Origin of the sequence: Phytohabitans kaempferiae, assembly GCF_042433955.1 — a bacterium.
GTDB classification, from domain to species: Bacteria; Actinomycetota; Actinomycetes; order Mycobacteriales; family Micromonosporaceae; genus Phytohabitans; species Phytohabitans kaempferiae.
On the sequence record NZ_JBHLUH010000061.1, the window covers coordinates 1 to 227,017 of the forward strand.

202 protein-coding genes, 1 pseudogene and 2 riboswitches (1 of these 205 cut by a window edge) are annotated in these 227,017 nt (G+C 72.8%); of the genes and pseudogenes, 112 read left to right on the forward strand and 91 right to left on the reverse strand.

Annotation, left to right across the window (positions count from 1 at the left end):
- Window positions 1-143 precede the first annotated feature (143 nt).
- Together ACFFIA_RS28930 and ACFFIA_RS28935 are read right to left on the reverse strand one after the other, a co-directional pair.
- On the reverse strand, window positions 144-293 hold the full coding sequence (locus tag ACFFIA_RS28930) for a TetR-type transcription factor C-terminal domain-containing protein (RefSeq protein ID WP_377257264.1): 150 nt from the start codon (window positions 291-293) through the stop codon (window positions 144-146).
- Between the two features lie 6 nt (window positions 294-299).
- Window positions 300-884 (reverse strand): DUF1360 domain-containing protein, encoded by a 585-nt coding sequence (locus tag ACFFIA_RS28935; RefSeq protein WP_377256529.1) that lies wholly within the window; start codon window positions 882-884, stop codon window positions 300-302.
- A 392-nt stretch (window positions 885-1,276) separates the two neighbouring features.
- Between ACFFIA_RS28935 and ACFFIA_RS28940 the strand changes: the two genes are divergently transcribed.
- Complete coding sequence (locus ACFFIA_RS28940; protein WP_377256531.1) at window positions 1,277-1,936, forward strand: lysoplasmalogenase family protein; 660 nt, start codon at window positions 1,277-1,279, stop codon at window positions 1,934-1,936.
- Between the two features lie 120 nt (window positions 1,937-2,056).
- Here the strand turns inward: ACFFIA_RS28940 and ACFFIA_RS28945 are convergent, their stop codons facing one another.
- The 4 genes from ACFFIA_RS28945 to ACFFIA_RS28960 all read right to left on the reverse strand — a co-directional run bounded on the left by ACFFIA_RS28945 (window position 2,057) and on the right by ACFFIA_RS28960 (window position 9,415).
- Complete coding sequence (locus tag ACFFIA_RS28945) at window positions 2,057-5,047, reverse strand: AfsR/SARP family transcriptional regulator (protein ID WP_377256534.1); 2,991 nt, start codon at window positions 5,045-5,047, stop codon at window positions 2,057-2,059.
- A 220-nt stretch (window positions 5,048-5,267) separates the two neighbouring features.
- The gene (locus ACFFIA_RS28950) at window positions 5,268-6,335 is read right to left on the reverse strand and encodes a golvesin C-terminal-like domain-containing protein (protein WP_377256537.1); all 1,068 of its coding nucleotides are present in this window, start codon (window positions 6,333-6,335) and stop codon (window positions 5,268-5,270) included.
- Window positions 6,336-6,406: 71 nt separating this feature from the next.
- Entirely contained in the window at window positions 6,407-8,386 is a 1,980-nt protein-coding gene (locus tag ACFFIA_RS28955; protein WP_377256540.1) for a family 10 glycosylhydrolase, read from the reverse strand.
- Window positions 8,387-8,446: 60 nt separating this feature from the next.
- Window positions 8,447-9,415: a golvesin C-terminal-like domain-containing protein gene (locus ACFFIA_RS28960; protein ID WP_377256543.1), complete on the reverse strand. Its 969-nt coding sequence runs from the start codon at window positions 9,413-9,415 to the stop codon at window positions 8,447-8,449.
- Window positions 9,416-9,841: 426 nt separating this feature from the next.
- On the opposite strand from ACFFIA_RS28960, the gene ACFFIA_RS28965 reads away from it, so the two are divergent.
- Window positions 9,842-13,030 (forward strand): BTAD domain-containing putative transcriptional regulator, encoded by a 3,189-nt coding sequence (locus ACFFIA_RS28965; protein WP_377256546.1) that lies wholly within the window; start codon window positions 9,842-9,844, stop codon window positions 13,028-13,030.
- 5 nt (window positions 13,031-13,035) lie between these two features.
- Here the strand turns inward: ACFFIA_RS28965 and ACFFIA_RS28970 are convergent, their stop codons facing one another.
- The 4 genes from ACFFIA_RS28970 to icmF all read right to left on the reverse strand — a co-directional run bounded on the left by ACFFIA_RS28970 (window position 13,036) and on the right by icmF (window position 23,318).
- Window positions 13,036-13,455, reverse strand: a complete 420-nt coding sequence (locus tag ACFFIA_RS28970) for an alpha-L-arabinofuranosidase C-terminal domain-containing protein (RefSeq protein ID WP_377256549.1) — start codon at window positions 13,453-13,455, stop codon at window positions 13,036-13,038.
- Window positions 13,415-13,786: a hypothetical protein gene (locus ACFFIA_RS28975; protein WP_377256552.1), complete on the reverse strand. Its 372-nt coding sequence runs from the start codon at window positions 13,784-13,786 to the stop codon at window positions 13,415-13,417. The genes ACFFIA_RS28970 and ACFFIA_RS28975 overlap by 41 nt, the downstream gene beginning before the upstream one ends.
- Window positions 13,787-13,814: 28 nt before the next feature.
- Window positions 13,815-19,994 carry an RHS repeat domain-containing protein gene (locus ACFFIA_RS28980; protein WP_377256555.1) on the reverse strand — a complete coding sequence of 2,060 codons (6,180 nt, stop codon included), beginning with the start codon at window positions 19,992-19,994 and terminating at the stop codon, window positions 13,815-13,817.
- A gap of 105 nt (window positions 19,995-20,099) precedes the next feature.
- Window positions 20,100-23,318: a fused isobutyryl-CoA mutase/GTPase IcmF gene (gene icmF / locus ACFFIA_RS28985; RefSeq protein ID WP_377256558.1), complete on the reverse strand. Its 3,219-nt coding sequence runs from the start codon at window positions 23,316-23,318 to the stop codon at window positions 20,100-20,102.
- A 69-nt stretch (window positions 23,319-23,387) separates the two neighbouring features.
- Between icmF and ACFFIA_RS28990 the strand changes: the two genes are divergently transcribed.
- From ACFFIA_RS28990 to ACFFIA_RS29005, 4 genes and pseudogenes are all read left to right on the forward strand, one after another.
- The gene (locus ACFFIA_RS28990; RefSeq protein ID WP_377256561.1) at window positions 23,388-23,891 is read left to right on the forward strand and encodes a MarR family winged helix-turn-helix transcriptional regulator; all 504 of its coding nucleotides are present in this window, start codon (window positions 23,388-23,390) and stop codon (window positions 23,889-23,891) included.
- Window positions 23,892-24,232: 341 nt separating this feature from the next.
- A complete protein-coding gene (locus tag ACFFIA_RS28995) occupies window positions 24,233-25,996 on the forward strand; it encodes a thiamine pyrophosphate-dependent enzyme (RefSeq protein ID WP_377256564.1) in 1,764 nt (587 codons plus the stop codon).
- Complete coding sequence (locus ACFFIA_RS29000; protein WP_377256567.1) at window positions 25,993-29,082, forward strand: FAD-binding and (Fe-S)-binding domain-containing protein; 3,090 nt, start codon at window positions 25,993-25,995, stop codon at window positions 29,080-29,082. Before ACFFIA_RS28995 ends, ACFFIA_RS29000 begins: the two co-directional genes overlap by 4 nt.
- A 3-nt stretch (window positions 29,083-29,085) precedes the next feature.
- A pseudogene (locus tag ACFFIA_RS29005) lies at window positions 29,086-29,211 on the forward strand (SDR family oxidoreductase); the annotation flags it as partial.
- A 53-nt stretch (window positions 29,212-29,264) separates the two neighbouring features.
- Here the strand turns inward: ACFFIA_RS29005 and ACFFIA_RS29010 are convergent.
- From ACFFIA_RS29010 to ccsA, 5 genes are read right to left on the reverse strand one after another with little or no spacing between them, the layout of a single operon-like run.
- Complete coding sequence (locus ACFFIA_RS29010; RefSeq protein ID WP_377256570.1) at window positions 29,265-30,221, reverse strand: cytochrome c-type biogenesis protein CcmH; 957 nt, start codon at window positions 30,219-30,221, stop codon at window positions 29,265-29,267.
- Window positions 30,218-30,778: a TlpA family protein disulfide reductase gene (locus ACFFIA_RS29015; protein WP_377256573.1), complete on the reverse strand. Its 561-nt coding sequence runs from the start codon at window positions 30,776-30,778 to the stop codon at window positions 30,218-30,220. Before ACFFIA_RS29015 ends, ACFFIA_RS29010 begins: the two co-directional genes overlap by 4 nt.
- On the reverse strand, window positions 30,775-32,748 hold the full coding sequence (locus ACFFIA_RS29020; protein ID WP_377256576.1) for a heme lyase CcmF/NrfE family subunit: 1,974 nt from the start codon (window positions 32,746-32,748) through the stop codon (window positions 30,775-30,777). Before ACFFIA_RS29020 ends, ACFFIA_RS29015 begins: the two co-directional genes overlap by 4 nt.
- Complete coding sequence (locus ACFFIA_RS29025) at window positions 32,745-33,125, reverse strand: cytochrome c maturation protein CcmE (RefSeq protein ID WP_377256579.1); 381 nt, start codon at window positions 33,123-33,125, stop codon at window positions 32,745-32,747. The genes ACFFIA_RS29020 and ACFFIA_RS29025 overlap by 4 nt, the downstream gene beginning before the upstream one ends.
- Entirely contained in the window at window positions 33,122-33,838 is a 717-nt protein-coding gene (gene ccsA / locus ACFFIA_RS29030) for a cytochrome c biogenesis protein CcsA (protein ID WP_377256582.1), read from the reverse strand. The genes ACFFIA_RS29025 and ccsA overlap by 4 nt, the downstream gene beginning before the upstream one ends.
- A 255-nt stretch (window positions 33,839-34,093) precedes the next feature.
- Between ccsA and coxB the strand changes: the two genes are divergently transcribed.
- Genes coxB through qcrB form a run of 9 tightly spaced genes read left to right on the forward strand, consistent with a single transcriptional unit; the run spans window position 34,094 to window position 42,664 of the window.
- The gene (gene coxB, locus ACFFIA_RS29035) at window positions 34,094-34,990 is read left to right on the forward strand and encodes a cytochrome c oxidase subunit II (protein ID WP_377256585.1); all 897 of its coding nucleotides are present in this window, start codon (window positions 34,094-34,096) and stop codon (window positions 34,988-34,990) included.
- Between the two features lie 9 nt (window positions 34,991-34,999).
- Complete coding sequence (ctaD, locus tag ACFFIA_RS29040; protein WP_377256588.1) at window positions 35,000-36,949, forward strand: cytochrome c oxidase subunit I; 1,950 nt, start codon at window positions 35,000-35,002, stop codon at window positions 36,947-36,949.
- A complete protein-coding gene (locus ACFFIA_RS29045) occupies window positions 36,946-37,569 on the forward strand; it encodes a cytochrome c oxidase subunit 3 (RefSeq protein ID WP_377256591.1) in 624 nt (207 codons plus the stop codon). Before ctaD ends, ACFFIA_RS29045 begins: the two co-directional genes overlap by 4 nt.
- On the forward strand, window positions 37,566-37,979 hold the full coding sequence (locus tag ACFFIA_RS29050; protein WP_377256594.1) for a hypothetical protein: 414 nt from the start codon (window positions 37,566-37,568) through the stop codon (window positions 37,977-37,979). The genes ACFFIA_RS29045 and ACFFIA_RS29050 overlap by 4 nt, the downstream gene beginning before the upstream one ends.
- Complete coding sequence (locus tag ACFFIA_RS29055) at window positions 37,976-38,941, forward strand: cytochrome c oxidase assembly protein (RefSeq protein ID WP_377256597.1); 966 nt, start codon at window positions 37,976-37,978, stop codon at window positions 38,939-38,941. Before ACFFIA_RS29050 ends, ACFFIA_RS29055 begins: the two co-directional genes overlap by 4 nt.
- Window positions 38,938-39,327, forward strand: coding sequence for a c-type cytochrome (locus ACFFIA_RS29060; RefSeq protein WP_377256600.1), 390 nt, complete (start codon window positions 38,938-38,940; stop codon window positions 39,325-39,327). Before ACFFIA_RS29055 ends, ACFFIA_RS29060 begins: the two co-directional genes overlap by 4 nt.
- Window positions 39,328-39,339: 12 nt before the next feature.
- Entirely contained in the window at window positions 39,340-40,143 is an 804-nt protein-coding gene (qcrC, locus tag ACFFIA_RS29065) for a cytochrome bc1 complex diheme cytochrome c subunit (protein WP_377256603.1), read from the forward strand.
- The gene (locus ACFFIA_RS29070) at window positions 40,140-40,994 is read left to right on the forward strand and encodes a QcrA and Rieske domain-containing protein (RefSeq protein WP_377256606.1); all 855 of its coding nucleotides are present in this window, start codon (window positions 40,140-40,142) and stop codon (window positions 40,992-40,994) included. The genes qcrC and ACFFIA_RS29070 overlap by 4 nt, the downstream gene beginning before the upstream one ends.
- The gene (gene qcrB / locus ACFFIA_RS29075) at window positions 40,991-42,664 is read left to right on the forward strand and encodes a cytochrome bc1 complex cytochrome b subunit (protein ID WP_377256609.1); all 1,674 of its coding nucleotides are present in this window, start codon (window positions 40,991-40,993) and stop codon (window positions 42,662-42,664) included. The genes ACFFIA_RS29070 and qcrB overlap by 4 nt, the downstream gene beginning before the upstream one ends.
- 48 nt (window positions 42,665-42,712) lie before the next feature.
- Here the strand turns inward: qcrB and ACFFIA_RS29080 are convergent, their stop codons facing one another.
- From ACFFIA_RS29080 to ACFFIA_RS29090, 3 genes are all read right to left on the reverse strand, one after another.
- Entirely contained in the window at window positions 42,713-44,515 is a 1,803-nt protein-coding gene (locus ACFFIA_RS29080) for a glycoside hydrolase family 15 protein (protein ID WP_377256612.1), read from the reverse strand.
- 73 nt (window positions 44,516-44,588) lie between these two features.
- Window positions 44,589-44,876, reverse strand: a complete 288-nt coding sequence (locus ACFFIA_RS29085) for a DUF3040 domain-containing protein (protein ID WP_377256615.1) — start codon at window positions 44,874-44,876, stop codon at window positions 44,589-44,591.
- A 78-nt stretch (window positions 44,877-44,954) separates the two neighbouring features.
- The gene (locus ACFFIA_RS29090; protein ID WP_377256618.1) at window positions 44,955-46,052 is read right to left on the reverse strand and encodes an enolase C-terminal domain-like protein; all 1,098 of its coding nucleotides are present in this window, start codon (window positions 46,050-46,052) and stop codon (window positions 44,955-44,957) included.
- Window positions 46,053-46,456: 404 nt separating this feature from the next.
- On the opposite strand from ACFFIA_RS29090, the gene ACFFIA_RS29095 reads away from it, so the two are divergent.
- The 3 genes from ACFFIA_RS29095 to ACFFIA_RS29105 all read left to right on the forward strand — a co-directional run bounded on the left by ACFFIA_RS29095 (window position 46,457) and on the right by ACFFIA_RS29105 (window position 47,645).
- Window positions 46,457-46,819 carry an STAS domain-containing protein gene (locus ACFFIA_RS29095; protein WP_377256621.1) on the forward strand — a complete coding sequence of 121 codons (363 nt, stop codon included), beginning with the start codon at window positions 46,457-46,459 and terminating at the stop codon, window positions 46,817-46,819.
- Between the two features lie 91 nt (window positions 46,820-46,910).
- Entirely contained in the window at window positions 46,911-47,297 is a 387-nt protein-coding gene (locus tag ACFFIA_RS29100; RefSeq protein WP_377256624.1) for an STAS domain-containing protein, read from the forward strand.
- A gap of 21 nt (window positions 47,298-47,318) precedes the next feature.
- Window positions 47,319-47,645 (forward strand): BON domain-containing protein, encoded by a 327-nt coding sequence (locus ACFFIA_RS29105; RefSeq protein WP_377256627.1) that lies wholly within the window; start codon window positions 47,319-47,321, stop codon window positions 47,643-47,645.
- Between the two features lie 24 nt (window positions 47,646-47,669).
- Here the strand turns inward: ACFFIA_RS29105 and ACFFIA_RS29110 are convergent, their stop codons facing one another.
- Window positions 47,670-48,119, reverse strand: coding sequence for a hypothetical protein (locus tag ACFFIA_RS29110; RefSeq protein WP_377256630.1), 450 nt, complete (start codon window positions 48,117-48,119; stop codon window positions 47,670-47,672).
- 108 nt (window positions 48,120-48,227) lie between these two features.
- Complete coding sequence (locus ACFFIA_RS29115) at window positions 48,228-50,570, reverse strand: flippase-like domain-containing protein (RefSeq protein WP_377256633.1); 2,343 nt, start codon at window positions 50,568-50,570, stop codon at window positions 48,228-48,230.
- A gap of 311 nt (window positions 50,571-50,881) precedes the next feature.
- Between ACFFIA_RS29115 and ACFFIA_RS29120 the strand changes: the two genes are divergently transcribed.
- The 5 genes from ACFFIA_RS29120 to ACFFIA_RS29140 are packed head-to-tail and all read left to right on the forward strand — an operon-like array spanning window position 50,882 to window position 53,170.
- Window positions 50,882-51,079 (forward strand): hypothetical protein, encoded by a 198-nt coding sequence (locus tag ACFFIA_RS29120; protein ID WP_377256635.1) that lies wholly within the window; start codon window positions 50,882-50,884, stop codon window positions 51,077-51,079.
- A gap of 57 nt (window positions 51,080-51,136) precedes the next feature.
- Entirely contained in the window at window positions 51,137-51,613 is a 477-nt protein-coding gene (locus ACFFIA_RS29125; RefSeq protein WP_377256638.1) for an Asp23/Gls24 family envelope stress response protein, read from the forward strand.
- A complete protein-coding gene (locus ACFFIA_RS29130; RefSeq protein ID WP_377256641.1) occupies window positions 51,610-52,026 on the forward strand; it encodes a hypothetical protein in 417 nt (138 codons plus the stop codon). Before ACFFIA_RS29125 ends, ACFFIA_RS29130 begins: the two co-directional genes overlap by 4 nt.
- A complete protein-coding gene (locus ACFFIA_RS29135; protein ID WP_377256644.1) occupies window positions 52,026-52,550 on the forward strand; it encodes an Asp23/Gls24 family envelope stress response protein in 525 nt (174 codons plus the stop codon). Before ACFFIA_RS29130 ends, ACFFIA_RS29135 begins: the two co-directional genes overlap by 1 nt.
- Entirely contained in the window at window positions 52,547-53,170 is a 624-nt protein-coding gene (locus tag ACFFIA_RS29140) for a hypothetical protein (RefSeq protein ID WP_377256648.1), read from the forward strand. The genes ACFFIA_RS29135 and ACFFIA_RS29140 overlap by 4 nt, the downstream gene beginning before the upstream one ends.
- A gap of 19 nt (window positions 53,171-53,189) precedes the next feature.
- On the opposite strand, the gene ACFFIA_RS29145 is transcribed toward ACFFIA_RS29140, so the two are convergent.
- Complete coding sequence (locus tag ACFFIA_RS29145) at window positions 53,190-53,594, reverse strand: BlaI/MecI/CopY family transcriptional regulator (RefSeq protein ID WP_377256651.1); 405 nt, start codon at window positions 53,592-53,594, stop codon at window positions 53,190-53,192.
- A gap of 103 nt (window positions 53,595-53,697) precedes the next feature.
- On the opposite strand from ACFFIA_RS29145, the gene ACFFIA_RS29150 reads away from it, so the two are divergent.
- Together ACFFIA_RS29150 and ACFFIA_RS29155 are read left to right on the forward strand one after the other, a co-directional pair.
- The gene (locus ACFFIA_RS29150) at window positions 53,698-54,630 is read left to right on the forward strand and encodes a M56 family metallopeptidase (RefSeq protein ID WP_377256654.1); all 933 of its coding nucleotides are present in this window, start codon (window positions 53,698-53,700) and stop codon (window positions 54,628-54,630) included.
- Between the two features lie 103 nt (window positions 54,631-54,733).
- Window positions 54,734-55,792: an iron ABC transporter substrate-binding protein gene (locus ACFFIA_RS29155; protein WP_377256657.1), complete on the forward strand. Its 1,059-nt coding sequence runs from the start codon at window positions 54,734-54,736 to the stop codon at window positions 55,790-55,792.
- Between the two features lie 144 nt (window positions 55,793-55,936).
- On the opposite strand, the gene ACFFIA_RS29160 is transcribed toward ACFFIA_RS29155, so the two are convergent.
- From ACFFIA_RS29160 to ACFFIA_RS29170, 3 genes are all read right to left on the reverse strand, one after another.
- Complete coding sequence (locus ACFFIA_RS29160; RefSeq protein ID WP_377256660.1) at window positions 55,937-56,326, reverse strand: hypothetical protein; 390 nt, start codon at window positions 56,324-56,326, stop codon at window positions 55,937-55,939.
- A 39-nt stretch (window positions 56,327-56,365) separates the two neighbouring features.
- Entirely contained in the window at window positions 56,366-56,584 is a 219-nt protein-coding gene (locus tag ACFFIA_RS29165) for a helix-turn-helix transcriptional regulator (protein ID WP_377256663.1), read from the reverse strand.
- Window positions 56,585-56,645: 61 nt separating this feature from the next.
- Window positions 56,646-56,816: a hypothetical protein gene (locus ACFFIA_RS29170; protein WP_377256666.1), complete on the reverse strand. Its 171-nt coding sequence runs from the start codon at window positions 56,814-56,816 to the stop codon at window positions 56,646-56,648.
- Between the two features lie 15 nt (window positions 56,817-56,831).
- Between ACFFIA_RS29170 and ACFFIA_RS29175 the strand changes: the two genes are divergently transcribed.
- Window positions 56,832-57,596 (forward strand): SDR family NAD(P)-dependent oxidoreductase, encoded by a 765-nt coding sequence (locus ACFFIA_RS29175; RefSeq protein ID WP_377256669.1) that lies wholly within the window; start codon window positions 56,832-56,834, stop codon window positions 57,594-57,596.
- Between the two features lie 6 nt (window positions 57,597-57,602).
- Here ACFFIA_RS29175 and ACFFIA_RS29180 read toward each other — a convergent pair whose 3' ends face one another.
- Window positions 57,603-58,526 carry an RNA polymerase sigma-70 factor gene (locus tag ACFFIA_RS29180; protein WP_377256671.1) on the reverse strand — a complete coding sequence of 308 codons (924 nt, stop codon included), beginning with the start codon at window positions 58,524-58,526 and terminating at the stop codon, window positions 57,603-57,605.
- A 6-nt stretch (window positions 58,527-58,532) separates the two neighbouring features.
- Entirely contained in the window at window positions 58,533-59,477 is a 945-nt protein-coding gene (locus ACFFIA_RS29185; protein ID WP_377256674.1) for an NAD-dependent epimerase/dehydratase family protein, read from the reverse strand.
- A gap of 126 nt (window positions 59,478-59,603) precedes the next feature.
- Here ACFFIA_RS29185 and ACFFIA_RS29190 point away from each other — a divergent pair, with 126 nt between their 5' ends.
- Together ACFFIA_RS29190 and ACFFIA_RS29195 are read left to right on the forward strand one after the other, a co-directional pair.
- Window positions 59,604-60,047, forward strand: coding sequence for a DUF5990 family protein (locus ACFFIA_RS29190; protein ID WP_377256677.1), 444 nt, complete (start codon window positions 59,604-59,606; stop codon window positions 60,045-60,047).
- A gap of 186 nt (window positions 60,048-60,233) precedes the next feature.
- Window positions 60,234-60,842 carry a hypothetical protein gene (locus ACFFIA_RS29195; protein ID WP_377256680.1) on the forward strand — a complete coding sequence of 203 codons (609 nt, stop codon included), beginning with the start codon at window positions 60,234-60,236 and terminating at the stop codon, window positions 60,840-60,842.
- 117 nt (window positions 60,843-60,959) lie between these two features.
- Here ACFFIA_RS29195 and ACFFIA_RS29200 read toward each other — a convergent pair whose 3' ends face one another.
- The gene (locus tag ACFFIA_RS29200) at window positions 60,960-62,228 is read right to left on the reverse strand and encodes a L,D-transpeptidase (RefSeq protein WP_377256682.1); all 1,269 of its coding nucleotides are present in this window, start codon (window positions 62,226-62,228) and stop codon (window positions 60,960-60,962) included.
- A gap of 453 nt (window positions 62,229-62,681) precedes the next feature.
- Between ACFFIA_RS29200 and ACFFIA_RS29205 the strand changes: the two genes are divergently transcribed.
- A complete protein-coding gene (locus ACFFIA_RS29205) occupies window positions 62,682-64,943 on the forward strand; it encodes a DUF6461 domain-containing protein (protein ID WP_377256685.1) in 2,262 nt (753 codons plus the stop codon).
- 65 nt (window positions 64,944-65,008) lie between these two features.
- On the opposite strand, the gene ACFFIA_RS29210 is transcribed toward ACFFIA_RS29205, so the two are convergent.
- On the reverse strand, window positions 65,009-66,259 hold the full coding sequence (locus tag ACFFIA_RS29210) for a sugar efflux transporter (RefSeq protein WP_377256688.1): 1,251 nt from the start codon (window positions 66,257-66,259) through the stop codon (window positions 65,009-65,011).
- Window positions 66,260-66,516: 257 nt separating this feature from the next.
- On the opposite strand from ACFFIA_RS29210, the gene ACFFIA_RS29215 reads away from it, so the two are divergent.
- Together ACFFIA_RS29215 and ACFFIA_RS29220 are read left to right on the forward strand one after the other, a co-directional pair.
- On the forward strand, window positions 66,517-66,795 hold the full coding sequence (locus ACFFIA_RS29215) for a hypothetical protein (protein ID WP_377256691.1): 279 nt from the start codon (window positions 66,517-66,519) through the stop codon (window positions 66,793-66,795).
- Between the two features lie 144 nt (window positions 66,796-66,939).
- The gene (locus tag ACFFIA_RS29220) at window positions 66,940-67,323 is read left to right on the forward strand and encodes a PPOX class F420-dependent oxidoreductase (RefSeq protein WP_377256694.1); all 384 of its coding nucleotides are present in this window, start codon (window positions 66,940-66,942) and stop codon (window positions 67,321-67,323) included.
- Between the two features lie 16 nt (window positions 67,324-67,339).
- Here ACFFIA_RS29220 and ACFFIA_RS29225 read toward each other — a convergent pair whose 3' ends face one another.
- On the reverse strand, window positions 67,340-68,092 hold the full coding sequence (locus ACFFIA_RS29225) for a class I SAM-dependent methyltransferase (RefSeq protein ID WP_377256697.1): 753 nt from the start codon (window positions 68,090-68,092) through the stop codon (window positions 67,340-67,342).
- Between the two features lie 540 nt (window positions 68,093-68,632).
- Here ACFFIA_RS29225 and ACFFIA_RS29230 point away from each other — a divergent pair.
- Complete coding sequence (locus ACFFIA_RS29230) at window positions 68,633-68,923, forward strand: hypothetical protein (protein ID WP_377257267.1); 291 nt, start codon at window positions 68,633-68,635, stop codon at window positions 68,921-68,923.
- A 95-nt stretch (window positions 68,924-69,018) separates the two neighbouring features.
- Here ACFFIA_RS29230 and ACFFIA_RS29235 read toward each other — a convergent pair whose 3' ends face one another.
- Complete coding sequence (locus ACFFIA_RS29235; RefSeq protein WP_377256700.1) at window positions 69,019-69,810, reverse strand: FadR/GntR family transcriptional regulator; 792 nt, start codon at window positions 69,808-69,810, stop codon at window positions 69,019-69,021.
- 157 nt (window positions 69,811-69,967) lie between these two features.
- Here ACFFIA_RS29235 and ACFFIA_RS29240 point away from each other — a divergent pair, with 157 nt between their 5' ends.
- From ACFFIA_RS29240 to ACFFIA_RS29340, 21 genes are all read left to right on the forward strand, one after another.
- The gene (locus ACFFIA_RS29240; RefSeq protein ID WP_377256703.1) at window positions 69,968-70,777 is read left to right on the forward strand and encodes a thiamine pyrophosphate-binding protein; all 810 of its coding nucleotides are present in this window, start codon (window positions 69,968-69,970) and stop codon (window positions 70,775-70,777) included.
- A complete protein-coding gene (locus tag ACFFIA_RS29245; protein WP_377256706.1) occupies window positions 70,770-71,774 on the forward strand; it encodes a transketolase family protein in 1,005 nt (334 codons plus the stop codon). The genes ACFFIA_RS29240 and ACFFIA_RS29245 overlap by 8 nt, the downstream gene beginning before the upstream one ends.
- Window positions 71,775-71,787: 13 nt before the next feature.
- Window positions 71,788-73,080: a M24 family metallopeptidase gene (locus ACFFIA_RS29250; RefSeq protein ID WP_377256709.1), complete on the forward strand. Its 1,293-nt coding sequence runs from the start codon at window positions 71,788-71,790 to the stop codon at window positions 73,078-73,080.
- A 28-nt stretch (window positions 73,081-73,108) separates the two neighbouring features.
- Window positions 73,109-73,999 (forward strand): NAD(P)-dependent oxidoreductase, encoded by an 891-nt coding sequence (locus tag ACFFIA_RS29255; protein ID WP_377256713.1) that lies wholly within the window; start codon window positions 73,109-73,111, stop codon window positions 73,997-73,999.
- 29 nt (window positions 74,000-74,028) lie between these two features.
- Window positions 74,029-75,438 (forward strand): NAD-dependent succinate-semialdehyde dehydrogenase, encoded by a 1,410-nt coding sequence (locus ACFFIA_RS29260; RefSeq protein WP_377257270.1) that lies wholly within the window; start codon window positions 74,029-74,031, stop codon window positions 75,436-75,438.
- Window positions 75,439-75,690: 252 nt separating this feature from the next.
- Window positions 75,691-76,878, forward strand: coding sequence for an ABC transporter substrate-binding protein (locus ACFFIA_RS29265; protein ID WP_377256716.1), 1,188 nt, complete (start codon window positions 75,691-75,693; stop codon window positions 76,876-76,878).
- Between the two features lie 67 nt (window positions 76,879-76,945).
- On the forward strand, window positions 76,946-77,842 hold the full coding sequence (locus tag ACFFIA_RS29270; protein WP_377256719.1) for a branched-chain amino acid ABC transporter permease: 897 nt from the start codon (window positions 76,946-76,948) through the stop codon (window positions 77,840-77,842).
- On the forward strand, window positions 77,839-78,867 hold the full coding sequence (locus ACFFIA_RS29275) for a branched-chain amino acid ABC transporter permease (protein WP_377256722.1): 1,029 nt from the start codon (window positions 77,839-77,841) through the stop codon (window positions 78,865-78,867). The genes ACFFIA_RS29270 and ACFFIA_RS29275 overlap by 4 nt, the downstream gene beginning before the upstream one ends.
- Before the next feature lie 76 nt (window positions 78,868-78,943).
- Window positions 78,944-79,720 (forward strand): ABC transporter ATP-binding protein, encoded by a 777-nt coding sequence (locus tag ACFFIA_RS29280; protein WP_377256725.1) that lies wholly within the window; start codon window positions 78,944-78,946, stop codon window positions 79,718-79,720.
- Window positions 79,717-80,538: an ABC transporter ATP-binding protein gene (locus ACFFIA_RS29285; RefSeq protein WP_377256728.1), complete on the forward strand. Its 822-nt coding sequence runs from the start codon at window positions 79,717-79,719 to the stop codon at window positions 80,536-80,538. Before ACFFIA_RS29280 ends, ACFFIA_RS29285 begins: the two co-directional genes overlap by 4 nt.
- Window positions 80,539-82,041, forward strand: a complete 1,503-nt coding sequence (locus ACFFIA_RS29290) for an LVIVD repeat-containing protein (protein WP_377256730.1) — start codon at window positions 80,539-80,541, stop codon at window positions 82,039-82,041. It begins immediately after the preceding gene.
- On the forward strand, window positions 82,038-83,684 hold the full coding sequence (locus tag ACFFIA_RS29295; RefSeq protein ID WP_377256733.1) for an amidohydrolase: 1,647 nt from the start codon (window positions 82,038-82,040) through the stop codon (window positions 83,682-83,684). The genes ACFFIA_RS29290 and ACFFIA_RS29295 overlap by 4 nt, the downstream gene beginning before the upstream one ends.
- Window positions 83,681-85,009, forward strand: a complete 1,329-nt coding sequence (locus ACFFIA_RS29300; protein WP_377256735.1) for an amidohydrolase family protein — start codon at window positions 83,681-83,683, stop codon at window positions 85,007-85,009. Before ACFFIA_RS29295 ends, ACFFIA_RS29300 begins: the two co-directional genes overlap by 4 nt.
- Window positions 85,006-86,463 carry a 2-hydroxymuconic semialdehyde dehydrogenase gene (locus ACFFIA_RS29305; RefSeq protein WP_377256738.1) on the forward strand — a complete coding sequence of 486 codons (1,458 nt, stop codon included), beginning with the start codon at window positions 85,006-85,008 and terminating at the stop codon, window positions 86,461-86,463. The genes ACFFIA_RS29300 and ACFFIA_RS29305 overlap by 4 nt, the downstream gene beginning before the upstream one ends.
- A complete protein-coding gene (locus ACFFIA_RS29310; RefSeq protein ID WP_377256741.1) occupies window positions 86,460-87,281 on the forward strand; it encodes a 2-keto-4-pentenoate hydratase in 822 nt (273 codons plus the stop codon). Before ACFFIA_RS29305 ends, ACFFIA_RS29310 begins: the two co-directional genes overlap by 4 nt.
- A complete protein-coding gene (locus ACFFIA_RS29315; protein ID WP_377256744.1) occupies window positions 87,278-88,210 on the forward strand; it encodes an acetaldehyde dehydrogenase (acetylating) in 933 nt (310 codons plus the stop codon). Before ACFFIA_RS29310 ends, ACFFIA_RS29315 begins: the two co-directional genes overlap by 4 nt.
- Window positions 88,207-89,229 carry a 4-hydroxy-2-oxovalerate aldolase gene (gene dmpG, locus ACFFIA_RS29320; RefSeq protein WP_377256747.1) on the forward strand — a complete coding sequence of 341 codons (1,023 nt, stop codon included), beginning with the start codon at window positions 88,207-88,209 and terminating at the stop codon, window positions 89,227-89,229. The genes ACFFIA_RS29315 and dmpG overlap by 4 nt, the downstream gene beginning before the upstream one ends.
- On the forward strand, window positions 89,226-90,005 hold the full coding sequence (locus ACFFIA_RS29325; protein ID WP_377256750.1) for a 2-keto-4-pentenoate hydratase: 780 nt from the start codon (window positions 89,226-89,228) through the stop codon (window positions 90,003-90,005). The genes dmpG and ACFFIA_RS29325 overlap by 4 nt, the downstream gene beginning before the upstream one ends.
- Window positions 90,002-90,433, forward strand: coding sequence for a RidA family protein (locus ACFFIA_RS29330; protein ID WP_377256752.1), 432 nt, complete (start codon window positions 90,002-90,004; stop codon window positions 90,431-90,433). The genes ACFFIA_RS29325 and ACFFIA_RS29330 overlap by 4 nt, the downstream gene beginning before the upstream one ends.
- Window positions 90,430-90,954, forward strand: coding sequence for a 3-hydroxyanthranilate 3,4-dioxygenase (locus ACFFIA_RS29335; protein WP_377256755.1), 525 nt, complete (start codon window positions 90,430-90,432; stop codon window positions 90,952-90,954). Before ACFFIA_RS29330 ends, ACFFIA_RS29335 begins: the two co-directional genes overlap by 4 nt.
- Window positions 90,924-91,958, forward strand: coding sequence for an amidohydrolase family protein (locus ACFFIA_RS29340; protein ID WP_377256758.1), 1,035 nt, complete (start codon window positions 90,924-90,926; stop codon window positions 91,956-91,958). Before ACFFIA_RS29335 ends, ACFFIA_RS29340 begins: the two co-directional genes overlap by 31 nt.
- Before the next feature lie 26 nt (window positions 91,959-91,984).
- Here ACFFIA_RS29340 and ACFFIA_RS29345 read toward each other — a convergent pair whose 3' ends face one another.
- The 6 genes from ACFFIA_RS29345 to ACFFIA_RS29370 form a co-directional block, all read right to left on the reverse strand.
- Complete coding sequence (locus tag ACFFIA_RS29345) at window positions 91,985-92,299, reverse strand: DMT family transporter (RefSeq protein WP_377256761.1); 315 nt, start codon at window positions 92,297-92,299, stop codon at window positions 91,985-91,987.
- A 15-nt stretch (window positions 92,300-92,314) separates the two neighbouring features.
- Window positions 92,315-92,385: riboswitch (guanidine-III (ykkC-III) riboswitch) on the reverse strand.
- 93 nt (window positions 92,386-92,478) lie between these two features.
- A complete protein-coding gene (locus tag ACFFIA_RS29350; RefSeq protein ID WP_377256764.1) occupies window positions 92,479-92,664 on the reverse strand; it encodes a hypothetical protein in 186 nt (61 codons plus the stop codon).
- A gap of 155 nt (window positions 92,665-92,819) precedes the next feature.
- Window positions 92,820-93,902 (reverse strand): ABC transporter ATP-binding protein, encoded by a 1,083-nt coding sequence (locus tag ACFFIA_RS29355; protein WP_377257274.1) that lies wholly within the window; start codon window positions 93,900-93,902, stop codon window positions 92,820-92,822.
- 76 nt (window positions 93,903-93,978) lie between these two features.
- Complete coding sequence (locus ACFFIA_RS29360; RefSeq protein WP_377256767.1) at window positions 93,979-94,809, reverse strand: ABC transporter permease; 831 nt, start codon at window positions 94,807-94,809, stop codon at window positions 93,979-93,981.
- A gap of 3 nt (window positions 94,810-94,812) precedes the next feature.
- Window positions 94,813-95,604, reverse strand: a complete 792-nt coding sequence (gene modA / locus ACFFIA_RS29365) for a molybdate ABC transporter substrate-binding protein (RefSeq protein ID WP_377257277.1) — start codon at window positions 95,602-95,604, stop codon at window positions 94,813-94,815.
- Between the two features lie 11 nt (window positions 95,605-95,615).
- The gene (locus ACFFIA_RS29370) at window positions 95,616-96,038 is read right to left on the reverse strand and encodes a TOBE domain-containing protein (RefSeq protein ID WP_377256770.1); all 423 of its coding nucleotides are present in this window, start codon (window positions 96,036-96,038) and stop codon (window positions 95,616-95,618) included.
- A 221-nt stretch (window positions 96,039-96,259) separates the two neighbouring features.
- On the opposite strand from ACFFIA_RS29370, the gene ACFFIA_RS29375 reads away from it, so the two are divergent.
- Window positions 96,260-96,424: a hypothetical protein gene (locus tag ACFFIA_RS29375; protein ID WP_377256773.1), complete on the forward strand. Its 165-nt coding sequence runs from the start codon at window positions 96,260-96,262 to the stop codon at window positions 96,422-96,424.
- A 3-nt stretch (window positions 96,425-96,427) separates the two neighbouring features.
- Here ACFFIA_RS29375 and ACFFIA_RS29380 read toward each other — a convergent pair whose 3' ends face one another.
- Window positions 96,428-97,237 carry an IclR family transcriptional regulator gene (locus ACFFIA_RS29380; protein WP_377256776.1) on the reverse strand — a complete coding sequence of 270 codons (810 nt, stop codon included), beginning with the start codon at window positions 97,235-97,237 and terminating at the stop codon, window positions 96,428-96,430.
- 389 nt (window positions 97,238-97,626) lie between these two features.
- Here ACFFIA_RS29380 and ACFFIA_RS29385 point away from each other — a divergent pair, with 389 nt between their 5' ends.
- Both ACFFIA_RS29385 and ACFFIA_RS29390 read left to right on the forward strand, forming a co-directional pair.
- Window positions 97,627-98,931, forward strand: a complete 1,305-nt coding sequence (locus ACFFIA_RS29385; RefSeq protein ID WP_377256779.1) for an aspartate aminotransferase family protein — start codon at window positions 97,627-97,629, stop codon at window positions 98,929-98,931.
- Between the two features lie 122 nt (window positions 98,932-99,053).
- On the forward strand, window positions 99,054-99,347 hold the full coding sequence (locus ACFFIA_RS29390) for a hypothetical protein (protein ID WP_377256782.1): 294 nt from the start codon (window positions 99,054-99,056) through the stop codon (window positions 99,345-99,347).
- On the opposite strand, the gene ACFFIA_RS29395 is transcribed toward ACFFIA_RS29390, so the two are convergent.
- Window positions 99,289-100,059, reverse strand: coding sequence for an AbfB domain-containing protein (locus tag ACFFIA_RS29395; RefSeq protein WP_377256785.1), 771 nt, complete (start codon window positions 100,057-100,059; stop codon window positions 99,289-99,291). The two genes, ACFFIA_RS29390 and ACFFIA_RS29395, sit on opposite strands and share 59 nt — an antisense overlap.
- A gap of 194 nt (window positions 100,060-100,253) precedes the next feature.
- On the opposite strand from ACFFIA_RS29395, the gene ACFFIA_RS29400 reads away from it, so the two are divergent.
- The 3 genes from ACFFIA_RS29400 (at window position 100,254) to ACFFIA_RS29410 (ending at window position 104,645) form a co-directional block, all read left to right on the forward strand.
- Window positions 100,254-100,928 (forward strand): M50 family metallopeptidase, encoded by a 675-nt coding sequence (locus tag ACFFIA_RS29400; protein ID WP_377256788.1) that lies wholly within the window; start codon window positions 100,254-100,256, stop codon window positions 100,926-100,928.
- Window positions 100,929-101,035: 107 nt separating this feature from the next.
- Window positions 101,036-102,826: a condensation domain-containing protein gene (locus ACFFIA_RS29405; RefSeq protein ID WP_377256791.1), complete on the forward strand. Its 1,791-nt coding sequence runs from the start codon at window positions 101,036-101,038 to the stop codon at window positions 102,824-102,826.
- Window positions 102,827-102,884: 58 nt separating this feature from the next.
- A complete protein-coding gene (locus ACFFIA_RS29410; protein WP_377256794.1) occupies window positions 102,885-104,645 on the forward strand; it encodes a condensation domain-containing protein in 1,761 nt (586 codons plus the stop codon).
- Window positions 104,646-104,673: 28 nt separating this feature from the next.
- Here ACFFIA_RS29410 and ACFFIA_RS29415 read toward each other — a convergent pair whose 3' ends face one another.
- The 3 genes from ACFFIA_RS29415 to ACFFIA_RS29425 all read right to left on the reverse strand — a co-directional run bounded on the left by ACFFIA_RS29415 (window position 104,674) and on the right by ACFFIA_RS29425 (window position 110,185).
- Window positions 104,674-106,476: an ABC transporter ATP-binding protein gene (locus ACFFIA_RS29415; protein ID WP_377256796.1), complete on the reverse strand. Its 1,803-nt coding sequence runs from the start codon at window positions 106,474-106,476 to the stop codon at window positions 104,674-104,676.
- Window positions 106,473-108,368, reverse strand: a complete 1,896-nt coding sequence (locus tag ACFFIA_RS29420; protein WP_377256799.1) for an ABC transporter ATP-binding protein — start codon at window positions 108,366-108,368, stop codon at window positions 106,473-106,475. Before ACFFIA_RS29420 ends, ACFFIA_RS29415 begins: the two co-directional genes overlap by 4 nt.
- A gap of 245 nt (window positions 108,369-108,613) precedes the next feature.
- Window positions 108,614-110,185 (reverse strand): pectate lyase family protein, encoded by a 1,572-nt coding sequence (locus ACFFIA_RS29425; RefSeq protein WP_377256801.1) that lies wholly within the window; start codon window positions 110,183-110,185, stop codon window positions 108,614-108,616.
- Between the two features lie 974 nt (window positions 110,186-111,159).
- Between ACFFIA_RS29425 and ACFFIA_RS29430 the strand changes: the two genes are divergently transcribed.
- A complete protein-coding gene (locus ACFFIA_RS29430; RefSeq protein ID WP_377256804.1) occupies window positions 111,160-111,531 on the forward strand; it encodes an STAS domain-containing protein in 372 nt (123 codons plus the stop codon).
- Complete coding sequence (locus ACFFIA_RS29435) at window positions 111,531-111,842, forward strand: BON domain-containing protein (RefSeq protein WP_377256807.1); 312 nt, start codon at window positions 111,531-111,533, stop codon at window positions 111,840-111,842. Before ACFFIA_RS29430 ends, ACFFIA_RS29435 begins: the two co-directional genes overlap by 1 nt.
- Before the next feature lie 15 nt (window positions 111,843-111,857).
- On the opposite strand, the gene ACFFIA_RS29440 is transcribed toward ACFFIA_RS29435, so the two are convergent.
- Complete coding sequence (locus ACFFIA_RS29440) at window positions 111,858-112,190, reverse strand: adhesin (RefSeq protein ID WP_377256810.1); 333 nt, start codon at window positions 112,188-112,190, stop codon at window positions 111,858-111,860.
- A 298-nt stretch (window positions 112,191-112,488) separates the two neighbouring features.
- Here ACFFIA_RS29440 and ACFFIA_RS29445 point away from each other — a divergent pair, with 298 nt between their 5' ends.
- The 10 genes from ACFFIA_RS29445 (at window position 112,489) to ACFFIA_RS29490 (ending at window position 125,233) form a co-directional block, all read left to right on the forward strand.
- Window positions 112,489-113,844: a sensor histidine kinase gene (locus tag ACFFIA_RS29445; protein ID WP_377256812.1), complete on the forward strand. Its 1,356-nt coding sequence runs from the start codon at window positions 112,489-112,491 to the stop codon at window positions 113,842-113,844.
- On the forward strand, window positions 113,841-114,422 hold the full coding sequence (locus ACFFIA_RS29450) for a GerMN domain-containing protein (protein ID WP_377256815.1): 582 nt from the start codon (window positions 113,841-113,843) through the stop codon (window positions 114,420-114,422). Before ACFFIA_RS29445 ends, ACFFIA_RS29450 begins: the two co-directional genes overlap by 4 nt.
- A gap of 374 nt (window positions 114,423-114,796) precedes the next feature.
- On the forward strand, window positions 114,797-115,873 hold the full coding sequence (locus tag ACFFIA_RS29455) for a LacI family DNA-binding transcriptional regulator (protein ID WP_377257280.1): 1,077 nt from the start codon (window positions 114,797-114,799) through the stop codon (window positions 115,871-115,873).
- A gap of 113 nt (window positions 115,874-115,986) precedes the next feature.
- On the forward strand, window positions 115,987-118,146 hold the full coding sequence (locus ACFFIA_RS29460; protein ID WP_377256818.1) for a carbohydrate-binding protein: 2,160 nt from the start codon (window positions 115,987-115,989) through the stop codon (window positions 118,144-118,146).
- A gap of 42 nt (window positions 118,147-118,188) precedes the next feature.
- Window positions 118,189-120,288, forward strand: coding sequence for a glycoside hydrolase family 36 protein (locus ACFFIA_RS29465; RefSeq protein ID WP_377256821.1), 2,100 nt, complete (start codon window positions 118,189-118,191; stop codon window positions 120,286-120,288).
- A 5-nt stretch (window positions 120,289-120,293) separates the two neighbouring features.
- A complete protein-coding gene (locus ACFFIA_RS29470; protein WP_377256824.1) occupies window positions 120,294-121,601 on the forward strand; it encodes an ABC transporter substrate-binding protein in 1,308 nt (435 codons plus the stop codon).
- A complete protein-coding gene (locus ACFFIA_RS29475; protein ID WP_377256827.1) occupies window positions 121,601-122,548 on the forward strand; it encodes a carbohydrate ABC transporter permease in 948 nt (315 codons plus the stop codon). Before ACFFIA_RS29470 ends, ACFFIA_RS29475 begins: the two co-directional genes overlap by 1 nt.
- Complete coding sequence (locus tag ACFFIA_RS29480) at window positions 122,545-123,375, forward strand: carbohydrate ABC transporter permease (RefSeq protein ID WP_377256830.1); 831 nt, start codon at window positions 122,545-122,547, stop codon at window positions 123,373-123,375. The genes ACFFIA_RS29475 and ACFFIA_RS29480 overlap by 4 nt, the downstream gene beginning before the upstream one ends.
- Window positions 123,376-123,567: 192 nt before the next feature.
- Window positions 123,568-124,092 (forward strand): hypothetical protein, encoded by a 525-nt coding sequence (locus ACFFIA_RS29485; protein WP_377257283.1) that lies wholly within the window; start codon window positions 123,568-123,570, stop codon window positions 124,090-124,092.
- A gap of 160 nt (window positions 124,093-124,252) precedes the next feature.
- The gene (locus tag ACFFIA_RS29490) at window positions 124,253-125,233 is read left to right on the forward strand and encodes an SDR family NAD(P)-dependent oxidoreductase (RefSeq protein WP_377256833.1); all 981 of its coding nucleotides are present in this window, start codon (window positions 124,253-124,255) and stop codon (window positions 125,231-125,233) included.
- 641 nt (window positions 125,234-125,874) lie between these two features.
- Here the strand turns inward: ACFFIA_RS29490 and ACFFIA_RS29495 are convergent.
- The 4 genes from ACFFIA_RS29495 to ACFFIA_RS29510 form a co-directional block, all read right to left on the reverse strand.
- A complete protein-coding gene (locus ACFFIA_RS29495) occupies window positions 125,875-126,579 on the reverse strand; it encodes an ANTAR domain-containing protein (RefSeq protein ID WP_377256835.1) in 705 nt (234 codons plus the stop codon).
- 5 nt (window positions 126,580-126,584) lie between these two features.
- On the reverse strand, window positions 126,585-127,268 hold the full coding sequence (locus tag ACFFIA_RS29500) for a GAF and ANTAR domain-containing protein (protein ID WP_377256837.1): 684 nt from the start codon (window positions 127,266-127,268) through the stop codon (window positions 126,585-126,587).
- A gap of 137 nt (window positions 127,269-127,405) precedes the next feature.
- Window positions 127,406-127,675, reverse strand: coding sequence for a GlsB/YeaQ/YmgE family stress response membrane protein (locus ACFFIA_RS29505; RefSeq protein ID WP_377256840.1), 270 nt, complete (start codon window positions 127,673-127,675; stop codon window positions 127,406-127,408).
- Between the two features lie 119 nt (window positions 127,676-127,794).
- Entirely contained in the window at window positions 127,795-128,193 is a 399-nt protein-coding gene (locus ACFFIA_RS29510; RefSeq protein WP_377256843.1) for a MerR family transcriptional regulator, read from the reverse strand.
- 86 nt (window positions 128,194-128,279) lie between these two features.
- On the opposite strand from ACFFIA_RS29510, the gene ACFFIA_RS29515 reads away from it, so the two are divergent.
- Window positions 128,280-129,458, forward strand: coding sequence for a sporulation protein (locus ACFFIA_RS29515; RefSeq protein ID WP_377256846.1), 1,179 nt, complete (start codon window positions 128,280-128,282; stop codon window positions 129,456-129,458).
- Window positions 129,458-130,276 carry a Bax inhibitor-1/YccA family protein gene (locus ACFFIA_RS29520; protein WP_377256849.1) on the forward strand — a complete coding sequence of 273 codons (819 nt, stop codon included), beginning with the start codon at window positions 129,458-129,460 and terminating at the stop codon, window positions 130,274-130,276. The genes ACFFIA_RS29515 and ACFFIA_RS29520 overlap by 1 nt, the downstream gene beginning before the upstream one ends.
- A gap of 99 nt (window positions 130,277-130,375) precedes the next feature.
- Here ACFFIA_RS29520 and ACFFIA_RS29525 read toward each other — a convergent pair whose 3' ends face one another.
- Complete coding sequence (locus tag ACFFIA_RS29525; RefSeq protein WP_377256852.1) at window positions 130,376-131,659, reverse strand: DUF2254 domain-containing protein; 1,284 nt, start codon at window positions 131,657-131,659, stop codon at window positions 130,376-130,378.
- A gap of 143 nt (window positions 131,660-131,802) precedes the next feature.
- On the opposite strand from ACFFIA_RS29525, the gene ACFFIA_RS29530 reads away from it, so the two are divergent.
- From ACFFIA_RS29530 to ACFFIA_RS29540, 3 genes are all read left to right on the forward strand, one after another.
- Entirely contained in the window at window positions 131,803-132,633 is an 831-nt protein-coding gene (locus ACFFIA_RS29530; protein WP_377257286.1) for a hypothetical protein, read from the forward strand.
- A gap of 93 nt (window positions 132,634-132,726) precedes the next feature.
- Window positions 132,727-134,109: a hemolysin family protein gene (locus ACFFIA_RS29535; RefSeq protein ID WP_377256855.1), complete on the forward strand. Its 1,383-nt coding sequence runs from the start codon at window positions 132,727-132,729 to the stop codon at window positions 134,107-134,109.
- Window positions 134,106-135,152: a hemolysin family protein gene (locus ACFFIA_RS29540; protein ID WP_377256858.1), complete on the forward strand. Its 1,047-nt coding sequence runs from the start codon at window positions 134,106-134,108 to the stop codon at window positions 135,150-135,152. Before ACFFIA_RS29535 ends, ACFFIA_RS29540 begins: the two co-directional genes overlap by 4 nt.
- Window positions 135,153-135,161: 9 nt before the next feature.
- On the opposite strand, the gene ACFFIA_RS29545 is transcribed toward ACFFIA_RS29540, so the two are convergent.
- The 8 genes from ACFFIA_RS29545 to ACFFIA_RS29580 are packed head-to-tail and all read right to left on the reverse strand — an operon-like array spanning window position 135,162 to window position 142,649.
- Complete coding sequence (locus ACFFIA_RS29545) at window positions 135,162-136,631, reverse strand: FGGY-family carbohydrate kinase (protein WP_377256861.1); 1,470 nt, start codon at window positions 136,629-136,631, stop codon at window positions 135,162-135,164.
- Complete coding sequence (locus ACFFIA_RS29550) at window positions 136,621-137,151, reverse strand: PPC domain-containing DNA-binding protein (RefSeq protein WP_377256864.1); 531 nt, start codon at window positions 137,149-137,151, stop codon at window positions 136,621-136,623. The genes ACFFIA_RS29545 and ACFFIA_RS29550 overlap by 11 nt, the downstream gene beginning before the upstream one ends.
- Window positions 137,148-137,966 carry a carbohydrate ABC transporter permease gene (locus ACFFIA_RS29555; protein ID WP_377256867.1) on the reverse strand — a complete coding sequence of 273 codons (819 nt, stop codon included), beginning with the start codon at window positions 137,964-137,966 and terminating at the stop codon, window positions 137,148-137,150. Before ACFFIA_RS29555 ends, ACFFIA_RS29550 begins: the two co-directional genes overlap by 4 nt.
- A gap of 2 nt (window positions 137,967-137,968) precedes the next feature.
- Window positions 137,969-138,916 carry a carbohydrate ABC transporter permease gene (locus tag ACFFIA_RS29560; RefSeq protein WP_377256870.1) on the reverse strand — a complete coding sequence of 316 codons (948 nt, stop codon included), beginning with the start codon at window positions 138,914-138,916 and terminating at the stop codon, window positions 137,969-137,971.
- Between the two features lie 59 nt (window positions 138,917-138,975).
- On the reverse strand, window positions 138,976-140,310 hold the full coding sequence (locus tag ACFFIA_RS29565; protein ID WP_377256873.1) for an ABC transporter substrate-binding protein: 1,335 nt from the start codon (window positions 140,308-140,310) through the stop codon (window positions 138,976-138,978).
- A 28-nt stretch (window positions 140,311-140,338) separates the two neighbouring features.
- Entirely contained in the window at window positions 140,339-141,127 is a 789-nt protein-coding gene (locus ACFFIA_RS29570) for a cyclase family protein (protein WP_377256876.1), read from the reverse strand.
- The gene (locus tag ACFFIA_RS29575) at window positions 141,124-141,939 is read right to left on the reverse strand and encodes a cyclase family protein (RefSeq protein ID WP_377256879.1); all 816 of its coding nucleotides are present in this window, start codon (window positions 141,937-141,939) and stop codon (window positions 141,124-141,126) included. The genes ACFFIA_RS29570 and ACFFIA_RS29575 overlap by 4 nt, the downstream gene beginning before the upstream one ends.
- A complete protein-coding gene (locus ACFFIA_RS29580; RefSeq protein WP_377256882.1) occupies window positions 141,936-142,649 on the reverse strand; it encodes a GntR family transcriptional regulator in 714 nt (237 codons plus the stop codon). Before ACFFIA_RS29580 ends, ACFFIA_RS29575 begins: the two co-directional genes overlap by 4 nt.
- A 315-nt stretch (window positions 142,650-142,964) precedes the next feature.
- Here ACFFIA_RS29580 and ACFFIA_RS29585 point away from each other — a divergent pair, with 315 nt between their 5' ends.
- The 4 genes from ACFFIA_RS29585 to ACFFIA_RS29600 all read left to right on the forward strand — a co-directional run bounded on the left by ACFFIA_RS29585 (window position 142,965) and on the right by ACFFIA_RS29600 (window position 145,697).
- Window positions 142,965-143,165, forward strand: a complete 201-nt coding sequence (locus ACFFIA_RS29585) for an HAD family hydrolase (RefSeq protein WP_377256885.1) — start codon at window positions 142,965-142,967, stop codon at window positions 143,163-143,165.
- A 102-nt stretch (window positions 143,166-143,267) separates the two neighbouring features.
- Window positions 143,268-143,915, forward strand: a complete 648-nt coding sequence (locus ACFFIA_RS29590; RefSeq protein WP_377256888.1) for a DUF998 domain-containing protein — start codon at window positions 143,268-143,270, stop codon at window positions 143,913-143,915.
- Between the two features lie 5 nt (window positions 143,916-143,920).
- Window positions 143,921-145,024 (forward strand): sensor histidine kinase, encoded by a 1,104-nt coding sequence (locus ACFFIA_RS29595; protein ID WP_377256891.1) that lies wholly within the window; start codon window positions 143,921-143,923, stop codon window positions 145,022-145,024.
- Window position 145,025: 1 nt separating this feature from the next.
- Window positions 145,026-145,697, forward strand: a complete 672-nt coding sequence (locus ACFFIA_RS29600) for a response regulator (RefSeq protein WP_377256894.1) — start codon at window positions 145,026-145,028, stop codon at window positions 145,695-145,697.
- Here the strand turns inward: ACFFIA_RS29600 and ACFFIA_RS29605 are convergent.
- Window positions 145,694-146,509, reverse strand: coding sequence for a hypothetical protein (locus tag ACFFIA_RS29605; protein ID WP_377256897.1), 816 nt, complete (start codon window positions 146,507-146,509; stop codon window positions 145,694-145,696). The genes ACFFIA_RS29600 and ACFFIA_RS29605 overlap by 4 nt on opposite strands.
- A 200-nt stretch (window positions 146,510-146,709) precedes the next feature.
- On the opposite strand from ACFFIA_RS29605, the gene ACFFIA_RS29610 reads away from it, so the two are divergent.
- The 4 genes from ACFFIA_RS29610 (at window position 146,710) to ACFFIA_RS29625 (ending at window position 151,021) form a co-directional block, all read left to right on the forward strand.
- On the forward strand, window positions 146,710-147,396 hold the full coding sequence (locus ACFFIA_RS29610; RefSeq protein ID WP_377256900.1) for a DUF4241 domain-containing protein: 687 nt from the start codon (window positions 146,710-146,712) through the stop codon (window positions 147,394-147,396).
- 104 nt (window positions 147,397-147,500) lie between these two features.
- Window positions 147,501-148,664: a hypothetical protein gene (locus tag ACFFIA_RS29615; RefSeq protein ID WP_377256903.1), complete on the forward strand. Its 1,164-nt coding sequence runs from the start codon at window positions 147,501-147,503 to the stop codon at window positions 148,662-148,664.
- A gap of 662 nt (window positions 148,665-149,326) precedes the next feature.
- Window positions 149,327-150,148: an SAM-dependent methyltransferase gene (locus ACFFIA_RS29620; RefSeq protein ID WP_377256906.1), complete on the forward strand. Its 822-nt coding sequence runs from the start codon at window positions 149,327-149,329 to the stop codon at window positions 150,146-150,148.
- 678 nt (window positions 150,149-150,826) lie between these two features.
- Entirely contained in the window at window positions 150,827-151,021 is a 195-nt protein-coding gene (locus tag ACFFIA_RS29625) for an alpha/beta fold hydrolase (RefSeq protein WP_377256909.1), read from the forward strand.
- 21 nt (window positions 151,022-151,042) lie between these two features.
- Here ACFFIA_RS29625 and ACFFIA_RS29630 read toward each other — a convergent pair whose 3' ends face one another.
- A complete protein-coding gene (locus tag ACFFIA_RS29630) occupies window positions 151,043-152,542 on the reverse strand; it encodes an MFS transporter (RefSeq protein ID WP_377256913.1) in 1,500 nt (499 codons plus the stop codon).
- 129 nt (window positions 152,543-152,671) lie between these two features.
- Between ACFFIA_RS29630 and ACFFIA_RS29635 the strand changes: the two genes are divergently transcribed.
- Window positions 152,672-153,139 carry a MarR family winged helix-turn-helix transcriptional regulator gene (locus tag ACFFIA_RS29635; protein ID WP_377256916.1) on the forward strand — a complete coding sequence of 156 codons (468 nt, stop codon included), beginning with the start codon at window positions 152,672-152,674 and terminating at the stop codon, window positions 153,137-153,139.
- A 62-nt stretch (window positions 153,140-153,201) separates the two neighbouring features.
- On the opposite strand, the gene ACFFIA_RS29640 is transcribed toward ACFFIA_RS29635, so the two are convergent.
- Window positions 153,202-153,828 (reverse strand): sigma-70 family RNA polymerase sigma factor, encoded by a 627-nt coding sequence (locus ACFFIA_RS29640; protein ID WP_377256919.1) that lies wholly within the window; start codon window positions 153,826-153,828, stop codon window positions 153,202-153,204.
- A gap of 145 nt (window positions 153,829-153,973) precedes the next feature.
- Here ACFFIA_RS29640 and ACFFIA_RS29645 point away from each other — a divergent pair, with 145 nt between their 5' ends.
- Entirely contained in the window at window positions 153,974-155,449 is a 1,476-nt protein-coding gene (locus tag ACFFIA_RS29645; RefSeq protein ID WP_377256922.1) for a PepSY-associated TM helix domain-containing protein, read from the forward strand.
- A gap of 65 nt (window positions 155,450-155,514) precedes the next feature.
- Here the strand turns inward: ACFFIA_RS29645 and ACFFIA_RS29650 are convergent, their stop codons facing one another.
- Together ACFFIA_RS29650 and ACFFIA_RS29655 are read right to left on the reverse strand one after the other, a co-directional pair.
- Entirely contained in the window at window positions 155,515-156,510 is a 996-nt protein-coding gene (locus tag ACFFIA_RS29650) for a ribonucleotide-diphosphate reductase subunit beta (RefSeq protein WP_377256925.1), read from the reverse strand.
- Window positions 156,510-158,813, reverse strand: coding sequence for a ribonucleoside-diphosphate reductase subunit alpha (locus ACFFIA_RS29655; protein WP_377257289.1), 2,304 nt, complete (start codon window positions 158,811-158,813; stop codon window positions 156,510-156,512). Before ACFFIA_RS29655 ends, ACFFIA_RS29650 begins: the two co-directional genes overlap by 1 nt.
- A gap of 183 nt (window positions 158,814-158,996) precedes the next feature.
- Window positions 158,997-159,223: riboswitch (cobalamin riboswitch) on the reverse strand.
- Window positions 159,224-159,333: 110 nt separating this feature from the next.
- On the opposite strand from ACFFIA_RS29655, the gene ACFFIA_RS29660 reads away from it, so the two are divergent.
- Window positions 159,334-160,194, forward strand: a complete 861-nt coding sequence (locus ACFFIA_RS29660; protein ID WP_377256928.1) for an alpha/beta fold hydrolase — start codon at window positions 159,334-159,336, stop codon at window positions 160,192-160,194.
- A 433-nt stretch (window positions 160,195-160,627) separates the two neighbouring features.
- Here the strand turns inward: ACFFIA_RS29660 and ACFFIA_RS29665 are convergent, their stop codons facing one another.
- The 13 genes from ACFFIA_RS29665 to ACFFIA_RS29725 form a co-directional block, all read right to left on the reverse strand.
- The gene (locus ACFFIA_RS29665) at window positions 160,628-161,350 is read right to left on the reverse strand and encodes a VOC family protein (RefSeq protein ID WP_377256931.1); all 723 of its coding nucleotides are present in this window, start codon (window positions 161,348-161,350) and stop codon (window positions 160,628-160,630) included.
- Window positions 161,351-161,473: 123 nt separating this feature from the next.
- Entirely contained in the window at window positions 161,474-162,178 is a 705-nt protein-coding gene (locus ACFFIA_RS29670; protein WP_377256934.1) for a GOLPH3/VPS74 family protein, read from the reverse strand.
- A 161-nt stretch (window positions 162,179-162,339) separates the two neighbouring features.
- Complete coding sequence (locus ACFFIA_RS29675; RefSeq protein ID WP_377256937.1) at window positions 162,340-164,067, reverse strand: ABC transporter ATP-binding protein; 1,728 nt, start codon at window positions 164,065-164,067, stop codon at window positions 162,340-162,342.
- Window positions 164,064-165,803, reverse strand: coding sequence for an ABC transporter ATP-binding protein/permease (locus ACFFIA_RS29680; RefSeq protein WP_377256940.1), 1,740 nt, complete (start codon window positions 165,801-165,803; stop codon window positions 164,064-164,066). Before ACFFIA_RS29680 ends, ACFFIA_RS29675 begins: the two co-directional genes overlap by 4 nt.
- Window positions 165,800-166,585 carry a class I SAM-dependent methyltransferase gene (locus ACFFIA_RS29685; protein ID WP_377256943.1) on the reverse strand — a complete coding sequence of 262 codons (786 nt, stop codon included), beginning with the start codon at window positions 166,583-166,585 and terminating at the stop codon, window positions 165,800-165,802. Before ACFFIA_RS29685 ends, ACFFIA_RS29680 begins: the two co-directional genes overlap by 4 nt.
- Window positions 166,582-168,993: an ATP-binding cassette domain-containing protein gene (locus tag ACFFIA_RS29690; protein WP_377256946.1), complete on the reverse strand. Its 2,412-nt coding sequence runs from the start codon at window positions 168,991-168,993 to the stop codon at window positions 166,582-166,584. The genes ACFFIA_RS29685 and ACFFIA_RS29690 overlap by 4 nt, the downstream gene beginning before the upstream one ends.
- Window positions 168,990-169,943 (reverse strand): ABC transporter permease, encoded by a 954-nt coding sequence (locus tag ACFFIA_RS29695; protein WP_377256949.1) that lies wholly within the window; start codon window positions 169,941-169,943, stop codon window positions 168,990-168,992. The genes ACFFIA_RS29690 and ACFFIA_RS29695 overlap by 4 nt, the downstream gene beginning before the upstream one ends.
- 23 nt (window positions 169,944-169,966) lie before the next feature.
- Window positions 169,967-171,520, reverse strand: a complete 1,554-nt coding sequence (locus tag ACFFIA_RS29700; protein ID WP_377256952.1) for an ABC transporter substrate-binding protein — start codon at window positions 171,518-171,520, stop codon at window positions 169,967-169,969.
- 146 nt (window positions 171,521-171,666) lie between these two features.
- A complete protein-coding gene (locus ACFFIA_RS29705) occupies window positions 171,667-171,972 on the reverse strand; it encodes a hypothetical protein (protein ID WP_377256955.1) in 306 nt (101 codons plus the stop codon).
- A gap of 51 nt (window positions 171,973-172,023) precedes the next feature.
- A complete protein-coding gene (locus tag ACFFIA_RS29710; RefSeq protein ID WP_377256958.1) occupies window positions 172,024-172,506 on the reverse strand; it encodes a hypothetical protein in 483 nt (160 codons plus the stop codon).
- A gap of 45 nt (window positions 172,507-172,551) precedes the next feature.
- Window positions 172,552-173,844: an ArsB/NhaD family transporter gene (locus tag ACFFIA_RS29715; RefSeq protein ID WP_377256961.1), complete on the reverse strand. Its 1,293-nt coding sequence runs from the start codon at window positions 173,842-173,844 to the stop codon at window positions 172,552-172,554.
- A gap of 341 nt (window positions 173,845-174,185) precedes the next feature.
- Window positions 174,186-174,512 (reverse strand): hypothetical protein, encoded by a 327-nt coding sequence (locus tag ACFFIA_RS29720; protein ID WP_377256964.1) that lies wholly within the window; start codon window positions 174,510-174,512, stop codon window positions 174,186-174,188.
- A 118-nt stretch (window positions 174,513-174,630) separates the two neighbouring features.
- The gene (locus ACFFIA_RS29725) at window positions 174,631-174,837 is read right to left on the reverse strand and encodes a hypothetical protein (RefSeq protein ID WP_377256967.1); all 207 of its coding nucleotides are present in this window, start codon (window positions 174,835-174,837) and stop codon (window positions 174,631-174,633) included.
- A 258-nt stretch (window positions 174,838-175,095) separates the two neighbouring features.
- Here ACFFIA_RS29725 and ACFFIA_RS29730 point away from each other — a divergent pair, with 258 nt between their 5' ends.
- Complete coding sequence (locus ACFFIA_RS29730) at window positions 175,096-176,049, forward strand: sensor histidine kinase (RefSeq protein ID WP_377256970.1); 954 nt, start codon at window positions 175,096-175,098, stop codon at window positions 176,047-176,049.
- Window positions 176,049-176,702 carry a response regulator transcription factor gene (locus tag ACFFIA_RS29735; RefSeq protein ID WP_377256973.1) on the forward strand — a complete coding sequence of 218 codons (654 nt, stop codon included), beginning with the start codon at window positions 176,049-176,051 and terminating at the stop codon, window positions 176,700-176,702. Before ACFFIA_RS29730 ends, ACFFIA_RS29735 begins: the two co-directional genes overlap by 1 nt.
- A 40-nt stretch (window positions 176,703-176,742) precedes the next feature.
- Here ACFFIA_RS29735 and ACFFIA_RS29740 read toward each other — a convergent pair whose 3' ends face one another.
- Window positions 176,743-179,391 (reverse strand): ATP-binding protein, encoded by a 2,649-nt coding sequence (locus ACFFIA_RS29740; RefSeq protein WP_377256976.1) that lies wholly within the window; start codon window positions 179,389-179,391, stop codon window positions 176,743-176,745.
- Window positions 179,392-180,980: 1,589 nt separating this feature from the next.
- Here ACFFIA_RS29740 and ACFFIA_RS29745 point away from each other — a divergent pair.
- The 4 genes from ACFFIA_RS29745 (at window position 180,981) to ACFFIA_RS29760 (ending at window position 186,120) form a co-directional block, all read left to right on the forward strand.
- Window positions 180,981-181,919, forward strand: coding sequence for a cyclase family protein (locus ACFFIA_RS29745; protein WP_377256980.1), 939 nt, complete (start codon window positions 180,981-180,983; stop codon window positions 181,917-181,919).
- A 429-nt stretch (window positions 181,920-182,348) separates the two neighbouring features.
- Complete coding sequence (locus ACFFIA_RS29750) at window positions 182,349-182,927, forward strand: PadR family transcriptional regulator (protein ID WP_377256983.1); 579 nt, start codon at window positions 182,349-182,351, stop codon at window positions 182,925-182,927.
- Window positions 182,924-183,643: an ABC transporter ATP-binding protein gene (locus tag ACFFIA_RS29755; protein WP_377256986.1), complete on the forward strand. Its 720-nt coding sequence runs from the start codon at window positions 182,924-182,926 to the stop codon at window positions 183,641-183,643. Before ACFFIA_RS29750 ends, ACFFIA_RS29755 begins: the two co-directional genes overlap by 4 nt.
- Window positions 183,640-186,120, forward strand: coding sequence for an FtsX-like permease family protein (locus ACFFIA_RS29760; RefSeq protein ID WP_377256989.1), 2,481 nt, complete (start codon window positions 183,640-183,642; stop codon window positions 186,118-186,120). The genes ACFFIA_RS29755 and ACFFIA_RS29760 overlap by 4 nt, the downstream gene beginning before the upstream one ends.
- A gap of 65 nt (window positions 186,121-186,185) precedes the next feature.
- Here the strand turns inward: ACFFIA_RS29760 and ACFFIA_RS29765 are convergent, their stop codons facing one another.
- From ACFFIA_RS29765 to ACFFIA_RS29785, 5 genes are all read right to left on the reverse strand, one after another.
- Complete coding sequence (locus ACFFIA_RS29765) at window positions 186,186-187,490, reverse strand: FAD-binding oxidoreductase (RefSeq protein WP_377256992.1); 1,305 nt, start codon at window positions 187,488-187,490, stop codon at window positions 186,186-186,188.
- 112 nt (window positions 187,491-187,602) lie between these two features.
- The gene (locus ACFFIA_RS29770) at window positions 187,603-188,082 is read right to left on the reverse strand and encodes an RrF2 family transcriptional regulator (RefSeq protein ID WP_377256995.1); all 480 of its coding nucleotides are present in this window, start codon (window positions 188,080-188,082) and stop codon (window positions 187,603-187,605) included.
- 58 nt (window positions 188,083-188,140) lie between these two features.
- Complete coding sequence (locus ACFFIA_RS29775; RefSeq protein WP_377256998.1) at window positions 188,141-188,941, reverse strand: COG1361 family protein; 801 nt, start codon at window positions 188,939-188,941, stop codon at window positions 188,141-188,143.
- Window positions 188,942-189,017: 76 nt separating this feature from the next.
- A complete protein-coding gene (locus tag ACFFIA_RS29780) occupies window positions 189,018-190,013 on the reverse strand; it encodes a WxL protein peptidoglycan domain-containing protein (RefSeq protein WP_377257001.1) in 996 nt (331 codons plus the stop codon).
- A gap of 58 nt (window positions 190,014-190,071) precedes the next feature.
- A complete protein-coding gene (locus ACFFIA_RS29785) occupies window positions 190,072-191,562 on the reverse strand; it encodes an HtaA domain-containing protein (protein WP_377257004.1) in 1,491 nt (496 codons plus the stop codon).
- Window positions 191,563-191,700: 138 nt separating this feature from the next.
- Between ACFFIA_RS29785 and ACFFIA_RS29790 the strand changes: the two genes are divergently transcribed.
- From ACFFIA_RS29790 to ACFFIA_RS29820, 7 genes are all read left to right on the forward strand, one after another.
- Entirely contained in the window at window positions 191,701-192,501 is an 801-nt protein-coding gene (locus tag ACFFIA_RS29790; RefSeq protein ID WP_377257007.1) for a neocarzinostatin apoprotein domain-containing protein, read from the forward strand.
- Window positions 192,498-193,493 carry a heme/hemin ABC transporter substrate-binding protein gene (locus tag ACFFIA_RS29795; RefSeq protein ID WP_377257010.1) on the forward strand — a complete coding sequence of 332 codons (996 nt, stop codon included), beginning with the start codon at window positions 192,498-192,500 and terminating at the stop codon, window positions 193,491-193,493. The genes ACFFIA_RS29790 and ACFFIA_RS29795 overlap by 4 nt, the downstream gene beginning before the upstream one ends.
- On the forward strand, window positions 193,490-194,518 hold the full coding sequence (locus ACFFIA_RS29800) for a FecCD family ABC transporter permease (protein ID WP_377257013.1): 1,029 nt from the start codon (window positions 193,490-193,492) through the stop codon (window positions 194,516-194,518). The genes ACFFIA_RS29795 and ACFFIA_RS29800 overlap by 4 nt, the downstream gene beginning before the upstream one ends.
- On the forward strand, window positions 194,515-195,387 hold the full coding sequence (locus tag ACFFIA_RS29805; protein WP_377257016.1) for a heme ABC transporter ATP-binding protein: 873 nt from the start codon (window positions 194,515-194,517) through the stop codon (window positions 195,385-195,387). The genes ACFFIA_RS29800 and ACFFIA_RS29805 overlap by 4 nt, the downstream gene beginning before the upstream one ends.
- An 89-nt stretch (window positions 195,388-195,476) precedes the next feature.
- Window positions 195,477-196,802: a Na+/H+ antiporter NhaA gene (gene nhaA, locus ACFFIA_RS29810; protein ID WP_377257019.1), complete on the forward strand. Its 1,326-nt coding sequence runs from the start codon at window positions 195,477-195,479 to the stop codon at window positions 196,800-196,802.
- A gap of 3 nt (window positions 196,803-196,805) precedes the next feature.
- On the forward strand, window positions 196,806-196,943 hold the full coding sequence (locus ACFFIA_RS29815; protein ID WP_377257022.1) for a hypothetical protein: 138 nt from the start codon (window positions 196,806-196,808) through the stop codon (window positions 196,941-196,943).
- A 31-nt stretch (window positions 196,944-196,974) separates the two neighbouring features.
- Window positions 196,975-197,421 (forward strand): response regulator, encoded by a 447-nt coding sequence (locus tag ACFFIA_RS29820; RefSeq protein WP_377257025.1) that lies wholly within the window; start codon window positions 196,975-196,977, stop codon window positions 197,419-197,421.
- A gap of 48 nt (window positions 197,422-197,469) precedes the next feature.
- Here the strand turns inward: ACFFIA_RS29820 and ku are convergent, their stop codons facing one another.
- Window positions 197,470-198,465 carry a non-homologous end joining protein Ku gene (gene ku / locus ACFFIA_RS29825; RefSeq protein ID WP_377257028.1) on the reverse strand — a complete coding sequence of 332 codons (996 nt, stop codon included), beginning with the start codon at window positions 198,463-198,465 and terminating at the stop codon, window positions 197,470-197,472.
- Between the two features lie 111 nt (window positions 198,466-198,576).
- On the opposite strand from ku, the gene ACFFIA_RS29830 reads away from it, so the two are divergent.
- Window positions 198,577-198,951: a hypothetical protein gene (locus tag ACFFIA_RS29830; RefSeq protein ID WP_377257031.1), complete on the forward strand. Its 375-nt coding sequence runs from the start codon at window positions 198,577-198,579 to the stop codon at window positions 198,949-198,951.
- 238 nt (window positions 198,952-199,189) lie between these two features.
- A complete protein-coding gene (locus ACFFIA_RS29835; RefSeq protein ID WP_377257034.1) occupies window positions 199,190-199,462 on the forward strand; it encodes a hypothetical protein in 273 nt (90 codons plus the stop codon).
- Between the two features lie 15 nt (window positions 199,463-199,477).
- On the opposite strand, the gene ACFFIA_RS29840 is transcribed toward ACFFIA_RS29835, so the two are convergent.
- The 6 genes from ACFFIA_RS29840 to ACFFIA_RS29865 form a co-directional block, all read right to left on the reverse strand.
- Window positions 199,478-200,326 carry an SDR family oxidoreductase gene (locus ACFFIA_RS29840; RefSeq protein WP_377257037.1) on the reverse strand — a complete coding sequence of 283 codons (849 nt, stop codon included), beginning with the start codon at window positions 200,324-200,326 and terminating at the stop codon, window positions 199,478-199,480.
- Window positions 200,327-200,705: 379 nt separating this feature from the next.
- Window positions 200,706-201,077 (reverse strand): VOC family protein, encoded by a 372-nt coding sequence (locus tag ACFFIA_RS29845; protein ID WP_377257040.1) that lies wholly within the window; start codon window positions 201,075-201,077, stop codon window positions 200,706-200,708.
- A gap of 39 nt (window positions 201,078-201,116) precedes the next feature.
- Complete coding sequence (locus tag ACFFIA_RS29850; protein ID WP_377257043.1) at window positions 201,117-202,217, reverse strand: Gfo/Idh/MocA family protein; 1,101 nt, start codon at window positions 202,215-202,217, stop codon at window positions 201,117-201,119.
- Window positions 202,187-202,888, reverse strand: coding sequence for a ThuA domain-containing protein (locus ACFFIA_RS29855; protein ID WP_446686986.1), 702 nt, complete (start codon window positions 202,886-202,888; stop codon window positions 202,187-202,189). The genes ACFFIA_RS29850 and ACFFIA_RS29855 overlap by 31 nt, the downstream gene beginning before the upstream one ends.
- A 13-nt stretch (window positions 202,889-202,901) precedes the next feature.
- Window positions 202,902-203,696: an inositol monophosphatase family protein gene (locus tag ACFFIA_RS29860; RefSeq protein ID WP_377257046.1), complete on the reverse strand. Its 795-nt coding sequence runs from the start codon at window positions 203,694-203,696 to the stop codon at window positions 202,902-202,904.
- Window positions 203,697-203,703: 7 nt separating this feature from the next.
- A complete protein-coding gene (locus ACFFIA_RS29865; protein ID WP_377257049.1) occupies window positions 203,704-204,642 on the reverse strand; it encodes a DMT family transporter in 939 nt (312 codons plus the stop codon).
- Between ACFFIA_RS29865 and ACFFIA_RS29870 the strand changes: the two genes are divergently transcribed.
- Together ACFFIA_RS29870 and ACFFIA_RS29875 are read left to right on the forward strand one after the other, a co-directional pair.
- Entirely contained in the window at window positions 204,641-206,059 is a 1,419-nt protein-coding gene (locus tag ACFFIA_RS29870) for an aminotransferase-like domain-containing protein (RefSeq protein WP_377257052.1), read from the forward strand. The genes ACFFIA_RS29865 and ACFFIA_RS29870 overlap by 2 nt on opposite strands.
- Before the next feature lie 204 nt (window positions 206,060-206,263).
- Window positions 206,264-209,458, forward strand: a complete 3,195-nt coding sequence (locus ACFFIA_RS29875) for an ATP-binding protein (protein WP_377257055.1) — start codon at window positions 206,264-206,266, stop codon at window positions 209,456-209,458.
- Here the strand turns inward: ACFFIA_RS29875 and ACFFIA_RS29880 are convergent.
- Window positions 209,443-210,009, reverse strand: a complete 567-nt coding sequence (locus tag ACFFIA_RS29880; RefSeq protein WP_377257058.1) for a dihydrofolate reductase family protein — start codon at window positions 210,007-210,009, stop codon at window positions 209,443-209,445. The genes ACFFIA_RS29875 and ACFFIA_RS29880 overlap by 16 nt on opposite strands.
- Window positions 210,010-210,193: 184 nt before the next feature.
- Here ACFFIA_RS29880 and ACFFIA_RS29885 point away from each other — a divergent pair, with 184 nt between their 5' ends.
- Window positions 210,194-211,447 (forward strand): CobW family GTP-binding protein, encoded by a 1,254-nt coding sequence (locus tag ACFFIA_RS29885; RefSeq protein WP_377257061.1) that lies wholly within the window; start codon window positions 210,194-210,196, stop codon window positions 211,445-211,447.
- Window positions 211,448-211,451: 4 nt separating this feature from the next.
- Here the strand turns inward: ACFFIA_RS29885 and ACFFIA_RS29890 are convergent, their stop codons facing one another.
- Together ACFFIA_RS29890 and ACFFIA_RS29895 are read right to left on the reverse strand one after the other, a co-directional pair.
- Window positions 211,452-212,981, reverse strand: a complete 1,530-nt coding sequence (locus ACFFIA_RS29890; protein ID WP_377257063.1) for a ricin-type beta-trefoil lectin domain protein — start codon at window positions 212,979-212,981, stop codon at window positions 211,452-211,454.
- Between the two features lie 251 nt (window positions 212,982-213,232).
- Window positions 213,233-214,009 (reverse strand): DedA family protein, encoded by a 777-nt coding sequence (locus ACFFIA_RS29895; RefSeq protein ID WP_377257065.1) that lies wholly within the window; start codon window positions 214,007-214,009, stop codon window positions 213,233-213,235.
- A gap of 388 nt (window positions 214,010-214,397) precedes the next feature.
- Here ACFFIA_RS29895 and ACFFIA_RS29900 point away from each other — a divergent pair, with 388 nt between their 5' ends.
- A complete protein-coding gene (locus tag ACFFIA_RS29900) occupies window positions 214,398-214,871 on the forward strand; it encodes a hypothetical protein (RefSeq protein WP_377257067.1) in 474 nt (157 codons plus the stop codon).
- Window positions 214,872-215,045: 174 nt separating this feature from the next.
- Here ACFFIA_RS29900 and ACFFIA_RS29905 read toward each other — a convergent pair whose 3' ends face one another.
- Window positions 215,046-215,699 carry a TetR family transcriptional regulator gene (locus ACFFIA_RS29905; protein ID WP_377257070.1) on the reverse strand — a complete coding sequence of 218 codons (654 nt, stop codon included), beginning with the start codon at window positions 215,697-215,699 and terminating at the stop codon, window positions 215,046-215,048.
- A 76-nt stretch (window positions 215,700-215,775) separates the two neighbouring features.
- Between ACFFIA_RS29905 and ACFFIA_RS29910 the strand changes: the two genes are divergently transcribed.
- From ACFFIA_RS29910 to ACFFIA_RS29935, 6 genes are all read left to right on the forward strand, one after another.
- Window positions 215,776-216,273: a quercetin 2,3-dioxygenase gene (locus tag ACFFIA_RS29910; RefSeq protein WP_377257073.1), complete on the forward strand. Its 498-nt coding sequence runs from the start codon at window positions 215,776-215,778 to the stop codon at window positions 216,271-216,273.
- Window positions 216,270-216,764 (forward strand): DUF3558 family protein, encoded by a 495-nt coding sequence (locus ACFFIA_RS29915; RefSeq protein WP_377257076.1) that lies wholly within the window; start codon window positions 216,270-216,272, stop codon window positions 216,762-216,764. Before ACFFIA_RS29910 ends, ACFFIA_RS29915 begins: the two co-directional genes overlap by 4 nt.
- A 498-nt stretch (window positions 216,765-217,262) precedes the next feature.
- Entirely contained in the window at window positions 217,263-220,367 is a 3,105-nt protein-coding gene (locus ACFFIA_RS29920) for an OmpL47-type beta-barrel domain-containing protein (RefSeq protein WP_377257079.1), read from the forward strand.
- 26 nt (window positions 220,368-220,393) lie between these two features.
- The gene (locus ACFFIA_RS29925) at window positions 220,394-221,599 is read left to right on the forward strand and encodes a multicopper oxidase domain-containing protein (RefSeq protein ID WP_377257081.1); all 1,206 of its coding nucleotides are present in this window, start codon (window positions 220,394-220,396) and stop codon (window positions 221,597-221,599) included.
- Between the two features lie 16 nt (window positions 221,600-221,615).
- On the forward strand, window positions 221,616-225,575 hold the full coding sequence (locus ACFFIA_RS29930; protein WP_377257084.1) for a ThuA domain-containing protein: 3,960 nt from the start codon (window positions 221,616-221,618) through the stop codon (window positions 225,573-225,575).
- 211 nt (window positions 225,576-225,786) lie between these two features.
- Window positions 225,787-226,650 carry an SPFH domain-containing protein gene (locus ACFFIA_RS29935; protein ID WP_377257087.1) on the forward strand — a complete coding sequence of 288 codons (864 nt, stop codon included), beginning with the start codon at window positions 225,787-225,789 and terminating at the stop codon, window positions 226,648-226,650.
- A 59-nt stretch (window positions 226,651-226,709) separates the two neighbouring features.
- Here ACFFIA_RS29935 and ACFFIA_RS29940 read toward each other — a convergent pair whose 3' ends face one another.
- On the reverse strand, window positions 226,710-227,017 hold the 3' portion of the coding sequence (locus ACFFIA_RS29940; RefSeq protein ID WP_377257090.1) for an SRPBCC family protein. Its footprint extends 139 nt past the window's final position; only the last 308 of its 447 coding nucleotides appear in the window; the start codon falls outside the window, past its right edge; it ends in the stop codon at window positions 226,710-226,712.

Genomic DNA, 227,017 nt, shown 5'->3' on the forward strand with positions numbered 1-227,017 from the left:
GCTGGCTGACTTCGGTGTGGTTGGTGATCTGTTCAAGGTCGTCCCCCAGGCGACCGAGGAGATCCGCAAGCGTAAATAGCGGGCGTAGATGTCACAGGCCGGGCCGGGGAACCTCCCCGGCCCGGCGCGTCTCTCCGCGCCGCCTACCGGGCCGAGCGGTGTTTCGACGTGAGCATGCGCAGGGCCAGTTCTCCGTACTCCTCGGCGATGTCGTGGGCGGTCCAGTCGCCACCGTCGCGATACCAGCGCGCCCGTGGTGGTCCGCACGCGCTTCGCCGGCCGCTCGCCGCGATGCGCGGTCAGGCGCCGGACAACGCCGGATCGACCTGCTCGTGCCGAGCCGGCGGGCGCTGCTCGCCGCGCCGGACGCCGGCGTACGCGAACTGCAGGAAGTCGGAGACGGTGACCGCCGTCAGGGCCGTGGCGGCGAGCCGGGTGGCGCGGGGCGCGAGCACGAGACCGCCGGTGAGCGCGCCGGCCACCCACACGGACATGCAGAACGGGCAACTGACCAGCTCGCCCACCGCGTGCCGCGTGGTGCCGCCGTCGCCGCGCACCTCCTCGTGCAGTTCGGCGTTGCCGGCTGGGCCCTGGTAGCGGGTGAACGGCGCGCGCAGCGGGCTGGTGACCGCCTCCTTGGTGAGCAGCCGGCTCAGCTTGTGCGTCGCGATCGACACCAGCGCGATGTCGGCCGGCGCGGGCCGGTGCGGCAGGCTCCGGCCGGTGGCCCGTACGAGTCCGGCGAACGTCGCGGCGGCGGCGGTGAACACGGCCATCGAGGCGAGGTAACCCGTGAGCGGGCGGTTCTCGCGGGGAGCGTACCTGCGCCCGATCGCGGCGGCGCGCCCGCGCAGCCCCGTGGTGGTCGCGGCTGGCTCGTTCATGGTCACCCTCTGTCCTGGCCTGGTAACGGCCCGGGCCTGGTCGCGGCGCGGCCGGAGACCAGACAGGTTTGCCCTGCCTGGAACCTGCCAAACTCGCCGGCGCCGGTACCGGCCAGGTGCGGCCGGGAGGCCGGGGAAGCCGCGGATGACCGGCGGTGGTGCGCCCAGGCGCTGATTCCGGCGGCGCCGACGCGGCCGGCCCGCGGCGGTTCAACCGGATCGGCACGGGTATCGCGTACCGCCGGCGGGAAGGCGGCCGGGCGAAGAAGGTGACGGCAGCAAGGGAAGCGCTCTGGATGGCAAACTCCTCTGGAACGCGGTCGCGGCCCCGGGGGTCGCCGGCGAAGGTTGACATCGCCGTCATACCGCCACCGAGGTCACACCGTGTGGCGGTGCTCTACGCGACCCTGGGGGCGGTCCACGTGGCCGCTCTGGCGGTGCACAGCCAGTGGCTGGAGTCGGTGACCAAGCCGCTGCTGGTGCCGGCGCTGGCGCTGTACGTGATCGCGGCCTACCGGGAGCGCGGCACGCGGGTGAGCCGCCGGTTGCTGCTGTCGCTGGCCCTGGCCTGCGCCGGTGGCGTCGCGCTCCGGGTGGAGGGGGCCGCTGGGCTGATCGTCGGCATGGTGTTCTTCCTCGTCGCGTACACGATCTACGCCGCCGAGTTCATCCGCTCGGGCGCCGTCCGGCGCCTGCGGCGGTGGCCGCGCTGGCTCGTCCCCATCGGGTACGGCGGAACCGTCGCCGCCGCCATGGTGTGGCTCTGGCCGGGGCTCCGGGAACACGGCGTCGCCCTGCCGATGGCTGGCTACGCCGCGCTGATGGCGCTGATGGCGTCGGCCGCCACCACGTGGGGTTGGCGCGTCGGGCTGGGCGCGGGCCTGCTGGTCGCATCGGACATCCTGATCGGCATCGGCCTGGCCGGGACCGTGGACGTGCCGGGCCGGTCGGCGCTCGTGATGGCCACGTACCTGCTGGGCCTGCTCCTGGTGGTCGGCGGCTGGACCGTCCGCGCGGGCCTGCCGGCACCGGCGGGGAGCGGCCTCAGGTAGCCACGGTGTTGCCGCCGTGAAACCGGGTCCGGCGATTCGGCACCGGCGGTCACCGCGTCCGTCGTCGGCGTGACCCGCCGCGCGTACCGGATCTCCCAGCTCGTCGCGCGACCCTGACGATCAGCTGTCGTCGAGCCGCTGGCGCAGGCCGGCCGCCTCACGGGCGGCCTGCCGGGCCAGGGCGTGGTCGCCGAGCGCGGCGTGCGCCTCGGCGAGGGTGTCCAGGCCGGTGGCGAGCCAGTGCGGGGAGCCGAGCCGGCGCCAGATCGCGACCGCCTGCCGGGCCCGGTGCAGCCCGGCTCGGGGGCGGAAGGCGGCGAGCTGGGCCACCGCGAGGGCCCACAGCGCGCCGGCCTCGCCCCACAGGTTGGCGAAGCTGCGCTGCTCCCACAGGCAGCGGGCCAGCAGCAGGCGCGCCTCGCCGTGCCGGCCCAGCCGTACCCACATCTCGCCGAGCCAGCCCGCCGCGTGCGCGGCGGCGAGTCTATCGCCGAGGTCTTCGCTGATCTGCCGGGCGCGTTGGAAGCGGTCCGCGGCGTCCGCGTGTCGGTGCCGCGCCCGGGCGAGGTGGCCCAGGCAGCGTTGCGCCTGCGCTTCGCCGGGGCGGTAGCCGGCCTGCTGGCTCAGCCGCAGGCACTCCTCGAAGTGTCCTTCGGCTTCGGCCAGCCGGCCGCGTTCGAGGTGGACCGCGCCGATGCCGCTCGTCGCGTACACCAGGCCGTTGAGGTTGCCGGTACGCTCCGCCAGCTCGCGGGCCCGGCCGAAGGCGGACAGCGCCGCCGGGTACTGGCCGCGCAGCCGGTAGAGGTATCCGAGGCCGGCGGCGGCCGCGGCCTCGTACTCGGGGTCCTGGTCGGTCCCGCCGGCCTGGGCCGCCTCGAAATGCGCGATCGCCTCGGGGTAGCGGTCCTGGATGCTCTCCAGCTCACCGAGTCCGCGGTGCAGCTTGACGGCGGTACGCCGGTCGCCGGCGCGGACCGCGGCGGCGAGCGCGCGGCCCTGCACCTGCCGCCAGTCGTCGAAGCGCGTGCCCACCTGGAAGGAGGTGGTCAGCGTCGCGGCCAGGCAGCCGGCCAGGCCGGTCGCGCCGGCGTCCAGTCCGTCGTCCACGATGGACACCAGGAAGCCGTGTTCCCGTTCGAACCAGGCTCGCGGGTCGGCGGTGAGGCGCTCCACGTCGGCCCGGGCCAGGCTCCAGCGCGCGAGCCGGTGCCGGGCCAGGCCCAGGAAGTCCGCCGACAGGCGCGCGTCGGCTCGTTCGGCCAGGGCCAGGCTGGCGCCGACCAGCCGGCGGATCGCGGCGGTGCGGGCGTGCGCCTGCTCGCCGGTGGACGCCTGCTCCCGGGCGAACGCCCGGACGAGGTCGTGGAAGCGGTACCTGGTCTGCCCCGACGCCGCGACCGGTTCGACGAGGTGCACCGAGACCAGCTCGTCGAGTACCCGTCCGGTCTCGTCGAGCGGCGCGTCGAGCAGCGCGGCGAGCGCCCAGGCCGGGAAGTCCCAGGCCCGCAGCAGACCCAGCCGGCGTACCGCCGATCGGGCCTTCTCGGTCAGCCCGCGGTATGTCAGGTCGAGGCTGGCGCGCACCGCCAGGTCGGCCACGGCCAGCTCGTCGAGCCGGTGCGCGGCCGCCTCCAGCCGGTCGGCCAGCTCGCCCACCGGCCGGCCGGACCGGGCCTCGAGCCGCGCGCAGGCGATGCGCAGGGCGAGTGGCAGGTAGCCGCAGAGTGCGGCGAGCCGCGCGGCGTCGGCCGGTTCCGCCGTCACGCGTGCCGGGCCGGTGACCTGTTCGAGCAGCGAGACGGCGTCGCCGGGGGAGAGGAGACCGAGCGGGAGCCGGACCGCCTCGGCCAGGCCGGCGAGCACGCCCCGGCTGGTGACCAGCGCGGCACAGCCGGGCCCGCCCGGTAGCAGCGGGCGTACCTGGGCGAGGGAGGCGGCGTCGTCCAGGATCACCAGTATCCGGCGCCGCGCCACCAGCGACCGGAACAGCGCCGCCGCCTCGGCCTCGCCGTCGGGCGCGGACGCCGGCCGCACCCCGAGCGTGCGCAGGAACCGGCCGAGCACCTCGACCGGGCGCAGCGGTTCGAGGCCCGGCGTGGCTCCGTGCAGGTCCACGTAGAACTGTCCGTCCGGGAACGCGTCCGCGCACTCGTGTGCGGCGGCGAGGGCGAGGGCGGACTTGCCGACGCCGGCGACGCCGTCGATGGCGACCACGACCGGGCCGTCGTGCGCGCCGCCCTGGAGCGTGCCGGCGAGCCAGGCCAGTTCGGTATCGCGCCCGCACAGTGGGCGCGGGCGGGCCGGTAGCTGCCTCGGCGGTGTGCCGTCGGAGGCCTGGCCGCCGGTCGCGGTCCAGGTCAGGCTGTCGTCCGCGCGCAGGATCTCCTGGTGCAGGCGGCGCAGCTCCGGACCGGGCTCGGTGCCCAGCTCGCCGGTGAGCAGCGTGCGCAGTTCGGCGTACGCGCCGAGCGCCTCGCCGTACCGGCCGGACCGGTACAGGGCGAGCATCAGGAGCTGCCAAAGCCGCTCGCGCAGCGGATGCTCCTTCACCAGCGCACGCAGCTCGGTGACCACACTCGCCGGCTGCCCAAGGTCGAGCCGGGCCTGGGCCCACTGCTCGGCCACGGCCAGCCGGCGTTCCTCCAGCCGGAGCACGATCGCCTGGAGGGCCGGCCCGTAGGCCATGCCGTCCAGCGCCCGCCCGCGCCACAGCCGCAGCGCCTGCTCCAGCCGGTCGGCCGCCGCCGGCAGGTGCCCCACGCGCAGCGCCTGCTCGCCCTGGGCGGCCAGCTTGTCGAACCGCTCCAGGTCGAGCTCGCCGGGGTGCACGTTGAGCTGGTAGCCACCGGCCCGCAGGGTGTGCAGCCGGGAGCCCTGCTCGCCCGGGACCTGGAGTACCCGGCGCAGGCTGGCCAGGTACATCCGCAGGTTGGCGCCGGCGGCGGCAGGAGGCTGCCACCACACGGATTCCACCAGGTGCTCCGTCGACAGCGCCTCGTTCGTGGACAGCAGCAGCGCGGCCAGCACGGTGCGCTGCTTGGGCGCGCCGATGTCCAGGCGTTCGCCCCCGTGGGAGACGTCCGGCCGGCCCAGTACCCGGAATTCCACCGCGACCCCGTTCCTCCCCTGCCCGGTCCCTACATGGTCCGGTGCCGCGATGACAGGACGCTGCCATCCGCGTGAAAACCGTGGTGGTGGCAGCCATCCTGGTCAGACGCGTATCGACGGATGTTACTGCTGCCACTACGGGTTCGCTACGGGAAGCGGGGGCATCGCAACACATCACCCGCGGGCGTGGACCGGGCGGTGGGTGCTGTGGTGGTGTCGGCTAGACCCTCGTGATCCGCACGGCATCGGCGATGACGTAGTCGGTGCCGGTCGTCCAGCGGCTCACGGCCACGATGTCCTGGGCGCCGGAGTTGAACGAGAACGTACCAAGGTTGCGCCACGCACCTCCGCTGGTCTGCTGGTTGACGGAGACGGTCTGGCTGCCGCCGGCCGCGAACACCACGTGCGGGGTCGAGGCGTTGTAGCCGGCGTTCGCGGGATACCACACCTCCAGCCGGTACGTGCCCGCCTCGGGCAGCGTCGCCGAGTAGTAGGCGGCGTCGGACTCGGCCACGGGCGTCGCGTACCGGTAGTCGGCGCCGTAACGAGCCGTGGAGTACGTGGAGGTCAGCCAACTGGCCGAGGCGCGGAAGCCGGCGGACGTGTTGTCGACGATGGTCGACCACGCGGTCGGCGGCGGATCGGTCAGCTTGGCGGCGACCGCCGCGCGCAGCTCGGGGAGCCTCGCGTAGAACGCGTTGCCGGGGCAGCTCGTGGCGACGAAGTCGCGGTGGCCGTAGATCTGGGAGGCGCCGAAGCGGCCCTGCTGGCAGATGTAGGCGCAGAGGTCGACCAGCCGGTCCCACAGCACGGTGGGCGGCAGCAGGGAGGTGTACGTGCCTTCGTTCTCGATGCCGACGCCGACGGTGTTCTGGCCGGGGCAGTGCGCACTCGTGACGAACCCGTTGCCGCTGGTCAGGTGGGAGAGGCTGGTGCGGCGACCCTCCATGATGTAACCGCCGCGGCTGATGGTGAAGTTGTGCCCGGAGTCGGACCATCCGTTGCTGTCCATGTGATAGTTCTGGATGGCTCTGGCAAGCGAGAAGGCGTGCGCCTGCGTGTAGGTGGTGGCGTTCGCGGTGGCCGTGTGGTGGATGATGATCTTGTTGGGTCGGTTCGAGAGCTGGGTCAGCGTGGACGACGGGTTGCGCGCTCCCCAGGTGACACAGGAGGCGATGGTGGGCGCGGCCACGGCTGACGCCGGTGTGGCGAGCAGTGCCGTGGGCAGCACGCTTCCCGCGCCTATCACGACCGTGCCGCGCAGGATGTTTCGCCGCGAGATGTGCATCTGGTCCTCCAGCGGTGATAGGGATGAGCGGGCAGGGCGCCGTTGCCGGCCCGCCACTGATCGACGACTGTCTAAAGCTTGGTGATCCGGACCGCGTCGGCGACGACGTATCCGGCGGTGGATGTCCACCGGCTGACGCCCACGACGTCGTACGTCCCGGCGGCGAGGCTGAACGTGCCGAGGCTCCGCCACTGCCCGCCGTTGACCCGCTGGTCGAGGTTGACGGTGCGGAGCCCGGCGGTGGTGGTCACGACGTGCGGCGCCGAGCTGTTGTAGCCGGAGTTCGCCGGATGCCACACCTCGACGCGGTAGGTGCCGGTCTGCGGGATCGTCGTGGCGAACCAGGCCGGGTCGCTCGCCGCGACCGGGTCGGCGTAGCGGTAGTCGGCGCCGTACCGCTGTGCCGAGTAGGAGGACGTGCCCCAGTTCGGACTCGCGGTTGTCGGTGCGTCCACGATCACGCTGAACGCTCCGCTGGCCGGTCGTACCGTCGCGCCGAGGCTCGGCGTTCCCTCGCGATGGAGCCGGTCGAGGGCGGACACGTAGTAGGTGTAGGTGTTGCCGGGCGCGGCCGTGGGGTCGGTGTAGGACGTCGAGCGCGTCGTCTTGACGAGGTTGGTCGCGTCGGCGAAGAGGCACGGGTCACTGGGCGGTGAGCCGTCGACGCGGTACACCGCGTACTCGTGGGCGCCGCCGGACCACGACAGGCTCACGCCCGTGGCCCCTCGCGTGGCGGAGCTGATCGTGGGGGCGGCCGGCGCGGTGCCGGTGCCGGCGGCCGGTACGAGCGCGGGCCTGGTGTAGTGGTCGGCGACCAGCCGCGTGACGCTGCCGATCCGGTCGTCGAGCACGTCGCCGGCGGAGAAGAAGACATCGCCCCGCACCTGTGGATGCTGGCGGTTGTAGTGGAGGTGGTCGGTCAGCTCGGCCGGGTCCTGCCACGCCGCGTCCTCGCCGGAGGTGCCGGCGCGATAGGCGGCCTGGCCCACGTACAGGTGCACATCCGTGCCGGCGACGACGTCGGCCCACCACGCGGTCAGCACCGTGTAGTCGGCGACGGAAAAGCCGATGTGCCAGTAGATCTGCGGGGTGATGTAGTCGAGCCAGCCCTCCGCGACCCACTTCCGGCTGTCCGCGTAGATCGAGTCGTAGGACTGGAGGCCCGATGTCCGCGAACCCGCCGGGTCGGTGGAGCTGTTGCGCCAGATCCCGAACGGGCTGATGCCGAACCTCACGTGCGGCTTGGCGGCGGCTATCCGCTGGCTCATCTCCCGGACCAGGAGGTCGACGTTGTCGCGCCGCCAGTCGTGGATGCTGCTGAACCGCGAACCGTACTGCGCGTACGTCGAGGAGTCGGGCACGCTCTCGCCGCTGACCGGATAGGGGTAGAAGTAGTCGTCGAAGTGCACACCGTCGATGTCGTACCTGGTGACGGCGTCCATCATGGCGTTCTGGACGAAGGTGCGGACGGCCGGGATGCCGGGGTTGTAGTACATCTTGCCGCCGTAGGTGAACCGCCAGCCCGGGTTGCGCCGGGCCGGATGGCTGGCGGCCAGCCGGGCCGGATCGGCGTGGTTGGCGACGCGGTAGGGGTTGAACCAGGCGTGGAACTCGAGGTTGCGGGCATGCGCCTCGGAGACCATGAAGGCCAGCGGGTCGTAGCCGGGATCGCCGCCCTGGGTCCCGGTGAGCCACTGCGACCACGGCTCGAAGGTCGAGGGCCAGAAGGCGTCGGCGGTCGGCCGGACCTGTACGACGACGGCGTTCATGTTCCGTCGCACGGCCAGGTCGAGCCAGGAGCGGAACTCAGCCTGCTGCGCGGTCCGGCTCAGACCGGTCCGGCTCGGCCAGTCGATGTTCGCGACGCTCGCGATCCACATCGCCCGGAACTGCTGCTTGGGCCTGGCCGGATCGGCCCCGCAGGCGGCGGGCACCTCGGCGGCCACGACATGCGCGGCCGGAGTGGCCACAGTGAGCCCGGCGTACGCCAGGACGGCGACCGCGGCGAGGCGGAACACCTGACGGGCGGGCGGGAACGCGAGTTTTCTCAAGACGGCCTCCCAGGATCGTCGCCGCGACGGGCTACTGTGGACACTCCGGACGTACGTCGATCAGCCCAGCATCGTCACCGTGCCGCGGGCGGCGGTGGCGTAGGAGCAGCCGCTCGTGGGCAGGCTGGTCGCCGCCGGCGGGGTGACCCCGTCGTACACGGCGAGCAGGAAGTTCTGCGGGCACCGGCGCGTGCTGCCGGTGCGGATGCCGAAGTGCAGGTGCGGGCCGGTGGAGTTGCCGGTGTTGCCGGTCGAACCGATCCGCTGCCCGGCCGTGACGGTGGCGCCGCCGGCGACCGACCACGCGGAGAAGTGGCAGTACGTGTAGATCGCGCCGTCGGTACCGGTGAGGTTGATGCCCATCCCGCAACTGCTGTCGTTGATCCGCACGACCGTGCCCGCGCGGACGGCGTACGCCGGAGTGCCCGTGGGCACCGGCAGGTCGATGGCCGGGTAGTCGTGGTGCGGGTCGTCGTACTCGCCGCGGGGGAGTGCGGTGCGCGGCAGCGGCAGCGAGAAGGAGGAGCCGCCGCCGGTGGCCGTGGTGATGCGCACGGCGTCGGCGACGACGTAACCGGTGCCGGTGGTCCAGCGGCTGACCGCGACCACGTCACGCACGCCGGCGGCCAGGGGGAAGGTCCCCAGGCTCACCCAGCGGCCGCCGTTGGCGCGCTGGTTGACGTGCAGCGTCTGGTTGCCGCTGGACGTCGCCACGATGAACGGCGTCGCGTTGTTGTAACCGGGGTCGGCCGGATACCAGACCTCGACCAGGTAGTTGCCGGCGCTCGGCACGTCGAAGCGGTACCAGGCGGGGTCGCTGGTCGTGGTGTCCGGGTTCGCGTAGCGGTAGTCGGCGCCGTACCGCTGGGCGGACCAGGCCGATGTGCCCCAGGCCTCGCCGGCGGTGAACTGCCCAGCGGTGCTGTTGTCCACCACCACGGTCGCCGCGGCGGCGGGACCGGTCGACACCAGCATGGGGCCGGCGACAGCCACCGCCATCGCCAACCACAGCGCGCCGCGACGTCTCATGGGTCCTCCTCTTTGTCCAGGTCATTCGCCGTCTGTGCTGAAGCGCATCGATGGTCACGCACCGCCAGCACAATTTCTGCACATGGCCGGCGGCATTCCTCCCATCGAAGATTTTCTTGACATTAGACCATCGATCTGAAACTTTCTGCCCATGAGGTGGCTCGACCGGGTACGGAAAGTGCTTGGCCGGACGGCGATGCACACGTGGCGCTTCTACGTGCCCGGTCACACGATCTCGTTCATGCCGGTCGACTACGAGTACGGCGAGGGCGTAGACGGCATCGCCGGCCGGCAGCGGGCTGCGTTTCTACTACCTCCAGGTCGAGTACTATCCGGCCGGCGGTATCTCGGTGTTCGAAGACTCGGAGCGTGACGTGACCGACGAGAGCTACACGCCCGCCGGAAACACCACGCAGTAGGAGAGGTGTGGTGGAGGCCCTGGGCGAGCAGGCCGCGCGTCTCGGCGCGCTGGTGCGGCGGTTTCGTCACCAGGCCGGCCTGACGCAGCAGGAGGCCGCCGAGCGCGCCGGGATGAGTGTCGGCGGGCTTCGGGACCTGGAGCAGGGCCGGGTCGAGCGGCCGCGCCCGGCCACGATGCGGCGGCTGGCGGCGGCCCTCGACCTGCCCGAGTCCGCCGCGGCCGAGCTGGACCGGATGCGCCTGCGCGAACCGGCCACCGGGTACGGCCTCTGGCTGGGGGTCCTCGGGCCGCTCACCGTGACGGTGTGGGGCGAGCCGGTGGATCCCGGCTCGACCGGCCAGTCCGCGCTGCTCGGCCTGCTGGCGCTCCAGGCGAACACACCGGTCAGCGTGGACGCCCTGGCCGACGTGGTGTGGGGAGAGCGACCGCCGCCGGCCGCGGCGGAGCTGATCCAGAGCCGCATCTCGCGACTGCGCCAGCGACTGCGGCCACCGGTGCGGGCCGCGGCGCCCGGCACGCCACGCAGGCGTTCCGCTCCGCCGCACACCGGGGCGCCGCCGCCGGCCCCGCCGCTGATCGCCATGAAGGGCGGCTACCAGCTCACCGTCACGGACGAGCAGCTGGACCTGCTGGCGTTCCGCCGCCTGGTCGAGCGGGCCCGGCGGGCCGCCGGGGACGGGGACCACGCCGCCGCCTACACCGGTTACCAGCGGGCGGTGACGCTGCGGCGCGGTGAGCCGCTCGCCGATGTCGCGCCGCTGCGCTCGCATCCGGCCGTGGCCGCCCTGGACCGGGAGTGGCGCCGGGCGGTGATCGAGTACGCGGACACGGCGGCCAGCCTGGGCCGGCACGGCGCGGTGGTGCCGCTGCTGCGGCAGGTGACCGAGACGGGGCCGCTGGACGAGCCGGCGCACGCCCGGCTGATCGCCGCGCTCGCCGGCGGTGGTGAGCCGGCCGAGGCGCTCGCCGTGTACGAGCGGCTTCGCCGCCGGCTCGCCGAGGAGCTGGGCGTCGACCCGGTGCCCGAGCTGCGGAGGCTCCACCAGGCGATCCTGCGCGGCGAGCCGGCCCGCACCGGTCCCGCGCCCGCCGTGCCCGCCGGCCCGCCGGTCGAACCGCCCGCCGCCGGGCCCGCCGGCCCGCCCGCCGTCGCGGCGTTGGCCAGGCTGGATGTGCCGGCCCAACTGCCGATCGAGCCGCCCGCCTTCACCGGCCGGCAGCCGGAGCTCGCCCGCCTCGACGCCGCGCTGGAGATCGCGGCCCAGGGGCGGACCCCGGTCGTCTGCGTCGTGTCGGGCAGCGCGGGAGTGGGAAAGACCGCGCTCGTCGTGCACTGGGGGCACCGGCTCCGGGACCGGTTTCCGGACGGGCAGCTCTACCTCAACCTGCGCGGCTACGGCGCTGACGGCGACGCCGCCGCGTCGGAGCTGGATCCGGACGACGCGGTGCGGGCGTTCCTGGACGCCCTGGCCGTACCCGCCGAGCGGATCCCGGCGAGCCCGGAGGCACAGGCCGCCCTGTACCGCAGCCTGCTCGCCGGCCGGCGGATGCTGGTGGTGCTGGACAACGCCCGCGACGCCGAGCGGGTCCGGCCGCTGCTGCCCGGCTCGCCCGGCTGCCTGGTCCTCGTGACCAGCCGCGACCAGCTCACCGGCCTGGTCGCGGCCGAGGGAGCGCACCCCGTCCCGGTGCCCCTGCTGTCCGCCGCGGAGAGTCGCGACCTGCTGGCCTGCCGCCTCGGCGCCGACCGGACGACGGCCGAACCGGACGCGGTGGACGCGATCATCGAGCGGTGTGCCGGGCTGCCGCTCGCCCTGGCCGTCGTCGCCGCGCGGGCCATCGTCGATCCTGGACAGCCGCTGGAGGCGTTCGCCGCGCAGCTTCGGGACACCGCCTCCTACCTGGACACCTTCGACGCCGGTGACCCGGCCACCACGGTCCGCGTGGTGTTCTCCTGGTCGTACCGCGCGCTCACCGCGCCGGCGGGCCGGCTGTTTCGGTTGCTGGGCCTGCATCCGGGGCCGGACGTGACGGTGCCGGCGGCGGCCAGCGTGGCGGGCGTCGCCGGCGACACCGCACGCGGGCTGCTGGGCGAGCTGACCCGGGCCCACCTGATCGCCGCGCACGCGCCCGACCGGTACGCGTTCCACGACCTGCTGCGCGCGTACGCCGGGGAACTCGCGCACGCGGCGCACACCGAGGACGAGCGGCGTACCGCCGAGCGGCGGACGCTCGACCACTACCTGCGCACCGGGCGTGCCGCGGCCGTACTGCTCGACCAGCACCACGAACCGGACGAGCCGCTGCCGCCGTGCCCCGGAGTGACCACAGTGGAGCTGACCGACCATCAGGAGGCGCTGGCCTGGTTCACGGCCGAGCACCGCAACCTGATGGCCGCTGTCCGGCACGCGGAGAGCGGCGGCTTCGACCAGTACGCCCCGCGGTTCGCACACGTCATGGCCCAGTTCCTGGACCGGCGCGGGCTGTGGCACGACCACGTCGCCGTCCTGCGGGCCGCACTGCGCGCGGCCGAGCGCCTGGCCGATCGGACCGGGCAGGCGGAGGCACACCGCCACCTCGGGCACGCCCACATGCGCGTCGGCCGCTACGGGGAGGCGCGGGCACACCTCGGCTACGCGCTCGACCACTTCACCCAGGCCGGGGATCAGGTCGGCCAGGCCCACACGCACCGCTACCTGGCCCACCTCACCGACCGGCAGGGCCAGGGGGAGCAGGCGCTCGCCCACGCCGAGCGGGCCCTCGCCCTCTACCGGGCCTCCGGCCACCAGCGCGGACAGGCCGACGCGCTCAACGGGGTCGGCTGGCACCTCGCCCTGCTCGGCGACTACGAGCGGGCCGTCGAATACTGCCGGCAGGCGCTCAGCCTCCAACAGCGGCTGGGCGACCGCAACGCCGAGGCCGGCACCTGGGACAGCCTCGGCTACGCGTACCACCACCTCGGCCGGTACGCGGAGGCGGCCGAGTGCTACCGGCGGGCGATCGCGATGAACCGCGACCTCGGCGACCGCTACGACGAGGCGACGAACCTCGTGCAGCTCGGCGAGACCCTGCTGGCGACCGGCGAGATCGAAGCGGCGCGCGACGAGTGGCGGCGCGCGCTCGAGATCCTCGAAGCTCTCGGGCATCCCGACGCGGAGCGGGTCCGCCAGAAGCTCGCCGCCCAGCGGACCTGATGTCCCTAGGCCGGTGGCAGGCGGTAAAGGGTCACCGAGTGCGGCGGGAACGTGGCGGTGAAGCCGCCGGTGCCCACCGAGCGCGTGGACGCCGCCATCGTCACCGAGGTCGGCGCGGCATCGTCGTTGTACGCGGTGTACGACGCCGGCGCCACCTGACGCACCTCGGCCGTGCCGTTGCCGGTGAACCCCTGGACGACCACCTGGGCGGTGATCGCGTCACCGGCGACGGGGGAGCGGTTGACCACCATGAGGTACACCGCGCCGGCCGGGCCGCGGGTCGCCGTGACGTTGAGCTTGTCGTAGCTGTCGGTGGCCGGGGCCGAGCCGACCACACCGGCCCCGGCCAGCGTCGCCAGCAGGATCAGCCCGACGGCCCCGCACCTAGCCGGCTGCCCGTAGCTCCGCTTCGATCTCAGCGACATGCTCCTCGATCAGGGCCAGCGCCCGTTGGGCGGCGGCCAGCGCCTGCCCCGCGCCGGCCGCCGGGTCGAACGGAAGGTCCTCGTCGACGAGCGTCGACTGGTCTCGATCGTAGATGGTCACGGTGGCGCGCCGGCCGTCCCGCATGAACAGCAGCTCGACGACGACGTCGTCGGTGTCCCGCCGCTCCGCGTCGCGGTTGAGCTCGACCCAGCTCCCGTGGATGATCGCCGACTGGACGTGGTCGTGCCGCACCCTGGCCCTCAGGTCGGGGACGGAGGCCCGGAGCCGCTCCGTGAGCCGGTCGGCCCGCTCCTGGACCAGCCGTGCCACCGCATCCCACGTCCGCTGGTCGGCCCCGTCAGTTGCGGGCAACTCCCCTGATGGTGACGTTGCCATTCCTGTCCACCCTTATCTCCCGGCCGGTCGCCGCACTCCGGACCGCGCTCGTGTACGGATGCTCCTGATCGGCATTCCGGCTGTTCTGCCACTCTTGCAGCTTTTCCGGGTCTGGCGGCCGGAGCGACCAGTGTCCCTTGCCGTGCTCTTTCTCTGTTAACACGAGCGTGAAGCCCATCCTCAGCAGTTGCTCGGTCGAGAACTCGTAGCCTTTGCCCGTCTTCCCCCGGGGCACGCCCTGTAGCGCTTGTTCTGGCAGGTGCCAGACGGTCAGGCCGTCGGTGTCGGTCTTCCTCGGGGTGAGGTTCGCCTGGGTGAGCGAGCCAGCCCGGTAGACGGTCTCGGGTATGTCTGTTTCCTCGGTGAGCTTCTTCGGCTTCGGCTTCGGCTTGACGAACTTCCGTTTCAGTTCGCCGATGCCCTTCCGGGCCTTGTTGACGTACCGTTTGGCCTTCTTCCACGTTTGCTTGACCTGGTCCTTGACCCACGTCGCGATCTTCTTGGCCTGTGTGATCCACTGCACGATCTGCTTTTTGATGTGGCGCCAGAGCCGCTTGACGTTCTCGACCATCTTGGTGACCTGTTTCCAGCCCCACTTGATGAGGGAACCGATGATCGGGAGCTTGAGGACCCACCTGACGGGTTCCCAGGTCGTGACGGCGACCAAGTACCTGACCCAGTAGGGCTGCTTCTCCACCACCGTCCTGACGGACATCTTCTTGACGAAGCGGGTGGTGATGACCCACCGCTCGCCGTTCGGGTCGGCGTAGGTGACCGGGTTGTTGTTGGCGTACGTGTAGCCGTTGGCCTGCTGAGGTTCGTTGTGGTCGATGATCGGGTCCACCGAGATGAACCGGCCGAGCGTCGGGTCGTACTCGCGGGCGCCGAGATGGACCAGTCCCGTGCTGGGGTCGGCGGTGCCGCCGACGAAGCTCTTCTGCCCCGGCCAGTCGACCGCCGCGCCGCGTGACCCGCCGTACGGGGTGTGGCGGCGACGCTTCACGTCCTGGCTGCTCGCCTCGATGGCGATCTCCGGCGTGCCGTGGTGGTCCAGCGCCAGCCAGTGCAGCTTGTTGTCGGCCGAGGTCCGTACCGCGATGGTGCGGCCGGCGAAGCTGTAGTACCGGGTACCGGTCACCGCGCCACCGGGCGCCAGGTGCAGCTCGGTCTCGCCGAGGTAGAGCGTCGTGCCACTGGGGTCGCGCCGGATCAGCCGGCTGCCCCCGGCGTCGTAGAGGTAGCTCGTGGTGACGCCGTCCTTGGTGACGGTGCTGACGTGGCCTTCCGTGTCCCAGGTGAGGGTCTGTCCGGCGGTGCCGTTGCGGCGGGTGGTGGTGTTTCCGGCCGCGTCGTACCCGAACTCCTCGACCTGCGGCGTCCCGTCCGGGCCGGTGGTGGTCACCTTGCTCACCGCGTGCGGCCTGGCCTGGCCGGCGGCGGGGTAGGTGTACGCGCTCGTGGTCCGGGCGCCGCCGGGGGCGGTGCGGGTCTCCGAGAGCCGGTTCCCGGTCTTGTCGAAGGTCCACGAGTGCCAGTACGGTGCCGGGCCGCCCAGCGCACTGGCCGACGGTGCCGCCTGGCAGTTGGCCGAGGTCGGTGTCCACGCTTCGGTGAGCCGCCGCAGGTGGTCGTAGCGGAAGCACTGGGTCTCCGCGGCACCTTCGGCACGGTCGGCGATCGAGGTGATGTTGCCGGCGAGGTCGTACCGGTAGGCGATGTCGGCCAGGCGCTGCGGCGCGGTGTCCCGGGAGACCACCGCCCGAGCCAGGCGGTGCGTGCCGTACTCGTACTCGTAGCCGAGCCGCGCGGCCTTGCCCCCGGCGGAGAGCGTCATCTCGCGCAGCTCGCCGAACTGCGTGTAGCCGGTGGCCGTGACGTAGCCGCTGGTCCCGCCGAGCGTGACCGCCTGGCCGAGGCCGTCGTACCCGGTGGTGAGCTGCTCGGCGGGGAGCCCGCCGGCGGCCGGCAACCCGACAGTGGCGGGCGAGCCGTCCACTTTGTACGTCTGAGTGAACTCGTAGGTGCCGGCCAGGGCACCCTCGCGGACCGGGATGGTGTACCGGGTGCCGGTCGCCCGGCCGCCGGCGTCGAACCCGGTCACCGCGGCCGTGTACGCGTCGCCCCCGACGTACCGGGTGGCGGACACCTGGACCCCACGGGCCGGAGTGCCGTCGGGAAGCGTGTCGTAGGTGCGGGCGGTCAGCCTGGGCCCGCTCGACGATCCCTCGTGGGTCGCGGTGTGCCGGCCGAGCACGTCGTACGCGTGCGCCACGGTCTTGCCCCGCGCGTCCCGCTCGGAGACGAGGTCCCCGGCGTCGTTGAAGGTGAGTTCGGTGACGCCGCGGTCCGGCTCCTCACTGCGGATCCGGAACCCCCGCAGGTCGTACGCGTACCGCCAGACGTTGCCGGCCGGGTCGGTGACGGTGGCGACGTCCCCGCGCCTGGTGTAGGTGTACTTCGTCGCGTCGTACGTCCCGGTCGGCGCGTTGCCGTGGTACTTGCGCAGCTCGACCATCCGGCCCTCGGCGTCGAGGATGGTGGTGGTCGGCGTCTCCCCGTCCGGCGGGTCGACGTCGTGCCGGTTGTGGCCGTAGGCGTGCGTGGTGCGCCACCGTTCGACCCCGTCCACCTCGAAGATGATGTTCGTCGGGCGTTCGTTGTCGTCGTAGACGGTGGTGAGCTGCGCCGGCATCGTCGCCTCGTCCGCGATGACCACGTCGGTGCCGGGCGGCGCGCTGTTGTAGTAGGGTCCGTTCTCCTTGACCTTGAGTCCGCGCGAGTCGTAGATGGTGTCGGTGATGACGCGGCCACCGCCGGGCGCCGGCTCCTGCGTCTGCCTCGGCCGCATCAGCCCGTCGAACAGCTCGTAAGCGGTCTCGTAGTCGCCGTTGGGTTGCAGCGCCCTGGAGATCACGACGTTGGGGCCGTCGGTGCGGACGAGGTAGCTGTACTCGGCGTTCGGCGTCTGGGAGGTCGCCCGGCCCGGCGACCACACCTTCGTCAACCGGCCCAGCGGGTCGTAGCGCGCCTCGGTCCGCCGGTCGTTCGCGTCCACCGCGACGAGTTCCTCGCCCCAGGCCGGCTCGAACGTCGTCAGCGAACGGTGGCCCAGCGCGTTGGTGACCTGGACCTGGGTGACCGGGGCGCCGGTGGCCGGCGTGTACGCGGTGGTCGTACGGGCGCCCCTGATGTCGACCACCTCGGTCTGGCGGCCGTGCACGTCGTAGCCGACCCGCATGGTGGTCACGTAGGTCGGAGCCCCGTTCGACCAGCCCGACAGCTCCTCGGTCCGGGTGACCTCGCCACGCACCGGCGCCGCGCCGAGCGTGGTGCTGCCGTCGAAGTAGTACCGGGTGTCGGAGAGCAGGTCGTCCGGATAGGCGGGCGTGCGGTCGCAGCTCACCGCGACCGTCTCGATCCGGTAGGGCAGGTTGATGATCCACAGCGACTCGTTCCTGGTGTACCAGTACCGGGTGCACGTGTCGTCATCCGGGGTCGCCACGTCGTTGAGGTCGTTGGCCCGCAACAGCGTGCCCTCGGCGTCGTAGACGTGCTCCGCGCCCGTGTTCTGCCAGCCGCCGGAGCCGGTCGCCTCACTCTGCCGGACCTTCGCCTCCTCGACCCGGAACGCCTGGGTGGTTCCCCAGCTCCGGGTGCGCGTGGCGGTCGGCGCCGACAGCCACGGATCGGTGATCTCCTTCTCGTGCACGGCACCGGCGGCGGTGTACCTGGTGTTCTCCCGCGCGATGTTGGCCAACTGGTCGGAGTCCCGCAGCCGGGTACCGGTGGAGTCGGTGACCCAGACCTCCTTCTTGCCCCCGGACGCGGTCCGGTCGCCGTCCATCCCCCGGAAGTAGAGCGTCTCCGTCGTGGACCGCACGGCGCCGGCCGGGCCCTTGCGGACCCGGACGCGGTCGTACCCGCGCCACTGCGACCAGCTCTTCTTGTTGTCCGCCACCATGCCGTCGGCCTCGTCGAACCGCCATGCCGGCGTGTTCGGGTACTCGATCTGCGTCACCGACGGCGGCAGGCCCGTGGTGCGATCGACCTCGGTCACCTCGGTGACCACGTACTTGTTGAACCAGTCAACCCGTTCGGTGTGCTCCCCTTCCGGGGTCCACCTGGTCGGATGGCAGCGCTTGGTGTTCGAGTCGGGCGCCGGCAGGCTGGTCTTGGTGCACTCCATCGGCGAGTACTTGACAGTGACCTCGCCGCCGGAGTCCAGCCGGATCGTGTTGATCCGCATCCAGTTCATCGGCGGTATGCCGTCGATGCCGTCCACGCGGTTGTTCATCGGAACCGCGTTGAAGGTGACCGGCGGCAGGCTCGCCTCGCCGCCGACGAGACCCTTCTGCTGGATCGCGTCCAGCCACAGGCCCGCCCGCGTGCCGTCGCCGGGACTGGGGTACGAGTGCGTCAGCGTCCACGAGTCCACATCGCGGTACGCCGTACCTCCCCACACCTGCGTGGTCACGGTGGCCAGCCGCTTCTGCGTCCAGAAGGTGGGGTTGAACTTGTCGTTGCAGTTGGTGGTGCTCGTGCACGCCTGGTCCCACGGCACGTCCGGCCAGTTCCCCGGCGACGATGCGGTGCAGGTGGTGCCGGGGATGCACCGGTCCGCCTCGGTGAACAGCACGCGCCCCACGGCCGGCTTGGTGTAGACCTCACCGTCGCGCTGCCCGTACTCGATCCGCTTGAGCCAGCCGCCCCGGATGTAGGTCGACACCTTGGTCGCGGTGGAGTTGCGCGCGTACCTGTTGGTCTCGGTGCCGTAGAACAGGCTCATGGTGTTGCCGTGCCGGTCCACCACGTAGTCCAGGTTCCACCGCCACGCCTGTGGGCAGTGCGAGGCGTCGAAAGTGGACTTGTTGCACGGCTCGTCGGCATGGTTGCCGAACACCGGAACCGTCCAGACGGAGTTGGTGACCTCGTTGTTCGAGCCCCAGCCGGTCAGCTTGTGCTTGCCGAAGTGGTACTGCGTGCCGTCCGGGGTGGTGATCCGCCAGTACTCCCCGTTGTCGTCGCCGTTGCCGCCGTTGATCAGGCGCTCCACCTTGGAACCGTCGTCGATGCGCGACTTCCACTCTCCGGTCGCGTCGTCACGGATCAGCTCGCCGCCCCGACCGCCCAGCGACATGACCGCGTTGTCGGTCGCCCAGCACAGGTCGCCGGTCTTGTTCCCGCTGTTGTTACCGCCGCTGGTGTCGTCGCCGCACGACTTGTACCGCCGCTCGATGTAGCCGCCCGGCTCGAACTCGAATCCCTCGCCGACCCACGACGGCTGGTTGTTCGTCGATGATGTCCGGCCGTCCACGCCGCCGCTCGAGTAGCCGAGCTCCAGCGTGGGTTGCGGTCCGCCGAGGCCCGGCACCGCGTCCATCGGGTACCGCCAGGTGAAGTCGCCGGAGGAGGTGCCGACCGCCCAGGTGGAGGAGGGCGACAGCGCGGTGGCCTTGAAGTCGCCCGCCCCGGACGAGGCGGCCGCGACGACGGCCAGCAGGCCGGACCCGCTCTGCGCCGCCGCCTCGACGTCACCGCTCAGCCGGCCCGAGCCGTCGTTTCGCGTGGCGATCGGGGTGCCGGCACACTCCGTGCGCTCAGGTGTGGACAGTGCGCACTCGGGCAGGGCCATCAGCCGCAGCCGGGTCGCCCAGTCGCCACCGTACGCGTCCCGGAAGGGGGAGTAGTCGACCTCGAGGTTGACCCGCCCGGCGGTGGCCACGCCGTCCGCGCGGCGGACCCGCAGCAGCAGGCCGTCCGCCCGCCTCGGCAGGGTCTCGACCCGGACCCGGCTGGGCGGCGCCGACCGGGCAGCGGCGCTCTTCGACGCGCCGACCCGTACGGGCAGGCTCCCCGCCTTCGCGCTCGCGACACCGGCCGTGCCCGCCGTGCCCAGGACGACCTCGGTCACGCCCGGCGCGGGCCAGGCGACGGCTGGCGTGCCGCGCAGCGCCCGCTCGTCGTCGAGGCCCGGCTTCGCGGGCGCCACCGCCACCGATCCGACGGCGACCGAGCGCTCCTTGGCCAGCGCCAGGTCGTCCACCGACGCGGCCTCCGCCCGCTCCGGGATGCCGCCCACCGTCGATGCCGCCATGACGGCCGCCAACGCCAGCACCAACTGGCGACGTCCCACGTCGTACACGGCTGCCTCCCAGGTCGCTCGACCGGGCACCGAAAGGTACCGATGCGTCGATGCGAAGTATGGGTTGCCGTGTGCATAGAACCCGCACAGGCGCGGCGCTCGCCCTTACACGTTGCGCCGGTACTGGCCGCCGACCTCGAAGAACGCCTCGCTGATCTCGCCGAGCGTGCAGTGTCGCACCGCGTGCATCAGGGCCTCGAACACGTTGCCGCCGCTCGCGGCGGCCTCCTTGAGCCGGTCGATCGCGGCCGGCGCGTCCTGGGCGTGGCGGGCCTTGAAGTCCGCGAGCCGGGTCAGTTGGGACTGCTTCTCGGCTTCGGTGGCGCGAGCCAGCTCCAGCCGGCGCTCCGGTTCGTCGTCCCTGGCCGGGGAGAGGAAGGTGTTGACCCCGATGATGGGCAGCGTGCCGGTGTGCTTGCGCTGCTCGTACAGCATCGACTCGTCCTGGATCCGGCCGCGCTGGTAGCCCGTCTCCATGGCGCCGAGCACGCCGCCGCGTTCGGTGATCCGGTCGAACTCGGCGAGCACCGCCTCCTCGACCAGGTCGGTGAGGGCGTCCACGATGTACGACCCCTGGAGCGGGTTTTCGGTGCCGGAGAGCCCCCACTCGGCGTCGATGATCATCTGGATGGCGAGGGCCCGGCGGACCGACTCGGCGGTGGGGGTGGTGACGGCTTCGTCGTAGGCGTTGGTGTGCAGGCTGTTGGCGTTGTCGTAGATGGCGCACAGGGCCTGCAAGGTGGTGCGGATGTCGTTGAAGGACATCTCCTGGGCGTGCAGCGACCGGCCGGACGTCTGGATGTGGTACTTCAGCTTCTGCGCGCGCTCGCCGGCGCCGTAGCGGTCGCGCATGGCGATCGCCCAGATCCGCCGGGCGACCCGCCCGATGACGGTGTACTCGGCGTCCATGCCGTTGGAGAAGAAGAACGACAGGTTGGGCGCGAAGTCGTCGATGTCCATCCCGCGCGCCAGGTAGGACTCGACGTAGGTGAAACCGTTGGCGAGGGTGAACGCGAGCTGGCTGATCGGGTTGGCGCCCGCCTCGGCGATGTGGTAGCCGCTGATGCTCACCGAGTAGAAGTTGCGGACCTGGTGCGCGATGAACCATTCCTGGATGTCGGCCATGCAGCGCAGGGCGAACTCGGTCGAGAAGATGCAGGTGTTCTGGCCCTGGTCCTCCTTGAGGATGTCGGCCTGGACGGTACCGCGCACTGTGGACAGTGTCCGCGCGGCGATCGCCTCCCGCTCCTCGTCGGAGGGGGTGCGGCCGTTCGCGGCGGTGAAGGCGTCCACCTGCTGGTCGACGGCCGTGTTGAGGAACATGGCCAGGATGGTGGGGGCCGGTCCGTTGATGGTCATCGAGACCGAGGTGTCCGGCGCGCACAGGTCGAACCCCGCGTACAGCTCACGCATGTCGTCGAGCGTCGCGATGGACACCCCCGAGGTGCCGACCTTGCCGTAGACGTCCGGCCGGGGGTCGGGGTCGCGCCCGTACAGCGTGACCGAGTCGAACGCGGTCGACAGCCGGGTCGCGGGCTGGCCCTCGCTGAGCAGGTGGAAGCGCCGGTTGGTGCGGAAGGCGTCGCCCTCGCCGGCGAACATCCGGGCCGGCGCCTCACCGGTCCGCTTGAGCGGGAAGACACCGGCGGTGAACGGGAACCGGCCGGGCAGGTTCTCCGCGCGCAGGAAGCGCACCAGCTCGCCGTCGTCGCCGTCGCGGGGCAGCGCGACCCGGGGCACCTTCGAACCGGAGAGCGTCTCCCGGTGCAGCGGCGAGCGGACGTCCTTGCCCCGGACCCGGTACACCAGCTCGTCGCCCCGGTACGCCTCGCGGATCGCCGGCCACTGGTCGAGCAGTTCCCGGACGTCACCGTGCAGCTCGCGCTCGGCGCCGTCGACAAGCTCGGTCACCGCCGCGTTGCCGGGAAGCAGGTCCCGGGCGGTGGTCAGGTGCTGGCGGCGGCGCGCCACCGCCGCCTGCGCCGCGGTCGTCGCGTGGTATCCGCGGACGGTCTGCGCGATCTCCGACAGGTACCGCTCGCGACTGGTCGGCAGCGCGGAGGTCAGGCCGGTCGACACGCGGCCGGCCACCGGCGGCAGCACACCGGGGAAGCGCGGGAACCCGTACTCGTACAGCAGCCCTTTGAGGTGGTGGTAGAGCGCGGTCACCCCGTCGTCGTTGAAGCGCGCCGCGCTGGTGCCGAAGACCGGCATCTCGTCCCACGGGGTACCGAACTGCTCCCGGTTGCGGACAAGCTGGCGGGCGACGTCGCGGCGGGCGTCCTCGCCGCCGCGCCGCTCGAACTTGTTGATCGCCACCGCGTCGGCCAGGTCGAGCATGTCGATCTTCTCGAGCTGGCTGGCGGCGCCGAACTCCGGCGTCATCACGTACAGCGAGACCGCCGCGTGCGACGCGATGGCCGCGTCGCCCTGGCCGATCCCCGGTGTCTCCACGATGACCAGGTCGAAACCGGCGGCCTTGCAGGCGGCGATCACGTCGGACAGCCGGTCGGGCACCGTGGTGTCGTGCCGCCGGGTCGCCAGCGACCGGAAGTACACGACGCCCGGCGCGATGCTGTTCATCCGGATCCGGTCGCCCAGCAGCGCTCCGCCGCCGCGGCGCCGGGTCGGGTCGACCGCGATCACCGCCACTCGTACCTTGTCCTCGCTGTCCCGGCGCAGCCGGCGGACCAACTCGTCGGTCAGTGACGACTTGCCCGAGCCGCCGGTGCCGGTGATGCCGAGGACCGGCACCGCCCGCTGCCGCGCCGCGTCGCGAACCGTCGCGGCGAGCGCGTCGTCGGCGCCCGCCTCCAGCACCGTGATCGCCCGGGCCAGAGTCGCCTCGTCGCCGGAGAACAGCGCCTCCGCCTCGACCGGCCGCCCGGTGTGGGCCAGGTCCACGTCGCAGTCGCGGATCAGCTCGTTGATCATCCCGGGCAGGCCCAGCCGCTGGCCGTCTCGGGGGCTGAAGATCCGCACCGCGCGCTCGGCGAGCCCGTCGATCTCGTCCGGCACGATGGTGCCGCCACCGCCGCCGTACACGCGGACGTGTCCCGCACCGCGCGCGGCGAGCTGGTCGACCAGGTATCCGAAGTACTCGACGTGCCCGCCCTGGTAGGACGAGACCGCCACACCCTGGACATCCTCCTGCACCGCGGCGGTGACCACCTCCTCGACGCTGCGGTCGTGGCCGAGGTGCACCACCTCCGCGCCCTGGCTCTGCAGCAGCCGGCGCATCACGTTGATCGCCGCGTCGTGCCCGTCGAACAGGCTGGCCGCGGTGACGAACCGTACCGGATGGAGGGGCACGTGGAGTGTCATGACCAAAATACTAGGACGTCCGACTATTTCACGTCCATGTGTTGTGATCAGCTCGATAGGATGGCCGGCGTGGAACCTGGCCGCCTTCCTGTCGACCCGATCGCCGAGGCCCGGCGCCTGTGGGTGGCGCACGGATGGGACAGCGCCGCCGACGGCATGGCGGCGGTGACCTCGCTGATGCGCGCGCACCAGATCGCGTTGGCCCGGGTCGAGGCGGTCCTCAAGCCGCATGGCGTGACGTTCGCCCGGTACGAGGTGCTCATGCTCCTGTACTTCAGCCGCAAGGGCTCGCTGCCGATGGCGCTCATCGGCGAGCGCCTCCAGGTCCATCCGACCAGCGTCACCAACGCCGTCGACCGGCTCGAGGCGGCGGGCCTGGTGCGCCGCTCTCCGCATCCGAGCGACCGCCGGTCCACCGTCGTGGAGCTTCTCGACGCCGGTCGCGAGCTGGCCACCGCCGCCACCGAGCAGCTCAACGCCGAGGTGTTCGCGGTGCCGTGGATCCAGCCCGATGGCGTGTCGGCCCTCGTCGACGTACTGACCGAGATGCGCCGCAACGCGGGCGACTTCTGACCGCCGACACGTCCAAAGTGGAGACCTCGCGCCGCAGCCCGCAGGGCCGCGCCGGAGGAGATCGCCGCCGCCGCGTGCTTCCTGCTCTCCGGCGACGCCAGCACCGAAGCAGGTGTCGTCGTTGATGGCGGTCGCCGGCACGCACTGGACGTATTGGCTCGAGCGGATGTGCCGCCCGCCGCTGGGGCGCTGACGGTGAGCGGTCCGGATTCGTCGCGGCACGAGCCAGAGCTCCGCCGCGACACTCTCGCCGTTCGCTGGCGTTTGGCGCTCGCTCTGCGGGGTAGCCGCGCTGCGACGAGGGCTGGGCCCCGGGCCTCGCGAGCGAAGGGGAGCTTCCAATGCCGGAGATCGTGGGCGAGAGCCTGGCCAAGCGGCTGATCGCGTGGGATGTCGACACCATCTTCGGGCTGCCCGGCGACGGCATCAACGGGCTGATGGAGGGCTTTCGCCGCCACGCCCCGGAGCTCAAGTTCGTGCTGGTGCACCACGAGGAGGCGGCCGCCTTCATGGCGACCGGCTACGCCAAGGCGACCGGAAGGCTGGGCGTCTGTGCCGCCACCTCCGGGCCAGGGGCGATCCACCTGCTGAACGGCCTGTACGACGCGAAGCTGGACCACGTACCGGTGCTGGCGATCACCGGCATGCAGGAGACGTCGTTGCTCGGCTCGCGGTACCAGCAGGAGGTGCACCTGGACCGGCTCTACTCCGACGTGGCCGACTACAACCTGATGATCAGCAATCCCCAGCAGATGCCGGGCGTGGTGGACCTGGCCATCCGCAACGCGCTGACCAAGAAGACGGTCTCGCATCTCACATTCCCCAACGACGTCCAGGTCGCGCCCGTGACCGAGGACCCGTACCGGCATCCGGCGCCCGGCGCCCCGCCCGTGGGCCTGCCGAAGCTGGACCGGCCGCAGCTGCCACCGGGGGCGGACGAGTTGCGTGCCGCCGCCGAGCTTCTGAACGGCGCGCGGAAGCCGGTGATCCTGGTCGGCGTGGGCGCGCTGAACGCGCGGGACGAGGTGATCGCGGTGGCGGAGAAGCTGGGCGCCCCCGTGGTCAAGACGCTGCCGGGCAAGGCGGTGGTGCCCGACGACCATCCGGTCACCACCGGCGGGCTGGGGTTGCTCGGCACGAAGCCGAGCGAGGAGGCCATGGAGGAGTGCGACGCGCTGCTCATGGTCGGCACCTCCTTCCCGTACGGCAAGTACCTGCCGCAGCCGGGGCAGGCGCGGGTCGTGCAGATCGACTCCGATCCGACGCTCCTCGGGCTGCGGCTGCCGGTGGAGGCCCCGATCGCGGCGGACGCCAAGAGCGGCCTGCAAGGACTGCTTCCGCTGCTGCGCGGGGGCGACGGGTCGTTCCTGGCCAAGTACCGCAAGGAGATGGACACCTGGCGCGCCGACATGAAGGCGCTGCGGGACGAGAGTCGGGATCCGATCGCGCCGCAGTACCTGATGGGCGTGATCGACGACCTGGCCGCCGACGACGCCATCCTCACCTGCGACTCGGGAACGATCGCGACCTGGTCGGCGCGGCACTGGACCATCCGTGGCGACCGCCGCTACTACCTGTCGGGCAACCTGGCCACGATGGCGCCCGGGCTGCCGTACGCGATCGCGATGCAACACGCCTTTCCCGGCCGGCAGGTCATCGCCTTCGTCGGCGACGGCGGGTTCGCGATGCTGATGGCGGAGTTCCTCACCGCGGTCCGCCACAAACTGCCCATCAAGGTGGTCATCAACAACAACAACGCGTACGGGCAGATCCTGTGGGAGCAGATCGTCCTGGGCTACCCCGAGTACGCGGTGCGGCATCACCAGCCCGAGGCGGACTTCGCCAGTTGGGCGCGCGGCTGCGGCGCGTACGGCGTGAAGGTGACGAGTCCGGGAAACGTGGCCGATGCGGTCCGGGAGGCGCTGACCCACGACGGGCCGGCGCTGGTCGACGTGGACGTCAACCCGAACGAGCCGCCGATGCCCGGCAAGGTGAAGTACGAGCAGGCGAAGCACTTCACCGAGGCGTTCCTGCGCGGCCAGCCGCACAAGGCGGCGACCGTGACGACGGTGGTCCGCGACAAGATCAGCGAGCTGCGCGCATGACCGCGGTGAAGCTCCCCGACCCGGTCGTCCGTGTCCCGCCCGCCGGCGAGATCGACGCCGCCCGCCTGGAACGGGATCTGGCGGCCGAGGTGGACGGCGAGGTCCGCTTCGACGCGGGGTCCCGAGGCGCGTACTCCACGGACGGCTCCAACTACCGGCAGGTGCCGATCGGCGTCGTGGTGCCGCGCACCGTCGAAGCCGGCGTGGCGGCGGTCGCGGTGTGCCGCAGGTACGGCGCGCCGGTGACGTCCCGCGGCGGCGGGACGAGCCTGGCGGGGGAGTGCACCAACGTCGCGGTGATCATCGACTGGTCGAAGTACTGCCACCGCCTCCTGGAGGTCGACGCCGACAACCGGACCTGCCTGGTGGAGCCGGGCATCGTCCTCGACCTGCTCAACATCCAGCTCGCCGAGACCGGCCTGAGGTTCGGCCCGGAGCCGGCCACGCACGACCACTGCACGCTGGGCGGCATGATCGGCAACAACTCCTGTGGCGCGACCGCGCAGTGGACCGGCAAGGTCGTGGACAACGTCGTCGAGCTGGAGGTGCTGCTCTACGACGGCACGCGCATGTGGGTCGGCGAGACACCGGACGACGCGTACGAGCGCATCGTGGCGCGGGGCGGCCGCGAGGCGGAGGTCTACCGTCAGCTTCGCGCGCTGCGCGACCAGCACATGGAACAGATCCGCGCGCGCTATCCGCGGATTCCCCGGCGCGTTTCCGGCTACAACCTCGACAGTCTGCTGCCGGAGAAGAACTTCCACGTCGCGCAGGCGCTGGTCGGCACGGAGGGCACCTGCGTCACGGTGCTGCGGGCGCGGCTGCGGCTGGTGCCGGTCGTCAAGGCGCGGACGCTGGCGTTCGTCGCCTATCCGGACATCGCCGCCGCCGCCGACCACGTGCCCAAGGTCCTGCCGCACGCTCCCCTCGCGCTGGAGGGCCTCGACCGGAAGCTCATCGACTTCGAGCGGCGCGAGCACCTCAACCTCGACGCGCTGGAGCGGTTGCGCCAGCGGGGCGCCTACCTGCTGGTGCGAATGGGCGGCGACACGAAGCGGGATGCCGACGCCGCCGTCGACGCGCTCCTGCGCGACCTCGGCAAGAGCCGCGACGATCCGGGGGTCGGCGTCTTCGACGACCCGTTCGACGAGCAGGCGATGTGGAAGATCCGCGAGTCCGGGCTCGGCGCGACCGCGCGGGCTCCGGGCATGGCGGACACCTGGCCCGGCTGGGAGGACTCGGCGGTCGATCCCAGCGACCTCGGCGACTACCTTCGTGACCTGCGGCGGCTGCTCGCCGAGTACGGGTACGAGCAGGCGTCGCTGTACGGGCACTTCGGGCAGGGCTGCGTGCACACCAGCATCCCGTTCGACCTGATGCGGCCGGAGGGGGTCGCGAAGTTCCGGTCCTTTGTGGAGCGTGCCGCCGACACGGTGGTCCGCTACGGCGGCTCGTTCTCCGGCGAACACGGCGACGGGCAGGCGCGCGGCGAGCTGCTTCCGAAGATGTTCGGCGAGGAACTGGTCGCCGCCTTCGGCCGGTTCAAGGCGATCTTCGACCCGGACAACCGGATGAACCCGGGAAAGATCATCGCGCCGAACCCGCTGGACGGCAACCTGCGCCTCGGCGTCGACTACAACCACGGCGGCGTGGCCACGCACTTCCGGTACCCGCACGACGACGCCAGCTTCGGCCGGGCGGTGCTCCGCTGCGTCGGCGTGGGCAAGTGCCGCCGCCACACCGGCGGCGTGATGTGCCCCTCGTACATGGTGACCAAGGAGGAGGAGCACTCCACGCGGGGGCGGGCCCGGCTGCTGTTCGAGATGCTCGACGGCGCCGCCCGGGGTGGCGCGATCGCCGACGGCTGGCGGTCGACGGCCGTGATGGACGCGCTCGACCTCTGCCTGGCCTGCAAAGGCTGCAAGTCCGACTGCCCGGTGGGCGTGGACATGGCCACGTACAAGGCCGAGTTCCTGTCCCACCATTACCACGGACGGCTGCGCCCCCGGGCACACTACGCCATGGGCTGGCTGCCGATCGCCGCGGCCGCGGTCTCCGCCACGGCACCGCGGCTGGTCAACGCCGTCACCCACGCACCGGGTCTGGCCTGGCTCGCCAAGAAGGCCGCCGGGGTCGACCCCCGGCGGCAGGTGCCGGTGTTCACGCCGCGGAGCTTCCAGCGGTGGTACGCCGCGCGCGGGCCCCGGGGCACCGGCGAACGCGGAGAGGTGCTGCTCTGGCCGGACACCTTCACCAACCGGTTCGATCCCGGCATCGCGCGCGCCGCCGTCGAGGTCGTCGAGGCCGCCGGCTGGCGGGTCGTCGTTCCCGACCAGCCGGTCTGCTGCGGCCTCACGTGGATCTCCACCGGCCAGCTCACCACGGCCAGGCAGGTGCTGCGGCGCACCATCGGTGTCCTCCGCCCGCACCTGCGGGCCGGCACGCCGATCCTCGGCCTGGAGCCGAGCTGCACGGCGGTGTTCCGCGGCGACGCGGCGGAGCTGTTCCCCGACGACGAAGACGTGCGACGGCTGGTCAAGCAGACCGTCACGCTCGCGGAGCTGCTCACCCAGCACACGCCCGGCTGGCAGCCGCCACGCGTGTCCCGCACCGCCCGTATCCAGACGCACTGCCACCAGCACGCGGTGCTCGGCTTCCAGGCCGACAAGACACTGCTGGCCTCGGCCGGAGTCGACGCCGACGTCCTCGACTCCGGATGCTGTGGCCTGGCCGGAAACTTCGGATTCGAGCAGGGCCACTACGACGTGTCCGAGGCATGCGCCGAACGCGTGCTGCTGCCCGCCGTCCGCGACGCCGGCCCGAGCGACGTCATCATGGCCGACGGGTTCAGCTGCCGTACCCAGATCGCGCAGAGCGACGCCGGCGGCCGGCGCGCCGTACACCTCGCCGAACTGCTGCGCGCGGGCATGGACGGCGACGACGGCGCCGACACACCGGAGCGGCGCTGGGCGCGGCGGCCGGCGGCACCGCCGTTGCCGGTACGCCTGTTGACCACCGCTCTCGCGGCCGGCGGTGCCGCCGCGGCGCTGGCGTACCTGCTGCGCCGCCAGGTGAGTGAGACCTGATGGGGACGGCAGCACGCGATCCAGGGCTTCACCGAGGCGTTGCGCTGCGAGCTGCTCCACGACCGGACGAACGTGAACATCACGATGGTGCAGCTACCGGCCGTGAACACGCCCCAGTTCGACTGGGTACCGCCGGAGGTGTCGGCGCCCTCGCCCATCGCTTGCGGCGGTGACGAGCCCGGTCAGGAGGGCGGCGAGAGCAGCCGCCGGACCTGGGCGGCGGCCGGGTCGTCCGGCGCGAGGGTGAGGAAGCGGCGCAGTGTCGCGTCGGCCTGGCCGTGTCCCTCCGCGCGCTGGGCCATACCGAGCATCAGGACCGCTTGCGCGTGGTCCGGGGCGCGATCCAGGACCTCCTGAGCCGCCGCGGCGGCACCGGCCGGGCGGTCGGCGCGCAGCAGCGCGAACGCCAGCCGCAGGCGGATCTCGTCGTCCGGCCGCTGCCGGAGCACGTCCGCGTAGACGGTGGCGGCTTCGGCGTACCGGCCGTCGCGTTCCAGCGATCGGGCCGCGGTCAGGCTGGTCTCCACGCTCTCCGTCCGCGTGCCCTCCGCCGGGTCCCGCCCGCCGAACCGGGGGCCGGCGACCGCGACGGCGGCGATCATCGCGACCAGGGCCACGGCCACCACGTCCCAGGAACGCCGGGCCCGGGCCGCGCCCATCGGCGGCGGGTCCCGAGGCGCCGCGCGGGCGTTGCGCCGGGCACGCCGGCGCACCGTGCGGAGGGCGAGCCAGGCCATGGCCGCGGCCACCACCAGCGGCACCAGCCACAACAGCGGGCCGAGCCGGCCGGGCGGCGGGTCGGCCAGGACCTGCGCGCCGTACCGCTCGACGAACCACTGCCGCACCTGGTCGGGAGTACGGCCGGCGGCCAACTGGTCGGCGATGCTCTGCCGCATGGCGGCGGCCATCGGGGACTGGGAGTGCGCCACCGACTCGCCCTGGCAGGCCAGGCAACGGAGCTGCGTGGCGAGCGCGACGGCGTCCGGCGGGCGCTGGTGCAGCGAACGCCAGAGCCCGGTCGCGGCGCCGGCCGCCAGCACCAGGACGACAAGTGCGGTGGCGGCCCGCCGCCCGGTCAGCCGGCGGCCGTCGCCTCTTTCGGCGCCGACCCGGTCGCGGTCGCCGCGAGGGGCGGTCACGCGACCAGCAGCGGTGGCAACCGCCGCTCCAGCCAGGCGGCGTCCACCGCGCCGCGGACGGAGAGCCGCAGTTGGCCGGCCCGGTCGACCACGAAGGTCTCCGGCACGCCCACGACGCCCCACGTCACCGCGGCCGTGCCGCGCGGATCGGCGACCGAGAGCAGGTCGCGCACGCCCAACTCGGCCAGCGTGCGGCGGGCCGACTCGGCGCCGTCGCGCAGGTTGATGCCGACCACGGCCAGGCCCTGCCCACCCCACCGGCGTTCGGCCGCCGCCATCAGCGGCAGCTCCTGGCGGCAGGGGTCGCACCAGGACGCCCACACGTTGACCACCACGACCTTGCCGCGCAGGTCGCCGAGGTCGAAGCGGCCTCCCGCGAGCGTGGTGCCGGTCAGCGCCGGGGCCGGTTCGCCGCGTACGCGAGTGGGCGGGCCGCCGGTCGCGGAGTCCGGCGTCGACGGGCGCAGCCCAGCGGCCAGCGTCGCGCCCAGAACCGCGAGCACGACCGCCGACACGGCCAGCGACAGCGGTCGCCAGCGCGGCGTACCGGCCCTCATCGGACGCCCCGCGCTGATGCCGCGCCCGCCACGTCGAGGGCGGCTCCCGGACGCCCCACCGGCCGCCGGCGGACCAGCGCGAGCAGGCCACCTACCGCGATGAGGCCGCCGCCGGCCCAGACCAGCCACACGAGCGGGTTCACCGCGAGGCGGATGGTGGCCGAGCGCCCGTCGGTGGGCACCGCGAGCACCGTCACGTAGACGTCGCCACCGGGGCGCGACGTGATCGCCGGCAGGCTGACCGCGAGATCGCGCGCGGGGTAGTAGCGCAGCCGCGGAGCGGCGACGGCGAGCTGGTCGCCGTCCCGGTACAGGGCCACGCGCGCGACGGCGGACATGCCGTCGCCGTCGCCGCTCCGCTCGACGCCGGTGAGCCGCGCGGTGACCGGTCCGGCGCTGACCGTCTCACCGATGGCGAGTTGCCGCTCGGCCGTGGCCGTGTAGTCGGACGAGGCGGCCACACCGACCGCCAGCACCGCGACGCCGGCGTGGGCGAGCAGCCATCCCCAGCGCTGCCGCGGCAGTGTGGCCGCGGCCGGACGCCCGGTCCGGCGCGCGGCCAGGGCGTGCCGCAGCTGGGCCGCCGCGGTCAGGGCCAGCCCGGCGAGGACGAACGCGGCCAGCGCGAAGGCGGCCAGCGCGGCGGGACCGGGCCGGGACAGCAGGCCCACGGCGGTCGCGGTGGCGAGCCCGGCGGCGGCGGCCCAGCCCGCCCGGCCGGTGCCGCGGCGGCGCCTGTCGGACAGGTACGGCGCGGCTCCCATCAGCACCAGGACGGCGAGCGCGACGGGCACCGCGGCCCGGTTGAAGTAGCCCTGGCCGACCGCCGTACGCGCGCCCCCCACCGCCTGGGTCAGCAGCGGGAAGAGCGTGCCGGTCAGCACCACCGCGGCCAGCGCGACCATGAGCACGGCGTTGGTGGTGTAGCCGGCCTCCCGCGACAGCAGCGGTGCCGCCGGACCGGTCGGGAACACGCCGGACCGCCAGAGCAGCAGGCCGAGCGTGACCGCGGTGGCGAGCAGGACGAAACCGAGCAGCATCGGCCCGAGCGGCGAGGCCGTGAACGCGTGGACGCTCTCCACCGCGCCGGAGCGGGTCAGGAACGTACCGACCAGCACCAGCAGGAACGTGCCGGCGGCCAGCGCCAGGCTCCACGGCGGCGGGCATCCGGGGCGGTGGCGTGCCCGTAGCGTGTGCAGCAGCGCGGTCGCGGTGAGCCAGGGCAGGAGCGAGGCGTTCTCCACCGGGTCCCAGGCCCAGTAGCCGCCCCAGCCCAGCACCGCGTACGACCACCAGGCGCCGAGCGTGATGCCGGCGGTGAGCAGGCTCCACGCGCCGAGCGTCCAGCGTCGCATCGCGGCGATCGACCGGTCGTCGGCGCGGCCGGCCAGCAGGGCGGCCAGCGCGTAGCCGAACGGCACCGCCAGGCCGACGTAGCCGGCGTACAGCAGCGGCGGGTGCACGCCCATCGCCGGATGGACGCGAAGCAGCGGATTGGGGCCGGGCCCGTCCAGCGGCACCGGGCTCACCGAGGTGAACGGATTGGCCGCGAAGTAGGTCAGCGCGAAGAAGAAGACCGCCACGACGCCGACCACGGATACGGCCCAGGGGAGCAGGATGCCGGCACGGCCGTCGCCGGTCCAGACCAGCAGCGCGGCGCAGGCGGCGAGGACGAGCAGCCACAGCAGCAGCGAGCCGTCCAGGGCGGCCCAGAGGCTGGTGATCGTGTAGTAGAGCGGCACGTCGCGGCCGCCGTTCTCGGCCACGTACCGGACGCTGAAGTCGTGCCGGACCAGCGCCCATTCCAGCAGCCCGCAGGCGGTGGCCGCGGACGCCAGCAGCAGCCAGGTGGCGATCCTGGCGGGGCGGGCCGGAGCGCCGGAGAGCGCCACGCGCAGCCACAGGAGCACGGTGGCCGCCGCGGCGAGCAGGCCGGCGAGGAGGCTGGCACCGCCGAGCTGGGCGGTCACGAGCCCGCCTCGGCCGGCCGGTACTCGTTGCCGTGTTTGGCCATCACGGTGTCGGAGCGGAACATCCCGTCCGCGTCCAGCGCGCCCTCCACCACGGCCTCCTGGCCTTCGCGGACGGTCCCGGGCAGGTGCGCCGGCTGGCGGACGGTGACCTCGGTCGCGCCGTCACTGAGCCGGAACTGGGTCCAGCCGCCGGCGGTGCTCAGTGAGCCCGGCACCACCTGGCCGCCGAGGCGTACCCGGTCACCGGCAGGGCCGGACGAGACCTCGGAAGGGCTCCGGTAGAAGGTCAACGTGTCCTGAAGTCCCGCGGCCACCAGCAGCGCGACCGCGGCACCGGCGATCAGCAGCAGGGCCAGCCGGGCGCGCCGGGTCACCGGGCCGCGCTCGCGGTACGCGCGGCGCCGCTCACGCCGGCCCGCCGTTCGAGGGCGGCCATCCGGACCAGCGCCAGCCAGGCGGCGGTCGCGGCGCAGGCGGCCACGCACAGCAGCAGGGCCGCCAGGATGAGGGCGTCTATCGGCGGGCTGCTGTCCGGCGCGAGCACGGTGGCCCGCTGGTGCAGCGAGCGAAACCAGACCACCGAGAAGTGCACCAGCGGCACCATGACGAAGCCGGCGATCCCCAGCCAGGCCGCGCGCCGGCCGCCACGTGTGCCCTGGCCGACGGCGAGGTAGGCGGCGTAGACGAGCCCCAGCAGCACCGTGCTCACCAGGCGCGGGTCCCAGGCCCACCACACGCCCCAGGTCGCGCGCCCCCACGCCATGCCGACCAGGGTGGTGGCGAGCGTCATGGCGAGCCCCACCTCGGCCGCCGCCCGGCCCGCGCGCTGCCAGCGGGGGTCGGCCCAGCCGAGGTAGCCGAGGCTGGCCACGAGCACGGTGAGAAAGCACAGGTACGCCGTCCAGGCGGTGGGCACGTGCAGGTACATCAGCCACTGCGCCCGCCCCTGCACGGCGTCGACCGGCGCCACGGTCAGACCCACCAGTGGGCCGGCCGTCCACAGGGCACCGGCCAGCCAGCCGACGGTACGCCGGTCGCGGGCCGCCCGCGGGCCAGCCAACAGGGGCGTGGGCAGGTCAGGTCGCATGGCGCCTCCCGGGAGCAGTGCTGGCCGCGCACGGCTACCCGTTGTGCTGCCGTCAAACCCCGTTCCGGCCGGAAATTTGTTGCCAGTTTCGTGGTTGATCCGCCGCTGCGCGGGTAGCCGCCGGAGCCGAGCGGAAGGGGAGCGATGGGGACAGGGGGAGTCCGCCGTCGGATCGGGTGCGCCGTCGCGGGGGCGGCCTGCGCCCTGCTGGCCGGCTGCGTCGGAGACTCACCTTCCACTTTGGACCCGGCGGGCGTGGGCGCTCGGCAGGTGGAAGGTCTGTGGTGGCTGCTGTTCTGGGTTTCGGTGGTCGTCTTCGCCGAGGTGCTGCTGTTTCTCGGCTGGGCGCTGCTGTGGCGGCGCAGGCGCGGAGCCCGGGTACGGACCGGCGACGCGATGCCGTTCGTGACCGTCCTCGGGATCGGCGTGCCCTTCATCGTGCTGGTCGCCGTGTACGGCGTCGGCCTGCGGCACCTGGACGCGCTGGCCCGCCCGCCCGGCGGCGCGGACATGACCGTGGAGGTGGTCGGCCACCGCTGGTGGTGGGAGATCCGCTATCCCGAGCGGGCCGGCGCGGTGACCGCGAACGAGCTGCACATCCCGGTCGACGGCTCGGTCCGGGTGCGGCTGCGTACGGCCGACGTGCAGCACAGCTTCTGGGTACCGCAGCTGATGCCGAAGATCGACCTGATCGCGGGCCGGATCAACGAGACCTGGCTGCGGGCCGAGCGGGCCGGCAGCTTCCGGGGACAGTGCGCCGAGTACTGCGGGCAGCAGCACGCGTACATGGCGCTGATGGTGGTGGCGCGGCCCCGGGCCGAGTTCGACGCGTGGCTGGACCGGTTGGCCTCGCCGCCGGCGGTCGCGCTCACCGGCGCGCAGCGGCGCGGCCTGGCCGCCTTCGAGCAGGGGCCGTGTGCCGCCTGCCACACCGTCCGCGGTACGAGCGCGCGGGGCACGGTGGGGCCGGACCTGACCACGGTCGGCTCGCGGTGGAGCCTGGGCGCCGGCGCCGCGCCCAACGACGTCGGGCATCTGGGCGGCTGGATCGCCAACTCGCAGGCCGTGAAGCCCGGCAACAACATGCCGCCCCAGCCCGTGCCCGCCGCGGACCTGCCGGATCTCATCGCGTACCTGCGGACGCTTCGCTGAGGGAGCCCGATGACCGTACACACCGACCCGCCGCCCGCGCCGGGCTCCCGTCCCCGGGGCGGCACGGCGGGGGCCGACCCGCCGGACGATCGGGCCCGGCTGGCCCGGCGGTGGCACGAGCGGCCGTCGATCCGTACCTGGCTGGCGACCGTCGACCACAAGCGGATCGGCCGGCGGTACATGATCACGGCTGGGTTCTTCTTCGCCCTGGCCGGTGCCGACGCGGTGGCGCTGCGTACCCAGTTGGCCCGTCCGCAGGGTGGGGTGCTGTCGCCGGAGCAGTACAACCAGCTCTTCACGGTGCACGGCACGGCGATGATCTTCCTGTTCGCCACCCCGATGCTCTTCGGCTTCGGCAACTTCCTCGTGCCGCTCATGCTCGGCGCCCGGGACATGGCCTTCCCGAGGCTCAACGCGTTCGGCTACTGGGTCTTCCTCTTCGCCGGGACGTTGCTCTTCTCCAGTCAGTTGGTCGGCGCCGCGCCGCACGGCGGCTGGTTCGCCTACGTGCCCCTGACCGAGCGGACCTACTCGCCCGGCGCGGGCATGGACGTCTACACCCTCGGGCTGTTCTTCCTCGGCGTGTCGACCACCAGCGGGGCGATCAACTTCATCGTCACCGCGGCCAAGCTCCGGGCGCCCGGGATGTCGCTCAACCGGGTCCCGCTGTTCGTCTGGGCGATCGTCGCCACGTCGTTCATGGTGATCTTCGCGCTGCCCGCGCTGAACCTCGCCAACGGCCTGCTCTTCCTCGACCGCCGCTTCGGTACCCACTTCTACGACCCCGACCGGGGCGGCAACACACTGCTGTGGCAGCACCTTTTCTGGATCTTCGGGCATCCGGACGTCTACATCATCGTGCTGCCCGCCCTCGGCATCGTCTCGTCCGTGCTGCCCGCGTTCTGCCGGCGGGGCGTGGCCGCGTACCCCCTGGTCGTGCTCTCGCTCGTGACCATCGCGATCATCTCGTTCGGCGTGTGGGTGCACCACATGTTCGCCACCGGGCTGCCCCAGCTGTCACTGAGCTTCTTCAGCGCCGCCAGCACGCTGATCACCATCCCGTCGGGGATACAGATCTTCGCCTGGCTCGCCACGATGCTGCTCGGGCGGATCGTCGTGCGGGTCCCGCTGCTGTTCGTCATCGGCTTCATCGTGGTGTTCGTGCTCGGCGGGTTCACCGGCGTCATGTTCGCCATCACCACATTCGACCAGCAGGTGACCGACTCGTACTTCGTCGTCGCCCACTTCCACTACGTGCTGTTCGGTGGCGCGGTCTTCCCGATCCTGGCCGGCATCTACTACTGGCTGCCCAAGTTCACCGGCCGGATGTACAGCGAACGCCTCGGGCGGTGGGCGTTCTGGCTGGTTTTCATCGGCATGAACCTCACGTTCTTCCCCATGCACATCTCCGGCCTGCTCGGCATGCCCCGCCGGGTCTACACCTATCCGGCCGGGCTCGGCTGGGACCTGTGGAACCTGCTGGCCACGCTCGGCGCCTACACGCTGGCCGCGGGGCTGCTGCTGGTGGCCGCGGGCGTGGTGCTCGCCCTGCGCCGCGGCCGACCGGCGCCCGCCGACCCGTGGGGCGGCGACACGCTGGAGTGGGCCACCGACTCGCCGCCGGCGCCGTACAACTTCGCGGTCATCCCGCGCGTGCACAGCCTGCATCCGATGTGGGACCGGCGCACCACCGACGCCCTGGCCAGCGGCGAGGTGCTCGCCGGCCACCGGACGACGCTGACGAGCGAACTCGACGGCCGGCTGGAGCGGGCCGTGGAGATGCCCGAGGCGTCGCTGCGCCCGCTGCTCGCCGCGTCCGGGCTGTTCGTGGTGGTGCTCGGCCTGCTCTGGGGCGTGTACTGGGCGGCCGGCGCCGGCGCGCTGCTCTTCGGCGGCACGCTGGCCGGCTGGCTGTGGCCGCCCGAGGTCGGTCCGGAGGAAGCGGGGGTCGCGCCATGACCGCGGACACCACCGCCACGGGGGCGCTGACGGCACGGGCGCTGGCTACGGAGATGCCGGCCGGGCGCACCACCGGCTGGTGGGGCATGGTCCTGTTCGTCACCACCGAGGCGGCCCTGTTCGCCGTGCTCCTGGGCACCTACTTCTATCTGCGGTTCCAGTACGGTCCACAGTGGCCTCCAGCGGGCATCGGCGCACCGGAGCTGGTGCGGCCGCTGATCATGACCGCCGTGCTGCTGCCCAGCAGCCTGCCCGTGGTGTGGGCCGAACGCGGCATCCGGCGCGGCCAGGTGTGGCGGCTGCGCGCGGGACTGACCGCGACGCTGCTGCTCGGCATCATCTTCCTGACCATGCAGGCCACCGAGTACGCCATGAAGCTGAAGGAGTTCACCTTCACCACCAACGCGTACGGCTCGCTCTTCTACACCATCACCGGCTTCCACGGCCTGCACGTGAGCGTCGGCCTCCTCATGATCAGCTGGTTGCTGGCCGCCGCCGTCCGGGGCAGCTTCGGCTCCCGCCGCCACGAACGGGTCCGGATCACCGCCATCTACTGGCACTTCGTCGACGCCGTGTGGGCGGCCATCCTGTTCACCATCTACCTGTCGCCACGGCTATGACGGACACCTCCAGCCCGCCCCGCGCCGTCCGCCTCGGCGGCCTGTTGATGTGGTACGCGGTACTCGGCGGCGCCGTCGCGTGGAGCACGCACCTGATCCTCGCCTGGGGCGTGACCGAGCTGGCCTGCGCCGGCGGGCACAACGACGTGGCGGGCGTGCCGTTGCGGACGTTCGTCGCCGGCGCGGTCGTGCTGCCCGGGCTGGCCACCGCGGCGGCGCTCGCGGTGGCCTGGCCGGCGTGGCGCCGAGCCGTCGCGGCGACGCGGGCCGCGACCGACGAGTCCGACCGGACCCGGGCCCAGCGGGCCGCCATGATGGCCCTGATCGGGCTCGGCGCCGACGCCCTCTTCCTCGCCATCATCATCGCCGGTGGCGCCGCACTCCTGGTGTTCCCGTCATGCCCGGCGTGAGCGACGTCCCGGTCCTCGCGCATGGCGCGGGCGACCCCTCGGCGTCCTGGGTCGACCTCGTGCTCGTGCTCGGCCTCGTGGCTCTCGGCGCCGGATACGGCCGCGGCGTGCACGAGCTGTGGGCCCGGCGCGGCGGAGGCCAGGTCGTGTCCGGCGGGCGAGCGGCGGCCTTCGCCTTCGGGCTGGTGGTCGCGCTCGTCGCGCAGCGCGGGCCGGTGCACGATGCGGCCGAGGGCTCGTTCGCCGGCCACATGGCCCAGCACATGCTGCTGATGGTGGTGGCCGCGCCGCTGCTCGCCGCCGGGGCCGCCGGCCTGCCACTGACCCTGGCCGCCCCGCACCGGCTCCGGCGGTGGGTCGGCCGGTTGCGCGCCTCGGCGGTGGTGCGCTGGCTGCGCCGCCCGTCCCAGCTCGCCCTGCTCGCCGGCGGGCTGCACACGGCCGTGTTGTGGGCCTGGCACCTGCCCGCGCCGTACGCCGTCGCCGTCGACAGCGCGGCGGTACACGCCGCGGAGCACCTGAGCTTCGTCGGCGCCGCCTGGCTGCTCTGGGCCACGGTGCTGGGCGCCCGGCCCCGAGGCCGGCCAGATCCCGCCGGCGGAGTGCGGCGGCCCGGACCGGCCGCGCGGGCCGCTCGGGGGCTCCGGCCGGCGGAGTCGCTCGTGCTGCCGACCCCGGTCGGGCTGCTGGTGCTCTTCGGCACCGGCATGGCCGCCGCGGCGCTCGGCGCGGTGCTCACGCTCGCCCCCACGCCGCTCTACCCGCCCGACGTGCTCGCCTCCCGAGATCCGCTGGCCGACCAACAACTCGCCGGCCTGGTCATGTGGGTACCGATGGACGTCGTCGCGTTCGCGGTCGCGGTGGTGCTCTTCGTGCGCTGGCTCGCGCGGCTGGACCGCCGGACACCAGCCGGGCGGGACCTGCGCCCGGCCGACTCGGCAGCCGAGGAGATGGTCCGATGACGCGCCCGCCACACCGCCTGTGGCTCGCCCTCGCCGCCGCGGGCGCCCTCGCCGCGCCGGGCGCCTGTGCCAGCGTGCCACCGCCACCGCCGGCCGAGGTCACCTCCGGCGACCCGGTCCGGGGGGCCGAGCTGATCGGCCGGTACGGCTGCGGCACCTGTCACGAGGTACCCGGCGTCCGGGGCGCGGACGGGATGGTCGGCCCGCCGCTGACCCGGTTCGGCAGCCGCTCGTACATCGCCGGGCACCTGGTCAACACCGGGCCCAACCTGTGGCGCTGGATCACCGACCCGCAGGGCGTCGACCCCGGCACCGCCATGCCGGACGTCGGCGTGACGGACGCGGACGCCCGGGACATCGTCGCGTACCTGATGAGCCTGGACTGAGGGAGGACGCCGATGCCGCACGACGGGCCGCAGCGAGCGGAGCGAGCCGGCCGGCAGCGCCCCGGGCCCCGCCTGCTGGCCGCGGCGGCGGCCGTGGCGGTGGTCGCCCTGCCGGCGTTCGCGCCGCCGCCGGAACCCACCGGACCGCGACCGTCGGCCGCTCCCGCGACGCCGGACACCGGGCAGGGTCGGGACCTGTACCAGCGCGGCTGCGCCAGCTGCCACGGCCCCGACGGCCGGGGCAGCCAGCGCGGGCCGACGCTGGCCGGCGTCGGCGCGGCCTCGGTGGACTTCCAGCTCTCCACCGGCCGGATGCCACTGGCGAACGAGCGCACCATGCCGCACCGGCGCGAGCCGGCCTTCTCCCCGGAGGAGATCGACGCCCTCGTCCGGTACGTCGCCACCCTCGCGGGCGGTGGTCCGCCCGTACCGGACGTGGTGCCGAGCGACCCTCGCGCCGGACGTGACCTCTACCTGACGTACTGCTCGGCCTGCCACTCCGCGACCGGTGCCGGCGCGGTGCTCACCAGCGGTCGCCGTACGCCAAACCTGTACCAGGCCGACCCGACCCAGATCGGCGAGGCGATCCGGGTCGGGCCCGGAGCGATGCCCGCGTACGGGCCGGAAGCCCTGGACCAGTCCGAGGTGAACGCGATCGCCGCGTACGTCGGCCTCCTCCAGAACAGCGGCGAGGTGGACCGGGGCGGCCTTCCGCTGGGCCGGATCGGGCCGGTGACCGAGGGACTGGTGGCGGTGCTCGTCGGGCTCGTCCTGCTGCTGTTCCTCGCCCGCCGGCTGGGGACGGGCGCGCGATGAGCGACGATCCGCGTGAGCGGCACCAGCGGCTGGTGACCGGCGGTGCCAGGATCGCCTTCGCCACGAGCGCGCTCGCCGCGGTCGGCTTCGCCGTCGCGTATGTGCTGGACTGGGGAACCCAGGCGTTCGGCGCCTTCCTCGCGGTGGCCTTCGGCGGCCTCGCCTGCGGCCTGAGCCTCTGGGGGCGCGGGCTGATGCCGGCCGGTGGCTACGTCGAGGACCGGCCGCCACTGGGCGACCCGCGCGAACGGGAGCTGCTCGCCGAGACGGTCGCCGAGCCGCCCGCCGGCCGGCGAGGACTGCTCGGCCTGGCCGGGCTCGCCGTCGCGGCGATCGGCGCCGCGCTGCTGTTTCCGCTGCGCTCGCTCTACCCGCAGGGCGGCCCCGACCCGGCGACCGCGCTGTCGCACACGCCGTGGCGCTCCGGCGTGCGGCTGATGACCCGGGACGGCCGGCCGGTCCGGCTCGCGGAGGTCTCGCCGGACACGATTCTCATCGTCGTCCCGGAAGGGCACCCCGACGAGGGGGACGCCCCGGCGTTCGTGGTCCGGCTGGATCCCGGCCGGTTCCGCCGCCCGCCGCCGGCCGGCCACGTCGGCGGCGTGGTGGCGTACTCCCTGCTGTGTACCCACGCCGGCTGCCCGGTCAGCCTGTACGAGCAGACGAGCGGCCGCATGATGTGCCCTTGTCACCAGTCCGTCTTCGACCTTCAGGACGCGGCCGAGCCGGTGTCCGGGCCGGCCGCCCGACCGCTGCCGGGCCTGCCCATCACGGCCGACCCGGACGGATTCCTGCGCGCCACCGGCGGCCTCACCGGGCCGCCCGGTGCCGGGTTCTGGAGCCGGCCATGATCACCCGCCGCCTCTACCGCTCGGTCGACTCCCGCCTCGGCACGTCCGGCGTGTTGCGCCGCGCGCTGGCCAAGGTCTTCCCGGACCGCTGGTCGTTCATGCTCGGCGAGATCGCCCTCTACTCGTTCGTGTCGCTGCTGCTGACCGGCGTCTACCTGACCATGTTCTTCGAACCGTCCACAGCGGACACCGTCTACGACGGCGCGTACGAGCCGCTGCGCGGCGCCCGGGTTTCGGCCGCGTACGCCTCGACGGTCGCACTGAGCTACGACATACGGGCCGGGCTGCTGATCCGGCAGGCCCACCACTGGGCGGCGTTGGTCTTCGTCGGGGCCATCGTTATGCACATGCTCCGGATCTTCTTCACCGGTGCCTACCGCCGGCCGCGCGAAGTCAACTGGCTGATCGGCGTCACCCTGCTCACGCTGGCGCTGCTCAACGGCTTCACCGGCTACTCGATGCCGGACGACCTGCTCTCCGGCACCGGTCTGCGGATCATCCACTCGGTCATCCTGTCGATTCCGGTGGTCGGGGCCTGGCTGGCGTTCCTGCTGTTCGGTGGGGAGTTTCCCAGCGAGGTGACGGTGCCGCGGCTGTTCGTCAGCCACGTGCTGCTCGTACCGGCGGCGCTGGTCGCGCTCATCTCCGCCCACCTGGCGATCCTGGTCCGGCAGAAGCACACGCACCACGCCGGTCGGGGCAACCGGGACCGGAACGTCGTCGGTTCGCGCTTCTGGCCCGCCTACACGCTGCGCTCGCTGGGCCTGCTCGCCGGCGTTCTGGCCGTGGTGTTCGGGCTCGGCGGGCTGGTGCAGATCAACCCGGTGTGGATCTACGGCCCGTTCGCCCCGGCGCAGGTCACCTCGCCGGCCCAGCCCGACTGGTACGTGGCCTGGGGAGACGGCGCGCTGCGCCTGTTCCCGCCGTTCGAGTTCACCGTCTTCGGCCACCTGGTGCCGGCGCCGTTCCTGCCCGGCGTGGTGGTCGGCGGGCTGACGTTCACCGTGCTGTACGCCTGGCCGTGGATCGACCGGTGGCGTACCGGCGACCGCCGGGCCCATCACGTGCTCCAGCGGCCGAGCGACCGGCCCGGCCGGCTGGCGTTCGGCGCCGCCGTACTGACGTTCTTCGGCGTCCTGTTGCTCGCCGGCGGCTACGACGTCATCGCGCGGTTCAGCGGCTGGTCGGTCACCAGCGTGCTGTCGGCGCTGCGGATCCTGGTGCTCGCCCTGCCGCCGGTGGTGGCCGCGGTGGCGTACCTGCTGGCCCGGGCGGTACGGGCCGGCCGGACCGCGGGCGTCACCGATCTGACCGCGGCGGACGTGCGCGGAGGCATCGCCGGCGAGACGGCGGAGCCGCCGCGGGAGCCGGTGGGCGTGATCCGGCTGTGGCGCCAGCCCGACCAGACCTGGTGCTGGCAGTGGTCGGCACCGGACGCGGAGCCGCTGACGAGCAACGAGCGCTACCTGGATCGGAGCGAGGCCCTGCGCCGGGCGCGGATCAGCTACCCCGACGCGCCGGTCGAGCAGACCGAGCCGCCGGTCGGCTGGGTCTGGCCGGTGCGGCACCGTCCCGGCCCGGGCAGCCGCGTGGCCGCCGCCGTGGTCGTGGCGGCACTGGCGGTGCTGCGCCGCCGGGGGCGCCGGGGGCGCGGATCGGGCCGGCGGTAGGCGGTCACCGCCACTCACCGGCGCCGGTCCCGAGCAAGTCCGCGGAGCTCAGCGCCGCCTGTCCTCGGCGCGGTGCCGGGCCGGGCCGGTCACCTGGGTGAGGTTGAGCGCGGTGTTCACCAGGTACAGATGCGACATCGCCTGCGGGAAGTTGCCGACCTGCCGAGCCCCGTCGATGTCGTACTCCTCGGCGAACAGCCCGAGGTCGTTGCCGACGCTCAGCGCCCGCTCGAACGTGGCCCGGGCGCGGTCGACGTCGCCGCGCAGCAGGTAGTTGTCGGCGAGCCAGAAGCTGGCGGCCAGGAACGCTCCCTCGCCCGCCGGCAGGCCGTCCACCTTCGTGTGGGGCTTGTGCCGGTAGCGGTGCACGAAGCCATCCCGGCAGAGGTCCTCCTCCACGGCGGTGACGGTGCCGGCGATGCGCGAGTCCCGGGCCGGCAGGAAGCCGACCGGCGCCATGAGCAGCAGCGCGGCGTCGACCTCGGGGGAGCCGTACGACTGCGTGAAGGTGTTGCGGTCGGGGTCGTACCCGTTGGCGCAGACCTCCTCGAAGATGTCGGCGCGCAGCCGCCGCCACCGGTCGATCGGCCCGTCCATGTCGAACCGCTCGACATCCTTGACCGCGCGGTCCGCGGCGACCCAGGCCATCACCTTGGAATGGGTGAAGTGCCGGTGGGGTCCGCGCATCTCCCAGATGCCCTCGTCCGGCTCACTCCAGTGCGACTCCAGGAAGTCCAGCAGCTTCCGCTGCACCAGCCAGGCCTCCGGGTCCGGTTCGATGCCGCTGGCCCGGGCCTGGTGCAGCGCGTCCATCAACTCCCCGTGCACGTCCAGTTGGAGTTGCCTCGCCGCCGCGTTGCCGATCCGTACCGGTGTGGAGCCGGCGTAGCCGGGCAGCCAGTCCAGGCTCACCTCGGTCAGCCGCCGGTCGCCGTACACGCCGTACATGATCTGCATCTGCTCCGGGCTTCCCGCGACCGCGCGCAGCAGCCACTCCCGCCAGGCCACGGCCTCCTGCTTGTATCCGGCGTCGAGGAAGGCGAGCAAGGCGAACGTGGCGTCCCGGATCCAGCAGTACCGGTAGTCCCAGTTGCGGACGCCGCCCAGCCGCTCGGGCAGCGAGGTCGTGGGCGCGGCCACGATCCCGCCGCTCGGCGCGTAGGTGAGCGCCTTGAGCGTGAGCAGGGACCGGATCAGCGGCGCGCGGTACGGACCGTCCACAGTGCACTGGTCCGCCCAGCTCTGCCACCATTCGCGGGTACGGCCGATCGCGGCGGCCGGCGAGATCCGGCTGGCGGACTCGTCCGGCCGCAGGTAGGTCAGGCACAGGTCGGCGACTTCGCCGGCGGCGACCCGGAAGCGCCCGGACAGCACGCCGTCCTGCGTCCGCAGCGGCACTGGGGAGTCGACCACGACCGTGTGCGGCCCGGCGATGGCCAGCACGCGGTTGCCGTCGCGGCGCAGCCACGGCTCGGAGAGCCCGTAGTCGAACCGCAGGCGTAGCTCGGTCTCCATCTCGACGCTGCCGCGCAGGCCCTCGACCCGCCGGATGAGGCGGTCGTTCCCGGTGTCCACCGGCATGCAGTCCACGACCCGGACCTCGCCGCCGTCGGCCGTGAAGTCGGTGGCGAGCACGAGGCTGTCGCCCAGGTAGCCGCGCGCCGTCTGGGCGTGCCGGCCAGCGGGCGCGAGGCTCCACCGGCCGTGCTCGGGCTCGCCGAGCAGCGCGGCGAAACAGGCGGCCGAGTCGAAGCGGGGCAGGCAGAGCCAGTCGGCACTGCCGTCGCGGCTGATCAGGCAAGCGGTCTGAGTGTTGCCGATGAACCCGTACTCCTCCAGTGGCAGCGACATGTCCTCCCTTTCCCCGCCGCGGGCGAGGCGGCTGTCCAGGACCGCCCGGCACCCCGGCGAGGCAGGCCCGCTCTCATCCGCCCCGGCCGCGGCGAGGAGGGCGGTCGAGGGCGTCGGCGTACCAGAGGATCGCCACCACCGCGCATACCCAGGCCGCGAAGAAACCCAGCACGGGGTACCCCAGCAGGACCGGGCCGGCCGCGGCCAGTGCCGTCAGCGCCGGGATCCGGCGCCGCTGGCGGCGGTACTCCACCGGTGAACGCGGCACGCCACGGTCCATCGCCGAGGCGAAATTGGGGTCGTCGTGCCACATCCGCTCGGCGAGGGCTTCGAGTCGACGTCTTTCGTCGTGGTGGAGCACGTTCCCCTCCTTCGATGCCTGTACGGTCAAACCTCGGCCCGATCCGGGTCCGGAGGAGTGGGCGGGTAGGCCGGGCGCTCAGTCCGTGCGGTAGCGTGCGGCGTCGTCGAGCCGCAGCGCCAGACCGTGGCCGGGCCGTTCGCACTGTGGGGCCAGCGCCCCGCCGGCCGGCGTCGCCAGCCCGTCGAAGAGCATCTGTTCCAGGCGTACGTGGTCGGCGAACCACTCGATGTGCCGGGCGTTGGGGAGGGCGGCCGCTACCGGTGCGTGCAGTTGCGGCGCGGTGTGCGTGCTGACCTCCAGCCCGTACGCGTCGGCCACCGCCGCCGCGCGCAGGAAGCCGGTGTAGCCGCCGGAACGGGTCAGGTCGACCTGGAGGCAGTCCACCGCCCGCGCCGCGCACATCCGCCGGAAGTACGTCGGGTCGGTGCCGTACTCGCCGGCCGCCACGTCAGCCGCGACCCCGGCCCGCACCTGCGCCAGGCCGGCCAGGTCGTCGGAGGAGACCGGCTCCTCGAACCACCGCACGTCGACGTCTTCGGCCCGGCGCGATACCCGGATGGCCTGTTTGGCCGTGTATCCGCCGTTCGCGTCGACGTACAGCTCGGCGTCCGCCCCGATCGCGTCGCGGGCGATCCGCATCCGGCTCAGGTCGTGGCTCTCGGCACGGCCCCACGACTCGCCAATCTTGATCTTCACTCGGGGGATGCCCTCGCCGAATACCCAGCCGGCGAGCTGCCGGCGCAGCGTGTCGTCGTCGTAGGTGGTGAAGCCGCCCGAGCCGTACACCGGCACGGCCGGCTCGACGCGGCCGAAAAGGGACGCCAGCGGCGTGGCGAGCAGGGTCGCCTTCAGGTCCCACAGGGCCACGTCGACCGCCGAGATGGCCGCGGTGACCAGGCCCGGGACGAGGGCGTTGCGGGCCGTACGGCGCATGGACCGGTGCGCGCCGGGCACGTCCATCGGGTCCGCGCCGGTCACCGCCGGCGCGAGCAGGTTGCGGACGACGGCTGCCGCGGTGGCTGGGGCGTACGTCCAGCCCAGTCCCTCCCGTCCCTCGGCCGCCGCGGTGACCACGACGGCCGTGGTGGCGTCCCAGGTGGCGGTGCCGTCCGCTTCGGGCCGCTCGGTGGGCACGGTGTACGCCTCGGCCCTCAGGGCCGTCACGCCGGTCATCGGGGCCCTCGTCACCGGTCGCCGCCGAGCGGGTCCCGCTCCGGAGCGCGCCCGAGCCGGTCCCCGCGGACCACGGCGCCTGGCACCTCCCGGCGCGCTGTGCCGGCGCCGCCCAGGCGGGCGATCGGCGGTTGCGATGCGATGGGAGCCATGCCCGGTGCCTACCCGGGCCGGTGGCGGCAAAACGTGGATCCGTCGCCACGGGCGCGCTCGCGGCCCCCGGACCGGGCGATCGGGACACGCGGTCGCATGGCTCCCCTCCAACCGCGGCGCGGATGTGCGGTTGCCCCCGGCGCGGCCGTCGTAGCCGGTTGTCACGGGACTGTCATGGTTCCGCGAAGGCACCTCCACATGGCCGCACCAGGCTGGTCCATGTACCCCGGCCGAGATGAGGGAGGTGTTAGGTGAGTGCGGTCGCGCGACCCGTGGCGGTGCCGGTGGTGGAGGTGTACCTGACCGACCGCCTGGACCTCACCTGCCTGGCGCCGGTGCGGGCGGCGTTGGACACGGCGGTGCGGCTGCGCCCGGACCGGCTGGTGGTGGACGTGGCCCGATGTGTCGGGATCGACGCGGCGGGCATCGCGCTCCTGCTCGACGTGCACCGGCAGTTGCTGCGGGCCGGGGCGTGCCTTACGCTTCGCTCGCCCACGCCACGTCTGCGGCGGATCCTGCGGATAGCCCGCGTGGAGCAGGTGCTGCACATGGTGCCGGAGGAGGGTTCCGCTGTCACGGCCCGGCACGACGAGTCGTATTGCGGCGCGCCGTGACGGCGCCGTGGTCCAGGCCAGACGGCGGCTGTCTGGCGAGCGTCCGCGCTCGGTCCGCGGACCTGGTTGCCGTTGGGGGCAGGGAGGCACCGTGAAAGCGATCAACGAGCACTCGCGCGAGACCAGCATGCTCATCACCGAGTCGCACACCGATGCCGGCGTCCGCCTACTGCCGTTCGGCGAGATCGACATGGCCACGGTCGGGCAGGTGCGCGACGCGGTCATCGCCGTACTGGCCCGTGACAAGCCGCCGGCGATCGTGCTGGACTTCAAGAACGTGTCGTTCATCGACTCGACCGGGATCGGCGAGCTGGTGCGATGCCACCGTGCCGCGGCGGTGAGCGGCAGTGCCCTGACGGTGGAAAACCTGGCTCCCTTTCCACGGCGGCAACTGTGGGCGACCGGCCTGCTCGGCCTGTTCGGACTGGCCGACACCGGGCACGCCGACGTGGTGCCGACCGCCGCGCCGACCCTGTAGAAGACCCGGAAGGAGTGCACGATGGCGGTCCTGTGGCCATACCCGGAGGACGCCTTCTTCCACGGTGCCCAGCCGGGCCGTCCGAGTGGGCGCGCGGAGGCCGACCAGCGGGTCGCCGAAGGCGTCATGGCCCGCCTGTTGGGGCATGACCGCACCGGCGACCAGCGCATCGAGGTCGACGTGCAAAACCGCGTGGCGATCCTCAGCGGCTCGGTGGACTCGCTCGAGGTGGTGATCATCGCCGGTGACCTGGCCTGGCGGACTCCCGGCATCGCCGACGTCTGCAACATGCTGACCGCGCCGCACGGCGACGACGAGGCGGGCCGGCGGCACGCGGGAGAAGGCTGAGCGCGATCCCGCGCGGCGCCTGCCTCACCCCGCCGGCGGGGGATTCGCGGAGCGGGGTCCGGTCTGGACGAGCAGTATCTGATCGCCGGGCTGCATCGGGACGTGGTGCCGGTGCTGGTGCATGCGGACGGCGGTCTGGTAGTCGGGGTCCGATCGGGCGAGGATCCGGCCGATCCCCGTCCGGCGGGAGCCGCCCCGACACAGTTCGAGCTGGGCGGGCCGGAGGAAGTGGCGCCACCATCGCTTGTTTGCTGAGTCGCCGATCAGGACCACGTACTTGCCGCCGTCGGTCGCGTAGAGCACGGGGAGGGTGACCCGGCGTCCGCTGCCGGTGCGGTACCGCAGTTCGCAGAGTTCGGAGTCGAGCAGCCGGTGCAGCCGCGAACGGAGGATCGCCAGCACCGCCCGGTTGACGAGCGCGGGTGGCCGGCGGGTCTGGCGGCGGGGCCGGTTGCCGGTGGCGGCGCGGGGCACCTCGCGGCTCCTTCGTGCGCGGATACGGGATCGCATTGGTGATGCCCGTTCCCCCTGCTCGTAACCTGGCCAGCGCGTGCCGCCCCTACGGTCGCCGCGGACGCGTGCCTACAGCAGGCGCCGGCGGACCAGTTCCTGTAGCGCGAAGTAGCCCGGCACGGTGGGGAGCCAGAAGGTCGCCAGCCGGTAGATCAGGACTCCGGCCACGGCGGTGTCGGCGGGGATGCCGTAGATCAGCAGACCGGAGACGAGTGCCGCCTCGGTGGCGCCGAGGCCGCCGGGGGTCGGCGCGGCGGACGCGATCCCCTCGCCGATGAGGCACACGAGCACGACCGGGGGAATGATCGCCGGGGCGGTGGTGAGCCCGACGGCGAGCAGGGCCAGGTAGAGGCAGGCGCCGTAGGTGAGGCTGATGGCCAGGGAGACCGCCATGAGGCGGACCAGCCGGTGGTAGTTCGCGAGGGACCGCAGCGCCGCGACGACCTGGTGCGCGACGGCGTGGCTCCGGGCCCGTAGCCGAGGTACGGCGACCGCCACGGCGGCGGCGAGCAGGACGGCCAGGACGCCGAGCAGGACGGGCAGGCCCTTGGTGGCCTCGGCGTGCAGCAGGTTCCGGGCGGGCTGCCGGGCGAACGGGACGAGCAGGGGCAGCAGGAGCACGACCGAGACCACACCGGCCACGCGGACGACCGTCACGATCGTCGCCGCCTCGGCGGTGGTGGCCGGCCCGCGTTGCAGGAACCGCAGGCTCAGCGCGGCGCCGCCGATACTGCCCGGGGCGAGGCGGTTGGCGAAGGAGGCGGCGACCTGGGTGAGCACGGTCTGCCCGAGCGGGATCCGGTCGGCGGCGGCGATCCGTAGCGCGAGGGCGCTGAACAGGTAGGTGGCGGCCGAGGCGAGCAGGGCGCCCAGGACCGTGAGCGGGTTCGCGGTCAGCATCAGGTGCAGCGCGGTGCCCACCTTGCCGACCTGCGGCAGCAGGAAGTGGACGAGCAGGCCGAGCATCACGAGCTGGAAGATGCCACGTGGGGTGATCCGGGCGATCCGGGCGGGCCGGTCCTGGCGGCTCGGGCAGTGCGTGGTGATCTGGTCGTGGATCTCGCCGAGCAGGCCGGGGCGGTCGTCGAGGATCTTGCGTCCGGCCCGAGACAGCAACGGCCGTTGCAGGTAGGGCAGGCAGTCCGCGACCCGGTCGGCGCCGATGTGTTCCACCGCCGCGGCGACCGCGGGGCGGGCGCCGACCAGGCTGGCCAGCGTCACCAGGAGTTCCACGATGTCGCGGGCCTGCTGGGCGGCGGTCGCGTTGTCGGTGCCGAAGCCCAGGTCGAGGAGGCAGACGTGGTGGTCGCGCAGCATGATGTTCGCGGCGCGCAGGTCGCGGTGTGCCAGTCCGGCCCGGTGCAGGAGGGCGACCTGGTGACAGGTGTCGGCGAGGCCGGCCGGTGACAGATGGGCGCCGGGCGAGTCCAGGGGCTGGCCGTCGACGAACTCCTCGACCAGGATGGCGTCGCCGTTCGCGGCGATGGCCGTCGTGACCAACCGGGGCACGCGCACGCCGACCCGTTCGGCGAGCAGCGACAGGTACGCCTCGTGCTCGTTCTTCTGTTTCGCGGTCAGGTACGGGGGCTCGTCGGCGATGTCGCGGTAACGCATCCGCCGGTAGAGCTTGTAGAGCCAGTCGGCGTCCCGCTGCTCGCCACCGGTGACCTTGACGAACAGGCGCCGGCCGTCGGCGGCGTCGCCGCTGAAGGGGCGGGAGCCGCGTGCGTCGCTGGCCATCGGCTCCAGCCGGAGCAGGTCCAGGCCGCGCTCGTGGAGGGCTTGGCGGAGGCGCCCGGTCGAGCCCTCCGGACCGACCTGGCCGACCAGAAGCCGGGTCAGGCAGAGGGCGAGCCAGCCGACCAGGAACCCGCCGAGCGCGTCGGCGGGCAGGTGCGCGCCGACGTGGACGCGGGCGACCGCGACCAGGGCGATGCCCGCCCAGGCGTACCAGCGGCGGTGTCGGGGAAGGGCGCGGCTGAGGACGAGCCCCAGGGCGGAGGCGACGGCGACATGGCCGGACGGGAAGCCCAGAGCCCCGGTGATGGTGTCGTGGACCCGTACGTCGTTCCAGAGCGCGGTCGGCCGTTCCCGGGCGACCGCGACCTTGCAGACGATCGCCAGCCAGTAGGCGAGGTTGCCGGCGATCAGCAGGTCCCGCGCGAGCGCGAACCGGCGCAGCGCGGCGGCGGCGAGCGCGGCCACGAAGACCGCCAGGTACGAGCCCGCCTGCATGACGACCACCAACGCCGGCGTCAGCCCAGCCGGCAGGTGGTTGAACAGGACGAACAGGTCCCGTTCCCACCGGTCGATCGGCCGCGCACGGATCAGGAGACCGAGCACGACAAGCAGGCCGACGCAGACGGACGTGCTGAACACCAGAGCCGGTGACGGCCGGTGCGTCCGGGCCATCGCAAACCTCGCGTACGGGGGCCACCGTCGGTCAGATGCCTGGGGACCGACCCTACGTGGCCACCGGCCGCGGTGGGGCCGGATCGGCGCAGTCGCCCGGAGCGACCGGGGAGCGCCGGGCGAGCAGTTTCGCTCGTACCCTCCTCACCTCGGTGAGGTGACCCCGCGGCCATCGCCGGCCCGGCTTCGAGCGGGCCGACGAGCCGTTCAGCTCTCTGGCATTTCCACTTTCCTGATGAACCACCTCCAACAGTGTGAAAGGGATAAGTTGGTCGCTGCATGTGTCCGCCTGGGGCCGTGAGGTGGTTGTGATGTCCCATCAGCAGTTCGGGTTCGCCGTGGGGTTCGCCGTGGTGGCGGTGTGGTTGGCCGCGGGGTTCGGTGCTGCTGTGGCGGCGGTGCTGGCCGGCGTGGCCGGCGTGCTCGTCGCTCGGGTCCTCGACCGACAGGTGGACCTCGGAGAGTTGGTCGATCGCTTCAGCGGCGGGGCGCGGCGCTCGCCGCGCTGACGGGCGGCGGCCGGAACCAGCCGGTGTGACAGCGGCACGAGAATGCGGGGTATTGACATGGCTGATACGGCCACGAAGGGCTCGCCGGACACGGCGACCGACCGGATGACGGGCGGCAGAGGTACGGAGCCGAGCCGGTCGCAGTTGGTGACCGAGGAGGGCAGGACCCGCATCGCGGAGGGTGTGGTCGCGAAGATCTCCGGCCTGGCGGCCCGCGAGATTCCCGGCGTGCACTCGATGGGCAAGGGGGTTTCCCGCCGCATCGGGCAGGTCCGGTCGATGATGCCGGGCACCACCGACATGAGCCGGCAGGGAGTGTCCGTGCAGGTGGGGGAGCGGGAGGCCGCGGTCGACCTGGACGTGGTGACCTGGTACGGCCAGAGCATCGTGGATGTCTGCGACGCCGTGCGCCGCAACGTCAAGGACCGGGTGCAGTCGATGACCGGGCTGAAGGTCGTCGAGGTGAACATCACGGTCGACGACGTGTTCGTCGAGGGCGAGCAGGACGAGGAGAAGGAGCCACGGGTCCAGTGACCGGAAGTGCTCGGGAACTGGCCGTCGCGGTGCGCGACGCGGTGAGCGCGGTGCCGGGCGTCGGCCGGGTCGGCTCGGAGTCCACTGTGGAGGTCGGCACGCAGTACCCCGGCGGAAAGGTGCCGGGGGTGCGCCTGGTGGGCGACACGGTGGAGGTGCATCTGGTGGTCGACCGGCTGCCGTTGCAACCGGTCGTGCGCCAGGCCCGCGCCGCCGCCCGTGTCGTCCTGTCCGCCGCCGGCGATCCACGGCCGGTCACCATCGTGGTGACCGACGTGCCGGACGACTTCGTCCTCGCGGACTCGACCGCCTCCCTGGCGGCCGGGGCGACCGACGTGGCGTACGCGGTGGCGGCCGGCATGTTCGGCCAACCGGACGGCCACTCACCACGGCCTCCGGACGGGGGTGGCTGATGGCCGTCGTCAACCGGCTGGCGTCCTTGCTGCTCGGGATCGTGCTGCTGGCCGCCGGCCTGCTGCTCGCGATCGAGGCGGCCCTGCTCGGACTGGACCGGCCGTCGCTGTGGGTCCCACGCGACGCCTGGTACGCGCGGCTGACACAGACCCGGTTCAGCGACAACAGCTTCCTGTTCGTGGCGCTCGTGATCGGCGTGGTGGGCCTGCTGGTGCTGCTGGCCCAACTGCGCCCGCGGCGGCCGGACCGCGTGCCGGTCGGCGAGGCGGACGGCTGGTACCTGAACCGGCGCTCGGTGGAGCAACGCCTCGCCGAGGTAGCCAACCGCGTGCCGGCCGTGCATGACGCGCATGTCCGCGTCCGCGGCCGGGGACGCCAGTGGCGCGCGGTGGTCAAGGCCGCCGGTGACCGCGCCTCGATCCCCGACGTGGAGCAGGCCGTACGAGGCGAGCTCGACCGCCTCGCCGCGCCTGACACGGTCAAGGTCGGGGTCTCGCTCGCCCGGGTCAGGAGGGTGACGTGACCGACGCCGCGAACCGAGCACTGTGGACAGTGATCGGCCTGGTGCTGCTCCTCGCCGGCGTGGCCGGCGTGCTCGCCCACTACGACCGGCTCCCGGGCGTCACGACGCCGTCCGCGGTGCTGTGGCCGGCCCTCGTCACCGGCTGGCGAGACATCAGCCCGTGGGGTCACATCCTGGTGATCGTGGTCGGCCTTCTGGTGGCGCTACTTGGCCTGTGGCTCGCCCGCCTCCAGTTGCGTACCACCGGCGAACGCGGGCTGCGCGACCTGACCGGCGGCGAGCTGAAGCGGGCGCACGCGTCGCCGTCCGGCGACACGGTCGAACTCCAGCCGGAGCAGCCCGTGCCGGGCGAGACGACCGTGCGCGCACAGGCCCTGGAGAAGGCGCTCCGCCGCGACCTGGCCCGGCAGCCCGGCATCCACGCCGCCAAGGTCGACATCACCGGCGCCGCCGCGCACCCTCACCTCGCCGTCCGCCTCGACCTGCCACCTGACACGGACCTGGCCAGGGTACGGGCCATCGCGGACGACGCCCTGAGCCGCTTCGCCACGACCAGCGGTCTGGAGCCCGAGCACCCCTCGTTTACCGCCCGCCTCACCGGCTCGACGTCGCTGCGCTGACGCCTCGGTCGAGCACGTCCTAGTCGTCGGCGGCGCTGTCGAGCAGGTCGCGCAGCGTGCGCTCGTCGTCGGGGTCGAGGGAGCTGACGAACCGGCGCAGCACGGAGGCGTGGTCGGGCTCGGCGGCGAGCAGGTGGCGCATGCGCTTGGCGACGAGCGTGGCGGCGTCGGCGACCGCGGCGTACCGGTAGGCGCGGCCGGCGCGGTGGCGGGAGACCGCGTCCTTCTCGTACAGCCGGGACAGGGTCGTGACGACCGTGCTGTAGGACAGGGCCAGTGAGGGGTCCAGCCGCTCGCGGACCTCGCCGGGCGTGAGCGGCCGGCCGGCGTCGACCAGGACGGTGACCACCTGGGCCTCGAGCTGTCCGGGGCGCCTGCGGGCGCCAGCGCCCGGGGTCGTGTCGGGGCTGTCGTTCGCCGTCATTGCCGAAGACCCTAGCGTTTCGGGGCGGATCGTGTCCGGCCCGCGTGGTCGCGGTCGGCGTGCTGGCAGACTGTGAGCTGGTCATTTGGGGCTTGGGGGACGCGTGTTCGATCACTTCGTCTGGTCGGTGGTGGTGGTTCCGCCGCTGTTCGTGCTGGTCGCGTACCTGTGCGCGGGCCGCCTGGACCCGTGGCGCGGCGCGGTCGTGCTGGCCTGGTCGGCGGCGGGGGCCGCGTTCGCCAGCACCGCCAACCTGCTCGTGTTCGCCCTCAAGGCGATCGCGGAGCTGCCCGCGGTGGCGGGGCTGTTCGACTGGTCGCACCACACGGTGGCGCTGGACACCGGGCATGTGCCGTGGGTCTCGTGGCTGTCGCTGGTGCTGCTGGCGGGAGCGGTCGCGGCGGCCGGACGCGTGTGGTGGCGGCACCGCCGGGTGCTGCGGGCGGCCGGGGAGCTGGCCGGGCTGCCGTCGCACGAGGGGGTGCTGGTGCTGGCCGACGCCGCTCCGCTGGCCTACGCGGTGCCGGGGCGGCCGGGGGTCGTCGTGGTGACCACCGGGATGCGGGCGGCGCTGACCGCGGAGCAGTACGCCGCGTTGCTGGCGCACGAGCGCGCCCACCTGGCTGGCCGGCATCACCGGTTGATCCGGCTGGCGGCGATGTCGGGCGCGGCCCATCCCGCGCTTCGGTGGGTGGCCCGGCAGGTGGATTACCTGGTCGAGCGGGCGGCGGACGAGCGGGCCGCGGTCGAGGTGGGGAGCCGGCGGACGGTGGCGCGGGCGATCGGTGCCGCCGCGCTGGCCGTCGGCGACAGCGCGGGCCGGCCGGGCGCCCCGGTGCCCGTCGCGTCGGCGGTCGCCCGGGCCGGCGACGTGCCGCGGCGGGTCGGTGCGCTGCTGCGTCCGGCGGGCACCTTGCGGGCCCGCTACCTCGCCATCCTCCCGGCGGCGCTCGCGGTCGGTTCGATCATCTGGACCGGTGAGGCCGTCTACGACCTGCACGAGCTGCTTCGGGCGGCTCGGGTCACCGCCAGGTAACAGGTCCCGGGGGCGCTCGCGCGTTTAGGTTAGCCTCTGCTAACTTCTACATCCAGTAGAAGAGCCAGGGCCCGGCTCCCCGTGCGACCAAAGGAGCGCCACTGTGCCCGCCCCCCGAAAGATCCTCCTCGCCCTCGCCGCGGGCGTTCTCGCTGTCGGCCTCGCCGGCTGTGGTGGCGACGAGGCGGAGACCCCGGAGCCTGGTACCGAGCCCGCGTCGGACAAGAAGATCACTGTCTACAGCGGCCGCAGCGAAAACCTGGTGAAGCCGCTGCTGGAGAAGTTCACCCAGCAGACCGGCATCACGGTCGAGGCCCGTTACGCCGGCACCGCCGCGATGGCCAGCCAGCTGCTGGAGGAGGGGGACAGGTCGCCGGCGGACGCGTTCTTCGCGCAGGACGCCGGAGCCCTCGGCGCGGTGGCGAAGAACGACATGTTCGCGCCGCTGCCGGACGAGGTCACCGCCAAGGTCCCGGACGCCTACCGGGCCAAGAACGGCGCTTGGGTCGGTGTGACGGCCCGCGCCCGCGTGGTCGTCTACAACCCCGACCTGGTCCCGGCCGCACAACTGCCGGCGTCGGTGTTCGACCTGACCAAGCCGGAGTGGAAGGGCAAGGTCGGCGTCGCACCGACCAACGCCTCGTTCCAGGCGTTCATCACCGCGGTCACCGTGCAGCACGGCGAGGCGAAGGCGAAGGAGTTTCTGGCCGGCCTGAAGGCCAACGACGCCAAGGTGTACGAGGGCAACGCGACCATCGTCCAGGACGTCGACGCTGGCAAGCTCGCCACCGGGCTGGTCAACCACTACTACCTCGGCGAGATGTCCAAGGAGCAGGGCAAGACGCCCGAGACGATGAAGGCGAAGCTGCACTACTTCCCCAACGGCGACAGCGGCGGCCTGGTCAACGTCGCCGGCGTGGGCGTGCTGAAGAAGGCGGCCGAGGACCCGGACGTGCGCACGTTCGTCGACTACCTGCTGGGCACCGAGGCGCAGACCTACTTCGCCGAGGAGACCTTCGAGTACCCGGTGGTCGCCGGCGTGCCGGCGCCCGCGTACGCGCCGGCGCTGGACACGCTGACCGTACCCGGGGTGGACCTCAACGACCTGGACCAGCTCGAGGCCACGATCGCCCTGATCAAGGATTCGGGCCTCCTGCCCTGACCGTGACCGTCGCACGGCGGGCCCGCCGAGTACGGGCCCGCCGTGCGTCGTATCCGCGGCTCGCGCACCGGCCGGTGGTTCAAAGTGGATGCGGTGTGAAGTGCAGCTTGTACAGCAGGTCATGGCCCGCCGATGACCGCGGGGCTACCGCTTGAGGGGCTCGGGGTCGGTCAGCGTGACGGAGAGGGATCCTCCGGACGACGGCCGCGCCAGGCTCGCGGTGAGCAGCGCCGAGAGCGCGGGCGACTCGGCGGTGACGACAAGCTCGCCGCCCTCACCGGCCGGAACGGAAAGATCCGCCCGGCCGTCGGCGCCGGTCGTCGCGGACGCGAGCGGCGCATCGTGCGTGGTGACCGTGATCGTGGCCTCGGGGACCGGGAGCGACAGGCACGTCCCCGGAGTGCTGGCCGGGCACACCGAGATCGTGACCCGGGCCTGCACCGTCGTCGCCGCGTCGGCGTCGCCGGAGCAGGCGGTCAGCATCACGCCGGCGGCGACCTGCGGTGCGAGCACGCGGAAGATTCGGCGTCTCAACCTTTGTTCCCGTCCTTCGCGTCGGTTTGGGCGTGGCCGCTACAGCGAAGCCGGTGCGAGGTCGCGCGTCAATCCGCGCAGGTGGGCCGTGTCCTGGCTGGGAGGCGCGCCGAACTGGCGCCGGTACTCCCGGCTGAACTGTGACGGGCTGTCGTATCCGACGCGGCGGCTGACGCCGGTGACGTCACCGGGACCGGTGGCGAGCAGGAGTCGGGCCTCCTGGAGCCGGATCTGCTTCTGGAACTGGATCGGGCTCATGGCGGTGACCGCCTGGAAGTTGCGGTAGAAGGCGGAGACGCTTCCGCGACGAGGACGTCGACTACGCCACGCGGATCTGGGCCGCCGGCGGCCAGGCCGAGCTGCACATCTGGGCCGGCGGCTTCCACGGCTTCGACGCGCTGTACCCGCGGGCGCCGATCTCGGCCGCGGCCCGGCGGACGCGCAACGACTGGCTCGCGCGGGTTCTCGGCACGGTTTCCGAACTGTCCACGAAGGAATTGGTGTGATGACAATGCGGGTCGCCATTGTCACCGGGGCCAGCTCCGGCATCGGGCAGAGCGCTGCCATCCAGATCGCCAAGCGCGGAACGGGGGTGATCCTCACCTACAACGGCAACCAGTACGGGGCGCTGGACACGGTCGCGGCGATCGAGAAGGACGGCGGTACGGCCGTCGCGCTGCCGCTGGACGCCGGCCGGTCGGAGACGTTTCCGGCCTTCCGTGACTCGGTGGTCGCCGCGCTGCGCGACACCTGGCGGCGTGACACGTTCGACCACCTCGTCAACAACGCCGGCTTCGGCCAGATGGCCTTGTTCGAGGAGACAACCGAGGAGATGTTCGACGGGCTCATGCGGGTCCTGCTCAAAGGCCCGTACTTCCTGACCCAGACGCTGCTGCCGCTGCTGGCCGACGGAGGCGCCATCGTCAACGTCACCAGCAACGCGGCCTCGTTCGCCGGCATGGAGCCGGGATACTCGGCCTACGGCACCATGAAGGGCGGTCTGGTCGTGCTGACCCGCTACATGGCCAAGGAGTTCAGCCCTCGTGGCATCCGGGTCAACTCGGTCTCTCCCGGTTCGACCCGCACCCGCATCGCCGGCAACGCGTTCGAGCGCCACCCCGAGGTGATCCCCGGCCTCGCCGCCAGGACCGCGCTGGGGCGACTCGGCGAACCGGACGACATCGGCGTGGTCGTCGCGGCGCTGCTCGGCGACGAAGGCTGCTGGATCACCGCGCAGGACATCGAGGTGTCTGGCGGCTACAACCTGTAGCTCGGTTCAGCGGCGGCCGCCGGATCGGTGGCCGCCGCGCGCCCGGACGCCGAGGTCGCTGACCTGGTCGATGTGGCGCAGCTTGTCGGGGTTGGCGACGGAGTGGATGGCCTGGATCGCGCCGTCGGCGATGTCGAGGGCCATGACCGCGACCAGCCGGTCCGACGCGTCGAACGCCATCGCGCCGGGCTGGCCGTTGACCTCGGTGACCCGGACGCGCACGCCGTACCGTGCCAGCATGGACATCCCGGCCGACAGGGCCCGGGCCACGCGCTCGCGGCCGTCGACCGGCCGGGCCAGCGCCGGCACCTTGCCGCCGCCGTCGGCGTGCAGCGCCACGTCCCGTGCCAGCAGCGCCTCCAGCGCCCGGAGGTCGCCCTGCCCGGCGGCGGCGAAGAAGCGCCGAGCCAGCTCGTCTCGCTCCCGCCGGGAGGCGCGATAGCGCGGTCGCCGCTCCCTGACGTGGTTGCGAGCCCGCGCGACCAGGTGCCGCGCACTGTCCACATTGGTACCGACGATCTCGGCGACCTCCGCGTACGGGTAGTCGAAAACCTCGCGAAGCAGGAACGCGGCCCGCTGCTGCGGTGTCAGGCTCTCCAGCAGCACCAGGAACGCCAGCGACAGCGAGTCGGCGGTCTCGGCCCGCTCGGCCGGCGACGGGTCGGTGACCAGCGGCTCCGGCAGCCACTCGCCGACGTACCGCTCCCGCCGAGCCCGCGCCGAGCGAAGCTGGTCGATGGCGAGTCGGGTGACCAGCGTGGCGACGTACGCCCGGGGCGAGCTGATCTCCTCGTCCCGGCGCAGGGTCTGGTGCACGCGCAGGAACGCCTCCTGCACCACGTCTTCGGCTTCGCTGACGCTGCCGAGCATCCGGTAGGCGATGGCGAACGCCTTCGGCCGCAGCTCCCCGTACAGCTCCGAAGTGGACACTCCCGGTCAGCCCAATCCCTCGGCGAAACCCACGCGCCAGGTCGGGTACCGAAGCGTCCAGCCGAGTTCGCGCTTGGTCTTCTCGCTGGAGATCCCTCGGGCCCGCGTCATCATGTCCACCGGGCCCCTGCCGGCCAGCGGACGGACGAGCCAGGCCGGTACGCGGCGCGGCGGTCTGGCGCCGAGCGCGCGGGCCAGCTCCGGCAGGAAGTCGCGCACCGGTGCCGGCTCGTCGTCACCGACGTGGTAGATCCCGCGCCGGCCACGCTCGACGGCCGCGACCGTGGCCGAGGCGGCATCGACGATGTGTACCAGCGACCACACCCCACCGCCACCGCCGATGATCGGAAACCTGCGCTTGCGGAGCCACTCGGCCATGACGGCACCGGGCTCGGCGCTGATGCCGGTACCCGGGCCATAGAAGCCACCGTAGCGAAGCGCGATGCCGTCGGCCCAGCTGACGCCGGTCACCGCCCGCTCCAGGTGGCGTAGCGCGGCCACCGCCTCCTCGGCGTCCGCGGGCGGGTTCGGCTCGATCCGGCCGCTCTCGTCGGCGACCGGACCGCCGGTGCGTTCCATCCACAGGGAGTTGCTCTGCGCCACGAACCTGCGGACGCCGACGGCACGCGCGGCGGCCAGCAGGTGGTCGGTGCCCTCCGTGCGCAGGCGGTTGGTGGCGGCCGCCATCCGCCTCGCCCGCCGGAAGTCCGCCGGTCCGCTGAGCGCGGTGAGCTGATGGATGACCACCTCGGGCTCGGCCTTGGCCACCACGTCGGCCACCGAGTCGGGGTCGAGCGCGTCGACGATCACCGGCTCGGCGCCGAGCGCCCGCAACGCGCCGAGCTTGGCGGCCGAACGGGTCGTGCCCACCACCTCGTGGCCGCGCGCCACGAGCTGGGAAACGAGATGGCGGCCGATCGCGCCGGACGCTCCGGCGATGAAGATTCGCATGACGTCTCCGTTCGTTGTGCTCATCAAGAGGAGACGAGGCGCGCCCGCGGCCCATGAACGGCGGTTACCCAGTTCACAGCGGGCGGGGTTCGTCCATGTGCCGTCGCGCCGCTCTAGAGTTGCGGCGTGCGCATCCGGATCGAGGGCACTGACCTGCCAGGGCGGAGGGCCGGTGCCGAGGCCGCCGCGTTGCGGTTGGGCAACGTACACGTGGGGGTGCAGCGCGGGGCCGAGGTGGTCGACCGGGTCTCGGCGGCCGCGTCGGAGGCGGTCTGGCGGTTCGAGGTCACCAGCCGCGAGGTGGACGGGCTGCTCGACGTCGGCGGGCCGTGGGTCCACGGGCGACCCGGCGCGCGGTTCCTCTACCTCAGCTGGGGCACGGTGACCGACGACCGGTTCGAGATGTTCCGGCGGGCGAAGCTGCTGTTCGGCGACATCCCGAGCGACCTGCTGCGTGCCGCGCACGACGGCCCGGGGGAGCTGGTCTGCCGGCTCGGGTTGACCGACGCCGCGGGCGAGCCGCGCTGCGCCCGCGTCCGCCCGCCCGACGTGGCGTGGACAATGCGGTGACCGTGCCGCCGCCGTTCGACAGCTTCGGACGAGTTGCGCCGGTGCGGCGTCGCCGGCTAACCCGGCACGGACGAGGCGCACCGCCGGCGTGACGCGGTCGGCAGGAGGTGGGCGACCGAAACCCGAAACGGCGCCGGTCACCGGCGGTATCGTCGCGGTCGTGGACGCGCGGTTAGGGGGCCCTCCGTGTTTGTACAGGTGATCCAAGGACCGGTATCGGACCCGGAGGGGATGCGCGCCGCGCTCGACCGGTGGGCGGCGGACCTCGCGCCCGGTGCGCAGGGCTGGCTCGGCACGGCGGCCGGCGTCACCGACGACGGCGTGGCCATCGCGGTCACCCAGTTCGAGTCCGAGGAGGCGGCCCGGCGCAACAACGACCGCCCGGAGCAGGATCGGTGGTGGGCCGAGACGGCCAGGCTGTTCTCCGGCGAGGTGACCTTCCGGGACAGCGCCAGCGCCGTGGTCGACATGGTCGGCGACGCCGACGAGGCCGGCTTCGTACAGGTCATCGAAGGTCAGGGGACCGACCCCGACCGGTCCCGGCAGCTCATGGCGCAGGAGACCGGCGAGTGGGCCGAATACCGCCCCGACATCCTCGGCACCGTCGGCGCCCAGCACGATGACGGCGCCTTCACGATGGCGGTGTTCTTCACCTCCGAGGAGGACGCCCGCGAGGCCGAGCGCCAGGAGCTGCCACCGAGGTTGAAGGCCCAGATGGACGAGATGAACGCGCTGAGCGTCGGCGCTCCGCAGTATTTCGACCTGAGGCAGCCCTGGCTGTACTCCCCGCGCTGAACCGCCGTGCCACCAAGCCCTCGCACGCCCTGGACATGACTGCGGGTCACCCGGTGAGGGTGAGATGGACCGCCCCCGGCGAGGGGCGGTCCGTTTCTCACGCTCGCGTATGCCGGGTCAGCCGCCGGTGCCCGACGGGACCGGCGCGGGCGATGCGCCGACGACGGTGCCGGGGGGCGGTGCCTGGGCCGGGGCCGGCCGGAGCCCGGCCGGTACGGGCAGCGCGCTGCCTTTGACGAACTCGTCCCAGCCGACGTTCCAGGCTGTCCAGCCGTTGCCCGCGTCCAGCGTCACCTCGGTGCCCTTGACCGTGACCAGGTCGCCGACCTGGGTGACGCCCATCAGCCAGTTGGCGGCGGAGGCGGAGATGTTGGTGCAGCCGTGCGAGACGTTGCGGCTGCCCTGGTCTCCTACGGACCAGGGCGCTCCGTGGATGAACTCGCCGCCCCAGGTGAGTCGCTGGGCGTCCTGGACGTCGACCACGTAGCCGCCGTCCGGCTCGCCCCGCGTGTCGAAGGTCGTGTATTCGTGCTTCTCCATGATCACCATCTTGCCGCTGGAGGTCGGCGTGCTCGACTTGCCGAGGCTGACCGGGATCTTGCGGATCACCTTGCCGTCACGCAGGACCGACATCTGCTTCGTGCGGTTGTCGATCTCCAGGGCCACCTGATGGCCGACCTTGGAGGTGGCGGTGCGGTCGGCGTCCCCGACCCGGCCCTTTCCGATCGGCAGTCCCTGAAGGGCGGACCGGACGCTGATCGTCGTGCCGGGCCGCCAGAAGTCGGGCGCCCGGTAGTAGACCTGGCTGCCGTCGGCCACCCATGACCAGGCCCCGGGCTGCGGGGGATCGGTCTTCACGAACAACCGGCGCTGCACATCCGCTCTGGCCTCTTTGGCGACGGGCGGGTCGAACGCGACGGTAACCGGCATGGCTGTGCCGTACGTCCGGCCGTTGGAGAAGTACAACGTGCTGGTGATCGCCGGTTTCGTCGACTTCGGCATCGTGGTGAAGGTGGTCTTCTGGGTGACGGTCTTCCCGGCGTCGGTGGTGGCGGTCACCTCGGCGGTGTAGGTGCGGCGGGGCTGCAACGGCTTGCTCGGCACCCAGGCCGACGCGTCCTCCCGAGGTTCCGCCTGGACCTGGTTGCCCTTGTCGTCGGTGATCCGTACGGCGGTGACCCGCCCGCCCTTGACGGCTGTGCCCACCTCGGCGCTGATCGGCACGTCACGGGCCTGGTCGGCAGGTGTCACGAGCAGTTCCAGCGACGCCGCCTGCTCCCCGGCCCGCCGGCCGTCCGGTTTGCTGTCGGCGGTGCACGCGGCGAGTACCAACGGCGTGGCCGCGATGGCTACGGACAGCAGGTTCAGTCGCCGCCTCAACTCCATGATGCTCCCCCCGTTGGTGGCTTCCCTTCGCCACATTCTCTCTACCGCCATCCGATACACGCGCAATTTCGGATAGATTCACCGGGCGCAATTCTGGGCGGCATTTCCGGCGATGTGCGCGACGGCAGGGCCTGGGCAATTGCGGCAGAAGCGCGCCCAGCCGGCCGGTCCGGGTGGATGTGTCACGGCCGTGGCCGCCATCCCGTCCCGAACCGCCCGTGCCGCGCTGTCTCGCGCGTTCCGTCCGCTGGAAAGATGGACCTCAATTCGGGTGAGGGTGCCCTTTTATAGTGATCTTTCGGTGGCCAGGCCGGGCCTGGATCATGGGGCGGCGAAAAACATTCCGCGCGGCACCACGAAAAGACGGTTCCAAATAGATGACAGTGTCCATTCGCGGGTCAACAAGATCGCGATGGTGGTGGCTAGAATCAGCGGGCCGAAGGGGGAGGGCGCGTGGTCGAGGTTTCCGAGGACGTCGTCGCGCGGCTCGGTGCGTCGGTGGCCGCGGTGTTGCCGCTGATCGCTCTGCGCGTGCCCGCCGGTCCGGCCGCTGGTCTGGGGCGGCTGGGCGCGCCGGACGATCCCGCTCTGCGCACCGCTGTCCGGCGACGGGCGGCGATGGCGGATGTGGCTGGCGCACGGGCGCGCGGGGTCTTGGCCCGACCGGGACCGCCGCGTCCGGTGCCGCGCGGGGTCGGTGTCCCGCGGCCGATGCCGGCCGGGCCGGTCGCGTGGGCGGGGTCGCCCACCGCCGACGGGTCGGCGTTGCTGGCCGCGCTCGGTGACGTGGAGCCGCTGCTGGCGGAGCGCCTGCTCGGTGCGCTGGAGCTGCTGGTGGATGACCTGCGGTTGGCCGGCGTGCCAGACCTGACGGCGTGCGTCGAGCCGGCGCCTGCGGGCCAATACGTGGTCACGGAGAGCGCCGGGCAGAGCGAGGCGGTGGCCGCGGCCAGGACGGTGGATCTGCTGCACCCCGGTGTGGCCGAGCTGATCGAGTCGCTGTGCCGGCGGCTCGCCGCACACGACCAGCTTCGGGAGCCGCTGGCGGTGGGTGAGGGCGACGAGGCGTCGGTCGCCGCCGGGCACGGTGCGGCACACCTGGCCTTGGCGGTGGCGACGGCGAGCGCCGTCCTGGGGCAGGTGCCCGTCCCGGCGTTCGTCGACCGGCCGGCCGCTGTGGTGGGTCTGGCGGTCGGTGCCGCGGTGGTGCTGCTGCGCGAGGCGCCGATGCCGGCCGCGTACGAGTCGGCGCTGCTCGCCAAGGCGCGTGCCGACTACCTGCTGCCGCGGCACAGCGTCGGCTCGGTGACGGTGTCCGGACACCGGTTCGCGCTGGCCGAGAGCGGGTTTCCCGAGCGCGCCGACTTCGGTGGCAACGGCCTGGTGTCCGTGGTGGACGGTGGCGTGGTGATCCGCACCGGCGTCGAGCACGGCCCGGTTACGGTCATCGCCCGCGTGCTCGCGGAGCCGCCCGCCTCCGTGGAGGCCGCCGGCTGGGACGAGGTGGTGGAGGTCGGCTGGCGCGCGTCCCACGGGCGTGCCTCGGTGCGGGGACCGGACGGTGGCGGCGACCCGACGTTGGCCCGGATCACGCCGCCCTGGCCCGGCGACTACCGGCTGCGGGTACACGCCCGTGGCCGCGACGACGTCGACGACCCGTGGGCGGAAAGCTACGAGCTGGTGGTGTGGCAGGCGCCCGCCGCGCCGGAGGTCGTGCACCGGCGCACCGACCGGCTCGGCCACCGGCTGCGCGGCGAGCCGGAGCCGGACCGGGCACCACGACCCGAGATGGCCTACCGGTGGTTGCGACGCAGCACGTTGAGCGAGGCCGCGACCGTCACCGTGGTCACCGGGGCACCGGTCGGACAGGTGCTGGAGGCATTCGGCGCCGACCCGGCGCGCCCCGAGCCGATGCGCGACATCGCCGCCGACCTGGCCGCGCGCGGATCGATCGACCCCTGGGTCGCGGTGCTGGACACCGGCGCCGCCGTGGTGGCCGTGGAGTACAACGGCTTCCAAGGTTCCTCCGAGCCGGTGCTGCGCCAGGCCTCGGCGCGTGGGCGAGCGGCCAGCCTGTACTGGAGCGTCGACGCCGACCGGCGGCTGTCGTTCGCCGAAGACGGGCAGATGCTCGCCGCGTTCGAACCGCCCGCCGCCGGCGACCTCCCCTCCACCGTCGCCGCCGCCCTCACCGGGCTGGACCTTCATGACGTCCGCGACCGAAACGCCAAAGGGCTGGTGGCGGTCGAGCGGTTCACCGGCCGCGGCCTCACCGCTGACGACATGGCCCGGATCGAGGCGGCCGGCATCGGCTTCCGGATCGTGCCTCACATGCCTCCGCTGTACCCCTACGACCCGCGGCGGGTCGACGCCCGGCTCGGTCTCGACCTGGCCGCCCTCGACGCGCTGCCCGAGGCGCGGCTGAGGGACGCGGCGTGGTGGGCGGTCGCCGAGGCGGCCAGCCACACCGATCTGGCCGGCGACCCGGACATCGCGGAGAGCGTGGCGACCCGGACCCTGACCGGCGCCGCCCTCCAGCGCGCCCGGCGCGCGCAACTGGAGGCCGGACAAGAGCGGTGGCTGTGGCTCGCGGCGCACCGCGCCACCAACCCGGACGCGCGGGCCGCGGTCACCGACGCCCTCGACGCCGCCCGCTACGCGGCCGGACCCCACGCCAGCGTGCTGCTCGACCGTGCCCGCGCCAAGATCGCCTGATCGAACGCGCTTCGCCGGTCCGGTCACCATCGGCCGAAGCCGCCGGTGACGGCGGACGAGCCGTCTCACTGGCGGCCGTGCCGGTCACGCGGCGTGGGAGGGCTGGTCATCAGCAGGAGGAGCAGGCCGGCGGCGCAGAGGGCCGCCCCGATGACGTACGCGTACCGGTAGCCGAGGTGTTGGGCCAGGCCGAACAGGGGACCGGCCAGGATCGCCCCGATCGGGAAGGAGTTGGTGAACAGCGTCGTGGCGCGACCCGGTTGCCGCGGCAGCATGTCCTGCGTGTAGGAGATGCCGAGTCCGGCCACCGCCGCGATGAAGAGCGCGTTGACGACCTGCGCGGCGGCCAGCATCCAGATCGTCGAGGCGGCCGCGGCCAGCGCGTAGTACACGACGCCGCAGCCGGCGCCGGCGAGCACCAGCACGCGGGCCCGGATCCGGGTCGCCAGCATCCCGAGGCCGAGCATCAGCGGTATCTCCAGCGCGGCGCAGAGGCCGAGGATGAGGCCCGCGTCGGTCGCGTCGCCGCTCAGCTCGGTGCTGATGAACAGTGGAAGCGCCTGCACGCACAGGGTCAGCGGACACTGGAGCATCGTGAACGCCGCCGCGGTGACCAGCAGCGTAGGCCGCGACGCCACGGGGCCGCCGGCGAGGTCAGGCACAGGCTCGCCGGTGGGAGCCGCCGGCGTGCCGACCTCTTCCGGCGTGCCAACCTTCTCCGGCGTGCCGACCCTCTCCAGCCAGAAGACGGCCACGAGCGCGGCGACCGCGTACATCGCCGCGGCCGTACCGAAGACGTAGACGAAGCCGCCCGTCTCCAGCAGGACGGCGGCCAGCGGCGGCCCGGCGGCCCAGGCCAGGGAGAAGACGGTGCGCAGGGTGCTGATGCCCAGCGCCGGGCTGGAGCCGTCGCGGGCCAGGAGTTGGCGGGCGTAGGCGAACGTCTGCGGAAACAACGCCCCGGCCAGCGCCATCGCGGTCGCGGTCAGCGCGAGCAGAAGCCAGTAGTCGCGGACGAACGCGGTCAGCCCCATGCCGACCAGGCCCGCGACCGACGTGCCGATCAGCAGCCCTCGACGGATCGCCCGCCGGTCGGACAGCCGCCCGATCAGCGTGGACGCGACCACGCCAGCGAGCGGCGCGGCGATGAGGAACACGGTCAGCCGTAACGGATCGGCGTGCACGGCCGTGCTCAGAAACAGCGAACGGAACGGCTCGACCACCGCCATGGAGATGCCGACCGCGAACGAGACCAGCCCGAGCGGAAGCAGCGAACGGCCGAGGTGCCGCGAGTGCGGCGCGACGGCCACCGCCATAGGTCGCAGAGTAACGCCACCGAGGCGCGCCACCTAGAGACCATTGGATGCGCAACGATATTTCGGGCGAAACCTGCGGCAGACACCATGGTCACTGCTGCGGAATCCATGATCATCACGCCGGTCCCTTGGCGCCGATCCGAAGGGGCCGCCGGCCGCGGTGGCTGGTCGCGGCCATTGTGGACAGATCCAGGGAAACCCAACCTCGAAAGGTTTCTCCGTTGCGGCCGCCGGCGAGGTGCGGCACGCTCGTAGGCGTGGGGTTGAACCGGGCGCTGGCGGCGCGGCTGGCCGAGGAGCGTTTGGCCGAGTGGCGTGGCCTCGACTATGCGCGGTGGCGGCTGATGCTCGATGACAACGAGACCCGAGAGGTCATCGCGGAGGATGGCAAACGCTACAGCGTCGTGAGCTCCGGCCTGGACGACGGTGACGGACGGATCCGCATGTCGGTGGCCGTCGATGACGGTGGCTGGTCGGCGTTTTCCCCTTTGACTCAAGCCGAGATCATGCGGCCTGACGGGTCCCTGCTCGATTGACCTCCTGCCGGGCGGATATGCCGGCGCTCGGGCTCTACGCTCTCGGCCGTGGATCGAGGCGCCGCGTCACGGTGAGGGCCGATGCACGAGCGCTACGGCGGCAATGGGCGGTGTGGTGCGCGAGACTGGCGTAGCCTGACGCCAATGAGTGCCTTGGACCGCCTGGCTCGCGAGACCTACGTGCTGCTGACCACGTTTCGCCGCGACGGCCGGGCGGTGGCCACACCGGTCTGGGCCGTCCGCGACGGAGACGCGCTGATGGTGTGGACGGTCGCGGATTCGGGGAAGGTGAAACGCATCCGGCGCAACGGCGCGGTAACCGTCGCACCGTGCGACCTTCGCGGCAATCCCCACGGCGAGGCGGTCAGCGGACACGCCACCCTGACCGGCTCGGCGGAGGGCGACGACCACGTCCGCAGGCTCATCGTCCGAAAGTACGGCCTGCTCGGCCGGATCACCATGCTCGGCAGCCGGATCAGGCGCGGCCGCCACGGCACGGTGGGCCTGCGCGTCACGCTCACCGAGTGACCGCCCCGCGGACCGGTCAGGGGTGGCCGACCAGCAGGCGCAGCGAACCGGTGAACTCCGGTTGGCGGCGCAGGTGCCCGTGCCGTTCGTCCCAGGCGCCGGATTCCAGGTCGCGGCGCAGGTGTGCGACGGCGCGGGCTTCGTCGGCATCATCCACAAAGGTCCAGGCGGACTGAGAGCGGCGTACCCCGGGGTCGAGGAAACGCTCCGGGCGGGCGTAGAAGGCTTCGGTGAAGCCGTCGACGCAGTCGATCGGCACCGGGATCCGGTGGACCTCGGTGGTGCCGATGTGTTCGGCGATGAGGTCGAGCGGCGGGAAGCGGCGCCGTTCGGCGGCGATGATTTCGGGGCTGTACTGGGCCAGCCACAGCAGGTCCAGGGCGTCGCGGTCGAAGGTGAGGATCACGACCGGGCCGAGCGCGACGCGACGTAGCTGGCGGAGGCCGGCGGCGACGTCGGTCCACTGGTGGACGGTGACGGTGGCCATGGCGGCGTCGAAGCTGTCGTCGTCGAAGGGCAGGTCTTCGGCGGCCGCGTTCAGAGCCGGCGCGAGGTGGGGCGGGCGCTGGGCGCGCATGGCCGCGGACGGCTCGACCGGCAGCACGTAGCGGTCGTCGGGCTCGTAGGAGCCGGCACCGGCGCCGACGTTGATGACGGTGCGGGCGCCGGCGAGCGCGGCGTGCACGTGTGCGGCGATGCGTGGGTCGGTGCGGCGCTGGGCCGCGTAGCCCTGGCCGTGGCGGTGGTAGTCGACGTCTCCGGCGTGCATGCTTCCCCCTTCTGGCGGGATCCACGGTAGGCACGGGACGACTGTGGACGCGATCCACATTCCCGACGATCGGGACCCGCCGCAGGCCGGCCATGCCCTGATGAAACAGGCCGTAGGTCGGGCGGAAGGCCGCATACAACACCGGTATGCGACCTTCCGCCCGGCACCACCGGACTCCGCCTCGGCTCGACCGACCCTCATGAAACAGGCCCTGGCGGCCGCGTACGCGCGGTCCGGGGACGTTGGCGTCCTTGCCGCGCAGCGCGGTGCATCCCACCTCGACGAGGTCGCAAACGGACTCCGGTGCGGCGCGCATTTTGGCCGTGAGCCCTCCGTTATCGACCCCGGCCCGGGGGTAAATGAAAGGCATCCCCGCTGTTCAAGGTGAATCCTGCCTGTGCTCACACAGGTTAGCGGGGCGAGGGATTGCAGGGTACGACTCATCACACCCCTGAGGAGGACAAGATGAGCATGGAGACTGCATCCGCCAGGGCGCCGCAGGCGCCGGAGCAGCCCATGCAGGAGGCGCGCCCGCGCGCGATGCCGGCGATGGCCGATGGGCGTCGTGAGGCGATGCGGGGCCCGTCGCCCGGCACGGAGACCAAGCCGTCGGTGCTGACCACGGAGTTCTGGATCTACCTCGCGGCCGTGGGCGGAGTGCTGCTCGCTTCGCTGCTTGTCGGGCAGAACGCGGCCGGGGTGGACACCTTCCGGGCCCACAGTGCGTGGTTCATGATCACGCTGCTGACGATCGGTTACCTGGGTAGCCGTGGTCTGGCCAAGGCCGGCAGCAACTGGCGCACGGGTGCGGAGCGTAAGGACCGCCACTGAGCGGGTCACGCTCGCCACATCGCGGTGGTCGCCGGGGAGAATCCTCCCGGGCGGCCACCGTCCTTTTTCGAGGTGCGCCCCCCGGGGAAACGCGGTCAGTCAGGCTGCCGGCTGCGGGCGATGTGCTGGAGCATGACCTCGTGGTGGTGGCGGATGGCGTCGCGGGTCGCGGCCTCGTCGCCCTCGGCCAGCGCGTCGAGGATCGGCTTGTGGATGGCCATCTGCGCGTCGGCGTTGCTGGGCAGCAGCCAGTCGGGGACGCGGTCGCTGCTGACCCAGTCGTCGTACTCGTACGAGATGATCGCGGTGTGGATGGCCTCGTAGATCGAGGCGAGGTACGGGTTTCCGGAGGTGCGCACGACGGCGGCGTGGAAGAGCGTGTCGGCGGCGATCCACGCGGAGGTGCCGCCCGCCATGCTCTCCTTGAGTCGTTGCAGGGCGGAGCGCACGTCGGCGAGGTTGCTCTCGGCGTGCCGCAGGCCCTCGGTCGCGCCCAGCGTCTCCAGCCAGAGGCGCAGGTCGACGAGGTGTGAGAGCGACTGCTTGTCGAGGTCGAGCATCAGGTTGACCGACGTGGCGATGGCCGACTCGGGGCGGCGCATGACGTAGGCGCCAGAGCCCTGCTTGATCTCGACCAGCCCCATCAGCGACAGCGACCGCAGGGCCTGGCTGACGATCGGCCGGCTCGCGCCGAACATCTCGGCCAGGTGGCGCTCGGAGGGCAGCCGCGCCCCTTCGGCGATGTCCTTGGTGATGATGAGCTGCCGGATCTGCTCGGCCACGTCGTCGGCCAGGCGGCTGGTCGCGACCATCCGGACCGCGCCCAGCTGCACGACGTTGCGTGGGCGGGAACCGGGTCCGGTGGCTGCGGGCTCCGCCGGCGGCATCGCTCCTCCATCAGTCCATAGACGCATTGACATCCTCCGCGTCCGGTGTGGGACAGCCTACGCAAGCCGCGTGACGCTCTGGAAGGACCGGCTTGACGTGGCGTGCCGTCTGGGTTTAGCTAAAAGTGGATTAGCCACTTGACCACCTGAGGTTAGCATGGACCCGATCCTTGAGTCACCACACGATCTCGATACGCTCGCCACTCGCATCCGGCGGCACGCCGTGCGGATGGTGGCCGCGCACGGTCTTGGCTACCTCGGCCAGGCGCTGTCGGCCGCCGAGATCCTGGCCACGCTCTACGCCCGGGTCTACCGCCCGCGGACCGACCGGATCGTGATCTCGCCCGGCCACTACGTGATCGGGGCGTTCGCCGCGGCGGTGGAGACCGGCCTGCTCGACGAGGCCGAGCTGGCCACGTACGGCCACGACGGGTCCCGGCTGGAGGCGATCGGCACCGAGCGCTCGCCCGGGCTCGACCTGACCGGCGGCTCGCTCGGTCAGGGGCTCTCCGGCGCGGTCGGGTTCGCGCTCTCCGACCGGATGCGCGGCCGGACGGAGGCCCGCACGGTCGTGCTGGTCAGCGACGGCGAGCTGGAGGAGGGGCAGGTCTGGGAGGCGGCCATGTTCGCCGCCCACCACCGGCTGGACAACCTCGTGGCCGTGATCGACGCGAACAACTCCCAGGTGGACGGCCCGGTGACCGAGGTCACGACCATCGAGCCGATCGCCGACAAGTGGCGCTCCTTCGGCTGGTGGGCCGAGGACGTCGACGGGCACGACACCAAGGCTTTGGCCGCGGCCCTGGCGGCGGCGGTGGCGGCGGACCGGCCGGCGGTCGTGGTCGCCCGTACCTCCACCACCACCGGACTCGACTGCCTGCCCGCGAGCACCGACGGGCATTTCATCAAGCTGCCGGCCGAGCTCGCCGCGCGCGCCGCCGCCGAACTGGAGTCCCGCCTTGCGTAAACCGCCCTACCCGACCGTGCTCAAGCCGTACGGCACGGCGCTGCTCGACCTGGCCCGCGCCGACGAGCGGATCGTGTGCCTCTCCGGTGACCTGACCCGGCAGTGCGAGGTCGACCTGTTCCGCGACGAGCTGCCGGATCGGTTCGTCAACGTCGGCATGGCCGAGGCGAACATGATGGGCATCGCCGGGGCGCTCGCCCGGGCCGGCCACGTGCCGTTCGTCCACACCTTCGGCGTGTTCGCCACGCGCCGCCCGTTCGACCAGATCGTGAACGCGATCGCCTATCCCAACCTCCCGGTGCGGATCGTCGGCTTCATGCCGGGCATCTCCAGCCCGGGCGGCCCGAGCCACCAGGCGATCGAGGACGTGGCGCTGATGCGCGCGGTGCCCAACCTGACCGTGGTGGACGCCGCCGACGCCACCGAGATCCGCCAGGTCGTACCGGCCATCCTCGACCATCCCGGCCCGGTCTACCTGCGGCTCAAGCGCGGCGAGATCCCGGTCATCTTCGACGACGACTACGAGTTCTCGCTGCACCGCGCGCGGCGGCTGCGACTCGGCGGCGACGCGTTGCTGGTGGCCAACGGGATGATGCTGCCCGCGGCGATCGCGGCCGTGGACGTGCTCGTCGCCGCCGGTGTCGACTGTGGACTCGTGCACGCGCCGGTCGTCAAGCCCTTCGACGCCGCCACGGTGGTGGACGCGGCGTCCGGAGTGGACGCCGTGGTCACCGCCGAGAACCACACGGTCGTCGGCGGGCTCGGCTCCGCGGTCGCCGAGGCGCTCGCCGAGGCCGGAGCCGGCTGCCGGCTGCGCCGCGTCGGGCTGCGGGACACGTTCGCCGAGGGCGCGCTCAGCGCCCACCACCTTTTCCAGACCTACCACCTGACCACGCAGTCAATTGTCGACGCGGTGTGGGAGGCGTCGCGCCGGCCGGACCCCGTGCCGGTCGCCCCGCGCAGCCCAGCCGCCGCCGGCGAGTACTCGCCCGTCTGATCCAGGAGGCCCCGTGACCAACTTCTACGCCCCGCCGGTGGAGACCAGCCCGATCGCGTCGCTCGGCGCCACGATGGGCGTGGACTGGGAGGAGCGGGTCAACTTCGACCGGCTCCGCTCCGACCGGTTCGCGAAGGTCCAGGCGGCGTTCGCCGGATCGGACCTCGGCGCGCTGATCCTCTTCGACATGAACAACATCCGCTACACCACGGGTACGCACATCGGCAACTGGGCCCGGGACAAGCTCTTCCGGTGCGCGCTGGTGATGCGCGGGCAGGACCCGATCCTGTGGGACATCGGCTCGGCCGCCCGGACCCACCAGCAGTTCGCGACGTGGTTCGGCAAGGAGAGCTGGCGGGCCGGGCTGTCGAGCTGGCGCGGCTCCATCCCCGAGGAGGTCGGCGTCGAGCGCGGCAACGCCGCCCGCCTGGCCCAGCTCCTGCGCGAGCACGGGCTGGCCGGCGAGCCGATCGGCGTCGACGTGGTCGAGCTGCCGGTGCTGCGCGCCCTGGAGGCCGAGGGACTGTCCATCGTGGACGGGCACGGCTTCATGCAGGACGTCCGGGCGATCAAGACCGCGGACGAGATCGCCCTGCTGGACCACTCCGCCGGACTCGTCGACGGGGCGTACGAGGAGCTGTTCCGCACGCTGCGACCGGGGATCCGGGAGAACGACTGCGTGGCGCTGGTCAACCGGTACCTGTACGAGCGCGGGTCGGAGGAGGTCGAGGCGGTCAACTCCATCTCCGGCGGCCGGTGCAGCCCGCACCCGCACGTCTTCTCCGACCGCCTCATCCGGCCCGGCGACACCGCGTACTTCGACATCATCCACTCGTTCAACGGCTACCGGACCTGCTACTACCGCACGTTCAACGTCGGCGGCGCCAACCGGGCGCAGGTCGAGGCGTACAAGCGGGCCCGCGAGTTCATGGACAACGCGATCGCCGAGATCCGGCCCGGCGCGACCTCGGCCGACGTGGTGCGGCACTTCCCGGCCGCGCAGGAGTTCGGGTACGCGACCGAGGAGGAGGCGTTCGGCCTCCAGTACTGCCACGGGCTCGGCCTGTCCAACTGGGAGCGGCCGCTGATGAGCCGCTACCACTCGTTCGAGCATCCGGTGACCCTGCACGAGGGCATGGTCTTCGCGATCGAGACGTACTGGCCCACGCCGGACGGCAGCGCCGCGGCGCGGATCGAGGAGGAGGTCGTGGTGACGGCGGACGGCTGCCAACTGCTGACCCGGTTCCCGGCCGACCAGTTGTACGTGACGGGCATCCGGTACACGCCCGGGGCCGACCTGCTGTGACGACGCGACGAGCGCACGAGGAGACACGATGAGCATGACCCTGGGCTGGATCGGGGCGGGCCGGATGGGCTCGGCCATGGCCGGCCGGCTGCTGGACGCCGGGCATCCGGTGCGGATCTGGAACCGGACGCGGGCCAAGGCCGAAGCGCTGGTCGAGCGGGGCGCGACCGTCGCCGACACGGTCGCCGACCTGGCCGACCGCGACGTGGTCTTCGTGATGGTCTCCACCTCGGACGACCTGCGCGAGGTGCTGCGCGGCCTGTACGCCGGCGACCAGGCGCCCGGCACCGTCGTCGACTGTTCGACCGTCTCCGCGGAAGCCTCGGCCGAGGCCCGCGCCGAGTCGGCCAAGCGGGGCGTGCGGTTCATCGCGGCACCGGTCAGCGGAAACCCGCACGTGGTCGCCGCCGGCGGGGCCAGCCTGGTCGCCTCCGGCGACCGGGAGACCTTCGATCTGGTACGGCCGCTGCTGGCCACGATCGGGCGCGCCGCGGTGTACGCCGGCCCGGGCGAGGTGAGCCGCCTGGTCAAGCTCTGCCACAACCTGTACCTGGGGATGATGGTGGAGTCGCTGGTCGAGGTGGTGACGCTCGCCGAGAAGGGCGGTGTGGACCGGGCGGCGTTCCTGGAGTTCCTCAACGGCACCGTGCTCGCCTCCGACTGGGTCCGCAAGCGCACGCCCGACCTGGTCGAGCGGGACTGGCGGCCGACGTTCACGACCGAGCTGCTGCGCAAGGACTTCGACCTCGGGCTGGGCGCGGCCCGTGCCAGCGAGGTGCCGATGCCGGTGGCGAGCCTCGTGCACCAGCTCATCCAGGCGGCGATCGGGCGCGGCCACCGCGACGACGACTTCCTCGCCCTCTACGAGGTCCAGGCCGCCAACGCCGGCCTGCCCGAAGGGCCGGGGCAGGAGACGTGAACCCGATCCTGGCCGGTGTGCCGACCCGGATGTTCATCGGTGGCGAGTGGGTCGAGGGGGCCGGTCGGATCGCGGTGACCGACCCGGCGACCGGGGAGCCGGTGGCGGAGGTCGCCAACGGGTCCGTCGAGGACATGCTCGCCGCGGTCGGCGCGGCGGCCGACGCCGGCCGGCCGTGGGCCGCGACCGCCCCGCGCCGCCGCGCCGAGCTGCTGCTGCGCGCGTACGAGCTGATGGTCGAACGGGCCGACGCGCTGGCCCGGCTGATCGTGCTGGAGAACGGCAAGACGCTGGCCGACGCCCGGGGCGAGGTCGGCTACGCGGCCGAGTTCCTGCGCTGGTACGCGGAGGAGGCGGTCCGGCTCGCCGGCAGCCTCGGCACCGCGCCCGGCGGCGGGCACCGGATCCTTGTCGACCACGCCCCGATCGGCGTGAGCCTGCTGGTCACGCCCTGGAACTTCCCGGCCGCGATGGCGACCCGCAAGATCGGGCCGGCGCTGGCCGCGGGATGCACGGTGGTGCTCAAGCCGGCCAGCGACACGCCGCTGACCGCGCTGGCCATCGCGGCGCTGCTGGGCGAGGCGGGCGTGCCCGACGGCGTGGTCAACGTCGTACCGAGCAGCCGGTCGGGCAAGGTGGTCGACGCGGCGCTGCACGACCCGCGGGTACGCAAGCTCTCCTTCACCGGCTCCACCGAGGTCGGCCGCGTGCTGCTGCGCGCGGCCGCGGACCGGATCGTCAGCAGCTCGATGGAGCTCGGCGGCAACGCGCCGTTCCTGGTCTTCGCCGACGCCGACCTCGACGCGGCCGTGGCCGGCGCGATGGTCGCGAAGATGCGCAACGGCGGCCAGGCGTGCACGGCGGCGAACCGGTTCTACGTGCACCGCGCGGTCGCCGAGGAGTTCGTCGCCCGGTTCGGTGCCGCCCTGGCGGAGCTGCGGCTCGGTCCAGGGCTGGACACCGGGGTCACGCTCGGGCCGCTGATCAACCAGCCGGCCCGGGACAAGGTGGCGGAGCTGGTCGGGGCGACCGTCGGGGCCGGCGCCCGGCTGCACACCGGGGGACACGCGCCGGACCGGCCGGGCTACTTCTACGCGCCGACCGTGCTCGCCGACGTGCCGCCGGACGCGCCGGTGCTGGCCGAGGAGATATTCGGGCCCGTGGCGCCGGTCGTCGCCTTCGACACGGAGGAGGAGGCGATCAGTCTGGCCAACGACACCGAGTACGGCCTGGTGTCGTACCTCTACACCGGTGACCTGGCGCGCGGGCTGCGGGTCTCGGAGGCGCTGGAGGCGGGCATGGTCGGGCTCAACCGGGGCCTGGTCTCCGAGCCGGCGGCGCCGTTCGGTGGCATGAAGCAGAGCGGTCTCGGGCGGGAGGGCGCCCGGGCCGGGATCGAGGCGTTCCTGGAGCCCCGGTACGTCGCCGTCAGCTGGTAGGCGGCGGCCGGGCACCGACCGGCGTCGCGCGCGGCTACGACTTGGTTGCGGCTACGACTTGGTTAAGGACCCAGCCCAAGCCTTGACACCTGGAGGCGGGGATGTTGATCTGGAAAAGTGGCTAAGCCAGATAGCCACTAGGACGGTTTGTTCGCCCGGCAAGTTAGTCGAAATAACGATAAACGTGAAGAATTAGACATCGTCGCGGGATGGGGGAGCCGGCGGCGTCCCAGATCTCAAGGAGTTGGCGTTATGGCAGGCAGGAGAGGAGCCGCGGCGTTGGCCGCCGGGCTCGCGCTCGCACTCGCGGGCTGCGGCGGGAGCACCGTCTCCGGTGGGGACAGCGGTTCCAGCGACGACGGCGCCCCGGTCAAGATCGGATTCCTGGTACCGAAGTCCGGCGTCTACGCGTCGATCGGCTCCGACCTCGAGCGGGGCATGCAGATCTACCTCGACAAGCACGGCGGCAAGCTCGGCGGCCGCGAGATCAACCTGGTCACCGTCGACGAGGGCAGCACACCGCAGGTCGGCACCGCCGCCGCCCGCCGCCTCGTGCAGCAGGAGCGGGTCGCCGCGGTCACCGGCATCGTCAACAGCGCCACCGCCGTCGGCGTGGCGACCGTCTTCTCGGACGCCAAGACGCCGGTCGTCTCCACCGGCCAGGTGACCGACAACCCGTACTGGTGGCGGGTCGGCTGGACCAACCCGATGATGAACGCGTCCATCGTGGACTACCTCGTGTCCAAGGAGAAGGACAAGAACGTCTACCTGATCGGCGCCGACTACAAGCAGGGCCGGGACATCATCGACGCGATCGGCGCCGGGCTGAAGGCCGGCGGCGTCGCCATCGCCGGCACCACGTTCACCCCGTTCGGCACCACGCAGGACTACCAGCCGTACCTGTCGGAGATCCAGAAGTCGAAGGCGACCGCGGTGTACGCGTTCTACGCCGGTGCCGAGGCCGCCCGGTTCGTCACGCAGTACTCGCAGTTCGGGCTCAACAAGCAGGCGACGCTCTACGGCAACCAGGCGCTGACCGAGGGGAACCTCGCCGCGCAGGGTCCGGCCGCGAGCGGCGTGCTCACCAACGCCATCTACACGCCGCGGATCGACTCGCCGCTCAACAAGGAGTTCGTCGACGCGTACGTGGCCAAGTACAACGCCCAGCCGTCGGTCTACTCCGAGGCGCAGTACGCCTCGGCGGCCGTGCTGGACAAGGCGATCGCGGCGGCCGGCGGCGAGGTCACCGGCGAGTCGCTCAACACGGCCCTGAGCCAGGTGGGCGACATCGAGACGCCCCGCGGCACCTGGCGGTTCGACGCCGCGCAGGCGCCCACGCAGACCATCTACCTGCGGCGCGCCACCGACAACGGCGGCGTGATGTCCGACGAGGTTGTCGAGACGCTGGGCGTCTACACCAGCGAGGGCGAGAAGTCCTGACCCGGCGGCGGGCGGTCCGTCCACACCGGACGGACCGCCCCACGCCCCGGAGGGCGGAAGGAGGAACGTGTCCGCGGTTACGCAATGGTTCGATGCCAACAGCATCACTGTGATCAACGGCCTGGCGTACGGCCTGCTGCTCTACACGCTGGCGGTCGGGCTCTCGCTCGTCTTCGGCATGCTCAACCTGCTCAACCTGGCGCACGGCACGCTCTTCCTGGCCGGCGCGTACGTCGCCGCGGTGGTGGTCGCGCCCGGCGGCGCCTGGCTGTCCTGGGTACTGGCGCTGACCATCGCGCTGCTCGTCGGCGCGGTCGCCGGCGTCGGGCTCACGGTCGCCACCAGGCCGCTGGCCCGGCGCGGGCACATGGCCGAGGCGCTGCTCACGCTCGGCATCTCCCTGGCCGGGTCGAGCCTGCTGCTGTGGGGCTTCGGGGCGGACGTCCGCTCGGTGCCCGCCCCGGCCGGGCTCGACGGGAGCGTCACGCTCTTCGGCGACCCGTACCCGGTCTACCGGCTCGTGCTGATCGGCTTCGGCCTGCTCGTGGCCGTACTGGCCGAGGTGATCCTGGAGCGGACCATGATGGGGGCGACGGTCCGGGCGATCGTCGCGGACCCCGACATCGTGCGCACGCTCGGTATCGACACACGAAAGATCCTCTACGGCGTGCTGGCGGTCGGCTCGGCGTTGGCCGTCGTGGCGGGCGTCCTCGGCGGACCGGTGCTCGGCGCCGGCCCCGGGCTCGACGGGCACGTCCTGCTGATCGCCCTCGTCGTGGTGGTGATCGGCGGCATGGGCTCGGCCCGCGGCGCCCTCATCGGCGGGCTGCTGATCGGCCAGGTGCAGACGCTCGGCACCGCGCTGGCCCCGGAGCTGGCCCCGTTCCTCATCTTCGGCGCGATGGCGCTGATCCTGGTCGTGCGACCGCACGGCCTGCTCGGCAGGGCGGAGGCGACCGCGTGAACAACTGGCTCTCCGACCGGCCCGCGCTGCGCGCGCTGCTGCCCGTGCTGGTCGTCCTCGCGGCCGCCGCGCCGCCGTTCCTGGCTGGCCCGTACGCCGTGTCCACGCTCACCCAAATCCTGGCCTTCTCGCTGCTGGTGATGAGCATCGTGCTGCTGATGGGCGTCGCCGGGATGCCGACGATCGGGCAGGCCGGCTTCTTCGGCGTCGGCGGCTACGCCACCGGGCTGCTCGCCAGCCGGCTGACCACCAACGCGTTGTTGCTGCTGCTCGTCTCCGCGGTCGCGGCCGCCGCCGTCGCCGCGGCCACCGGCTGGCTGCTGGTCCGGGCCCGCGGCGCGTACCTGCTCATGCTGACCCTCGCGATCGGCGAGATCCTGGCGCTGGTCGCGATCGCCCGGGTCACCCTGACCGGCGGCTCGGACGGGCTGGCCAACATCCCCGTGCTCAGCCTGTGGCCCGGCCTCGAGCTGCGGCACGTGGCGGTCGTCTACTGGTACATCGCGGCGGCCGTACTCGTCATGGGCGGGATCGTCGCGCTGCTGATCCGGGCACCGTTCGGGCGGGCGCTGCGCGGCATCCGGGACAACGAGCCGCGGATGCGGGCCGTCGGCTACAGCACCTCCCTCTACAAGTACGCGGCGTTCTGCGTCAGCGGCGCGTTCGCCGGTGTCGCCGGGTCGCTCTGGGTGACGCAGACGCTGTTCGTGTCGCCCGCGGACATGAGCTTCCACGCCTCGGCACTGGCCCTGCTGGCGCTGATCGTCGGCGGGCAGCAGAGCCTGTGGGGTGCGGTGGCCGGCTCGGCGCTGATCATCGTGGTGCAGAACATGCTCCCCATCTCGTTGCAGGGGCTGGGGCCGCTGGTGCTCGGCGCGGTGCTCGTCGTGGTCGTGTACGCGCTGCCGGACGGCTTCGCCGGGATCGCCGGGCTGCTGCGGCGATGGCGGGCGCGCGGTACCGGATCCTCCGGGCCGAGCGGTGGCGTCGAGGCCGCACCGGCGCGACGGATGGAGCGGGTATGAGCGAGCGCAGCGAGCGAATCGTCGAACTGAGCGCGTGTGGAGCCTCATGCCCGCCCGCGGCGAAGCGAGGACGGGCATGAGCGACGCACTCCAGATCGAGGGGCTGACCCGCGCGTACGGGGCACTGCGCGCCGTCGACGAGGTGACCCTGACCGTACGGGCCGGCGCCCGGCACGCCCTGATCGGCCCGAACGGCGCCGGCAAGTCGACGATGTTCAAGCTGCTGTCCGGCGAGGTCCGCCCGACGGCCGGCCGCATCCGGTACTTCGGCACCGACATCACCCGCCTGTCCCAGCCGCGCCGGGCACGGATGCGGATCTCGCAGACGTACCAGCACTCGAGCGTCTTCATGCCGCTGACCGTGCTGGAGAACGTCGCCCTCGCCGCCCAGCGCGTGCAGAACATCGGCACGGTCTGGTGGCGCGGCGCCGACCGGTACCCGGACCGCACCGCCGCCGCGCTGGAGAGCCTGGCCGCGGTCGGGCTGGGCGACCGGGCCGGCGCGCTGGCCTCGTCGCTGTCCCACGGCGAGCGCCGCCAGCTCGAACTCGCGCTCGCCCTGGTCTGCCGCCCGCGGCTGCTGCTGCTGGACGAGCCGACCGCCGGCATGTCCGCCACCGAGTCGGCGGCGTTCGTCGACCTGGTGCGGACCCTGCCGGACGACCTGACCGTGATCGTCGTGGAGCACGACCTCGACGTCGTCTTCAGCCTCGCCACCGACATCTCGGTGCTGCACCACGGCCAGTTGCTGGCCACCGGCACGCCGGAGCAGGTGTCCGCCGATCCCGGCGTCCAGGAGGCGTACCTGTCCTGGACGGTGGCGGACGACGACGACCTGGAGGTGTCCTCGTGAGCCCCTTGCTGGACGTGCGCGGCCTGCGGGCCGGCTACGACGGCAGCGTCGTGCTGCAGGGCATCGACGTTGCCATCGACGAGGGCACGGTGCTCGCGGTGCTCGGCCGCAACGGCGTCGGCAAGTCCACGCTCGTGATGTCGGTGATGGGGCTGGTGCGGGCGTACGACGGCAGCGTCCGCTTCGCCGGCCAGGACCTGACCGGCGCCCGCACCGACGTGATCGCCAACGCGGGCATCGCCCTCGTGCCGCAGGGCCGGCGCGTGCTCGCCCCGCTGACGGTCGAGGAGAACCTGCGCATCGCGATCCGCCGCAAGCGCCTGCGGGCCGGCAAGATCCGGGCCGAGGAGCGCGGCGACGAGGCCGGATCGCGCCGGCTGCCCGAGGCAGCCAGCGAGCGCGACCAGCACAGCGTCGGGCCGTGGACGCTGGAACGGGTCTACGAGCTGCTGCCCCGGCTGCGGGAGCGGCGCGGCAACCGCGGCAACCAGCTCTCCGGCGGCGAGCAGCAGATGCTCGCCATCGGCCGGGCGCTGCTGACCAACCCGCGGCTGCTGCTGCTCGACGAGCCTTCCGACGGGCTCTCGCCGATGGTGGTGCGCCAGGTCGCGGACGTCATCCGCACGCTGCGCGCCGACGGGATCACGGTCCTGCTCGTGGAGCAGAACGTACGCCTCGCCCTCGACCTCGCCGACGACGTCGCGGTCATGGTCAAGGGCGAGATCGCCTGGCGTACTGGTCCGGAGGAGTTCCGCCGGGACCGCGACCGCGTGCGGGCACTGATGAGCGTCGCCGGTGCGAAGGACAGGGAGGCATAGATGACCACGACGGGCTACGGCTGGGACGAACAGCGGGGAGTGTTCGTCCACCCCGAGAGCACGCCGTACGTGAGCGGCCCGCGACCGCTGCCGCAGAGCCTGGACCACCTGGAGGAGCGCGAGTACGTCTCGAACATGTCGGTCGAGGGGCGCTGGCCGACCGTCGTGCGCCTCACCCACACCTGGCAGAACGTGGTCGACATGGGCGGCCGGCGGTACATGTACCACTACTACCGGGACGCGCTCAACGTCTACGACATCACCGACCCGACCGCGCGGGACCTGATCCTGGAGAAGCGGTACGGGCCGGGCGAGGGCGAGTTCGGCGCCGCCGCCATCGCGTACAACGAGCGGCTCGGCGCCTGGATCATGGTGCAGTCCTTCGAGGTGCCGCGCACGTACGGCCCGGACTCCGACAAGTACCGCGACCCGTCGGTGCTGCCCCGCCTGATGTCCGTGCCCGGGTTCCGTGGGATCCGCGTGTACGAGCTGACCAGCCCCACCGACTGGAAGCTGCTCGCCGAGGTGCCGACCGGGCCGGTCGACCCCGCCACCGGCATCCACCAGGGCTCCGGCGGCGTCGACACGCCCGGCTACGACGGCGGCAGGTACCTGTACGTCTCGGCCGCGCCCGACGACACGTACATCAACCAGGAGTTCGCCACCTACCCGTACACGCCGGCACAGCTCATCTACGACCTGAGCGACCCCGGGCGTCCGGAGCTGGTCTCCACCTGGTGGGTCCCCGGCCAGCGGATCGGCGAGACCGAGGCGTACGAGTCGTGGAGCCGCCACGGCAACCGCACCTCCTGGATCGGCGCCCGCGTCCCCACCTCGGTACCGGTGTCGCCGGAGCGCGGCGGCCGGTACGGCTACGCCGTCATGGGCGGGCTCGGGCTGTACATCCTCGACCTCGCCGACCCGGCAGCCCCGAAGGTCGCCGGCCACCTCGAACTGCCGCACAGCTGGGCCGGCATCGAGGGCGACGTGGTCGACACCAGCCGGGTCGCCAGCCGGGGCGTCGTCTTCGTCAACGGCGGACCGATGAACGAGGACGGCTTCGAGCCGTACAAGGAGATCTACGTCATCGACGTCGCCGACCCGACCGCGCCCAGGATCGTGAGCACCTTCCCCCGGCCGGCGCCGCCGCCGGAGGCGCCGTACCGGGACTTCGTGTTCCGCCGCGGCAAGTTCGGCCCCAAGCGGTTCGGCTCCAACGCTCATCCGGGCACGGCGGACCCCAACCTGGCCCTGTACTCGTTCGGCAACGCCGGCGTGCAGATGTTCGACATCAGCGACGTGCGCTCGCCCGCCCAGGCCGGCTACTTCGTGCCGAGGATGACCGACGAGCTGGACAATCCACGCTCGTACCTCGTGCCGACCGAGAGCATCTTCGTCGAGTGGGACCGGCGCCTGGTCTGGGCGTTCACCAACTCCGGCATGTACCTGCTGACCAGCCCGCTGCTCGGCGAGCCCCGCCTGGACCTGGGCGGTGGCCGGTGACGGCGGACCTGATCCTGCTCGACGGCGAGATCACCACGGGCGCCGCGACGCGCGGCGTACCGGACCGCGCGGCGGCGCTCGCCGTGCGCGCCGGCCGCGTGCTCGCCGTCGGCTCCACCGCCGACATCCGGCGCCTGGCCGGCCCGGAGACCGCCGTGGTCGACCTCGGCGGCCGCTGCGTCATCCCCGGCCTGGTCGACAACCACATCCACTTCGTGCGCGCCGGCCTGACCTGGAACTCCGAGCTGCGCTGGGAACGCTGCCCCAGCCTCGCCGCCGGCCTCGCGACGATCGCCGAGGCGGCCCGCGTACGCCCGGCGGGGGAGTGGGTTCTGGTGATCGGGGGCTGGCACGAGCACCAGTTTCCGGAGAAGCGCGGGCCGAACCGGGCCGAGCTCGACCAGGTCGCGCCGGAGCAGCCGGTCCTGGTGCAGATGATGTACGACTGGGCGCAGGTCAACACGGCCGGCATGCGCGCGGCGGGCATCACCGCCGAGGTCGCGCGCGAGGCCGGGGCGCACCTGTTCGAGTGGGACGACCAGGGCGTGCCGACCGGCCGTGTGCTGGGCATGGAGGGCTGCAAGTGGCTCTACGCCCGGCTGCCCACCGAGACGGCCGAGCAGCAGGTCGCCTCGACCGCGCGGCTCTCCCGTGACCTCAACCGGTTCGCGGTGACCGCGCTGATCGACGGCGGCGGCGTGAACACCGGCCCGGACGTCTACGACGCGGTGTACGAAGTGGACCGTCGCGGGCAGCTCACCGTGCGAACCTTCCTGACCGTGCACGCCTCGGCGCGCGGCCGCGAGCACGAGGAGATCGCCGGCTACCTGCGGTACGGCCGCGCCCGCCACGGCAGCGAGACGCTGCGGCTGCTCGGCTTCGGCGAGGTCGTCCTCTACGGCCTGCACGACCGCGTGCACACCAGGGTCGACGTCACCGACGCCGACCGCGACGAGCTGACCGCCCTGTTCACGACCCTGGCCGCCAACGGCTGGCCGGTACAGATGCACGCGCACCGGCCGGAGATCATCGAGACGATCCTGACCGCCTGCGAGGCGGTGAACGCGCGCCACCGGCTCGCCCCGCTGCGGTGGGGGATCGTGCACGGCGAGATGATCGACGCCGAGCAGGTGGGGCGCATCCGCGCGCTCGGCCTGGGCGTGCTGACCCAGAGCCTGCTGCGCTTCCTGGGCAGCCAGGCCATCGGCGCGTTCGGCGCCGAACGCGTGCGCGACGCGCCGCCGCTGCGCGCGCTGCTGGACGCCGGGGTACCGGTCAGCGCCGGCACCGACGCGATGCGCGGCGCCTCGTACGACCCGTTCACGTCGCTGCACTTCTACCTGACCGGCCGCACGATCGGCGGCGAGCGGATCGTGGCCGAGGAGAACCTGCTCGACCGCGCCGAGGCGCTGCGTCTCTACACGCGCGGCAGCGCCTGGAACTGCTTCGCCGAACACGAGATCGGCGCCCTCGCGCCCGGCTTCCGGGCCGACCTGGCGGTGCTCTCCGACGACTACTTCACCACGGACGTGGACAAGATCGTGGCGATCGAGTCCGAGCTGACCCTGCTCGGCGGCCGGGCCGTCCACGCCAGCGGCGACCTCGCGAGCACCGTCGACGTACTCCCCGAGGAGGGGCGATGACCCGCAAGCTGCTGATCCGCGGCGGCCACGTCGTGACCATGGACCCCGCGCTGGGCGACCAGCCCGCCGCGGACGTACTGGTGGTCGACGGGCGGATCGCCGAGATCGCCCCCGGACTGTCCACCGTGGACGCCGAGGTGGTCGAGGCGACCGGCACGGTGGTGATCCCCGGCTTCGTGGACACGCACCGGCACACCTACCAGTCGCTGGTCCGCGGGCTGCTGCCGAGCTGCACGCTGGGCGAGTTCATGGGCACGATCTTCAACAGCGTGGCGCCCGCGTACACGCCCGACCTGATGCGGCTGGGAAACTACGTCGGCGCGCTCGACGCCCTCGACGCCGGCATCACCACGATGGTCGACTGGTCGCCGAGCGAGACCCCCGAGCACGCCGACGGGGCGATCGAAGGGCTGCGCCAGGCCGGCATCCGGGCGATGTACGCGCACGGGATGCCCGCCGGCGGCCAGTGGTGGTACCGCAGCGCGCTGGACCATCCCGCCGACGCCCGCCGGATCCGCGCCGAGCACTTCCCGAGCGACGACGGGCTGCTGACCATGGCGCTCGCGCTGCGCCAGCCCGGCAACGTGGTGGACGACGTGGCCGTGCGCGACTGGAACCTCTCCCGCGAGCTGGGCGTCCGGGTCTCGGTGCACACCGCGATGCGCTCCGGGGGCGCCACCGGCCATCCGATCCGTACCCTGCACCGGCTCGGCCTGCTCGGCGAGAACACCACGTTCATCCACTGCACCACCAGCGCCGACGACGAGATCGCGATGATCGCCGACTCGGGCGGGTCGGTCTCCATCGCGCCCTACGTCGAGCTGGTCATGGGGCACGGGCTGCCGCGGATCTCGGCGATGCTCGCGCACGGCGTGCCGCCGACCCTGAGCATCGACACGGTGACCACCTCGCCGGGCGACATGTTCACGCAGATGCGGATGGCGCTCGCGCTCGGCCGCGCGGAGGCCCTCGACGACGACCCGGAGGCCCCGTTCACACCGACGCTGACCCACCGCGACGTGCTGCGCCTGGCCACAGTGGACGGTGCCCGCGCCTGCGGGCTGGACGGCCGCACCGGCACGCTCACCCCGGGCAAGGCGGCGGACATCGTGCTGGTCCGCGCCGACACGATCCGCACGCTGCCGCGATACGACGCCGCCGGTACCGTCGTGGCCTGCGCCGACCGCGCGGACGTCGACACCGTGATCGTCGACGGCGTGGTCCGCAAGCGCGGCGGCGCGCTCGTCGGCGTCGACCTGCCCGCGCTGCGCGCCGAGGCGCTCGCCGCGCACGACACGATCATGTCCCGGGCGGGCCTGAAATGACCATCGCGCTGCGCAACTTCGTCGACGGCGCGTACGTCGACGGGGTCGGCGCCTTCGACAAGATCAGCCCGGTGGACGGGCAGGTGACCGCGACCGTGCACGAGGCGGGCCGGGCGCAGGTCGACGCCGCCGTGGCCGCCGCGCGCCGGGCGCTCGACGGCCCGTGGGGACGCACGACCGTGGGGGAGCGGGCCGCCCTGCTGCGCCGGATCGCCGACCGTGTGGAGGAGCGCTTCGAGGAGTTCGTCGCCGCCGAGGTCCGCGACACCGGCAAGCCCGTCGCGCAGGCGCGGCAGCTCGACGTCGCGCGGGCGGTCGCCAACTTCCGGTCGTTCGCCGACACGGTCAGCGCGCACGGCCTCGACTCGTTCCTCACCGAGCTGCCCGACGGGCAGCGCGCCCTCAACTACGCGGTCGCCCAGCCGCTCGGCGTGGTGGCGGTCATCGTGCCGTGGAACCTGCCGCTGCTGCTGCTCACCTGGAAGGTCGCGCCCGCGCTGGCCTGCGGGAACGCCGTCGTGGTCAAGCCCTCGGAGGAGACGCCCTCCACGGCGACCCTGCTGGCCGAGGTGATGGCGGAGGCCGGGCTGCCGGCCGGTGTCTACAACGTGGTGCACGGCTTCGGCCCGGGCTCCGCCGGCGAACTGCTGACCACGCACGACGGCATCGACGGCGTCACCTTCACCGGCGAGTCGGCCACCGGGTCGGCGATCATGCGCGCGGTCGCGCCGGCGGTCCGCCCGGTCTCCTTCGAGCTGGGCGGCAAGAACGCGGCCCTCGTCTTCGCCGACGCCGACCTGGAGAGGACCGTCGAAGGGCTGGCCCGCTCGGTGTTCACCAACACCGGGCAGGTGTGCCTGTGCACCGAGCGCGTGTACGTCCAGCGGCCGGTCTACGACGAGGTCACGGCCGGGCTGGTCGCCCGCGCGGCGGCGCTGCGCCTGGGCCGCCCCGAGCGGCCGGAGACGACCACCGGGCCGCTGATCTCGGTCGCCCACCGGGAGAAGGTCCGCTCGTACCTCGACCTGGCCCGGGAGGAGGGCGCCGAGGTGCTCACCGGCGGCGGCGTGCCCGACCTCGGCGCCGACCTTGCCGGCGGTGCCTGGATCGAGCCGACCCTCTGGGCCGGCCTGGACAACACCGCACGCACGCTCCGCGAGGAGGTCTTCGGCCCGGTCGCGGCGCTGGTCCCGTTCGACACAGAGGAGGAGGCGATCCGGTTGGCTAACGACACGCGGTACGGACTGGCGGCCGCCGTCTGGACCCGCGACCTGGAACGCGGCCACCGGGTCGCGCAGCGGATGCGGGTCGGGATGGCGTGGGTCAACACCTGGTTCCTGCGCGACCTGCGCTCGCCGTTCGGCGGGGTCGGGCTCTCCGGCATCGGCCGCGAGGGCGGCCGCCACTCGCTGCACTTCTACACGCAGCCGACGAACGTGTGCGTGCGGCTGTGACCGCCCCGGAGGCGGCCAGCGGGGCGGCGGAGCGGATCGAGGCGGCCGCGCGACGGCTGCTCGACGCGGCCGCGACCGGCACGCCGTGCGCCCCGGTCCGCGACCTGATCGGCGCCACCGACCAGGAGCGGGCGTACCAGGTGCAGGCGGCGGTCAACGCGTACCGGACCGCCGGCGGCCAGCGGGTCGTCGGCCACAAGATCGGCCTGACCTCGCCCGCCGTACAGGCCCAGCTCGGCGTGGGCAGCCCCGACTTCGGCACGCTCTTCGGCGACATGGCGTACGCCGACCGCGAGCCGATGCCGCTGTCCCGCTTCCTCCAGCCGCGGGTCGAGGCGGAGATCGCTTTCGTACTCGGCCGCGACCTCGACGTGCCCAGCCCGACCGTCGCCGACGTCGTACGCGCCACCGACCACGTGCTGGCGGCGGTCGAGGTCGTCGACTCGCGCATCGCCGGCTGGGACATCACGATCGCCGACACCATCGCCGACAACGCCTCCAGCGGAGCGTTCGTGCTCGGTACCGCCCCGAAGCGGCTCGCCGACGTCGACCTGCCGGGCGCCGGGATGGTGCTGGAGCACCGGGGCGAACCGGTCTCGGTCGGCGCCGGCGTGGCCTGCCTGGGCAGCCCGGTGGCGGCGGTGGTGTGGCTGGCCCGCGCGCTCGGCCGGCTCGGTACGCCGCTGCGCGCCGGCGAGGTGGTCCTCTCCGGCGCGCTCGGCCCGGTCGTCGCGGTGACCGCGCCGGGCGCGTTCCGGGCGCGGATCTCCGGCGTCGGCGAGGTCACCGCCGTATTCGACGAAGGGAGCCCCGCGTGACGACGACCCCCGTCGCGATCATCGGGTCCGGCAACATCGGCACCGACCTCATGTTCAAGGTCCATCGGCTCTCCGACTCGCTGCGGGTCGCCGCGATGGCCGGCATCGACGCGGACTCCGACGGCCTGGCCCGGGCCCGGCGGATGGGCGTCGCCACCACGCACGAGGGCGTCGACGGGCTGGTCGCCCTGCCCGAGTTCGCGGACGTCGCCGTCGTCTTCGACGCCACCTCGGCGGCCGCGCACGCCACCAACGTGGCCCGCGTCCGCGAGCACGGCAAGACGATGGTCGACCTGACCCCGGCCGCGCTCGGCCCGTACGTCGTGCCGCCGGTCAACCTCGACGCGCACCTCGACGCCGACGACATCAACATGGTCACCTGCGGGGGACAGGCGACCGTACCGATCGTCGCCGCGGTGTCCCGCGTGACGCCGGTGGCGTACGGCGAGATCGTCGCCTCCATCGCCTCGCGCAGCGCCGGCCCCGGCACGCGCGCCAACATCGACGAGTTCACGCACACCACCGCGACCGCCGTGGAACGGGTCGGTGGCGCCGAGCGGGGCAAGGCGGTCATCGTGCTCAACCCCGCCGAGCCGCCGCTGGTCATGCGAAACACCGTCTTCTGCCTAGTGGCCGAGGCCGACCAGGCGGCGATCGACGCGTCCGTGGCGGCGATGGTCGCCGAGGTGCGCGAGTACGTGCCCGGCTACCGGCTCAAGCAGGCCGTGCAGTACGACCCGGTGGAGCACGACTTCGTACCCGCACTCGGCCGGCCGTTCTCCGGCACCAAGGTCTCGGTCTTCCTGGAGGTGACCGGTGCGGGCCACTACCTGCCCGACTACGCCGGAAACCTGGACATCATGACGTCGGCGGCGGTGCGTACCGCCGAGCGGCTGGTGGCCCTGCGCGCGAAGGCGGTCTCCGCATGACCCACGTGTACGTGCAGGACGTGACCCTGCGGGACGGGATGCACGCCATCGGCCACCGGTACACGGTGGACCAGGTGCGGGAGATCGCCGCCGCCCTCGACGCGGCCGGGGTCGACGCGATCGAGGTCAGCCACGGCGACGGCCTCGGCGGCTCCTCGGTCGTCTACGGCCACGGCGCGCACACCGACCTCGACTGGATCGCGGCCGCCGCCGAGGTGGTGCGAAACGCCCGGCTCACCACGCTCCTGCTCCCCGGCATCGGCCGGATCGACGACCTCGCGCGGGCCCGCGACCTCGGCGTGACCAGCGTCCGGGTCGCCACGCACTGCACCGAGGCCGACGTCGCCGCGCAGCACATCAGCTGGGCCCGGGAGAACGGCATGGACGTGGCCGGCTTCCTCATGATGAGCCACCTCAACTCGCCGTCCGGGCTGGCCGAGCAGGCGAAGCTGATGGAGTCGTACGGCGCGCACTGCGTCTACGTCACCGACTCCGCCGGCCGGCTCACCACGCGGGACATGGCCGAGCGGGTCCGCGCGTACCGCGACGTGCTCGACCCGGCCACGCAGGTCGGCGTGCACGCCCACGAGAACCTGTCGCTCAGCGTGGCCAACAGCGTCGCCGCCGTGGAGAACGGCGTGACCCGGGTCGACGCCGCGCTCGCCGGGCAGGGCGCCGGCGCGGGAAACTGCCCGATCGAGGCGTTCGTCGCCGTGGCCGACCTGATGGGCTGGCGGCACGGCTGCGACCTGTTCGCGTTGCAGGACGCGGCCGAGGACCTCGTCCGTCCACTCCAGACCCGGCCGGTGCGGGTCGACCGGGAGACCCTGACCCTCGGGTACGCCGGCGTGTACTCCAGCTTCCTGCTGCACGCCGAGCGGGCGGCCCGCCGGTACGGCCTGGACGTGCGCGACATCCTCGTCGAGCTCGGCCGGCGGCAGATGGTCGGCGGGCAGGAGGACATGATCGTGGACGTCGCCCTCGACCTGCGCGAGGCGGCGAAGGAGGCGGTGGCATGACGGACTTCGACGCGCTCGCCGCGCGGCTGGACGAGGCGGCCCGCACCGCCGGCGCGGTGCCCCAGTTGACCCGCGAGGGGCCGCTGAGCCTCGCCGACGCGTACGCCGTGCAGCGTGCCCTCGTCGCCCTGCGCACCGCCCGGGGCGACGTACCGGTCGGCGTGAAGCTCGGCTTCACCAGCAAGGCCAAGGCCGCGCAGATGGGCGTCTTCGACGTCGTCGCCGGCGTGGTGACCGCGCGGATGCGGATAGCGGACGGCGCCGGCCCGGATTTCCCGCTCATCCATCCGCGCATCGAACCGGAGATCGCGTTTCGCCTCGACGCCGACGTGGACCCGGCCGCCCCCGCCGCCGACCTCACCTCGGCCGTGGGCGCGGTCGCGCCCGCACTGGAGATCATCGACAGCCGGTACCGCGACTTCTCCTTCACGCTGGAGGACGTCGTGGCCGACAACACCTCGGCCGCCGGCTTCGCGATCGGACCGTGGCGGGGCTTCGCCGCCGCCTCGGACGGGCTCGACCTGGGCAACCTGGGCGTGGTGCTCGAAGTGGACGGCGTGCCCGCCCAGACCGGCTCGACCGCCGCCATCCTCGGCCACCCCCTGCGCGCGCTGGCGGCGACCAAGCGGATGGCCGCCGCGTACGGGCTGCCGCTGCCGGCCGGCTCGGTCATCCTGGCCGGCGCGGCCACCGCCGCCGTACCGCTGGCCGCAGGCTCGGTGGTCGAGGCGACCGTCACCGGCCTCGGCCGGGTCACCGTCCAGAGGCCGTCATGAGTGAGTCCTTCCTGGTCGGGGGGAAGGCTGTCCCGCGGGGGCGCTTCCCGCACGCCAAGGTGGTCGGCGACCTCGTGTTCGTCTCCGGCACCAGCAGCCGCCGCCCCGACAACACCTTCGAGGGCGTGCGGGTCGACGCGCTCGGCGTGACCGACCTCGACATCCGCCAGCAGACCCGCGCCGTCATCGAGAACATCCGCGACATCCTGCGCGCCGCCGGCGCCGACCTCTCCGACCTGGTGCAGGTGACCACGTACCTGGTCAGCATGAACGACTTCGGCGGCTACAACGAGGTCTACGGCGAGTTCTTCGACGAGAACGGCCCGACCCGCACCACCGTCGCGGTCCACCAACTGCCCCACCCCCACCTGCTCATCGAGATGCAGGCGATCGCACACCGCTCACGGAAGGAGGAAGGCCCGCGATGACCACCATCCCGCCCGTCTTCAATTTCGAGGCCTGGGTCGACGAGCACCGCCACCTGCTCAAGCCGCCGGTGAACAACAAGCAGATGTGGGAACCGATGGGCGACTTCATCGTGCAGGTCGTCGGCGGCCCCAACCAGCGCACCGACTTCCACCTCGACCCGTACGAGGAGTGGTTCTACCAGGTCAAGGGAGACATGCACGTCAACCTGATGACCGACGAGGGGCCGCGGCGGATCGACATCCGCGAGGGCGAAATGTGGATGCTGCCGCGGAACACGCCGCACTCGCCGCAGCGGCCGCGGGAGGGCTCGATCGGGATCGTCATCGAGCGGATCCGCGAGGAGGGGACACTCGAGAAGTTCATGTGGTACTGCCCCGCCTGCGACGCCAAGGTGCACGAGATCGAGCTTCAGGTGCGCGACATCGTGGCCGACCTGCCGCCGGTGTTCGAGCGGTTCTACGGCGACGAGGGGGCGCGCACCTGCGGCTCGTGCGGCACGCTGCATCCGGGCAAGGGCTGACCGTGCCCCTGCCGGCCGGCACGATCGACGTGCACACCCACTTCGTACCAAAGGGCTGGCCCGACCTCGGCGAGGGCCAGCCCTGGCTGCGGGTCGAGTCGGAGCGCGAGGCCATGATCATGGTGGGCTCGCGCGAGTTCCGGCGCGTCACCGACGACGCCTGGAGCCCGGACGTGCGACTGTCCGACATGGACGCCGACGGGGTTGCCGCCCAGGTCGTCTCCCCCACACCGGTCTTCTTCTCCTACGAGCGAGCGGCCGGCGACGCGGAGAGGGTGGCGCGCGTCTTCAACGACCTCGCCCTGGAGATCTGCGCGCCGGCCGGCGGCCGCCTGCTGCCCTTCTGCCAGGTGCCGCTCCAGGACCCGGACGCCGCCTGCCGCGAGCTGGAACGCGCGGTCGCCGCCGGCCACCTCGGCGTGGAGATCGGCAACCACGTCGGCGAACGGGACCTCGACGACGCCGGCATCGTCACGTTCCTCCAGCACGCGGCCGGCCTGGGCGTACCGGTCTTCGTGCACCCCTGGGACATGGCCGCCTCGCCGCGCACCGACCGCTGGATGGCCCAGTGGCTGACCGGCATGCCGGCCGAGACGCACCTGTCGATCCTCGCGATGATCCTCGGCGGCGTCTTCGACCAGGTTCCCGACACGCTGCGGATCTGTTTCGCGCACGGGGGCGGCTCGTTCGCGTTCTGGCTGGGCCGGGTCGAGAACGCGTGGCACAAGCGGGCTGACGTCATCGCGACCTCCGCGGCACCGCCGTCGGCGTACCTGCACCGGTTCAGCGTGGACTCGGTGGTCTTCCGGCCGGAGGCGCTGCGGACGTTGGTCGACACGCTGGGCGCCGGGCAGGTGATGGTCGGCAGCGACTACCCGTACCCGCTGGGGGAGCGGCCGGTCGGTGAGGTGGTGCACCGGTCCGGCTTCCTCACCCCCGAGCAGCGCGCCGACATCCTCTCCGGCAACGCCCGCCGCTTCCTCGGCCTCCCGCGCGACCGGTGACACTTGCCCGTCAACCTCGTGAGGGGTCAGTGGAACAGTTTCAGGCCGACCACACCGGTCACGACCAGCAGCAGGCATATCAGGCGAGGCAGGCTGGCCGACTCGCCCAGGGCGAGCATGCCCACCGTGGCGGTGCCCACGGCGCCGATACCGACCCAGACCGCGTAGCCGGTGCCCACGGGGATCTCCCGCAGCGCGTAGCCGAGCCCGGCCATGCTCAGGAGCAGAGCCACCACGAAGATCCCGGTGGGAACGAGGCGACGGAAGCCCGCGCTTCGATCGAGCGCGACCGCCCACACGGTCTCCAGAACGCCGGAGATGACGAGCACGACCCAAGCCATGACGACCCACTTTCTCGGGCGGTCGTCTTGTCAAGGCCGGGTACGACGCGCACTCGTCCGGGATGACCGCACGCGCGCGGCATCGCGGTCCACCATAGCAACGCACCGTACCGATGGCGCACGTCGATCCGGCCAGCGACGCATGCGGCTGGTGGAATCCGGCGGCGACGGCCGTGAGGTCAGTCGGCCCGCTGCTTGCCGGTGTCCGCGTCGCTGGGATCCCGCTTCCCGCGACGGGCGGTCTCGCGCTGCTTGGAGGCCCCGAGGGTCACCTGCGCCTGCGAGGGCGCCTTGCCGTGCTCGCGAGCCTTGCGGGCACGCTGGCGGCGCTGGATGTTGTCGCCTTCCATCTCCTTGGATCCCATACCGCTGTCTGCCCACACGCCGCCCCGCCAACCCTGTTGGGCGAGGTCTGCCCAGGGCACGGACCGAGGCCGCCGTCCCGTTTCGGCTCCCGCATGCTGAATCTCGTTCGTTGTCCGAGTGGACGGCTTCCGGCGGACACGGTGCGGACGGCGGGTCAGGGGGCGGCGGGGTATGCGCGGGTCTCCGCCGCCTTGACCGCGGCCCAGACCGGTTGGCCGGGGGTGAGCTGGAGGTGTGCGGCGGCGGCCGGGGTGATGTCGGCGGCGACGTCGATGGGGCCGTCGAGCTGGATGCGCAGGTTGTCGCCGTGGCGTTGGATGCCGGTGATGGTGGCTGGCCAGACGTTGCGAGGGCTGCCGTCTGGGCGTCGCGGGTGCAGTGCCACGGCCGAGGGCGCGAACGCGACGAAGGCGTCGCCGTCGAGGCGGTCGGCGGTGGCCAGCGCGAATCCGTCGCCGACCCGGACGGTGTGCCCGTCGGCGGTGCCTCGGTAGAGGTTGAGGCCGACGAGGCGGGCCACGTAGTCGGTGCGCGGCTGGGCGGTGATGGTGGCGGCGTCGCCCTCCTGCACGACCTGGCCGTGCTCGACGATGACCAGCCGGTCGGCCAGCACGAGGGCGTCGAGCGGGTCGTGGGTGACCAGGAGCGTGGCGCCGGGGTGCTCGGCGAGGTGGCGGTGCAGCTCGGCGCGGGTGTCGAGGCGGGTACGGGCGTCGAGGGCGGCGAGCGGCTCGTCGAGCAGCAGCAGAGCCGGGTCGACGGCGAGGGCGCGGGCCAGCGCGACCCGCTGGGCCTCCCCGCCGGACAGGTGGCGGGGCTTGCGGGACGTGTAGTCGGCCAGCCCGACCCGCTCCAGCCAGGTCGCGGCGCGGGCGCGGGCGGCCTCGCGGCGTACGCCGTGGCGGCGCGGCCCGAACGCCACGTTGTCCAATGCGGACAGATGTGGGAAGAGCAGGTAGTCCTGGAAGACAACGCCGATCGGCCGCCGCTCCGCCGGTGTCCACACGCGACGGTCGGGGCGGTCGAGGTCGCGTCCCTCCAGCGCGATGTGCCCGGCGGTGAGGGGTTGCAGGCCGGCGAGGGCGCGTAGGGCGGTGGTCTTGCCGGCGCCGTTGGGGCCGAGCAGCGCGACGACCTCGCCCTTGTCGATGGCGATCGGCAGGTCGAGGCGGAACGTGCCGCGGTCGACGACCAGGTGCGCGTCCAGCAGCGGGCCCCCGCCGCGGACCGGCCCGATGTCACTCACGGCCGTCCTCGCTTCGCCGTGGGCCGCGATGAGGCTCCGAGCGCGCCGCTCCTGATGGTCGGCTCGCTCATGGGCTGGCGATCCACTTGTCGCGCAGGCAGGCCAGGATGGTGACCGAGACGGCGAGCAGGATGAGGCTGAGCACGATCGCGGCTTGCAGGTCGGTCTCCAGGGCGAGGTAGACGGCCAGGGGCATGGTCTGCGTGCGGCCGGGGAAGTTGCCGGCGAAGGTGATGGTGGCGCCGAACTCGCCGAGCGCGCGGGCCCAGCACAGCACCGCCCCGGCGGCGATGCCGGGGGCGACCAGCGGCAGCGTGACGTGGGTGAAGGTGGTCCACCGGCCGGCGCCGAGCGTGGCGGCGGCCTCCTCGTAGCGCGTGTCGGCACCGCGCAGCGCACCCTCGACGGCGATGACCAGGAACGGCATCGCGACGAACGCCTCGGCCAGTACGACGCCCGTGGTGGTGAACGGCAGGGTGACCCCGAAGGTCGAGTCGAGCCAGCCGCCGACGATGCCGCGCCGGCCGAAGACCAGCAGCAGCGCCACGCCGCCGACCACCGGTGGCAGCACGAGCGGGACGGTGACGAGGGCGCGGACCACGCGCCGGCCCGGGAACGGGACCCGGGCCAGCAGCCACGCGAGAGGTACGCCCAGGACGAGGCAGAGCAGCGTGGCGAGCGTGGCCGTCTGCAGCGACAGCCGCAGGGCGGTGAGCACGCCGGGCTCGGTCAGCCGCTGCGGCAGCGTGGTCCACGGCGCGCGGACCAGCAGCCCGGCCAGCGGCAGCACCAGAAACAGCAGGCCCAGGCCGGCCGGGACGATCAGCGGCAGCGGCACCCGCCCGGCGACCCGCCGGGGTGAGGCGGCCCGCACGGGCGAGGGCGCGCTGGTGGCCATCGGCTACGGCGCCTGGAATCCGGCCGCGGTCAGCACGGCCATGCCCTTGTCGGACTGGATGTAGGCGGCGAACGCCTGCGCGGCCGTCCTGTTGGGGGCGTCCTTCAGGACCACCAGGGGGTAGTCGTTGATCGCGCCGGCCGACTCGGGAAACTCGATGCCGTCCACATCGGACGCGGCGGCCTTGGCGTCGGTGCGGTAGACCAGGGCGGCGTCCACCTCGCCAAGCTTCACTTTGGAGAGTGCGGCCTTGACGTCCTGCTCCAGCGTCACCGGCGTGAGCTTGACGCCGGCCGCGTCGAGCGCCTTCTTCGCGGCGGCACCGCACGGCACCTGCTCCGCGCAGAGCGCGACCTTGACCCCCGGCTTGGTGAGGTCGGCGAGGCCGGTCACCCCGGCCGGATTTCCCTTGGGTACGGCGATGACGAGCTGGTTCTTCACGAAGGTGGCCGGCGTGCCGTCGCCGTTGCCGGCGTCGGTGACGGTCTTCATGGTGGCGGGGGAGGCGGCGGCGAAGATGTCGGCCGGCGCGCCCTGGTTGATCTGCGTGGCGAGCTGGGAGCTGCCGGCGAAGTTGAACGTCACCTTCGTGCCCGGGTTGGCCGCCTCGAAATCCTCGCCGATCTGCGTGAACGACTCGGTCAGCGACGCGGCCGCGAACACCGTCACCTCGCCGGTCACGCCCGAGCCGGTGGCGCTGGACCGCGGCGCCGCGCTGTCCTCGCCGTCGTCGCCGCCGCAGCCGGCCAGGCCGACCACCGCCACCGCGAGGAGCGCGGCCAGGCGTGTGCGGATCCCACTTGTCTTCACGAGCTGGTCCTCCCTCTATTGCCGACGGCCGGGGCGGACCGCTCCACCACGACCGTGGTCGACTTGATCACCGCCACGGCCACCGACCCGACCTCGAGGTCGAGGTCGTCGGCCGCCTCGCGGCTCATGAGCGAGACCAGCCGGAACGGCCCGGCCTGGATGTCGACCTGCGCCATCACCGTGTCCTTGACGACGGCGGTGACGATGCCGCGCAGCCGGTTGCGCGCCGAGGACGCGTCTGACCGCTCCTCGTCAGCGACCTGGGAGCGCACGAAGCCGGCCAGGTCGACACCGTCGATGACCCGGTGCCCGTGCTCGTCCCGGCCCGCGGCGAGGCGGCCCGCGTCGACCCACCGGCGCACCGTGTCCGCGCTCACCCCGAGCAGCTCGGCGGCCTCACCGATCCGAAACATTGTCACGCCAGAACCATAGCTGGCGGCAGATGCGATGCAAACCAGCCGTTCAGGCTCGCATCCTCCTGGGTCGCTGGCCTTTGTCGTACCGCAAATGCATGAGGCTCCCATCGCCGTCGCGGTCCGCTGACCCGCGTGTGGTCCCGCGGCGCGCCGAGCAGGTGATCTTATCCGTTGACAAGGGAAGCGTCGGGTGTTGAAAATCATGGCTCAGAACGACGGTTCCAGTGAATGAAACACCTCTGGGTGGTGCGGGGCACGACGCCGGCCACTACGCCGAGGCGATCTGGGTCGACACGCCCGGCGTCACCAGCGCGCGGCTGGAGGACTTCAGCTACGCGCACCGGCGCCGGCCGCTGCACCCCTTCGAGCCGGAGGCGAGTCTGCCGTGACCGTCACTCCCCAGGGCTGTCGGGCCCCTCCGGCGTGCCGCTCGGCCGGGTGATGCTCGCCGCCGCCGCGGCCAGGGCCTGCGCGAAGCGGTCGACCTCCTGGAGCGGGAAGCGGCTGGCGGGGGCGCTGAGGCTCAGCGCGGCCGGAATCCTGGTGTGCGGGATCGGCACGGCCAGGCAGCGACCGTCGATCTCGTTCTCCCCGTTGTCCATCGCGTAGCCCAGCCGGCGCACCCGGGTCAGCTCGGCGAAGTAGTCGTCGAGCCGGTCGATGGTGTTGGGCGTGAGCCGCGGCGTGCCGGCCCGCTGGAGGATCTCCCTGACCCGGCTCTCCGGGAGGTTGGCCGCGATCGCCTTGCCGAGCGCGGTGCTGTGCAGCGGGTCGCGGTCACCGCGGCGGGCGGCGAGGCGGACGCCTCGGCGACTCTCCACGATGTCCAGATAGATGACCGCGTCGCCGTCGAGGACCCCGAGGTTGGTGGTCTCCTTGAGGTCGTCGCGCAGCTTCTCCAGCCAGGGGTGGGCCCGCTGGCGCAGCATCTCCAACTGCCGCGACTGCATGCCCACGAAGCCGAGCCCGAGCCGGTAGGTGCCGGTCTCCGGGTCGCGCTCGACGTAGCGGTGCGTCTCCAGCGTCCACAGGTATCGGAACGCCGACGACTTCGGCAGCTCGGTCGCGGTGGCCACCTCGCCCAGCGAGACCCCGTCGACCGCACCTTGGAGCAGGTTGAGGATGGAACAAACCCGCTCGACGGCGCGCACCGAGTAGGCCGGTGCGGACTCGTCGGCGGTGGTGTCTTCGGCTCTTGTCACGGCCGACCGCCTCGGCTGATGAGGATCCCTCCGCGTCTCGTCCGGCGTGTGTCTCATCTGGCGAATGAGGAATTTTAAGACGCCGTGGCCATCACTATAGCGGAGCTGGCGGTGGCCGCGCCTACCCGGCTTGGGCGTCCAGGGCCTCCCTTTGGGGGAAGGAGTTCCGGGCCGAACCGGCGGTGCCGACGCGATTGACGGCGAGATCAACACGGCAGTAGGGTGAGCGCCGAAATGAACTCTTAGTTTCATCAGATGGCACAGCAGCGTCCGGATCGCCGGGGCACCAGGCGATCCCGCCCCCCTTCGTCCCCCTCCGAGCCCGCCGGGCTGGCCCGCCCGCCGGAGCTTCCAACCCACGTGGCGCAGCAACGGCAGGAGCACCACACATGACAACCAGCGATCTGGTACGCCGTGGCGAACGCTCGGCGGCACTGCGCGAGCAGGCCTTGCGTCGGACCCCCGGTGGCGTCCACTCAAACGTCCGCCTCAACGGCCCGCAGGTCTTCATCGAGCGGGCCAAAGGCGCGTGGCTGTACGACGTCGACGGCCGCGACTACGTCGACCACCTGCTCGGGCAGGGCCCGAACTTCCTGGGCCACGCCCCCGGCGACATCCTCGCCGCCGTCGAACGGGCCTGCCGCGACGGGATGATCTACGGCGGCCAGCATCCGCTGGAGGTGGCCGCCGCCGACGCGGTCTGCGACGCCCTGGGCTGGGCGGAGCGGATCCGGTTCGGCGTCACCGGCACCGAGCAGGTCCAGGCCGCGATGCGCCTGGCCCGCGCCGCCACCGGCCGACCCAAGATCATTCGGTTCGAGGGGCACTACCACGGCTGGTTGGACAACATCCTGATCGCGCCCGGAGAGCGGGGGTGGGGCCCGGCCACCGCCGGACAGACGCCCGCGCACCTGGCCGACGTGATCGTGCTTCCGTGGAACGACGCGGACGCGGTCCGGCGGACGATGGCCGAACGCGGTTCGGAGATCGCCGGCATCATCACCGAAGCCATGATGATCAACACTGGCTCGATCCTGCCCCGCCCCGGTTTCCTGGAGACGCTGCGCGAGCTGTGCACCGCGCACGGCGCCGTGCTGATCTTCGACGAGGTCATCTCCGGCTTCCGGATCGCCCTCGGCGGCGCGGCGGAGCGGTTCGGCGTCACACCGGACCTCGCCACCTACGGCAAGGCGATGGCCGGCGGCTGGCCGGTCGCCGCGCTGGCCGGCCGGGCGGATCTGATGGACCGCTTCGGCACGGGCGAGGTCAACCACTCCGGCACCTTCAACAGCTCCACCATGGCCATGGCGGCGACCCTCGCCACCGTGACCAGACTCCGTGAACGGCCACCGTACGAGCAGATCAGCGGCTATGGCGACGCGCTGCGCGAGCACCTGGTCGCCCTCGCCGCCAAGCACGGTGTGCCACTGCGCGTGCAGGGGCTGCCCATGGCCTTCCACGTCTCCTTCGGCACCGACGACGCGCCCGGCGGGGATGTGGCCGACCACCGCGGCTTGAGCCGGCTCGACCTGGCCCGGTACGAACGCTTCGCCGCCCACCTCGTCGACCACGGCGTGTGGGTGGCCGGTCGCGGCATCTGGTACGTCTCCGCCGCGCACGGGGACGCCGAACTCGCCGCGACCGTCGAGCGGCTGGACCGCGCCTTCGCCACCTGGGTCGCCGACGAGTCCTGACCCCGGCGGACCCTCCACTCCACTCGCCGCAACCTCCGACCGCTACCTCCATCGACCGGCGGCCACGTCTGGCGATCGGCCGGTCACCAGCGAGGAGGGTTCCACGTCCTGGAGAGCCTCCAGTGCTCAACGGCGGCATCGAGACCCTCGCCTACGCTGGCAAGCGGGACGGCCAGGTGGAGGCGTCCGAGTTCCTGCTCGAGTACGGCTGGCCGTACGGGCACTTCACCTTCCTCGACCGCCAGATCGAGTGGATGCTGCTCAACAAGGAGGCGCCGTACCCGGTCTCCGACGGCTCACGACGTGGCGTCCCCGCCGAGGATGGTTTTCGCGGCCTGCCACGCCGCCGCGGCCCGCTCACCACGAGGACCGGACCGCGAACGTCATCGCCCCCCGGTCGCCGGTCGCGGCGATGAAGAGCCGGGACTGGCGGTGGACGAGGTGACGGTCCGGATAGTTGTACGACCGGAGTGACACGTCGCGCCCGGTCGGGCCGGTGCCGGGGCAGAACGTGGCGTCGGCGGCGAAGAGGGCGGTGGCGTCGCGCCGGTGCAGGTGGATGGCGAAATCCTGGTGGCGCAGGTAGTAGCCCGGATAGTTGACCGCCTCCAGCGACACGCACCGCCCGTCGGCCAGGCCCGCCCGCACCGTGAACGTCGAGTCGGCCTTGTCGAGCGCCGAGCTGCCCGCGCCGACCGGGTCGATCCGGCCGAGGAACTGCCGGTGCCGCACGCGGTAGCCGGGATGGGTCACCGGCTCCAGGCCGATCCGCGTGCCCGGAGTCAGCGCCGGCCCGGTGGTGGGGGAGGGGGCGGCCACGGCCGGCCGCGAGGGGGTCGCCCGGACCTTCTCCTCGACCGGAGTGGTCGGCGTGCCGGTGCCGCGCGGGCTCGGTGTCGGCGAGGGCGTCCGCTTCCCCGGACCGGTGGCTGCCGGCTCGGGAATCTCCGGCCAGTAGCTGAGATCCTCGGTGACCGGCGGCGTCTCCGACAGCGCGGCCGGCGGCACCTCACCGCCGCGGGTGAGGGCGCTGCCGAGTGCGGCGAGCCCGACCATCGCCAGGGCCACCAGCGCGGCCCGGGCCCGCCAGGAAAGGGCCCGGGCGTGCCGCCGCACGGCCATCCTCATTGGAGCCTCCCGAACATCGGCCCTACCTTGCCACGCCCGCGCCGGCAAGACCAGACCGCGACGTCCACTGTGTAGCGCCACCGTGTCACCCGCGCGGGTAGCTCGATCAGTGCCGAAACCATCACGATCGGCGGTCGCCGGGGTCGCCGTTCCGTCCGATGGAGCCGATCAGCGCCGGGCCCTAACCTGCCGGCATGAGGGCGACCGATCCGCCGACGGGCCTCGTCTTCGGCACGCTCCTGCTGGGCCTGCTGGCCGCCCTCTTCTGGCCGGTGACCCGCTACCTGATCACCATCGCCCACGAGGGCTCGCACGCGCTCTTCGGCTCGGTCACCGGCGGCACGGTCGACTCGGTGACGGTCAACGCGGACAGCACCGGACTGACCGGCATCTTCACCTCGAGACCCTTCATCCCGGCGCTGGCCGGCTACGTCGGTCCCTCGCTGTTCGGCATCGTCGGGGCCATGATGCTGGCCGCCGGCGCCCGCCCCGACGCCGTGCTCTGGGTCGCCGTCGTCCTGCTCGCCGTGATCCTGCTCCAGATGCGCAACGCGTTCGGCGTGCTGGCGGTCGTGGTCGCCGGCTTCTTCCTCGTCATGCTCGTGCACAACGCGTCACCGGACCTGCGCGCGGTGTGCGCGTACACGCTGGTGTGGTTCCTCCTGCTGGGCGGCTTCTTCTCGGCCCTCCAGTGGAATCGCCGGAGCGTCGGCTGGTCCAGCGACGCGGGCATCCTCCGCGAGCTGACCCGGCTGCCGATGGGCTTCTGGGGCATCCTGTGGTGGCTGTTGACACTGGCCGCCCTCATCTACGGCGGCGGCATCCTCTTTGGCGCGATCGGCGCCCCAGGCTCCGCCGGAGGCGCCTGACAGCGCGGAGGCCCGCGACGGCTGACAGACCTCGCGGCCCCCGAGATCGGTCGGCCCCCCAGTTCCGGCGACATGACGCGCCGGACGGGGGGCCATAGATTGCGGCCGTGAGCACCGGCAGCGTAGAGGACATCTACGAACTCTCCCCGTTGCAGCTGGGCATGTTGCTGCACACCGTGCACGACGGGTCCGCGGACATGTACCTCGGCCAGCACGTGTACACATTGGAGGGTCCGCTGGACGCGGACACTCTCGTACGCGCCTGGCAGGTGGTGTTCACGGCGCATCCCGCGCTGCGCACCTCCTTCCATTGGGAGGGCCTGGACAAGCCGCTCCAGGTGGTGCACCGCGACGTGACCGCCGAAGCGCACCGGCACGACTGGTCCGGCCTCGGCGAGACCGAGCAGCGCGAGCGCCTCGACCGGCTGCTGGCCGACGACCGCGCCCGGGGCTTCGACCTGACCGCGCCGCCGCTGCAACGGCTGCACCTGATCCGGCTCGGCCCCGACCGGCACGGGCTGGCCTGGTCGCACCACCACCTGCTGCTGGACGGCTGGTCGGTCCCCGTGTTCATGAACGACGTCATGGCCCACTACCAGCGGCTGACCGCCGGCGGGCCGCCGCCACCGGCCGCCCCGCCGTACCGCGACTACATCGCCTGGTTGCAGAAGCAGGACATGACCGCCGCCCAGCGGTTCTGGACCGAGACGCTGGCCGGCTTCACGCCCCGCCACCTGGTGCCGCTGCGCGCCGCCGACGTCCGGCGCGGCACCGGAGCCGTCGACCGGTACACGATGACCATGCCGGCCGACCTCGAAGCCGGCCTGCGGGCGGCGGCGACCCGCCACCGCGTGACGCTCAGCGCCCTGCTCCAGGCGGTGTGGGCGGTCGTGCTGCGCCGGTACACCGGGGCGGCCGAGGTGACCTTCGGCTGCGTCTCCTCCGGCCGCCCCGCCGACCTGCCCGACGTCGACCGCATCGTGGGCCCGTTCGTCAACACGCTGCCGGTGCCGGTGACCGTGCCGGAGGAGGGCGACCTCGGCGACTGGCTGCGCGACCTCCAGGCCCGGCACGCCGAGATCCGCCGGTACGAGTTCAGCCCGCTCGCCGACATCAAGAAGTGGGCCGGTACGCCCGGACAGCACCTCTTCGAGAGCCTGCTCGTACTCGACAACTACGCCTTCACCGTCGGCGGTGGCGACGGCGGCGGCGATGCCCTGACCGCCCGCACCGAGGCCCGTTTCGACAAGGTGAGCGTGCCACTGTCGCTGGTCGTCACGCCGGAGCCGGTCTCCGAGCTGCAACTGCTGGTGCACCGGGACCGGTTCGACGCCGGCTTCGCCGACGACCTCTCGACCTGCCTGCGGCTCACCCTCACCGCGCTGCTCGAAGCCGACCGCGTCGAGCAGGTCGCCGCGGCGGCCGGTCCCATGGTGGCACCGGCTCCGGCCGGCGACGCGGCACCGCCGTCCCCCGACCGGCCGCCCACGCCGCCGGCCACACCGGAGGAGGAGGCGATCGCGGCCGTGTACCGCGAGATCCTCGGCGTCGACGACATCGACGTGACCAGAAGCTTCTTCGAACTCGGCGGCGACTCCTTCGACGCGGTGCGCGCCATCGGCCGCATCGAGGGCGCCACCGTCGCCATGCTCGCGGCCAACCCCTGCGTACGGGATCTCGCGCAGGCCCTCGCGACCGCCGCGGCCGACCAGCCGGACGCCGCGCTGGACGAGGAGATCGCCGATCTGGAGCGGCAGGTGGCCGACAGCGCCGGCCTGGAGCTGCTCGTGGCCGGCCAGGACGCGCTGGAACGGCTGGTGGCCGAACGCGAGGACCTGGAGCGGCAGCTCGCCGAGAAGCGGGCGGCCAAGGGGGAGAAGGCCCCGCCGCCGGCGTGACCGCGTCCCCGAATTCGTTGACGGTGCCTGACGTTACGGCGAGGTTACGATCTTCTATGTGAGCCTGTCAGTAGAGGATACAGTCGCCGACATCGCGCTCGCGGACAGCGTTTCACCGCTGGAGCCCGACGCCTCCGTGGTGCTGAAGCTGACCGGTGCCAGCACGCGGGTCGGACCGGCCACCTGGGGCCAGTTGCACATGCTGCGCCACCTCGCGCGGGCCGGCGACAACGCGCAGATCTTCAACTACCACACGCTGCTTCCGGTGCCGGACGGATGCGACCTGCGGCAGGTGCTGAACGCCGTACGCGACGTGCTGGACCGCTTCGAGACGCTGCGCACCACCTGCCAGCCCGACGGCGACGGCTGGCGGCAGACCGTGCACGGCGACGGCGAGCTGGCCTTCCGCCTCTACGAGGCGCCGGCCGAGCGGGTCCAGGGCGTGGCCGAGCGGGCGGCCGAAGACCTGTCGGCCCGGCCGTTCGCGGTCGGCTCCGAGTGGCCGGTGCGGTGCGCGGTCGTGCTGACCGCCGGCCGGCCGGTCGTCCTGGTGGTCGCCTTCAGCCACCTGGCCCTCGACGCCGGCGGCGGTCTGGTGGTGCAGCGGGAGCTGTCACGACTCCTCGCGGGCGGAGCGCCGCAGCCGCCGCCGGCCTGGCAGCCGGTGGACCAGGCCGAGCACGAGCAGTCCTCGGCCGGGCGCGAGCTCAACGAGCAGGCGATGGCCTTCCTGCGCCAGGTCCTGCGCTCCGCGCCCGCCTCGATGTTCGACTTCCCGCTCGGGGAGCCGGTCGCCGAGCGGGCCGTCGTGCTCGAACTGCGGTCACCGGCCGCGGCTGCGGCCAACGCGCTGCTGGCCGACCGGCTGCGGGTCTCCACGTCGAGCGTGTTCTTCGCCGCCGTCGCGGTGCTCCTCGGTGCCTACTCCGGGCGCACCACCACCGTGATGCATCTCGTGGCCAACAACCGCACCAGCGAGCCGCAGCTCTCCCTCGCCGCCAACCTCGCCATGGACGGCGTCTGCGCGGTCGACTTCGCCGGGCTCTCGTTCCGCCAGGTGATCCGGCACGCCTTCGAGGCGAGCATCGCGACGTACCTCAACAGCCAGGCCGACCCGTCGCTGCGGTGGGAGACGATCGGCCAGGAGGGGCGGCGGCTGGGCCGGTACATCTGCCTCGGCGCGGCGCTCAACGACGGCCGGCCGCCGGCGTCCGAAGTGGAGGAGGTTGGCGACGAGCCGCTGGAGAGCCTGCTGCGCCGCACCGAGCTGATCCGGCACCACCACCCGTTCGGCGGCGGGCGGTTCTACATCCACGCCGGCGGCACCGGTGCGCAGACCGCGTTCACCTTCATCGGCGACGCCCTCTACGTGCCGCACGAGGCGATGTCGCGGCTGGCGTACGGCTTGGAGCGCCTGCTGGTGACCGCCGTGGCCCGGGACATCCCGGCCGCCGAGATCCCCGCGATCGCCGGCGTCCAGCCGGTGCGGCGCGGCCCGGAGTGGGTACGCTGCCCGGACGGCTGGGCGGACCTGGCGGCCTCGCGGGAGCTGTGGCGCACCGTGGCCGGCACCGAGGCCGCCGACATCTACCCCGTCGCCATCGACGGCTCACTCCACCGACTGGTCGGCTACCTCTGCGCGCCCGCCGACGAGCGGTCGATCGCCGACCTGCACCGCGACTTCATGGCCGCGCTGGAGAAGTCGACGGCGATCCGCACGCCGGACTGGTACGTGCGGTGCGCCGAGGCGCCGGTCTCGCGCACCGACCGGGGCTCCTGGGCGGGGCTGCCCGTCGTGGCGGAGGGGCACGGCCGCTGACGAGCCGCCCGCCGCCGCGCGGGACGGGTCACGCCCCGGTCGGCGAGTAGGCGGTGGCCTGGATGCCGTACAGCTCGGCGTAGCGGCCGCCACGGGCCATCAGCTCGGCGTGGCTGCCGGACTCCACCAACCGTCCCTTGTCGAGCACCAGGATCAGGTCGGCGTCGGTGACCGTGGAGAACCGGTGCGACACGATCACGGTGATCGCGCCGGTACGGGCGGCCAGCTCGCGGGCCCGGGCCATGTACCGCTCGAAGATGGCGTGCTCGCTGTGCGCGTCCAGGGAGGCGGTCGGCTCGTCCAGCACGAACAGCAGCGGTTCGGTGCGCATCGAGGCCCGGGCCAGCGCGGTCTTCTGCCACTGTCCCTCGGAGAGCTCCACGCCCTCGAACACGCGCCCGAGCTGCGTGTCGAGCCCGTCCGGCAGCCGTTCGACAAGTGGTTCGGCGTCGGCCGCCCGGACCGCCGCGAGGACCCGGCCGCTGTGCCCCAGGTGCGGCAGGTCGCCGACGCCGACCGTCTCGGCGAACCGGATCTTGAAGCGGCCGAAGTCCTGGAACGCCGCGCTGGACCGGGCCCGCCAGCCCTCGGTGTCCAGCTCGGACAGGCGCGTGCCGTCGACCAGGATCGCGCCGGAGTCGGGCTGGTAGAACTTGCACAGCAGCTTCACCAGCGTGCTCTTGCCCGAGCCGTACTCGCCGACGACCGCGATCACCGAGCCGGCCGGGAGGTGGCAGCTGACCTCGTCGAGCGCCCGCCGTTCCGTACCCGGATAGCCGAACGTGACGCGCTCGAAGGTGACGCCCTCGCGCAGCGTGTCCGGGCAGGGCCGGGCGCCGGCGGGCCGGTCGCGGTGCGCCGCCACGTAGTCGCGCAGCCACAGGTACGGCTCGATGACCCGGGCGCCCCGCATCGCCTCGTTCGCGCCGAAGACGGTGTCCTGGATGGAGTCGCGCAGGCTGACCGCCACCGTGACGGCGAGCACGATGTCGCCGACCGTGCCGGTGCCGTTCGCCGCCCGGTACACGACGAGCCACAGGCCGGCGGCGAACCCGGTGGTGAACAGCGACCAGCCGGCGAGCTTCCAGGCGGCCGCGCCAACCCGGGCCCGGAACCAGCCGCGGGTCACCTCGTTCCACGCGTCGGCCTGGCGGCGGGCCAGCTCCTCGCCGGAGCCGGAGACCCGGATCTCCTTGCCGCCGGCCGCCTCGGTGGCGAGGTTGAACAGGTGCCGTTGCAGCCGCATCGCCTCGGCCGTGTCGGTCTCCGCGTTCGTCACCAGCCGCTGCCCGCGCTGGTCGAACCAGATCGGCGCGGCGGCGAAGACGAGCAGCACCAGCAGCCACGGGCTGACCATGCCGAGCAGGGTCAGCAGCAGGGCCAGCTTGACCGCGTTGAAGACCGCGTCGACCGCCGTCCACATGCCGAACATGAGGTTCCAGGCGGCGCCGCGCACCACCGTGACCCGGTCCAGGAAGTCGGTGCGCTCCAGGTGGTCCAGCCCTTCCAGGCCGGCGATGTCGGCGTGGATCTGGCGGTGCAGGTGCAGCAGCCCGACCCGCTCGACCAGCAGCATGTGCAGGACCGCGTCGATGCCGCCCAGGTAGATGCCGACCGCGAAGGCCAGCGCCGCCGCGGCCGCGCCGGCCACCGCCGCCTCCGGGTCGCCCTGGATGACGCCGTCGACGGCCGCCCGCAGCGCCAGCGCCGTCACCGTGACCACGGTCGCCGACGCCGCCTTCACCGCCAGCGCGGCCGCGGTCTGCCCCGGGTACAGCCGCCACGAAACGCCCAGCAGCTCCGCCCACAGCCTCACGTACCGCCAGCTCACCGCAGCTCGCCCTCCTCGACCCGGTCGTCGTGGCCGCGCCGGAACCGGTCGGCCTGGACCGCGAACATCGCCGCGTACGCGCCGTCGAGCGCCATCAGCTCGTCATGGGTACCGGATTCGGTGATCCGGCCCCGGTCGAGCAGCACGACGCGGTCGGCCTGGCGCACGGTGGAGAGCCGGTGCGAGATCAGCACCACGCTGGCGTCGCCCTTGTGCGCCGTGAGCCGCGCGAAGACGTCGAACTCGGTCCGCACGTCCAGGTGCGCGGTCGGCTCGTCCAGCACCAGCAGCCGCGCGCCGGTGCGCACCGCGTACAGCGCGCGGGCCAGCACCACCTGCTGCCACTGCCCGCCGGACAGGTCGACCCCGCCGGTGCGCGAGCGGGCCAGCGGGGTCTGCCAGCCGCGCGGCAGCCGGTCCAGTACCTCGTCGAAGCCGGCGTCCCGGGCGGCGGCCTCGATCGCGGCCTCGTCGCGCGGCACGCTGCCGTGCCCGAGCGCCACGTTGTCGGCGGCGGTCAGGTGGTACCGGACGAAGTCCTGGAACACGATCGCGATCCGCTCCCGCCACGCCTCCGCTCCGATGTGGACGATGTCGGTGCCGTCGGCGGTGATCCGCCCGGCCGTCGGCTCGTACAGCCCGGCGAGCAGCTTGATGAGCGTGGACTTGCCCGCGCCGTTGAGCCCCACGACGGCGAGCAGCTCGCCCGGCCAGATCTCCAGGTCGAGCCCGTCGAGGACGCGCCGGCGCGTACCGGGATAGGTGAAGCTCAGCCCTTCGAAGCGGACCAGCGGTGGTGCGGTGGCCCGCGGCGCGTCCGGTGGCGGCGGTGCGGCGGGGCGCGGCGGCGGTGCGGCGCGCAGCTCCTCGCGGAGCTGGTCGAAGGCCCGGACGCAGGCCAGCCCGCCGACGATGTCGTGGACCTCGGTGCCGAAGACCCGGTAGACCGAGGAACCGGCCGCGAAGACGGCGGTGGCGACCCCGACCGAGGTATCTCCGCGCGCGCCGGAGAGCGCCACGGCCACGAACGCGATCCCGAGCGGCACCAGCGCCAGCAGGAAGTGCGCCCACTGGCGGGTCATCAGCCGCCCGCCCAGCCCCCACACCGGCTCGAACATCTCGCGGATGTGCCGGTCGATCCGGCCGACCGCCCAGTCGCCGAGGCCGAAGACGCGGACCTCCTTGCCCTCGCCGGAGGAGGTGACCGCGTCCTGCCAGACCCCCGCGCGCAGGCCGCCGTCGATGCCGCGCAGCCACGTCCGGTGCCACATGACCGCCCCGTGCCGGTCGAGCTGCTGGACCGCCAGCGCGGGCACGACGAGCAGCGGGACGAGCCACCACGCGTACGCGGCGAGGACCGCGCCGGCGCTGACCAGGCCGAGCAGGCTGGCCAGGAACGCGAGCAGCGACAGCGCGCCCATGCCCGGCGTCCGCTCGGTCCAGTTTTCCGGGTCGGCCCGGGCCTGCCGGATCAGTCGCTGCACCTCGGGGCGCTCCAGCGCGCCGATGGTGTCGCTGGTCGAGGCGAGCCGGGCCACCTCGACCCGGTGCGCGCCGTCGATCCGGCACCTGGCGAGGAAGAACAGCGGCTCGCGGACCGCGTCCAGCCCGTGCCCGACCAGCAGGAGCACCGCGAACATGACCAGCGGTGCCGCGGCCACCGCGGTCAGCCCGGCCGCCTCGGTGGTGCCGACCCGCTCGATGAGTACGGCCAGCGCGACCGCGGTGCCGGCCGGCACCAGGCTCGCGACGAGGAGGAAGGCGACGATCGCGGTGAGCAGCCCCGGACCGGCCGCGCCCAGCCGCCGCAGCAGGCGGATCCGGTCGCGGACGGCGGCGAGAGCCATGTCGTGGTCGACCTCCCGGTGCGGGGCGCCGAGGTGGCGAGACATCGAAACGCTTCGCACGATGCCGACCCACGCTCGCATCCCGCCCGAGGGCTGTCAATCGAGTTGCCGGCCCCTGGAACGCGGGCCTGGCGGCGCGGTGACCGGTGCGGAACCATGGCCCGCGCCAGCCGCCGCGCCGAGCTGGGCACGCCCGAGGCCGAGGACCTGCGACCCGCCACTGTGGACACGACGCGAAGCGGGGGCCGTCGTCACCGACGGCCCCCGCTCCGTTCGCGGAAACCGCGCTCCTACGCGTAGGTCTCGAACTCGGCGACCCGCGGCGTACCGCTGGCGCTGGTGATCTGGAAGGTGACCTTGCGCAGCGAGGTCTGCGAGAAGGTGATGACGCCCGCCCCGCTGCCGGAGGCCAGGACCGCGCCGGTGTCGGCGTTGAGGACCCGGTAGGCCCCGATGAGGCCGGTGGCGCCGGACGCCTCACGGATGTTGATCCTGGACACGGTGGTGGCGGAGCCCCACTTGATGGAGATCGATCCGGTCGTGCCGGACGGCGACCAGTACGTGGTCATGCTGCCGTCCTTCACGTTGCCGTAGCTGGTGCCGCTGGCCTTGCTGGAGCCGTCCGCACCGGCGCCCGAGATGAGGCTGAGGTTGGTCCCGCCGCTGGGGGGCGGCGTGGTCGGGTTCGGCGGCGGCGTGGTCGGGGGCGGCGTGGTCGGGTTCGCCGTGGTCGGCGCCGGCGTCGGGCTGCTCGGCGTCGAGCAGTTGCCGTTCGAGGTGCGGATGCCCGTGTTGGCGCCCGCCGTCTGGCGCACGATGTCCGGCACGCAGCTGGCCCCGTCCAGGCGGTACGAGTACGGGATGCTGACGGTGGTGTTCGACTGCACGTTGGGGCCGGCCGGCCGCGTGTCGCCGCCCGGGCTCGACCAGGTCACGTTGTCGAAGATGTTGCCGTTGACCTGCCAGTAGCCGAGCTGGTCGGTGTAGAAGGTGCCGAGGACGTCCTTGGAGTCCTCGAAGTAGTTGTTGTCCACCCTGGCCCGCGCCCCGGCCCGCGAGTTGATGCCGGACTCGTGGAGGTTGACGTAGTGGTTGTTGTAGATGTGCGCGATGCCACCGCGCAGCAGCGGGGTACGCGAGTCGATGTTCTCGTACCGGTTGTGGCTGTAGGTGATGAAGCCGTTCGAGGTGTCGCTCTCGCTCGACCCGACCAGGCCGCCGCGGCCCGAGTTGCGCAGGATGCTGTAGGACAGGGTCACGTACTGGACGTTGTCCTTCAGGTCGAAGAGGCCGTCGAAGCCCTCCGACTCGCCACCGGACGCCTCCAGCGTCACGTGGTCGACCCAGACGTTGCGGACCGTGCTCTCCATGCCGATGGCGTCACCGCCGTTGGAGGTGGGCGAGCCCGACTTCTTGACGTTCCGGACGGTCACGTTCTGGATGATGATGTTGCTGGCGTCGCGGACGTGGATGCCCAGTTGGTCGAAGACGGCTCCGCTGCCGACGCCGATGATCGTGACGTTGCTGATCTCTTTGAGCTCGATCTTGTCGGCGGCGGTGTTGCAGCTGTTGCCCGACACCTTGGTCGTGTTGCCGTGGTTGATGGTCCCCTGCACCTCGATGGTGATCGGGGTGCTGCTGCTGGCCCGGTTGCACAGGGCCGCGTGGATCGCCGTGCCCGTCGTGGCCCGCACGGTCTGCCCGCCCGCACCGCCGGTGGTCCCGCCGTTCTGGGTCGCGTAGCCGGTGGCGCTGCCCACCGCCGCCGACGCCTGGGGTACCGACAGCGCCACCGCGATCGCGGCGCCCGCGACCGTCGTGGCCAGTGCCGCCGTGAGCGACACCGCGAGTGATCGTTTCATCTCGTCTCACCTTCGTCTTCGAATGCTCGTGTTGCTCGTACGCCGGTCAGTGCGGCGGGGCCGGCCGGGGCGTAGGCGGGCGCGCGGCACCCGCCGAGGCGCTCGGCGTCGTGGGTCGAGTGATCCGTCCGTGTGGCGTTGGCGGCGAGGACACCACCTGCGCGACGTGGTCTGGGCGAAGCCGGCGCCGTAGGGGAGCGCCGAGCGTCCTCGTCGGAGGTGCGCCCTTCGTCGGATCGGCAGCGGCCTGTGCGGGACGCCGCTGCCCGGCGGCCGCGGTGGTCGCCTCCGGGACGGTCGTGTGTTGTTGTCGATGGCGCCGATGTGGACCAGCGGCGAGGTCTCAGCCTCACGCGGGTCGTCCGGCGGTCCGCCGTGGACGGTGCGGGGCGACGACCGCGTCTACCGTGGCCGCCCGCACACCGCTATTGGCATCGCCCGATATGCCTCCGTCCGTCACAAAGTGAAACATCAATGAAACGCCATCGTAGGAAAGCGGTTTCCTTGAATGCAAGGGTTGATGTTTGCAGATTTGTTGCAGTGCTTGGCGGCGCCGGGAGCAGCGGAAGGGGCCGGACCTCGCCGGCGGACACCGCCTGCGGCGGGCGCGCCAGCTCGCGCGGCCGGCGCCGGGCACACGCCGGGCCGGCGGCGAACCGCCGCCGGCCCGGCCAGGGTGCGCGCCGCCACCGACATCGTTGTCGTGACGACGCACGCCTGCGTGTGACGTGCCGCCGAACCGCTCAGGGCGGGGCGGCTCCCCCGGCGCCGCGCACTCGCTCGGACAGCGGTAGAAGGCGCGGGCCACGAGGTCCGTCCAGGTTTGATCAACACTCTGGTACGGGGATGTGGCGGTAGTACCCCGGATGTACGACAGCTTCATGACAACGCCGGTTGTCATGAGACCGTCATGGGTTCGCGCAGGCGCCTCCACATCGCCCGGCCACCCTGGTCTCGGCGACGGGAGGGTACGAGTGAGCGCGGTGACACAACCAGCGGCTGGACCGGTCTCGGTGCCGGTGCTCGAGCTCTACCTCACGGAGCGGCTGGACCTCGGCTGCCTCGCGCCGGTGCGGGCGGCCCTGGACGCGGCGGTCCGGTTGTGCCCGGACCGGCTGGTGCTCGACATGGCCCGGTGCGCGGCGATCGACGCCGCGGGCGTCGCTCTCCTGCTGGACGTGCACCGGCAGCTCGTGCGGGTCGGCGCCCGCCTCACCCTGCGCGCGCCGACGCCACGGCTGCGGCGGATCCTGCGGATCTCCCGCGTGGACCAGGTGCTGCACGTGGTGCCGGAGGAGGCCCCGGCCGCCGGCCGCCCGGTGGAGCGGTCGGGGGGTGCGTGGTGATGACACCGTGGCCGCTCCCCGACGACGACGCCATGCCCGGCTCGCCGTCCCGCCGTCCGGCGCCGCGGACGAGCGACGACAAGGTGGTCGCCGACCGGGTCGTCGCGCGGCTGGTGCACGACGACCGCACCCGTACGCAGAACATCTCGGTCGAGGTGCAGAACGGCGTCGCCATCCTCACCGGCTACGTCGACACGCGCGAGCTGGTCTTCGTCGCCGGCTGGCTGGCGTGGCAGACGCTCGGTGTCGTCGACGTGTGCAACGTTCTCAAACCGTCCGATGGAGACGGTGACGGCCTGGCCGGCGTGTGAGGTGCCGCGCGGCCGTCAGGTCTGGTCGATCACGGTGAACGTGACCGTGGAGTCCCGGAGGGCGGCGTCGAGGGACTTGCCGGTCAGGGCGCGCACCGCCTCGCTGTCGAGGAACACGCGCGCCCCCGCGGAGTCGAGGACGTGATCGCCGTTCACCGGGCCACTGACGACGCCCACCGTGAGCGCGCTGGCCGCCGATCCGGCCGCCGATCCGATCGCGATCCGCAGGCCGGCCTCGACCGGCAGGCCGGGCCGGTCGGTGAGCTGGCGGATGAGGCCGATCGCGTTGTCGGTGAGAGTGACCATCGGTGTGCTCTGCTCCTCGTACGTGTTCCCGGTGCGATGCACCGATCAGGACGGAGTGCCGATCAGGCGGGCCGGCCTCACCCCGCCCGATCGGGGGATGCAGAAGGGCGGGGTGAGGGCTCAGCGGCGTCGCGGTCACGTAGCCGGGCGCCCGCTCGCACGGGGCCGGCTGCGGCGGCCGTACACCAGTCTTCGGCCGGCGCGTACAGCCTCTGGGCGGGGTATGGCGGTAATCCCGCGGTCGTATGACAGTCCCGTGACAAACCCCCCGGGGACGCCGACCCGGTCTGTCTCCGGGTCGCGCGACTGGGCATCATCAGGGGGTGGAGCGGTGCTGGTGATGAGACGGCCTGGCCTGCGTGTCCGGGTCGCGGCCGGCTTCGCGGCGGGCGCGTTCGCGCTGTCGGCGTCGATGGCGGCGCTTTCGTACGAGTTCACCAGCCAGGCCCTGACCGCCGGGCGGGAGCGCAACGCGCTGCGCTCGGCGTACCTGGAGGCGGGCGTGGTGCACGCCGGCCTGGCCGCCGAGCAGCCGGACATCGTGGCCGTGCTGGGCAAGCTCAACACCGGCAACACGCGCCGCGTGCTGCTCCATCGCGAGGGCCGTTGGTACGCGCGGGGCGCGGACGCCGGCCTGACCGACGCGGTGCCGCCCGGGCTGCGGAGCCTGGTCGAGCAGGGCAAGCTGGGCATGCAGCGGGTCCGCACCGACGGCGGCCCGGCCGTCGTGGTCGGCGTGCCGCTGCCCTCCAGCGGCGGCTTCTACGTGATCGACTCGATGCGGGAGCTGGACCAGACCCTGCGTACCCTCGCGCTGGTGCTCACTCTCGTCGCGTGCGGCACGACCGCGGGCGGTGCGGTCCTGGGCTGGTACCTGACCCGCCGCGTGCTGCGCCCGCTGGACACCGTCACCGCCGCCGCCCGCGAGATCACCGCCGGCGACCTCAGCGCCCGCCTCGACCCGGCCGCCGAGCCCGACCTGGAACGGTTGACGGCGTCGTTCAACGAGATGGTCGACCGGCTCTCGGCGCGCCTGGAGCGCGACCGCCGGTTCGCCGCCGACGTCAGTCACGAGCTGCGTTCGCCGTTGCAGACCCTCTCCGCCGCCACCAGCGTGCTCGGCCGGCACCGTGCCCAGCTCGACGACCGGGCCGCGACCGCGGTCACCCTCCTCACCGACGAGGTGGCCCGCTTCCAGCGGCTGGTCGCCGACCTGCTGGAGCTGGCCCGCGACGACCAGCCGGCACAGCGCGCACCGGTCGACGTCGCCGAGCTGGCTCGCGAGGAGTGCCGTGCCCGGGGACTGGCGCCCGAGGTGGTGCGGGTCCTCGACGCAAGCCCTTCGACCTGGACGGTCGACCGGCGCCGAGTGACCCAGATCCTGGGCAACCTGCTCGACAACGCCGACCGGCACGGCGGCGGCGCGACGGCCGTCCGCCTCGGCCAGACCGCCGGCGCCTACGTGCTGGAGGTCGACGACGAGGGGCCCGGCGTACGGCCGGAGGACCGGTCCGCCATCTTCGACCGGTTTGTCCGCGGGCCGGCCGCCGGCGCCCGCGGCGACAGCGACGGCACCGGCCTCGGACTCGCCCTCGTCGACCGGCACGCCACCGCGCACGGCGGCCAGGCGACCGTGACCGACCGGCCCGGCGGCGGCGCCCGCTTCCGCGTCGAGCTGCCCAGGACGAACCGGTGACCGCGCCCCGCCGGGCCGCCGCGCTGGCGCTGCTGCTCACGGTCGCCGTCGCCGGCTGTGGCGTGCACGCCGAGGAGTCCGCGCGCGAGGTGAGCCCGCCCGGCGGCGTGTCGCAGGCGTGGACGACCGAGACGCCGCCGGACCCCGAGCCGGGCACCGGTGCCGTCCCGGAGCGGCTGTACCTGGTCCGCGACGGGGAGCTGGTCGCGGTCACCCGCAACGTCGAGACCCAACCGAGCGTCGACAACCTCGTCGAAGACCTGCTCGCCGGCCCCACCGACGCGGAACAGCGCGAGGGTCTCACCAGCGCGCTGCTCGGCAACGACATCATCGTCGGCGTCCAGTTGGCCGGTGGCCGCGCCACCGTCGAGCTCACCGACGCCATCGACGAGGCCGGCCGTACGGACCAGATCCTCGCCTTCGCCCAGATCGTGTGCACCCTCACCGCCCGACCCGGCATCACGGCCGTGTCGTTCACGCGTGGCGGGCAGCCGGTCGGCGTACCTCGCGCCGACGGCTCGCTCTCCGAGACACCGGCGACCGCGGCCGACTACCTCAGCCTCGTCGCCGGCCAGTGAAGCGGGCGTACGCGAAGCCGGGATGAAGCGGTCGGTCCGGCCGCCATCCACGGGGACCGCGGCTGGGCGGGTCTGCGTCGTGCTCCCGCCGGAGGAGCCATCAGGAGACCGGCCAGGTGGCGGCCCGGTCCGCTCCAGCGTCCCGGGGCGGAAGTTCTCCACCAGGACAGATTCGGGCTGCCGCGATGCCCGTCGCGGTCCAGACCGTCGCTCCCGCGGCCGCGTCCTCCGCGGTCCACGACCCACGCTGTGCGTGGCGAAAAATTGACCCTATGGGTCAACTTTTCGCCACGGACGCGTAGCGTCCGTCCGTTTCCGCGCGCCGGCCGGCGGGGACAGGTTCGGGGCGCCACGGCGAGGGCTCTTTGACCCGGGTGGCGGTACGGCTCACGATGGTCGGTGTGGTGCGATCATTACCGGACCGGCCGACCGGGCGGCGGCGCGAGAGCGTGCCCAGCATCCGTGACGTGGCGGCGGCCGCGGGCGTGTCGTACCAGACGGTGTCGCGGGTCCTGAACCACTCGCCGAAGGTCAGCCCGGCCACGCGGCAGCTCGTGCTGGACGTGATCGGGCGGCTCGACTACCGGCCCAACCGGGCGGCACGGGCGCTCGGCTCCGGCCGGGCGGCCGCGGTCACGGTGGTCACGGCCGACACGACCCTGTACGGGTACGCCTCGACGCTGCGCGGCATCGAGGAGGCGGCCCGGACGCGGGGGCTGGCGGTGGGGGTACGCGTCGTGGAGTCCGACCGGGGCGACGACGTGCGCCACGCGGTCGACTACGTCAGCGACCCCAGCGCGGGCAGCGTGATCGTGGTCGCCTTCGACGGGGCCGGCGCCGGTGTGCTGCGGGCGCTGCCGGCGGCGGTGCCCGCGGTGGCCGCGACCGAGGCCGGCGGGCTGGCCGACACGCCGCGCACCATGCTCTTCCTGGACGAGCGGCAGGCCGCGGCCGAGGCGACCCGGCACCTGCTCGACCTCGGGCACCGGACCGTCCACCACGTGGCGATCCCCTCCGAGACCGGCACCAGCGCCCGCCAGGCCGGCTGGCGGGACGTGCTGGAGTCCGCCGGCGCGCCGGTGCCGCCGGTCGGGCGCGCCGGCTGGGACCCGCGCTCGGCGTACCAGGCGGGGCAGCGGCTGGCCGCTGACCCGGCGGTCACCGCGATCCTCTGCGGCAACGACGACACCGCGCTCGCCGTGCGCCGCGCGCTCTACGAGTCCGGCCGGGACGTGCCCGGCGACGTGAGCCTGGTGGGCTTCGACGACGTGCCGGGGGCGGCGTACTGGACGCCGGCGCTGACGACCGTGCGGATGGACTTCGTCGCGCTGGGGCGGGCCTGCCTGGCCGCCGTCGCGGCCGAGGTGACGGGGGAGGCTCAGCCCGAGCTCGCGCTGGCCGCGCCCCGCCTGGTGGTACGCGAGTCGACCGCGCCGCCCCGGGCGCGTTGAGAAACCTGTTAGTAACAAAAAGGTAACGAACCCTTCCCGTCGGTTCGTGTGACCGATCACACTCACATCCACCGGGCGCGTGTGACCGATCACATCGATGTTTGGGAGGGTCGATGAAGACGAGAGTCGGCTGCTGTGTGGCGATGGTCGCGGTGCTCGCCGCGGCGGTCCTGCCGGCGGTCCCCGCCAGCGCGGCGCCGTCGCAGTTGCTGGTGGACCTGTCGGTGGGCACGGGCGCGCTGCGGTACGGCGCGACCGGTTTCCTCTACGGCCTCGGCGACGAGGGCATCCCGAACGAGACGATGCTGGCCGCGCTGCGCCCGCAGGTGACCGCGCAGAAGGCGCCGGAGGGCCTCCAGCATCCCAACGGCGACGCGCTCAAGGTGGCCCCGATGTTCCGCCGCGCCGGCGGGCGCGAGATCCAGATCTACATGCAGGACATCTACCAGCAGTGGCCGTACGAGAACCTCGGCATCGCCGACTACCTGTCCAAGGTGGACACGATGACCCGCAAGGTGGTCGCCGATCCCCACCGCTCGTCCTATGTGTACGTCCCGTTCAACGAGCCGGACCTCATCTGGTACCAGGGGAACCTCAACGGATTCCTCAACGCCTGGCGCACCGTCTACCAGCGGATCCGCTCCATCGACCCGTCGGCGCGCATCGCCGGCCCCAACTTCGCCAGCTACCGCTCCGCCGACCTGCGGACCTTCCTCACCTTCGCCCGGGACAACGGCGTGCTCCCGCATGTGATGACCTGGCACGAGCTGGGCAACGACTTCTTCACCGACTGGCACAACCACTACAACGACTACCGCGCGATGGAGAGCAGCCTGGGCATCAGCGCCCGGCCGATCAACATCAACGAGTACGGGCGCTCCTCCGGCGACCTGGGCGTGCCCGGCAACCTGGTGCAGTACGTGGCCAAGTTCGAGGCGTCCAAAGTGGATGCCTGCCTGGCCTACTGGACCACCGCCGGCGGCCTCAACGACCTGGTGACCCGCAACAACCAGGCGACCGGCGGATGGTGGCTCTACAAGTGGTACGGCGAGCTGACCGGCAACACCGTCGCCGTCACCCCGCCGTCGCCGGGCGGCTCGCTGCAGGGCGTGGCGGCCCTCGACGCGGGCAAGCGGCAGGCGCGGGTCATCTTCGGCGGCAACAACCCGGCCTCCGGCACGTACGACACCAACCTCGTCGTCCGTGGCCTCGGCGCGGCCAGCTACCTCGGCTCCACCGTGCACGCGACCGTCTGGGGCGTGGACAGCTCGGGCCTGAACCCGTCGGCCGGGCCGTACCTCGTGCGGGAGGGCGACTACACCGCCAGCGGCGGGCAGGTGACGATCCCGCTGACCGGGCTCCGGGGCAGCTCCGCCTACCACGTCGTGATCACCCCGAACACCGACCTGTCGGCCGCCGGCCCGTCCTCGCGCTACCAGGCGGAGTACGCCCGGATCGAGGGCTCGGCCCGGATCGCGTACGGCACCAACACCGGCTACTCCGGCACGTACTTCGTCGAGGGGTACGGCGCGAGCACCAACGCCAGCACGAAGTTCGTCGTCACCGTGCCCTCGGACGGCTACTACAACCTGGGCCTGCGCTACTCGGCCGGCCCGTACACCGGGGCGCCGGCCAACCGGTCGGTGCGGCTGCGGCTCAACGGCGCCGACCTGACCGACCTGGCGCTGCCCGGCACCGCCAACTGGAACACCTGGAACACCGTCACCACCAAGGTGTTCCTGCCCGCCGGGATCAGCCGGGTCGACGTCAACGCGTACGCCGGCGACGACCGCGACGCCGTCAACCTCGACCACCTCGACGTGACGGCCACCACCGGCACGGTCACCACGTACCAGGCCGAGGCGGCCGGGAACACGCTCGGCGGCACCGCCGTGGTGGTCAGCGACGGCGCGGCCTCCGGCGGCCGGTACGTCGGCTGGGTCGGCGCCGGCGCCGCCAACACGTTGCGCTTCAACGGCGTGACCGTGCCGTCGGCGGGCCGGTACCGGATGGTCGTGGGGTACGCCAACGCCGAGGTGGTGGGGGAGCACCAGTACAACAACAACATCGTCGACCGGTACGCCGACATCAGCGTCAACGGCGGCCCGGCGAGGCGCTCCTACTTCCGCAACACGCTCGGCTGGTCGACGTACCGCACGGCGGTGGTCGACGTCGACCTGGCGGCCGGCGCGAACACCATCACCTTCGGCAACGCCTCCAGCGGCTACGCGCCCAACCTCGACTTCATCCAGATCGCCGCGGCCATCGGTTAGTCGAGCAACCGGTCAGGAGAGCAACCGGTCAGGAGAGCAGGAGTGACCTCGTTGGAACCCGTCACCAGCCTCGTCTGGGGGCACTCGGCGCTGACGCTCACCGTCGACGTCTCCCCGGACGGGCCGGTGGCCGTGCGCACGCTCGCCGGCGACCGGCGGCCGACCCCACCACGCGCGACCCAGCCGCTGGTGGAGGTGCTGGTCGCCGGCGAGGGGCGGGCGCACGTGTCGAGCCGCTTCTCGGAGACGGCCATCGGGCGGCGGCTGGCGTACGCGGGCAGCTCGCAGCGGCGTGACGGCGCCTGGCGGGAGCTGCGGATCGCCCTGCGGGACGCGCGCACGGGCCTCGCCGTGGAGACCGTCTTCCGGTCGCTGGCGGGCGTGCCGGCGTGCCAGGTCCGCACCGAGGTCACCAACCGGGGCGCGGCGCCGGTGCTGCTGCTCGGCGTGACGTCGTTCGCCGCCGGCTTCGGCGCCCGGCCGGTGCGAGACCTCGACCTGGTACGGGGCGACAGCGAGTGGCTCGGCGAGGGCCGGTGGAGTCGCCGGCCGCTGCGCGAGGCCGTACCCGACCTCGAACTCGCGTTGCACGGCCAGGACGGCCGGGGCCGGGTCGCGGTCACCAGCCAGGGCACCTGGTCCACCGGCACGCACCTGCCCACCGGCGGGCTCGTCGACCGGGTCGGCGGCGCGGCCTGGCTGTGGCAGGTGGAGCACAACGGGCCCTGGCGGTGGGAGGTGGGGGAGCGGCGCGACGGCGCGTACGTGGCGCTGCTCGGCCCCACCGACGTCGACCACCAGTGGGCGCAGCGGCTCGCCCCGGGCGAGACGTTCACATCGGTACCCGTGTCGGTGGCCGTCTCCGAAGGCGGCCTGGACGGCGCGGTCGCGGCGCTGACCGCCCACCGCCGCGCGCTGCGCCGCCCGCATCCGGACCGGTCCGCGCTGCCGGTGGTCTTCAACGACTACATGAACACGCTGATGGGCGACCCCACCACGGCCAAGCTGCTGCCGCTGATCGACGCGGCCGCGGACGCCGGCGCCGAGGTCTTCTGCGTCGACGCCGGCTGGTACGACAACGGCACCGCGTGGTGGGACAGCGTCGGGGAGTGGCAGCCGTCGCAGACCCGCTTCCCGCGCGGCATCGAGGAGGTGCTCGCCCACATCCGCGGTCGCGGCCTGGTGCCCGGCCTGTGGCTGGAGCCCGAGGTGATCGGCGTGCGCAGCCCGATGGCCGACAAGCTGCCGGCCGAGGCGTTCCTGCAACGCGACGGCGTCCGGGTCGTCGAGCACGAGCGGTACCACCTCGACCTGCGCCATCCCCGCGCGGTCGCGCACCTGGACGAGGTGGTGGACCGGCTGGTCGAGCAGCTCGGCGTCGGCTACCTCAAGCTCGACTACAACATCGACCCCGGCGCCGGCACCGACCTGGCCACCGAAAGCGTCGGCGCCGGCCTGCTCGGCCACAACCGGGCGCACCTGGCCTGGCTCGATCGGCTGCTGGACCGGCATCCCCACCTGGTACTGGAGAACTGCGCCTCCGGCGCGATGCGGATGGACTACGCGCTGCTGTCCCGGACGCAGTTGCAGTCCACCAGCGACCAGCAGGACTTCCGGCGCTATCCGCCGATCGCCGTGGCGGCCCCGATGTCGGTGCTGCCGGAGCAGTCGGCGAGCTGGGCGTACCCGCAGCCGGAGATGTCGCCCGAGGAGATCGCGTACACCATGTGCACCGGGATGCTCGGCCGGCTCTACCTCTCCGGCCGGCTGGACCGGATGGACGCCGGCCAGCGCGAGTCGGTGCGCGCCGCGGTCCGCGCGCACCAGGCCATCCGGGCCGACCTCGCGACCGCGGTGCCGCTGTGGCCGCTGGGCCTGCCCCGTTGGGACGACCCGTGGCTGAGCCTGGCCCTGCGTTCCGGGGAGGTCACGTACCTGGCGGTGTGGCGGCGCGGGGGCGCCACCGCGCCCGTACCGCTCGCCCTGCCGCACCTGCGCGGACGGGCGGTCGACATCGACGTGCTGTACCCGCGGGAGCTGCCCGCCTGGCGGTTGGACTGGGCCGCCGGGACCGGGTCGCTGACCGTCACCCCCACCGGCGCGGAGCCTGCCGCGCGACTGCTCCGGATCACCGAAGGATGAACCCGATGAAGAGATGGACCAGCCTCGCCGCCGCGGCGGTGCTCACGCTCGGTCTCGCGGCGTGCAGCGACCCGGCCGCGCAGACCACCACCGGCGCCGCCGCCACGTGGGCCGACCCCACGGCGAAGCTCGACGGCGTCAAGCTCACCATCTGGGCCGCGCAGAACAGCAACACCGTGCCGGAGAAGGTCGTCGAGGGCTTCCAGGCCGCGACCGGCGCCACCGTCGAGGTCGTGACCATCCCGGACCCGTACGAGCAGGGCATCCAGACCAAGGTCGCCACCGGCGACAAGCCGGACATCGCCTTCTGGCAGCCGACCGCATCCATGCTCACCGCCATCAACGCCAGGACGAACCTCCAACCGCTGAACGACGCGCCGTGGCTGTCGAAGATGGCCCCGGACCTGCGCGACATCACCGGAATCCTGGACGGCGACCGGTACGCCGCGCTGATCACCAGCCCGGCCGTGGAGGGCGTCTACTACAACAAGGAGGTCTTCGCGGCCAACGGCGTCACGGCCACGCCGAAGAACTTCGCCGAGATGGTCACGCTCGCCCGCACGCTCAAGGGCAAGGGCGTCACGCCGTTCCACGAGATGGCCGCCGACCGGTGGGGCACGCAGTGGTGGGTGCAGATCCAGCTCGCCGACGCGGCCAAGGACGGGCTGTGGGCGAAGATGAACACCGGCGAGGAGACCTTCAACAGCCCGGTCGTGCTCGACGCGATCAGGACGTACAAGTCGCTGATCGACGAGGGGCTCTTCAACGCCGACATCAAGACCGCCACGTTCGAGGACCAGGGGGCAGCGCTGCTGGCCGGCGACGCGGCGATGGTCGTACAGGTCAACTCCTTCTTCGGCCAGCTCCAGGCGAAGGCGGAAACGGCCACGCTGGACAAGCGGATCGGCTTCTTCCCGATCTCGCCCTCCGGCAATGTCGGCACCTTCATCCCGGACCAGTCCAACGCGCTCGTGGCGTTCAAGACCGGTGACGCCAAGCGGGAGGCCGCCGCCCGGCAGTTGCTCGCGTACTGGATGGGGCCGGGCTACGCCGGCTTCGTCACCGACCGCAACACCGTCTCGCTGCAACCGTCGGTGCCCAACCCGGCCGGTGTGCCGAAGGCGCTGCTGGATGTGCACGCCGCGCTGCCGTCCTCGGTCGGGTCGATGCAGGCGCTCGCGGTGGCCAACCCCGACCTCTACCTCAACCTCGCCGACATGATCACCGGCACGATGTCACCGGAGCAGGTCGCCAAGGCGACGCAGGACCAGTTCGCCCAGCTCGCCAAGGCGGCCGGGGCACCAGGGTTCTGATGGCCACGGCTACCCGCACACCGGCGGTCCAGCGGCTCGCGGTGGCGCCCCCGGCGTCGCCGCGAGCCCGGCGTGGTGCCATCGGGCGGAGCACGCATCCGATGTGGTTCCTCGCGCCGGCGTTCGCGATCCTGCTGGTCTTCTTCTTCCTGCCGACCGTCTTCAACTTCGTCTACGCCTTCACCGACTGGTCGAGCTTCAAGAGCCAGATCAACCCGGTCGGGCTGGACAACTTCGAGCAGCTCGCCACCAGCGGCACGCTCTTCCGGGCGCTGCGCACCACCGTCGTGTACGCGCTGCTGGTCGCCGTCTTCCAGAACCTGTTCGGCTTCGCCCTCGCCGTCCTGCTCGAACGGGACACCTGGCTCAACCGGCTGGCCCGGGTCTTCTTCCTCGTCCCGGTGCTGATGTCCGCGCTCGCCGTCGGGTACGTCTTCCAGGCGCTGCTCAAGCCGGAGGGGAGCCTCAACCAGCTCGTCGAGGGCGTGACCCGGCAGCCGTTCGACTACGCGTGGCTGGGCGACACCACGTGGACGATCGTCGTGGTCGCCGCGATACACGGATGGAAGTGGATGGGCCTGTCCATGCTGATCTACCTGGCCGGGCTGAAGACCATCCCGGAGGACCTGACGGAGGCGGCCCGCATCGACGGCGCGTCCCGGTGGCGCGTGTTCTGGCGGATCCGCTCGCCGCTGCTGGCGCCCGCGGTCACGTTCAACGTCGCCACCGCGCTGCTCGGCTCGATGAACGGCTTCGACATCGTCCAGGCCACCACCGGCGGCGGGCCGGCCCGTACCACCGAGATCCTCAACATCTTCATCTACCGCACGTTCGGCCAGGGCCTGTTCGCTCAGGCCACCACGATGAGCCTGGTCCTGTTTCTGCTGGTGGCCCTGATGGCGTTCCCGGTGATCCACCTGCTGCGCAGAAGGGAGCGCGTGCTGTGAACAGTGACGCGCCCCTCTGGCGCCGGCTCCAGCCGGTCGTGACCGTCCTGCTCGTGGTCACGTTGATCGGGATTCCACTGTGGCTGGTCGTGGTGACCGCCGGCAAGTCGCGGGGGGAGGCGCTCGAACCGAACCTGTCGCTTCCCGCGGACTGGCAGCTCTGGGCCAACCTCCGGGCGGTCTGGACGGACGGCGACGTGCCGGCCGCGTTCTTCGGCAGCCTGCTGGTCGTCGTGCCCACGGTCGCCGGCGTACTCACCTTCGGGTCGATGGCCGCCTGGATACTCGCCCGCCGGGCCACGCGCGTCAACGCCGTCCTGTACGCGCTCGCGATCAGCGGCATCGTGCTGCCCCCGGCGGTGGTCACCGTCGTGCTGCTGCTGCGCCAGCTCGGCCTCGCCGGCACCGCGGTCGGGATGATCGGCGTCTACATGGGCATCTACATGTCCACGGTGGTCTTCTTCGTCACCGGCTTCGTCCGCACGATCCCCCCGTCGCTGGAGGAGGCGGCGCAGATCGACGGCGCTGGCCCGGTCACGGTCTTCCGGCGCGTCGTACTGCCGATGCTGCGGCCGGTGCTCGCCACCGCCACGATCCTCATCTGCCTGTACGTGTGGAACGACGTCTTCTACGCGTTCTTCGTCGTCGGCGGCCGGCTCGACACGCTGCCGCTCAACCTCTTCCAGGTCGCCAGCGCCGGCCTGTACCTCGAGAACTGGCACCTCATCTTCGCGTACGTGCTCCTCATGAGCCTGCCTCTGATCGCCGTCTTCGCCGTCGCCCAGCGCAAGATCATCTCCGGTATCACCAGCGGCGCGGTGAAGTAGGTCCCCCGGTACTCGGGACTTTGGTCCTGCCGGGTTGGGGAGTTCCGGCACCGGTGCTGCCGGTGGTGCGCGGGGCACGCTGTGGATGTCGAGAAAACAGGACTTCCACTCCCGGAGGCGACGATGACCACCAGCAGCGCCGAGGCCAGGGTCCCGGCCCACGCACTCGAACGGGCCGAGGCGCCCGGTCACATGCTCACCACCGCGGCCGCCCGCGCGCTGGCCGTGCTCCGCGTCAGCACCGGGTTCGTGTTCCTGTGGGCGTTCCTGGACAAGACGTTCGGGCTCGGCTACGCCACGCCGGGCGAGCGGGCCTGGATCAACGGAGGCTCGCCGACCAAGGGCTTCCTTTCCCACGTCGAGGTCGGACCGGTCCAGTCGCTGGCGCACTCGATCGCCGGCGCCTGGTGGGCCGACACGCTCTTCATGCTCGGCATGGCCGCCGTCGGCGTCGCCCTGATCGCCGGGGTCGGGCTGCGCGTCGCCGCCGGCGCCGGTTCGCTGATCATGGTCATGATGTGGGCGGCGGAGTTTCCGCTGGACCGCTTCACCGCGGCGGGCGAGGCGTCCGGATCGACCAACCCGTTCATGGACTACCACCTGATCTACGCCGTCGTCCTGGTCATCCTGGCCCTGACCTACGCCGGACACACCTGGGGGCTCGGCCGGCTCTGGGCCCGCCTGCCCTTCGTGCGGCGCAACCGCTGGATGATCTGACCCCGCCCCGGGAGCGTGTGCCGGGCCGCCAGCAGGCGGCCCGGCACACGTGTCGTGCCCGCTCGTCGCAGGTTTCCGCCTCCCTCCAGCGGGCACCACCAGGACATGGACACCGCTGCCACGACCGCCAAGGGCCGGCCGGAGGAGTCGCGAGAGCCCCATGCCGCTCACGCGTGACCTGGCCGACTCCGTCGTCGTCATCACCGGCGGCTCGGGGGGAATCGGCGCGGCGACCGCGCTGCGCCTGGCCGGCCGCGGCGCTGCGGTGGTCGTCGGCGCCCGGCGCGAGCACGCGCTGGCCGACGTCGTCGCCGCCTGCCGGGCCAGGGGTGGGCGTGCTCTCGGGCTGCGCACGGACGTCACCGACCCGGCCGCGGTCGAGGCGCTGGGCCGCCGGGCGGTCGAGGAGTTCGGACGGGTCGACGCGTGGGTCAACAACGCGGCGGTCGTCTCGTACGGCACCTTCACCGAGACCCCGATCGACGAGTTCCGCCGAGTGATCGAGACGAACCTGCTCGGCGTCGGGTACGGGACCCGTACCGCGATCTCCCACCTCCGGGCCACCGGCGGCGGCGTGGTCGTGAACGTCGCCTCGGTGCTCGGCGAGGTGACGGTGCCCTACCTGAGCGGGTACGTCGCGGCCAAGCAGGGGGTGCGCGCGCTCTCCGGCACAGTGCGGCAGGAGCTGCGCCTGGCGGGGGAGCGGGACATCTCGGTGTGTGTCCTGCTGCCCGCCTCGATCGACACTCCGATGTACCGCCACGCGGCCAACCACACCGGCGCGCGGATCGCCCCCATCCCACCGGTGTACGCGCCCGACGTGGCCGCCCGGCGGATCGTCCAGCTCCTCGAACATCCCCGCCGCGAGGCCCACGCCGGCCCGGCGGGCGCGTTTCTGGCCTGGCAGTGGCGGCTGGCGCCGGGGCTGCTGGAGCGGGTCATGGCGGCGTACACCCACCGGACCGCTCTGCGCGCCGAGCCCGTCCGGCCCACCTCCGGCACGGTCTTCGCACCTGGCGACGACCCCTCCTCGACGGACGACGGCTGGCGGCGCCGCCCCTGGGTGGTCGCCCGCCTCGCCCGCCTCGGTGCCGCCGGTGCCAGGCTCGCCCTCGCCGGCTGGCGCCACGCCAGGGGCTAGCGGACCTGTTCCAGGGGGTACGGGGAACCTGCCGGTGGCTTCCGCCGGAAATGTCCCGGCGTGTGCTGGCCGCCGTCTCGGCGCCACGCTCCGCAGGCACCTGCTGCTGGCGGACGCGCGCGCGGACGTTTGCGCGATCCGCTCGAAAGGGGCCATGTCGGGGACATAGCCCCTTCAAAACGGCCGCAAGGGGCTATGTCCCCGACAACGCCCACGCCATCCGCCGAGGTCCAGCGTCCCGGCTGGGGCGGCTGGTCCACCGGACCCGCATGCACGCCGCGAGCCGCGCATCCGGCGTCCGTCCGGGCGGGCGCACCGGCGCGCCCGGCTCGACAGCTTCTCCAACACACGACACCAGGTCCGAACGCGGCCTAACCAAGTCGAGGTCTTCGAGGCGACCAGGCCCCGCGGCGGCGTTGCCGGCGAGGGCTTTCCTGGCGCCGTGCCACGCCACGCCAACTTCGGCTTCGACGCCGCCGGCACATACACCGTCACCTCACCGTCACCGGCGCCGGCGGTGGCACCGTCAGCTCCGGCGCCAAGCAGTTCACGTTTCAGGTGTTCGGGAGCTGAACCGACCGCGTACCGCACCGGGCCTCGCCGCGTCCCATCCGCGGCGGGGCCCGCTGCCGGCCGGCCCGTCAGATCTTCAGGCGTCCCGCGACGATCTCGCCGGCGACCTGGGCCAGGCGCAGGTTGTGTTGCCGGCCGTGGTCGCGCATCCGCTCGAACGCCTCGTCCATCTCCACGCTCAGGCGCTCGGCGAGCACGCCTTTGGCCTGCTCGATCACGATCCGGCTGTCGAGGGTCTCCTGGAGTTGCTCGACCAGCACCTGGCGTTCGCGGATGGCGCGCTGTTGCAGCAGGCTGATCATCGAGACGTCGGCCATCGCCTGGGCCACGCGCAGGTCGGCTTCCGGCAGTGCCCCGGCCTCGACGCGAAACAGGTTGAGCACGCCGATGATGTCGTGGCGCAGCCGCATCGGCAGAGCGTGCACCGCGCGGAAGCCGGCGTCGCGGGCCAGCCGGGCGAATCGCGCCCAGTGCGGTCCGGCGTCGTCGAGGTCCGGACAGGCGACCGGTGCCGCCGTGCGGTAGCAGTCCAGGCAGGGGCCTTCGTCGTTTTGGATCTCGAACAGCTCGATGAGCCGGACCCGCTCCGACGAGGTGGCCATCACCCGGAGCCCGCCCTGGTGGTCGGCGAGCATCAGGCCGGCCGCGTCGACGTCGACGAGTTCCACGCAGCGCACCGTCATCCGATGCAGGAAGTCGAGCAGGTCGAAGTCGTCGACGAGAGTGTCCGCGGCCTCGACGAAAGCGTCGACCAGCTGAAGTTCACGCGGCATGAGGATCACAACCCGGGTTCGTTGTTGTTGTCGGGGGAGAATCGCAGGCGTCGGGCCACGACCTCATCCGCTACCTGCTCCATCGAGAGCCCCGCGGTGAACGCGTGTGCCCGCAGGCGGGCCAACGCCATCTCCAGGCTGGAGCCCAACTGGACCGCCACCATGCCGGTAGCCTGATGCACCACGGCGCGCCGCAGGGGCCTTTTCTCGAATTCGGTCCGGTCCTCTACCACCAGAAGCAGGGTCGCCCGCTCGGCGAACAGCAGCAGGCGCACCAGATCCTCGGGATCGAGCAGGCCCGCCGTGGTGCGGTGCGCGGCCAGCACGCCGAGCCGGATCGCCCCCACGCGCAACGGCAGCGTGTACAGCGCGCGCACGCCCGCGTCGACGGCGGCCGAGGAGAACACGGGCCAGCGCTGCCGGCTGGTGGCCGAGGTCAGATCGGGAACGATGGCCGGCACGCCGCCGGTGAACACGTCCAGGCACGGGCCCTCGCCGAGCGTGAACTGAAGGTCGTCCAACCGCTCGCTCAGCGGGCTGGTGGCACACACCCGGGTCCGATTCGCGTCATCGGTCATGACCGTTATCGACACGCCGTCGATCCCGGGCACGGCGGCCGCGCAGGCCCCGCAGACCTGGTGCGCACCGTCGCCACCGGGCTGCTCGCTCTCGGCGTCCAGCGGATCCACCACCTCACCGTGCCGCAAACCTGGCAGCTCTCACCAGAGCCCATCCGGCTCACAGTACTGAACGGCTCAGCCGGTACGCCCGGCGCGGACCTGCTCGGATGGTAGTCGCCCGGCGTATCCTCCCCGCGGGGAGCCGGTCAGGTGCGGCCGCGGCCGGTGGCGCCGGCGATGATGGCGATCGCGGCGGCGGCGAATCCGATCTGGAGGACGAGTTCGATCCAGTCGACGCCGCGGGTGTCGGCGACGCCGAGCACGCCGGCCACGACGGTGCCGACCACCGCGGCCACGATTCCAATGAGGAGGGTCAGCCACCAGGAGATCTTCTGCCGGCCCGGTACGACGAGGCGCCCGAGGATGCCGATGATGGCGCCGACGACGATGGCGGTGAAGAATCCGGAAATCTCCACTTTGTCCTCCCTGACCCGTTCCCGATGGCGGCAGTCGGCTGGTGCCCACCTGCCACCGCGGCGAAACCTGGCCCCACCTCGCCGGCGGCCGGCGGGCAGAGGGGCGACGACCGGTGTGGTCAGACCTCGGGCATGGCGATGAGCAGATCCATCGCGGCGGTGATGAGGTTGTGCGCCCGTACGGTGAGCGTCGCGGCCATCGGCTGCGCCTCGGCGTCGGCGGACTCGGCCAGGACGCGCAGGGTCTCCAGGTCGCGGTCGAGGCGGGCCACCGCCGCGGGGAGGTCGGCGGTGGCGGCGGAGTGGAGCTCGCGGCCGATGTCCTCCAGCGCCATCCCGGAGGCTTCGAGCTGGCGGATCGCGGCGATCAGGTCGACCGTCGCCGGGTCGTACAGCCGGTAGCCGCCGGGGCTGCGCTCAGCCGGCGCGATGAGACCACGGTTGGTGTAGAAGTCGATCGTGCGGTTGCTGACGCCCGCGGCGGCGGCGAGTTCGCCGATGCGCATCAGCCCTGCCACGCTTCCACTCCTCTCAGTAACCGTACAGCTTCACGTGCTACTGTCCGCCGGCCTGTAACCGTAACGTGTGATCGAAGGGTAGCGGCATGGTCTTCAAGAAGCTGCTCGCCGGACTGGGGCTGGGCGGTGTCGAGGTCGACACCGTGCTGGCGCCACACCCGGCCCGTCCGGGCGGCGTGCTGTCCGGCGAGGTAAACCTGCGGGCCAAGTCGGACGCGGACATCACCGCGGTCGACCTGATCCTGGTTGCCAACGGCGCCGGTGGTGAGATCGAGTTGGCCCGCTTCCCGGTCAGCTCCGGGCTGCGCCTGGCCGGCGGATCGCGCCAGGCGATCCCGTTCAGCGTCCCCGTACCGGAGTACACGCCGTTCACGGTGCTCTACGGCCAGACGCTGCCCGGCCTCGCGCTCGGCGTGCGTACCCAGGTCACCGTCGCCTCGGGCACGGCCAAGGGCGACTTCGACCCGGCCGCGATCGAGGCCTCGCCGGTCCAGCAGCACATCATGGACGCGCTGGGCACGATCGGCTGCCGCTTCGTCCGCACCGAGGTCCGGCACGGCCACACGGTGGGCCTGCCGCTGCCGGGGGTGCACGCGGTCACCTTCTACGCGCCCATGCCGGAGGGTCAGGCCCCCGGGCCGCACGTGCCGCAGATCGTCTTCACCGTCGTGCCGCGTCCAGACGGGGTCACGGTGGCCGTCGAGCTCTCCGGGCGGCCGGGCCAGCCCGACGTGCACCAGCTCGCCAGCGCCGATGTCGAGCGGCTCTCCAGCACCGACGACGGCTGGATCGCCGAGGTCGACCGCTGGCTCATGCAGGCCCTCGAGCGCCTGTCGGCGGCTCCCGCCCCGGGCGCGTTCATGCAGCCGCCGCCCGCCGCGCAGCCGGGATACGGCCAGCCCGCCGGCGGATACGGCCAGCCCGGTTACGGGCAGCCGGCGTACGGCCAGCGGCCCGGCTACGGGCAGCCGGGCGGCTACGGCCCGCCCGGTCACGGCCAGCCGGGGTACGCGTACGGCGGCCATGGCGGCGGCTACAAGTACGGCGGCTACCAGCGGCGGCCGGGCATGGGCGTGGGCGGTGCGGTCGCGGCCGGTGTCGGTGGCGCCGCGCTGGGCTTCCTCGGCGGGATGATGATCAGCGACATGGTTGGCGACGCGATGGCGCCCGACGACGCCGCCGGCGCGATGGAGGAGCAGGGCTTCGACGACGCCGGGTTCGACGACGCCGGGTTCGACGACGGCGGCGGGTTCGAGGACTTCTGATGCGCAGCTCCAACCCGATCCTGCGGCGGCTGAGCGCCGCGTCCCATCCACCGGCCGCCTACGGCCCTCCGCCGGTGCAGTCCTACAGCTACGGCGGCCGCACGTACTCCGTGCCCACCGACCCGCGGGCGGGCTGGGCACCGCCGGCTTCGTCGGACGTCATGACCATCGACGACGTCGTGGTCAAGACCGTCTCGCTGCTCGGCACGGCGGTGGCCGCGGCGGCCGTGACCTGGATCGTCGTACCGCCGACGGCGATGATGCCGGTCTGGATCGCCGCCATGCTCGTCGGGCTGGTCCTCGGCCTGGTCATCTCGTTCGCCCAGGTCACCAACCCGGTCGTCCTGCTGGCCTACGCGGTGGTGGAAGGCGTCTTCCTCGGCGCGGTCTCCAAGGCGTTCGAGACCAGGTGGGACGGCATCGTCCTGCAAGCGGTGATCGCGACCCTCGGCGTGTTCTTCACGATGGCCGCCCTCTGCAAGGCGCGGATCATCCGGGCCACGCCGAAGTTCACCCGGATCGTCATCGGGGCGGCCGCCGGTCTGGCCGTGGTCACGATCGTCAACCTGCTCATCACCATGTTCACCGGGACGGCCGGGCCGCTGCGCGACGGCGGTGGCCTGTCCATCGTCTTCTCGCTGATCTGCATCGTGGTCGCCGCGCTGATGTTCGTCGTCACGTTCGGGCAGATCGAGGAGGGCATCCGGGCCGGCCTGCCGCGCCGGTACGGCTGGCTCGGCGCGTTCGGCATCCTCGTCGAGCTCGTCTGGCTCTACCTCGAGATCCTGCGCCTGATCTCCTTCTTCCAGGAGGACTGAGCCGCCGGGAGGACCGAGGTCCCGCGGAACGACCCGGGGTGGGCCGGTCACGGCCCACCCCGCGGCACCGCGTCCGGCATCCGGTGGGCCGGGCCCGGGTCAGCCGGGCACGCCGGGGAGCGTGGCCATCAGATGGCGGCCGAGTTCGGCGCGTGCCGCCTGTCGGCCGGGCAGGTCGGCGCAGGCGGTTTGGAGCATGCGGATGGTGTCGGCGATGGCTTCGCGTACCTGGGGGTGGCGTGCGGCGTAGACGTGTAGTTGGGCGAAGGCGTGGCGGACGTAGGTGGCGTGGTCGGGGTCGTGTGGTGTGAGCAGGATCCGGCCGTGGTTGTCGGCGACCGATCGGGCGGGTAGGTCGGCCAGCAGCAGGGGGCGCATCAGTGAGCCGATCCGGGCGATGGCTTCGACCGCGGTGGTGGGGTCGTTGAGGTCGGAGAGTGCGCGTAGGGCGATGTCGTTGAGTTGGCGTAGTCCGAAGTCGATGTCCTGTTGCATGGTGCGGGCGGTGGAGACGATCATGCTGTGGGCCACGAGCCGGTTGATTCGGTCCCGCTGGTCCGGTGGTGGTGGGGGCCAGAGTGTGGCCAGGGGTGTGTGCATGGTGAGGTAGGCGCCGACTCGGGTTTCCAGTCGTAGGACGGTTCCGTGGGGTGTGGCGGCCAGGAGGCTGCGTCGGCTGATTTGTTGTATCCAGCCGTCGATCGGCGCGGTGACGATCATCGAGGGTCCGAGGGTGTCCGGGTCGGGTGGGGGGACCGGGTTGCCGGCCCGTTCGCCGACGTGGCGGCCGTAGGGCAGTTCCGCGATGAGTCGTAGTGTTTCGTGGAGTACGCGGCGCATGATGTTGCCGACGTACTGCTGGCGGATGATCCGGTCGAGGTAGACCACGATGACGATCACCGAGGCGAGGGTGAGCAGCAGTGCGAAGAGCACCGTGTACGGCGGTGCGATGTTCTTGTCGGTGTTGACCCGGGCCAGGGCGAGTACGCAGAACGCGAAGGTGGACAGCAGCAGGCCGACGAGCAGGTGGCTGAAGCGGTCCCGCCAGAAGCCGCGCAGCACGCGTGGCGAGAACTGGCCGCTGGCCAGTTGCAGCGAGACCACCAGCAGGGAGAAGACCACGCCGGCCGTGGTGATCGTGGCGCCGGCGATCGTACTCAGCAGCAACACGGCCACATCGGGCGCGAACGTGAGCCGCTCCGGCGCGAGCGGGCCGATGTGGTGTCCGTCCAGCCGGTCCAGGAACACGCCGATCACGAGGGCGCCGGCCAGCATGACCGCGGGCAGGAACAGCAGGCTCTCCCGCAGGTGATCCCGCACGGCCCGCAGTCGCAGCAGGGTCACGTCCCAGTGCCGCCGCGACCTGCCGGTCGAATCGGACATATCGCTACTGTAGGTCTCGGCTCGAACCCTGAACCGGTCAAGCCTCGCCACCCCGCGCGGAAATACCGCCTGGCGGCACGCCAGACTCGACGCGTGACCCCGAGTCGTGGCTCGCGCCCGGGCGGCCGTACATGCGCGTGGTGATGGCGAGTGCCGCGGCGGGCCGGCCCGGGCGGGGCAACGAGGACTTCGTCGGTGCCGTGCCCGGGACGGCCGTGCTGGTCGACGGTGCCGGTGGTGTCGCCGGCGCGGACGCGGTGTGCCGGCACGGCGTGGCCTGGTACGCCAGCCGCCTGGGCGGTGAGCTGCTCGGCCTGTCGTCGCTCGACGCCGACCGGGCCCTCCCGGCGCTGCTCGCCGAGGCGATCGAGCGGGTCGCGGACGCCCACCGGGCCACCTGCGACCTGGCCGATCCCCGCAGCCCGTGGGCGGCGGTGGCGATCCTGCGCCCGCGCGACGGCCGTGCCGACTACCTCGTGCTGGGCGACGCGTTCCTCGTACTCGACCGCGCCGGCGGGCCGCTCGTCGTCTCGGATCCCCGGGAGGTGGCGCTCGCCCGGCCGTACCTCGCCGCGTTGGAGGCCGCCGCCGAGGGGAGCGCCGAGTACGAACGGGCCCGCCGCGAGGGCGTCGACGCGATGCGCGCCAACCGGAACCGGCCGGGCGGCTACTGGATCGCCAAGGAGGACCCGCGGGCGGCGGCCGAGGCGGTCACCGGGAGCTGCCCGGTCACCGAGTTGGCCGGTGCCGCCCTGCTGAGCAACGGAGCCAGCCGGCTCGTGGACCGGTTTCGGCTCGCCAGCTGGCCGGAGGTCCTGGCGCTGCTCGCGTCGAGCGGTCCCGCCGAGATCATCCGGCGCGTCCGGGAGGCGGAGGCACGCCAGGTGGTGGCGGCGGACGACGCCACCGTCGCGCACTGCACGGATCTTGCCGAGTTGCCTGGTGCCGCTGCTTCGGGCACGGTTTCGGGTTAGGTAATCTTGATCCGTGGATGATTCATCTGGCCATAGTCCCTGGCTCACCTCGCAGGAGCCATACCGCATTCTGACGGTGTCGCGGGGTGAGCGTTGAGTTCCGAGTTGTTGGGCATCCTCGCCGGCGTCCTTCTCACCGTCGGCACGGGCCTCTTCGTCGCGTCTGAGTTCGCGCTGGTAAACCTCGACCGTGCTGACCTGGAGCAGCGCCGTGCCCGGGGCGAGCGGCGGTTGGGGCCGACGATCAACGCGTTGCGGGTGACGTCGACGCACCTGTCGGCCGCGCAGCTGGGTATCACGTTGACGACGCTGCTGGCCGGTTACACGTTCGAGCCGGCGATCAGCTCACTGCTGCGCGACCCGCTCACGGCCCTCGGCCTTTCCGAGACATTGGTACCCGCGGTCGGCGCGGTGGTCGCGATCGTGCTGGCGACCCTGTTCTCGATGATCCTCGGCGAGCTGGTGCCGAAGAACTTCGCCCTGGCCGTGCCGTTGGCCACCGCGAAGCTGGTGGTGCCGTTCCAGGCCGCCTTCACGTTCGTCTTCAAGCCGGTCGTGACGCTGCTGAACGGCACGGCGAACCGCGTCATCCGGTCGTTCGGGATCGAGCCGAAGGAGGAGTTGTCGGGCGCGCGTACCGCCGAGGAGCTGACCTTCCTCATCCGCCGGTCCGCGACCGAGGGCGCTCTCGACCAGGACGACGCGGCGATGCTGCACCGCACGCTCACCTTCTCCGCCCACGCGGCGGCCGAGGTGATGACGCCGCGTGTGCGTGCGGTGACCCTGCCGTTCACGGCGACGGCCGCGGACGTGATCGACGCGTCCGCCGCCACGGGGCACTCCCGCTTTCCGATCCTGCGCGCGGGCATCGACGACATCGTCGGTGTGGTGCACGTGAAGTCCGCGTACGGCGTGGACTTCGACCGGCGCGGCCAGGTCCCGGTGACCGAGTTCATGTCGGAGCCGTTGAAGGTCCCCGAGACGGCCGGCGTCGGATCGTTGCTCGGGGTCCTGCGGGGCCGGGGGTACCAGATCGCGGTCGTCGTCGACGAGCACGGCGGCACCGCCGGGATCGTCACGCTCGAAGACCTGGTCGAGGAGCTGCTGGGCGAGGTGCACGACGAGCACGACCAGCGGCGCAGCGACATCGTGCGGCACGCTGACTCGATCGTCCTCAGCGGCGGGCTGCGCCCGGACGAGGTGTGGGCGCGGGCGGGCGTGCGCGTCCCGGACAGCGACGAGTACGACACGATCGCCGGGTTCGTGCTCGACCGGCTCGAACGCATCCCGCAGCTCGGCGAGCAGGTCCCCGTCGAGTACGGGACGCTGCGGGTCGAGCGGCTGACCGGCGCGCGGATCGACCGGCTGCGGTACCTGCCGGCCGACACCGCCACCGATCCCGCGTTCGGCGGTGCCCGGGAGCGGGTCCTTGAGCAGTTCGAAGACGCGCGGGCCCTGAGGGGGGCGGACAAGTGAGCGAGTACCTGCCCGGTCTGATCTGGCTGCTCGTGCTGCTGGTCGTCAACGCGTTCTTCGTCGGCTCCGAGTTCGCGGTCATCTCCGCCCGCCGCTCGCAGATCGAGCCGCGCGCGGCCGCCGGCAGCAAGGCGGCGAAGACAACGCTGTGGGCGATGGAACACGCGACCCTGATGCTCGCCACCAGCCAGCTCGGCATCACGGTGTGCTCGCTGGTGATCCTCAACGTCTCGGAACCGGCGATCCACCACCTGCTGGAGTACCCGCTGGGGTGGACCGGCCTGACGCCGGCGATGGTCACCGGAGTCGCGTTCGTCGTCGCCCTGGTGCTGGTGACGTTCCTGCACGTGGTGTTCGGCGAGATGGTGCCCAAGAACATCGCGTTCTCCGTGCCGGATCGGGCGGCGCTGATCCTCGCCCCGCCGCTCGTGCTCGTCTCCCGGCTGGTCAGCCCGCTCATCCGAGCCCTGAACTGGGTCGCGAACGGTGTGCTGCGCCTGTTCAAGGTCGAGCCGAAGGACGAGGCCACCAGCGCGTACACGCTCGACCAGGTCGCCACGATCGTCGAGCAGTCCACGCGGGAGGGCACGCTGGTCGACGTCACCGGGACGTTGTCGGCGGCGTTCGAGTTCACCGAGAAGGCCGTCGCCGACGTCGAGGTCCCGCTGGGGCAGCTGGTGCTGTTGCCGCCGGAAGCGACGCCTCGGGACGTGCGGCAGGCGGTGTCCACGAGCGGGTACTCCCGGTACGTGCTCAGCGCCGCCGACGGCGCACCGTCGAAGTACCTGCATCTCAAGGACGTCCTCGACCTGACCGGCCCGGACACGTTGGACCGGCCGATCCCCGCCGACCGGATCCGGGAGCTGCCCACCGTCGCGCGGGCGGCGGAGCTGGAGGACGCCCTCACCGAGATCCGGGGGCAGGGCGCCCACGTCGCGCGCGTCGTCGACGCGAACGGCACGGTGACCGGGGTGCTGTTCCTGGAGGACATCGTCGAGGAGCTCATCGGAGAGGTGCAGGACGCCACGGCCACGCGCGTGTGACGACGGCGGCTAGGCGGCCAGCTTGTGCACGATCTCCCGGGTGGCCGGATAGAGGTCCCGGTACAGCTCGTAGAAGCGCTGGTACGAGGTGTGGCGGGCGCTGTCCGGCCGCACGGGGTCGGCCCACTCGACCCAGTCCCGGTCGCGGTCGGTGAGGCCGGCCGCGAGCCCGGCGAGGTAGGCGTCGCCGTACGCGGCGCCGATCGTCTCGCGGGGCAGGTGCTGGGCGTGCCCGGTGATGTCCGTGACGATCTGCGTCCACAGTGGACGGGCGCCGCCGCCGACGGCGACGACCCGGCGCGGCGGGGGGAACGACGAGGCCATCAGGTCGAGGTGGTGCCGTACCGCGTATCCGGTGGCCTCCAGCACGGCCCGGTAGAGGTGGCCGCGGTGGTGGTGGAGGGTCAGCCCGGCGAGGACGCCGCGCGCCCGCTCGTCGAAGAGCGGCGTCCGCTCGCCGGCGAAGTACGGCAGCAGGACCAGACCGTCGGAGCCGGGCGGCGTGGCCCGCGCCTCGGCGGTGAGGGCGTCGTAGTCGGCGCCGCCGGTGAGCGTGCGCAGCCACTCCACCACCGCGCCGGAGGTGGCCATGCCGCCGGCCGCGCAGTACGTACCGGCGAAGACGCCGTTGGTCGACCAGAGCGCCGGATGGAAGAGCGGCCGCTCGACGACCTGGGTGAGGAACATCGTCGTGCCGTACATGAGCATGAGGTCGCCGGGGCGGGTCGCGCCCACGCTGACCGCCTCGGCCCAGGCGTCGATGGTCCCGGCGGTGACCGGCGTGCCCTCGGCCAGACCGGTCGCCTCGGCCGCGGCGGCGGTGACCGTGCCGGCGACCTCGGAGGGCCACAGCAGGCGGGGCAGCTCCAGGCCGGGGAAGAGGTCGCCGGCCAGCTCGGGCAGCCACGCCTGGGCGGTCAGGTCGTAGAGCGGATCGCTCTGGCTGGCCGAGTGGTGGTCCAGGACGTACTCGCCGGTGAGCCGCCGCACCAGCAGTGAGCTGGCCATGTGGAAGCGGCGGGTCCGCGCCCACACCTCCGGCTCGTGCCGCTGGAGCCAGCGCAGCTTCGGGCCGATCGCCTGGCTGGTGAGCTGGTTGCCGCCGCGGCGCACGATCGCGTCCCGGCCCAGCCGCTCGGTGAGTTCCGCGATCTCCTCGGTGGCGCGAGTGTCGACGCCGTAGAGGATGGCGTCGCGCAGGGGCCGGTCGTCCGCGGTGGTGGGCAGCACGCACGGGCCGATGCCGCTGACCGCGACCGCCGCGACCCGCCCCGGCGCGGCGGCGGTCAGCTCGCGCGCGATGCTCACGAACTCGTCCCACCACACGGCTTCCGGGTCGTGCTCGACCCAGCCGGGTCGCGGCCGGCTGACCCCGTGCGGTCGGGTCGCCGTGGCCAGCAGCCGGCCGGCCGGGTCGGTCAGCACGCCCTTGCTGCTGGCGGTGCCGACGTCGACGCCGAGCAGCAGCTCAGCGGCCATCGCCGGGGCCGATGTCGCAGGCGTGCAGGCGGATCTGCGGCAGGCCGGTGACCTCCAGGTCGCGTTCGCGGTCGATCCGGATGTCGGTGAGCTCCTGGAGGAACACCTCGCCCTGGCTCCAGATCGTGGCGCGGAAGACGTGACCGCCGCGGACCTGTCCGCCGGCCTCGGAGAACAGCGCGTGGCAGTGCGCCCACAGCTCCCCGTCGAGCGTGGTGACGTTGCCCTGCACGGAGAGGATCTCCATCGGTCGCTGGAGCACGACGGTGTCGATCTCGTCGGCGAACTCGTGCTCGCGGTGGATCGGCAGCTTGGTGATGTCGCGCGGGTTGCGCAGGTACACCTCCTCGATGGTGCCGATGACCGAGAGGATCACGGCCGTGTGGACGCCGTGGTCCCGGCACGCCTGCTCGATCGAGTCGGTCAGCTGCGCGCCGGGCTTGATGCTGGCCGCGATGACGCGGCCGTTGCGGGCGGCGCGGCTGACGAATGCCGGTGCGGTTTCGATGCTGCTGGTCACTTGACGCTCCCCATGGTCATGCCGGTCACGATGTGCCGTTGGGCGAACAGGGTCAGGATCAGGACCGGGACCATGATGATCGACGCGTACGCCATCATCGGCCCCCAGTCGAGGGACGCTTCGTGCACGAAGTTGAAGACGGCGACCGGCAGCGTGCGACTGTCCGAATCGGACAGGACCAGCGCCATCTTGAAGTCGTTCCAGGAGAAGATGAAGGCGAGGATGCCCGCGGTCAGCATGCCCGGCCGGGTCAGCGGCAGCGCGATCCGCCAGAACGTCTCCAGCTTGCCGCACCCGTCGACGGCGGCGGCGTCGAAGATCTCCTCCGGTAGGCCGGCGAAGAAGTTCACCATGATGAAGACCGTCAGCGGGAACGTGATGATGACGTGCGACAGGATCAGCGCGGGGTACGTGCCGACCATCCGGAGCGCGGTGAAGGCGACGAAGAACGGCACCAGGTACGCCACGCCGGGCAGCAGCCGGGCCGTCAGCAGCGACAGCGACAGCTTGTTCTGCCGGTACCGGGCGATGCTGTACGCCGCGGGAAGCCCGATCGCCAGCCCGAGCAGGCTCGAGCAGAACGCGACGATGAGGCTGTTGGTCATGTAGCTGCCGAACTCCGTGCGGGTGAACGCCGCCCGGTAGTTGTCCAGCGTGAAGTCGAAGTTGAGCCACTTCGGCGGGATCGAGTAGATGTCGACCTGCTGCTTGAACGAGGAGGTCAGCATCCAGAAGAAGACGAACGCGGCGGGCGCGAGCGCGACCGTGAGCAGCAGCCAGAAGCCGACCCGCCGGGCGATCTTGGTCAGGGTCATGGTCAGTGTCCCTCGCTGCGGGCCCGCAGGCGGGTGAAGACGATCGCGACGCCGAAGACGAGCAACGTCAGGAAGACGAGCAGCATCGAGCCGTACCCGAAGTGCAGGTAGGTGATGCCCTGCTTGAACGCGTACAGGTTGAGCGTCTCGGAGGCGTTCCCGGGGCCGCCGTCGGTGATCACCTTGATGATGTCGAACGTCTTGATGGCGTCGATGAGCCGGAAGAGCGCCGCGACCAGGATGACCGGCTTGAGCAGCGGCAGCGTGACGCTGAAGAACGTGCGCAGCTCGCTGGCGCCGTCGACCTTCGCCGCCTCGAACGGCTCCTGCGGCAGTGCCGCCAGGCCGGCCAGCACGATGAGCATCACCAGCGGCGTCCACATCCAGGTGTCGACGATGGCGAGCGCCGGGATGGCGAGCTTGGCGTCGCTGATCCACAGCAGGGTCGGACCGCCGATCGCCTGGACCATGTAGTTGAGTACGCCGATCGTCGGGTCGTACATCATCTTCCAGACCAGGGCGACCGCCGCGGGCGTCGCGATCATCGGGAACATGAAGAACGTGCGGGCGATGCCCCGGCCCGGGAACTTGCGGTGGAACAGCAGCGCCGCGCCGACGCCGAGCACGACCTGGAGGCCGACCGAGAGGACGACGAAGTAGACCGTCCGCCAGATGCTGCCCCAGAAGAGCTCGTCGGACAGTGCCCGGGTCAGGTTGTCCAGGCCGAGGAACTCCGGCGGGCGCAGGCCACCGGACCACTCGTGGAAGCTCAGGTAGATGGTGTACCCGACGGGGAACGCCAGCATCGCCACCACGACGATCAGCGCCGGCGCCGGCAGGATGTAGCGGTCGTACTTGTCCAGCACGTCGAGCAGCCGGCGGCGCGGCGCCGGCGCGTCCGCGGGCGGGGTGGCCCGCTGCTGCGGTGGGTCCTTCACGAGCTGGCCCATCGTTCTCCTTCCGGCTCCGCGGCCGGCGCGGCGGTGGTCACCGCGCCGGCCGGAGCGGCTCAGCGCATCGCGTCGAGCAGGCCCTGGAGCTTGCCGTTCTGCTGGTCGGCGGTCGCCTTGAGCGCGTCGCCGGTCTGGCCCTCAAGGCCCTTGTTGGCGACGGTGCCGGCGATCTCGCGAGCCTCCACGCCGGGCGCGACCGGCGGGTTCATCTGGGCTCGCGCGTTCTGCGTGCTCTCGAGTACGACCTTGCTGAACTCGGGCGTCTTGTCGTTGCCGGTGAACTCCGGCGACTCCCACGCCGACGCGCGGGGGCTCGGCCAGCCGGTCTTCTTCAGGTCGGTGTTCATCTGCTTGCTGGTCGCCCACTGGATGAAGTACCAGGCGGCGTCACGCTTCTCCGAGAACGGGTTGATGCCGTACCCCCAGCCGCCGATGAACGGGGCCGGGTCGCAGTCGCCGCGCGGCACGCTGGTGTAGCCCACCTTGCCGGCGACCTTCGACTTCGACGGGTCCTCCAGGTCCTTGACGAACAGGTTCACGTCGAGGAAGGCGAAGACGTTGCCCTGGGCGAACTGCTGCGACGGCACCGGCCAGTCGAAGCCGGCGATGCCGGGCGGCCCGTACTTCTTGCCGAGCTGGCCGTACACCTCGTACGCCTTCAGCGCCTCGGGCGTGTTGATGGCCGCCTTGCCGTCCTTGACCCACTGGCCGCAGTGCGCGTACAGGAACGACGAGAACGGCGTGGTGGTCTGGTACGGGATGCCGCGCAGCGCGAAGCCGTACAGCCGGTTGCCCGGGTCGTGGATCTTCGCGGCCGCCGCGTCCCACTCGGCGAACGTGGTCGGCACCGGGATGTTCGCCTGCTCCAGCAGGTCCTTGCGGTAGTAGACCAGGTCGGTCTGCATCTCCCAGAGGACCGTGACGGTCTGGTCCTCGACCGTCATCGCCTTGCGGACGCCGGGACGGAAGTCGTCGATGTCGTACTCGGGGTTGGTGACGCCCGGGTTCGACAGGTACGGGTCGAGGTTGGTGTACCAGCCGTTCTTGGCGAACTGCGGGCCGTCGACCTCGGGGAAGGTCGCCATCACGTCGAAGTCCGCGGCCCGGGAGGTGAGCCGCACCGGCAGGTTCTGCCGGTAGCTGGTCACGTCCGCCGCCTCGATGTCGACGGTGATGCCGGTCAGCTCCTGGAACCCGGGCAGGCCCGCGCGCAGGCTCTCGACCTGGCCGGTGTCCGCGACGTACACCTTGACCGACTGGCCGGAGTAACGCTTCCAGTCGAAGGTGTCGCCGGTGTACTCGGGGCCCTGTTCGCCGGTACCACCGCTGCCGCAGGCGGTGACGGTGAGGATCGTGGCGAGGGCGGCTACGGGTATCAACGAGCGTTTCATTGGCTTCATGGCGTTGCTCCCGGTGGGGCTATGTGGGTTGCGCGATCACGGTGCAGGGGACCTCGCCCACGCCTTGGACGTTCAGCGGGGCGAGGGTGAGCCGGATCCGGCGCCCGGCGAGGGCGCCGCATCCGACCAGGCCGGCGACGGTCCAGACCGACGAGGTCAGGGCCACGGTCGCGGCCCAGTCGTCGCGGACACTGTCCGGCCGGTAGTGGGCGAGGTAGGTCGTCGCGGCGTCCGACGGAAACACCGGGCGCAGCCAGGGCTTGAGCGTGGTCCACTCGTCCCGGGCGTGCGCCGGCCGGTCGAGGTACACGCAGTCGGTGAGCACCAGGTCGGTGCCGTTGCGCGTGAGCAGCTCCGCCAGGGTGGTGGCCGCCTCGACGGTCAGGTACGGGCTGTCCAGGTAGTAGTCGTCGTCGGTGAACCGCGCCGGGTCGTCGCCCCAGCCGGTGGCGAGCACCACCGCGTCGCCGGCCCTCAGGTCCGCCGCGTCGAGGGCGGCGCGGATGGCGTCGGCGCCGATTTCGCGGCCCGGGGTCTCGCCGGCCGGGATCGCGACGACCACCGCGTCGCGGTTGACGAGCTGCTCGGGCCGGAGCTTGTCGACGGTGGCGCCGTCGGGGTCGCTCAGCCCCGGGCCGATCATCCGGGTGGCGGCGCCGCTGCCCATGGTGATGTGGAAGAGGTTCGCGCCGTTGTAGGTCAGCGTCGCGATGTCCTCGGTCCGGTACGGCGCCTCCCACGGGTAGTGGCTGCCGGCCGGCGACTCGGTGGTGATCGGACGGGTCAGGTTGATCGTGGTCCGGCTCATCGGGCCGCCTCCTCGTCGTCGATCGCCAGTACGGTGCACGGCGCGCCCTCGGCGCCGGCCAGGAAGAGCGGCAGCACCGTGACCCGGACCCGCTTGCCGCGCAGCGCCCCGCAGTTGGCGAGCGCGGCGACCGGCGACATCGCGCCGTGCAGCACCACCGAGGAGGCCCAGTCCGGCGCGCCGCCGCCGGCGCCGCGGGCCGGCGTGTAGTGGCGCATGTAGATACGCGCCTGCTGGGAGGGGAACGGCGGCCGGTCCCAGGGCGCCCGCGAGGCCCACTCCGGAAACATGTACGCCTCGCCGGTGTTGCCGATGTACGCGCAGTCGGTGAGCATCAGGTCGCTGCCGCGCTCGGTCATCACCTCGGCGAGGCGCCGCGCGCCGTCGAGGGCGAAGTGCGGCGTGGTGCTCGCGTACTCGTCGCCGAGCGTGCGGTATCGCTCCTCGTCGCCCCAGCCGGTGCGCAGCAGCACGGCGTCGCCGTCGCGGTAGTCCGGGTCCTTGGCGAGCGTGCGGTCGATGTCGTCGGCGGTGATCTCCCCGCCGGCGCCCTTCGGCACGTCGATGACGACGGTCTCGCGGTTGACCAGCGTGCTGTAGTCCAGCTCGTGGATGCGCGGCGCGTCGTCGTCGTAGCAGGCGCCGAGCATGAGCCGCGTGCCGGCCTCGCTGTGGAAGCTCATCCGATGCGTCGCCAGGCCGTGCCGCTCGTGGGTCAGCGCCGGCGTGAGCTGAAACGGCGAGTCCCAGGCCCAGACGTTGCCGACCGGCATGAACGGATACAGCGGCAGGGTCAGGTTGATCGTTGTCATCGCGGTGCGCCTCCATCGGAACTGGGGAAACACAGCCGGGGCTGGGCGGCGGCCCAACGCCGGCGCTGGTCGGCCATCACGCCGCCGACCAGGTACACGTGCGCGATGACCTGCTCCGAGATCGCCTCGGCATCGCCACCGCGCACCACGTCGAGCAGCACGCGGTGCGGCTCGGCGATGTCTTCCAGGCCGAGCGTGGGACCGACCATGTTGAGCCACATCCGGAACAGCACGTGCTGCTCGTCCCACGCCTTCATGACCCGGGGGAGACCGCACGGCTCGCAGAGGGCCCGGTGGAACCGGTAGTCGAGGTCGGCGATGCGGCGCGTGTCGCCGGCGACCGAGGCTTCGTGCATCTGCCCGATGAGGTCTTCGAGCTCGGCGATGGTCGCCGCCTCCAGGCGTGGCGACGCCTGCTGGTACGCGAGCGTCTCCAGCACCGTGCGGATCATGTGCAGCTCGTGCACGTCGTCTTCGGTCAGTTGGACGACCCGGGTCGAGCGAGCCGACTCGTCGACCAGCAGCCCGTCCCGCTTGAGCAGCCAGATCGCCTCGCGGAGCGGGGCCCGGCTCACGCCGAGCTGCTTCGCGACCGCGTCTTCGACGATGCGCGTGCCCGGCGGCAGCGTGCCGTCGAGGATCGCGCTGCGCAGCACGTCGTACGTCGACGCGCTCAACGCGACCTTCGGCGGGACGCGCAGGCCGGTCATGGCCGACACCCCTTCGGCTGATCTCACCACTCCGTGACCTTCCCTCAAGCTATCGTCGACGATACCCGGCGCTATCGTCGACGGTATCCGGTAGACGGAAACGTACGTGTAACAAGATTCGATTGTCAAGGGGTGGCTTGAACTGGGAAAACTACGCTACGTAAATGATGCGGAGGCGTGATGTAGCTCAGTCGGCACACATGATCGTCACAGTTCGCCCTGCCAGCCTCGCTACATAGGGTGACGGCGCGATGGGCAAGGTCGCCGCGCAGCTGCGCCCCGGCCGGATCGGCATGCGACCCCACCTCGGCTGCCGTGGCGCGGAGAAAGGTGCGGCGGCTCCGGGACGCCGGCATCACCATCCCGGTCGACTACACGTACACCGACAGTGCCGTCGACCTGCCGCTGCTGCACGCCGCCACACACCGATTCCTCATCGAGCCCTCCGCCCGCGACCTGAGCCGCATCCAGGCGGCACTCCCCGACGGCACGACGATCCTGCGCGCGGGCGTGTGACGCGTACACCGTCCGGTGTATGCCGTCGTCCCGCAGAGTCGAGGAGGGTGACGGCGGCGAGACGACGCGGAGGGGCGGGGCGCGTTCCTAGCGTCGTCCGCCATGGACCTGATGCAGACGCGCACCACCAGAATCCTGGCCGGGCTCGCCGCCGCTCCCATCGCCATAGCCCTGGCCGACCTTGCCAACCCCCAGTGGAGCTGGGTCGAGGTGATGGGCAGCCACTTCGTCAACGGCCGGGCCGGCTGGCTCATCACGATCGCCGGTGTGGCGGCCGCGACCGCCTCGGCGAGCCTGATCGCGCCGGCCGCCGCGTACACGCGTGGGCACCGGGCCGGCCTCTGGCTGATCGGTGTCTGGGCCGTCGGGATGCTGATCGCGGGCCTCGTGCCCGCCGACCCGCCCGGGCAGTGGGACGACCCGAGCGCCGCGAACCTCGTACACGGACTCGGCGGGCTCGCCGCCTTCCTCGCGCTGCCGGCCGCGGCGCTGCTGCTCACCCGGACCTGGCTGCGCGACGAACGGTGGCGGCGGGCGCACCGCCCGCTCGCGGTCGCGGCCGCCACGACCGTGGTGACGCTGTGCGCGTTCGCGGTCGCCTGGGTCGATGTCATCGACGGCCCGCAGCTCGGCGTCGGGCCGTACCCGAGCGTCGTCGGGCTGCTCGAACGGGTCATGATCTGGTCCTATGCCGGGTGGCTCGCCGTGGTGGCGGTCGCCCTGCACCGGATGCGTCCAGAGGAGGGCTGACGGCGATGCGATGGCGGACGACAGCGTTCGCCGCCGCGGTCACCCTGGTCGGGATACCGGCCGGAGTGGCAGTCGGCGGCGGCACGGTCACCGCGGCCGGGGTCGGTGCGCTCGCGCCGGCGCTCGCGGTCGCGGTGCTGCTCGCCCGGCGGTGGCCCCTCGCCGCACTGCTGGTCTCCTGGGCCACGGTGGTCGCACACCGTACCGCCGGGCTCGTCGAGGTGGGCTGGGTCTGGCCGGCGTCGGCGGCCTTCGCGCTCGCCGTCGTGGCCGGGCGGGCGGGCTGGGCGTACCTCGTCGGGGCGGTCGGGGTCGCGTTCGCCGCGAACTGGGAGTGGAGCGTCGCCGGACACCAGCCCGAGTGGGTCGCCGCGCACGTCGGAGTGGAGGCGTTGTGGCTCGCCGTGGTGCTCGCCGGCGCCACCGCGTACCGGGACCGGCGGCGCTGGCAGGAGGAGGCCGCGGCGCGCCTGCGGCAGGCGGAGCACGAGCGGGAGGTGGATTCCGCCCGCCGCCGCGCCGAGGAGCGGGTACGCGTCGCCCGCGAGGTGCACGACGTCGTCGCGCACACGCTGGCCGCGGTCGGCGTCCACCTCAACGTCGCGCTGGACACGATCGAGACCGAGCCGGCGGAGGCGAGGGCCGCGCTGCGCCTGGCCCAGGACGTGCGGGGCGCCGCGATGGCCGACCTGAAGAGCCTGGTCGGGGTGCTGCGGGACGGCACCGCGCCGGTCGCCGGCCTCGACGGCATCGACGATCTCGTGCGGCGGTCGGGGCTGGCGGTCACGCTCGACGAGACGGGCGACCGGGGCGGCGTACCGGCGCCGGCGTCGCGCGCCGCGTACCGGATCGTGCAGGAGGCCCTGACCAACAGCGTGCGGCACGGGGCGGCGACCCGCGCGGACGTCGTGCTCCGGTACGGCCCGCGCGAGCTGACCGTCGCGGTGACCGACAACGGCGCCGCCGCCGGCGATGCGGTCCGCGGCGGCGAGGGGCACGGCATCCTCGGGATGCGGGAGCGGGTCGCCGCGCTCGGCGGCACGCTCACCGCCGGCCCGGCCTACGGCGGCGGGTTCACGGTCCGCGCGACGATACCGACGGAGGTGTGACGTGGCCGTCACCGTACTGCTCGCCGACGACCAGCACCTGGTGCGGGCCGGGTTCCGCAGCCTGCTGCGGCGCGACCGGGACATCGCGGTCGTCGGCGAGGCGTCCACCGGCGACGAGGCCGTCCGCGCCGCACGCGCGCTGCGGCCGGACGTCGTACTCATGGACATCCGCATGCCCGGCCTCGACGGCATCGCGGCCACCGCGCGGATCGTCGCGGACGCGGCGCTGCCCGGCTGCCGGGTCGTCATCCTCACGACCTTCGAGACCGACGAGTACGTCTTCGCCGCGCTCGCCGCCGGCGCGAGCGGCTTCCTCACCAAGGAGGTCGACCCGGAGGGCCTGCGTCGCGCGGTGCACGTGGTGGCGGCCGGCGAGGCTCTGCTGTCGCCGAGCGTCACGCGGCGGGTCATCGAGGAGTTCGCCCACCGGCCCGTCCCGGCCGGTGACGACGGGCGCCGGCTTGCCGTGCTCACCGAGCGGGAGCGGGAGGTCGTCCGCCTGGTCGCCACCGGTCTCGGCAACGACGACATCGCCCGCCGCCTGGTGATCAGCCCGCTCACCGCCAAGACCCACGTCACCCGCGCCATCGCCAAGCTCGGCGTGCGCGACCGGGTCCAGCTGGTGATCCTCGCCTACGAGACCGGCCTGGTGCGGCCCAACGAGCCTCGCTAGCCCGCGCCGGCCGGCGGCTCCGCCGCAGGCGGCTCCGCCGCAGGCGGCTCCTTCTCCGGCGGGTCGGCCGCTGGTGGTTCGCCGGGCGCGGGCGGCGTGGGGGCGGTGACCGGCAGGATGAGAGCGCTGACCGGGACCAGGGCGTAGCCCGGTGGCACCGGGTAGACGGACGGGTACACCGGTGTCTGGAGTGGCGGTGGCTGCTCCGGCCGGTAGTAGCGGTTCGACGGCGGCACCAGCAGGAGGACGGCGATGGCGACCGCCATCGCGATCGCGGCGAAGATGAGGATGGGGATGAGGATCGCCAGCCCGGAGGTGGGGCCGGCTGACTCGAGTTCGTAGAGCTTGTCGTAGAAGGGCGAATCCCCGGGCAGGAACTCCTCCTGCTCCAACTCCTCCGGCTCCAGGGCCAGCAGCGGGACCATCGCCAGTGTCCCCGCGCCGCCGGCTACGCCGCAGCACAGCAGCGGGAAGCCCGCGCCGACGCAGGTCAGGATGCGTGCCACGTTGCTGCCGGAGCGGACCGGCAGGGCCGTCGCCGCGAACAGGGCCAGCAGGGCGATCGCCGGCAGTCCGGTCATCACGGCCCATTCCACATTGAACGCTCGTTCCATGCTGACCTCGTCCGGGTCGGCATTGGTCAGCTCCGCGGCCCGGTCGATGAGGCCGCTGTAGGCGACCGCGTCCACCACCATCAGCACGGCGAGCACCAGCAGCACGGCGACCAGGCCAAGCTGAAGACGGAACGCCACGGTCACGGTGGCCGGACGAGGCCGCGCGGCCGGCGGCGGACTCTCAGCGGGGATGATCACGGCCGGACAGTACCGGTCCCGTGACCGCCTGTCGTCAGCTCTACGGCCGAGGTGCCCTCACGTATCCTCCCGGGGCAACCAACCGCGAGTCTGACGAACCACGGCCGCTGGCCGGAGTGCCGCGGCGCGGCCTCGGCACCAGCTTCGCCCGAATCCGGGCGGCGGGAGCCGGCCGCGAGGCGGCGTGAGACCATCGCGCAATGGATTCTGGGCGGACGGCTGGGCAGCCCTCGGGAGGTCGCGCGGGTCCGGCGGCGCCGGACTTCGACCGGCTGCTGGCCGACGGGTACGCGCACGACGCCAGCTACCTGCGGCCCGGCTGCGTGGCGACCGCGCGGGTCGTGCCCGGTGACCGGCTGCGGCTCCCGACCGGCCGGCTGGTGGCCGCCGAGCCGTTGGCGAACGGCTACCCGTTCACCCAGACCGTCCCGCCCGGCGACTACCCGGTCGAGGTCGTGCTGGCGCAGTACACCGACCAGGGCCAGCCACGCGGCGCCGTCTCCTTCACCGAGGTGGCCGCCGCCCGCGTGGTCGTGCGCCCCGAGCCGGCACACACCTGGCGCCTGGCCCTGCACGACGGCCAGGACGCCGCGGACCTGGCCGAGGGGGAGATCTTCGGCTACCCGGTCGACGGCGGCACCGGCTCGTTCGGCTCGGTCGAGGTGTTCCAGGCGCTGGTGGACGACGACGAGGCCCGCGACGACCTGATCGCCGACGCCTCCTTCGACCGCGACGAGCCATCCGTGACCTACACGCACGAGGAGACCGGCACCAACCTGGTCATGTTCACCTCCGGCGGCGGCGACGGCGTCTATCCCACGTGGGTCGGCTACACCGCCGGCGGCGAGGTGACCTGCTTTCTCACCGACTTCGGCGTGCTCACCTGACCGATGGACCTTCTCGTGGTGGGCGGCAGCGGCTTTCTCGGACTCGAGATCACCCGCCAGGCGCGGTGCCCGCGAGTTCCTCGCACGCACGGGCGAGGTGACCGTTGAGCGGTGACCCGACACCGGTGCTGTGGGTCTGCGGCCCGCCGGGGGTCGGCAAGACCACGGTCGCCTGGGAGGTCTACGCCGGACTGGCGGCCGCCGGCGTCGAGGTCGGCTACGTCGACATCGACCAGTTGGGCATGTGCTATCCCGAGCCGGCGGGGGATCCGGGACGCTCCCGCCTGGCGGCGGCGAACCTCGGCGCGGTGGTGGCCGGCTACCGTGCGGCGGGCGCCCGTGCCGCCGTCGTGTCCGGTGTGGTCGATCCGGCCCGCGAGGCACACGCCGATCCGATCCCGGGCATCGCGTTGACCACGTGCCGGCTGCGCGCGAGCGCCGACGACCTGGCCCGGCGGCTCGTCGCCCGCCAGGGCCACCGCGACACCGTCGCCCAGGCGCTGGCCGAGGCCGAAGCCCTGGACGCCAACGACATCGGCGACGTGTGCGTCGAAACCAGCGGCCTGCCGGTCGACCAGGTCGTCCGCCTGGTGCGGGAGCGCACCGCCGGCTGGATCGCCAAGACCGCACCGGCGCCGGATGGCGGAGCGGCCCCGCCGCGAACTTCGGCCGGCGCCGCCGGTGGCCCGATCCTCTGGCTGTGCGGCGCGACCGGCGTCGGGAAGTCCGCCGCCGGCTTCGACCTCTACCTGCGGCACGTGCTGGGCCGGCAAATCCCCGGCGCCTTCGTCGACCTCGACCAGATCGGCTTCTACGGCAGCCGAGTCGACCACGAAATGCGCGCCGGAATCCTGGCGGCCATGTGGCGAACCTTCCGCGCCGCAGGGGCCCGGTGCCTCACCATGGTCGGCCCCGCCGAGGACGCCGCGGCGATCACGGTGTACGCCCGGGCGCTGCCGGCCGCGACCCTCACGGTGTGCCGGCTGCACGCCGGACGTGACGAGCTGACCCGCCGCGTCATGCTCCGTGGCCGGGGCGGCGCCTGGGCACAGCCGGGCGATCCGCTCAGAGGGCGGCCCGCCGAGCGCCTGTCGGCCGCCGCGGACCAGGCCGCGGCCGAGGCCGAGATCCTGGAACGTGCGGCGGTCGGCGGCGTACGCGTCGACACCGACCGGCGTACCGTCGCGGAGGTCGCCGACGCGATCGTCGCCGAGACAGGCTGGCCGAACGCGGCCGGCGGTGACACACACCGGCCACCGAGCCACTGACGCGGCGGGCGTCAGCGTCCGGCTACGACGGTCGAGCCCCAGCGAGCGTGGCACCGAGGGCGTCGCGGGCGTGCACGTGCGCGGTGGCGAGGGCGTCCGCGGCGGTGGTGAGGATGTGCGGTTGGACGACGTGCGGGCGGTGGCGCGCCGGTACGCGCCGGTTCGGTTTGGGGTCACGGGGACAGCTCCAGATGGGGATTGCGGGACGCGACCTCGGGCCGGCATTGTGAGAGCGTTCTCACGCTTCTAGCTGGTTGTGAAGATGACTATCAATACGCAGAAATCGGGTCTGTAAAAGGCAATGTGGTTAACTGAGCCATTCGGATACTGGATTGGTGGAGTCGGATCTGAGAGCGCTCTCAGGCTCGCGTGGTCCCCGGCCGCGCACCCGCTGGGCCCGCGCGCGAGGGTCGAGGCGGGCCGCGTCGGGACGCTGAGCGACCAAACAGGAACGCCGCGCATTTTCCCGCGCCTCGGGGCGGCGGCTCGGCCCACCGTCCACAAGGGCCGAAGCTCGCCGGCGTGACCTGCGGAAAGAGCGGGAAGGCGCGGATGTCCATCCAGGCGGTCTACATTCGATACCCCGCGGGCGTTCGGGGGCCGGCCGAAGCGGCTAGGCTGCGTGCGCGATCGACGCCGAGCAAAGGGTGGAAGGATGCGGCGTGACTGACAACTCCTCAGGGGTGGCCGGCGAGAGGCCCAAGATCGATTCGAGTGTCGCGCACTCGGCCCGGGTCTGGGACTACTGGCTCGGCGGCAAGGACAACTACGCCGCCGATCGGGAGGCCGGTGACCAGATCCGGCTCGTCCTGTCGGACGTGGTGGAGGCCGCCCGCGTCGACCGTGCCTTCCTGATCCGCGCGGTCCGCTATCTCGTCGCCGAGGCCGGGATCCGCCAGTTCCTCGACATCGGCACCGGCCTGCCCACCGCCAACAACACGCACGAGGTGGCCCAGTCGGTGGCGCCCGACTGCCGCATCGTCTACGTCGACAACGACCCCATCGTGCTGGCGCACGCCCGTGCCCTGCTGGTGGGCAGCACGCTCGGCGCGACCGACTACATCGACGCCGACGTGCACGACCCTGACGCGATCCTCCGGGCCGCCGCCCGGACGCTCGACTTCAGCCAGCCGATCGCGATCATGATGTTGGGCGTCATGCAGTTCGTCATGGACGACGAGGCGGCTCAGACGATCGTCAAGCGGCTTGTCGACGCGGTGCCGTCCGGCAGCTACCTGGCGATCGCCCATCCGATCAGCGGGGTCAGCGCGCCGCTGGACGAGGCCGTGCGCCTGTGGAACGCGACCGGCTCCGCGCCCCAGACGCTGCGTGCGCCCGACCTGGTGGCACGGTTCTTCGACGGCTTGGAGCTGCTCGATCCCGGCGTGGTGCCGTGTCCACAGTGGCGGCCCGACCCGCACGAGGCCGACGCCGACCGCGACGTCGCCCCGTGGCGGGTCTCGGCCCTCGGCCGCAAGCCCTAGACGATCTATTCCAACGGAATAGATTTGGGCTGCCGCGATACTCGTCGTGGTCCGCACTGCTTTAGGCGTCCGCTGTCCGGACGCGGGGCCGTTTCCATCCGGAAGCAGGTCAATCCCAACCTCGACGCGCTCCCGGCTCGGGCCGCTGTGCGTCCGTGGCGATTTCTTGACCCCAAAGAGCCTGTTGCAAAATCGTCAGATTCGCGCGAACTGAGGGTCGCGCTAACCCTCGCTGGCCGCCGTTCGACGGCCAGCGACCGATACAGCCGTGTTCTTCTCGACACTCACTGTGATCGAGCAATTTTGCAACAGGCTCCACAGGGGCAACTTTTCGCCACGGACGGACCCGACCTCATGGTCTGGAGTGCCGGCCGCCGACCTGGCACCTCGCCTACAGGCAAAACCTGCGCGGGTCCGCCTCGGCGAGCACCTGCCCCGGTGGGAAGCGCTCAGGAGCCGCGACCGTACGCCTGCCGAGGATCGGGAGATCGCCGTGCTGCAATGGTCGGCCGACTTCGCTGACCACGACCGGGCGCTTCCGCTCGCCGAACAGCAGGCCACGCCGTGGCTGGGCATCAACCACGACTGCAACGCCGCGCTGAACGCGGAGGCAAAACGCTACGTGGCCGGTGCCGAGCTGGCCGGCAGTGCCGAACGCTGGACATCCCCACGCTCATCGTGCACGGCGACCACGACATCCGCCCCGCCTGGGCGGTCGACTCGCTGCACCACGCGCTGCCGCGCGGCGAGCGCGTCACGCTGGCAAACGCCGGGCACGTGCCGTGGGTGGAGGCGGCCGACCAGTTTCGCGAGGCCGTCACCACGTTTCTGCGGGTGAACACCGCGCGCAACGACCCGCCGCCCAGACCCTGAGCGACCCCGAAAGGTCAGGTCTCAGGCCGCCGACCCGGCGGGCGCGCCCAGCTTGGGCTTGGACATCGCCAGGCAGAGGGGTGCGCAGAGTGCCACCACCACCGCCGCGACGGTCGCGGACGCGGTGATCGCCGAGCGGTAGTCGCCGCCGCCGAGCTGGCCGAAGAACGTCGCGGCCAGCAGGGCGACGCCGAGCCCGCCGGCGAACTGCTGGCCGGTGGTGATGATCCCGGACGCCGAGGCGGCGTGGTGGGCGGGCACCTCGGCCATGTAGAGCGTGGTCAGGGCCGGCATGGTGAGGTTGACGCCGGCGCCGATCAGCGCCAGTCCGGGCAGGATCGCCCAGGCGCTGACGTCGGGCGTGCCGAGGGCGGCCGGGATCAACGCGGCGACGCCGGCCGCGATGACCAGGCAGCCGAGGCCGACGGTGAGCCGGCCGAGGCGCAGCGTGAGGCGGCCCATGAAGGGGGCGATCGGCAGCGACCCGATCGGTATCGCGACCGTCACGAGGCCGGCCAGCAGCGGCGAGAAGCCCAGGCCGTCCTGCATCCACAGGGCAAGTACGAGCAGCAGCCCACTGAACGCGCCGAACGCGACCAGCTGGATCACCAGCGCGGCGCCGACCGTGCGGACGCGGAGCAGGTCGAGCGGGAGCAGAGCCGACGACGACGGTGCCGCTGACTCCCCGGTCCGCTCGGGCCGGCCGCGCCCGTGCTCGGCGAGTGCGAGCAGCACGACCGCCGCCACGCCGCCGGCCATGCAGGGCCAGGTCCACCACGGCCAGCCGAGCCGGGTCCCCTCCAGCAGTGGCGCGATGATCGCGACCAGCCCGACGGTGAGGACCAGCGCGGCCAGCGGCTTGGGGCGTGCCGCGCCCGGTGCCCGCGTCTCGGGTACCCACGCGGCGCCGAGCGCGGCGATCGCCACCGCGACCGGGACCAGGACCACGAAGATCGAGCGCCAGCCCAGACCCGCCAGGTCGGCGCTGACGAGTACGCCGCCGAGCAGCAGCCCGAGCGCTTGGGAGAGGCCGGAGACGATGCCCAGCACGCCGAAGACGGCGGCACGTTCGCGGGCGTCGAAGATGGTGTACACCGTGCTCAACACCTGCGGCGCGATCCCGGCCGCGGCGATGCCCTGCACGATCCGGGCGCCGATCAGCGTGCCGGTGCCGGGGGCGACCGCGCAGGCCAGGCTGGCCAGGGCGAAGAGCGCGACCGAGGCGAGAAAGACCCGCTTGCGGCCGATCTGATCGCCGAGCCGGGCCGCGGTGATCAGGCTGACCGCGAACGCGAGCAGGTAGCCGGCCGAGATCCACTCCAGCTCGGCCGGGCCGGCGTCGAGGGCGCGACCCATGGTGGGCAGCGCGACGTTCACGATGGTCACGCTGACCAGGTCGACCATGAAGGCCGCCAGGAGGACGGCGACCGCGAGCCACCGCCGCGGATAGGGCGGTGGCGGTGCTGGCCCGTCGGCGCGGACCGGCGGGTTGGGAGACGTGCCGGTCGCCTTGGCGGTCATACGCTCACCTCTCGTGGCCGTAGAATCTCGGTGGAACGACAAGAGCTGACATGCAACTTGTCGTCGCACCGGTTATGTCGGTCTAGCGACATAGTCGGTGCGACGACAGTTTAGGGAGGGGGATCCACGATGGCAACCGAGGGGGCGTCCCCACGCGTGCCCGGCGAGCTCGAACGCGCCCTCCGGCGGACCGTCGCGGCCACGACCCGGACCGACCACGCCGCCGCCGCGCGGGCCGGGCTCACCCTCAGCACCTGCTACGGGCAGGTGCTCGACCTGCTGCTCCTGCACGGACCGCTCTCACCGAGCCAGCTCTCCAAGCTCAGCGGCATCACGTCGTCCGGCACGATGACCGGCTCCATCGACGCGCTGGAGCGGGCGGGCTACGTGCGCCGGGTCCGCTCGGTCACCGACCGGCGCAAGGTCGTCGTCGAGCTGGACGAGGAGCGGCTGCGGCGGGCCACCTCGGACCGGGCGCGCCGCATCGCCGCGCTGGTGCGCGACTACGACGAGGAGCAGAAGGCGACGATCGTCGACTTCCTCGATCGGCTCACCCGTGCCGAGTCCGCCGACCCGCCCGAGACCGGCGCCTCCTGACTTCGCCGCCGCCCTGAGCCGGCCGTCTCAGGGCACGCGCCCCCGCGGGGACGCGGTGGCGCTCAGCCGGACCGGCGCTGCCGGCCCGGGCCGGTGTCGGCCATCGCGGCGATCAGGTCTTCCCGGGCGCGGGCGACCCGGGACCGGATCGTGCCGACCGGGCAGTCACAGACCGCGGCGGCCTCGATGTACGAGAGCCCCAGCACCTGGGTCGCCACGAACGCCTCCCGCCGCTCGGGCGCCAGCGCGTCGAGCAGGTGCCGCAGCACCACGCCATCCTCGACCGCGAAACCACCGGCCGCGCGCGCCTCGGCGACCGCCTGCCAGTCGTCCAGCGCGGCGTGCCGCGGCCGGGCGGCGACCGTGCGGCGGTGGTCGACCACGACCCGCCGGGCGATCACGAACAGCCACGTGATGGCCGTGGAGCGGGCGGCGAAACCGGGCAGGCTGCGCAGCGCCCGCACGTACGTCTCCTGGGTCAGGTCGTCGGCCTCGCCCGGCCCGGCCAGGTGCGCGACGAACCGCCACACCTGCTGCTGCGTGGCGCGCACGAACTCGGCCGCCGCGGCCTGGTCGCCCTGGCCGGCGGCGAGCGCCAACTCGGTCGTCCGCGTCTCGTCGTGCACGTCGCCTCCCCCGGAACGCCTCGACAGGTAGTCGGCCGGCACGCCCGCCTGGTTCCCGGGCATTTTGAGAAATCGGCCGGAACCAATGGGCGCCGCTGCCCGACTACCTCCCTGGCGCGTGCCGACCTCGCGACGCGGGCCGAGCAGGTCCTGGAGTACGAGGCCCACGGCACCGCCTGGGCCACCTGAACCCGACTGGAGGCCGTCCTTGTCGACGATCACCGACCCGCTCCCCGAGCCCGCCGCGGTCGCGGCGCCACCTCGGGCCGCGCCCGCCGGACGGCGGCGCTCGATCGGGCCACTGGTGCTGCGGCTGCACTTCTACGCCGGCGTACTGGTCGCGCCCTTCCTGGTCGTCGCCGCGCTGACCGGGCTCGCCTTCGTCTTCACCCCGCAGCTCGACCGCATCGTCTACGCCCACGAGCTGAGCGTCGAACCGGGCGACGCGCCCGCCCGCCCGCTCGCCGAGCAGGTCGCCGCCGCCCGCGCCGCCCACCCCACCGGCGACCTCGCCTCGGTCTTCCCGGCGGTGGAGGCGACCGACACCACGCGCGTGGTCTTCTCGGTGCCAGAGCTGGGGGAGAAGCAGCACACCGTGTACGTGGACCCGTACACGAACGAGGTGCGCGGCACGCTGGTCACCTGGTTCGGCGAGACGCCGCTGATGACCTGGCTGGACGACCTGCACCGCAACCTGCACCTGGGCGTGGTCGGGCGGCACTACTCGGAGCTGGCGGCGAGCTGGCTGTGGGTCGTCGTCCTCGGTGGACTGTTCCTGTGGCTGCGTCGACAGTGGACCGGTCGGCGCAAGCTGCGCCGCACCGTGCTGCCCGACCTGTCGGCGAAGGTGGGGGTGCGCCGCACCCGTGGCTGGCACGCGGCCACCGGCGTCTGGCTCGCCGTCGGCCTGCTCGCCCTCTCCGCTACCGGACTGACCTGGTCGCGCTACGCCGGTGCCAGCTTCGACGTCGTTCAGGACGGCTTCAACGCGCACAATCCGGTGCTGGAGACGGCGTTGCCCGGCGGCGCCGAGCCATCCGGCGGGGCCGAGGGCGGCGGCCACCACGGCGGCACCGCGAGCGGCGGTGGCGGCGTCGATCCGTCCGATGTGGAACGCGTCGCGCTCGCCGCCCGCGCGGCCGGCCTGGACGGCGTCATCGAGGTCACGCCCGCCGGCGAGCCGGGCACGGCGTGGGTCGTGGCGCAGGACGACCCGAGCTGGCCGACCGGCTGGGACCGCGTCGCCGTCGACCCGGACACCGGCGAGGTGGTGGCGCGCAGCGACTTCGCCGACTGGCCGCTGCTGGCCCAACTCTCCAAGCTGGGCGTCGCGTTCCACATGGGATTCCTGTTCGGCGTCGTCAACCAGATCCTGCTCGCCGCCCTCGCCGTCGGGCTGCTCTGCGTGATCGTGTGGGGCTACCGGATGTGGTGGCAGCGCCGACCGACCCGCGCCGACCGCGCCGCGCCGCTCGGTGCCCCGCCGCCCCGGGGCGCGTGGCGGCAGATCCATCCGGTGACCGCCATAGCCGTGCTCGTCGTGGCGGTCGCGGTCGGCTGGGCGCTGCCGCTGCTCGGCGTGACGCTCGCCGCGTTCCTCCTCTTCGACCTCGCGCTCGGCGGGGTCCACCGCTGGCGGGCCCGGCGCGCGGTGCCCACCTCACCCGCGCCTTCCGGGGGCTGAGCCGGCGGCGCCGGGCGCTTCCGCGTGGGGAAGCGCCCGGCGCACCTCGGGCCGGGCCGCCGTCCTCAGAAGTCCTCGTCGAACCCCACCGTCCCGGAGACCCCCACCTGGTACGCGGAGACCCGGCGCTCGAAGAAGTTGGAGAGCTCCTGCACGTCCTGCAACTCCATGAACGCGAACGGGTTCGCCGCGCCGTACCGGGGCGGGAGGCCGAGCTGGGCGAGCCGCCGGTCGGCGACGTGCTCCAGATACGCGCGCATGTCGGCCAGCGACAGGCCCGGCACGCCCTGCCCGAGCAGGTCCTCGGCGAACTGCGCCTCGCACTCCACCGCCTCGGCGAGCATGTCGCCCACCTGCGCCGCCATCGCGTCGTCGAAGAGGTCCGGCTCCTCCCGGCGGACGGTCTCCACCACGTCGAACGCGAACGCCATGTGCATCGACTCGTCGCGGAAGACCCAGTTGGTACCGGACGCGAGCCCGTGCAGCAGCCCGCGTGAGCGCAGGAAGTACACGTACGCGAAGGCGCCGTAGAAGAAGAGTCCCTCGATGCACGCGGCGAAGCAGATGAGGTTGAGCAGGAACGCCCGCCGTTCGTCCCGTGTGGACAGTCGGCGCAGCTCGAAGACCGAGTCGATCCACCGGAAGCAGAACTCGGCCTTGCGTCGGATCGACGGGATGTTCTCGATGGCGGCGAACGCCTCGTACCGCTCCTTCTCGTCCGGCACGTACGTGTCCAGCAGGTTGAGGTAGAACTGCACGTGCACCGCCTCCTCGAAGAGCTGGCGCGACAGGTACAGCCGGCCCTCCGGGGAGTTGACGTGCTGGTAGAGGTTGAGCACCAGGTTGTTGGCGACGATCGTGTCGCCGGTGGCGAAGAACGCGACCAGCCGGCCCACCAGGTGCCGCTCGGCGGGGGAGAGGCGCGCCAGGTCGGACAGGTCACTGTGGAGGTCGATCTCCTCCACCGTCCACGTGTTCCGGATGGCGTCGCGGAAGCGGTCGAAGAAGTGCGGGTAGCGCATGGGCCGCAGGGTCAGGTCCATGCCGGGATCGAGCAGCATCACTGGCAAGCCTCACAGGTCTCGGGGTTCTCCAGGGAGCAGGCGACCGCCTCCGCGCATGGGGCGGTGATCGCCACGGTGGCCTGCTGGATCCGGGTCGCCGGGCGGGAGCGCAGGTAGTACGTGGTCTTGAGGCCGGCCTTCCACGCGTACAGGTACATCGAGGAGAGCTTGCCGATAGTCGGCGCGGCCATGAAGAGGTTGAGCGACTGCGACTGGTCCACATAGGGCGATCGCGCGGCGGCGAGGTCGATCAGTGCCCGCTGCGGCAGCTCCCACGCGGTGCGGAACAGCTCGCGCACCTCGGCCGGGAGCGCGGCGACGCCCTGCACCGAGCCGTCCGCCCGCTTGATCTCGGCCCGGATCGCCTCCGTCCACAAGCCACGGTCCTTCAGCTCGCGTACCAGAGCGTTGTTGATCTGAAGGAACTCTCCGGAGAGGGTCTCGCGTTTGAACACGTTCGACACTTGCGGTTCTATGCATTCGTAGCAGCCGGCGATCGACGCGATCGTGGCGGTCGGCGCGATCGCCACGAGCAGCGAGTTGCGCAGGCCGTGCGCGGCGACCCGGGCGCGCAGGGCGGTCCACCGCTCCGCCCGCGCGGGCTCGACGCCCCACAGGTCCGGCTGGAGGTCACCCTTCGCGGCCCGGGTCTCCGGGTACGCCGGATGCGGTCCGGACCGCTCGGCCAGCTCCGCCGAGGTCTCCAGCGCGGTCAGGTAGATCTCCTCGGCGATCCGGGTCGACAGCTCGCGCGCGGCGGGGGAGTCGAACGGCAGCCGCAGCGCGAAGAAGACGTCCTGGAGGCCCATCACGCCGAGTCCGACCGGCCGCCACCGGGGGTTCGACGCGGCCGCCTGGGCGCTGGGGTAGAAGTTGATGTCGATCACGCGGTCGAGGAACACCACCGCCGTACGCACGGTCGCGCGCAGCCGCTCCCAGTCGATGCCGTCGGCGAGCACGTGCTGGGCCAGGTTGACCGAGCCGAGGTTGCAGACCGCGGTCTCACCGTCCGAGCTGACCTCGACGATCTCGGTGCAGAGGTTGGACAGGTGGACCACGTTGCCGGGCGCGCCGGTCTGGTTGCAGAGCCGGTTGGCCGCGTCCTTGAACGTCATCCAACCGTTGCCGGTCTGCGCGAGCGTGCGCATCATCCGCCCGTACAGGTCGCGCGCCTTGACCGTCTTGACGGCCTTCTTCTCCGCGACCCGGTAGGCGTCGTCGAACTCCGCGCCGAACAGGTCCGGCAGCTCCGGAGCGTCGGACGGGTCGACCAGCGACCACTCGCCGTCCGCCTCGACCCGTCGCATGAACTCGTCCGGGATCCAGTTGGCCAGGTTGAGGTTGTGCGTGCGCCGGGCGTCCTCGCCGGTGTTGTCCCGCAGCTCCAGGAACTCCTCGATGTCGGGGTGCCACGGCTCCAGGTACACGCAGGCCGCGCCCTTGCGCCGCCCGCCCTGGTTGACCGCCGCCACGCTCGCGTCCAGCGTGCGCAGGAACGGCACGATCCCGTTCGAGAGCCCGTTGGTACCCCGGATCAGCGCGCCCCGCCCGCGCACGCGCGACCAGGCGATGCCGATCCCGCCGGCGAACTTGGAGAGCTTGGCCACCTGCGCGTACCGCTCGTAGATCGAGTCCAGCTCGTCCTTCGGCGAGTCGACCAGGAAGCACGAGGACATCTGCGTGTGCGCGGTGCCGGAGTTGAAGAGCGTCGGCGAGCTGGGCAGGTACGCCAGCGAAGACATCAGCCGGTAGAAGCCGACCGCCTCGGCCGGCGTACGGGACAGCCCGCACGCGACGCGCAGCAGCCAGTACTGCGGCGTCTCCACCACCAGCCGGGTCTCCGGATGCCGCAGCAGGTACCGGTCGTAGACGGTGCGCAGACCGAAGTACTCGAAGCGCAGGTCGGCGGTGGCGTCGATGGCGTCGTCGAGCTTGCGGGCGTTCGCCGCCACGAACGCGGCCGTCTCGTCGCCGATCAGTCCCAGCCCGTGGTTGCGCCGCATCGCCTGGCTGAACGAGGCGACCTGCTGCCCCCGCACCTCCTTGTCGATGTACCCGGCCAGCAGGCGTGCCGCCAGGCGGGAGTACTGCGGCTCCTCGCCGATCATGTCGGCGGCGGTCTGGATCGACAGGCGGTCCAGCTCGGCGGTGGTCGCGCCGTCGTACAGGCCGCTGATCGTCTTGGTCGCCACGCGCAGCGGGTCGATGTCCGCCAGGTCGTCCGCGCACCGCTCGACCGCCCGGACGATCTTGTTGACGTCGACCGGCTCGGTGTCGCCGTTGCGTTTGCGGATCCGCATCTGGTGCCGCCGTGGCGCCGGTGCCGCGCTTTCGGCGACCTCCGGCGTGGACTCGGTGACCGTCACTACTCTCTCCTCGCGAGCTCGGTCCACACTGGTCCGGGCACGCGGAGACGCTGACGATCCACACCGTGGAGTCGATGGCGCCGGCCGTCCCGCGCGACCTCGGACCGCCACGCACGGGATGTGCGTGGCACGCTGGCAGGTCTTCGGACTCGCGGGCCTGAGCCCCGGTCACGGAGGACGGGGTCGCCTACTGGCCGTCGCTTCCCAGGCCGCGCGGGCCCAGTGCGGATGACGGCGGTCGTTCCCACTTACCGCTGCGGGGCAGTCCCGGACTCACACCGGGTTCCCTCTTGCCTCGACCGGACCGGATGCCCGCTCGAACCAGCTGCGTGGCACACCATATCTAGTGGGTCGCCATGATGCACGTACCAGATGTCGTGTCGTCTGCGCCGTGTTTCCGGATCAGTCGGGCAAATCACCGTATCTTGGACGCTCGTCGGGCGTTGCTCACAGCGTGCTCGTGGAACGGGACCTCACCCTCAGCTTCGGCGGCTTCAAGTACCAGTGCCGCGTCGCCGAACAGCCAGAGCCGGTCATGGCACCGGTGCTGCTGATCGGCGGCGCCTTCCAGGACCGGCACTCCTGGGCCCGGCACCAGGCCCGCCTCGCCCCGCACGCCACGGTCGTCACCGTCGACCTGCCCGGTACCGGCTGCGCCGACCCGCTGCCGGCCAGATACGGCATCGAGTTCCTCGCCGACGCCGTGCACGACATGATCACCGAACTCGGCCTGCCGGCGCTGAACATCATGGGCGGCTCGTACGGCGGCACCGTCGCGTACCGCCTGGCCCAGCGCCATCCCGCCGCCGTGCGCCGGCTGCTGCTCTGCGGCACCGCGCTGCGCGTCCCCGAGCCGACCCGGACCCGTGCCCAGGCCACCATCGACCTGCTCCGCGCCGGCGACCGGGAGGCGTTCGTGCGCGAGACGGTCGCGCTCTTCCTCAACGGCGACCCCGCCGCCACCGTCCACCGCCGGCTGGCCGTCACCCGCCTGCTCGAACACCAGTTGCGCACGCTCACCCCGGACGAGGCGGACAAGTACGCCACCAACACCGAACGCGTCCTCGCCTGCACCACCGCCGACGTCGGCCCGCCGCCGAGCTGCCCGCTACTGGTCGTCACCGGCGAGCACGACTCGCTCACCACGCCGGCGATGTGCCGCGCGCTGGCCGACGCGTGCCCCGACGGCCGCTTCGTCGCGCTGGGCCACGCCGACCACCTGATGCCGGTGCAGCGGGCCGGCGAGTTCGCCGACCTGATGCTCCGCCACTTCGGCGGCCTGCCGACCGACGACCTCCCGTACGGCGTCTACTGACGCGCCGTCCACACCGGTCCCGGCCGGCACGGCGGCCAGATCCGCTACGAAGGACCGGTGTCGGTGCGCAAGCGGATCGCCGGGTTCAGCCGGCGGGATGTCCGAGTGTCTGGTCGTCGACACGGCGGAAGCACCTTGTCCGTGTACTACTGTCCGTGGCGTGGAGGAGCGCCACGGTGGCCTTGTATACCAGCCGTTGACCTTGGCGCGGCTCGGGGGGTGAATCGAGGTCACTGCGGCAGTTCTGGTTCCCGTTCAACACCAGGGCGGCGAAAGCAGACGCGACTGTCCACGCTCCGGCAGCGTTTCGCCGACGGGGCGTGTACGTGGCCGCCCAGGAGTTGGAGGTCGCGCCCGCTCGGACCGACCTGGAGGGGGATGACCGGCGACGGCGAGGACCGGCTCGGCGACCGGCGCGCTGGATCCGATCCTGCTACCGGCGTGCCAGCACGCAGAACTCGTTGCCGTCGGGGTCGGCCATCGCGACCCAGCCGGCGTCGGCCTGGCCGGCGTCGATCCGGGTCGCGCCGAGCGAGAGGAGGCGGTCGACCTCTGCCTGCTGGTCGCCGTCGGCGGGGGGAGCGAGGTCGAAATGCAGCCGGTCGCGGCCGGTCTTCGGCATCAGCGGTGGGCCGCCCCACGTGATTTTCGTGCCGCCCCGTGGTGACTGGATCGCGGTCTCCTGGTCCTGGTCCCAGACCAGCGGCCACTCCAGCGCCTCGCTCCAGAAGTAGCCGACCTCCTGCGTTCCGTCACAGGCCAGGGCTCCGACGAAGCCGCAGCCGGCGAGGAAGTCGTTGCCCGGCGGGATGACGCAGAACTCGTTGCCCTCGGGGTCGGCGAGCACCACGTGGCCCTCCTCGGGGCGCTGACCGACGTCGATGTGCTGTGCGCCGAGTCGCAGCGCCGTGGCTACGGTCTGCCGCTGGTCCTCCGGGGATGTGCTCGTCAGGTCGAAGTGCATCCGGTTCTGGCCGACCTTCCGATCCTGGGACGGCACGAAACGGAGCCGGAACCCGATGTCGTCAGCGGGCGGAAGCGTGATGCCGTCCCGCGGGTCGTCGGTCAACTCCCGGCCCAGGACCTCGGACCAGAACCGCGCGAGCGGCAGCGGCTGGTGGGCGCCGAAGCAGAGCGCGAACAGTTGAGAAGCCATCGCCTGCCTGTCTCCGATCCGCTGGCTAACCCCCGTCGGCACTCGCCAGCCCTCGAACGGCAGCCTAGGGGGAGCCGGAGGCACTCGCAGCCGAGTTTCGGCCGCGGCCGGAAACGACCCGGGTCAGTGCGCGCGCCCCGAGGTGATCACGGTGGTGATGGCGGCGCTGACCGCGGCATTCGAGGCGGCGATGGCGGCGGTGGTGCCGGAGACCGCGGTGTTCACCGCCACGGCCCCCCAGTTGCCCTGCTCGAACTCCTTCGCCCGCTTGTAGACCTTGCCGGACCACCTGATCGCGGGGTGGAGACTCGGCAGGACGCCGCTCGCGGAGATCAGCGCGATCACGGCCGCGGTGCGCGCGTCGGGATCCTCACCCTCCTCCAGTACGGCGCGCACTTTCCGCCGAAGCTCCTCCTCGTGCCGCGCGTCGTCGACCGGCAGCCGTGTCGTGCGGAACAGGCCCAGCACGCGCCTGCTCTCCCGGCGGATGAGGCCCCGCTCGACAAGTCGGTCGACCACTGGCTGCCAGAGGTCGGCGCCGAGGTCCATGAGGACCGTCTGGACGTGCCGGGGACCCCCTTGCGCGACCTTGTCGTAGGCGGACTGGAGCAGGGGGTCGGGGAGCGGGCCATCCCCAGCGGCGCGGACCTTGGGGGAGCTGAGCCACGAGCCGCCCTGGTCGATCTCGACCCGGCCCCGGAGTGCGAGCTCGACGAGCACCGCGCCGCCGAGCGTGTAGTGATAGGTGCCGGCTCCCGTCACGGCCCCGGTCTTGTCGTCGAGCATGAGCAGCAGCACATCCTCGACGACCAGCATCTCGCCCAGCATGCCGTTTCCTCCTTCGCCTCCAGGTCGCCGGCCGCGCCCCTCCCTCGATCATCCTCACAAGTCCGCGCGGCATCCGCACGCGCTTCCGGCCCGAGCCGCCGCTCAGGCGCCTGCGCGCCGATGCCCGGCTCACCGGGCACTACGCGGCGGTGAGCCGGGCACTACGCGGCGGTGAGCTGGGTACGTACCAGTTTGGCGAAACGCCCCTCGCGGGCCAGCAGCTCGTCCGGGCGGCCCTGCTCGACAATCTGGCCGTGCTCCAGCATGACCACGCGGTCGGCGGTGCGGATCGTGGTGAGCCGGTGCGCGATGACGAGCGTGGTACGCCCGGCGCGAGTGGCGGCGATCGCCGCGGCCAGGTGCCGCTCGCTCTCGGCGTCCAGGTTGGACACCGCCTCGTCGAGTACCAGGATCGGCGTCTCGGCCAGCAGCGCGCGGGCGATCGCGAGCCGCTGGCGCTGGCCGCCGGAGAGCAGGTTGCCCAGCTCGCCGGCGATCGTGTCGTAGCCGTCGGGCAGCGCGGCGACGAACTCGTGCGCCTGTGCCGTACGCGCCGCCGCCTCGACCTGCTCCCGCGTGGCCTCGGGCCGGCCCAGCCGCAGGTTGTCGGCGATCGAGATGTTGAACAGGTGCACGTCCTGCGGCACGTACGCGACGAGGCGGCGCAGGTCGGAATCGGCGATCGTCCGCAGGTCGTGCCCGCCGATCGTGATGCTCCCCTCGTCGACGTCCCAGAGCCGCAGCAGCAGGTGCGCGGAGGTGGACTTGCCGGCGCCGGAGTGGCCGACCAGCGCCACCGTCTCGCCCGGCTCGACCGTGAAGGAGAGGTCGCGGACCGCGGGCGGCAGGTCCGGCCCGTACCGGAAGGTGGCCCGGTCGTACCGGACCAGGGCCGGCGTGTCGCGCACGTCGGCCGGGCGCTCCGGGTCGGGTACGGCGCGCGGCACGGCGAGCACGTCCAGCACGCGTACCGCGGCGGCGGAGACGATGCCGACCTCGCGGGCCACGTCGACGACCGCGGTGACCGGGGCGAGCGAGAAGGCGGCCAGCACCACGGCCGCGGGCAGCAGCTCGGCGCTGAGGCTGCCGGCGGCGACGAGCGTGCCGCCGGCGACCAGGGCGGCGAGCACGCCGAGCGTCACGATCGCGTCGGTGGCGGCCAGCTCGATCCCGGCCCGGCGGCTGTGCGTGGCCCGGGCGGCGTCGAGGGCGCGGGTCCGCTCCCGCAGGCGGCGTGCCTGGGCCCGGCCGGCGCCGAAGGTGAGCACCTCGCGCAGCCCTTGGAGGGCGTCGACGGCCTCGGCGTTCAGCGCGCCGGCGGCGGACCGGACCGCGGTGCCGTCGGCCTCGGCGCGGCGGCGCAGCCAGATCGGCACGCTGGCGAGCGCGACCAGCACCGGCAGCAGCGCCAGCGCGAGGGTCGGGTCGACGAACGCGAGCGCGACGAGCGCCCCGGCCGGCACCACGGCGGCGGAGACCAGCGGGCTGAGCGTGTGCGCGAAGAACGTCTCCAGCAGCTCCACGTCGCTGATCGCGGTGGAGCCCAGCTCGCCGGAGCGGCGGGACAGCAGGTCGCCGGGGGACATCCGGGCGAACGAGTCGTAAACGCGGCCGCGCACGTCGACCAGCACGCGGAACGCGACGACGTGGGCGAGCTGGGTCTCCGCCCAGGGCGCCACGACCAGCGGCACGACGAGTGCGAGCAGCAGCAGGAAGCCGCCGCGCAGGTCGGCCGGTGCGGTGCCGGTCAGCGCCCGCCCGACTAGGACCGCGCCGAGCACCGCGCTGGCGATCGTGAAGACGTGGTTGGCGACGCCGGCGAGGATCGCGACCGCGATGACGCGCCGGTGCCCGCGCAGCAGCCGGAGCAGGGGCAGCAGGGACCTCATGCGGGCGCCTCCTCGGGGGTCGTGCCGGCGGCGACCAGCCGGGCGAACGCCCCGGACCGCGCCAGCAGCTCGTCGTGGCCGCCGCTCTCCACGATGCCGCCCCGGTCGAGCACCACGATCCGGTCGGCGCCGCGCACGGTGGAGAGCCGGTGCGCGATGGTCAGCGTGGTACGCCCCCGCGCGGCCCGGTGCAGCGCCCGCGCGATCGACCGCTCGTTGGCACTGTCCACACTGGAGGTCGCCTCGTCCAGGATCAGCACCGGCGCGTCGGTCAGCAGCGCGCGGGCGATGGAGAGGCGCTGGCGCTCGCCACCGGAGAGCTTCATGCCGCGCTCGCCGACGACCGTGTCCAGCCCGTCCGGCAGCGCGGCGACGAACGCGGCCGCGTTGGCCGCATCGAGCGCCCGCCGCACCTCCTCGTCGCCGGCGTCCGGGCGGGCCAGCGTGAGGTTGTCCCGCACCGAGCGGTGGAACAGGTACGTGTCCTGGGAGACCACCGCCACCTGCCGGCGCAGCGCGTCCAGTGGCCACTCGGTCACCGGTACGCCGCCGAGGTGTACCGCGCCCTCCTGCGGGTCGAACCAGCGCAGCAGCAGCCCGATCAGCGTCGTCTTGCCGGCGCCGGAGCGCCCGACGACCGCGACGTGCTCGCCGGCGCCGATCCGCAGCGTGAGGTCGCGGACGGCCGGCTCGTCCCGGCCCGGGTACGTGAACGTGACTCCCGTGAAGTCCAGCGCCAGCGACTGCCCGGACGGGGTGCGCGGGCTGGCCGGCTCCCGCACCGGCGGCTCGGCGTCGAGGATCTCGAAGATGCCGGTGGCCGCGGAGAGGGCCGGGTAGCCGGCGTGGAACGCGTTCTGCAGGTCGCGCAGCGGGCGGAAGCACTCCCGGGCGAGCAGCAGGATCATCAGCAGCGACAGCGCCGGCAGCGCGCCCTCGGCGTGCCGTACCGCGCCCAGCCCGGCGGCGAACGCGGTGCCGAAGCCGACCGCCAGCCCGACGACGCCGACGTAGAGCACGGTGACCGCGCAGAGCCGGATGGAGACGCGGCAGAAGTCCTTGGCCCGCTCGGTCAGCTCCCGGCCGCGGCGCTCGGCCGCGCCGAAGACCTTGAGCGTGGCCATGCCCTGGATCGCGTCCAGGTTTTCCGCGTACAGCGCGTGGTAGGCGGCCATCCACGGGTCCATCCGGCCGGCGAGCACCTTCTGCGACAGCTGCGGCACGAGCGGGACGACCAGCGCGCAGGCGAGCACGACCCCGCCGACGACCGGGTCGAGGGCGAGCAGGAAGCCGGCGATGGCGGCCGCGCCGACCACAGACGCTATGGCCTGCGGGATGAACCGCCCCACGTACGCGTCCAGCGCCTCGACTCCGTCGACCAATGTGGACTGTACGGCGCCGGTCCGGCGGCGGCGCACGTCGGCCGGGCCGAGCCGGAGCAGTTGGGCGTACAGGTCGGCGCGGACCGCCTCCTTCACCGCCGTGGCGGCGCCGGCGGAGGCGACCTCGCGGCGCCACTGCGCCCCGGCCCGGACCGCCTGCACCGCGACCAGTCCGGCCAGCGCCGGCAGCGAGCCGCCCAGCCCGGCGCCGGCGATGACGTCGTCGACCACGACCGCGAGCAGCAGGCCCTGGCCGGCGTACGAGGCGGTGATCGCCACCGAGAGGCCGACCAGTTCGGCCATCCGCCAGCGGGCCCGCAGCGCCCAGCGCAGCAGCCGCGCGTTCGCGCTCATCGGACCGCGAGCAGGACCCGGTCGTCCAGGTCCTGCCAGATCGTGGCGATCTCCCGGAAGCCGGCCTCGGTCAGCGCGGTCACGTGCGTGGACAGGGAGGTGAGGCGGTCGCCGTCGCGGGGCCCGTACCGCTCGTCGGCCAGCCGGCGCCGCTCCTGCCGCTCCCGGGCCGCCTCGGCGAGGGCGTCGCTCGCCTCGGCCCACCAGCGCTCCCAGTCGGGCACGCCGCCGACCGTGAACGCCTCGTGCGTCGCCCGCTCGGTGGCCGCCGCGGCGAGCCGCTCGTGCGTGGCCTGGCCGGGGTCGTACGGCAGGTTGTCGCCGTTGAGCAGCACGCCGCCTGGCCGGACCAACTCACCGACCCGCTGGTACAGCGCGAACAGGGCGCCCGGTTCGAGCCAGTGCAGCGCGGTGGTGGAGACGGCCGCGTCGACCCGCTCCACGCCGAGCCGGTCGGCCCAGGACGGGTCGCGCAGGTCGGCGTCGACCCAGCGCAGCCGGTCGCCGTAGCCGGCCAGCGCGCCCTGGCCGAGGCGCAGCAGCAGCGGGTCGGCGTCGACGGCGATGGCGGTCGCCCCGGGGTACGCGTCGAGGATCCGCTTGGCCAGCGAGCCGGGCCCGCAGCCGAGGTCGAGGACGGTGAACCGCTCGCCGAGCACGGCGCCGAGCGTGCGCACGATCGCCGCGAAGCGCTCCTCCCGGCGCGGCAGGTATCCGGTCTGCTGGGCGTCCCATGTGGACAGCAGATCGGTCCAGCGCGGTTCGGTGTCCACAGTGGTCATTGTCCAACTCCTTCTACAGCGGGCGAGTGGCGGAAGTAGTCGCGGGCGGCCAGCAGGTCGCGAGTGACCGGATGGGGGTCTGCGCCGGCCGGCAGCTCGTCGACGATCTGGCCGGCGTGCATGACCAGGACCCGGTCGGCGACCTGCTCGACCACGCCCAGGTCGTGCGAGATGAGCAGCATGCTCGGGCCGGTGCCGCGCAGGTCGCGCAGCAGCCGGACGAACTCGGCGCGGTGCGTGGAGTCGAGCGCGCTCACCGGCTCGTCCAGGATCAGCAGCTCCGGGGCGCCGGCCAGCGCGCGGGCGAGCACGGCCCGCTGGCGCTCGCCGCCGGAGAGCTGCCACGGCCGCCGCCGGGCGTGCGCCCCGTGCAGGCCCACCCGCTCCAGCAGCGCTCTCCGGCGACCGGGTATCTCCGCCGCCGGTACCCGATGAAGGTGGAGCGCCTCGTCGAGCGCGTCGCCGACGGCCTGGCGCCGGTCGAGCGCTGTCGCGGGGTCCTGGAAGACCAGGTGCACGCGCTGGGCGCGGACCGGCCCACCGTCCAATGTGACCGTGCCGGAGAGCCGCGGCTCCAGCCCGGCGAGCGCGCGGGCCAATGTGGACTTGCCGCAGCCGGAGTTGCCGACCACGGCGACCACCTCGCCGCGCCGCACGGTCAGGTCGACGCCGGCGAGCGCGGTGACCGGCGGGCGGCGGCCCCGGCCCGGGTACGTCACGCGCAGGTCGCGCGCGGCCAGCAGCACCGGCCCGGACGGCGCCGGCGCGGCGGGCGGATCGGGCAGGTCGGCGGCGGCGACAAGGCGGCGGGTCACCGGATGCTCGGGCCGGGCCAACACGTCCGCCGCCGGTCCGGACTCGACCACCTGGCCGGCGTCGAAGACCGCGATCGTGTCCGCCAGCCGCGCGGCCATCCCCAGCTCGTGCGTGATGACGACGAGCGTGGTGCCGAGCTGGCGCTGGATCCGGCCGAGCAGCTCGACCACGCCGACCGCGGCGGTCGCGTCCAGCGCGCTGGTCGGCTCGTCGGCGATGAGTACGCGCGGCTCGCCGGCGAGGGCGAGCGCGATCAGGACCCGCTGCCGCATGCCGCCGGAGAGCTCGCCGGGGCGCTGCCGCGCGACCCGGCCCGGCTCGCCGATCCCGACCAGCGTGAGCAGCTCGCGGGCGCGCGCGGCGGCGGCCTTGCCGCGCAGGCCCTGGTGGAGCGTGACGGCGGCGGCGAGCTGGGCGCCGACCCGGCGCAGGGGGTTGAGTGTGCTGCCGACGTCCTGCGGCACGTACGCGACGAGCCGGCCGCGGACCGCTCGCAGCCCCGCCTCGTCGAGCCCGACCAGCTCGCGCCCGGCCAGTTGGGCCGAGCCGGCGACCCGGGCGGCCAAATGCGGCGGGAAGAGGCCGAGCGCGCCGAGCACGGTCATCGTCTTGCCGCTGCCGCTCGGCCCGACCACGGCCAGCGTGCCGCCGGCCGGTACGGCGAGCGTGGCGCCGTCGACGACGGGGGCGCCGTTCACCTCGACGCGCAGGCCGGTGAGGCGCACCCCGTCGCTGGGCTCCACAGTGGACGGCATCGGCGCGGGAGCGGTCCGCCCGCGTACCCGGGCCGGCTCGGTGGTGCCGTGCGTGAACCAGCCACCGACCCGGTCGGCGAGCAGGTTGCACGCCACGGCGACGGCGGCGACCGCGGCCACCGGGGCGAGGAAGAGCCACGGCGCGGTGGACAGGTACGGGCGCGACTCGACCATCATCGTGCCCCACTCCGGGACCGGCGGCTGGGCGCCGAGCCCCAGGAAGCTGAGCGTGGCCACCGCGACGATCACCTCGGCCGCCGTGATGCCCAGCAGCACCACGACCGGGCCGCCGAGCGAGGGCAGGACGTGGCGCAGCAGGATCCTCGCCGGGCCGGCGCCGAGCAGCCGCAGCGCCTGGTTGCTCGGCTCGTCCCGGCGCAGCCGCGTCTCGGTGCGCACCACGCGGGCGTACGGCGGCCAGAGCGTCAGCCCCAGCGCGAGCGCGACCTGCCACGGGCCGCCGCCGAGCAGCCCGGCCAGCACCAGCCCGAGCAGCACCGTCGGCACGCTGGTGACCAGGTCGACCAGCCGTAGCACCGCGCGGTCCAGCAGCCCGCCGCGCCAGCCCGCGACCACGCCGATGCCGCCGCCGAGCAGCAGGCACATCAGCAGTACGACGCCGACCGCGATCACCGAGCCGCGCGCGCCGGCGACCACGCGGGCCAGCTCGTCCCGGCCGAGGTGGTCGGTGCCGAGCCAGGCGTGCCAGCCGGGGGAGAGCAGCGCCCGGCCCAGGTCGGTCTCCCGTTCCCGGCCGGCGGTCAGCAGCGGACCGGCCACGCCGGCCACCACGAAGGCGGCGACCGTACCGGCCGCGAGCAGGTGCCGCGCCCTCACGGCGCGCTCCGGGCGCGCGGGTCGAGCAGCGCGGCGAGCGCCAGCGTCGCGCCCCGGGACACGATCACCACGACGGAGAGCAGCAGGACGCTGGCCTGAAGCGGCTGCCAGTCGCGGTAGCGCAGCGCGGAGATCAGGTACGAGCCGAGGCCGGGCCAGCCGAACACCTCCTCGACGACCAGCGTGCTGGTGCCCAGTACGGCGAGGATGTTGCCGGCCACGACCAAGCTGGTGACTGCGGCGTTGGGCAGGGCGGCGCGGAGCAGGCACGAGGTGCGGGAGTAGCCCTGCGCGCGGGCCATCACCAGGTACGGCTCGGCCATCACCTCGCGCAGCCGGCTGGACAGCACGCGGCCGAGCGCGGCGCCGGCGGGCAATCCGAGCACGAGCGCGGGGAGCAGCAGCGCGCGTACGCCGCCGCTCATGCCCTGCGTCGGAAACCAGCCCAGGCGCACCGAGAACTGGGCGACCAGCGCGAACGCCAGCGCGAACGCGGGCACCGACACCAGCAGCAGCGACAGCCCGCGGGAGAGCGCGGGCACGACGCGCCCGGTCGCGGCGTTCTCGGCCAGTCCGATCAGGAGGCCGACCAGTAGCGCGACCAGGCTGCCGGCGAGCGCGAGGGTCAGCGTCGGCCCGATCCGCTCGGCGACCTCGGTGGCGACCGGCCGCCCGGTCCGGATCGAGGAGCCGAGGTCGCCGGTGACCGCGCGGCCGAGCATGAGCACGTACCGCTCGTGCACCGGCAGGTCGAGGCCGAGGCGGTGCCGCTCGGCGGCGATCCGCTCCTCGGTGACCGCGCCGCCCTGCTCCCGTACGACGGAGGCGGCGGCGTCGCCCCGGGTCAGGGCGAGCAGGCCGAAGCTGACCAGCGAGACGACGAGTGCCAGCGCCGCCATCTCGACGACCCGGCCGGCCACCGCCGCCGGCCCGCGCCACCGCTTCCGCATCGCGTTACCGCTTCCGCATCGCGTTACCGGGCCACGCCGACCTTGGTCAGCGGCAGGTCGTACTCGGTCACGCCCAGCTCGAAGCCCTTGACCGCCGGGCCGACCGCCCAGACCCTCGGCAGCTCCACGACCGGCGCCACCGCCCAGTCGTCGTTGAGCCGGGACCACACCTTCTCGTACGCGGCGGCCCGCGCCTGCTCGCTCGTGCTGGCCAGGGCGGCGTCGACGAGCCCGTCGAGGTCGGGCGCCGTGTAGAGGAACGCCGGCACCGTACTGCGGAAGTTGGCGTTGAGCATCGCGAACGGGTCGTAGGGCGGCCCGTAGGTGAGGTAGAAGAGCAGGTCGTAGTCGCGCTTGGCGGCGGTGTCGGTGTACGCGGCCGAGTCGAGCTGCTCGATCTCCACCTGGATGCCGACCTTGGCCAGGTCGGCCTGGATCGCCTCGCTGAGCGTGCGCGCCTGGGGCAGCATCCCCGTGTCGAGGATCAGCCGCAGCGACACCGCGGACTGTCCGGCCTGGCCCAGCAGGTCTCGGGCCCGCCCCTGGTCGAGCGTGAGGTCGCGGGGCTGCCGCGGCGCGTACGGGATCGCGGGCGGAAACACCTGCGTCGCCGGCTTGGCGAGGTCGTGGAAGAGCGCCTTGGCGTACGCGTCCCGGTCGAGTGCCCGGTTGACCGCCTCCCGTACGCGCGGGTCGGCCAGCGCCCGGTTGCCGGTCGTGGTGTTGAACGCGAGCAGCAGGTTGGTCGAGGAGGGCTCGGAGAGCAGCGAGACGCCGGCGTGGGCGCGCAGGTCGAGCGTCTCCTCCGGAGCCAGCGGGGCCAGGTAGTCGCCGCCGATCACGTCGACCTCGCCCGCCTTGAGCGCGGCGAGGCGGGCCTGCGAGTTGGGCATCACGGCGAAGACGACCCGGTCGAGGTTGGGCCGCCCGCCCCAGTACGTGTCGTTGCGGACCAGCGTGATCTCGGTCTGGGACACGGACTCCACCTGGTACGGCCCGGTGCCCACCGGTTTGAGGTAGTTGCCGGCCGCGTCGAAGGAGGCGGGGCTGCGGAAGCGCACCGGCCGCATGAGCGTCAGCTCCTGCAACGCCGGGTAGTACGGCCCTTTGAGCCGCAGCACCAGCGTCCGCTCGTCCGGCGCCTCGATCGCGCTCGTCTGGCGGGAGATGCCGAGGAACGGGGTGTCGCCGATCCACCGTTCCATGTCGGTCCTGGCGACCGGTGCGGTGAACGCCTCGCCGTCGGAGAAGGTCACGCCGCCGCGCAGGTGGAAGGTGAGCGTCAGCCCGTCCGGGCTCACCTCCCACCGCTCGGCCAGGCCGGGCAGCACCTCGCCTCTCGGCCCGTACCGCACCAGCGGCTCGTAGATCTGGTCGAGCACGTTGAACGCGTGCGTCTTGTACTCGAGGCCGTTGAGGTCGGCCTCCGGCTGGCCGATCGCCACGCGCAGCGTGCCGCCGGCCGGTACGGCCCCGGTGTCCGGGCCGCCGGCGGGGGCACCGCCGCCGCACGCCGCGAGCGACAGGACCAGCACGGCACAGGCCAGCGCCGCCTGCCATCGTCGCCGTTCCCGCATGACCGCCTCCAGATGCTTGTCGAGAACGAACAACGTGCGACGAACCGGCAAACTTTTTGTGAGCGTGGTGCAGTTGCAAAGAGTTGGCAACTAGGAGGCAGGCTAGCCGTTGTGGATCACGGTGGACAACCGCGCGGTGAGCCAGATCACCGCGCGGCGCGGCTTCCCGGCGGCGGCGCGGTCGGTCGGTCCGGCGGGCCGGCCGCAGCCGTGCGGCCAGTGGCCACGGCTGCGGTCGCGAGGCAGGCCAGGGCCGCGGCGAGCAGCGACGGGCGGCTGCCCAGGCCGACCAGCGCCGAGCCGAGCGGGATGGCGAGCACGATCGGCCCGAACATCGCCGTGCTGGCGGTCGCGGCGACGCGGCCGAGCAGCGCGTGCGGGGTACGCGCCTGCACGGCGGTCACCGCCGCCACCAGGGTCCACGGCAAGCGGCCGGCGGACTGCGTGGACACCTCTCCGATCAGAAAGCTTGAGCGGAATTGAGTCAATGTGTGCGGACGATGTCAATCTTCTGTTGACAGAGCCTGCCGCAGCTCCGCGAGGGCCTGCCGCACCGGCAGCGGGAGCCGTTGCTCGCCGGCGCCGGAGAGGTCGGCCGCGATGTGCACGGCCAGCGCGTAGAGCGAGCCGGGGCCGGCGTCGAGGGCGGCCCGCACGGTCTGGCGGACCAGGTCGGCCCGGGTGAAGTGGGCGTCCCAGCCCTGGTCGGCCTCGATCCACCGGTCGAGCGCGACGACCGCCGCGCGGACGGCGGCCAGCCCCGGCGCGTACGCCAGGTCGAGCGCGCGGCGCCGGGCCCGGGCCGACTCGACCAGGCGCTGGTGCCGCTGCTGCGCCGCCTGCCGGCTGGCCAGGCCGAGCACGGCCGCGATCTGGTGCCACGTCGCGCCGTGGTGCCGGGCCCGCTCGATGAGCTCGCGCTCGTGCTCGTCGAGCCGCGCGCGGGCCGCGGCCACCTCGGCCAGGTCGGTCAGTTCAGCCGTCACCCTGTCAACAGTACGTTGACAGGGTGACGGCTGGTCGTCCCCGGGTCAGAAGTAGCGCAACCACACATAGCCCCAGGCGACCGTCACGGTCACCAGGGTCGTGATGATGCCGTACTTGGTGAACTGCCAGAACGTGATCGGCTGCCCGTGCTGTGCGGCGATGCCGAGGACGACGACGTTGGCGCTGGCCGCCACCGCCGTGCCGTTGCCGCCCAGGTCGGCGCCGAGCGCGAACGCCCACCACAGCGACTGCCCGGTGTCCGGGTCCGGTGCCTGTGCCACCAGCTCCTCGACGACCGGCGCCATCGTCGCCACGTACGGGATGTTGTCGAAGAACGCCCCGAGTACGGCCGAGCCGAAGATCAGGGCGGTCGCGGCGAGGAAGTAGTTGTCGCCCACGGCGTCCACGGCCCAGCCGCCGAGCCGGTCGATCACGCCGGTCTCCACCAGGCCGCCGACCATCACGAACAGGCCCATGAAGAACACCAGGGTCGTCCACTCGACCTCGGCGAGGTAGTCGGACGCCTTCACGCCGGAGACGAGCACCATGAGGCCGGCGCCGAGCAGCGCGATGACGGACGGCTCCAGGTGCAGGACGTGGTGCAGCGCGAAACCGACCATCACGAGGGTCAGGACGATCAGGCAGCGGATCAGCAGCCCTTTGTCCTTGATGGCGTCCCGCCCGTTGAGCCGCATGACCGCCTCGACCCGCTCCGGCTTGTGCACGAAAGCCTTGCGGAACATCAACCGGGCCATGAGCACGAACATGACGAACAACACGATGGTGATCGGTGTCATGTGGACGATGAAGTCGTTGTACGTGAGCCCCGCGCGGGCGCCGATGATGATGTTCGGGGGATCGCCGATGAGCGTGGCGGCGCCGCCGATGTTCGACGCCAGCGCTTCCGCGATCAGGTACGGCGCGGCGGGCAGGTCCAGCTTCTGACAGACCGCGATGGTCACCGGCGCCACCAGCATGACCGTGGTGACGTTGTCCAGGAACGGCGACGCGACCGCCGTGATGACCATCAGCAGGACCAGCAGGCGGTACGGCTGTCCGCGCGACTTCTTGCCGGCCCAGATGCCTAAGAACTCGAAGACCCCGGTCTGTTTGATCACCCCAACGATGATCATCATGCCGAGGAGAAGGAAGATGACACCCCAGTCGATGCCGGCGTGCTCGCTGTAGAACACGTCGTCGCCGGGCACCAGTCGCAGCGCGACCATGAGCCCGGCGGCACCGAGGACGACCGCGACGCGGTGGACTCGTTCGGTGGCGATGAGAAAGAACGCCACCGAGAAGATGATGACCGCGACAATGGCGCCGAGGCCGTTCACCGGCGGCCCCCGGGCGGACCGTGCTCGGTCGCGTTTCCATATACAAGGCGGTCGTTGCATCCGGGCGCGTGCCCGTGACCTGACGCGTGCATGCGCCATGGTCGCCCGCACCTCGAACGGGCGACTATCGGTGCCGACACCCATATCGGCGCATGCGTGGCATGCAATGTAGGTCGCCCGCGAAATGGGTGTCGGCACCAATGGTGACCATCCCGCGGGATGCGGTCTGCTGTACGGGAGGCCGCGCGGTACCGGTCCCTACGTCGAATCCAGCAGGATTCCCTCGTCGGGCGGCGTCGGATCGTCCGACCGCGCGGCCCACCAATGTGCTCGTGGGCGGGCTACGCCGGCTGCGCGGCGCCCCAGTAGTGCTCGCGCACCGTGACACCGTCGCGGTCGGAGAGCATGTCTCCCACCAGCGGGGTGAAGTGCGGTGCGCTGTTGATGGTGTGTTTGTCGTGCGGCACGGTCAACGCGCCGTCGACGACAGCGGCCTCCTCCAGGTCGACGAGGTGGGAGCGGCGCAGCAGACCGCCCGAGATCGCCGCCACGCCGGCCGGCGCGTGGATGTCGGCGGGGTACTGGTAGACGGCCGTGATCCGGCCGACCAGCTGGCTGTCCCGGGCGTGCAGCGCACGACCGACCAGTTCGTCATCCGGTGTGTTCATTGACGGCTCCTGATGATGGTACGGATACCGACAGCCCGACCGTCCGCCGATGTCCGCCGCGTGACAATAGGTGCCAGCACCCATTTTCGGGCCGTCCGTCAGCCTTTGGGGCCGTCGGTCAGCCCCGAGGGCGGTCGCCGGCAGCGCCGAGCAGGTGTGCGGCCGCGGCGGCCAGGATGAGCCCGGCGGCGAGTGCCAACCCGCGCCCGGAGGCGACCGCGACGGCGAGTACCCCGAAGGCGACGACCATCAGCAGCCACCCCCCGATCCGCCGGCGGCGGTCGGCGTGCGTGCCGCGGCGGATGCGGTCGTCGAGATGGTTCATCGGCTCCTCGGGGCTCGGGTCTCTCCTCCCAGCGTCGGCGCCCAGCCCGCCGCCGACCATCCGTGGTGACCGGCAAAACCGCGTGCGGATACGGTCTTTCCCGGCGTTGTCGTGGGTGCCGCTACGGATGGACACCTCACGCGGGCGCGCGTCACGCTGGAGTTTGGCGAGTGTCCGCCGGCACGAGGGGAAATGTGGGGCTGAGCCGGCACCGAGGGCGATAGTAGGGAGGGAACCGTCGAGGAAGGAGAGGAGCGCGTGTCCCTGTTCTGGCGGATCTTCCTGCTCAACGCCGCCGTCCTGACCGTCGCCGTAAACCTCCTGCTCTTCGGCCCGGTCACCGTCTCCACGCCGGTGCTGTTCACCGAGGCGGTCATCCTCACCGCGGGCCTGGCCGCGATGCTGCTGGCCAACGCGGTGCTGCTGCGGATCGGGCTGGCCCCGCTGCAGCGCCTGACCCGCGCGATGGCGACCATCGACCTGCTCCAACCGGGCCCGCGCCCCGCGGTCACCGGGCACGCCGGGATCGCCGACCTGATCCGCACGTTCAACGCGATGCTCGACCGGCTGGAGGCCGAGCGCGCCACCAGCACCGCCCGCGCCCTCTCCGCGCAGGAGGGCGAGCGCCGCCGGATCGCTCAGGAGCTGCACGACGAGGTTGGCCAGACGCTGACCGCGGTCATCCTCGAACTCAAGCGGGTCGCCGACCGGACTCCCGAGCCACTCCGGGGCGAGCTGCACCAGGTGCAGGAGACCACGCGCGACAGCCTCGACGAGATCCGCCGCATCGCCCGGCGGCTGCGCCCCGGCGTACTCGAGGAACTGGGCCTGGTGAGCGCCCTGCGCGCGCTGACGACGGAGATCTCGCAGCACAGCGGCGTCGTCGTGCGCCAGCACTTCGACAGCGACCTGACCGGGCTCGACGAAGAGGCCGAGCTGGTCGTCTACCGGGTCGCCCAGGAGGCACTGACCAACACCGCCCGCCACGCCGACGCCCGCCGGCTCGACATCGCGCTGCGCCGCGCCCCGGGCGGTGTCGAGCTGCGCGTCCGCGACGACGGCCGCGGACTGGGCCAGGCCGCCGAGGGCGCCGGCATCCGGGGTATGCGGGAGCGCGCGCTGCTCGTCGGCGCCAACCTCACCGTCGGCGCGAGCCCGGGCGGGGGCACCGAGGTACGGCTACGCCTGCCGATCGCGAACGGGAGCAACTGATGTCAACGACCACGCGGATCCTGCTCGCGGACGACCACGCGCTGGTGCGCCGCGGTGTCCGGCTCATCCTCGACGGCGAGCCGGACCTCGCGGTCGTGGCCGAGGCCGGTGACGGTGCCGAGGCCATCGAGATGGCCCGGACCCACCAGCCCCACCTCGCCATCCTCGACATCGCGATGCCCCGGCTGACCGGCCTCCAGGCGGCCCGCGAGCTGTCCCGCCTCCAGCCGCAGCTGCGCATCCTGATCCTGACCATGTACGACAACGAGCAGTTCTTCTTCGAGGCGCTGCGGGCCGGCGCCAGCGGGTACGTGCTCAAGTCCGTCGCCGACCGCGACCTCGTACAGGCCTGCCACGCCGCGATGCGCGACGAGCCGTTCCTCTACCCGGGCGCGGTCAACGCCCTGATCCGCAACTATCTCGACCGCGCCCGCCACGGCGAGCCGGTGCCGGCCAAGGCGATCACCGATCGGGAGGAGGAGGTGCTCAAGCTGGTCGCCGAGGGGCACTCCTCCAAGCAGATCGCCGACATCCTCGTGATCAGCGTCAAGACGGTCGAGCGCCACCGCGCCAACATGCTCCAGAAGCTCGGCCTCAAGGACCGCTTGGAGCTGACCCGGTACGCCATCCGCGCCGGCCTCATCGAGCCCTGACCGCGCGTCCGGGATTCGTGGGGCGAGGCGGGAAGGGACGTCAGCGTGGGCAGGCGGCGATGAGGCGAGCCGTCTCGGTCGCCGCCCACGCCATCCCGATCCGCTGGAAGATCACCTCCGCCTCGCGCAGGGTCCGGACCGCGCCGCCTGGATCTCCCCGCCGCAGCGTGCAGCGACCCAGGCCCTGGAGGGCGTGTGCCTCAGCGGCCGGATAGCGCACCTGCCGGGCGGTATCCAGGGCGCGCTGGAAGAGGGCCGACGCCTCGTCCGGCCGGTCGCGTACGGCGAGCACCAGATCACCGAGGTTGTTGAGCGCCTCGACCTGGCCGAGGCGGTCGGAGAGCTGCTCGAAGACGGCCAGCGCCCGCTCGTGCGCGTCGGCCGCGGCTCGATGGTCTCCCGACAGCCGGCGCACGACACCGAGCTGGTTGACGATGTCCGCTTCGCCGTGCCGGTCGAGCAGGTCCCGGTACAGCCCGAGGGCCTCGGTCAGGCAGCGTTCGGCGTCGAGCAGGTCGCCGGTACGCCTCCGCACGACCCCGAGGTAGTTCAGGGCGTTGGCCTGACCGGGACGGTAGCCGAGGGCGCGGTGCACCGTCAGGGCCTCGCTCAGCGCGGCTTCGCTCCCCGCGTGGTCACCGACCTGGTACAGCGCGAAGCCGAGGTAGTTGAGCGCACGGGCCAGGCCGTGGCGGTCGCCGAGCCGCCGGTAGATGGTGAGCGCGCGCTCCTGCACCTCGATGGCGCGGGGGTACTCGCCGGTGAGCTGCTGGGCCATGCCGATCTGGCTGAGGGCGTTGGCCATGCCATGAAGGTCGCCGATCTCCTCGTGGATGGCGAGCGCGCGTTCGAGGCTGTCGAGTGCCGCCGCGTGGTCGCCGCTGAAGTAGAGCACGGCGCCCAGCTCGTTGAGCGCGTCGGCCTGGCCGCGCGGGTCGCCCCGGCGGTCGTTGATCTCCAGCGCCCGGCGCAGTCCCTTCGCGGCCTCCTCGACGTGGCCCGTGCGCCGCAGTACCGCGCTGAGCTGGACGAGGACCTCGGCGAGGCCGGGCTCGTGGCCGACCCGTTCGCACAGCTCGCGGGCTCGGGTCAGCGTCCGTGCGGCGGACGGGTAGTTTCCGGTCAACCGCTCGAGAACGCCGAGCTCGATCAGCGCGTCCGCGCGCGATGCCTGGTCGCCGGTCTCGCCGGTGAGCGCGGCGACGCTCCGGTGGATCGACATGGCGTGGTCCCACGGACCCGCGATGCGCAGGTACGGCGCCATCGCGGCGGCCAGCGCGCCCAGGCACGAAGCCTCGTCGGGCGTACGCATGCCGCTGGCGCAGGCGAACAGGTTGGCGCGTTCGGCGTCCAGCCATGCCATGGCCCGTTCGCGGGTCCGGATCACGGGCACGCTGTCCCCGCGGTCCAGGTGCTCCGACGCGGGAGCCGGGCCGGCTCGGCGCGACAGGTGGCGGCCCGCCTCCGCAGCCGCGGCCCGGTAGTAGGCGCGCAACCGGTCGACGGCCAGGCGCCGGTAGGCGGCGGGATCGTCCTCGGCCAGAGTCGCCGAGTACTCGCGGATGAGATCGTGCATCCGGTACCGGCCCCGCGTGTGCTGCTCGAGCAGGTGGTCCTCGTAGAGCGCCTCCAGGTGCGCGTGCGCCTTGGCCGGCGTGATGCCGGCGAGTGCGGCGGCCGCGTACTGGTCGAGGTCGGGGCCGGGGTGAAGCCCGAGCCGCCGGAAGAAGCGCTGGCGGCCGGGAGGCAGGCGTTCGTAGGAGAGCCCGAAGGCGGCGGCGACCGCCGTGTCCTCGGCGCGCATGTGCGCGAGGCGGTGCCTGGTGTCGGCGAGCTCCCGCGCGAGGTCGGCGATCCGCCACCGGGGATCCGGTCGCAGCCGGGTCGCCAGCAGACATATCGCGAGTGGCAGGTAGCCGCTCAGGCGGATCAGCTCGGCGACGGCATCCGCTTCCTCGGGGCCCAGGTGCCGGTTGGCGACCGCGGCGAACAGGTCGGTCGCGTCCTGCGGCGGAAGCGTGCCGAGGGGGAGGGTCACCGGGACCTGCTGAGCCGCGAGCCCGGTGAGCCGGCGCCGACTCGTGATGATGACGAGACAGCCGCCCGCCCCGGGGAGCAAGGGCTGGACCTGCGAGGTGCTCTCCGCGTTGTCGAGGATGAGCAGGGACCTGCCGCCCGCCAGGCGCTTTCGCCAGAGCGCGGCCCGGTCGTCCTGGCGGGGCGGTATGTGCGACGGCTGGACGCCGTCCGCGGCCAGCAGCGCGAACAGCGCGTCGTTCGGGTGCACCGGGCGGCGTCCCACGGTGTGTCCGTGCAGGTCGATGAAGAACTGGCCGTCCGGGAAGCGGCTCCGCAGCATGTGGCCGGCGTGGATCGCCAGCGTCGTCTTGCCCACTCCGGGCATGCCGTCGATCGCGTACACGGGAACGTTCGTTTCGGACTCGGGACGCTGGAGCACCAGATGTATGAGCGCGCGAAGTTCGCGACCACGGCCGACGAACGCGGCGGTATTGCGCGGGAGCGTGTCGCAGGGGACGGCGACCGTGGGCGGCGGCGTACCGCCGTAGACGTATCGGTCTCCCGCCGTTTGACGACCCCGGTCACTGCTGTGTGCCCGCGGGTTGCGATCCGCGGCTGGCGTGGGCTCGTCCCGTTCCATCGGGCGCGGTACATCCTCGGCCGTGGTCACCACTTGCATCCTTACGTGGTGTGTTGCCATGACTACGGTACGAGAGGAAGGTGTGCGGCGTTCACACTACCATTGATCCGCCTTAATCTTTGGCCAGTCGCATCGGGCGATTGCCATTTCGTCGAAGGTTGGCCGTCGGTCGAGGCGGAAAAGCGTGGTCGTGTCGAGTGCCACCAAGGTCCGCGGTCGTGGTGAAAGAGTTCACTCGGACGTCTTTCGAAGGCGTGATCCGCGTGGCGGCCCCATGATTCTCTCCGTCGGTCGGTAGAAATGGGCGGAGGTAACGATCGTCGCTGTGGCAAATGGCTCCACCGGGCCCAACTCCGCACTCTTGGTCTTGGTCTGCGGATTGCTCGGCCTTTAGCTGGGGCCGGTCGAATTCGCGACGTATACCGCCACGGTGAAGTGTGGGCACGGAGAATATTTCGGGCCGGGCGGCAATCATTTGGATTCAGCGCTCCGTAAACTGCGGCTTCGAAACTTGGGATTCGGCCCGCCTTCGGGCGGACGCCTGTCCAAAAAACTCGCCAAATTGCGCGGCATCCTCTTGTGTGTAGCGGGATCGCGGCGGCCTCGCGGATGGGCAATGCGAGCTGTCTTCCAGGCGGGCGTGTCTTCGCGGCATCTCGAGACCTTCCCGTGAGCGGTGATCTGTTGGTGCCGAAGGCGTTACCGAGAGTGTCGATCTTCGGTGGCGGGCGGGCGGCGCTCTTTCCTGGTGGACGTGTTGCCCTCCCTGCACCAACCGAGTATTTTGCTGTTTCGTGGATCGCTTGGATCAACGTCCCCAAACGGATGGGGTCACGCTGCGTTACTCGCGATCTACGTGCAGTTGCCAGGTCGACTTGAGTTGGCGCGGATGGGCGGCCTGTGTCGTCGTCCCGCCAATATGGATGCGAGGAGTTCCCGTGGTCCGGGTTCGGATCGGCACCGTGGCTATGCTGGTCGTCGCCGTAGGCGTGGTGCTGCGGGGCGGGATATCGGTTTCGCTGGTCCGCGCCTATCCTCACTGGGAATGGCTGTGGCGGCGCCAGCAGCCTCGTCTAGTCGTTTTGTGATTTCGTTCCTGCATTTGCAGACAGCACCTTGCCGTCGCGCCTTATGTTGCCGTGCGGTGTGGTGGCGATTGTGCGCCCTAAGGCTGGTCAACGGCATTTTGTATTGATGGTGATGTCCGTGTGAGATGTGGCGGGTCGCTCGCCGGCCGTTGACGTCAGATTTCGCTGCCCGCTGCCCGCTGCCCGCTGCCCGCTGCCCGCTGCCCGCTGCCCGCTGCCCGCTGCCCGCTGCCCGCTGCCCGCTGCCCGCTGCACTGGGCCCCGAAGAGGCCTACCGCGCGTGAACCCCGCTGATCGGCGACGCGGCTGGGGCGGCGAGGTGGCCGGTGCGCACCTTGGGTGATCGCGGCGACGGCGGTGCGGAGGTCGTCGGGTAGTGGGTCGGCGGCGGTGAAGGTGTGGTCGCCGGAGCCAGTGTCATGCCAGGTCAGCGGGCCTTGGCATGCCAAGGAGAGGGCGGGATACCGTACCTGCGGTGCCTCGAACCGCATGACCGGAGGAGTCGGTGCTGGGATGACGGCAGGGCGACCGATGCCCACGCAGGACGACGTGCTCGGCTACTTCGACACGCTGTCGAACTGGGGACGGTGGGGCGACGACGACGAGCTCGGCACGCTGAACCACATTACCGACGACGTCCGGCTGGCGGCGGCGCGTGCCGTGCGCCACGGCAGGAGCGTGTCGTGCGCGTGGGAGGTCGCCGTACCGGACGACATGGAGCGGTCGACGACGGCGTGCCCGTGCGCCGCCGACATGCCGGGTGCCGAGCACATGCCGGCGCCCGGATTCCGCGCCGACCGGCGCTGGGGCTTTTCGTCCGAACGGCTGGGCATCAGTTTCCACGGCAACGTCGTCACCCACATCGACTCGCCGTGCCACATCTTCTGGGACGGCACGATGTACAACGGGCGGTCGCACTCGTTGGTCGACGCCGCGACGGGATCGGCGTGGGCGGCCGTCACGGCGGCGGCGAACGGGATCATCACGCGTGGTGTCTTGCTGGACGTCGCGAGGGTCCGCGATGTGCCGTGGTTGGAACCGGGGCAGGGTGTGTTTCCCGACGACCTCGAGGAGGCCGAGCGTCGCCAGGGTGTGCGGGTGCGATCCGGCGATGCGGTGCTCCTGCGGACCGGCCACGGCCGCGTCCGGCACGAGGCCGGTGCGGCCAGCGGTTTCACGCAGGCGGGCTGGCACGCGTCCTGCCTGCCGTGGCTGCGTGAACGGGAGGTCGCGCTGATCGGCGCCGACACACCTCAGGACGTTCAGCCGTCGGGGTACGAAGGCGTGTTGATGCCGGTTCACGCCGTGAGCCTCGTCGCGATGGGTCTGTGGCTGCTCGACAACTGCGACCTGGAGGCGTGCGCGGCGACGGCTGCCGAGCTCGGCCAGTGGGACTTCCACCTCGCGGTCGCGCCGGTTCGCTTCGCCGGTACGTCCGGCAGCCCGGTCAACCCGATCGCCACCTTCTGACCCGACCGGGCTCAAATCAGAGCGTTGCCGCGCCGCGGCCTTCAGCGCGTCCAGAGAGCTTTCGCGGTCGGGGTTGGTGTCGCTTCGCGAGGGGCTTTGTCGGGGACACAGCCCCTCGCGGCCGGTTTGAAAGGGCTATGTCCCCGACAACGCCCACGCACCCGCCGAGGTCCACACCGGGTCCGAACGCAGCCCACCAACGCGACCACCCCGACACCGAATCTCTCTAGTTCCGCGTCATCGTGCGCCGAGCCGACGTGCTCGATGTCCCGCGACCCACGACGCGAGGAGTCACGATCTGCAACCGCCCTCGCCCCGACGCCGAGTCGGGACGCGGCTGGGGCGGTGCGGTGGCCGAGGGTTGACGTGTGGTGCCCGCGCGCGCATACTGCTTACCCGGTAACTACTTACTCGGTAAGGTGTGGCGCGATGAGTGTGAAGTTCGGGCTGCTGGCGCTCTTCGCCGACGGCCCCAAGTACGGGTACCAGCTGCGCACCGAGTTCGAGGCGCGGACCGGCGGCACCTGGCCGGTCAACGTGGGCCAGATCTACACGACACTGGAGCGGCTGGACCGGGACGGCCTTGTCGCCGCCGAGGGAGCGAACGACGAGGGGCGCACGGTGTACGCGATCACCGACGCCGGGCGGGCGGCGCTGGACCGGTGGTTCAGCACGCCGGTGGCCGACACCGACCGGCCCCGCAACGAGCTGGCGATCAAGCTGCTGATGGCGGCCACCACGCCGGACGTCGACGTTACCTCGGTGGTGCAGCGGCAGCGCACCGAGTCGCTGCGGCTGATGCGCGACTACAACACGCTGCGCCGCACCGCCGACGAGGCGGACGACGTGGCCGGGGTGCTGCTGCTGGACAGCCTCGTCTTCGCCCTGGAGGGGGAGGTGCGCTGGCTGGACCACGTCGAGTCGACGGTGCTGCGCCGGGGCGGCCGGCTGCCCGCGCCCGTGAAGCCGCGCCGCGCCTCGCGCGGCACCGCCCGGAGCGCCCGATGAGCGCCGACATCGTGCTGAGCCTGGCCGGCGTGAGCCGGGAGTACCGGTCCGGCGGCGTCACCGTACGGGCGCTGCGCGACCTGAGCATCGAGGTGGCGGCCGGCGAGCTGGTCGCGGTGATGGGGCCGTCCGGCTCCGGCAAGTCCACGCTGCTGGCGATCGGCGGCGGCCTCGACGTCCCCACCGCCGGCCAGGTACGGGTCGAGGGCGTGCCGCTGGACGGGCTCTCCGCGACCGCGCTGGCCCGGCTGCGCCGCGACCGGATCGGATACGTGTTCCAGGACTTCAACCTGGTCTCCGGCCTCACCGCCGCGGAGAACGTCGCGCTGCCCCGCGAGCTGGCCGGCGCATCGGCCCGCCGGGCCCGGTCCGAGGCGTGCGCCGCGCTGGAGGAAGTGGGGCTCGCCGCGGAGGCGGACCGCTTTCCCGACCAGCTCTCCGGCGGCCAGCAGCAGCGGGTCGCGGTGGCCCGGGCATTGATCGGGCGGCGCCGGCTGCTGCTCGCCGACGAGCCGACCGGGGCGCTCGACTCGGCCACCGGCCAGGCGGTGCTCGACCTGATCCGGGCCCGGGTCGACCGCGGCGCGGCCGCCGTGCTGGTGACTCACGAGGCGCGCTTCGCGAGCTGGGCCGACCGGATCGTGTTCCTGCGCGACGGGCGCATGGTCGACAGCACCGGCGGGCGCGACCTGGCCGAGGAGCTGCTGACCTCATGAAGCTCGCCGAGACGGCCGGGTCGTGGCGCGTGGCGATCCGGGTCGCCCGCCGCTCCGCGGCCCGGAGCAAGGCCCGCACGCTGCTGATCGTGCTGATGCTGGCGCTGCCCGTGTACGCCGGCACGGTGCTGGCGCTCTCGTACGCGAGCACGTACACCTCCGCCGACACCGAGGCGAGCTGGCGGCTTGGACAGGCCGACTGGGAGATCTCCGGCGAGAGTGCGCCCGCTGTCCTGGAGACGCTGCCGCCGGGCAGCCGCACCGCGCGGGTCACCTACGGTCGCACGGTCGTGCGTGCCGAGGGGGCCTACAGCCAGCGCGACTACGCGGCCGTCGACGTCGACGACGAGCTGACCTCGGGCATCTTCGCGGTGCGCGCCGGCCGGGCACCGCGCGGCCCGGACGAGGCCGCCGTCTCCGCCGCGCTCGCCGAGGCCACCGGTGTCACGGTCGGCGGCCGGCTGGCGGTCGGCGTACCGCCGCGCGAGCGCACCGTCGTGGGCATCGTCGATCCGGCGCGCGAGCTGAGCATCCCGCTCGTCGTCACCGCCGCCGACCAGCCCCTCTCCGGCAGCGCCGCGCACACGCTGGTGAAGCTGCCGCCGGGCGAGGGCTGGTCACCGGACATGAGTGCCGCGCGGACCTGCGAGGTGCGGCCGGACGGCAGGGAGGTGTGCGTCGGGTCGCTCAGTACCACGTACCGCGGCGACCTGCGCCCGAGCGCGGCGGAGCTGGCCACGCGGACGGCGGCCTTCGTGCTGGTGGTCGGCTTCGCCGGCCTCCAGGTGGCGCTGCTGGCCGGCGCGGCCTTCGCGGTCGGGGCCCGCCGCCAGCGGCGCGAGCTGGCCATGATCGCCGCCGTGGGGGCGAGCCGCGCCCAGGTGGCACGCATGGTGCTCGCCAACGGCCTCGTGCTCGGCGTGCTCGCGGGCGGCTGCGGGGTGGCGCTGGGCGCGCTCACGTACCAGCTCAACAAGGACACCGTCGAACGTCTCGCCAACCATCCGCTCGACCACGGCGCGGCGCCGGTGGGGTGGCTGGCCGCCATCGCGCTCTTCGCCGTGGTGGTCGGCCTGCTCGCGGCCGCCGGTCCGGCGCGCGGCGCGGCCCGGCAGGGGCTGCGCACCGCGCTGTCCGGGCGCGAGCCGGTGACCGCCGCGAGCAACCTGCGCTGGCTCGTCGCCGGGCTGCTGATCGCGGCCGGGGGAGCGGTGGCCGCGGTCGTCGCCGCCGGCCCGACCGGCAGCATCGTCACGGTCACCGCGGGCGCCATGGCCATCCTGCTCGGCGTGGCGGCGGCGACGCCGGTGCTGGTCGCCGGCGCGGGCCGGCTCGCCCGCCGGCTGCCGCTGGCGGTGCGGCTCGCGGTACGCCACGCCGCCCGGCACCGGCTGCGTACCGCCGCGTCGGCCGCCGCCGTCTGCACGGCCGTCGCGGGCAGCATGGCGCTGATGCTCTACAACGCGGCCGAGGACGTCGACCACCTGATGCTGCAACCCGACGCCCGACCCGGCCAGGTGCTGGTGCCCGCCGCCGCGGCCGACCACCTGACACCACCGCGGCGGCAGGCGCTGGAGGCGGCGCTGCCCACGCGGGCCGGCATCCCGCTCGTCTTGGCGGACCAGATGGTGCGGCCCGGATCCGAGCCGCCGGTGTACGGCAACAGCGGCGTGCCGGCCTGGGTCCCGGAGCGGGTCGCGGTCGGGGGAGCCGACCTGATCCGCGCCGTGACCGGAGCCGAGGCACCGCCGGCGGCGCTCGCCGCGCTGCGTGACGGTGGCGCGGTGGCGTTCTATCCGCATCTGATCGTCGACGGGCAGCTGCGGACCGCCGGCGGGCACGCCGTGCCGGCCGTCCTCGTACCGGCGCCGGACTGGTACACCGAGCTGCCGGCCGCCGTGGTCGCCGAGGAGACCGCGGCCCGGCTCGGCCTCACCACCAGCCCGGCGGGGCTGCTCGTCGACACCACGCGCCCGGCCACGCCGGCCGAGTACGCCGCCGCCAACTCGGTGGTCCTGGCCGCGCAGGTGGAGGCGAGCCCGACGGTCACCGATCCCGCACCGGCCCTGCTCGGCACGAAGCGGGAGGCCGGCGGGCGCGACTACGGCGCGATGTTCCTCGTGCTGGCGGCGGTCAGCGCGGCCGTCACGCTGGCCGCGAGCGCGGTGGCCGTGGGGCTGGCCACCGCCGAGATGCGCGGCGATCTGTCCACATTGGCCGCGGTCGGCGCGGGGCCCCGGCTGCGCCGCCGGATCGCGGCCGCCCAGGCGGGGCTCATCGTGGGCATCGGCGCCGCGCTCGGCGTGGTCGGCGGCATCGCGCCCGCCGCCGGGATGGTCGCCTTCCGGGACAACCTCGCCTGGCGGATACCGTGGCTGCCGCTCGCCATCACGGTGGTCCTGGCGCCCGTGGCCGCCGTGCTGTTCGCCGCAGTCCTGACCCGCCCACGGCTCGTGCTGGTCCGCCGCCTCGGCTGAGCGCCCCAGCTCGGCGCGGTCCCACGGCGAGCGGCCCAGGCTGAAGACCTCGTCGACCGGGGCGCTCAGCCGGAGACCGGGAAGTTGGGGCGGAACACGTTGTCGGGGTCGTACCGGTGCTTGACCGCCCGCAGCCGGGCGACCACGTCGGGCGTGAAGGCGTCCGCCACGGTCTCGCTCGCGTGCAGGAACGTGAAGGGCTTGCGGCCGCTGGTGGGCATCGCGGCGGCGAGGCTCCGCTGCCGGGCGGAGATCGCCGCGGCCACGTCCGGGTCGGTGGGGATGCCCAGCGTGTAGAGGATGTACGGCTCGGCGAGCGGGCCGTGCGGACCGCCCGACGGCTGGGCCAGCGCGCCGCCGAGGTGGCGCACCTGCACGGCCAGCAGGGGAGCGATCGGGTCGGCGAGCAGGGCGGCGGCAGCGCTGTCGTCGAGGTGGGTCAGCAGGTCACCGCGGGACAGGCCGGGACTCGGATCGGTGGGCTCGTCGGTGATCGCGCCCAGCTCGGCGACGGACATCGGCTGCCGGCTGTCGGTGAGCGGCGCCGGCAGCCGGTCGAGCGGGGCCAGCAGCTCCCGCGCCTCGCCCTCCGGGCCGAGGTGGGTGACGTCGACCGCGACCATCGGCTCGGCGCCGGGGATGTGCAGCAGGTCGAGCCAGAGGGTCAGCTCGTCGGGGGCGGTCGCCGTGATCCGCCGGAAGGCGTCGAGGACCGCGGGGGCGTGCGCGCCGGTCCACAGTGTACGGCCGCCGAAGAGCGCCGGTGCCGCCCGCAGCTCCAGCTCCAGCGCGGTGACGATGGCGAAGTCGCCGCCGGCGCCGCGCATCGCCCAGAACAGGTCCGGGTCGGTGCCGGCGTCCACGCGCCGCCGCTGCCCCTCGGCGTCGACGATCTCGAAGGCGGTGACGCTGTCGGCGACCCAGCCGTACCGGCGGCCGAACCAGCTCACCCCGCCGCCGAGCGCGACGCCGGTGACGCTGACGATCGGTGAGCTGCCGGGCAGGCCGGTGAGGCCGTGTGCCGCCGCGGCGGCCTGGAGGCGGCCGGACGGCACGCCCGCGCCGACCCGCGCTCGGCGCGCGGCCGGGTCGAGCTCCAGCGCGTCGAGGCGGCCGGTGCGCAGCAGGATCGTGCCGCCGGTGCGGCCGGTGGCGCCGTGCCCGTTGGGCTGCGTCGCGACGCCGAGCCCGGCCGACCGGGCGTACCGCACCAGCGCGGCCACGTCGTCGGCGTCGGCCGCCTCGACCACGGCCGCGACCGGCTGCTCGACCGCCACGTTCCAGGGGCGGCGGGCGGCGTCGAAGTCGGCGTCGCCGGGCAGCCAGACCTGGCCGCGAACGGCGGAGGCCAGGGAGTGCGGGGCGTTCATGGTGGATCCTTCCCTCTGAATTCCTGGATATTTGACATCCTGAATATGGTCCGCGCGAGCCCGTGCGGAGCGGGGGCGGAGGAGCGGTGAGGTGGTCCGCCGGCGGGTCCGGTCAGGCGCGCAGCGCGGCGAACCTGTTGACCGTGTTGCCCGGCGTCGCGGGGTAGTGGCGCTCGACCCGCGCCTTCAGGTCGGCCAGGGTCTGCCCGGCCAGCTCGCCCCGCCAGGCCAGGTCGGCCCGCCGCATCGCCTGGGACACGAGGCAGGACTCACGGTAGTCGGCTGCGGGGTCGGCGCCCGGACCCCGCTTGAGCAGTTGGTCGCACCGGAACGCCTCCTCGGCGCCCTCGATCGCGACCACCACGTCGAGCAGCGTGATGCGCTCGGGGCTGCGGGCGAGCTGGAAGCCGCCGCGCGGGCCGGAGGTGGACGAGACGATGCCGGCGCGCGCCAGCGCCTGCAACTGCTTGTTGAGGTATGCGGCCGGCAGGCTGTAGAACTCGGCCAGCTTCGCCGCCGGGACCGCCTGGCCGATGGGGAGCCAGCTGAGGTTGAGGCAGCTGTGCAGGGCCCACTCCACCCCTTCGCTCATCCGCATAACTGGACAGTACATATCCAGAATTAGGTCTGGCAAGCGGCGCCCGCCGGTGTCACCTCCGGCGCCGCCGCCACGCGGTCACGGCCAGCGCCGTCACGGCGAGGGCGAGCACCACGGGTACGCCCCACGGGTAGCGGGCGGTCGTCGCCACCACCTGGACGGTACTGCCGGCGCTGGTGACCTCGCCGGTGACCGTGTACGTGCCGGTCGACAGCGGCGGCAGCTCGACCGGCACCGCGATCGTCCGCTCCTCGCCGGGCGCCAGGTCGGGCACGGCGGGGGCCGCGACGAAACCGGTGGGCGCGCTGCCCCGGCCGGCGGTCACCGAGAGCGCGACCGGCGCGGGCGCGGGCGAGTCGTTGCGCAGCCGGAGTACGAGCGTGCGGGTCGACGCCCAGCCGAGCCGGTCCGGCCAGGAGCCGCCACCGTCCAGGCTCGCGGCCACGAGCACCGGGGCGGCCTGGCTCCGGCCTCCGCTCGCCGAGGGCGCCGCCGCGCCGGTGACCGCGAACGGTGTCGTGGCGACCGTGGCGCGGTCGAGGCTGGTGGCCCGGATCGCGCACGGGCAGCCGCCGGGCGGCGCGGCGACGGTGAGTGCGGTGCCGGCCGTGCCGGTGGGGGATACGTACGTCTGCACGGCGCTGTCCATCGCGCAGCCCGCCGAGCCGCCGTCCGGCGCGCCGCCGCAGAGTTCGACCGTGACCGTGCCCGGTGGCCAGGCGGCGAGGCGGACGAGCACGCGGTCACCGGGGGCCGCCTGGGCGCGGTCGGCGGTCACCGCCGGGGCGGCCGGCGCGGCCGGGGCGGGGGCCAGCGCGAGCGCCGCCGCGAGGATCCACAGTGGAGTGCTCATGCCCGTCCCCGCCTGGCCGCGGGCGGGCATGAGGCTTCGCCCGCGCCGAGTTCGATGATTCGCTCGCCGCGCTCGCTCATCCGGCGCGCCGGCGGCGGAGCGTACGGACCCGCCGGGCGACCAGCACCACCGCGACGACGGCCAGCAGCGCGACCCAGAGCCACGGCACGGCCCACTGCCCGGCGGAGCGGGTGACCGCCGGCAGCTTGCTGTCCGCTGTGGACGCCTCGACGGTGACCCGGATGCCGAGCCGCCCGGCGGGGACGATCCCGTTGACCTGCTCGGTGATCGTGATGGCCGAGCCGGGCAGCAGCTCGGGCAGGCGGGCCGGCTCGGTGCCGGCGAGCTTCCAGCCGAACGGTGCCTGGATCTGGACGTGGCCGGAGCCGGCGACCCGTACGTTGCCGGTGTTGCGGACCCGGTACATCACGACGACGGGCGCGGTGCCGACCGGGTTCAGCGGGTTCTCGTAGCCGATCTTCATCGCCTCGACCTGCACGGCCGGGCGTACGGCACCGGCGACCCGAAGGTAGATCCGCGCGGCGACGCGGCGGTCCAGGTTGACCCGGCCACCACCGCCGGCCTGCGCCTGCACGACCGAGGCGACGATGCCGCCGGCGTGGTCGCCAGGGCTGGCGTTGGCCGGCACGGTCAGCTGGAACGGGATGACGACCCGCTTGCCGGCGGCCACCTGGTACGCGCGCGCGCCGAACGACGTCCACGCGCCCACGTCGGCCGCCCGGTGGCTGGCCGGCTGGAGGGCGAAGCTCCCGTCGGCGGTGGTGTACGCGTCCGAGCCGTACACCGCGAAGGTCATCGGCTGCGTGCCGAGGTTGGTGACCGCGACCCGGTCGTCGATCCGCTGGCCGGGCGCGGCGTCGTAGACGAAGTAGCTGCGGCCGGTCGGACCGTCCTTTCCGGACGGTTGCACGGCCCAGGTGAAGCCGGCGTCCGCGGCCGGCGCCGGAGTGGGGGCCGCAGCGGCCGGCGGTGCGGCCACGAGCACCGCGAGCAGGCCGGCCAGCGCGGCGAAGAGGTGCGCGGAAGGGCACCTTCCGGTCGTACGTCTCATGGCAGGTGCCCTTCCACGCTTATCTCAGGAGAGGGTGGTTCTCAGGAGAGGGTGGTTCTCAGGAGAGGGTGAGGGTGAGGGTCGCGGTGTAGTCGCCCGGCACGGTGGACGCGGGCACGCCGAGGCCCAGGTCCGCACCGCACTGGAACTGCCCCGCGCTCACCCCGGCCGCCGACGAGCACAGCGTGCGCGCGGTGCCGAGGCCGGAGCCCGGTTCGGCCACGCCGCCCGGCGTGACCGTGCCGGCGCCGCCGGCCAGCCCGTCCTCCACCACCGACGCGCTCGGCGTCCAGCCGAGGTTGTCGGCGGCGATCGTGCCGCCCAGCGGGCTGCTGAACGCCTCGACCTGACCGACGAGGCTCCACCCGGCGTTGGTGCCGCGCAGGTCCTTGACGGTCACGGCGTTGAGGCCACCGGTGGCCACCGCGCCCGGCTGCACCGCCGACAGGGCGACGCTCCCGCCGGCCGAGGTCAGCGTGAGCGGACCGGTGGCGAGCACCTGCGCGGTGATCTCCTGCTCCGCCGCCGTGCCGCCCGGCTCGCCCGAACCGGCGAAGGTGATCGCCGTCTCGGTGTCCTGGGACCGGTCGGCGGAGCCGTGCGCCGCGAACGTCAGCACGTAGCACGGGGTAGCGTTGCAGTCCACCGCCGTACCGGTGCCGTCGGTGTACGTGGCGCTGACCTCGAGCGTGGTGCTGAAGGTGCCGTCCGGGTTGAGCACGTCGGCCCCGCCCGCCCGGACCCACTTCGCGGACTTGTAGTACGCCGCGTTCGTCCAGTAGTCCGCGCGCTTGGGGCCGAAGACCACGTAGACGCCGGCGCCGGCCGCGTTGAAGCCGGAGCCGTTCACGGTGACCGTGGCGCCGGCCGGGTCCAGGTTGGACACCGGTGTGACGCTCACCGCCGGACCCGTCGGCTCGCCGCCACCGCCGGGGGCGGTGACCGCGAACGAGAGCGGGTCGAGCGCGGTGCCGGCGGTGTAGAAGCCGGCGAACGCCGACGCGCCGGTCTCCGTCATCGTGGTGGCCAGGTTGGACCACGTGACGGTGTCACCGGCCACGGCCGGCTCGGCGAGGGCGATCGTGGCGATCTCCGCCTGCTCGACGTGCACCGGCTCGAAGCCGCCGCCGCTGACCTCCAGGTCGACGTCGCCGAGCAGCGAGCCCGATGTGCCGTTGAGCACCACTGTCGGGTTCGACAGTGTGATCTCGAAGAAGTGCGCCGGGTACGAGAACACCACCGTGCCGCCGTAGTGGACGGTGGTGGCTCCGGTCGCGGCGTCGTACGTACCGCCGGTGGCGGTGAACCGGAACGTGCCGTCGGCGTTACGGGTCGCCCCGTCGCTCACGCCGATCGGCGGGTTGCCGTTGCCGGTGGATACGTACGCGCGGAACGACGCCTTGAAGCCCCAGTCGAGCGTCCCGCCCGTGATGTCGGCGGGAGCCGCCGACGCGGGTGCGACGGCGGCGATCGAGGCGGCCGCTCCGACCGCGGCGGCTGCGGCCCAGCGAAGCGACCGGCCGATACGGCCGGCGGTATGTCTGCCCATGCGTGTGTGCCTTTCCTTCTCGACGCGAACAAGCGTGATTAGGCTAGGCTCGCCTAACTTTCCTGCAAATCCTCTGAACACCCGCTTGCGCGAGCCTCATGATCCAATTAGGTTAGCCTAACCAAATCGGGAGGCGGAATGCGCAGCTTGGCAGCCGTGGCGACGCTCCTGGCCGGCGTGGTCCTGTTCGCCGCCGGCCCGGCGTACGCCGACACCACCGCCCGCGGTCCGGGCGGCCAGAGGCTGACCGTCAGCAAGACCAGCGGGCTCGACCGCGCGGGCGAGACGGTCACCGTCTCCGGCGCCGGGTACGACGTCGACAAGGGCATCTACGTCGCGTACTGCGTCGACAACGGCGCCGGCGCCGTGCCCACGCCCTGCGGCGGCGGTGCCGACATGAGCGGGAGCCTCGGCGCCTCGCACTGGATCTCCTCCAACCCGCCCTCGTACGGGGAGGGGCTGGCCGTCCCCTATGGAGCGGGCGGCTCGTTCCGCGTGCGGGTGAAGGTGACCACGAAGATCGGAGACGTCGACTGCACGGCCCGCCGCTGTTCGGTCGTGACCCGCACGGACCACACCCGGACCAGTGACCGGACGCAGGACGTCCGCATTCCGGTGACGTTCGCGGGAGCGGCGGGCGGCGGCACGCGCACCACCGCGCCGGCCGCCAAGCCGCCGGCGCCCGAGCGGACCACGGCGGCCCCGCCCCGCACCAACACCTCCGCACCGGCGACCTCGGCGCCGGCCGGTGCGGCACCGGTGGTCACCGGCGCGCCGCAGGGCACGGCTGCGGCACCGGCCACCGACGCCCCGCTGGCCGTGACCCGGGTCAGCGACAGCACCTCCGCCGGACGGTGGTGGACGGGGACCGTCGCCGTGCTGGGCGCCCTGGTGCTCGTACTCCTGCTGATGCTGTGGCGCCGCGGGCGGCGAGCGTGAGGCGGGCCCTGCTCGCGGCGGCGCTGGTCCTCGCCGGATGCGGCGCGCCCGCGCCGGCGACCCCGACCGCCGGCGGCTGCGGCCCGGCCACGGCGGTGGTGGAGTCGACCGACGTGGTGCCGGTCGGCGCCGACCCGGGCAGCGCCCTGCCGGCGACCGTGACCTCGGCCGACGGGCGCGCGGTGACGGTCCGCGACGCGAGCCGGATCCTGCCGGTCAACCTCTACGGCTCGATCGCCGAAATCGTATTCAGCCTCGGGCTGGGCGACCGGGTGGTGGGGCGGGACACCTCCACCACCTTCGCCGCGGCGGCCGACCTGCCGCTGGTCACCCCCGCCGGGCACGACCTCTCCGGCGAGGCCGTCCTCAAGCTCAACCCGACCGTGGTACTCGCCGACGACAGCATCGGTCCGCCCGAGGTCTTCAACCAGCTGCGCCGTTCCGGGATCGCGGTCGTGCTGATCGACGACGAGCAGACGCTGGCCGCGGTGCCCCGCCACATCCGCGCGATCGCCGCCGCCCTCGGCGTGCCCGCCGCCGGTGAGGCGCTGGTCGCCCGGGTCGACGGGGAGATCGCCGAGGCCCGCCGCGCGGCGCCCGAGGGCGGCCCGCCACCACGGATCGCGTTCCTCTACGTGCGCGGCACCGCCGGCGTCTACCTGATGGGCGGCAAGGGCGCCGGCTCCGACGAGATGATCGCGGCGATCGGCGGGGTCGACACCGGTACGGAGATCGGGCTGGAGAAGTTCCGGCCGATGACCAGCGAAGGGCTGATCAACGCGGCGCCCGACGTGCTCCTGGTGATGTCGGAAGGGCTCGCCTCGGTCGGCGGCGTCGACGGGCTGCTCAAGCTGCCCGGAGTCGCCCAGACGCCGGCCGGGCGGCAGCGCCGCGTCGTGGACATGGACGACGGGATGCTGCTCAACTTCGGCGCCCGTACCGGCCGCGCGATCCAGGCGCTGGCCAAGGCCGTGTACGAGTCCTGCCGGTGAGGCGCGCCGCCCTCCTGCTCGGGCTCGGGGCCGGGCTCGTCGTGCTCTGCCTCGTCGCCGCCGGTACGGGCCAGGTGCGCGTACCGCCGGCCGAGGTGCTCGGCTCGCTGACGCACCGCCTCGGGCTGGACATCGGGCCGATGCCGAGCGCCCCGCAGGGCGAGAACGCGCTGTGGGTCGTCCGCTTCCCGCGCGTGGTGCTCGCCGTCATCGTCGGCGCCTCGCTCGGCTGTGCCGGCGCGCTGATGCAGGGGCTCTTCGGCAACCCCCTCGCCGAGCCGGGCGTCATCGGCGTCTCCTCGGGGGCCGCGGTCGGTGCGGCCACCGCGATCGTGGCCGGGGTCTCCACCCTCGGCGGCTGGACGGTGGCGGCCGCCGCGTTCGCCGGCGGGCTCGCCGCCGCGCTGCTCGTCTACAGCATGTCCCGCGCGGGCGGGCGTACCGAGGTGGTGACCCTGGTGCTGACCGGCATCGCGGTCAACGCGGTCGCCGGCGCGCTGATCGGGCTGGTGATGTTCTTCGGCGACGCGGACGCGGTGCGCGCGATCGCGTTCTGGCAGCTCGGCAGCCTGGCCCAGGCGACCTGGGGGAGTGTCGGCACCACGCTGCCGTGCGCGGTCGCCGGCATCGCCGCCGCCCTGTTCGCCGCCCGCCGGCTGGACCTGCTCGCCCTCGGCGACCAGCAGGCCCGGCACCTCGGCGTCAACGTCGAGCGGCTGCGGATCGCGCTGATCGGCGTGACCGCGCTGCTGGCCGCCTCCGCCGTCGCCTTCACCGGGGTGATCAGCTTCGTCGGGCTGGTGGTGCCGCACCTGATCCGCATGGTCGCCGGCCCCGGCCACCGGCTGCTGCTGCCGGCGAGCGCGCTCGCCGGCGCGGCCGTGGTGGTGGGCGGAGACCTGGCGGCGCGGACGCTCATCGAGTACCAGGAGCTGCCGCTCGGCGTGCTCACCGCGGTCGTGGGCGGGCCCTGCTTCTTCTGGCTGCTGCGCCGCACGCGCAGCCGGGCGGGAGGCTGGGGATGAGGGCCGCCCGCCTTCGCGGCCTCTCGCTGGCGCGCGGGCCGGGCCGGGGCGTCGCGGGCGACTGGCGGCCGGAGCGTGGCGCGCTCGCCATCCAGGCGCGCGGCCTTGCGGTACGGCGCGGCACCGCCACCGTACTGTCCGATGTGGACCTCGACGTGCGCGCGGGCGAGCTGCTCGCCCTCGTCGGCCCCAACGGCGCCGGCAAGACCACCCTCCTCGCCGCCGCCTGTGGCGACCTGCCCGCGCACGCCGGCACCATCACGCTCGGCGGCGCGGCACTGTCCGGGGCGAAAACGGTCGAGCTGGCCCGCCGCCGCGCGATGCTGCCGCAGCACACGACGCTCGCGTTCCCGTTCACGGTCGCGGACGTGGTCGCGATGGGGCGCGCGCCCTGGGCCGGCACGCCACGCCAGGCCGAGGACACCGAGGCGGTCGCCGACGCCATGCGCCAGGCCGACGTCGAACGCTTCGCCGCCCGCCCCTTCCCCTCCCTTTCCGGCGGCGAGCAGGCCCGCACCGCGCTGGCCCGCGCGCTCGCCCAGCGCACGCCGATCCTGCTGCTCGACGAGCCGACCGCCGCCCTCGACCTGCACCACCAGGAGCTGGTCCTCGGCATCGCCCGCGACCGCGCCCGGGCCGGCGACGCGGTGGTGGCGGTGCTGCACGACCTGGGACTGGCCGCCGCGTACGCCGACCGGGTCGCCCTCCTGGCCGGCGGTCGCGTGGTCGCCGACGGGCCGCCGGAGCGGGTGCTCACCGCCGGCACGCTCAGCGGCGTGTACCAGCACCGGGTCGAGGTGATCCCGCATCCGCGCACCGGCGTGCCCCTGATCGTGCCCGACCGTCCCGCCCCTCCCGACCGGGCGTGAGCGGCGGTCGTACCAGGTAGGGTGTGCGATGGCGCGCCGGGAAGTCTGGTCGGCACTCGTGTCGGCGTGACCCCGGAAAGGGCGATTTGATGGCTCCCGTGCGTTCCGTCCCCCGCATCTTCCGGCTGGGGTCCTGGGTCGAGGCCCGGCGGATCGCGGCCATCCTGCGGCAGGAGACGATCGGCGGCACGCTGCTGCTCGCCGCCGCGCTGCTCGGCATGATCTGGGCCAACACTCCGTGGTCGGCGGGATACCAGGCGTTGCGCGACTTCCGCGTCGGCCCGTCCGCGCTGCATCTGGACCTCAGCCTGGCGACCTGGGCGGCCGACGGGCTGCTGGCGATCTTCTTCTTCGTGGCCGGGCTGGAGCTGAAGCGCGAGTTCGTCGCCGGCGACCTGCGCGACCCGCGCCGCGCCGTGGTGCCGGTCGCCGCGGCGCTCGGCGGCGTGGCCGTACCCGCGATCCTGTACCTCCTGGTCGCCGGGGGATCGGGCGACGGCGCGGCCCGCGGCTGGGCGGTGCCGACCGCGACGGACATCGCGTTCGCGCTGGCGGTGCTGGCGGTGGTCGGCCGGCACCTGCCGGCGGCGCTGCGCACGTTCATGCTGACGCTCGCGGTGGTCGACGACCTGATCGCCATCATGATCATCGCGGTGTTCTACACGAGCGAGCTGGCCGTGCTGCCGCTGCTCGGCGCGGCGGTGCCGCTGGCGGTGTTCGCGCTGCTGGTCCAGCGGGGCAACCGGTCCTGGTGGCTGCTGCTCCCGCTGGCGGCGGCGACCTGGTTCCTGATCCACGAGTCAGGCGTGCACGCGACCGTCGCCGGTGTGCTGCTGGCCTTCATGGTGCCGGTACGCCCCCGCGGCCGCGGCGCCGGCGCGGCCGGCCGCGTCACCGGTGCCCACGCCGCTGCGGTTTCGGGGTTGGCGGAGCACTTCGAGCACCGCTTCCGGCCGATCTCGGCGGGGGTGGCGGTGCCGGTCTTCGCGTTCCTGAGCGCGGGGGTCACGGTCGGCGGGCTCAGCGGGCTCACCGGGTCACTCGCCGAGCCGGTCGCGCTCGGGATCGTCGTCGGGCTGGTCGCCGGCAAGGCGATCGGCATCACCGTGGCGACCTGGCTCGTCGCCCGCTTCACCAGAACCTCGCTGGAGGAAGGGCTCGGCTGGGCGGACACGGTCGCACTGGGCACGCTCGGCGGCATCGGCTTCACCGTGTCGCTGCTGATCGGCGACCTGGCGTTCGGCGCCGGCTCGGCCCGTGCCGAGCAGGCCACGGTCGGCGTGCTGGCCGGCTCGGTCGGCGCGGCGCTGGCGGCCACGGTCCTGCTGCGCCTGCGCGACCGGGCACACCGCCGCCTCCAGGAAGCCCAGGAGGCCGACGAGGACCACGACGGCATCCCGGACGCGTACCAGTGAGCCGTGTCAGGGGACGAACGTCCGCCCCTGGGCGGTGCCCTCGACGGCCTCGGCGACCTCGGCGGATGGCGGACCGCCGCCGCCGCCGAGCGGCGGCTGCGGGCGCGGTGCGCCGGGCGCCGCTCCCGCGACCGCGGGTAGACTCGGCGGACCCAGCGGCAGGAGCCGACTCTTGAGCAACGAACCCAACCGCCCGTACCACGTGCTGCTCGTCGACGACGACGAGGCGGACGTCGCCCTGATCAGCCAGTCGTTCGCCGAGCACCACGCACCGGTGCGGCTGCACGTCACGCACGACGGGGTCGAGGCGATGGCCTTCCTGCGCCGCGAGGCGGAGCACGCCGCGGCACCCCGGCCCGACCTCGTCCTCCTGGATCTCAACATGCCCCGGATGAACGGCCGGCAGGTGCTCGACGCCGTGAAGTCCGACCACGCCCTCGCCACGATCCCGGTGGTCATGCTGACCACGTCGGAGCAGCCGGCGGACATCGCCGCGAGCTACGCCGGGCGCGCCAACGCCTACGTCACCAAGCCCATCGACCTCGCCGACCTCGAAGCGGCCATCGCCAAGATCTACGACTTCTACGGCGAGCTGTCGGCCCATCCCAAGCGAGACTGAGCCGCCCGCCCGCCGCCGGGGCGGGCCGGTCCGCGGTGGTCGGGACGTTCACGCGGCTTTCTTCTTGGCCGTGCCGTTCTTCTTCGCCGCCGCCTTCTTCGCCGGTCCGCCCTTGGCCGAGCCGGCCTTCTTCTCCGCTGTGGCCTTCTTGCCGGCGGCGGCCTTCTTCGCGGGGCCGGCTTTCTTCGCGGGGCCAGCCTTCCTGGGCCGGGTCGACGCCGCCCCGCCCGCCGCGCGCGTGCCCACCTTCCCCGAAGCGCCTCGGGACGCCTTCGCCGCGTCGACGCTGCGGCGCAGCACCTCCATCAGGTCGGTGACGTTCGTGGCCTCCGGCGCCGCCTCGGCCACGGTGACCTCGGCGCCCTCCTTCTTGGCCTCGATCAGCTCGTTGACCCGGTCGGTGTACGTGTCGCGGTAGTCGGCCGGCTTCCACGGGCCGCTCATCGAGTCGATCAGCTGCGTGGCCATGCGCAGCTCCTGCGGGCGCGGCTTCGCCTTGCCGGGCAGCTCGATCTCCTTGTGTGGGTCGCGTACCTCGTCGGCGAAGTGCATCGTCTCCAGCACCAGCAGCCCGTCGCTCGGCCGGATCGCCGCCAGGTACTCCTTGCCGCGCATCACCAACGTGCCGATCGCCGCGCGGTTGGCGTCCCCCATCGCGTCGCGGAGCAGCGCGTATGTCTGGGCGGTCTCCTCGGTCCCCGGCGCCAGGTAGTAGGTCCGCTGGTAGTAGACCGGGTCGATCTCGTCCAGGTCGACGAAGGCGTGGATCTCGAGGGAGCGGGAGCGGCCCGGCGCGATCGACTCCAGCTCGTCGGGGTCGAGGATCACGTACTCGCCGCCGCCCACGTCGGTGCCCTTCGCGATGTCCCCGTACTCCACCTCCTTGCCGGTGCGCTCGTTCACGCGCCGGTACCGGATGCGGTCGCCGGTGCCCTTCTGGAACTGGTGGAAGGACACATCGTGTTCGCGCGTGGCCGAGTACAGGCGGACCGGCACCGACACCAGTCCGAAACTGATCACGCCGGTCCAGATCGAGCGTGCCATCACCCACCGCCTTCCGGTCGCTGTCTCAGCGGTACCCGGGGGAAGCCGGTTGAACCCCCGGAGATTGGCGACCGGGGGAGGGGGTACGCCTCGGGCATGGATGGTGCGCGCGTGCGACGGTTCCCGTTCACGGCCCCGAAGCCGGTGTGGTGGCTGCTGGCGCCGCTCGGCATCCGCCCGGCCACCGCGTGGCTGGCGCTCTCCGACGACGAGCTGGTGGTCCGGTTCGGCCCATGGCGGCTGCGGACCAGCCGGGGCAACGTGCGGGACGCGCGGCGCACCGGCCCGTACCGGTGGTGGCGGGTCATCGGCCCGCACCTGTCCCTCGCCGACCGCGGCGTCAGCTTCGGCACGAGTACGGCGGCCGGGGTCTGCGTCCGGTTCGTGACGCCGGTGCCAGCCCTCCTGCCGGGGCGGTGGCTGCGCCATCCCGGCCTCACGGTCACCGTCGCCGACCCCGACGCGCTCGTCGACGCCCTCACCTGAGCCCGAGCCGGGCCAGCCCGAAAACCCGGCGTGGGCCGGGCGTACGCGATCAACGCGATCGCGCAGGAGGTGCTCTTCATCGGCGGCCCGCTCGCGGTCACGGCGAGCCTCGCGCTGTCCGGGCCGGCGGGCGCGCTGGTGGCGTTCGTGGCGATCGGGAGCGCCGGGCTCGCGGTGCAGGCGGCCGTCGTTCCACATCGGACGGTCGTGGCCACGGGCCACTCGGCGGTCGCCGGCGGTGGCGGTCGCGGTCTTCGGGCTGCCGCTGGCGCCGTGGCTGGCGGTCACCGACGAGCTGATGGCGCGGGCCGTGCCGGGGCCGCGCACCGCCGAGGCGTACGGCTGGCTCCAGACCGCCGGCCAGGCCGGCCTCGCGCTCGGCGCGGCCACCGCCGGCCAGCTCAGCGACCGCGCCGGGCCGGCCACCGCGCTGCTGCTCGCGCCGGTCGCGCTGGGCTCCGCGCTCGCGTTCACCGCCGCCCGCCGCCACACCCTGCGGGGTACGCGGTAGCCGAGCCGGGCGGCGTCAGAGGATCGGCTTCCCGCCGGTGACCGGGATGACCGCGCCGGAGATGTAACTGCCCTCGTCCGAGGCGAGCATCACGTACGGCGGTGCGACCTCCCGGGGCTGGCCGGGCCGGCCGAGCGGCGTGTCGTAGCCGAACTGCCCGACGCGTTCGGGCGGCATCGTGGAGGGGATCAGCGGCGTCCAGATCGGGCCGGGCGCGACCGCGTTCACCCGGATGCCGCGGTCGCCGAGCATCTGGGCCAGGCCGGCGGTGAAGTTGGCGATGGCGCCCTTCGTCGTGGCGTACGGCAGCAGCGTCGGCCGGGGCATGTCGTAGTTGACCGAGCTGGTGTTGATGATCGAGGAGCCGGCCGCCATGTGCGGCAGGGCCGCCTTCACGATCCGGAACATGGCGGTGATGTTCACGTCGAACGTGTACTGCCACTCCTCGTCGCTGACCTCTTCGACGGTCTCGTGGGTCATCTGGTAGGCGGCGTTGTTGACCAGCACGTCGATCCGGCCGAACTCGGCCACCGCGAGTTCCACGACCGCCCGGCAGTACGCCGGGTCGGCCACGTCGCCCGGCATCAGTACGGCCTGGCGGCCGGCCCGCTCGACCAGCTCGGCGGTCTGCTTGGCGTCGTTGTGCTCGCTCAGGTACGAGATCAGCACGTCCGCGCCCTCCCGCGCGAACGCGATCGCGACCGCCCGGCCGATGCCGCTGTCGGCGCCGGTGATCAGCGTCTTGCGACCTTCCAGGCGGCCGGAGCCGCGGTAGGACTCCTCACCGTGGTCCGGCTTGAGGCGCATCGCGGTCAGTGTGCCCGGCGGTTTCTGGTGCGGCTCGGACTTCTGGGCGTCAGACATGCTTTGCCACATTTCCGGACCGGCGCCGCCCAAACCTCCCGTCCGAACACCGGTCCACCAGCGGGGACCGGCGTGCCGGTGTGACCCGCCGCCGGGCGTGCGGGGCGCAGCACGCGGCTCCGAAAGCCGGACGGCGAGATGAAATGGGGCCGGCGCCCCTCACGATTCAATTTCAAAACGCGGTTTTCGCACCAAGACTCGGGACAGTTGCAGCAAACGGACGTGAGCGTCCGCTAGGCTGGGAAATCCTGAGGCATCCCGCAAACACTCAGGACCGCGTAAGCCCTCTCCCGTTACGGCGGGAGAGGGCTTACTTGCCGGGGAAAGATCGACAAGTGGCCGATGGAGATCGCCCGGCGACTATTTCCCGATCTGAGGCTCAGCCATTGGGGCGGGAGTCGATCGCCTGGAGTGCCCAGCTGTTGCCGTCGGGGTCGCGGAAGTAGACGAACCTGCCCCAGGGCTGCGGATCGACCTCGCTCGCCTCCACACCGGCGTCGAGCAACTGCCTGCGTGCCGCCTCGGCGTCGGCCACCACGACCTGGATTTCCTGCGTGCCCGGCGTCTTCTCGGTGATGCCGTCGCCGAGCACGATGGAGCACGCCGAGCCGGGCGGGGTGAGCTGGACGAAGCGCAGGCCCTCGTGCACCTGGTGGTCGTGGTCGGCGTTGAAGCCCAGCCGCACGTAGAAATCCTTGGCCCGGTCGACATCGGTGACCGGGACGGGAATGAGCTCGATCTTCCAGTCCATGACCCTCACCCTAGGGCGGGGTACGACACTTTCCGGCCGTTACGCCTTCCACTCCGCGGCCGGCGTGAGCGGTACCGGCACCGGGCGCTCCGCCGCCGTCGCCAGCTCGATCCGCCGCCCCTCGCCGGCCGACCGGAGCAGGGCGGTCATGACCTCGAGGACGTGCAGCGCCAGCTCGCCGCTGGCCCGCGGCGGCCGCTGGCCGTCGGCCGTGACGAGGTCGAGGAGGCCGACACCGCGGGCCCCGGCGGCGTATCCGGCCGCGGGCACCAGCGCGTGCCACGCGTTACCGCCGAGCGCGAAGTGCCGCACCTCGCCCGCGAACGCGTTTGGGTCGGGGACGGCGAGCGTGCCGGTCTCACCTTGCACCTCGATGGGGGCGGCGGTGGTCGCCACGCCGTCGAAGCTCGTGGTGATGGTGGCGAGGGCGCCGTTGGCGTGTTCGAGCACGCCGGTGACGTGGCTGGCCACCTCGACCGGGATCCGCTCGCCCGCGCGAGGGCCGGAGCCGATCACCCGCCCGTCGCGCAGCCGGCTCGCCGCGCCGACCACCGCGCGTACCGGGCCGAGCAGGTGGACCAGCGCGGTGACGTAGTACGGCCCCATGTCCAGCAGCGGCCCGCCGCCGGCCCTGTAGTAGAAGTCGGGGTGGGGGTGCCACCGCTCGTGCCCCGGCGTCACCATCACGGCCGTCGCGGAGAGGGGGCGGCCGATCAGTCCACTGTCGAGGGCGGCGCGGGCGGTCTGCGTGCCCGTACCCAGGACGGTGTCCGGCGCGCAACCCACGCGGACGCCGGCGACCGCGGCGTGGTCCATGATGGACCGTGCGGCCTCGAACGTGGCGGCGAGCGGCTTCTCCAGGTAGACCCCCTTGCCGCCGGCTATCGCGCCGAGCGCGATCTCCGCGTGCGCCGCGGGGATGGTGAGGTTGAGGACGGTCTGGATGTCGGGGCGCGCGAAGAGGCGCTCGACGCCGACCGCCTCGGCCCCCGGCAGCCCGGCGGCCACCGCGGCGGCCCGGTCGGCGTCGAGGTCGGCCACCGCGGCGACGGTCACCGCCGGATGGTCCGCGAGCGTCTCCAGGTACGCGCGGGAGATGACGCCGAGACCTACGACGCCGATCCGGTGCGGGTCGCCCACCGCATGCCCCTCTCGACGACCGTGCGGACGCTGGCGTGCTCCAGCACGTCGAGGCTGTGGCCGGGCGTGGTCACGACGACGCGCCCCTTGCCCCACCGGCGGGTCCAGATCGCCGGCGAGGTGATCGGCCGGTGCCACGGATGCCACTCCCGAGTGGGGTGCGTGGTGGTGGCGAGCACGTCGATCAGGTCGTCGTGCAGCACCCAGTACTGCTCGGTGACCAGGTCGAAGTCGTCGATGCCCGCGGTGATCTCGTGCTGGCGGCCGAGGTCGGTGAGGTGCACCGTGTGCGGCAGGTAGTTGTCCTCCTGGTCGCCGACCCGCTCGCACGGCTCCTTGCCGGGGTGCGTGGCGAACTGCCCACCGACAAGCTGGAGGTAGTCGGAGGAGGCGCGGTACGAGTCGACGATCCCGCCGTGCCAGCCGGTGAGGCCGGTGCCCGCCTCGACCGCCGCGCGCAGCCCGGCCACCTGCTCGGCGCTGATCCGCGACATCGTCACGCACTGCACGACCAGGTCGGTGGCGGCCATCTCGGCGGCGTCGGCGTAGACCTCCGGCGACTCCTCGACTCGCACGGCGTAGCCGCTGCCGCGCAGGAACGGGATGAACATCTCCGTCGCCTCGACCGGCCGGTGCCCCTCCCAGCCGCCGCGTACGACAAGTGCTCTCACAGGCGTGGCTCCCTCAGGCGCGGAACTGCTTGCCCACCAACGTGAGCAGGGCGTCGTGCGTCTCCCGGTCGGCGGAGGCGATCATGCCGTCGGCGCCCTCGCCGACCGGCTGCCCGCGCAGGCCGGTGACCACGCACCCCGCGGCCCGGCACACCGCCAGCCCGGCCGCGAAGTGCACGTTGTCGCGGATGTCGCCGTCGGTCACGTAGGCCGCCCGCCGCCCCGCCGCGACCCAGGTCAGCGCCAGCGTCGTCGACGTGACCCGCCCGCCGAACCGCCGCGTGAACGCCACGTCGTTGAGCAGCCGCACGGCCCGGAAGCCCGGCCCGTTGTCGAAGGGGGGCTCGAGGTTGACATCGACCAGGGGTACGACGGCCGGCGGCGGCGCGAGGGGGACGTCGGTGCCGTCGCGGCGGACCCGGGCCCCGCGCCCGTCGGTCCAGAACACCTCCCCCGTGAACGGGTCGGCGGCCGCCGCGACCGCCACGCCCGCGCCGTCCCGCAGGGCGACGTTGACCGCGACCAGCGGCGTGTGCGCGGCGAAGTTGAGCGTGCCGCAGAGCGGGTCGACCAGCCAGAGGCGGCCGGCGGCGGCGTCACCGTCGTGACCGGACTCCTCGCCGAGCACCGCGTCGTGCGGCCGGGCCGGCCGCAGCACGTCGAGGACCGCCCGCTCGGCCTCGATGTCTGCCGCGGTCGCGAAGTCGTTGCCGGACTTGGCGAACCGCTCCAAGGGCTGCCCGAAGCGGGCCCGCACCACGGCGGCGCCCGCCTGCGCCGCGGCAACGGCGAGGTCCGCGTCAGACATCGTTAGATCATAGTGCGCGTGCCGGATCGGGCCGCCCCGTGCCGCGCGTGCGCTGGATCAGCACGACGCAGCCGAGCACCACCAGCGCGGCGCCGATCGAGGCGGGCGTGACGGTCTCGCCGAGCAGCAGCGCGGACCAGAGCATCGTGAGTACCGGCTGGGCGAGCTGGATCTGGCCGACCCGGGCGATGCCACCGCGGGCCAAGCCGGCGTACCAGGCGAAGAAGCCCAGGAACATGGAGACCACGGTGAGGTAGCCGAACGCCGTCCAGGTGCCCGCCCCGGCGTGCGGCGGATGGGCCGCGGCGGCGGCGAGCGTGACGGGCAGGGTGACGGGCAGCGCGAGCAGCAGCGCCCAGCAGATCGTCCGGGCGCCGCCCAGCTCCCGGGCGAGCGCACCGCCCTCGGCGTACCCGAGGCCGCACAGGACCACCGCCGCGAGCAGGAAGAGGTCGGCGAGGGCGAACGTGCCGCGTACCGCCCCGGTGGTGGCCAGGAAGGCGAGCACCGCCAGCAGCCCGCCGGCGCTGGCGGCCCAGAACAGCGGCGGTGGCCGCTCGCCGGCCCGCAGCACCGCGAACACGGCGGTCAGCGCGGGCAGCACGGCGATGACGACCGCACCGTGGGCGGAGGTCTGCGTGGTCAGCGCCAGCGAGGTGAACAGCGGGAAGCCGACGACCACGCCGAGCGCGACGACCGACAGCCGCCGCCACTGGCCCCGGGTCGGCCTCGGCGCGCCGGTGAGGCGCAGGTACGCCCAGGCCAGCAGCGCGGCGCCGACGGCCCGGCCGAAGGCCACGAACCACGGGTCGAGCTGCTGCACGGCGACGCGCGTGGCGGGCAGCGACATGCTGAAGGCGAGCACGCCCAGCGCGCCGAGTGTGAGGCCGACGGCCCGATCCGCTGTTACCGTGGGCGCGACAGTAGCGCTACTCTCTACCTTCATGAAAGACGGTAACGCAGTCGATCGCGTTATCCAAGTCCTGCGCGGTCTCGCGGCCGCCGCCGGCCCGGGCGCACGGCTGCCCTCGGTGCGCGAGCTGACCGCCCGGCACCATGCCTCGCCGGTCACCGTCGCGGAGGCGATCCGGCAGCTCGTGGCGGCGGGGCTGATCGAGACGCGACCGGGCCGGGGCACGTTCGTGGCCGCGCGTCCGGCGGCGCGGCCGGCCCCCGACCTGGCCTGGCAGACGGTGGCGCTCGGGCCCGGCCGGCCGGGGGAGGAGGAGATGCAGGCGCTACTGGCGTTACCGCGACCGGGCGCCATCCCGCTCACCGGCGGCTACCTGGAGGCGGAGCTGCAGCCGGTCGCCGCCCTCGGCGCCGCGCTCGCCCGCGCCGCCCGCCAGCCCGCCGCCTGGCAGCGCGGGCCGGCCGAGGGGCGCGAAGACCTGCGCGCCTGGTTCGCCCGCGAGGCCGGCGGCGGGCTGCGCGCCGACGACATGGTGATCTGCCCGGGCGGGCAGGCCGCGCTGTCGTCCGCGCTGCGTGCCCTCGCCGCGCCCGGCGACACGCTGCTCGTGGAGTCCCCGACCTACCTGGGGGCGCTGGCCGCGGCCCGGGCGGCGGGGCTGCGGGTGACCCCGGTGCCCGCCGACGCCGACGGCGTGCTCCCCGACCAGCTCGCCGCCGCGTTCGCCCGCACCGGCGCGCGACTGTTCTACTGCCAGCCGCTGCACGCCAACCCGAGCGGCGCGACCCTGGTCGCCCACCGCCGCGCCGGGGTGGCCGAGGCCGTCCGCGGCGCCGGGGCGTTCCTGATCGAAGACGACTACGCCCGCGACCTCTCCATCGACGCCGAGCCCCCGCGGCCGCTGGCCGCCGACGACCCCGACGGGCACGTGGTCCACCTGCGCTCGCTGACCAAGTCGGCCGCCCCCGGCCTGCGGGTCGCCGCGATCGGCGCCCGCGGCCCCGCCGGCGCCCGGCTGCGCGCGGCTCGGCTGCTCGACGACTTCTTCGTCGCCGGCCCGCTCCAGCAGGCCGCGCTGGAGCTCGTCACCGCGCCGGCCTGGGCGCGGCACCTCCGGGCACTGCGTGCCGCGCTGCGGACCCGGCGCGAGGCGCTGCTGGCCGCGCTCGGCCGCCACTTGCCCGAGGTCGTCCCGCCGGCGGTGCCCCGCGGTGGCCTGCACCTGTGGGTCCGCCTGCCCGACGGCACCGACGACGCCGCGCTGGCCGTCGCGGCCGCCGCCGAAGGCGTCGTCGTCCTCCCCGGCCGCCCCTGGTACGCGGCCGAGCCCTCGGCGCCGCACCTGCGCCTGACCTACGCCGCAGCCCCGCCCGACCTCATGGACGAGGCGGTCCGCCGCCTCGCGCGTGCCCTCCGCGCCGGGGCGGCACCGTCCCGGCACGGTGTGTGATCGGCCGCCAACCGGGGGTATCGCGTCTCGGGTGACCAATCGAGGCAAAGTGATCTTGGGGATTGTCATCGCGGTGATCGTGATCGTGATCGTCATCATCGCGATCGCGGCGAGCGGCGGTGGCGGGGGCGGGGGCGGCGGCTACTGAGGCTCCCGGCCCATCGCCGGACGGCGGGACCCGCGCCCGGCTCGTAGGGTGGCCTGGTGCGATTCGGGGTGCTGGGGCCGCTGGCCGTGTGGACGGACGCCGGCGAGCCGGTGACCGTCCCGGGGCGCAAGGTGCGCGCCCTGCTCGCCGACCTGCTGGCGCACGAGGGACGCCCGGTGGCGGTGGACCGGCTGGTCGAAGACCTCTGGGGCGGGGCGGCGCCGGCCGATCCCGGTGCCGCCGTGCACGTACGGGTCTCGCAGCTGCGCCGCGCGCTGGCCGGCGCCGAGGCGGGCGCGCGGGAGCTGGTGGTCTCGCAGGCGCCCGGATACGCGCTGCGCGCCGAGCCCGGCACCGTCGACGCCGACCGGTTCGCCACTCTCGCCGCGCAGGCGCGGTCGGCCGGTGACCCGCGCACGCGGGCCCGCCTGCTGGCCGAGGCGATGGAGCTGTGGCGCGGGCCGGCGCTGGCCGACTTCGCCGACGAGCCGTTCGCCCGCCCGGCGGTGGCCCGGTGGGAGGAGCAGCGGCTGGCCGCCGTGGAGGCGTACGCCGAGGCGCGGCTCGCGCTGGGCGAGCACCGCGACCTGGCCGCCGAGCTGGTCGACGAGGTGACCCGGCACCCCTTCCGGGAGCGGCTGCGCGCGGCCCACCTGCGCGCCCTGCACCGCTCCGGGCGTACGGCCGAGGCGCTGGACGGCATCCACGACCTGCGCCACCGGCTCGCCGGCGAGCTGGGGCTCGACCCGGGCCCGGAGCTGGACGCGCTGCACCGCGCGATCCTGGCCGGCGACCCGGCCGAAGACCCGCCGGCGGCACACGAACGGCCGGTGAAGCCGACCACCAACCTGCCGGCGCCGGTGACCGAGCTGATCGGGCGGGAGCACGCGGTGCGCCGGGTCCGCGAGCTGCTGGGGGCGGGCCGCCTGGTGACCCTCACCGGCGCGGGCGGGGTCGGCAAGACCAGCGTGGCGCTGGCGGTGGCCCGAGGCGTGGCCGGCGCCTATCCGGACGGCGCCTGGCTGGTCGACCTGACGACCTGGGACGGGCGCGGCGACCCGGCCGAGCCGGTGCTCTCGGTGCTCGCCGTGGCCGACCCGCCGGGCGCCCCGAAACCGGCGGCGGAACGCCTCGCGACCGCCCTGCGCGAGCGCTGCACGCTGCTCGTACTCGACAACTGCGAGCACGTGGTCGACCAGGTGGCCGGCCTTGTCGGCGCCCTGCTGCCGGCGGCGCCCGAGGTCCATGTGCTGGCCACGAGCCGCGAGCCGCTGCGGCTGCGCGGGGAGGCGCGGTGGGAGCTGCCGCCGCTGGAGGTGCCGGACACCGACGACCCGGAGCGGCTGCTCCGCTCGGCCGCGGTACGCCTGTTCCTGGCCCGGGCCGGGCTCGACCCGGCCCCGGAGGCGGTCGGCGCCGCGGCCGAGGTGTGCCGGCGGCTCGACGGCATCCCGCTGGCGCTCGAGCTGGCCGCGACCCGCGTACCCGCGCTGGGCGTCGCCGAGCTGGCCGCGCGGCTGCGGGTCCCCCGCGACCGGTTCGGGCTGCTCGGCACCGCGCCGCGGGACGCGCCGGCCCGGCAGCGCACGCTCGCCGCGGTCATCGACTGGAGCTGGCGGCTGCTCTCCCCGCCCGAGCGGGCGGTGCTGCGCCGGCTCGCCGTCCACTCCGGCGGCTGCACGCTCGCCGCCGCCGAGGCGGTGTGCGCCGGCGACGGCGTGCCCACCGGCGACGTGCTCGACCTGGTGGCCCGGCTGGTCGACCGCTCGCTGGTGGTGCGGGCCGGTGCCGGCGCGGGCCGGTTCCGGCTGCCGGAGTCGGTCGCCGCGTACTGTCTGGACCGGCTCCGCGAGGCGGGGGAGGAGCCGGCGCTGCGCCGCCGGCACGCCGACCACCACCTCGCGGTCGCCGAGGAGGCGGAGGCCCAGCTGCGCGGCCCCGGCCAGCGGGAGTGGCTGCGCCGGCTGGACGCCGAGGGGGCGAACATGCGGGCGGCGCTGGACACGTTCCAGCGCGAGGGCGCCGCCGCGGAGGCCCTGCGGCTCGCCGGGGCGCTGGCCTGGGCGCGGATCCTGCGCGGCCGCCTCACCGAGGCGCGCCGGGCACTGGCCGCCGCGCTCGCCGTCGGCGGCCCGGCCCCCGTCGCCCTCCGGGTCAGGGCGGAGACGTGGTACGCCGGACTGGCGATCCGTCAGGGGGAGGCCGGCCCGGAGCGGGTCGCCGAGGTGCTGGCGCGGTACGCGGAGGTGGCCGACCCGATCGAGCGGGCGTGGGCGGAGTGGTTCCTGGCCGCGTCGGTGGTCGACTTCGGCGACGAGGCGCTCACCGGGTCGCTGCTGGAGGGCGCGCTGGCGGCGTTCCGGTCGGCGGGCGACCGGTGGGGCGAGGCGGCGGTGCTGAGCACGCGCGCGATGCTGGCCCACGCGCGCGCCGACGCGCCCACATTGGAGCATGACGCCCGGCGGAGCGCGGAGCTGTTCGGCGCGCTCGGCGACGACTGGGGCGTACTCCAGGCCACCGACTGGTTGATCGGCCTGGCGGACATGACCGGCGACCGGGCGGAGGCGGCCCGGCTGAGCCGCGCCAGCCTGCGGATCGCCGAAGACCTGGAGCTGTGGCCGGACGTCGCCGGCCGGCTCGGCTGGCTGGCCTGGATCGCCATGCAGGAGGGCGACCACACGCGGGCCCTGGAGTACGGGCGGCAGGCCCGCCGGCTCTGCGCCGAGCAGGGGCAGCGGCCGGGGGAGGTGTTCGCCACGATCAGCCTGGCCTTCGCCGCCCGCCGCGCCGGCGAACTCGACGTGGCCGAGGAGCACCTGCGGTGGCTGCTCGCCTCCGCCCGGGCCCAGCAGAGCGGCGAGGCGAGCCCGCTGTACCTGACGATGGTCCTCAACGAGCTGGGGTGGCTGGCCGGGCAGCGCGGCGACGCGGACGCGGCGCTGTCCTGGCACGGCGCGAGCTTCGACGCCTGCCGGGAGGGCGGCTCGGCGCAGGGCATGGCCTGGGCGGTGGCCGGCATGGCGGCCGCGCTCGCGATGGACGGCCGGGCCGGTGTGGCGGCGCGGCTGCTCGGCGCGGCCGACGCCGCCTGGCGCGAGGCCGGGCAGCCGCACTCGGCCGGCGACCGCGACGAGCTGGCCCGGACGGTGGCAGCCGCCCGGGCCGCGGCGCCCGACTACGACGCCCTCTTCGCGAGCGGTGCCGCGCTCACCCTCGACCAGGCGCGGGAGCTGGCCTACTTGGGCACGTAGACGTGCACGGCGATGCCGGAGTCGAAGCGGTCGATGTCGGCCAGCTTGAGGTGGGTCGTGTCGAAGCCGGCCCCCTCGAACAGGTGCCGGCCCGCGCCGACCACCACCGGGAAGTACCAGAAGTGGAACTCGTCGACCAGGCCGTGCTCGACCAGCGTGCGGTCCAGCTCACCGGTGCCCCACTTCACGATGTCGCGGCCCGGCTGTTCCTTGATCCGGGCCACCTCCTCGGCGACGTCGCCCTTGATGATGGTGGCGTTCCACGTGGCCTCGGTCAGCGTGCGCGAGGCCACGTACTTGGGGAGCCCGTTCATGAAGTCGGCGTCCGGCCCGGTCCGCCCCGACCACGCCTCCGCGAACCCCTCGTAGGTGACCCGGCCGAGCAGCAGCGAGTCGGCCCGCGACAGGAGCTTCTCGGCGTACCCGCTGTGGTCGGCGTCCCAGTACGGCTGCCCCCAGCGGTGCGGCTCGGCGCGGGAGGCCGTCGACGGGCGCGTGTCGTCGATGACGCCGTCCAACGACACGAACGTGGACTCGATCAGCTTGCGCATCTGTGCTGCTCCTGAGGTTTCGTGCGGGCGGCCCCGTGCCGCCCGCCGGACGAGGACAAGCCTGCCCGGACCTCCTTACGGTTTCCTTCAGGTCGCCCGTCGGTCGCCGGCGCGGCCACGACCAGCCGCGTCCACCCACCGCACTATAATGACAACCATTTCCAATAACAGGGGGAGTGGGCACATGTCATCACGCGCGCAGGCCAGGGGAGTCGACGTCGGGGCGGACACCAGGCCGGCGGTCACCGTGCTGTCCGGCTTCTGGCCGGCGGTGACGTTCGCGGCCGCCCGGGCGCTGCTCGCCGCGGACCCGTCACTGCTGCTGGTCCGCCACGACATCCGCGAGGTGCGGGACGGCGCCGTGCGCCGCGTCGTCCGCACCGGCTCCGGCGTACTGGAGGACGAGCGGGTCACGCTGGTGCACGGCTGCGGGGCGTGCACGCTGCGCGAGGACGTGCTGCCGACCCTCGTCCGGCTGGCCGGCGCCCATCCGGGCCGGGACATCGTGCTCGTGCTGCCCGAGGCGCTGGAGCCGGAGGCGCTGGCCACCGCGTGCGCGCACTGCCTGGTCGACGGCGCGCCGGTCACCGAGGCGGTGCGTTTCGACTCGTACGTGACGGTGGTCGACGCGGCCGGCCTGATGGCGGGGCTGACGAGCACCGACGACCTCTCCCGGCGCGGGCTGCACGCCGCCGACAGCGACCACCGCGCGGTCGCCGACGTGGTGGCGCGGCAGATCGAGTACGCCGACACGGTGGTCCTCTGGGGACACTCCACGGCGGACACCTTCGAGACCGCCCGCCTCGCCGTCCTGCTCGACCGGCTGGCGCCGTGGGCCGCGCACTTCGCCGTCGTCGAATCCACAGTGGACTGCACCGGCCTCGCCGACCGGCTGCGCCACACCGGCCGGCACCGCCCGGAGACCCCCGCCGTGCTGGCGCGCGGCATCGAGGGGTACGCGCTCGGCGTACACGAGCCGGTGCCGGACTGCGGCGTCGTCTCCACCGTCTTCCGGGCCCGCCGCCCGTTCCACCCCGAGCGGCTGCACCGCGCGCTGGGCGCCGTCACCGCACCGGCGCTGCGTTCGCGGGGACACCTCTGGCTCGCCTCCCAGCCGGACACCGTGGTCGCCTGGGAGGCGGCCGGCGCCGGCCTCTCGATGGGCTCGCTCGGGCCGTGGCTCGCCGCGCTCCCCGACGACCGCTGGAACGACGCGAGCGACCTGCGCAAGCTCGCCGCCGCGATGGAGTGGGACCCGTACTACGGCGACCGGCACACGCACCTGGTCACCATCGGCGTCGGGCTGGACGCGGCCGACCTGCACCGCTTCCTCACCGCCTGCCTCCTCACCGACGCCGAGCTGGCCGCCGGTGAGGAGGCGTGGCGGGGATGGCCCGACCCGTTCGCGGGCGTACTGGCACCGCGTTCCGACCGGTAGCGCCTCAGCCGCGGCGCCACTTCTGGTTGGCGCCGCCGTGGCACTCCCAGGTGATCAGGCGGGCGCCGTCGGCGGTGCTCCAGCCCCCGACGTCGACGCACTTGTTGGCCTGGGGGTTGACCAGGTCGCCCGCGGCGGTGAGCACGAACTGCTGGGCCGGGTTGCCGCTGCAGTTCGCCAGCTGGATGACCGCGCCGTTGGCGGTGGAGCCCCAGGCCACGTCCATGCAGAGGCCGAACGCGCGGATCGTGCCGTCGCCGGGGAAGGTCCAGTTCTGCGCCCCGGTGCCGTTGCAGGTCCAGAGCTGGAGCGCGGCGCCGTCGACCCCGTTGCTGTTGGGCACGTCGATGCACTTGTTGGCGTACCCGATGATCCGGCTGGTGCCGCCGCCACCGGTCGTGGTCAGCGACAGGCCGTACGCGCTGAGGATCTCGTTGACCGGCTGGTAGACCGTGGTGCCCCCGGTGGCGCAGGTGCCGCCGGCGCCGGACGTCACGCCCTGCGCCTGGTCGCCGGAGAGCACCGCGCCGCCGGAGTCGCCGCCCTGGGCGCAGGCGGTGCTGGATACCAGACCGTACACATAGGAGCCCGAGTAGTTGACGGTCACGTTCTTGGCGGTGATCGTGCCGCAGCGCCAGCCGGTGGTACGGCCGGAGCGGCAGACCGAGCTGCCGACCGCGGCCTCCCGCGAGCCGGCCACGTTCGTCGTGCCGCCGTTCCAGGTGTTCACCACCGGGCGGGAGACCCAGTTGGAGTTGACCTGGACCCAGGCGTAGTCGTTGCCCGGGAAGGACGAGCCGCGGAAGGTGCCCTGCGCGGCGCCGCTGCCGGTCGTGGTGGCGCCGACGCCGCCGCAGTGGCCGGCGGTCACGAAGCCGCCGGCGACCGCGAAGCCCACCGAGCAGAGGACCCGGTTGTTGATGACGTACTCGTCGCCGCCGCGCACGTCGTACACCGGGCGGTACGGCTCGGCCGACGCGACGGCGCGGACCTCCGGCCCGGTCACGCCGGCGGCACGGGCGAACCGCGCGGCGTCCTCCACGGTGGAGGCCGCCACGACGACGCTGTTGGTCGCGGGGTCGACGTACCAGGAGTGGACCGCCTTGGCCGCCGTACCGGCGCGGCGGTCGAGCGCGGCCTTGGCTCGGTCGAGGTCGGCGGCGGCGCGGGCGACCCGCTGCGGCCGGGCACCGGCCGCGCGGACCCGGGCCTCCTGCGCGGGGTCGGTGACGCCGACGACGAGCGTGTCGCCGCCGGGCGCGACCCAGGCCCCGCCGTAGGTGGCGCCCAGCTCGGCGCGGAGCCGGCGCTCGATGGACGGCGCCGCCGCCTCGACGACGAGCCGGTCGTGCAGTTGCGCGTCACTGAGCCCGAGGTCGCGGCGCAGGGCGGTGGCCTGCTCCGCCGGCAGGCCGGACGGTTGGGCGGTGATCGCGGGCGCCGCGGGGTCGGGCGCGGCGGCGGCCGCTGGCGGGGCGGCCGCGCCGAGGACGAGGGCGGCGGCGGAGACGAGCACGGAGACTTGGCGGACCATTCGGATACCTCCCAGACGCGCGAGAGCGCTCTCTGGCAAGAACCTTTACTGTTTGGGTCCAGGCTTGTCAATACATCGATGAACGATCCGCTTCGGTTCTGATCGCGCTTTCTGGGCCACGTGCACGTCTGCGACCGGGCCCTGAGCGCCGCCGACCTCTACGCCTCCGGTGCGCAGGGCCCCGATCGGGCCCACAAAACAGTCGTCGCCGCGGCCGAGGGCCGCGGCGACGAGTCAGGCAATCGCGGGAACTACCCGCGGTCGTCCGGTGTGGAGCGCGGCGTGCCGTAGAGCGTGCCGCGCGGCGCGCCCGTCCCGTCGGGCACCGGCACCGGCTCGGGCACGGCCTCGGGCTCCACCAGCAGCGCCGCCGCCGTGCGGCGCCGGCGCAGGATGCGGGAACCGACGAACCAGGCCACGGCCAGCGCGCAGACGACGATGACGATCTTCTGGAACACGCCCGCGTACTCCTCGACGCGGTGCCAGTTGTCGCCGAGCGCGTAGCCGGCCATCACGAACGTGGTGTTCCAGATCAGGCTGCCGGCGGCGGTGTAGAGCAGGAACCGGGCCACGTGCATGCGCTCCACGCCGGCCGGCACGGAGATCAGGCTGCGGAAGATCGGGATCATGCGGCCGAAGAAGACCGCCTTGCCGCCGTGCCGGTTGAACCACGCCTCCGTGCGGTCGATGTCGCTGATCTTGATCAGCGGCAGCTTCGCGGCGATCGCGCGGATCCGGTCGCGGCCGAACGCGGCCCCGATGTAGTACAGCGCGAGCGCGCCGACCACCGAACCGATCGTGGTCCAGATGATGGCGCTGGCGAGGTTCATCTTCCCCTGGGCGGCGGTGAAGCCGGCCAGCGGCAGGATCACCTCGCTCGGAATCGGCGGGAAGAGGTTTTCAAGCGCCACGGCCAGACCCGCGCCCGGGCCACCGAGTTTTTCCATCAGGTCGGTGACCATCCCGGTCAACCCACCTTCCGGCGGGTCGGCCTGGGCCAGGAAATGAGCGCGCGTCAACGTGGTCATGCTCACGAAGCTATGATGCCCCGCGATCGCCAACCATGTGGTGCGCCACCCGGTAAGGTGCGGTAAACCTCACCCCTCGCAACACTTGCACATTGCGGCCGTAGCTGGCACTGGGCGTTGGGCTTAAGCTCAGTGGGCTCGTCCGCGAGCCGGGCGGAGATCGCCCGTGGACCCGCCGAGGCAGCCGGCGTGCGGGGCCGATCACCTGCGCGGGGTGGGCCGAGGTCAGCCCCCGCCCGGTGATCGAGGCGCGCACTCCGTCGGCGACCGCACCGGCGCTGACCTGGTCGACATCCGCCAGCGACCAGCGGCAGCGCCGGCTGTTCAACCTACCCGCCCCCGAAAGTGCCTGCCGGTTTGTACACCGGCCTCTTCGAGGGGACGCGGTATGGAGACGGAGACAGTGACCGAGCGGCGGAGCGACACGGGGGCCCGGATCGGATGGACGGTGCCGGCGGCCGCGGCGCTGCTCGCCCTGATCGCGCTGCCGCTGCTGCGGTGGGGCGACGGCTGGTCGGCGTGGACGGTCGAGGGGCGTCCGGACGGCTCGGCGACGGTGCGGATCCGCGACCTGCGTGAGGCGGACGGGCTGGAGCGCCTGCTCGCGGAGCAGGGCATCCCGGCGTACGTGACGTTCGCCCCGGAGGGCACGACGTGCGCGGCCGGGACCGGCCCGTCCGATGTGGCCACGGGCGTGGTGACGGTCGACCACGCCGAGGACGCCCTGGTGGTCCGCATCGAGCGGATGAACGGTGGCAGCCGGCTGGCGCTCACCGCGTTTCTGCACGTGGGCGGTGACATCGTGGTCGACGCCGCCATCGTGCCCCTAGACCGCCCCCGCTGCGCCCTGGCCCCGATCTGAGCCGCCCACACGGCCGGCGGGGGCCGGCGGATCGGTCAGGTGGCGCTGACCGTGGCGGTGCCGGCGGCCAGCGCCGCGCCGACCTTGGGGCCGGCCCGGAAGCGGCGACCCCGCCGATCGTCACCGGCGCGGCCGGACCTTCGTCGAAGCCGGCGCGGCGCGGCGGGGATCGGCTCAGGGGAGCAGCGCGAGCCGCATGTGCCGGGCGAGCCACTCCTGGAAGGCGTCTTCGGCCCAGCCGCGGCGCAGCACGAGCGCGTCGTAGTGTGCCGGGTCGTTGAAGATCCACATGGCGTCGGTCGCGCGCTCCAGGTCGTCGCCCTGGCGCAGTGGGCCGAGTGTGCGCACGCGCTCGACCACCATGCGCGCGCCGGCCCGGCGGTTGCCCAGGACGGTCTCCCACAGCTCGGCCGCCTCGCCCGCCTCCCCGGCGGCCCGCCGCACCGACTCGAAGATCCGGGCGGCCCGGCTGCCCAGCAGCGTGCAGACCCCCGCGTACGCATCGAGCACGCCGCCCTGCGTCCGCGCCTCGAGCACGGGCCGGAACCAGGGCCGCTGCGCCACCGGCACCGGCTCGTCGTCGCCGGCCAGCGCCTCGTCGAGCACCTGGCGCAGGAGCGCGACCTTGGACCCGAACGCGGCGAACACGGTGGGGCGGGCCACTCCCGCGGCGGCGGCGACGTCGGCCAGTGAGGTGCCGCCGTATCCGCGCTCCACGAACAGCTCGGCCGCGGCGGCGACCACCGCGCGGCGGGTGCGGCGCGCGCTCTCCTCGCGGACGGCCGAGCGGTATGGCCGCCGCTGTTTTTCCCCCTTGACGCCATCCATGATGTGAGCACACTATCAGTCTATTGAACAGACAGCATCTATCCAAAAGATCACGTCTACTGAAAGGGAGTCACCCGTGTCGGTCCGTCCCTACCTGCGTCGCGAGGGCGAGGGTGAGGCGCACTGGTTCCTCGGCAACCTGGTCACGGTCCTGGCCGCGGGCGAGCAGACCCGTGGCGCGCTGACCGTGGTCGAGGTCGTCAACCCGCCCGGCTTCGGCCCGCCGCTGCACCGGCACCAGACCGAGGACGAGATGTTCTACCTGCTCTCCGGCACCGCCGAGTTCCGCTGCGATGGCGACTCGTTCACCGCCGGTCCGGGCGACTTCGTCCTGCTCCCGGTCGGACTGCCGCACACGTTCCTGGTCGGGCCGGACGAGCCGCTCCGGACCCTCCAGATCACCAACCCGTCCGGCTTCGAGCGGTTCGCCGCCGACGCCGGCGTGCCGGCCCGCGAGCGCCGGCTGCCCGACCCGGGGCCGGTCGACCCGGCCGCCCTCGGGCACGCCGCCGCCCGGCACGGCATCGAGCTGCTCGGCCCCCCGCCCACCCATCACATTGGAGGAACGAGATGAGGCGCTGGCTGGCCGCTGTGACGGCGCTGGCAGTGCTGTCGGGCTGCGGATCGTCGTCCGAGCCGGAGGCCGCGCCGCCCGCCGGGCCCGCCGCGACGGAGGGCGCGCCGGCCCGTGAGCCCGCGGGCGACGACCCCCCGCTCGACGTGTGCCAGCTCCTTCGCGCCGAGGAGGTCACCGAGATCATCGGCGCCAACGACGGTGGCCGGGGCGGCGACGGCGGCTGCACGTGGGAAAACCCGGAGACCTACCACTCCGTCACCGTCACGATCGGGCGCACCGGCACCGCCCCTGGCGGCCAGCTCCCGGCCGAGTCCAACTTCGGCGAGACCGAGCCCGGCCCGGATGGCATCCGCTTCGCCCAGGGCAATGTCGTGGAGTTCGCGGTGGACGACCGGTTCTGCGACATCCAGGTCGTCACCAGCGTCACCACCGAGATCGACCGCCCGACGGCGGTCCGGCTCGTGGGGCTGATCCGCGACCGCGTCTGACCTGAACGGGCACTCGGCCCCGACCGGCTACGGCCCGGTCGGGGCCTTGCTTTCGCCGGAAGAAACAAAAGTGTGAGCTGTCCTAACGGAAGATGTAGACACCTCGATATCAAGTCCGTTAGTGTCTGACAACGTCAGTCACGTCGAGGTAACCGGCGGCGCGGTCGCCTCACCTGTCCGATGGTTGTGTCTCGCCCGGGGGAGTGGCACCTCCTAGACGATGGCATCGCCTGCTGTCGATCTGGCGCGTCGGCGCGCGCCCTAGCCGCACCACGTCAGCCCGCTCGCGATCGAGCGCGGTCGGCTCTCCGCCGTCACCGGGCTGGCTCTCATCCGCCGACCTCCACACCTCTGACCCAAGACACCCCTGCCCGCATGCGGGCCGGCGGCGGACACCGCCCGGCTCGGCATCGTGGGCCGGCCGACGCTGCCCGTTCCACGCCATCCGTCGATCGTGCGACGTCGCCGGCCGAAGACTCGCGAAAGGTTGTGTCGGACATGCCACTCATCCCCCCGCGGGGTGGTCGCCGGAGACCACCGCGGCGGCCCAGCCGGCCGTTCACGGTGCTCGCGGCGGTAGCCGTCCTGCTGCTGAGTTCCGTACTGGCCTCGGGACCGGTGAGCGCCCGCCCCGCGGACGACGCCGGGCCGAGCAGCGCCGCGCCGCGGCAACTGCTGGCCCAGACCCTCACGTGGACCGCCGGTGACAGCACGCAGGTGTACACCTCGGCGCCCACCACCGCCGTCGCCGGCCCGACCACCATCGTCTTCGAGAACAGCCAGGCGACCGGCAACACCACCGGGATGCAGCACACGCTCACGTTCGAGACGGGCGACCCCGCCTACAACAGCGATGTGACCCTGGACATCCTGGCCGACCCGTTCGACGCCAACCAGGGCCGGCACACGGTCGACGTGGTGCTCACACCGGGCACCTACCGCTACTTCTGCGCGATCCCCGGGCACGGCACGATGACCGGCCTGCTGGTGGTCACCGGCGGCGGCGACGACACCACCCCGCCGACCGTGACCGCCGAGGTGACCGGTGAGCGCGACGAGAACGGCGCGTACGTCGGCGCCGCCACCGTCAACCTCTCCGCCACCGACACCGGCTCCGGCGTCGACCGGATCGAGTACGCGTTGGACGGCGGGGCGTACGGCACGTACTCCGGCCCGGTCACCGTCAACGGGCCCGGCAACCACGCGGTCACCTACCGCGCGACCGACAAGGCGGGCAACACTTCCGAGCCGCGGACCGTGTCGTTCGCCGTCGTGGACCAGCCCGACCCGGACACCACCGCGCCGACGGTCACCGCCGCCGTGACTGGCGACCGCGACGAGAACGGTGCCTACGTGGGTACGGCCACCGTGACGCTCTCCGCCTCCGACAGCGAGTCCGGTGTGGACAGCGTGGAGTACTCGCTGGACGGTGCGGCGTACGCCGAATACACCGCACCGCTCAGCGTCACCGCCCTCGGCCAGCACACCGTGACGTACCGGGCCACCGACGTCGCCGGCAACACCTCCGCGCCGCAGTCGGTGTCGTTTACCGTGGTCGACCAGCCCGACCCGGACACCACCGCCCCGACCGTGACCGCCGCGGTGACCGGTGAGCGCGACGAGAACGGCGCGTACGTCGGCGCCGCCACCGTGACGATCGCCGCCTCCGACAGCGAGTCCGGTGTGGACACGGTGGAGTACTCGCTGGACGGCCAGCCGTACGCGGCCTACACCGCGCCGGTCAGCGTCGCCCAGCCGGGCCAGCACACGGTCACGTTCCGCGCCACCGACAACGCCGGCAACACGTCGGCGCCCGGTTCGGTGTCGTTCACCGTCGCCGACGACTCCGAGCCGGACACCACGGCGCCGACGGTGACCGCCGCCGTCACCGGCGACCGCGACGAGGACGGCGCGTACGTCGGCGCCGCCACGGTCACGCTCACCGCGACCGACAGCGAGTCCGGTGTGGACACCGTGGAGTACTCGGTGGACGGTGGGGCGTACGCCGCGTACACCGCGCCGGTCACCGTCAACACCGCCGGCGAGCACACGGTCAGCTACCGGGCCACCGACAACGCGGGGAACACCTCGGCCGTCCAGTCGGTGTCGTTCGAGGTCGTGGCGCCGCCGCAGGACACCACGCCGCCGACCGTGACCGCCGCGGTCACCGGCCAGCAGGATGCCAGCGGCGCGTACGTCGGCGCCGCGACCGTCACGCTGACCGCGACCGACGACGGGTCCGGTGTGGACACGGTGGAGTACTCGGTGGACGGCCAGCCGTACGCCGAGTACACGGCACCGGTGACGGTCAACCAGCCCGGCCAGCACACGGTCAGCTACCGCGCGACCGACAAGGCCGGCAACACCTCCACCGCGCGGTCGGCCTCGTTCACGGTCGCCGCGCCCCCCAACCCGGACAACACGCCGCCGACGGTGACCGCCGCGATCGCCGGGCAGCTCGACGGCAGCTGGTCGTACGTGGGCAGCGCCACCATCACGCTCTCCGCCGCCGACACGGGCGGGTCCGGCGTGCTCCGCGTGGAGTACGCGCTGGACGGCCACGGCTACGTCGTCTACACCGGCCCGGTCACGGTGAACACGCCGGGCCAGCACACGTTCAGCTACCGGGCCACCGACCGGGCCGGCAACGTCTCGGGCACGGCGTCGACCACGTTCAACGTCGTCGAGAGTGGACCGCCGCCGCCGTCCTGCCGGGTCGCCGACACGCGCTCGACGGTGTGGATCGGCACGAAGAACAGCGGCGTACCCAACCGTCTGGTCTCCGCCGGCTGCTGGATCAACAACCTGATCGAGGACGAGAAGTCGTGGGCCAGCCACGCCGAGTTCATCGCGCACGTCCAGGAGGTGACCGAGCACCTGCACCACCGCGGCGTCATCACCAACCAACAGCGCAACACGATAGTCCGGACCGCGCGCGAGTCCGGCGTCGGCAAGGCCGAGGCGCAGCAGGGGTACCAGCCGCTGCTGGACCGCACCGCCGCCTCGTTCAGGCTGTGGGAACAGGTCGGCGCGGGCGGCTTCGGCCGCAACGCGGACGGCTCCATCACGAGCCGGCCGGTCGACGGGCTCGGCATGCTCTGGTTCCCCGTGCGGGAGTACGGCGACTTCTCGCTCAAGCTCCAGTGGCGGGACGACGCGTCCGGTGACGGCCGCGCCAACAGCGGCGTCTTCGTCCGCTTCCCGCAGGTGCACCAGCATCCGCAGGAGCCCCGCCCCGAGTGGGTCGCCATCAAGTACGGCCACGAGCTGCAGATCCTCGACCGGACGGACGGGGACCAGTACAAGAGCGGCTCGGTGTACGGCTTCGACCGGGTCGACCTCGCCGGCGCGGGCGTCACGCCGAAGGGCACCTGGAACGACTACGAGATCCGGGTCGTCGGGCAGCACTACTCGCTGTACCGCAACGGGGTCCTCATCAACGAGTACGTCAACGACCCCGGCGCGGTCTTCGACCCGCCCCGCGCCGACGACCCCGGTGGCGCCGGGCGGCAGCACGCGACCGGCTACATCGGACTGCAGAACCACGGGTCCGGCGACGTCGTGAGCTTCCGCAACATCCGGATCGCCCCGCTGACGCCGTGATCCCGCCGTCGAGATTGGACACGACCGTGAACAGAAGAAGGGGACTCGTCCTCGCGGTGCTGCTCGTGACGCTCGGCACCGCGGGCGGGCTGGCGTGGACCGGCGACCGCGACGCCGCCGGACCGGGCGCCGCCGGTGACGACGGGGTGGCCGCGGTCAACGTGGCCGCCGCCCGCAACGCCGAGCGTCCGGAGGGCTGCACCGCGGCCGACCGCCGCATCCAGCTTTACGCGGTGGAGCTGCCGAGGGACCCGGTCACCAACCAGGTCCGGCTCGGCTACGGGCTCACGCCGGAGTCGGCCTCGTACCCGGGGCCGCTGATCGAGATGATCGAGGGGGAGTGCCTGGCGATCACCCTGCACAACCAGGTGCCGGCGGCGACGCTGGAAGCCCTGCGCACCGACCCCGAGCACCCGATCGGCGTCTCGCTGCACGCGCACGGCGTCAAGTACACGCAGCAGTCAGACGGCACCGTGCACAGCAACTCGTACGTGGCGCCGGGCCAGTCCCGCACCTACTTCTGGTTCGCCAAGCCGCGCAACGTGAACACCGGCTCGCAGGGCACGGCCGGCTACTGGTGGTACCACGACCACGTGGTCGGCGGGCCGCACGGCACCCCGGGCATCCGGTCCGGGCTCTTCGGCGGGCTGATCGTGCGCCGGCAGGGCGACCCGCGCCCGGCCCGCACGTACGTGCTCGCCTTCGGCGACCGCCAGACCATCAACCTGCGGCGCAGCCCGCAGGCGGACACCTGCGACCACGAGAACCCGGTCCCCGGACCGACCTGCATGGTCGCGAAGGTGGGCGAGCGGATCGAGTTCCTCGTGATCGGCATCGGCGACGACATGCACACGTTCCACGTGCACGGCCACTCCTGGGCGGACACCCGCACGGGCGTGATCGACGGGACCAAGCAGCTCGTCGACTCGGTACCGATCATCGACAACAAGACCGTGGGACCGGGCGACACGATCGGCGCCCAGATGGTCGCCGGCGACTCGGTCGGCCCCGGGCACTGGATGGTGCACTGCCACATGCAGTTCCACTCCGACCTCGGCATGTCCACGACGCTGCACGTCCTGGACGAGAACGGCGCGATGACGGCGCGCGGCGGCCACGCACCGGCGAACCCGGTCCAGGCCGCTCCGGCCAACGGCGGCCAGGCACCGGCCGCACCCGCCCAGGACGGCCAGGCACCGGCCGTCCAAGGCGCCCACGGAAACCACGGCTGACCCCGGAGGAGTAGAGATGAGACGGTTCTCCCGACGCGCGGCAGCGCTGGCGTCGGTCGCCACACTGGCGCTGGGACTGGCGTCCGCGCCCGCGTACGCCGAGCCCGCCCCGGTCGAGCTGCCGCCCACCTGGGGCAAGAACGCGGTCAACGTGCTGGTGTTCCACGGACCGGTAGCCCAGCAGGACGACCCGGTGACCCGCGCCGTCAACTCGATCCGCAGACTGGGCCGGGACAACGGCTTCTACGTGCACGACTCCAGCGACCCGGCGGTCTTCAACCCGCAGAACCTCGCCCGGTACCGCAGCGTGGTCTTCCTCTCCGCCAACGGCGTCACGCTCGACGACGCGCAGGAGGCGGCGTTCCAGGCGTACATCAAGGGCGGCGGCGGCTTCGTCGGCATCCACGACGCGGCTCGGGCGCAGCCCAGCTCGGATTGGTTCACCGGCCTGATCGGGACCCGGCCGGCGGCGAACCTGCCCAACGCCGAGAAGGTCGTGGAGTTCTCGGCGAGCGCCAACAACCCGCCGAACGAGACGGTCGCGCAGGTCTTCGACGGCCTGACCAGCACCAAGTGGCTCGCCTTCGCCCGCACCGGTTGGCTCATGGGCAAGCTCGGTGCGCCGGTCGTCGTCTCCCGGTACGCGCTCACCTCGGCCAACGACTTCGTCGGCCGTGACCCGCGGGACTGGCAGTTGCAGGGCTCCACCGACGGGCAGAGCTGGACCACATTGGACACTCGCACCGGCGAGACCTTCGCGGGCCGGTTCGAGACCAAGCAGTACTCGTTCACCAACACGACGGCGTACCAGTACTACCGGCTGAACATCACCGCGAACGGCGGTGAGTCGGCCACGCAGCTCGCCGAGCTGTGGCTGATCGGGCCGGACGCCGGCCCGCCGCCGGAGGCGACCGTGCAGGAGGCGACGGTCAGCATCACCGACCGCCAGCATCCCGCCAACAAGGGGCTGCCGCTCACCATCAAGCGCTCCGACCAGTGGATCAACTGGAACCCGAGCCCGGTCGGGCGCGTGCACACCATCGCCCAGGTGCAGGAGCACACGTACAACCCGGGGCTGAGCCGCAACGGCGCGTTCCACCCCATCTCGTGGTGCCGCGACTACGACGGCGGCCGCTCCTTCTACACGGGCATGGGGCGCACCGACGCCAGCTACACCAGCGACACGCAGTTCCAGGGGCACCTGCTCGGCGCGCTCCAATGGACCACCGGCCTGGTGCGCGGCGACTGCCAGGCGACCATCTCGACCAACTACCGCACCGAGCGGCTGACCACCACCAACCAGTCCGGGCAGCTCGACCAGATCGGTGAGCCGCACGGCCTGACCATCGCCCCGAACGGGCGGGTCTTCTACATCGGCAAGGCGGCCTGCGCCACCGGCCCCGTCGCCGACTGGAACAACCCGAACGTGGGCCTGGGCTGCGGCACCATCCACCAGTGGGACCCGCAGACCAAGCAGGTCAAGCTGCTGACCACGCTGCCCGTCATGGGCAATCGGGGCAGCGGCAGCGAGCTGGTCAAGAACGAGGAAGGGCTGGTCGGCATCACGCTCGACCCGAACTTCGCCGAGAACGGCTGGATGTACGCCTACTGGATGCCGCACGACTCGATCGACCGGGAGAAGCGGGTCGGCGAGCGGACCGTCTCGCGGTTCACGTACAACGCGACCGCGCAGACGATCGATCTGGGCAGCCGCAAGGACCTGCTCTCGTGGGAGACGCAGATCCACAGCTGCTGCCACGCCGGTGGCGGCATGACCTTCGACGAGTCGGGCAACCTCTACATCGGCAGCGGTGACAGCAACTCCTCCGGCGGATCGAGCGGCTACTCCGGCAACAACTGGACCCAGGAGTACGCCGGCATCTCGTTCCAGGACGCCCGCCGCACCTCCGGCAACACCAACGACCTCAACGGCAAGATCATCCGAATCCATCCGGAACCGGACGGCACGTACACCATCCCCGAGGGCAACCTCTTCACCGGTCAGGAGGAGGGCGGCGGCAAGACCCGTCCGGAGATCTACGTGATGGGCGTGCGCAACATCGCCCGGATCGCCTGGGACCCGGTCAACGACTGGCTCACCGCCGCGTGGGTCGGTCCGGACGCCGGCGCGCCGAGCCCCGAACTGGGCCCGGCGAAGTACGAGACCGCCACGATCATCACCTCGGCGGGCAACCACGGCTGGCCGTTCTGCATGGGCAACCGGCAGCCGTACCGCGACCGGTCCAACACCGACGCCTCGGTGCTCACCGGCTGGTACGACTGCGACAACCCGAAGAACGAGTCGCCGCGCAACACCGGTCTGGTCAACCTCCCACCGGTGCGGGACAACATGATCTGGTACTCGCCGCAGGGCGGTGGCCCGGTCTTCCCGAAGCGCGCCGACGGCAGTGGCATCCCGACTTACGTGCAGTCGGAGTCCACGTACACGCAGCCGTACCTCAGCGGTGGCGGTCAGGCCATCATGGACGGTCCGACCTACCAGCGCGAGAACGTCGACACCGACAGCGGCGTGGCGTGGCCGGAGTACTGGGACAACAAGTGGTTCATCGGTGACCAGTCCAACAGCCAGAACCGGGTCGCCGTCACGGTCAACCCGGAGACGGTCCGGCAGGCCGGCGCGCCGGCGTTCGCCGAGGACCTGAAGCCGTACATCCAGCCCGGCAACGGCGGCACGCAGCTCCAGTCCTGGATGGACGCCAAGTTCGGGCCGGACGGCGCGCTCTACCTGCTCGACTACGCGGGCGGCTTCTTCAGCCTCCACGCCAACCAGAAGCTGGTCCGCGTGGTGTACCAGGGCGGCGCGGCGACCCCGAACCCGAGCCTGGCCACGGCCCGCCCGATCGCCCAGGCCCAGCCGCGCACGGTCGCGTTCTCCGCGGCCAAGGCGGGCGGCGTGGCCTGGGAGTGGGACTTCGGCGACGGCACCAAGAAGTCGACGGCGCCCCACCCGACGCACACCTACAAGCGGTACGGCACCTTCGAGGCGACCCTGAAGGTGACGTACGCCGACGGCACCACCGCCACCGCCAAGGTGCCGGTCACCGCCGGCTGCGTCGCGCCCGACGCCCGGCCCACCGTCCAGCTCCTCGAGGTGGAGACCGGCGTCGCCAACCGCGTCGCCGGCGGCGGCTGCACGATCAACGACCTGATCGACGACGAGGCAAATTGGCCCAACCACGGCTCGTTCGTCAACCACCTCGACGAGGTGCTGGCCGAGCTCACCGCGGCGCACGTCATCGACAACCGCGAGGCCGGCGTGCTGCGGCGGACCGGTCAGCAGTCGGCGATCGGCTCGACCAACGGCTACCAGCAGCTCTTCGACGGCACGGCGTACTCGCTCTCCGGCTGGCGCCAGGCGCCCGGCGGGTCGTTCCAGGTGCGCCCGGACGGCACGATGCGCACCATCGGCGGGCTCGGCATGCTCTGGTACGCGGACAAGCAGTTCGCCGACTACTCGATCAAGTTGCAGTTCCGGGACGTGTCGCCGGAGGGCACGCGCGCCAACAGCGGCGTGTTCGTCCGGTTCCCCGACCCGCGGACGCCGCTGGAGCAGCGGCCGCCGGGCAGCTGCGGCACGATGGGCTCGGCCCGCACGTCACCCGCCTGGGTAGCGATCTTCTGCGGGCACGAGATCCAGCTGTACGACGGTGAGACGGGCGAGCCGCAGAAGACCGGGTCGGTCTACAACTTCGACTCGAACAACCTCGCCCAGTCCGGTGCCACCCCGAAGAACCAGTGGAACGACTACGAGATCAAGGTCGAGGGGCAGCACTACACGATCATCCGGAACGGCGTGGTGATCAACGAGTTCGACAACACGCCCGGCAAGCAGTCGTCCCGCGCGGGCGACCCGCCGACCGACCTGCGCCAGTTCCTCAGCGGGTTCATCGGGCTGCAGAACCACGGCAACAACGACCTGATGGAGTTCCGCAACGTGCGAGTGCGCGAACTCTGACGGTTAGCGTCACCTTGGGGGCCCGGCTTCGTGCCGGGCCCCTTCGGACTCTGCTCAGGCGGCGCCGACCTGGGCGGGCGGCCGGCGCGCGGGACGGAGTGGCCGGGGTCGAGGCCGTCACCGCGGCCAGACCCGCACCAGCAGGGTTGGAAGTGGCGCGGACGGGTAACGGGGGGCACGGGAGGAACGGCGGCGCCGGATCGGGGAGGCCATGACAGCCGCCGTGATCACCATCGTCGTCGTCCTCGCCGTCATCGTGTTGATCGCGCTGGCGCTGAGCGTACGGATGGTGCAGCAGTACGAGCGGGGAATCGTCTTCCGCTTCGGGCGAGTGCTCGAGGCGGTGCGCGCGCCGGGGCTCCGGCTCATCGTCCCGGTCGCCGACCGGATGGCGAAGGTGAGCATGCAGACGACGGTGGTCGGCGTACCGCCACAGGGGGCGATCACGCGGGACAACGTCACGCTGACCGTGGACGCGGTCGTCTACTACCGGGTCGTCGATCCGGTGAAGGTGCTCGTGAACGTCCTCGACTACCACGCCGCGGTGCTCCAGGTCGCGCAGACGTCCATGCGGTCGGTCATCGGCCGGACCGACCTCGACACGCTGCTCAGCGATCGCGAGCGGGTGAACACCGAGCTGAAGAACGTCATCGACGCGCCCACCGAACAGCCGTGGGGACTGCTCGTCGAGCGGGTGGAGGTGAAGGACGTCGCCCTGCCGGACGCGATGAAACGCTCGATGTCACGGCAGGCCGAGGCGGAACGGGAGCGCCGCGCGCGGGTCATCGCGGCGGACGCCGAGTACCAGGCGTCGCGGCGGCTCGCCGACGCGTCCAAGACGATGTCCCAGACGCCGGGCGCGTTCCAGTTGCGGCTGCTGCAGACCGTCGTTGAGGTCGCCGCCGAGAAGAACAGCACGCTCGTGATGCCGTTCCCGGTGGAGCTGTTGCGCTTCTTCGACCAGATCATCCAGGGAGGAGCGACGATCGCGACCGCGGCCGGCGACGGCCGTGGGCCGCGATCCGGCAAGGACGAGCCGGCCGGCAAGGTCACGCAGGCGCCGCCGGCGCGGTGACCCCGTCCCTCCACAAGGGACTCGTCGGGGCTCCCTTGTGGAGGTGGTTGCGTCGCGGGTCAGTGCCAGTCGCCGCTGATCCGGACGTCCCGCGGATACGGCGTGCCGGTGCCGGTCTCGACCAGCCGCTTCAGGCTCAGCATGTACGTGGCCCACTTCGTGGTGCAGTGGGACATGAACTCGCCCGGCTCGCGCCAACCCTCGTGCTTGAACAGCACGAGGGTGTCGTCACCCTCGCGCCTGAGGTCGAAGGTGATGCGGGTACCGATCCAGGCCGGGTCGCCGTCGGTCACCTCCCACTCGACCCGCTCGTTCGGGCGCTGGTCGAGCACCTTCATGTCGAACCCGCCGGTGTCGCCGAAGCGAA

Excerpts from the sequence above, each read along its gene's own strand:
- ACFFIA_RS28935 (WP_377256529.1), bottom strand. The coding sequence starts at position 884 with ATGAACGAGCCAGCCGCGACCACCACGGGGCTGCGCGGGCGCGCCGCC.
- ACFFIA_RS28950 (WP_377256537.1), bottom strand. The coding sequence starts at position 6,335 with ATGCACATCTCGCGGCGAAACATCCTGCGCGGCACGGTCGTGATAGGC.
- ACFFIA_RS28960 (WP_377256543.1), bottom strand. The coding sequence starts at position 9,415 with ATGAGACGTCGCGGCGCGCTGTGGTTGGCGATGGCGGTGGCTGTCGCC.
- ACFFIA_RS28970 (WP_377256549.1), bottom strand. The coding sequence starts at position 13,455 with ATGTCGCTGAGATCGAAGCGGAGCTACGGGCAGCCGGCTAGGTGCGGG.
- icmF (WP_377256558.1), bottom strand. The coding sequence starts at position 23,318 with ATGACACTCCACGTGCCCCTCCATCCGGTACGGTTCGTCACCGCGGCC.
- ACFFIA_RS28995 (WP_377256564.1), top strand. The coding sequence starts at position 24,233 with ATGCCGGAGATCGTGGGCGAGAGCCTGGCCAAGCGGCTGATCGCGTGG.
- ACFFIA_RS29000 (WP_377256567.1), top strand. The coding sequence starts at position 25,993 with ATGACCGCGGTGAAGCTCCCCGACCCGGTCGTCCGTGTCCCGCCCGCC.
- ACFFIA_RS29015 (WP_377256573.1), bottom strand. The coding sequence starts at position 30,778 with ATGAGGGCCGGTACGCCGCGCTGGCGACCGCTGTCGCTGGCCGTGTCG.
- ccsA (WP_377256582.1), bottom strand. The coding sequence starts at position 33,838 with ATGCGACCTGACCTGCCCACGCCCCTGTTGGCTGGCCCGCGGGCGGCC.
- ctaD (WP_377256588.1), top strand. The coding sequence starts at position 35,000 with ATGACCGTACACACCGACCCGCCGCCCGCGCCGGGCTCCCGTCCCCGG.
- ACFFIA_RS29045 (WP_377256591.1), top strand. The coding sequence starts at position 36,946 with ATGACCGCGGACACCACCGCCACGGGGGCGCTGACGGCACGGGCGCTG.
- ACFFIA_RS29050 (WP_377256594.1), top strand. The coding sequence starts at position 37,566 with ATGACGGACACCTCCAGCCCGCCCCGCGCCGTCCGCCTCGGCGGCCTG.
- ACFFIA_RS29060 (WP_377256600.1), top strand. The coding sequence starts at position 38,938 with ATGACGCGCCCGCCACACCGCCTGTGGCTCGCCCTCGCCGCCGCGGGC.
- qcrC (WP_377256603.1), top strand. The coding sequence starts at position 39,340 with ATGCCGCACGACGGGCCGCAGCGAGCGGAGCGAGCCGGCCGGCAGCGC.
- ACFFIA_RS29070 (WP_377256606.1), top strand. The coding sequence starts at position 40,140 with ATGAGCGACGATCCGCGTGAGCGGCACCAGCGGCTGGTGACCGGCGGT.
- qcrB (WP_377256609.1), top strand. The coding sequence starts at position 40,991 with ATGATCACCCGCCGCCTCTACCGCTCGGTCGACTCCCGCCTCGGCACG.
- ACFFIA_RS29080 (WP_377256612.1), bottom strand. The coding sequence starts at position 44,515 with ATGTCGCTGCCACTGGAGGAGTACGGGTTCATCGGCAACACTCAGACC.
- ACFFIA_RS29090 (WP_377256618.1), bottom strand. The coding sequence starts at position 46,052 with ATGACCGGCGTGACGGCCCTGAGGGCCGAGGCGTACACCGTGCCCACC.
- ACFFIA_RS29105 (WP_377256627.1), top strand. The coding sequence starts at position 47,319 with ATGGCGGTCCTGTGGCCATACCCGGAGGACGCCTTCTTCCACGGTGCC.
- ACFFIA_RS29115 (WP_377256633.1), bottom strand. The coding sequence starts at position 50,570 with ATGGCCCGGACGCACCGGCCGTCACCGGCTCTGGTGTTCAGCACGTCC.
- ACFFIA_RS29120 (WP_377256635.1), top strand. The coding sequence starts at position 50,882 with ATGTCCCATCAGCAGTTCGGGTTCGCCGTGGGGTTCGCCGTGGTGGCG.
- ACFFIA_RS29125 (WP_377256638.1), top strand. The coding sequence starts at position 51,137 with ATGGCTGATACGGCCACGAAGGGCTCGCCGGACACGGCGACCGACCGG.
- ACFFIA_RS29135 (WP_377256644.1), top strand. The coding sequence starts at position 52,026 with ATGGCCGTCGTCAACCGGCTGGCGTCCTTGCTGCTCGGGATCGTGCTG.
- ACFFIA_RS29145 (WP_377256651.1), bottom strand. The coding sequence starts at position 53,594 with ATGACGGCGAACGACAGCCCCGACACGACCCCGGGCGCTGGCGCCCGC.
- ACFFIA_RS29165 (WP_377256663.1), bottom strand. The coding sequence starts at position 56,584 with ATGAGCCCGATCCAGTTCCAGAAGCAGATCCGGCTCCAGGAGGCCCGA.
- ACFFIA_RS29175 (WP_377256669.1), top strand. The coding sequence starts at position 56,832 with ATGACAATGCGGGTCGCCATTGTCACCGGGGCCAGCTCCGGCATCGGG.
- ACFFIA_RS29185 (WP_377256674.1), bottom strand. The coding sequence starts at position 59,477 with ATGCGAATCTTCATCGCCGGAGCGTCCGGCGCGATCGGCCGCCATCTC.
- ACFFIA_RS29200 (WP_377256682.1), bottom strand. The coding sequence starts at position 62,228 with ATGGAGTTGAGGCGGCGACTGAACCTGCTGTCCGTAGCCATCGCGGCC.
- ACFFIA_RS29210 (WP_377256688.1), bottom strand. The coding sequence starts at position 66,259 with ATGGCGGTGGCCGTCGCGCCGCACTCGCGGCACCTCGGCCGTTCGCTG.
- ACFFIA_RS29220 (WP_377256694.1), top strand. The coding sequence starts at position 66,940 with ATGAGTGCCTTGGACCGCCTGGCTCGCGAGACCTACGTGCTGCTGACC.
- ACFFIA_RS29225 (WP_377256697.1), bottom strand. The coding sequence starts at position 68,092 with ATGCACGCCGGAGACGTCGACTACCACCGCCACGGCCAGGGCTACGCG.
- ACFFIA_RS29230 (WP_377257267.1), top strand. The coding sequence starts at position 68,633 with ATGCCGGCGATGGCCGATGGGCGTCGTGAGGCGATGCGGGGCCCGTCG.
- ACFFIA_RS29235 (WP_377256700.1), bottom strand. The coding sequence starts at position 69,810 with ATGCCGCCGGCGGAGCCCGCAGCCACCGGACCCGGTTCCCGCCCACGC.
- ACFFIA_RS29240 (WP_377256703.1), top strand. The coding sequence starts at position 69,968 with ATGGACCCGATCCTTGAGTCACCACACGATCTCGATACGCTCGCCACT.
- ACFFIA_RS29255 (WP_377256713.1), top strand. The coding sequence starts at position 73,109 with ATGAGCATGACCCTGGGCTGGATCGGGGCGGGCCGGATGGGCTCGGCC.
- ACFFIA_RS29260 (WP_377257270.1), top strand. The coding sequence starts at position 74,029 with ATGTTCATCGGTGGCGAGTGGGTCGAGGGGGCCGGTCGGATCGCGGTG.
- ACFFIA_RS29265 (WP_377256716.1), top strand. The coding sequence starts at position 75,691 with ATGGCAGGCAGGAGAGGAGCCGCGGCGTTGGCCGCCGGGCTCGCGCTC.
- ACFFIA_RS29280 (WP_377256725.1), top strand. The coding sequence starts at position 78,944 with ATGAGCGACGCACTCCAGATCGAGGGGCTGACCCGCGCGTACGGGGCA.
- ACFFIA_RS29290 (WP_377256730.1), top strand. The coding sequence starts at position 80,539 with ATGACCACGACGGGCTACGGCTGGGACGAACAGCGGGGAGTGTTCGTC.
- ACFFIA_RS29300 (WP_377256735.1), top strand. The coding sequence starts at position 83,681 with ATGACCCGCAAGCTGCTGATCCGCGGCGGCCACGTCGTGACCATGGAC.
- ACFFIA_RS29305 (WP_377256738.1), top strand. The coding sequence starts at position 85,006 with ATGACCATCGCGCTGCGCAACTTCGTCGACGGCGCGTACGTCGACGGG.
- dmpG (WP_377256747.1), top strand. The coding sequence starts at position 88,207 with ATGACCCACGTGTACGTGCAGGACGTGACCCTGCGGGACGGGATGCAC.
- ACFFIA_RS29325 (WP_377256750.1), top strand. The coding sequence starts at position 89,226 with ATGACGGACTTCGACGCGCTCGCCGCGCGGCTGGACGAGGCGGCCCGC.
- ACFFIA_RS29330 (WP_377256752.1), top strand. The coding sequence starts at position 90,002 with ATGAGTGAGTCCTTCCTGGTCGGGGGGAAGGCTGTCCCGCGGGGGCGC.
- ACFFIA_RS29335 (WP_377256755.1), top strand. The coding sequence starts at position 90,430 with ATGACCACCATCCCGCCCGTCTTCAATTTCGAGGCCTGGGTCGACGAG.
- ACFFIA_RS29345 (WP_377256761.1), bottom strand. The coding sequence starts at position 92,299 with ATGGCTTGGGTCGTGCTCGTCATCTCCGGCGTTCTGGAGACCGTGTGG.
- ACFFIA_RS29350 (WP_377256764.1), bottom strand. The coding sequence starts at position 92,664 with ATGGGATCCAAGGAGATGGAAGGCGACAACATCCAGCGCCGCCAGCGT.
- ACFFIA_RS29360 (WP_377256767.1), bottom strand. The coding sequence starts at position 94,809 with ATGGCCACCAGCGCGCCCTCGCCCGTGCGGGCCGCCTCACCCCGGCGG.
- ACFFIA_RS29385 (WP_377256779.1), top strand. The coding sequence starts at position 97,627 with ATGACAACCAGCGATCTGGTACGCCGTGGCGAACGCTCGGCGGCACTG.
- ACFFIA_RS29395 (WP_377256785.1), bottom strand. The coding sequence starts at position 100,059 with ATGAGGATGGCCGTGCGGCGGCACGCCCGGGCCCTTTCCTGGCGGGCC.
- ACFFIA_RS29400 (WP_377256788.1), top strand. The coding sequence starts at position 100,254 with ATGAGGGCGACCGATCCGCCGACGGGCCTCGTCTTCGGCACGCTCCTG.
- ACFFIA_RS29420 (WP_377256799.1), bottom strand. The coding sequence starts at position 108,368 with ATGTCTCGCCACCTCGGCGCCCCGCACCGGGAGGTCGACCACGACATG.
- ACFFIA_RS29425 (WP_377256801.1), bottom strand. The coding sequence starts at position 110,185 with ATGAAACGATCACTCGCGGTGTCGCTCACGGCGGCACTGGCCACGACG.
- ACFFIA_RS29435 (WP_377256807.1), top strand. The coding sequence starts at position 111,531 with ATGACACCGTGGCCGCTCCCCGACGACGACGCCATGCCCGGCTCGCCG.
- ACFFIA_RS29445 (WP_377256812.1), top strand. The coding sequence starts at position 112,489 with ATGAGACGGCCTGGCCTGCGTGTCCGGGTCGCGGCCGGCTTCGCGGCG.
- ACFFIA_RS29460 (WP_377256818.1), top strand. The coding sequence starts at position 115,987 with ATGAAGACGAGAGTCGGCTGCTGTGTGGCGATGGTCGCGGTGCTCGCC.
- ACFFIA_RS29470 (WP_377256824.1), top strand. The coding sequence starts at position 120,294 with ATGAAGAGATGGACCAGCCTCGCCGCCGCGGCGGTGCTCACGCTCGGT.
- ACFFIA_RS29475 (WP_377256827.1), top strand. The coding sequence starts at position 121,601 with ATGGCCACGGCTACCCGCACACCGGCGGTCCAGCGGCTCGCGGTGGCG.
- ACFFIA_RS29485 (WP_377257283.1), top strand. The coding sequence starts at position 123,568 with ATGCTCACCACCGCGGCCGCCCGCGCGCTGGCCGTGCTCCGCGTCAGC.
- ACFFIA_RS29490 (WP_377256833.1), top strand. The coding sequence starts at position 124,253 with ATGCCGCTCACGCGTGACCTGGCCGACTCCGTCGTCGTCATCACCGGC.
- ACFFIA_RS29495 (WP_377256835.1), bottom strand. The coding sequence starts at position 126,579 with ATGCCGCGTGAACTTCAGCTGGTCGACGCTTTCGTCGAGGCCGCGGAC.
- ACFFIA_RS29515 (WP_377256846.1), top strand. The coding sequence starts at position 128,280 with ATGGTCTTCAAGAAGCTGCTCGCCGGACTGGGGCTGGGCGGTGTCGAG.
- ACFFIA_RS29520 (WP_377256849.1), top strand. The coding sequence starts at position 129,458 with ATGCGCAGCTCCAACCCGATCCTGCGGCGGCTGAGCGCCGCGTCCCAT.
- ACFFIA_RS29525 (WP_377256852.1), bottom strand. The coding sequence starts at position 131,659 with ATGTCCGATTCGACCGGCAGGTCGCGGCGGCACTGGGACGTGACCCTG.
- ACFFIA_RS29530 (WP_377257286.1), top strand. The coding sequence starts at position 131,803 with ATGGCGAGTGCCGCGGCGGGCCGGCCCGGGCGGGGCAACGAGGACTTC.
- ACFFIA_RS29545 (WP_377256861.1), bottom strand. The coding sequence starts at position 136,631 with ATGGCCGCTGAGCTGCTGCTCGGCGTCGACGTCGGCACCGCCAGCAGC.
- ACFFIA_RS29555 (WP_377256867.1), bottom strand. The coding sequence starts at position 137,966 with ATGACCCTGACCAAGATCGCCCGGCGGGTCGGCTTCTGGCTGCTGCTC.
- ACFFIA_RS29560 (WP_377256870.1), bottom strand. The coding sequence starts at position 138,916 with ATGGGCCAGCTCGTGAAGGACCCACCGCAGCAGCGGGCCACCCCGCCC.
- ACFFIA_RS29565 (WP_377256873.1), bottom strand. The coding sequence starts at position 140,310 with ATGAAACGCTCGTTGATACCCGTAGCCGCCCTCGCCACGATCCTCACC.
- ACFFIA_RS29570 (WP_377256876.1), bottom strand. The coding sequence starts at position 141,127 with ATGAGCCGGACCACGATCAACCTGACCCGTCCGATCACCACCGAGTCG.
- ACFFIA_RS29575 (WP_377256879.1), bottom strand. The coding sequence starts at position 141,939 with ATGACAACGATCAACCTGACCCTGCCGCTGTATCCGTTCATGCCGGTC.
- ACFFIA_RS29580 (WP_377256882.1), bottom strand. The coding sequence starts at position 142,649 with ATGACCGGCCTGCGCGTCCCGCCGAAGGTCGCGTTGAGCGCGTCGACG.
- ACFFIA_RS29590 (WP_377256888.1), top strand. The coding sequence starts at position 143,268 with ATGGACCTGATGCAGACGCGCACCACCAGAATCCTGGCCGGGCTCGCC.
- ACFFIA_RS29595 (WP_377256891.1), top strand. The coding sequence starts at position 143,921 with ATGCGATGGCGGACGACAGCGTTCGCCGCCGCGGTCACCCTGGTCGGG.
- ACFFIA_RS29610 (WP_377256900.1), top strand. The coding sequence starts at position 146,710 with ATGGATTCTGGGCGGACGGCTGGGCAGCCCTCGGGAGGTCGCGCGGGT.
- ACFFIA_RS29630 (WP_377256913.1), bottom strand. The coding sequence starts at position 152,542 with ATGACCGCCAAGGCGACCGGCACGTCTCCCAACCCGCCGGTCCGCGCC.
- ACFFIA_RS29635 (WP_377256916.1), top strand. The coding sequence starts at position 152,672 with ATGGCAACCGAGGGGGCGTCCCCACGCGTGCCCGGCGAGCTCGAACGC.
- ACFFIA_RS29640 (WP_377256919.1), bottom strand. The coding sequence starts at position 153,828 with ATGCCCGGGAACCAGGCGGGCGTGCCGGCCGACTACCTGTCGAGGCGT.
- ACFFIA_RS29650 (WP_377256925.1), bottom strand. The coding sequence starts at position 156,510 with ATGCTGCTCGATCCCGGCATGGACCTGACCCTGCGGCCCATGCGCTAC.
- ACFFIA_RS29655 (WP_377257289.1), bottom strand. The coding sequence starts at position 158,813 with ATGCGGATCCGCAAACGCAACGGCGACACCGAGCCGGTCGACGTCAAC.
- ACFFIA_RS29665 (WP_377256931.1), bottom strand. The coding sequence starts at position 161,350 with ATGGCTTCTCAACTGTTCGCGCTCTGCTTCGGCGCCCACCAGCCGCTG.
- ACFFIA_RS29670 (WP_377256934.1), bottom strand. The coding sequence starts at position 162,178 with ATGCTGGGCGAGATGCTGGTCGTCGAGGATGTGCTGCTGCTCATGCTC.
- ACFFIA_RS29675 (WP_377256937.1), bottom strand. The coding sequence starts at position 164,067 with ATGAGGTCCCTGCTGCCCCTGCTCCGGCTGCTGCGCGGGCACCGGCGC.
- ACFFIA_RS29680 (WP_377256940.1), bottom strand. The coding sequence starts at position 165,803 with ATGAGCGCGAACGCGCGGCTGCTGCGCTGGGCGCTGCGGGCCCGCTGG.
- ACFFIA_RS29685 (WP_377256943.1), bottom strand. The coding sequence starts at position 166,585 with ATGACCACTGTGGACACCGAACCGCGCTGGACCGATCTGCTGTCCACA.
- ACFFIA_RS29695 (WP_377256949.1), bottom strand. The coding sequence starts at position 169,943 with ATGCGGAAGCGGTGGCGCGGGCCGGCGGCGGTGGCCGGCCGGGTCGTC.
- ACFFIA_RS29700 (WP_377256952.1), bottom strand. The coding sequence starts at position 171,520 with ATGCGGGAACGGCGACGATGGCAGGCGGCGCTGGCCTGTGCCGTGCTG.
- ACFFIA_RS29720 (WP_377256964.1), bottom strand. The coding sequence starts at position 174,512 with ATGAACACACCGGATGACGAACTGGTCGGTCGTGCGCTGCACGCCCGG.
- ACFFIA_RS29725 (WP_377256967.1), bottom strand. The coding sequence starts at position 174,837 with ATGAACCATCTCGACGACCGCATCCGCCGCGGCACGCACGCCGACCGC.
- ACFFIA_RS29735 (WP_377256973.1), top strand. The coding sequence starts at position 176,049 with ATGTCAACGACCACGCGGATCCTGCTCGCGGACGACCACGCGCTGGTG.
- ACFFIA_RS29745 (WP_377256980.1), top strand. The coding sequence starts at position 180,981 with ATGCCCACGCAGGACGACGTGCTCGGCTACTTCGACACGCTGTCGAAC.
- ACFFIA_RS29750 (WP_377256983.1), top strand. The coding sequence starts at position 182,349 with ATGAGTGTGAAGTTCGGGCTGCTGGCGCTCTTCGCCGACGGCCCCAAG.
- ACFFIA_RS29755 (WP_377256986.1), top strand. The coding sequence starts at position 182,924 with ATGAGCGCCGACATCGTGCTGAGCCTGGCCGGCGTGAGCCGGGAGTAC.
- ACFFIA_RS29760 (WP_377256989.1), top strand. The coding sequence starts at position 183,640 with ATGAAGCTCGCCGAGACGGCCGGGTCGTGGCGCGTGGCGATCCGGGTC.
- ACFFIA_RS29765 (WP_377256992.1), bottom strand. The coding sequence starts at position 187,490 with ATGAACGCCCCGCACTCCCTGGCCTCCGCCGTTCGCGGCCAGGTCTGG.
- ACFFIA_RS29770 (WP_377256995.1), bottom strand. The coding sequence starts at position 188,082 with ATGAGCGAAGGGGTGGAGTGGGCCCTGCACAGCTGCCTCAACCTCAGC.
- ACFFIA_RS29775 (WP_377256998.1), bottom strand. The coding sequence starts at position 188,941 with ATGAGCACTCCACTGTGGATCCTCGCGGCGGCGCTCGCGCTGGCCCCC.
- ACFFIA_RS29780 (WP_377257001.1), bottom strand. The coding sequence starts at position 190,013 with ATGAGACGTACGACCGGAAGGTGCCCTTCCGCGCACCTCTTCGCCGCG.
- ACFFIA_RS29785 (WP_377257004.1), bottom strand. The coding sequence starts at position 191,562 with ATGGGCAGACATACCGCCGGCCGTATCGGCCGGTCGCTTCGCTGGGCC.
- ACFFIA_RS29790 (WP_377257007.1), top strand. The coding sequence starts at position 191,701 with ATGCGCAGCTTGGCAGCCGTGGCGACGCTCCTGGCCGGCGTGGTCCTG.
- ACFFIA_RS29805 (WP_377257016.1), top strand. The coding sequence starts at position 194,515 with ATGAGGGCCGCCCGCCTTCGCGGCCTCTCGCTGGCGCGCGGGCCGGGC.
- nhaA (WP_377257019.1), top strand. The coding sequence starts at position 195,477 with ATGGCTCCCGTGCGTTCCGTCCCCCGCATCTTCCGGCTGGGGTCCTGG.
- ku (WP_377257028.1), bottom strand. The coding sequence starts at position 198,465 with ATGGCACGCTCGATCTGGACCGGCGTGATCAGTTTCGGACTGGTGTCG.
- ACFFIA_RS29840 (WP_377257037.1), bottom strand. The coding sequence starts at position 200,326 with ATGTCTGACGCCCAGAAGTCCGAGCCGCACCAGAAACCGCCGGGCACA.
- ACFFIA_RS29845 (WP_377257040.1), bottom strand. The coding sequence starts at position 201,077 with ATGGACTGGAAGATCGAGCTCATTCCCGTCCCGGTCACCGATGTCGAC.
- ACFFIA_RS29860 (WP_377257046.1), bottom strand. The coding sequence starts at position 203,696 with ATGTCTGACGCGGACCTCGCCGTTGCCGCGGCGCAGGCGGGCGCCGCC.
- ACFFIA_RS29870 (WP_377257052.1), top strand. The coding sequence starts at position 204,641 with ATGAAAGACGGTAACGCAGTCGATCGCGTTATCCAAGTCCTGCGCGGT.
- ACFFIA_RS29865 (WP_377257049.1), bottom strand. The coding sequence starts at position 204,642 with ATGAAGGTAGAGAGTAGCGCTACTGTCGCGCCCACGGTAACAGCGGAT.
- ACFFIA_RS29880 (WP_377257058.1), bottom strand. The coding sequence starts at position 210,009 with ATGCGCAAGCTGATCGAGTCCACGTTCGTGTCGTTGGACGGCGTCATC.
- ACFFIA_RS29885 (WP_377257061.1), top strand. The coding sequence starts at position 210,194 with ATGTCATCACGCGCGCAGGCCAGGGGAGTCGACGTCGGGGCGGACACC.
- ACFFIA_RS29890 (WP_377257063.1), bottom strand. The coding sequence starts at position 212,981 with ATGGTCCGCCAAGTCTCCGTGCTCGTCTCCGCCGCCGCCCTCGTCCTC.
- ACFFIA_RS29895 (WP_377257065.1), bottom strand. The coding sequence starts at position 214,009 with ATGACCACGTTGACGCGCGCTCATTTCCTGGCCCAGGCCGACCCGCCG.
- ACFFIA_RS29900 (WP_377257067.1), top strand. The coding sequence starts at position 214,398 with ATGGAGACGGAGACAGTGACCGAGCGGCGGAGCGACACGGGGGCCCGG.
- ACFFIA_RS29905 (WP_377257070.1), bottom strand. The coding sequence starts at position 215,699 with ATGGATGGCGTCAAGGGGGAAAAACAGCGGCGGCCATACCGCTCGGCC.
- ACFFIA_RS29915 (WP_377257076.1), top strand. The coding sequence starts at position 216,270 with ATGAGGCGCTGGCTGGCCGCTGTGACGGCGCTGGCAGTGCTGTCGGGC.
- ACFFIA_RS29920 (WP_377257079.1), top strand. The coding sequence starts at position 217,263 with ATGCCACTCATCCCCCCGCGGGGTGGTCGCCGGAGACCACCGCGGCGG.
- ACFFIA_RS29930 (WP_377257084.1), top strand. The coding sequence starts at position 221,616 with ATGAGACGGTTCTCCCGACGCGCGGCAGCGCTGGCGTCGGTCGCCACA.
- ACFFIA_RS29935 (WP_377257087.1), top strand. The coding sequence starts at position 225,787 with ATGACAGCCGCCGTGATCACCATCGTCGTCGTCCTCGCCGTCATCGTG.